The organism is Erythrobacter sp. GH1-10, assembly GCF_045363165.1.
Classification (GTDB): domain Bacteria; phylum Pseudomonadota; class Alphaproteobacteria; order Sphingomonadales; family Sphingomonadaceae; genus Erythrobacter.
In genome coordinates, this window is the sequence record NZ_JBJFLP010000001.1 from 725,019 (window position 1) to 947,968 (window position 222,950).

General features: G+C 62.8%; 215 protein-coding genes, 4 tRNA genes and 2 riboswitches (2 of these 221 cut by a window edge). Of the genes, 95 read left to right on the forward strand and 124 right to left on the reverse strand.

Annotated features, from left to right (window positions below; genetic code table 11):
- Nucleotides 1-97 carry the 5' end (the start) of a cupin domain-containing protein gene (locus tag ACI5KX_RS03605; RefSeq protein ID WP_406809304.1) on the reverse strand. Its footprint begins 356 nt before the window's first position, so the window shows 97 of its 453 coding nt (coding positions 1-97); it begins with the start codon at nt 95-97; the stop codon falls past the left edge of the window.
- A gap of 30 nt (nt 98-127) precedes the next feature.
- Here ACI5KX_RS03605 and dapE point away from each other — a divergent pair, with 30 nt between their 5' ends.
- Genes dapE through ACI5KX_RS03620 form a run of 3 tightly spaced genes read left to right on the forward strand, consistent with a single transcriptional unit; the run spans nt 128 to nt 3,066 of the window.
- A complete protein-coding gene (dapE, locus tag ACI5KX_RS03610; protein ID WP_406809305.1) occupies nt 128-1,264 on the forward strand; it encodes a succinyl-diaminopimelate desuccinylase in 1,137 nt (378 codons plus the stop codon).
- Between the two features lie 23 nt (nt 1,265-1,287).
- Nucleotides 1,288-2,544, forward strand: a complete 1,257-nt coding sequence (locus tag ACI5KX_RS03615) for a dicarboxylate/amino acid:cation symporter (protein ID WP_406809306.1) — start codon at nt 1,288-1,290, stop codon at nt 2,542-2,544.
- Between the two features lie 30 nt (nt 2,545-2,574).
- Nucleotides 2,575-3,066 (forward strand): nuclear transport factor 2 family protein, encoded by a 492-nt coding sequence (locus ACI5KX_RS03620; protein ID WP_406809307.1) that lies wholly within the window; start codon nt 2,575-2,577, stop codon nt 3,064-3,066.
- Between the two features lie 17 nt (nt 3,067-3,083).
- Here ACI5KX_RS03620 and ACI5KX_RS03625 read toward each other — a convergent pair whose 3' ends face one another.
- The 5 genes from ACI5KX_RS03625 to dapB form a co-directional block, all read right to left on the reverse strand.
- Nucleotides 3,084-3,497, reverse strand: coding sequence for a hypothetical protein (locus tag ACI5KX_RS03625; RefSeq protein ID WP_406809308.1), 414 nt, complete (start codon nt 3,495-3,497; stop codon nt 3,084-3,086).
- Between the two features lie 67 nt (nt 3,498-3,564).
- Entirely contained in the window at nt 3,565-4,215 is a 651-nt protein-coding gene (gene nth, locus ACI5KX_RS03630) for an endonuclease III (protein ID WP_406809309.1), read from the reverse strand.
- A 100-nt stretch (nt 4,216-4,315) separates the two neighbouring features.
- On the reverse strand, nt 4,316-5,995 hold the full coding sequence (locus tag ACI5KX_RS03635; RefSeq protein ID WP_406809310.1) for a hypothetical protein: 1,680 nt from the start codon (nt 5,993-5,995) through the stop codon (nt 4,316-4,318).
- Between the two features lie 275 nt (nt 5,996-6,270).
- Complete coding sequence (locus ACI5KX_RS03640; RefSeq protein ID WP_406809311.1) at nt 6,271-6,795, reverse strand: hypothetical protein; 525 nt, start codon at nt 6,793-6,795, stop codon at nt 6,271-6,273.
- A complete protein-coding gene (dapB, locus tag ACI5KX_RS03645) occupies nt 6,792-7,520 on the reverse strand; it encodes a 4-hydroxy-tetrahydrodipicolinate reductase (RefSeq protein ID WP_406809312.1) in 729 nt (242 codons plus the stop codon). Before dapB ends, ACI5KX_RS03640 begins: the two co-directional genes overlap by 4 nt.
- 35 nt (nt 7,521-7,555) lie before the next feature.
- Between dapB and ACI5KX_RS03650 the strand changes: the two genes are divergently transcribed.
- Nucleotides 7,556-8,257, forward strand: a complete 702-nt coding sequence (locus ACI5KX_RS03650; protein WP_406809313.1) for an NAD-dependent deacylase — start codon at nt 7,556-7,558, stop codon at nt 8,255-8,257.
- Between the two features lie 187 nt (nt 8,258-8,444).
- On the opposite strand, the gene ACI5KX_RS03655 is transcribed toward ACI5KX_RS03650, so the two are convergent.
- The 6 genes from ACI5KX_RS03655 to mutM form a co-directional block, all read right to left on the reverse strand.
- Nucleotides 8,445-8,852 carry a YidH family protein gene (locus tag ACI5KX_RS03655; protein WP_406809314.1) on the reverse strand — a complete coding sequence of 136 codons (408 nt, stop codon included), beginning with the start codon at nt 8,850-8,852 and terminating at the stop codon, nt 8,445-8,447.
- A complete protein-coding gene (locus ACI5KX_RS03660) occupies nt 8,849-9,622 on the reverse strand; it encodes a HesA/MoeB/ThiF family protein (RefSeq protein ID WP_406809315.1) in 774 nt (257 codons plus the stop codon). The genes ACI5KX_RS03655 and ACI5KX_RS03660 overlap by 4 nt, the downstream gene beginning before the upstream one ends.
- On the reverse strand, nt 9,619-10,050 hold the full coding sequence (locus tag ACI5KX_RS03665) for a DUF983 domain-containing protein (RefSeq protein WP_406809316.1): 432 nt from the start codon (nt 10,048-10,050) through the stop codon (nt 9,619-9,621). Before ACI5KX_RS03665 ends, ACI5KX_RS03660 begins: the two co-directional genes overlap by 4 nt.
- Before the next feature lie 122 nt (nt 10,051-10,172).
- The gene (gene dnaA, locus ACI5KX_RS03670; protein ID WP_406809317.1) at nt 10,173-11,633 is read right to left on the reverse strand and encodes a chromosomal replication initiator protein DnaA; all 1,461 of its coding nucleotides are present in this window, start codon (nt 11,631-11,633) and stop codon (nt 10,173-10,175) included.
- A gap of 444 nt (nt 11,634-12,077) precedes the next feature.
- On the reverse strand, nt 12,078-12,338 hold the full coding sequence (gene rpsT / locus ACI5KX_RS03675; protein WP_406809318.1) for a 30S ribosomal protein S20: 261 nt from the start codon (nt 12,336-12,338) through the stop codon (nt 12,078-12,080).
- Nucleotides 12,339-12,475: 137 nt separating this feature from the next.
- Nucleotides 12,476-13,291: a bifunctional DNA-formamidopyrimidine glycosylase/DNA-(apurinic or apyrimidinic site) lyase gene (gene mutM, locus ACI5KX_RS03680; protein WP_406809319.1), complete on the reverse strand. Its 816-nt coding sequence runs from the start codon at nt 13,289-13,291 to the stop codon at nt 12,476-12,478.
- Nucleotides 13,292-13,348: 57 nt separating this feature from the next.
- Between mutM and ACI5KX_RS03685 the strand changes: the two genes are divergently transcribed.
- The 4 genes from ACI5KX_RS03685 (at nt 13,349) to dut (ending at nt 18,099) form a co-directional block, all read left to right on the forward strand.
- The gene (locus tag ACI5KX_RS03685; RefSeq protein WP_406809320.1) at nt 13,349-14,095 is read left to right on the forward strand and encodes a class I SAM-dependent methyltransferase; all 747 of its coding nucleotides are present in this window, start codon (nt 13,349-13,351) and stop codon (nt 14,093-14,095) included.
- A 40-nt stretch (nt 14,096-14,135) separates the two neighbouring features.
- Nucleotides 14,136-15,698: a 2-polyprenylphenol 6-hydroxylase gene (ubiB, locus tag ACI5KX_RS03690; RefSeq protein ID WP_406809321.1), complete on the forward strand. Its 1,563-nt coding sequence runs from the start codon at nt 14,136-14,138 to the stop codon at nt 15,696-15,698.
- Between the two features lie 239 nt (nt 15,699-15,937).
- Nucleotides 15,938-17,608 (forward strand): bifunctional phosphopantothenoylcysteine decarboxylase/phosphopantothenate synthase, encoded by a 1,671-nt coding sequence (locus ACI5KX_RS03695; protein WP_406809322.1) that lies wholly within the window; start codon nt 15,938-15,940, stop codon nt 17,606-17,608.
- Entirely contained in the window at nt 17,605-18,099 is a 495-nt protein-coding gene (gene dut / locus ACI5KX_RS03700) for a dUTP diphosphatase (RefSeq protein ID WP_406809323.1), read from the forward strand. Before ACI5KX_RS03695 ends, dut begins: the two co-directional genes overlap by 4 nt.
- A gap of 93 nt (nt 18,100-18,192) precedes the next feature.
- On the opposite strand, the gene ACI5KX_RS03705 is transcribed toward dut, so the two are convergent.
- The 4 genes from ACI5KX_RS03705 to secB all read right to left on the reverse strand — a co-directional run bounded on the left by ACI5KX_RS03705 (nt 18,193) and on the right by secB (nt 22,204).
- Nucleotides 18,193-18,852, reverse strand: coding sequence for a DUF4136 domain-containing protein (locus ACI5KX_RS03705; protein ID WP_406809324.1), 660 nt, complete (start codon nt 18,850-18,852; stop codon nt 18,193-18,195).
- Between the two features lie 168 nt (nt 18,853-19,020).
- A complete protein-coding gene (gene trpS / locus ACI5KX_RS03710) occupies nt 19,021-20,043 on the reverse strand; it encodes a tryptophan--tRNA ligase (protein WP_406809325.1) in 1,023 nt (340 codons plus the stop codon).
- An 18-nt stretch (nt 20,044-20,061) separates the two neighbouring features.
- A complete protein-coding gene (gene murJ / locus ACI5KX_RS03715) occupies nt 20,062-21,633 on the reverse strand; it encodes a murein biosynthesis integral membrane protein MurJ (RefSeq protein ID WP_406809326.1) in 1,572 nt (523 codons plus the stop codon).
- Nucleotides 21,634-21,658: 25 nt separating this feature from the next.
- Complete coding sequence (secB, locus tag ACI5KX_RS03720) at nt 21,659-22,204, reverse strand: protein-export chaperone SecB (RefSeq protein WP_406809327.1); 546 nt, start codon at nt 22,202-22,204, stop codon at nt 21,659-21,661.
- A gap of 324 nt (nt 22,205-22,528) precedes the next feature.
- Here secB and ACI5KX_RS03725 point away from each other — a divergent pair, with 324 nt between their 5' ends.
- The 3 genes from ACI5KX_RS03725 to ACI5KX_RS03735 are packed head-to-tail and all read left to right on the forward strand — an operon-like array spanning nt 22,529 to nt 24,995.
- A complete protein-coding gene (locus ACI5KX_RS03725) occupies nt 22,529-23,188 on the forward strand; it encodes a Tim44/TimA family putative adaptor protein (RefSeq protein WP_406809328.1) in 660 nt (219 codons plus the stop codon).
- Nucleotides 23,189-23,229: 41 nt separating this feature from the next.
- Nucleotides 23,230-24,429, forward strand: a complete 1,200-nt coding sequence (locus tag ACI5KX_RS03730; RefSeq protein WP_406809329.1) for a murein transglycosylase A — start codon at nt 23,230-23,232, stop codon at nt 24,427-24,429.
- Nucleotides 24,426-24,995, forward strand: a complete 570-nt coding sequence (locus tag ACI5KX_RS03735) for a Smr/MutS family protein (RefSeq protein WP_406809330.1) — start codon at nt 24,426-24,428, stop codon at nt 24,993-24,995. Before ACI5KX_RS03730 ends, ACI5KX_RS03735 begins: the two co-directional genes overlap by 4 nt.
- 70 nt (nt 24,996-25,065) lie before the next feature.
- Here the strand turns inward: ACI5KX_RS03735 and ACI5KX_RS03740 are convergent, their stop codons facing one another.
- From ACI5KX_RS03740 to ACI5KX_RS03760, 5 genes are all read right to left on the reverse strand, one after another.
- Nucleotides 25,066-26,595: a serine hydrolase gene (locus tag ACI5KX_RS03740; protein ID WP_406809331.1), complete on the reverse strand. Its 1,530-nt coding sequence runs from the start codon at nt 26,593-26,595 to the stop codon at nt 25,066-25,068.
- A gap of 305 nt (nt 26,596-26,900) precedes the next feature.
- Nucleotides 26,901-29,105: a catalase/peroxidase HPI gene (gene katG / locus ACI5KX_RS03745; RefSeq protein WP_406809332.1), complete on the reverse strand. Its 2,205-nt coding sequence runs from the start codon at nt 29,103-29,105 to the stop codon at nt 26,901-26,903.
- 369 nt (nt 29,106-29,474) lie between these two features.
- Nucleotides 29,475-31,064: an alkyl hydroperoxide reductase subunit F gene (gene ahpF / locus ACI5KX_RS03750; protein ID WP_406809333.1), complete on the reverse strand. Its 1,590-nt coding sequence runs from the start codon at nt 31,062-31,064 to the stop codon at nt 29,475-29,477.
- A gap of 230 nt (nt 31,065-31,294) precedes the next feature.
- Nucleotides 31,295-31,861 (reverse strand): alkyl hydroperoxide reductase subunit C, encoded by a 567-nt coding sequence (gene ahpC / locus ACI5KX_RS03755; protein WP_406809334.1) that lies wholly within the window; start codon nt 31,859-31,861, stop codon nt 31,295-31,297.
- A 50-nt stretch (nt 31,862-31,911) separates the two neighbouring features.
- Entirely contained in the window at nt 31,912-32,073 is a 162-nt protein-coding gene (locus tag ACI5KX_RS03760; RefSeq protein ID WP_406809335.1) for a hypothetical protein, read from the reverse strand.
- Nucleotides 32,074-32,316: 243 nt separating this feature from the next.
- On the opposite strand from ACI5KX_RS03760, the gene ACI5KX_RS03765 reads away from it, so the two are divergent.
- Nucleotides 32,317-33,219 carry an OmpA family protein gene (locus ACI5KX_RS03765; RefSeq protein ID WP_406809336.1) on the forward strand — a complete coding sequence of 301 codons (903 nt, stop codon included), beginning with the start codon at nt 32,317-32,319 and terminating at the stop codon, nt 33,217-33,219.
- Between the two features lie 97 nt (nt 33,220-33,316).
- On the opposite strand, the gene aroC is transcribed toward ACI5KX_RS03765, so the two are convergent.
- Entirely contained in the window at nt 33,317-34,402 is a 1,086-nt protein-coding gene (aroC, locus tag ACI5KX_RS03770; protein ID WP_406809337.1) for a chorismate synthase, read from the reverse strand.
- 78 nt (nt 34,403-34,480) lie between these two features.
- Between aroC and ruvA the strand changes: the two genes are divergently transcribed.
- The 3 genes from ruvA to ruvB are packed head-to-tail and all read left to right on the forward strand — an operon-like array spanning nt 34,481 to nt 36,680.
- On the forward strand, nt 34,481-35,083 hold the full coding sequence (gene ruvA / locus ACI5KX_RS03775; protein WP_406809338.1) for a Holliday junction branch migration protein RuvA: 603 nt from the start codon (nt 34,481-34,483) through the stop codon (nt 35,081-35,083).
- Nucleotides 35,084-35,100: 17 nt separating this feature from the next.
- Entirely contained in the window at nt 35,101-35,643 is a 543-nt protein-coding gene (locus ACI5KX_RS03780) for a DsrE family protein (protein ID WP_406809339.1), read from the forward strand.
- Nucleotides 35,640-36,680, forward strand: a complete 1,041-nt coding sequence (gene ruvB / locus ACI5KX_RS03785) for a Holliday junction branch migration DNA helicase RuvB (RefSeq protein ID WP_406809340.1) — start codon at nt 35,640-35,642, stop codon at nt 36,678-36,680. Before ACI5KX_RS03780 ends, ruvB begins: the two co-directional genes overlap by 4 nt.
- Nucleotides 36,681-37,284: 604 nt before the next feature.
- Here the strand turns inward: ruvB and ACI5KX_RS03790 are convergent.
- Nucleotides 37,285-38,136 (reverse strand): hypothetical protein, encoded by an 852-nt coding sequence (locus tag ACI5KX_RS03790; RefSeq protein ID WP_406809341.1) that lies wholly within the window; start codon nt 38,134-38,136, stop codon nt 37,285-37,287.
- Between the two features lie 130 nt (nt 38,137-38,266).
- Here ACI5KX_RS03790 and ACI5KX_RS03795 point away from each other — a divergent pair, with 130 nt between their 5' ends.
- On the forward strand, nt 38,267-38,341 hold the full coding sequence (locus ACI5KX_RS03795; protein WP_406811315.1) for a hypothetical protein: 75 nt from the start codon (nt 38,267-38,269) through the stop codon (nt 38,339-38,341).
- 84 nt (nt 38,342-38,425) lie between these two features.
- Here ACI5KX_RS03795 and ACI5KX_RS03800 read toward each other — a convergent pair whose 3' ends face one another.
- The 5 genes from ACI5KX_RS03800 to ACI5KX_RS03820 all read right to left on the reverse strand — a co-directional run bounded on the left by ACI5KX_RS03800 (nt 38,426) and on the right by ACI5KX_RS03820 (nt 43,791).
- Nucleotides 38,426-39,136 (reverse strand): prolyl hydroxylase family protein, encoded by a 711-nt coding sequence (locus ACI5KX_RS03800; RefSeq protein ID WP_406809342.1) that lies wholly within the window; start codon nt 39,134-39,136, stop codon nt 38,426-38,428.
- Between the two features lie 56 nt (nt 39,137-39,192).
- The gene (locus tag ACI5KX_RS03805; protein ID WP_406809343.1) at nt 39,193-39,480 is read right to left on the reverse strand and encodes a hypothetical protein; all 288 of its coding nucleotides are present in this window, start codon (nt 39,478-39,480) and stop codon (nt 39,193-39,195) included.
- A 103-nt stretch (nt 39,481-39,583) separates the two neighbouring features.
- Nucleotides 39,584-40,045: a rhodanese-like domain-containing protein gene (locus tag ACI5KX_RS03810; RefSeq protein ID WP_406809344.1), complete on the reverse strand. Its 462-nt coding sequence runs from the start codon at nt 40,043-40,045 to the stop codon at nt 39,584-39,586.
- Between the two features lie 4 nt (nt 40,046-40,049).
- The gene (gene acnA / locus ACI5KX_RS03815) at nt 40,050-42,725 is read right to left on the reverse strand and encodes an aconitate hydratase AcnA (protein WP_406809345.1); all 2,676 of its coding nucleotides are present in this window, start codon (nt 42,723-42,725) and stop codon (nt 40,050-40,052) included.
- Between the two features lie 163 nt (nt 42,726-42,888).
- Complete coding sequence (locus ACI5KX_RS03820; protein ID WP_406809346.1) at nt 42,889-43,791, reverse strand: DMT family transporter; 903 nt, start codon at nt 43,789-43,791, stop codon at nt 42,889-42,891.
- 180 nt (nt 43,792-43,971) lie between these two features.
- Here ACI5KX_RS03820 and ACI5KX_RS03825 point away from each other — a divergent pair, with 180 nt between their 5' ends.
- Nucleotides 43,972-45,351, forward strand: a complete 1,380-nt coding sequence (locus ACI5KX_RS03825; RefSeq protein WP_406809347.1) for a L,D-transpeptidase family protein — start codon at nt 43,972-43,974, stop codon at nt 45,349-45,351.
- 3 nt (nt 45,352-45,354) lie between these two features.
- Here ACI5KX_RS03825 and ACI5KX_RS03830 read toward each other — a convergent pair whose 3' ends face one another.
- From ACI5KX_RS03830 to ispG, 6 genes are read right to left on the reverse strand one after another with little or no spacing between them, the layout of a single operon-like run.
- A complete protein-coding gene (locus ACI5KX_RS03830) occupies nt 45,355-46,035 on the reverse strand; it encodes a murein L,D-transpeptidase catalytic domain-containing protein (RefSeq protein ID WP_406809348.1) in 681 nt (226 codons plus the stop codon).
- Nucleotides 46,036-46,092: 57 nt separating this feature from the next.
- Complete coding sequence (locus ACI5KX_RS03835; RefSeq protein WP_406809349.1) at nt 46,093-47,541, reverse strand: NAD(P)-binding protein; 1,449 nt, start codon at nt 47,539-47,541, stop codon at nt 46,093-46,095.
- Nucleotides 47,542-47,580: 39 nt separating this feature from the next.
- The gene (locus ACI5KX_RS03840; RefSeq protein WP_406809350.1) at nt 47,581-48,498 is read right to left on the reverse strand and encodes a histone deacetylase; all 918 of its coding nucleotides are present in this window, start codon (nt 48,496-48,498) and stop codon (nt 47,581-47,583) included.
- Nucleotides 48,498-49,040, reverse strand: coding sequence for a manganese efflux pump MntP family protein (locus ACI5KX_RS03845; RefSeq protein ID WP_406809351.1), 543 nt, complete (start codon nt 49,038-49,040; stop codon nt 48,498-48,500). The genes ACI5KX_RS03840 and ACI5KX_RS03845 overlap by 1 nt, the downstream gene beginning before the upstream one ends.
- 6 nt (nt 49,041-49,046) lie before the next feature.
- Nucleotides 49,047-49,553, reverse strand: a complete 507-nt coding sequence (locus ACI5KX_RS03850; protein ID WP_406809352.1) for a thioredoxin family protein — start codon at nt 49,551-49,553, stop codon at nt 49,047-49,049.
- The gene (gene ispG, locus ACI5KX_RS03855; RefSeq protein WP_406809353.1) at nt 49,550-50,698 is read right to left on the reverse strand and encodes a flavodoxin-dependent (E)-4-hydroxy-3-methylbut-2-enyl-diphosphate synthase; all 1,149 of its coding nucleotides are present in this window, start codon (nt 50,696-50,698) and stop codon (nt 49,550-49,552) included. Before ispG ends, ACI5KX_RS03850 begins: the two co-directional genes overlap by 4 nt.
- A gap of 69 nt (nt 50,699-50,767) precedes the next feature.
- On the opposite strand from ispG, the gene ACI5KX_RS03860 reads away from it, so the two are divergent.
- Nucleotides 50,768-51,772: a zinc transporter ZntB gene (locus ACI5KX_RS03860; protein WP_406809354.1), complete on the forward strand. Its 1,005-nt coding sequence runs from the start codon at nt 50,768-50,770 to the stop codon at nt 51,770-51,772.
- 12 nt (nt 51,773-51,784) lie between these two features.
- Here the strand turns inward: ACI5KX_RS03860 and ACI5KX_RS03865 are convergent, their stop codons facing one another.
- From ACI5KX_RS03865 to ACI5KX_RS03880, 4 genes are all read right to left on the reverse strand, one after another.
- Nucleotides 51,785-52,432 (reverse strand): DUF1109 domain-containing protein, encoded by a 648-nt coding sequence (locus ACI5KX_RS03865; protein WP_406809355.1) that lies wholly within the window; start codon nt 52,430-52,432, stop codon nt 51,785-51,787.
- Nucleotides 52,433-52,963: a sigma-70 family RNA polymerase sigma factor gene (locus ACI5KX_RS03870; protein ID WP_406809356.1), complete on the reverse strand. Its 531-nt coding sequence runs from the start codon at nt 52,961-52,963 to the stop codon at nt 52,433-52,435. It abuts the gene before it with no gap.
- Between the two features lies 1 nt (nt 52,964).
- Nucleotides 52,965-53,438, reverse strand: coding sequence for a DoxX family protein (locus tag ACI5KX_RS03875; protein ID WP_406809357.1), 474 nt, complete (start codon nt 53,436-53,438; stop codon nt 52,965-52,967).
- A 73-nt stretch (nt 53,439-53,511) separates the two neighbouring features.
- Nucleotides 53,512-53,799 carry a DUF2282 domain-containing protein gene (locus ACI5KX_RS03880; RefSeq protein ID WP_406809358.1) on the reverse strand — a complete coding sequence of 96 codons (288 nt, stop codon included), beginning with the start codon at nt 53,797-53,799 and terminating at the stop codon, nt 53,512-53,514.
- A 189-nt stretch (nt 53,800-53,988) separates the two neighbouring features.
- Here ACI5KX_RS03880 and ACI5KX_RS03885 point away from each other — a divergent pair, with 189 nt between their 5' ends.
- The gene (locus tag ACI5KX_RS03885) at nt 53,989-54,855 is read left to right on the forward strand and encodes a DUF692 domain-containing protein (RefSeq protein ID WP_406809359.1); all 867 of its coding nucleotides are present in this window, start codon (nt 53,989-53,991) and stop codon (nt 54,853-54,855) included.
- Nucleotides 54,852-55,640, forward strand: a complete 789-nt coding sequence (locus tag ACI5KX_RS03890) for a putative DNA-binding domain-containing protein (protein WP_406809360.1) — start codon at nt 54,852-54,854, stop codon at nt 55,638-55,640. Before ACI5KX_RS03885 ends, ACI5KX_RS03890 begins: the two co-directional genes overlap by 4 nt.
- Here ACI5KX_RS03890 and ACI5KX_RS03895 read toward each other — a convergent pair.
- Together ACI5KX_RS03895 and ACI5KX_RS03900 are read right to left on the reverse strand one after the other, a co-directional pair.
- Nucleotides 55,637-56,587, reverse strand: a complete 951-nt coding sequence (locus tag ACI5KX_RS03895; RefSeq protein WP_406809361.1) for an SDR family NAD(P)-dependent oxidoreductase — start codon at nt 56,585-56,587, stop codon at nt 55,637-55,639. The two genes, ACI5KX_RS03890 and ACI5KX_RS03895, sit on opposite strands and share 4 nt — an antisense overlap.
- A gap of 14 nt (nt 56,588-56,601) precedes the next feature.
- Complete coding sequence (locus ACI5KX_RS03900) at nt 56,602-57,114, reverse strand: N-acetyltransferase family protein (RefSeq protein WP_406809362.1); 513 nt, start codon at nt 57,112-57,114, stop codon at nt 56,602-56,604.
- Between the two features lie 115 nt (nt 57,115-57,229).
- On the opposite strand from ACI5KX_RS03900, the gene ACI5KX_RS03905 reads away from it, so the two are divergent.
- Nucleotides 57,230-58,309 (forward strand): isoaspartyl peptidase/L-asparaginase family protein, encoded by a 1,080-nt coding sequence (locus ACI5KX_RS03905; RefSeq protein ID WP_406809363.1) that lies wholly within the window; start codon nt 57,230-57,232, stop codon nt 58,307-58,309.
- Between the two features lie 4 nt (nt 58,310-58,313).
- Here the strand turns inward: ACI5KX_RS03905 and bla are convergent, their stop codons facing one another.
- From bla to ACI5KX_RS03950, 9 genes are all read right to left on the reverse strand, one after another.
- Nucleotides 58,314-59,228 carry a class A beta-lactamase gene (gene bla / locus ACI5KX_RS03910; protein WP_406809364.1) on the reverse strand — a complete coding sequence of 305 codons (915 nt, stop codon included), beginning with the start codon at nt 59,226-59,228 and terminating at the stop codon, nt 58,314-58,316.
- Complete coding sequence (locus ACI5KX_RS03915) at nt 59,225-59,701, reverse strand: GNAT family N-acetyltransferase (protein WP_406809365.1); 477 nt, start codon at nt 59,699-59,701, stop codon at nt 59,225-59,227. Before ACI5KX_RS03915 ends, bla begins: the two co-directional genes overlap by 4 nt.
- Nucleotides 59,698-60,618 (reverse strand): RDD family protein, encoded by a 921-nt coding sequence (locus ACI5KX_RS03920; protein WP_406809366.1) that lies wholly within the window; start codon nt 60,616-60,618, stop codon nt 59,698-59,700. The genes ACI5KX_RS03915 and ACI5KX_RS03920 overlap by 4 nt, the downstream gene beginning before the upstream one ends.
- The gene (locus tag ACI5KX_RS03925; RefSeq protein ID WP_406809367.1) at nt 60,615-61,679 is read right to left on the reverse strand and encodes a stage II sporulation protein M; all 1,065 of its coding nucleotides are present in this window, start codon (nt 61,677-61,679) and stop codon (nt 60,615-60,617) included. The genes ACI5KX_RS03920 and ACI5KX_RS03925 overlap by 4 nt, the downstream gene beginning before the upstream one ends.
- Nucleotides 61,676-63,016, reverse strand: coding sequence for a DUF58 domain-containing protein (locus ACI5KX_RS03930; RefSeq protein ID WP_406809368.1), 1,341 nt, complete (start codon nt 63,014-63,016; stop codon nt 61,676-61,678). Before ACI5KX_RS03930 ends, ACI5KX_RS03925 begins: the two co-directional genes overlap by 4 nt.
- Nucleotides 63,017-63,020: 4 nt before the next feature.
- Nucleotides 63,021-63,977, reverse strand: coding sequence for an AAA family ATPase (locus ACI5KX_RS03935; RefSeq protein ID WP_406811316.1), 957 nt, complete (start codon nt 63,975-63,977; stop codon nt 63,021-63,023).
- A gap of 2 nt (nt 63,978-63,979) precedes the next feature.
- The gene (locus ACI5KX_RS03940; RefSeq protein WP_406809369.1) at nt 63,980-65,257 is read right to left on the reverse strand and encodes a DUF4350 domain-containing protein; all 1,278 of its coding nucleotides are present in this window, start codon (nt 65,255-65,257) and stop codon (nt 63,980-63,982) included.
- Nucleotides 65,254-65,955, reverse strand: a complete 702-nt coding sequence (locus ACI5KX_RS03945) for a hypothetical protein (protein WP_406809370.1) — start codon at nt 65,953-65,955, stop codon at nt 65,254-65,256. The genes ACI5KX_RS03940 and ACI5KX_RS03945 overlap by 4 nt, the downstream gene beginning before the upstream one ends.
- 71 nt (nt 65,956-66,026) lie before the next feature.
- Complete coding sequence (locus tag ACI5KX_RS03950) at nt 66,027-66,920, reverse strand: prephenate dehydratase (protein WP_406809371.1); 894 nt, start codon at nt 66,918-66,920, stop codon at nt 66,027-66,029.
- A gap of 119 nt (nt 66,921-67,039) precedes the next feature.
- Here ACI5KX_RS03950 and ACI5KX_RS03955 point away from each other — a divergent pair, with 119 nt between their 5' ends.
- Nucleotides 67,040-67,705 carry a c-type cytochrome gene (locus tag ACI5KX_RS03955; protein ID WP_406809372.1) on the forward strand — a complete coding sequence of 222 codons (666 nt, stop codon included), beginning with the start codon at nt 67,040-67,042 and terminating at the stop codon, nt 67,703-67,705.
- Between the two features lie 18 nt (nt 67,706-67,723).
- Here the strand turns inward: ACI5KX_RS03955 and ACI5KX_RS03960 are convergent, their stop codons facing one another.
- Together ACI5KX_RS03960 and ACI5KX_RS03965 are read right to left on the reverse strand one after the other, a co-directional pair.
- Complete coding sequence (locus ACI5KX_RS03960) at nt 67,724-68,389, reverse strand: RlmE family RNA methyltransferase (RefSeq protein WP_406809373.1); 666 nt, start codon at nt 68,387-68,389, stop codon at nt 67,724-67,726.
- A complete protein-coding gene (locus tag ACI5KX_RS03965) occupies nt 68,389-69,648 on the reverse strand; it encodes a Ppx/GppA phosphatase family protein (protein ID WP_406809374.1) in 1,260 nt (419 codons plus the stop codon). The genes ACI5KX_RS03960 and ACI5KX_RS03965 overlap by 1 nt, the downstream gene beginning before the upstream one ends.
- Nucleotides 69,649-69,815: 167 nt before the next feature.
- Here ACI5KX_RS03965 and ACI5KX_RS03970 point away from each other — a divergent pair.
- The 3 genes from ACI5KX_RS03970 to ACI5KX_RS03980 all read left to right on the forward strand — a co-directional run bounded on the left by ACI5KX_RS03970 (nt 69,816) and on the right by ACI5KX_RS03980 (nt 72,296).
- A tRNA-Gln gene (locus tag ACI5KX_RS03970) sits at nt 69,816-69,889 on the forward strand.
- 143 nt (nt 69,890-70,032) lie between these two features.
- The gene (gene proS / locus ACI5KX_RS03975; protein ID WP_406809375.1) at nt 70,033-71,349 is read left to right on the forward strand and encodes a proline--tRNA ligase; all 1,317 of its coding nucleotides are present in this window, start codon (nt 70,033-70,035) and stop codon (nt 71,347-71,349) included.
- A 74-nt stretch (nt 71,350-71,423) separates the two neighbouring features.
- The gene (locus tag ACI5KX_RS03980; protein WP_406809376.1) at nt 71,424-72,296 is read left to right on the forward strand and encodes an LOG family protein; all 873 of its coding nucleotides are present in this window, start codon (nt 71,424-71,426) and stop codon (nt 72,294-72,296) included.
- On the opposite strand, the gene thiD is transcribed toward ACI5KX_RS03980, so the two are convergent.
- The 4 genes from thiD to glmM all read right to left on the reverse strand — a co-directional run bounded on the left by thiD (nt 72,297) and on the right by glmM (nt 76,228).
- Complete coding sequence (gene thiD / locus ACI5KX_RS03985; RefSeq protein ID WP_406809377.1) at nt 72,297-73,130, reverse strand: bifunctional hydroxymethylpyrimidine kinase/phosphomethylpyrimidine kinase; 834 nt, start codon at nt 73,128-73,130, stop codon at nt 72,297-72,299.
- 130 nt (nt 73,131-73,260) lie between these two features.
- On the reverse strand, nt 73,261-74,304 hold the full coding sequence (locus ACI5KX_RS03990) for a serine hydrolase domain-containing protein (RefSeq protein WP_406809378.1): 1,044 nt from the start codon (nt 74,302-74,304) through the stop codon (nt 73,261-73,263).
- Nucleotides 74,305-74,642: 338 nt separating this feature from the next.
- Nucleotides 74,643-74,876: a DUF1272 domain-containing protein gene (locus ACI5KX_RS03995; RefSeq protein WP_406809379.1), complete on the reverse strand. Its 234-nt coding sequence runs from the start codon at nt 74,874-74,876 to the stop codon at nt 74,643-74,645.
- Nucleotides 74,877-74,890: 14 nt separating this feature from the next.
- A complete protein-coding gene (gene glmM / locus ACI5KX_RS04000; RefSeq protein WP_406809380.1) occupies nt 74,891-76,228 on the reverse strand; it encodes a phosphoglucosamine mutase in 1,338 nt (445 codons plus the stop codon).
- A 115-nt stretch (nt 76,229-76,343) separates the two neighbouring features.
- Between glmM and ACI5KX_RS04005 the strand changes: the two genes are divergently transcribed.
- On the forward strand, nt 76,344-77,621 hold the full coding sequence (locus tag ACI5KX_RS04005; protein WP_406809381.1) for a dicarboxylate/amino acid:cation symporter: 1,278 nt from the start codon (nt 76,344-76,346) through the stop codon (nt 77,619-77,621).
- Here ACI5KX_RS04005 and ACI5KX_RS04010 read toward each other — a convergent pair.
- Nucleotides 77,618-78,250, reverse strand: coding sequence for a sigma-70 family RNA polymerase sigma factor (locus ACI5KX_RS04010; RefSeq protein ID WP_406809382.1), 633 nt, complete (start codon nt 78,248-78,250; stop codon nt 77,618-77,620). The two genes, ACI5KX_RS04005 and ACI5KX_RS04010, sit on opposite strands and share 4 nt — an antisense overlap.
- Nucleotides 78,250-78,570 (reverse strand): NepR family anti-sigma factor, encoded by a 321-nt coding sequence (locus ACI5KX_RS04015; RefSeq protein ID WP_406809383.1) that lies wholly within the window; start codon nt 78,568-78,570, stop codon nt 78,250-78,252. The genes ACI5KX_RS04010 and ACI5KX_RS04015 overlap by 1 nt, the downstream gene beginning before the upstream one ends.
- A 21-nt stretch (nt 78,571-78,591) precedes the next feature.
- Between ACI5KX_RS04015 and ACI5KX_RS04020 the strand changes: the two genes are divergently transcribed.
- Nucleotides 78,592-80,319 (forward strand): CHASE domain-containing protein, encoded by a 1,728-nt coding sequence (locus tag ACI5KX_RS04020; protein WP_406809384.1) that lies wholly within the window; start codon nt 78,592-78,594, stop codon nt 80,317-80,319.
- An 18-nt stretch (nt 80,320-80,337) separates the two neighbouring features.
- Here the strand turns inward: ACI5KX_RS04020 and ACI5KX_RS04025 are convergent, their stop codons facing one another.
- Both ACI5KX_RS04025 and ACI5KX_RS04030 read right to left on the reverse strand, forming a co-directional pair.
- Nucleotides 80,338-81,132 carry a response regulator gene (locus ACI5KX_RS04025; RefSeq protein WP_406809385.1) on the reverse strand — a complete coding sequence of 265 codons (795 nt, stop codon included), beginning with the start codon at nt 81,130-81,132 and terminating at the stop codon, nt 80,338-80,340.
- A gap of 325 nt (nt 81,133-81,457) precedes the next feature.
- Nucleotides 81,458-82,618, reverse strand: a complete 1,161-nt coding sequence (locus ACI5KX_RS04030) for an N-acetyltransferase (protein ID WP_406809386.1) — start codon at nt 82,616-82,618, stop codon at nt 81,458-81,460.
- Between the two features lie 149 nt (nt 82,619-82,767).
- Here ACI5KX_RS04030 and ACI5KX_RS04035 point away from each other — a divergent pair, with 149 nt between their 5' ends.
- Nucleotides 82,768-83,865, forward strand: coding sequence for a fatty acid desaturase family protein (locus ACI5KX_RS04035; RefSeq protein WP_406809387.1), 1,098 nt, complete (start codon nt 82,768-82,770; stop codon nt 83,863-83,865).
- Nucleotides 83,866-83,878: 13 nt separating this feature from the next.
- Here ACI5KX_RS04035 and ACI5KX_RS04040 read toward each other — a convergent pair whose 3' ends face one another.
- The 8 genes from ACI5KX_RS04040 to ACI5KX_RS04075 all read right to left on the reverse strand — a co-directional run bounded on the left by ACI5KX_RS04040 (nt 83,879) and on the right by ACI5KX_RS04075 (nt 91,340).
- Nucleotides 83,879-84,121 carry a hypothetical protein gene (locus ACI5KX_RS04040; RefSeq protein WP_406809388.1) on the reverse strand — a complete coding sequence of 81 codons (243 nt, stop codon included), beginning with the start codon at nt 84,119-84,121 and terminating at the stop codon, nt 83,879-83,881.
- A 71-nt stretch (nt 84,122-84,192) separates the two neighbouring features.
- A complete protein-coding gene (locus tag ACI5KX_RS04045; protein WP_406809389.1) occupies nt 84,193-84,720 on the reverse strand; it encodes a GNAT family N-acetyltransferase in 528 nt (175 codons plus the stop codon).
- A complete protein-coding gene (lptG, locus tag ACI5KX_RS04050; protein WP_406809390.1) occupies nt 84,717-85,814 on the reverse strand; it encodes an LPS export ABC transporter permease LptG in 1,098 nt (365 codons plus the stop codon). The genes ACI5KX_RS04045 and lptG overlap by 4 nt, the downstream gene beginning before the upstream one ends.
- Before the next feature lie 19 nt (nt 85,815-85,833).
- Nucleotides 85,834-87,078, reverse strand: coding sequence for an LptF/LptG family permease (locus tag ACI5KX_RS04055; RefSeq protein WP_406809391.1), 1,245 nt, complete (start codon nt 87,076-87,078; stop codon nt 85,834-85,836).
- A gap of 98 nt (nt 87,079-87,176) precedes the next feature.
- The gene (locus tag ACI5KX_RS04060; protein ID WP_406809392.1) at nt 87,177-87,686 is read right to left on the reverse strand and encodes a DUF427 domain-containing protein; all 510 of its coding nucleotides are present in this window, start codon (nt 87,684-87,686) and stop codon (nt 87,177-87,179) included.
- Complete coding sequence (gene clpS / locus ACI5KX_RS04065) at nt 87,683-88,084, reverse strand: ATP-dependent Clp protease adapter ClpS (RefSeq protein WP_406809393.1); 402 nt, start codon at nt 88,082-88,084, stop codon at nt 87,683-87,685. The genes ACI5KX_RS04060 and clpS overlap by 4 nt, the downstream gene beginning before the upstream one ends.
- Nucleotides 88,085-88,445: 361 nt before the next feature.
- Nucleotides 88,446-89,246 (reverse strand): phasin family protein, encoded by an 801-nt coding sequence (locus ACI5KX_RS04070; RefSeq protein WP_406809394.1) that lies wholly within the window; start codon nt 89,244-89,246, stop codon nt 88,446-88,448.
- A 150-nt stretch (nt 89,247-89,396) separates the two neighbouring features.
- On the reverse strand, nt 89,397-91,340 hold the full coding sequence (locus ACI5KX_RS04075; RefSeq protein WP_406809395.1) for a PHA/PHB synthase family protein: 1,944 nt from the start codon (nt 91,338-91,340) through the stop codon (nt 89,397-89,399).
- 161 nt (nt 91,341-91,501) lie between these two features.
- Here ACI5KX_RS04075 and ACI5KX_RS04080 point away from each other — a divergent pair, with 161 nt between their 5' ends.
- From ACI5KX_RS04080 to ACI5KX_RS04110, 7 genes are all read left to right on the forward strand, one after another.
- Nucleotides 91,502-92,701, forward strand: a complete 1,200-nt coding sequence (locus ACI5KX_RS04080) for an LL-diaminopimelate aminotransferase (RefSeq protein ID WP_406809396.1) — start codon at nt 91,502-91,504, stop codon at nt 92,699-92,701.
- 92 nt (nt 92,702-92,793) lie between these two features.
- The gene (locus ACI5KX_RS04085; RefSeq protein WP_406809397.1) at nt 92,794-93,396 is read left to right on the forward strand and encodes a LuxR C-terminal-related transcriptional regulator; all 603 of its coding nucleotides are present in this window, start codon (nt 92,794-92,796) and stop codon (nt 93,394-93,396) included.
- A 37-nt stretch (nt 93,397-93,433) separates the two neighbouring features.
- Complete coding sequence (locus ACI5KX_RS04090) at nt 93,434-93,784, forward strand: hypothetical protein (RefSeq protein ID WP_406809398.1); 351 nt, start codon at nt 93,434-93,436, stop codon at nt 93,782-93,784.
- A gap of 13 nt (nt 93,785-93,797) precedes the next feature.
- Nucleotides 93,798-94,322, forward strand: a complete 525-nt coding sequence (locus tag ACI5KX_RS04095; protein WP_406809399.1) for a hypothetical protein — start codon at nt 93,798-93,800, stop codon at nt 94,320-94,322.
- Nucleotides 94,319-94,741: a JAB domain-containing protein gene (locus ACI5KX_RS04100; protein WP_406809400.1), complete on the forward strand. Its 423-nt coding sequence runs from the start codon at nt 94,319-94,321 to the stop codon at nt 94,739-94,741. Before ACI5KX_RS04095 ends, ACI5KX_RS04100 begins: the two co-directional genes overlap by 4 nt.
- The gene (locus ACI5KX_RS04105) at nt 94,738-95,133 is read left to right on the forward strand and encodes a winged helix-turn-helix domain-containing protein (protein ID WP_406809401.1); all 396 of its coding nucleotides are present in this window, start codon (nt 94,738-94,740) and stop codon (nt 95,131-95,133) included. Before ACI5KX_RS04100 ends, ACI5KX_RS04105 begins: the two co-directional genes overlap by 4 nt.
- Nucleotides 95,134-95,222: 89 nt before the next feature.
- Nucleotides 95,223-96,041, forward strand: a complete 819-nt coding sequence (locus ACI5KX_RS04110; RefSeq protein ID WP_406809402.1) for a crotonase/enoyl-CoA hydratase family protein — start codon at nt 95,223-95,225, stop codon at nt 96,039-96,041.
- A 242-nt stretch (nt 96,042-96,283) separates the two neighbouring features.
- Here ACI5KX_RS04110 and ACI5KX_RS04115 read toward each other — a convergent pair whose 3' ends face one another.
- Nucleotides 96,284-97,063 (reverse strand): acyl-CoA thioesterase, encoded by a 780-nt coding sequence (locus ACI5KX_RS04115; protein ID WP_406809403.1) that lies wholly within the window; start codon nt 97,061-97,063, stop codon nt 96,284-96,286.
- A 182-nt stretch (nt 97,064-97,245) separates the two neighbouring features.
- Here ACI5KX_RS04115 and ACI5KX_RS04120 point away from each other — a divergent pair.
- Together ACI5KX_RS04120 and ACI5KX_RS04125 are read left to right on the forward strand one after the other, a co-directional pair.
- Nucleotides 97,246-97,319: transfer RNA gene (locus ACI5KX_RS04120), tRNA-Cys, on the forward strand.
- A 27-nt stretch (nt 97,320-97,346) separates the two neighbouring features.
- Nucleotides 97,347-97,422, forward strand: a tRNA-Thr gene (locus ACI5KX_RS04125).
- A 42-nt stretch (nt 97,423-97,464) separates the two neighbouring features.
- Here ACI5KX_RS04125 and ACI5KX_RS04130 read toward each other — a convergent pair.
- The 3 genes from ACI5KX_RS04130 to ACI5KX_RS04140 form a co-directional block, all read right to left on the reverse strand.
- Entirely contained in the window at nt 97,465-98,862 is a 1,398-nt protein-coding gene (locus tag ACI5KX_RS04130; protein ID WP_406809404.1) for a lyase family protein, read from the reverse strand.
- Between the two features lie 36 nt (nt 98,863-98,898).
- Nucleotides 98,899-100,371, reverse strand: coding sequence for an SLC13 family permease (locus tag ACI5KX_RS04135; protein ID WP_406809405.1), 1,473 nt, complete (start codon nt 100,369-100,371; stop codon nt 98,899-98,901).
- Nucleotides 100,372-100,463: 92 nt separating this feature from the next.
- The gene (locus ACI5KX_RS04140) at nt 100,464-103,544 is read right to left on the reverse strand and encodes a TonB-dependent receptor (protein ID WP_406809406.1); all 3,081 of its coding nucleotides are present in this window, start codon (nt 103,542-103,544) and stop codon (nt 100,464-100,466) included.
- Nucleotides 103,545-103,715: 171 nt separating this feature from the next.
- On the opposite strand from ACI5KX_RS04140, the gene ACI5KX_RS04145 reads away from it, so the two are divergent.
- On the forward strand, nt 103,716-105,014 hold the full coding sequence (locus ACI5KX_RS04145) for a TetR/AcrR family transcriptional regulator (protein ID WP_406809407.1): 1,299 nt from the start codon (nt 103,716-103,718) through the stop codon (nt 105,012-105,014).
- Between the two features lie 122 nt (nt 105,015-105,136).
- On the opposite strand, the gene ACI5KX_RS04150 is transcribed toward ACI5KX_RS04145, so the two are convergent.
- A complete protein-coding gene (locus ACI5KX_RS04150; protein WP_406809408.1) occupies nt 105,137-106,159 on the reverse strand; it encodes an AraC family transcriptional regulator in 1,023 nt (340 codons plus the stop codon).
- Between the two features lie 174 nt (nt 106,160-106,333).
- Here ACI5KX_RS04150 and ACI5KX_RS04155 point away from each other — a divergent pair, with 174 nt between their 5' ends.
- Nucleotides 106,334-106,999, forward strand: a complete 666-nt coding sequence (locus tag ACI5KX_RS04155; RefSeq protein WP_406809409.1) for a hypothetical protein — start codon at nt 106,334-106,336, stop codon at nt 106,997-106,999.
- A gap of 1 nt (nt 107,000) precedes the next feature.
- The gene (locus ACI5KX_RS04160; protein ID WP_406809410.1) at nt 107,001-107,489 is read left to right on the forward strand and encodes a hypothetical protein; all 489 of its coding nucleotides are present in this window, start codon (nt 107,001-107,003) and stop codon (nt 107,487-107,489) included.
- Between the two features lie 50 nt (nt 107,490-107,539).
- Here ACI5KX_RS04160 and ACI5KX_RS04165 read toward each other — a convergent pair whose 3' ends face one another.
- Nucleotides 107,540-109,018 carry an amidohydrolase family protein gene (locus tag ACI5KX_RS04165; protein WP_406809411.1) on the reverse strand — a complete coding sequence of 493 codons (1,479 nt, stop codon included), beginning with the start codon at nt 109,016-109,018 and terminating at the stop codon, nt 107,540-107,542.
- 94 nt (nt 109,019-109,112) lie between these two features.
- Between ACI5KX_RS04165 and ACI5KX_RS04170 the strand changes: the two genes are divergently transcribed.
- From ACI5KX_RS04170 to ACI5KX_RS04185, 4 genes are all read left to right on the forward strand, one after another.
- A complete protein-coding gene (locus ACI5KX_RS04170; RefSeq protein ID WP_406809412.1) occupies nt 109,113-109,382 on the forward strand; it encodes a hypothetical protein in 270 nt (89 codons plus the stop codon).
- Nucleotides 109,372-109,779 (forward strand): hypothetical protein, encoded by a 408-nt coding sequence (locus tag ACI5KX_RS04175; protein ID WP_406809413.1) that lies wholly within the window; start codon nt 109,372-109,374, stop codon nt 109,777-109,779. Before ACI5KX_RS04170 ends, ACI5KX_RS04175 begins: the two co-directional genes overlap by 11 nt.
- 8 nt (nt 109,780-109,787) lie before the next feature.
- Complete coding sequence (locus tag ACI5KX_RS04180; protein ID WP_406811317.1) at nt 109,788-109,976, forward strand: helix-turn-helix transcriptional regulator; 189 nt, start codon at nt 109,788-109,790, stop codon at nt 109,974-109,976.
- Nucleotides 109,977-110,203: 227 nt separating this feature from the next.
- Nucleotides 110,204-111,412: a M14-type cytosolic carboxypeptidase gene (locus ACI5KX_RS04185; protein ID WP_406809414.1), complete on the forward strand. Its 1,209-nt coding sequence runs from the start codon at nt 110,204-110,206 to the stop codon at nt 111,410-111,412.
- Between the two features lie 255 nt (nt 111,413-111,667).
- On the opposite strand, the gene ACI5KX_RS04190 is transcribed toward ACI5KX_RS04185, so the two are convergent.
- The 4 genes from ACI5KX_RS04190 to ACI5KX_RS04205 all read right to left on the reverse strand — a co-directional run bounded on the left by ACI5KX_RS04190 (nt 111,668) and on the right by ACI5KX_RS04205 (nt 119,368).
- Entirely contained in the window at nt 111,668-115,021 is a 3,354-nt protein-coding gene (locus ACI5KX_RS04190) for a TonB-dependent receptor domain-containing protein (protein WP_406809415.1), read from the reverse strand.
- A 211-nt stretch (nt 115,022-115,232) separates the two neighbouring features.
- Nucleotides 115,233-116,504, reverse strand: coding sequence for an amidohydrolase family protein (locus ACI5KX_RS04195; protein WP_406809416.1), 1,272 nt, complete (start codon nt 116,502-116,504; stop codon nt 115,233-115,235).
- Nucleotides 116,505-116,601: 97 nt separating this feature from the next.
- Entirely contained in the window at nt 116,602-117,729 is a 1,128-nt protein-coding gene (locus ACI5KX_RS04200; protein ID WP_406809417.1) for a hypothetical protein, read from the reverse strand.
- Nucleotides 117,730-117,853: 124 nt separating this feature from the next.
- Entirely contained in the window at nt 117,854-119,368 is a 1,515-nt protein-coding gene (locus ACI5KX_RS04205) for a tryptophan halogenase family protein (RefSeq protein ID WP_406809418.1), read from the reverse strand.
- A gap of 272 nt (nt 119,369-119,640) precedes the next feature.
- On the opposite strand from ACI5KX_RS04205, the gene ACI5KX_RS04210 reads away from it, so the two are divergent.
- From ACI5KX_RS04210 to ACI5KX_RS04240, 7 genes are all read left to right on the forward strand, one after another.
- On the forward strand, nt 119,641-123,048 hold the full coding sequence (locus ACI5KX_RS04210; protein ID WP_406809419.1) for a TonB-dependent receptor domain-containing protein: 3,408 nt from the start codon (nt 119,641-119,643) through the stop codon (nt 123,046-123,048).
- 185 nt (nt 123,049-123,233) lie between these two features.
- Nucleotides 123,234-124,289 (forward strand): LacI family DNA-binding transcriptional regulator, encoded by a 1,056-nt coding sequence (locus ACI5KX_RS04215; RefSeq protein WP_406809420.1) that lies wholly within the window; start codon nt 123,234-123,236, stop codon nt 124,287-124,289.
- Nucleotides 124,286-125,488, forward strand: a complete 1,203-nt coding sequence (locus tag ACI5KX_RS04220) for an MFS transporter (RefSeq protein WP_406809421.1) — start codon at nt 124,286-124,288, stop codon at nt 125,486-125,488. Before ACI5KX_RS04215 ends, ACI5KX_RS04220 begins: the two co-directional genes overlap by 4 nt.
- Nucleotides 125,489-125,592: 104 nt before the next feature.
- On the forward strand, nt 125,593-127,992 hold the full coding sequence (locus ACI5KX_RS04225; RefSeq protein ID WP_406809422.1) for a glycoside hydrolase family 3 N-terminal domain-containing protein: 2,400 nt from the start codon (nt 125,593-125,595) through the stop codon (nt 127,990-127,992).
- A 111-nt stretch (nt 127,993-128,103) separates the two neighbouring features.
- Nucleotides 128,104-129,687: a sodium:solute symporter family transporter gene (locus ACI5KX_RS04230; RefSeq protein WP_406809423.1), complete on the forward strand. Its 1,584-nt coding sequence runs from the start codon at nt 128,104-128,106 to the stop codon at nt 129,685-129,687.
- A gap of 18 nt (nt 129,688-129,705) precedes the next feature.
- Nucleotides 129,706-130,644: an NAD(P)H-binding protein gene (locus tag ACI5KX_RS04235; RefSeq protein WP_406809424.1), complete on the forward strand. Its 939-nt coding sequence runs from the start codon at nt 129,706-129,708 to the stop codon at nt 130,642-130,644.
- Nucleotides 130,641-132,341, forward strand: a complete 1,701-nt coding sequence (locus tag ACI5KX_RS04240) for a solute:sodium symporter family transporter (RefSeq protein ID WP_406809425.1) — start codon at nt 130,641-130,643, stop codon at nt 132,339-132,341. The genes ACI5KX_RS04235 and ACI5KX_RS04240 overlap by 4 nt, the downstream gene beginning before the upstream one ends.
- Here the strand turns inward: ACI5KX_RS04240 and ACI5KX_RS04245 are convergent.
- The 4 genes from ACI5KX_RS04245 to ACI5KX_RS04260 are packed head-to-tail and all read right to left on the reverse strand — an operon-like array spanning nt 132,338 to nt 137,219.
- Nucleotides 132,338-133,246, reverse strand: coding sequence for a TauD/TfdA family dioxygenase (locus tag ACI5KX_RS04245; RefSeq protein ID WP_406809426.1), 909 nt, complete (start codon nt 133,244-133,246; stop codon nt 132,338-132,340). The two genes, ACI5KX_RS04240 and ACI5KX_RS04245, sit on opposite strands and share 4 nt — an antisense overlap.
- Complete coding sequence (locus tag ACI5KX_RS04250; RefSeq protein ID WP_406809427.1) at nt 133,239-134,183, reverse strand: aldo/keto reductase; 945 nt, start codon at nt 134,181-134,183, stop codon at nt 133,239-133,241. Before ACI5KX_RS04250 ends, ACI5KX_RS04245 begins: the two co-directional genes overlap by 8 nt.
- A 14-nt stretch (nt 134,184-134,197) precedes the next feature.
- Nucleotides 134,198-135,271 carry a Gfo/Idh/MocA family protein gene (locus ACI5KX_RS04255; protein WP_406809428.1) on the reverse strand — a complete coding sequence of 358 codons (1,074 nt, stop codon included), beginning with the start codon at nt 135,269-135,271 and terminating at the stop codon, nt 134,198-134,200.
- A 40-nt stretch (nt 135,272-135,311) separates the two neighbouring features.
- Nucleotides 135,312-137,219: a beta-galactosidase gene (locus ACI5KX_RS04260; RefSeq protein ID WP_406809429.1), complete on the reverse strand. Its 1,908-nt coding sequence runs from the start codon at nt 137,217-137,219 to the stop codon at nt 135,312-135,314.
- Nucleotides 137,220-137,314: 95 nt separating this feature from the next.
- On the opposite strand from ACI5KX_RS04260, the gene ACI5KX_RS04265 reads away from it, so the two are divergent.
- The 10 genes from ACI5KX_RS04265 to ACI5KX_RS04310 all read left to right on the forward strand — a co-directional run bounded on the left by ACI5KX_RS04265 (nt 137,315) and on the right by ACI5KX_RS04310 (nt 149,837).
- Nucleotides 137,315-138,313 carry an ArsR/SmtB family transcription factor gene (locus ACI5KX_RS04265; RefSeq protein ID WP_406809430.1) on the forward strand — a complete coding sequence of 333 codons (999 nt, stop codon included), beginning with the start codon at nt 137,315-137,317 and terminating at the stop codon, nt 138,311-138,313.
- Nucleotides 138,310-139,239: a methylenetetrahydrofolate reductase [NAD(P)H] gene (gene metF, locus ACI5KX_RS04270; protein ID WP_406809431.1), complete on the forward strand. Its 930-nt coding sequence runs from the start codon at nt 138,310-138,312 to the stop codon at nt 139,237-139,239. The genes ACI5KX_RS04265 and metF overlap by 4 nt, the downstream gene beginning before the upstream one ends.
- A complete protein-coding gene (locus ACI5KX_RS04275) occupies nt 139,236-140,282 on the forward strand; it encodes a homocysteine S-methyltransferase family protein (protein ID WP_406809432.1) in 1,047 nt (348 codons plus the stop codon). Before metF ends, ACI5KX_RS04275 begins: the two co-directional genes overlap by 4 nt.
- A gap of 4 nt (nt 140,283-140,286) precedes the next feature.
- On the forward strand, nt 140,287-142,917 hold the full coding sequence (metH, locus tag ACI5KX_RS04280) for a methionine synthase (RefSeq protein WP_406809433.1): 2,631 nt from the start codon (nt 140,287-140,289) through the stop codon (nt 142,915-142,917).
- 31 nt (nt 142,918-142,948) lie between these two features.
- A complete protein-coding gene (locus tag ACI5KX_RS04285) occupies nt 142,949-144,151 on the forward strand; it encodes a serine hydrolase domain-containing protein (RefSeq protein ID WP_406809434.1) in 1,203 nt (400 codons plus the stop codon).
- A 110-nt stretch (nt 144,152-144,261) separates the two neighbouring features.
- Nucleotides 144,262-144,358: riboswitch (glycine riboswitch) on the forward strand.
- 159 nt (nt 144,359-144,517) lie between these two features.
- Entirely contained in the window at nt 144,518-145,651 is a 1,134-nt protein-coding gene (gene gcvT, locus ACI5KX_RS04290) for a glycine cleavage system aminomethyltransferase GcvT (protein WP_406809435.1), read from the forward strand.
- Nucleotides 145,652-145,654: 3 nt separating this feature from the next.
- A complete protein-coding gene (gene gcvH / locus ACI5KX_RS04295) occupies nt 145,655-146,026 on the forward strand; it encodes a glycine cleavage system protein GcvH (protein WP_406809436.1) in 372 nt (123 codons plus the stop codon).
- 88 nt (nt 146,027-146,114) lie between these two features.
- The gene (gcvPA, locus tag ACI5KX_RS04300) at nt 146,115-147,488 is read left to right on the forward strand and encodes an aminomethyl-transferring glycine dehydrogenase subunit GcvPA (protein ID WP_406809437.1); all 1,374 of its coding nucleotides are present in this window, start codon (nt 146,115-146,117) and stop codon (nt 147,486-147,488) included.
- On the forward strand, nt 147,488-149,095 hold the full coding sequence (gene gcvPB, locus ACI5KX_RS04305; RefSeq protein WP_406809438.1) for an aminomethyl-transferring glycine dehydrogenase subunit GcvPB: 1,608 nt from the start codon (nt 147,488-147,490) through the stop codon (nt 149,093-149,095). The genes gcvPA and gcvPB overlap by 1 nt, the downstream gene beginning before the upstream one ends.
- A 16-nt stretch (nt 149,096-149,111) precedes the next feature.
- Complete coding sequence (locus ACI5KX_RS04310; RefSeq protein ID WP_406809439.1) at nt 149,112-149,837, forward strand: hypothetical protein; 726 nt, start codon at nt 149,112-149,114, stop codon at nt 149,835-149,837.
- Here ACI5KX_RS04310 and mmsB read toward each other — a convergent pair.
- The 10 genes from mmsB to ACI5KX_RS04360 all read right to left on the reverse strand — a co-directional run bounded on the left by mmsB (nt 149,824) and on the right by ACI5KX_RS04360 (nt 157,826).
- Nucleotides 149,824-150,726, reverse strand: a complete 903-nt coding sequence (gene mmsB, locus ACI5KX_RS04315; RefSeq protein ID WP_406809440.1) for a 3-hydroxyisobutyrate dehydrogenase — start codon at nt 150,724-150,726, stop codon at nt 149,824-149,826. The genes ACI5KX_RS04310 and mmsB overlap by 14 nt on opposite strands.
- Before the next feature lie 60 nt (nt 150,727-150,786).
- Nucleotides 150,787-151,581 carry an enoyl-CoA hydratase-related protein gene (locus tag ACI5KX_RS04320; RefSeq protein WP_406809441.1) on the reverse strand — a complete coding sequence of 265 codons (795 nt, stop codon included), beginning with the start codon at nt 151,579-151,581 and terminating at the stop codon, nt 150,787-150,789.
- Complete coding sequence (locus ACI5KX_RS04325; RefSeq protein ID WP_406809442.1) at nt 151,578-152,633, reverse strand: enoyl-CoA hydratase/isomerase family protein; 1,056 nt, start codon at nt 152,631-152,633, stop codon at nt 151,578-151,580. Before ACI5KX_RS04325 ends, ACI5KX_RS04320 begins: the two co-directional genes overlap by 4 nt.
- An 11-nt stretch (nt 152,634-152,644) precedes the next feature.
- Nucleotides 152,645-153,790, reverse strand: coding sequence for an acyl-CoA dehydrogenase family protein (locus ACI5KX_RS04330; protein ID WP_406809443.1), 1,146 nt, complete (start codon nt 153,788-153,790; stop codon nt 152,645-152,647).
- A gap of 48 nt (nt 153,791-153,838) precedes the next feature.
- Complete coding sequence (locus tag ACI5KX_RS04335) at nt 153,839-154,228, reverse strand: RidA family protein (RefSeq protein WP_406809444.1); 390 nt, start codon at nt 154,226-154,228, stop codon at nt 153,839-153,841.
- Complete coding sequence (locus tag ACI5KX_RS04340; RefSeq protein WP_406809445.1) at nt 154,225-154,545, reverse strand: I78 family peptidase inhibitor; 321 nt, start codon at nt 154,543-154,545, stop codon at nt 154,225-154,227. The genes ACI5KX_RS04335 and ACI5KX_RS04340 overlap by 4 nt, the downstream gene beginning before the upstream one ends.
- 17 nt (nt 154,546-154,562) lie before the next feature.
- The gene (locus tag ACI5KX_RS04345) at nt 154,563-155,054 is read right to left on the reverse strand and encodes a hypothetical protein (protein ID WP_406809446.1); all 492 of its coding nucleotides are present in this window, start codon (nt 155,052-155,054) and stop codon (nt 154,563-154,565) included.
- A gap of 5 nt (nt 155,055-155,059) precedes the next feature.
- Entirely contained in the window at nt 155,060-156,553 is a 1,494-nt protein-coding gene (locus tag ACI5KX_RS04350; protein WP_406809447.1) for a CoA-acylating methylmalonate-semialdehyde dehydrogenase, read from the reverse strand.
- A 113-nt stretch (nt 156,554-156,666) separates the two neighbouring features.
- Nucleotides 156,667-157,056, reverse strand: coding sequence for a DUF411 domain-containing protein (locus ACI5KX_RS04355; protein WP_406809448.1), 390 nt, complete (start codon nt 157,054-157,056; stop codon nt 156,667-156,669).
- Nucleotides 157,057-157,256: 200 nt separating this feature from the next.
- Entirely contained in the window at nt 157,257-157,826 is a 570-nt protein-coding gene (locus ACI5KX_RS04360; RefSeq protein WP_406809449.1) for a hypothetical protein, read from the reverse strand.
- A gap of 284 nt (nt 157,827-158,110) precedes the next feature.
- Here ACI5KX_RS04360 and ACI5KX_RS04365 point away from each other — a divergent pair, with 284 nt between their 5' ends.
- Nucleotides 158,111-158,731, forward strand: a complete 621-nt coding sequence (locus tag ACI5KX_RS04365) for a hypothetical protein (protein ID WP_406809450.1) — start codon at nt 158,111-158,113, stop codon at nt 158,729-158,731.
- A gap of 28 nt (nt 158,732-158,759) precedes the next feature.
- Here the strand turns inward: ACI5KX_RS04365 and ACI5KX_RS04370 are convergent, their stop codons facing one another.
- Nucleotides 158,760-159,386: a hypothetical protein gene (locus ACI5KX_RS04370; protein WP_406809451.1), complete on the reverse strand. Its 627-nt coding sequence runs from the start codon at nt 159,384-159,386 to the stop codon at nt 158,760-158,762.
- A gap of 249 nt (nt 159,387-159,635) precedes the next feature.
- Here ACI5KX_RS04370 and ACI5KX_RS04375 point away from each other — a divergent pair.
- Nucleotides 159,636-159,709 (forward strand) — tRNA-Gly (locus ACI5KX_RS04375).
- 49 nt (nt 159,710-159,758) lie between these two features.
- Here the strand turns inward: ACI5KX_RS04375 and ACI5KX_RS04380 are convergent.
- The 3 genes from ACI5KX_RS04380 to ACI5KX_RS04390 are packed head-to-tail and all read right to left on the reverse strand — an operon-like array spanning nt 159,759 to nt 162,654.
- Nucleotides 159,759-160,826, reverse strand: coding sequence for an NAD(P)-dependent alcohol dehydrogenase (locus ACI5KX_RS04380; RefSeq protein WP_406809452.1), 1,068 nt, complete (start codon nt 160,824-160,826; stop codon nt 159,759-159,761).
- The gene (locus tag ACI5KX_RS04385) at nt 160,823-161,863 is read right to left on the reverse strand and encodes a glutathione S-transferase family protein (protein ID WP_406809453.1); all 1,041 of its coding nucleotides are present in this window, start codon (nt 161,861-161,863) and stop codon (nt 160,823-160,825) included. Before ACI5KX_RS04385 ends, ACI5KX_RS04380 begins: the two co-directional genes overlap by 4 nt.
- The gene (locus ACI5KX_RS04390) at nt 161,860-162,654 is read right to left on the reverse strand and encodes an SDR family oxidoreductase (protein ID WP_406809454.1); all 795 of its coding nucleotides are present in this window, start codon (nt 162,652-162,654) and stop codon (nt 161,860-161,862) included. The genes ACI5KX_RS04385 and ACI5KX_RS04390 overlap by 4 nt, the downstream gene beginning before the upstream one ends.
- A 122-nt stretch (nt 162,655-162,776) precedes the next feature.
- Here ACI5KX_RS04390 and ACI5KX_RS04395 point away from each other — a divergent pair, with 122 nt between their 5' ends.
- The 4 genes from ACI5KX_RS04395 to ACI5KX_RS04410 all read left to right on the forward strand — a co-directional run bounded on the left by ACI5KX_RS04395 (nt 162,777) and on the right by ACI5KX_RS04410 (nt 165,188).
- Complete coding sequence (locus tag ACI5KX_RS04395) at nt 162,777-163,334, forward strand: hypothetical protein (RefSeq protein ID WP_406811318.1); 558 nt, start codon at nt 162,777-162,779, stop codon at nt 163,332-163,334.
- A gap of 138 nt (nt 163,335-163,472) precedes the next feature.
- On the forward strand, nt 163,473-163,934 hold the full coding sequence (locus tag ACI5KX_RS04400) for a Dps family protein (RefSeq protein WP_406809455.1): 462 nt from the start codon (nt 163,473-163,475) through the stop codon (nt 163,932-163,934).
- Nucleotides 163,935-164,029: 95 nt separating this feature from the next.
- Entirely contained in the window at nt 164,030-164,701 is a 672-nt protein-coding gene (gene pgl / locus ACI5KX_RS04405; protein WP_406809456.1) for a 6-phosphogluconolactonase, read from the forward strand.
- 10 nt (nt 164,702-164,711) lie between these two features.
- The gene (locus ACI5KX_RS04410) at nt 164,712-165,188 is read left to right on the forward strand and encodes an NUDIX hydrolase (protein WP_406809457.1); all 477 of its coding nucleotides are present in this window, start codon (nt 164,712-164,714) and stop codon (nt 165,186-165,188) included.
- Here ACI5KX_RS04410 and dinB read toward each other — a convergent pair.
- Nucleotides 165,185-166,306: a DNA polymerase IV gene (gene dinB / locus ACI5KX_RS04415; RefSeq protein WP_406809458.1), complete on the reverse strand. Its 1,122-nt coding sequence runs from the start codon at nt 166,304-166,306 to the stop codon at nt 165,185-165,187. The two genes, ACI5KX_RS04410 and dinB, sit on opposite strands and share 4 nt — an antisense overlap.
- Before the next feature lie 77 nt (nt 166,307-166,383).
- On the opposite strand from dinB, the gene ACI5KX_RS04420 reads away from it, so the two are divergent.
- Nucleotides 166,384-167,697, forward strand: coding sequence for a multidrug effflux MFS transporter (locus ACI5KX_RS04420; RefSeq protein WP_406809459.1), 1,314 nt, complete (start codon nt 166,384-166,386; stop codon nt 167,695-167,697).
- 107 nt (nt 167,698-167,804) lie between these two features.
- On the opposite strand, the gene ACI5KX_RS04425 is transcribed toward ACI5KX_RS04420, so the two are convergent.
- The 7 genes from ACI5KX_RS04425 to crtY form a co-directional block, all read right to left on the reverse strand.
- Complete coding sequence (locus tag ACI5KX_RS04425; protein ID WP_406809460.1) at nt 167,805-169,349, reverse strand: acyl-CoA carboxylase subunit beta; 1,545 nt, start codon at nt 169,347-169,349, stop codon at nt 167,805-167,807.
- A gap of 143 nt (nt 169,350-169,492) precedes the next feature.
- A complete protein-coding gene (locus ACI5KX_RS04430) occupies nt 169,493-171,370 on the reverse strand; it encodes an acetyl/propionyl/methylcrotonyl-CoA carboxylase subunit alpha (RefSeq protein WP_406809461.1) in 1,878 nt (625 codons plus the stop codon).
- Entirely contained in the window at nt 171,367-171,861 is a 495-nt protein-coding gene (locus tag ACI5KX_RS04435) for a hypothetical protein (RefSeq protein ID WP_406809462.1), read from the reverse strand. Before ACI5KX_RS04435 ends, ACI5KX_RS04430 begins: the two co-directional genes overlap by 4 nt.
- 118 nt (nt 171,862-171,979) lie before the next feature.
- Nucleotides 171,980-172,945: a phytoene/squalene synthase family protein gene (locus tag ACI5KX_RS04440; RefSeq protein WP_406809463.1), complete on the reverse strand. Its 966-nt coding sequence runs from the start codon at nt 172,943-172,945 to the stop codon at nt 171,980-171,982.
- 11 nt (nt 172,946-172,956) lie between these two features.
- Nucleotides 172,957-173,538: a TIGR00730 family Rossman fold protein gene (locus ACI5KX_RS04445; RefSeq protein WP_406809464.1), complete on the reverse strand. Its 582-nt coding sequence runs from the start codon at nt 173,536-173,538 to the stop codon at nt 172,957-172,959.
- Complete coding sequence (locus tag ACI5KX_RS04450; protein ID WP_406809465.1) at nt 173,535-175,112, reverse strand: phytoene desaturase; 1,578 nt, start codon at nt 175,110-175,112, stop codon at nt 173,535-173,537. Before ACI5KX_RS04450 ends, ACI5KX_RS04445 begins: the two co-directional genes overlap by 4 nt.
- A complete protein-coding gene (crtY, locus tag ACI5KX_RS04455) occupies nt 175,109-176,341 on the reverse strand; it encodes a lycopene beta-cyclase CrtY (protein WP_406809466.1) in 1,233 nt (410 codons plus the stop codon). The genes ACI5KX_RS04450 and crtY overlap by 4 nt, the downstream gene beginning before the upstream one ends.
- 123 nt (nt 176,342-176,464) lie before the next feature.
- Here crtY and ACI5KX_RS04460 point away from each other — a divergent pair, with 123 nt between their 5' ends.
- The 3 genes from ACI5KX_RS04460 (at nt 176,465) to ACI5KX_RS04470 (ending at nt 178,787) form a co-directional block, all read left to right on the forward strand.
- On the forward strand, nt 176,465-177,058 hold the full coding sequence (locus tag ACI5KX_RS04460; protein ID WP_406809467.1) for a DUF2585 family protein: 594 nt from the start codon (nt 176,465-176,467) through the stop codon (nt 177,056-177,058).
- Between the two features lie 90 nt (nt 177,059-177,148).
- Complete coding sequence (locus ACI5KX_RS04465) at nt 177,149-178,030, forward strand: MipA/OmpV family protein (protein WP_406809468.1); 882 nt, start codon at nt 177,149-177,151, stop codon at nt 178,028-178,030.
- A 52-nt stretch (nt 178,031-178,082) separates the two neighbouring features.
- A complete protein-coding gene (locus ACI5KX_RS04470) occupies nt 178,083-178,787 on the forward strand; it encodes a hypothetical protein (RefSeq protein WP_406809469.1) in 705 nt (234 codons plus the stop codon).
- 3 nt (nt 178,788-178,790) lie between these two features.
- On the opposite strand, the gene ACI5KX_RS04475 is transcribed toward ACI5KX_RS04470, so the two are convergent.
- Entirely contained in the window at nt 178,791-180,869 is a 2,079-nt protein-coding gene (locus tag ACI5KX_RS04475) for a S9 family peptidase (RefSeq protein ID WP_406809470.1), read from the reverse strand.
- A 162-nt stretch (nt 180,870-181,031) separates the two neighbouring features.
- Between ACI5KX_RS04475 and ACI5KX_RS04480 the strand changes: the two genes are divergently transcribed.
- Together ACI5KX_RS04480 and ACI5KX_RS04485 are read left to right on the forward strand one after the other, a co-directional pair.
- Nucleotides 181,032-182,315: an amidohydrolase family protein gene (locus ACI5KX_RS04480; protein WP_406809471.1), complete on the forward strand. Its 1,284-nt coding sequence runs from the start codon at nt 181,032-181,034 to the stop codon at nt 182,313-182,315.
- Nucleotides 182,312-183,259: an MBL fold metallo-hydrolase gene (locus ACI5KX_RS04485; protein ID WP_406809472.1), complete on the forward strand. Its 948-nt coding sequence runs from the start codon at nt 182,312-182,314 to the stop codon at nt 183,257-183,259. The genes ACI5KX_RS04480 and ACI5KX_RS04485 overlap by 4 nt, the downstream gene beginning before the upstream one ends.
- Before the next feature lie 3 nt (nt 183,260-183,262).
- Here the strand turns inward: ACI5KX_RS04485 and ACI5KX_RS04490 are convergent, their stop codons facing one another.
- The gene (locus ACI5KX_RS04490; RefSeq protein ID WP_406809473.1) at nt 183,263-183,895 is read right to left on the reverse strand and encodes an SOS response-associated peptidase family protein; all 633 of its coding nucleotides are present in this window, start codon (nt 183,893-183,895) and stop codon (nt 183,263-183,265) included.
- Entirely contained in the window at nt 183,892-185,010 is a 1,119-nt protein-coding gene (locus tag ACI5KX_RS04495) for an NAD(P)H-dependent flavin oxidoreductase (protein WP_406809474.1), read from the reverse strand. The genes ACI5KX_RS04490 and ACI5KX_RS04495 overlap by 4 nt, the downstream gene beginning before the upstream one ends.
- Nucleotides 185,011-185,072: 62 nt before the next feature.
- A riboswitch (TPP riboswitch) is annotated at nt 185,073-185,183 on the forward strand.
- A gap of 32 nt (nt 185,184-185,215) precedes the next feature.
- Here ACI5KX_RS04495 and thiC point away from each other — a divergent pair.
- Entirely contained in the window at nt 185,216-187,111 is a 1,896-nt protein-coding gene (thiC, locus tag ACI5KX_RS04500) for a phosphomethylpyrimidine synthase ThiC (RefSeq protein WP_406809475.1), read from the forward strand.
- On the opposite strand, the gene ACI5KX_RS04505 is transcribed toward thiC, so the two are convergent.
- Nucleotides 187,108-188,730 carry an AIPR family protein gene (locus ACI5KX_RS04505; RefSeq protein WP_406809476.1) on the reverse strand — a complete coding sequence of 541 codons (1,623 nt, stop codon included), beginning with the start codon at nt 188,728-188,730 and terminating at the stop codon, nt 187,108-187,110. The genes thiC and ACI5KX_RS04505 overlap by 4 nt on opposite strands.
- A 242-nt stretch (nt 188,731-188,972) precedes the next feature.
- Complete coding sequence (locus ACI5KX_RS04510; RefSeq protein ID WP_406809477.1) at nt 188,973-189,428, reverse strand: YaiI/YqxD family protein; 456 nt, start codon at nt 189,426-189,428, stop codon at nt 188,973-188,975.
- A gap of 74 nt (nt 189,429-189,502) precedes the next feature.
- Between ACI5KX_RS04510 and ACI5KX_RS04515 the strand changes: the two genes are divergently transcribed.
- Complete coding sequence (locus ACI5KX_RS04515) at nt 189,503-190,102, forward strand: hypothetical protein (protein ID WP_406809478.1); 600 nt, start codon at nt 189,503-189,505, stop codon at nt 190,100-190,102.
- Between the two features lie 379 nt (nt 190,103-190,481).
- Nucleotides 190,482-190,682 carry a hypothetical protein gene (locus ACI5KX_RS04520; RefSeq protein WP_406809479.1) on the forward strand — a complete coding sequence of 67 codons (201 nt, stop codon included), beginning with the start codon at nt 190,482-190,484 and terminating at the stop codon, nt 190,680-190,682.
- Between the two features lie 124 nt (nt 190,683-190,806).
- Here the strand turns inward: ACI5KX_RS04520 and ACI5KX_RS04525 are convergent, their stop codons facing one another.
- Nucleotides 190,807-191,049, reverse strand: coding sequence for a hypothetical protein (locus tag ACI5KX_RS04525; protein WP_406809480.1), 243 nt, complete (start codon nt 191,047-191,049; stop codon nt 190,807-190,809).
- Between the two features lie 412 nt (nt 191,050-191,461).
- Between ACI5KX_RS04525 and ACI5KX_RS04530 the strand changes: the two genes are divergently transcribed.
- The 5 genes from ACI5KX_RS04530 (at nt 191,462) to ACI5KX_RS04550 (ending at nt 194,723) form a co-directional block, all read left to right on the forward strand.
- The gene (locus ACI5KX_RS04530) at nt 191,462-191,674 is read left to right on the forward strand and encodes a cold-shock protein (RefSeq protein ID WP_406809481.1); all 213 of its coding nucleotides are present in this window, start codon (nt 191,462-191,464) and stop codon (nt 191,672-191,674) included.
- A gap of 88 nt (nt 191,675-191,762) precedes the next feature.
- Nucleotides 191,763-191,987 (forward strand): hypothetical protein, encoded by a 225-nt coding sequence (locus tag ACI5KX_RS04535; RefSeq protein ID WP_406809482.1) that lies wholly within the window; start codon nt 191,763-191,765, stop codon nt 191,985-191,987.
- A gap of 91 nt (nt 191,988-192,078) precedes the next feature.
- On the forward strand, nt 192,079-193,641 hold the full coding sequence (locus ACI5KX_RS04540) for a metallophosphoesterase (protein WP_406809483.1): 1,563 nt from the start codon (nt 192,079-192,081) through the stop codon (nt 193,639-193,641).
- Nucleotides 193,642-193,723: 82 nt separating this feature from the next.
- The gene (locus ACI5KX_RS04545; protein ID WP_406809484.1) at nt 193,724-194,086 is read left to right on the forward strand and encodes an HPF/RaiA family ribosome-associated protein; all 363 of its coding nucleotides are present in this window, start codon (nt 193,724-193,726) and stop codon (nt 194,084-194,086) included.
- Nucleotides 194,087-194,123: 37 nt separating this feature from the next.
- A complete protein-coding gene (locus tag ACI5KX_RS04550; protein WP_406809485.1) occupies nt 194,124-194,723 on the forward strand; it encodes a GNAT family N-acetyltransferase in 600 nt (199 codons plus the stop codon).
- 3 nt (nt 194,724-194,726) lie between these two features.
- Here ACI5KX_RS04550 and ACI5KX_RS04555 read toward each other — a convergent pair whose 3' ends face one another.
- Together ACI5KX_RS04555 and ACI5KX_RS04560 are read right to left on the reverse strand one after the other, a co-directional pair.
- A complete protein-coding gene (locus ACI5KX_RS04555; protein WP_406809486.1) occupies nt 194,727-195,695 on the reverse strand; it encodes a patatin-like phospholipase family protein in 969 nt (322 codons plus the stop codon).
- Nucleotides 195,696-195,772: 77 nt separating this feature from the next.
- Complete coding sequence (locus tag ACI5KX_RS04560) at nt 195,773-197,026, reverse strand: FAD-binding domain-containing protein (protein WP_406809487.1); 1,254 nt, start codon at nt 197,024-197,026, stop codon at nt 195,773-195,775.
- A gap of 196 nt (nt 197,027-197,222) precedes the next feature.
- Here ACI5KX_RS04560 and ACI5KX_RS04565 point away from each other — a divergent pair, with 196 nt between their 5' ends.
- From ACI5KX_RS04565 to ACI5KX_RS04590, 6 genes are all read left to right on the forward strand, one after another.
- Nucleotides 197,223-197,795 (forward strand): fasciclin domain-containing protein, encoded by a 573-nt coding sequence (locus tag ACI5KX_RS04565; RefSeq protein WP_406809488.1) that lies wholly within the window; start codon nt 197,223-197,225, stop codon nt 197,793-197,795.
- Nucleotides 197,796-197,882: 87 nt separating this feature from the next.
- Nucleotides 197,883-198,344, forward strand: coding sequence for a COG3650 family protein (locus tag ACI5KX_RS04570; RefSeq protein WP_406809489.1), 462 nt, complete (start codon nt 197,883-197,885; stop codon nt 198,342-198,344).
- Nucleotides 198,341-198,724 (forward strand): hypothetical protein, encoded by a 384-nt coding sequence (locus ACI5KX_RS04575; protein ID WP_406809490.1) that lies wholly within the window; start codon nt 198,341-198,343, stop codon nt 198,722-198,724. The genes ACI5KX_RS04570 and ACI5KX_RS04575 overlap by 4 nt, the downstream gene beginning before the upstream one ends.
- A 26-nt stretch (nt 198,725-198,750) precedes the next feature.
- Nucleotides 198,751-199,170, forward strand: coding sequence for a GFA family protein (locus tag ACI5KX_RS04580; protein ID WP_406809491.1), 420 nt, complete (start codon nt 198,751-198,753; stop codon nt 199,168-199,170).
- A gap of 222 nt (nt 199,171-199,392) precedes the next feature.
- The gene (locus ACI5KX_RS04585) at nt 199,393-200,475 is read left to right on the forward strand and encodes a PAS domain-containing protein (protein WP_406809492.1); all 1,083 of its coding nucleotides are present in this window, start codon (nt 199,393-199,395) and stop codon (nt 200,473-200,475) included.
- Nucleotides 200,475-200,870, forward strand: a complete 396-nt coding sequence (locus ACI5KX_RS04590; protein ID WP_406809493.1) for a response regulator — start codon at nt 200,475-200,477, stop codon at nt 200,868-200,870. The genes ACI5KX_RS04585 and ACI5KX_RS04590 overlap by 1 nt, the downstream gene beginning before the upstream one ends.
- A 3-nt stretch (nt 200,871-200,873) precedes the next feature.
- On the opposite strand, the gene ACI5KX_RS04595 is transcribed toward ACI5KX_RS04590, so the two are convergent.
- The gene (locus tag ACI5KX_RS04595) at nt 200,874-202,301 is read right to left on the reverse strand and encodes a S41 family peptidase (RefSeq protein WP_406809494.1); all 1,428 of its coding nucleotides are present in this window, start codon (nt 202,299-202,301) and stop codon (nt 200,874-200,876) included.
- Between the two features lie 253 nt (nt 202,302-202,554).
- On the opposite strand from ACI5KX_RS04595, the gene ACI5KX_RS04600 reads away from it, so the two are divergent.
- Nucleotides 202,555-203,148 carry a YbhB/YbcL family Raf kinase inhibitor-like protein gene (locus ACI5KX_RS04600; protein ID WP_406809495.1) on the forward strand — a complete coding sequence of 198 codons (594 nt, stop codon included), beginning with the start codon at nt 202,555-202,557 and terminating at the stop codon, nt 203,146-203,148.
- 28 nt (nt 203,149-203,176) lie between these two features.
- A complete protein-coding gene (locus tag ACI5KX_RS04605) occupies nt 203,177-203,428 on the forward strand; it encodes an SWIB/MDM2 domain-containing protein (RefSeq protein WP_406809496.1) in 252 nt (83 codons plus the stop codon).
- Nucleotides 203,429-203,456: 28 nt separating this feature from the next.
- Here the strand turns inward: ACI5KX_RS04605 and ACI5KX_RS04610 are convergent, their stop codons facing one another.
- Genes ACI5KX_RS04610 through ACI5KX_RS04620 form a run of 3 tightly spaced genes read right to left on the reverse strand, consistent with a single transcriptional unit; the run spans nt 203,457 to nt 204,531 of the window.
- Nucleotides 203,457-203,693 (reverse strand): DUF3253 domain-containing protein, encoded by a 237-nt coding sequence (locus ACI5KX_RS04610; RefSeq protein ID WP_406809497.1) that lies wholly within the window; start codon nt 203,691-203,693, stop codon nt 203,457-203,459.
- Nucleotides 203,690-204,088, reverse strand: a complete 399-nt coding sequence (locus tag ACI5KX_RS04615) for a DoxX family protein (protein WP_406809498.1) — start codon at nt 204,086-204,088, stop codon at nt 203,690-203,692. The genes ACI5KX_RS04610 and ACI5KX_RS04615 overlap by 4 nt, the downstream gene beginning before the upstream one ends.
- Nucleotides 204,085-204,531: a cupin domain-containing protein gene (locus ACI5KX_RS04620; protein WP_406809499.1), complete on the reverse strand. Its 447-nt coding sequence runs from the start codon at nt 204,529-204,531 to the stop codon at nt 204,085-204,087. The genes ACI5KX_RS04615 and ACI5KX_RS04620 overlap by 4 nt, the downstream gene beginning before the upstream one ends.
- 48 nt (nt 204,532-204,579) lie before the next feature.
- On the opposite strand from ACI5KX_RS04620, the gene ACI5KX_RS04625 reads away from it, so the two are divergent.
- Nucleotides 204,580-205,881 (forward strand): dipeptidase, encoded by a 1,302-nt coding sequence (locus tag ACI5KX_RS04625; protein ID WP_406811319.1) that lies wholly within the window; start codon nt 204,580-204,582, stop codon nt 205,879-205,881.
- Here ACI5KX_RS04625 and ACI5KX_RS04630 read toward each other — a convergent pair whose 3' ends face one another.
- Entirely contained in the window at nt 205,882-206,037 is a 156-nt protein-coding gene (locus ACI5KX_RS04630) for a hypothetical protein (RefSeq protein ID WP_406809500.1), read from the reverse strand.
- 73 nt (nt 206,038-206,110) lie between these two features.
- Nucleotides 206,111-206,947 carry a 2,3,4,5-tetrahydropyridine-2,6-dicarboxylate N-succinyltransferase gene (gene dapD, locus ACI5KX_RS04635; RefSeq protein WP_406809501.1) on the reverse strand — a complete coding sequence of 279 codons (837 nt, stop codon included), beginning with the start codon at nt 206,945-206,947 and terminating at the stop codon, nt 206,111-206,113.
- A 168-nt stretch (nt 206,948-207,115) separates the two neighbouring features.
- Between dapD and ACI5KX_RS04640 the strand changes: the two genes are divergently transcribed.
- Complete coding sequence (locus ACI5KX_RS04640; RefSeq protein ID WP_406809502.1) at nt 207,116-209,560, forward strand: S8 family peptidase; 2,445 nt, start codon at nt 207,116-207,118, stop codon at nt 209,558-209,560.
- Here the strand turns inward: ACI5KX_RS04640 and ACI5KX_RS04645 are convergent.
- From ACI5KX_RS04645 to ACI5KX_RS04660, 4 genes are all read right to left on the reverse strand, one after another.
- Entirely contained in the window at nt 209,557-210,630 is a 1,074-nt protein-coding gene (locus tag ACI5KX_RS04645; protein WP_406809503.1) for a phosphotransferase family protein, read from the reverse strand. The genes ACI5KX_RS04640 and ACI5KX_RS04645 overlap by 4 nt on opposite strands.
- Before the next feature lie 35 nt (nt 210,631-210,665).
- Entirely contained in the window at nt 210,666-211,751 is a 1,086-nt protein-coding gene (locus ACI5KX_RS04650; RefSeq protein ID WP_406809504.1) for a Zn-dependent alcohol dehydrogenase, read from the reverse strand.
- 31 nt (nt 211,752-211,782) lie between these two features.
- Nucleotides 211,783-213,120, reverse strand: coding sequence for an acyl-CoA dehydrogenase family protein (locus tag ACI5KX_RS04655; protein WP_406809505.1), 1,338 nt, complete (start codon nt 213,118-213,120; stop codon nt 211,783-211,785).
- Between the two features lie 90 nt (nt 213,121-213,210).
- The gene (locus ACI5KX_RS04660; protein ID WP_406809506.1) at nt 213,211-214,737 is read right to left on the reverse strand and encodes an MFS transporter; all 1,527 of its coding nucleotides are present in this window, start codon (nt 214,735-214,737) and stop codon (nt 213,211-213,213) included.
- Between the two features lie 173 nt (nt 214,738-214,910).
- On the opposite strand from ACI5KX_RS04660, the gene ACI5KX_RS04665 reads away from it, so the two are divergent.
- The 4 genes from ACI5KX_RS04665 to ACI5KX_RS04680 all read left to right on the forward strand — a co-directional run bounded on the left by ACI5KX_RS04665 (nt 214,911) and on the right by ACI5KX_RS04680 (nt 218,550).
- On the forward strand, nt 214,911-216,104 hold the full coding sequence (locus ACI5KX_RS04665) for an acyl-CoA dehydrogenase family protein (RefSeq protein ID WP_406809507.1): 1,194 nt from the start codon (nt 214,911-214,913) through the stop codon (nt 216,102-216,104).
- Nucleotides 216,105-216,185: 81 nt separating this feature from the next.
- Nucleotides 216,186-217,325: an acyl-CoA dehydrogenase family protein gene (locus tag ACI5KX_RS04670; protein ID WP_406809508.1), complete on the forward strand. Its 1,140-nt coding sequence runs from the start codon at nt 216,186-216,188 to the stop codon at nt 217,323-217,325.
- A 2-nt stretch (nt 217,326-217,327) separates the two neighbouring features.
- On the forward strand, nt 217,328-218,140 hold the full coding sequence (locus ACI5KX_RS04675; protein ID WP_406809509.1) for an SDR family oxidoreductase: 813 nt from the start codon (nt 217,328-217,330) through the stop codon (nt 218,138-218,140).
- A 140-nt stretch (nt 218,141-218,280) separates the two neighbouring features.
- The gene (locus ACI5KX_RS04680) at nt 218,281-218,550 is read left to right on the forward strand and encodes an usg protein (protein WP_406809510.1); all 270 of its coding nucleotides are present in this window, start codon (nt 218,281-218,283) and stop codon (nt 218,548-218,550) included.
- Between the two features lie 75 nt (nt 218,551-218,625).
- On the opposite strand, the gene ACI5KX_RS04685 is transcribed toward ACI5KX_RS04680, so the two are convergent.
- The 3 genes from ACI5KX_RS04685 to ACI5KX_RS04695 form a co-directional block, all read right to left on the reverse strand.
- Complete coding sequence (locus ACI5KX_RS04685; protein WP_406809511.1) at nt 218,626-221,637, reverse strand: TonB-dependent receptor domain-containing protein; 3,012 nt, start codon at nt 221,635-221,637, stop codon at nt 218,626-218,628.
- 238 nt (nt 221,638-221,875) lie between these two features.
- Nucleotides 221,876-222,523, reverse strand: coding sequence for a guanylate kinase (gmk, locus tag ACI5KX_RS04690; RefSeq protein ID WP_406809512.1), 648 nt, complete (start codon nt 222,521-222,523; stop codon nt 221,876-221,878).
- A 59-nt stretch (nt 222,524-222,582) separates the two neighbouring features.
- On the reverse strand, nt 222,583-222,950 hold the 3' portion of the coding sequence (locus ACI5KX_RS04695) for a hypothetical protein (RefSeq protein ID WP_406809513.1). 19 nt of this gene lie beyond the right edge of the window; the window shows 368 of its 387 coding nt (coding positions 20-387); its start codon lies beyond the right edge, outside the window; its stop codon occupies nt 222,583-222,585.

The window sequence follows — 222,950 nt, forward strand, 5'->3', positions numbered from 1 at the left end:
GGCGGCGATACCAGCGATCCCCGACTTCGCCCGCATATTCGGGGGGATAGCCGGTCGCATTGGATTGCGGGATCGAATCGAGATCGAGCTTGGGCATCGCGCACTTCTCCTGCTAGTCAGCGCGGTAATGTCTCAAAGCCTTGCTTTTGCCAAACGCCTGATTGCCGCTCCCAGCGTCACCCCCGCCACCGGCGCGGTGTTCGACGAGCTGGAGGCGATGCTGATGCCGCTCGGGTTCGCGGTGCACCGCTTCACGCGTGGCGAGGGCGAAGAGGGCAGTGACGAGGCGCCGGTCGAGAACCTTTTCGCTATCCGTCACGGGCCGGAAGGCTCGAAGCACTTCGCCTTCGCGGGTCACCTCGATGTCGTGCCTCCGGGCGATGGCTGGACCAGCGCGCCGTTCGACCCCGAAGAGCGCGGCGAACTGCTCTACGGTCGCGGCGCGGTCGACATGAAAGGCGCGATTGCCTCGATGGTCGCTGCTGTGGCCGAGGTCCCGCAGGCAGCGGGCACGATCAGCTTCATCATCACCGGCGACGAGGAAGGCCCAGCGCTCCACGGCACCCGCGCGCTGATCGATTACATGAATGCAGAGGGCATCAAGCCGGACCTGTGCCTCGTCGGGGAGCCCACCAGCGTCAACCGCTTGGGCGACATGATGAAGATCGGGCGGCGCGGTTCGGTCAACATCTGGCTCGAGGTCGACGGCACGCAGGGCCACGTCGCCTATCCGCATCTTGCGGACAACCCGCTGCCGCGCATGATCGCGATGCTGTCCGAACTCAACAATCTCCATCTCGACGAGGGCACCGACTGGTTCCAGCCCTCCAATCTCGAGATTACCGAGATCGACATTCCCAACCGCGCGCATAACGTGATCCCCGCGAAAGCAAAGGCGCGTATTTCGATCCGCTTCAACGACACCCACAGCGGAGCTTCGCTCGCGCGCACGGTTGTCGCAATCGCCGAGAAACACGGCGGCACCGCGCGGCCCGTGATCAGCGGCGAGCCGTTCCTGACCGAGCCGGGCGCGTTTTCGAACATGCTGGCCGAGGCGATCGAAGCCGAAACCGGGATCACACCCGAACCTTCGACCAGCGGCGGCACCTCGGATGCGCGGTTCCTGCGCGCCGTGTGCCCGGTGATCGAATTCGGCCTGTGCAACGCGACGATGCATAAACGCGACGAGGCGGTGGCCATCCCCGACCTCGATACGCTAGCGAGAATCTACAAGAGGGCCGCGCTGGGGGCGCTGGCTCTTTAGAACAAAGAAGGGGCGCAAAGCCGATGAAAGCCTGGTTTGCAATTCCGCTGTGGCAGCGCGTTATCGCCGCGCTCATCCTCGGCATTATCGTCGGCTATGTCTGGGGGCCGGGAGCGGAGAGCATCAAGATCGTCGGCGACGTGTTCATCGCCTTCATCAAGATGCTGGTCGTACCGCTGATCTTCTTCAGCCTCGTCGCCGGGGTCGCGAGCATCGGCGACCTGAAAAAGCTCGGTAGCGTTGGCTGGCGCGCGCTTTTGCTATTCGTCGTCACCGGCCAGATGGCTGTGTGGCTGGGTCTTGCCATCGGCACGCTCGTGCAGCCGGGTTCAGGCCTCGATGCCAGCGGGATGGATCTCGACGCCGCCGCGCTCGAACGCGCGCAGGAGCGGCAGGAGACCGGCGTCACGATCCAGCAGATGATCCTCGAAATGGTCCCGTCCAGCCCCGTGCAGGTGATGGCCGACGTCAACGTGCTTCCGCTGATCATCTTCTCGCTGCTTATCGGCATCGGCATCCTGATGGCGAAGGAGGACGGCGAGCCGGTCCTCAAGATCTTCGATAGCGGCAGCATCGTCATGCAGAAGGTGACGATGATCGTAATGGAGCTGACCCCGTTCGGCGTGTTCGCGCTGATGGCGTGGGTCGCAGGAACGCTCGGGCTGGAGGCGTTGCAGGCGCTCGGGATCGTCGTGATCCTCAACTATCTTGGCTGCTTCCTGATCATCGGCCTGATCTATGGCGGGATGATCAAGTTCATCGCCAAGCTGCCGGTGATCGATTTCTTCCGCGGCATCGTCGATGCGATTGCGGTGAGCTATTCGACCGCAAGCTCCAACGCGACACTGCCGGTGACCCTGCGCTGCGCCGAGCGCAACCTCGGCATCAGCAACTCGGTCGCGAGTTTCGTCATCAGCCTCGGTGCGACGATCAACATGAACGGCACCGCGATGTATCTCGGTCTGGCGACCCTGTTCGGTGCGCAGGTGTTCGGCGTGGACCTTACATGGGGCGACTATTTCCTCATCTCGATCCTCGGCACGCTCGGTGCGATCGGCGCAGCGGGCATTCCGGGTGCGGGACTGATCATGATGGTGCTGGTGTTCGGCGCGGTCGGCGTTCCGCTTGAGACGATCGCGCTGGTCGCAGGAATCGACCGGATCATGGACATGATGCGCACCACGACGAATGTCAGCGGCGACGCGGCGGTGGCGACCACCGTGGCGGCTCTGACGGGCGAGATCGACCGGGCCGAGATGATCTCGGCGGATGATGTTTGATCGAATTTATTCCAATCGGGGGCAAATGAAATGAAGAAGCTAGTCATGGGTGCCGCTCTCTTGAGCGCAGCGGCGTGTTCTCCGGCGGTTCAGAACGCGGCAGGTTCAGAGGGTGGCAGCGGCTCTCAGGCGGTAGCGGCGAGTCTTTATGATGCCTTTGCAGCAGGCGACATGGATAGGATCGGTGCGCTGCTTGGGGACGATGTTAGTTGGGTCGAAGCAGAAAGCGGTCCCTACACCGATGGCAATCCCTACATTGGGATGGAGGGCGTAGGCAGCGGAGTATTTGGCCCCATCTTGGAGGCTTACGAAGACTTTGCAGCGACTCCCGAGCGGTTCACGACTGAAGGTGACCGTGTGGTTGTGGAGGGGCGCTACAGCGGAACGCACAAGGAGACCGGCGAAGCACTCAATGCGCAATTCGTTCATGTCTACAAGATCGACGGCGAGACGATTGCGGAGTTCCAGCAATACACTGACACCTATCAATGGCGCGCGGTAGAAGGATCGCTAGGAGAATAATCGCCTGCGCGAACCGCTCAGTCCGTTTCACTTTCTTCCACGTACTCCACCGGAACGAACTGGCCCAGGCCGCATCCGGCTCCGCGGCGGGGCGGACCGCCGCCCGTGTTTTCCAGAACGTAGATGATGTCGGTACTGCAAAGCTGGCTGATCGAGGTCTTGTAGGCGAAGGCTTCCTCGAAGCCGAGGCGCGGGCAGTTGTAGGGCAGGGTGTTACGGTAGACCCTGCCGCCGCTCATCTCGAAATCGATCATCTGGTCGCTGCGCACGCGAGTGGTGCGAATCGTGTTGCGGTTGATGCAGTTGCGCGCTTCGCCCAGCACCTTCACCGGTGGACCGGCAAGCGCGGGATCGGCGCGCCCGTCGGCCTCGACCGGGGCGCAGGCGGCGATGGCTAGGACGCCGCAAAGCATGATGGGGGTGCGGATCATCGGATGTCTCCTCTCGCTGCCGCAAATTAGACGCCTCGCAAGCTGAACGGGGCCTTAGTCGCCTGGCTCAGCGACCCTTCGGCTTTTCCAGCACCTTCTTGCGGTAGCTGCACAGGTCGACCAGCTTGCAGCGCCAGCACTCGGGCGTCCGTGCCTTGCAGACATAGCGCCCGTGCAGGATCAGCCAATGATGCGCGTGCAGCCGGAAGGGTTCGGGCACGCGTTTTTCCAGCTTCGCCTCTACCTGCTCGGGGGTCTTGCCTTTGGCGAGGCCCGTCCGGTTGCCGACCCGCAAGATGTGCGTGTCGACCGCGAAGGTCTCCTGCCTGAACCAACAATTGAGCACCACATTCGCGGTCTTGCGGCCCACTCCCGGAAGCCGAACGAGGTCTTCGCGAGTGTCGGGCACCTCGCCGCCGTAATCGTCGATCAGCATCTGCGAGAGCGCGATCACGTTCTTGGCCTTCGAGTTGAACAGGCCGATCGTCTTGATGTGCTCGATCAGCCCGTCGAGGCCGAGGTCGAGCATCTGCTCAGGGGTTTTCACCTTCGCAAACAGCGCGCGCGTCGCCTTGTTCACCCCGACATCGGTCGCCTGCGCCGAAAGCGCCACCGCCACCACCAGCTGATAGGCGTTGCCGTATTCCAGCTCGGTCTCGGGCTCGGGATTGTCCTCGGCGAGGCGGCGGAAGAATTCGAAGATCTGGTCCTTGGTCACGGCCCAACTGGTAGCTGCCGTCGAGCGATGCCGCAAAGGAAATGGGCGACACGCAAAAGTGCCGCCCATATCTGGCCTTGTGGCCGGGATGAGAGCGCGATCAGCCCAGGAAATCCCGGGCCGAGATTTTGGAGTAGGCATCCTTGTCGATGCCGTCCTCGAGCGCGGTCGCCTCCTTGCGCGATTCCTCGAGCAGGCCCTGATACTCCCTGACCCCCTGGGCAAGTCCGTTCGCCATCGCTTCGGCGACGAGTTTTTCGGAGATTTCTCCTTTCTCGTCATCGAACTCGTAGGCGATTTCGAGCATCGACCGGGTTACGCCGCCCAGCACGATCGTTTCGAATGTCTCGTAGTCCGGGGCGGCCAGTCGCGGACCGATCTTTTCCAGCCAGTCGGTCTGGAATTCGAAGCGGTTGACCCATTCGGGCAGCACCGGCTTGATCCACTGGTACATGGTGCATTGCGATGCCCTTCGCCCGATAGCATCCTTGGCAAAGCCGCCCAGAACCCAGATGGGAAGCTTGGGCGAGAGTTGCTCTGCGAGCGGATATCGCACCACGATCCCCCACGTTGCGCGGTTGAACATGCAGCGCTGCTTGGCCGGCGCGCCGAGCCACTGCGCAACATTGAGAAAGTAGTTCTTGATGCGGTTGAGTGCTTGCACCCCTGCCGGTGTCGCTTCGAACCCCTCGGACTTCGGATTCGAAGCCGGAACCCCGGGACGACCAACAAGGTTGACGTCCATCCAGTGGTGCCAGGTCGAATCGACCACCACTCGCCCGACATCGACCGGGTGCCCGTCATAGGCTCCAACAGCTCCGAATTCCTTGCCGTTGGCGGGGCCCTTGTTCGTATCGCTGGTGCTGGTGTGATCCCCTTGCACACGGGCCCAGGCGATGATTTCGGGCTTCGGCTTGTTCGTTCCGCCCGGATATTCGGGGGCGGTATAGCCGTTGAAACTGAAGTCGAGGCTGGTGTCCGTCGGGACGATTACTTCGCCCTCGTGCGGGTGATCGGGAAGTATGTCGATCGGACCGTCTCGACCGCACAGCACCGGATGCGGACGCCAGCGGGCGAGGAAGATCAGATACGACCACAGCGGGTACCGCCGCAGCCGCGTTTTCATCGGGATATCGTCGGACTCGTCGTCGAAAGTGTAGACGTTATTGTGCCCCTTGAGCAGCGTGTCGTGGCGATCGGGTCCGACATTCGATGGTACGCCCTGGCTGTTGGTCCACTTGCGCATGTTGCGCACGCGAGGGATCTCGCTGCACAACGCCGCGCCCAGAGTTGCGTGGTCGCCGGTCGCGAAGACGCCGCCCTTCTTCTCGTCCATCCAGCGCGAGAGAATTTCGAGTTCGTTCTCGTCGAGTGCACCCGGCCCGCTCGTCGAAGTCCCGGTGCTGAAGAACCACACCTGGTCGTATTCATTGATATCGAAAGCGGGATCGTCGAAGCGGAAATTGTCGATGTCGGCTGCGCCCAGGTGGTCGGTCTGGCGGTGAGCCTTGGTCAATTCGTATTCGACCCAGAAATCGGGATCGTTCTCGAGCGTGTCGACCAGTGTCGAAAGGCCGAAATAGGTCAGCCCGTAGCTGATGAGGACCGATCCAAGCCTGTCGCACACCATGAGGATTTTCATCCTGCACGGCCTGAGGAAGATCGGAAGCTTGATCTTGCCGCGGTCGATCAGGTCGGCCTGAAACTTCTGGGTGGTGCGAAGCGCCGTGAGACTTTCGCGGGCTTTGATCAATTCTGCAGTTTTTTCGGACAGAGTCATGGTGTTCTCCCAATTATAGTGTTGGAAGCAACCCGTATTATTCGGCGTGATAGAGAAACCGCACCTTTTATGCCCGGATCATCTAGCGACGATATATTAGACAAAATAGTATAAACGCGCCAAGTTAGAAGGCTATCAAAGTAATGCAGGGTAATATAACGCGTTAAACGGTGTCGGCCTTTTCGCATTATTTCCGCACCGCCAGCGATCACTGAGTCCGCGGTGCAGGCCGGTCCCGATCCCGTCCTTCGGGTTCGAAAAGCGAGTTTGGCTGACTACCTCAACCAGCGGATCATGCCGGGATAGGACGGTACGCCTTGCTCGATGGCTGTCGGCAGGTCGGCGCACATTCCATAGTAGCCGAGCATTGGCGCGCCAATGTGCTGGCCGGTGGCGAAGGCGGTGCGCAAATTGATGGCATCGTCGCGGTAGCCGCCGGTATGGAACAGCTGCTCCAGACCGATGTCGCAGTGTCTCGCTGCGGCATAGGACCACGCGATCGCCATCATCTCGTCGGTCGGATCGGCCTCGATCGGGCCGAGCTTCGGGCGGATCTCGGGGTCGGCAACCGCGATATGCCCGCCTTCGTGCAGCAGGTCGCTCGGCCATACCGGCGTGTCCGGATCGATCAGCAATCGCCCTTCGACAATGGCCAGTCCGTCGAGCAATTGTTGTTCGCGATCGCCCAGCCAGTCGACCTCGATCCCGACGGTTTCGAGGAACGCCAGGCAGCGTCCGGCGGCAGCCTCGCCGCCACCCTCTTCCCGCCATTTGCATTTGTCCGCAGCGACGGTGCTCACAGGCCCAGCACGTCTTTCATAGCGTAGCGGCCCGGCTCCTTGCCGATCAGCCACGCCGCCCCGCGCACCGCCCCGCGAGCGAAGATCATGCGGTTTTCGGCAGAATGCGACAGAGTAATGCGCTCCTCTGCCCCGGCGAAGATCACGCTGTGTTCGCCCGCGACCGTACCGCCGCGCAATGTTGCGAAGCCGATCGCGCCTTCCCGCCGTGCGCCGGTCTGCCCGTGCCGCCCGCTGTCCATCGCATCGGATAGCTTCACCCCGCGCGCTTCCGCGGCCGCTTCGCCCAGCAGCTTGGCGGTGCCCGAAGGCGCATCGACCTTCATCCGGTGGTGCATTTCGAGAATTTCAATGTCCCACTCCGGTCCCAGCTTCGATGCTGTTTCGCGCACGAGGTGTTCGAGCAGGTTGACCCCGAGCGAGGTGTTGCCGGTCTGCAGGACGGGGATCGAATTTGCGGCCTCCGCCAGCGCTACGAAATGATCCTGTTCCAGCCCCGTGGTCCCGACCAGGATCGGAATACCTGCCGAACAGGCCGCCTCGAGATTGCGTGCAAGCGCGTCCGGCGACGAAAAGTCGACCACGACGTCGCATTGGCCGATGATCGGTTTGGGGTCGCCGCCCTGGTCCACGCCCACCTGGAATGTGTGCCCGGCCTCCGCGATCGCCTCGGCGATCGCCTGCCCCATCCGGCCCTTGTGACCGATCACGCCAAACTGTGCCATTGATCCCGAACCCCATGGAGTGTTTGATACGCATCATGGCACAGCTCGAACGGATCGTCATCCTCACAGGCGCGGGGATTTCCGCAGAAAGCGGGATCGATACGTTCCGCAGCGCGGGAGGATTGTGGGAGCAGCACAAGGTTGAAGATGTTGCGACGCCCGAGGGGTTCATGCGCGACCCTGATCTCGTACTCGGCTTTTACGACATGCGGCGCGAGGCGCTGGCCAAGGTCGATCCCAACCCGGCGCATCGCGCGCTGGCACGGCTTGAATCCGAATTCGATGGCGAACTGCTGCTGGTCACGCAGAATGTCGACGATCTGCACGAGCGCGGCGGTGCCAAATCGGTGCTGCACATGCATGGCGAGTTGAAGAGTGCGCTGTGCACCGCCTGCGAGGTGCGCAGTCCTTGGGACGCGCCAATGGGTGATCGTCCACCATGCCCGGTGTGTCAGGCGCCTTCACTACGGCCCGACGTCGTATGGTTCGGAGAGATGCCGTACCAGATGGAGCGGATCTACGCGTCGCTCACCCGCGCAGACCTGTTCGTCAGCATCGGAACCTCGGGCGCCGTCTATCCTGCGGCCGGGTTCGTGCAGGAAGCGCGGATGGCGGGAGCGCGCACGCTCGAACTCAACCTCGAACCGAGCGAGGGCACGCATTTCTTCCACGAAGCGCGCCACGGACCTGCGGGAGAGCTGGTCCCAGCGTGGGTAGAAGAGGTGCTCGGCAGCTAACCGCGCAAAGATGACGAAGTTGACACCGTGTCACCCACCAGAAGTCGGAAAATTCTCAATAGAAACAGATGCCTGGAGCCAAAGTGCGAAATTGACACCTCGCAAGGCGAAAATTCCGACCGAACCGGTTTGCAATGAAAAAGAGCCGTTGGTCCCATATCGCCAAAGCCGCGAGTAGGAAAATCGCTCAGCTGTTCGAAAAATCCATCAGCCAGACACCGATGGCGAGCGCAAAGCTGCCAAATGCCATGAACCCGGCGATTAGGCGCATATTCGTGGGTTTGAGCGGGCTGGCCTTGTGGGCCTGCATTCGCGCGTGAACGTCGCAACCTTTTCGCTGCGCGGCCCAGAAGACAAAGATGCCGATCACGATAAACATCGTCGCGATCAGTTTCGGAAGCCACGCAGGCTCGAGCTTGCCGAACAGCGCGTTGAAACCGAGCCCGATGCCGACCGAGGCAAGGCCGGTGCGCATCCAGCCCGCAAAGGTTCGCTCGTTCGCCATCAGCGTGCGATCCTCGGCCCAGTCGGTCCGGTCCTGCGCGAGTTCGGTGCGATCCTCGGCCAGGTCTGTGGAAGACTTGTCGTCGCTCATCCTGGCACTCCGCATCCCTTGCACGCCGGATCCTTGGCTATGGTGAGCGTGCGCATGCCCGGTTGCAACCCGTCGAGCATGTGCAGCTTGCCCCATTGCGGATCGCCGAAGCGGCTCACGCCGGCAAGCAGGACCCGCACCGCCTGCATCGCGGCAAAGCTGCCTGTCCATCCCGCCATCGCGCCGAGCATCCCGTCTTCGGCACAGGTGTCGCAATCCTCGGCATCGAACGCATCGCCGACGAAGCAGCGGTAACACGGGCTATCGGCGAGGTGCCCGGCGAAGGCTCCCACCTGCCCCTGAAAGCGGCCCACGGCGGCCGAAAGCAGAGGGGTGCGTTCGGCGACGCAGGCGTCGGATACGGCGAGGCGGGTGGCAAAATTATCGGTTCCGTCGAGCACGAGGTCCGCGCCTTCGAGCAACCGCCCGGCATTGTCGGCGTCTATGCGCGAATCGCTGATCTCTACCGTCAGCGCTTCATCGAAATTGGCGAGCCAGCGGCGCGCGCTGGTGGCCTTGCCGTGCCCGACATCGCGCGCGGTGAAGATCGTCTGGCGCTGGAGGTTGGAGGCATCGACCACATCGTCATCGACCAGCGTAAAGCGCCCGACACCCACGCCTGCGAGGTATTGCAGCGCGGGGGATCCGATCCCGCCGAGCCCGATCACAGCGATATGCTTGCCGGCGAGAGCAACCTGCCCCGCGCCTCCGATCTCGGGCAACACGATATGGCGCGCGAAGCGGTCGAGACGGGCGGGAGACAGACTCACGGGGTTTCACCCGGTGCAGGAGGAGCGCGGCGTTCCTGCCGGAACGCGCCGACGCCGCGCCACCACAGGAAAGCGATCACCCCGCCCTTGGTCGGCTGGAGCATCGCAATCAGCATCACGACCGCGACGGGCAGGATGATCGCCAGCGTCAGCCATGCCGACATGCCGAACGTTCCGATCATCGCGATCACCACCGGCGCGAGCAGATGGCCGACCACGAAGATGCCGATATAGGCCGGGAAGTCGTCGGCCTGCTGCACCGACCAGTCCTGCTGGCAGTGCGCGCAGGTTGCGACCGGCTTCAACCACTTGCCGAACAAGGACGCGGAATTGCAGCGCGGGCAGCACCCACGCAGTCCGCGCAGCAAGGCGGAAACCCAGCTTTCGGGCAGGTCGATCTCGCTGGCCGGGAGCGGTGCGGAACTCATGGACAAGCCTGTTGGCAGGCTGTGCACGGCTTGTGAATAGGCTGTGGGCAGGGCTGTCGACAGCCCCGCCCATAAACCTGTGCCCGCATTGTGGAAACTATGTGCGAATTAACTATCCGGTGTCAGCTCTCAAGCTGGCGCAGCAGGCTGCGCACATCGCCGTCCATATCGGCATCGCGCTGACGCAGGTCCTCGATCAGCCGGACGGCGTGGATAACCGTCGAATGGTCGCGGCCCCCGAATTTCCGGCCGATTTCCGGATAACTCCGCGGCGTGAGCACTTTCGACAGATACATCGCCACCTGACGCGGGCGCACGACGGCTCGCGCGCGGCGCTTCGACGACATCTCGCTGCGGTCGATCCGGTAGAACTGGCAGACCGTGCGCTGGATCTCGTCGATCGTGATCCGGCGGCGGTTGGCCGAGAGAATATCGGTCAGCTGTTCTTCGGCGAGGTTGAGCGAGACTTCCTGACCGGTCAGTTGCGCATAGGCGATCAGCTTGTTGAGACCGCCGACCAGCTCGCGGATGTTGCGCGTGATGGTGCGCGCGAGGAAGTCGATCACGTCTTCGGGCACGTTGAGCGGCGCAAAGCGCTGCAGCTTCGATTCGAGGATCTTCTTGCGCAATTCGATATCCGCCGCCTGGATGTCGGCAACGAGGCCCATCGAGAGGCGCGACAGGAGACGCGGTTCGACCCCGTCGAGCGCCTGCGGCGCACGGTCCGCGGCAAATACCAGCCGCTTGCCCTCGGCCAGCAGCGCATCGATCGTGTAGAGCAGCTCTTCCTGGGCGCTCGCCTTGCCGATGATGAACTGGATGTCGTCCACCAGCAGCAGATCGAAACTGCGCAGCCGCGCCTTGAACTCGATCATCTGGTTGGCTTTGAGCGCCTGGACGAATTCGACCATGAAGCGCTCGGCGCTGCAGTAGAAGATGCGGGCGCGCGGATGGGCCTGCAGGAATGCGTGACCGATGGCGTGGAGCAGGTGCGTCTTGCCCTGGCCAGTCGCGGCCTTGAGATAAAGCGGCGAGAACTGCGGCTGTTCGGTCGCGGCCATGCGCTGCGCTGCATTGCAGGCGAGCACGTTGGCCTCGCCGGTAACGAAGGCGGCGAAGGTCAGCGACGGGTCGAGACCGACCGAAGAGGTAAAGCCCGAATCGCCGATCGTACCCGCCGCGACCGCGATCGCACTCGCGCCGTCATTCGCTGCACGGCGACCGTCATCAAGGCGGAGCTCGGGCAGCTGGCGGCGGCCTGGGTGCACCTGGATGTTGACGCGGCGAACTTCGCTGCGCGCGATCTTCCATGCAAGTTGAAGTCGGTCGTGGAAGCGATCCTTGACCCAGTTGGCTGAAAATTCGGTCGGCAAGAACAGGTCGAGCGTTCCGGTGTCCTTGTCTATCGCGCCCACCTGGATCGGCTTGATCCACTGGCTGTGCAGTTGATGTCCCAGATCCTTGCGAAGCCCCTGGCTGATATCGGCCCAGTCTGCGGCGAGATTTACGGCTTCGGCATCTTCCATCAAATCGTCGTCTGCTTTCCGACGCGTGGTCCGCGCCTTATCGATCTTATGTACCATTGTTTCCCCAATACTCTACACACCTCGGAGCCGCATCCGAAGCGCACACTCAACAATGCGATAGGCTCAAAAATCCTCTCCCGCGGAATCGAGATTCGCGGGTGCCCCCCATCGACCAGTTTGTTAGAACCCGGGCTGTCCCGCCCCGGGTAGAACACGAATAAAGAGCGCTTCGGGCCGGAGCGCAAGCACGGAATTTTAAAAAAACTGAAATATTCCGGTTGACTCGGCGCAAGCCCGCAGGCGTGCGTTCAAGTCGTTGTTATTTCGAGAAATCAGGTTTCAAAGGCATGCGAATCGCGAGGAATCCTTGCGTTCTCGCGGACAATTCCGGTTGCGATCGTCGCAAACCAAAAGGGCCGCGCTCATCGAGCACGGCCCCGCGAGATCGGATTGCGTGAAAACGCCTATGGGCTGGGGCGAATCGCCCGGCCCGGAAGCGAATCAGAGCGCGGCGACGCGCTTCGTCAGGCGCGACATTTTGCGCGCCACGGTGTTCTTGTGCATCACGCCGCGAGCCACGCCGCGTGCGAGTTCGGGCTGCGCTTCCTTGAGCGCTTCCTGTGCTGCCTTTTTGTCGCCCGCTTCAACGGCGGTCTCGACCTTTTTCACGTAGGAGCGGATGCGGCTCATCCGGGCGGTGTTGATGTCCGTCCGGCGGGCGTTGCGACGAATGCGCTTACGGGCTTGCGGCGTGTTGGCCATAATGTCTCTGTCTGTCTCGCGTTCTGTGCTGGCCGCAGGTTGCGACCGGAAACTTCTTGGGTTTGTTCGAAAAACGGCGATTTACCGCCGGAAAGGCGCGCACATAGTCGGCAGGGTGCCCGAGGTCAAGGATTCGCTTATCTCTGGCACCGTGCGCAATACCATGTGCTGCGTCCGCCTTGGGCGATGCGGCGGATAAGCCCGCCATCCTCACGGCGGCACGGTTCGCCCGTACGGCCGTAAACATCGAAGCGGGTCGCGAAATAGCCGAGTTCGCCGTCCGGCTGCGCATAATCGCGCAAGGACGAGCCGCCATCGCGGATCGAGCTTTCGAGCACATCCCTGACCGCCGGCACGAGTCGCTCCAGCTGGGGCCTCGTGACCTTGCCCCCGGCCTTCCGCGGATGGACGCGCGCGCGCCACAAGGCCTCGCACACATATATGTTGCCGAGTCCCGCGACGATCCGCTGGTCGAGCAGGCACAGCTTGATCGACTGGCTCTTGCCCTTTAGCGCGGCCTTGAGGTGCTCCGGAGTCAGGCCGGGACCAAGCGGCTCCGGTCCGAGCGCGGCGAATTGCGGCCACAGGTCGAGCGCATTGGTATCCACGAGGTCGACGGACCCGAACCGGCGCGGGTCGCACAGCGCAAACCGGTTGCGGCCGGTCTCGATCAGCAAGTGGTCGTGGGTGTCGGGCTCGTCCGGATCGATCCGCCAGCGTCCGCTCATGCCCAGATGGAAGATCACGGTAGAACCGCGATCGAGATGAATCAGGCCGTACTTGGCCCGGCGCGAGAGGTGAGTGACCGTCGCACCGGTCATGACCTGCACCAGATCGGGCGGGAACGGACGGCGCAAGTCGGGGCGATTGAGTCGGACGCGCGCAATTCGCTCGCCTTCGAGGAATTTCGCGAGTCCGCGAACCGTGGTTTCTACTTCTGGCAGTTCTGGCATTTCGTGGCCGCTCTAACACCCTTTGCGCGCCGCACAATTCCATCTAAGGCCCAGCCCATGACAGAAGAGACAGTATCTTTCGGCTACGAGGATGTGACCCCGCAGGAAAAGACCCGCCGCGTGGGCGAGGTCTTCACCAGCGTCGCGCGCAAATACGACATCATGAACGATGCGATGTCGGCGGGGATGCACCGGCTGTGGAAGGACAAGTTCGTTCGCCGCGTGAAACCGCAGCCGGGAGAGCAGATCCTCGACATGGCCGGCGGCACCGGCGACATCGCCTTCCGCATGGCCGACAAGGGCGCGGACATTACGGTTGCCGACATCAATCAGGAAATGCTCGATGTCGGTGCCGAGCGTGCGATGGAGCGCGAAGAATCCGAACGGGCAGGCAGCCTCGTCTTCACCTGCCAGAACGCCGAGGAGGTGAGCTTCGCATCGAACACTTTCGATGCCTACACGATCGCGTTCGGCATCCGGAACGTGACCTTCAAGGACCGTGCGCTGAAAGAGGCGCTGCGGGTGCTCAAACCCGGCGGCCGCTTTTATTGCCTCGAATTCTCCACGGTCGAGTGGCCGGGCCTGCGCGAAGCGTATGACGTCTATTCGGACAAGGTCCTGCCGCGGATGGGGCAGGCGATCGCCGGCGATGCCGATTCCTACCGCTATCTCGCCGAATCGATCCGCAAGTTCCCGCCGATGCCGGAATTCGAACGCATGATCCGCGACGCCGGCTTTGCCAATACAAAGGTAGAGCCGATCCTGGGCGGGCTGGTTGCGATCCATTCGGGCTGGAAGATTTGACCCGCCGGGAACGGAACAGGCCGCCGCGCGCATTTAGACCATGACCTCTCCCGTCATCCACCTTTCCCGCCTTGCCCGCTGGGGCATCACGCTGGCGCGCCGCCGCGCGCTGGTGGGCGTCGAAAACGATCCGAACGCACCGCCGACAGTGAAGCGCGCGGTCAAGCTCGCGCGTTGGGCGACCTTCACGAGCAAGAAGGGCGAGCCCGATTACGCCGGGGCATTCCGCGCGATCGGACCTGCCGCGATCAAGCTCGGCCAGTCGCTCGCGACGCGGCCCGACCTTGTCGGCGAGGATGCGGCGCGCAATCTCCTCAGCCTGCAGGATGCGCTCCCGCCGGTAAAGTTCGAGGAAATCATCGCCTCGATGGAAGCGGCGTTCGGGCAACCGCTCGACACGCTGTTCACCGAAATCGATCCCGAACCGGTCGGCGCGGCTTCGATCGCGCAGGTCCACCGTGCAATCACCACCGACGGACGCACAGTTGCGGTGAAGGTGCTGCGCCCCGGCATCCGCGAAAAGTTTGCGCGCGATATCCAGACCTATGAATGGGCCGCTGCCCATCTGGAAGCTGTGGGCGGCGAAGCGATGCGGCTTCGCCCGCGGCTCACCATCGCCAATTTCAAACGCTGGACCAATTCCGAACTCGACCTCAGGCGCGAGGCGGCTTCCGCTTCCGAACTTGCGGAGGAGATGAAAGGTATCGGCGGCTATCGCATCCCGGAAATCGACTGGGACCGCACCAATGGCCGGGTGCTCACTGTCGAATGGGTCGACGGGATCAAGATATCCAAGCGCGACGAACTGATCGCCAAGGGGCACGACCTCAACGCCATCGCCGAGCGGCTGGTGATCAGCTTCCTCACGCAGGCGATCAGTGCGGGCTTCTTCCACGCCGACATGCACCAGGGAAACCTGTTCATCGAGGATGACGGCACGATCGTTGCAATCGATTTCGGGATCATGGGCCGGATCGACCGGCGCGCGCGGCAATGGTTGGCGGAAATCCTCTACGGGCTCACCACGGGTAACTACAAACGCGTCGCGGAAATCCATTTCGAAGCGCAATACGTGCCGAGCTATCACTCGGTCGGCGAATTCGCGACCGCCTTGCGCGCCGTTGGCGAGCCCATGCGCGGCAAGCCGGTGAGCGAACTCAGCGTCGGCCAGATGCTCGACGGGCTGTTTGCGATCACCCGCGATTTCGACATGCAGACCCAGCCGCACCTGCTGCTGCTGCAAAAGACCATGGTGATGGTCGAAGGTATCGCGACCCAGCTCAACCCGGCCATCAATATGTGGGACACGGCGGCGCCATATGTGCGCAGCTGGATCCGCGACGAACTGGGACCGGAAGCCGCGCTCGCCGAACGTTTGAAGGAAGACACAGATACCCTGCTGCGCCTGCCCGGCCTGATCCGCCGGATCGAGGAAAAGTTCCCGCCCAAGGGCGGCGCGCCCGAGCCTCCGCCGTTGCCCGAAATCAAGCTCATCACCGAGCGCCGCCAGGGCGGAGCAGGATCGCGATTCGGTTACCTGGTCGCGCTGCTCGCCGGTGCCGGAGCGATGTGGGGTGCGGTCGCGATGGGCTGGATCGGCTGAATCCGTCGCACCTCGCTGTCGTCTTAACTCGTTTTCAACCGCGAATTTAACTCGGCGTTTAACCATGCTGTGCCAAGGAAAGCGCTGGTTTGGCCCGCCTTCGCACTTGGCGGGCGTTCGGCGTGCGTCTAGGCTGCACGCAATTGGTATCAGGTGCCGGAGCGCGATCCGGCAGGGAGATTTCGACGCATGACCGGCTCGTTCGGCACTTGCATCTTCGAACACGCGGAGCGCGGGCTGTGAGCAAGGCCTCCGCTCCGAAAGTGCTGCTGGTCGTCGGTGGCGGCATCGCCGCCTACAAGTCGTGCGAGCTGGTGCGGCTGATCCGCAAGGGCGGGGGCGATGTCACCTGCGTCGTGACGAGGGGCGGCCAGCAATTCGTCACCCCGATGTCGCTCGCCGCGCTGAGCGAGAACCAGGTCTACACCAACCTGTTCGACCTGAAGAACGAAGCCGAGATGGGCCATATCCAGCTGAGCCGCGAGGCAGATCTCGTGGTCGTGTGTCCGGCGACGGCGGACCTGATGGCGAAGATGGCGGCCGGTATCGCAGACGATCTCGCGACCACGCTGATCCTTGCAACCGACAAACCTGTCATGGCAGTGCCAGCGATGAACGTGCGCATGTGGGATCACGAATCGACCCAGCGCAATGTCGAGCTGCTCAAGACCGCAGGCGTGCAGGTGCTGCATCCTGACGAAGGCCCGATGGCTTGCGGCGAGTTCGGCTATGGACGCCTTCCCGAGCCGCATGCGATCTGGAAGGAAATCGCGGCGCACTTCGGTATCGAAGTCGAGGACGAAGCTCCTGCGCCCGCTCCGGCCAACGATCCGGGGACTCCGATCGAGGTCGAAGCGCTCGAACCCGAAGAGGAAGAGGATAGTTCGGGCGGTGGTCTTGGCGGACTGCTCTCGAGGATCATTCCGCGCTCCACGGCGAAGCGCAGTCACGAGGACATCGAAGCCGAATACGCCGAGCTCGAAGAACAACCCGAAGAAGAAGAAGCGCCCGAAGAGGAACTGCCCGAGGAAGAAGAGATCGAGTTCAACCCCGATCTCGGCGGGCCGTTGCTCGCGGCAAAGGGCAAGGCCGGGTCCGCTCCGCCGATCGACCCCGAAGCGATCAACCACGAGCTCGACGATCGCAAGGCTGCGCCGGAAGCAGTCGGAGAGGCCCCGGCGAAGCCTGCCGCGATCGAAAGCGCCGACGAAGATGCGCTCGGCGGCGAGGCTTTCGCGGTCGATGCCGGTTACCGCCCGCTCGAAGGGCGCCACGTGCTGGTCACCGCCGGCCCCACCTGGGAGGCAATCGATCCGGTGCGCTATATCGCCAACCGTTCCAGCGGGAAGCAGGGCTTTGCCATCGCCGCGGCGGCCGCAGCGCTCGGTGCCAAGGTGACTTTGGTCGCCGGGCCGGTCTCCTTGAAGACACCGGCGGGCGTCGATCGGATCGATGTCGAAAGCGCGGAGGACATGAGCAAGGCGGTCAAGCGCTCGCTTCCTGCGGATGCAGCGGTCATGGTCGCCGCGGTCGCGGACTGGCGGCCCAAGGAATTCTTCGCCGAAAAGATCAAGAAGCGCGGCTCCGCGCCGCCAGCACTGATGCTGACCGAGAACCCGGACATCCTCACCAATATCGCCGCCGGATCGAAGCGGCCCGAACTGGTGGTCGGTTTTGCGGCGGAGACCGAAAACGTGATCGACAACGCCAAGAAGAAGCGCAAGCGCAAGGCGTGCGACTGGATCGTTGCCAACGACGTGTCGGGTGACGTGATGGGCGGCGACGACAATCTCGTCCACATCGTCAGCGCGGAAGGCGTCGAAAGCCTCGAGGAAATGCCCAAGAGCGCGGTGGCGATGGCATTGGTCGAACGGATCGCGTCGGCGCTCAAGGCAGAGGCAGCCGAATGAACGACAGGATTGTTGGCGACGAGGGCGCGGCGACCGCAGCAAGCGTCCCGGTCGAAGTGAAACGCCTGCCGCATGGCGAAGGGCTCGAACTCCCGGCCTATGCCACAAGCGGCGCGGCGGGGATGGATGTCGTTTCAGCGGAAGACGTGACCATCGCGCCCGGCGCGCGCCATCCGGTTGCAACCGGTCTCGCACTCGCGATCCCGCACGGGTACGAAATCCAGGTCCGCCCACGCTCGGGCCTTGCCTTCAAGCACGGCATCACCGTGCCCAATACGCCCGGCACGATCGACAGCGACTATCGCGGAGAACTCAAGGTCCTTCTCATCAACCACGGCACCGAAGCGTTCGCGATCAATCGGGGCGACCGCGTGGCGCAGCTGGTGCTCGCCCCGGTGGTGCAGGCCGCATGGCAGGTAGTGGAAGAACTCGACGCGACCGAACGCGGCGCAGGCGGCTTCGGTTCGACCGGCGGGCACGCGAAGCTCTAGGTTTACGATTTCCGGAATCAAAAGGGCGGCGCCGATCCCATGGCGCCGCCCTTCTTCCCGTCCAAGGGTGAGTGCAAAGGCGTCTTTAGCCTATCACTGGACTTCGCGCACGGATTTTCCGTCATCCTTGATCGTAATCCGCAGGGTTTCGCCCGAATTCCCCGGGAAATCGGTGAACATCGCGTCCACGAGGTTCGGGACCAGCATCTGCAAGCGGTTGCTGCGCGAGGCGGCCTGGGCCTTGCCTTCGAACAGCCGCTCTCCGGTGGCGGTCGAATCGATCTTCAGCTCGATATCGCTGACATAGACGGTGTAGCTGCGCACTTCCGGCCCGGCGAGCCACGGGTCGTAGAAGCCGAACGCGTAACCGCGGCGGAACGCGTAACCGCGTCCCCATGGGCCGAAGAACGGATCGTTGAAGGCGCTTCCGGTGGTACGGACACGTTCGCGACCGTTGTCGACGCCGTAATCGAACCGCACCAGCATGGTCGCCTCGGAAGGCGATGCCGCTTCGGTATATCCGAGCTTTTCCATCTCGTCAGCGACGAGATCGGCATACATGCCGAATTCGAGACCGCCCGCGAGGCTGGGATCCTCGGCCACCACGGCGAAGCTCTGGCCCTGCGGCGCCGGGAGGGTTGCGGTGAAGCGCGAAACATCGGCGTTGAAGGACGGCGCGCAGGCTGCGAGCCCAAGCGCGGCGACTAGCGGCAGAGCCAGCCGACCGAATGCGGTTTTGAAAGTCTTGATCATGGTATTTCTTGCCTTGCAGTCACGATTGAGCGTCCACCAGTGAGATCGTGCGTTCCCCTCGCTTCGGCCTGTAAATCAGGCTCATGACCTCGCATTCGCGATCTGCCACTGACCTTCAACAGTGTAAAGCGCGGGTCTTAACCGGGTTTGAATGGCGCCAGGCCGCGCTCAGCGGCCACGCACGAGTCCCAGCGCCTTATACGTCGCATCGAGCGTCGGCACGCCATGCTCGCGTGCCTGCGCAGCGCCCCGCGCCAGGATCGCATCGAGCGATTCCTGGTCGTCCTTGAGCTCCATGAAGCGTGCGTTGATGGGGCTGAGCGTTTCGACCAGCAGCTCGCCGAGCGCGGGCTTGAACGCGCCAAAGCCCTGTCCGCCGAACTCGCCCAGCACCTCGGCCACCGATTTGCCGGTCAACGCGCCGTAAATCCCGACGAGATTGAGCGCTTCCGCACGATCTTCGAGACCCTTTTCCTCACTCGGCAGCGGCTCGGGATCGGTTTTCGCCTTCTTGATCTTCTTCATGATCGTATCGGCATCGTCGGTGAGGCTGATTCGGCTCATATCCGAGGGATCGGACTTGCTCATCTTCGCCGTCCCGTCGCGCAGGCTCATGATCCGGGCGGCAGCGGGCGGGATGTAGGGTTCGGGCAGGGTGAACAGCGGCGCGTCTTCCGGGCAGAAATCGTTGTTGAATTTCTGCGCTATGTCGCGTGCGAGCTCGAGATGCTGCTTCTGGTCTTCGCCCACCGGCACATGGGTCGCCTGATACAGCAGCACGTCGGCGGCCTGCAGAACCGGATACGTGAACAGCGCAACCGACTGGCCTTCGCGGTTCTTGCCGGCCTTGTCCTTCCACTGCGTCATGCGGTTGAGCCAGCCCATCCGCGCGGTGCCGTTGAGCAGCCATTGCAGCTCGGCATGGGCGGGGACCTGCGCCTGGTTGAACAGCACGGTCTTGGACGGATCGACCCCGCAGGCGACCAGCGTCGCGACCATTTCGCGGGTGTTCTGCGTCAGCTCGGCCGGATCGTGCGGCTGCGAGATCGCGTGCAGGTCGGCTAGAAAGATGAAACACTCCCCGCCCGCGGCATGCGCCTCGTCCTGCAACTTCACATAGTTGACGATCGCGCCGAGGTAATTGCCGAGATGCGGCTTGCCGGTGGGCTGGATGCCGGAGACGACTCTCATGTCAGGAACTCTTTCCGATTAGCTTTGACGGCGCATTAGTCGCTGGACCGTGCCCTTGTCGAGCACACCGAGGACGATCGCGCCGAGTCCGTAAGTGACCGCGCTGACCGCGAGAATGGCGGCGATCCCCGCGGCTTTCTCGCCGATAGTGCCGACGAACCACGGGTCGATCTCGCGCATCAGGAACCACAGCGCCGCGCCCATCGCGCCCGCCGCAAGAGCGATGCGAAACACCCTTCCGATCAGGCGCGGGGTCATACGGTAGAACCCCTTGGTGTGCAGGATTCCGCCGAGCAGCGCGATGTTGCACCATGCCCCCACGGCCCCGGCGATCGCGAGGCCGACCACGCCGATGCGCGGCACGAGGACGATGTTGAGGCCCACGGTGGCCACAAGGCTGATCGCCGCGGTGACCACCGGCGTGCGGGTATCCTTGCGCGCGAAGAAGTTCGGGGTAAGCACCTTCACCAGCACATAGGCGGGAAGGCCGAGTACCAACCCCTGCACAACCGTTCCGGTGACGCCGGCGTCTTCCTGCGTGAAGGCCTGCCCGGCCATGAACACACGGACGAATGCTGTGCCGGTGAAGAACAATGCCACCGCGCAAGGGACGGTCAGCAACATCGCAAGCTCGATCGCGTTCGATTGCAACCGGCTCGCCTCGTCGTCCTGCTCGCGGCTGAGATAGCGCGACAATGCGGGCAGGATCGCGGTGCCGAGCGCGATCCCGATGATCCCGAGCGGAAGCTGGTTCCAGCGGTCGGCCATCTGCAGATAGGTGTAGCTCCCGACCGGCAGGGTCGAGAGGAAGAACAGGTCGATGAACCGGCTGATCTGGTAGACCCCGGCGCCGAAAATCGCAGGGACCATCAGCACGCCCAACTCTTTTACCCCGGGGGTGATCGAGGGAAACGCCAGCGACAGGCTGAAACCCGCGCGGCGCATGAAGACACCGAGCCACACGACCTGCAACAGGCCCGATAGCGACAGCGCCCATGCCATCGCCATCGCGGTGGTGCGGCGCGCTTCGAGATCGCCCTCGAGCGTCAGCCCGTATGCGAGCGCAGCGATCAGGCAGATGTTAAGGATCACCGGCGCGGCTGCAGCGGCTGCAAAGCGCGAGAGCGAATTGAGAACGGCTGCGACCAGCGTCGCCAGGCTCATGAACATCAGATAGGGGAACGTCACCCGCGCGAGGAACACCGCGACTTCGAGATTGCCCGGTACATCGCCCAGTCCCTCGGGCGCGAAGAATTCGACCACCCACGGCATCACGAGCATGGCGATCCCGCCGAAGACGATCAGGATAGGCAGCAGGACCGACAGGACATTGGTGGCGAAGCTTTCCGCTTCGCTCATGTCGCCGTCTTCTTTCATGCGCCGGTTGAACAGCGGCACGAAAGCGCTCGCGAAAGCGCCCTCGGCAAACAGGCGGCGGAACAGATTGGGCAGCATGAAGGCGAGTTGCCAGGCATCGCCCATCGCGGTCGCACCGAGGACTCGCGCGATCAATATGTCGCGCACGAAGCCGAAGACGCGGCTGACAGCCGTCAGCCCGCCGATCGTTCCGACATTCTTGAGCAGGCTCATCGCTCAGGCCCGCCGTGGTTCTGGCTTACGCTTCGCCGCCGCCGGGCGCGTCGGCCGGAGGGGTGGCGGCACCGGCGGCTTCCTGCTGGCGGCGCTGCTGCAGCTGCTGGATGTAGAGCCCGTTGAAGTCGATCGGATCGACCAGCAGCGGGGGGAATCCGGCATCGCGAACGGCGTCGGCAACGACGCGGCGCGCGAACGGGAACAGGATGCGCGGAGCCTCGGCAAACAGAAAGGCATGCGCCTGATCGTCGGGGACGTTGCGGATGCCCACCAGCCCGCAATAGGCGAGCTCGACGATGTAATGCGCGCCCTGTTCGCCGGTGGCGGTGATGTTGATCTTGAGCGCGACCTCGTGAACCTCGTTTCCGGCCGGTTCGGTGCCGATGTTGAACTGGACGTCGATCTTTGGCTGTTCCTGCCACTGGAACACGCCCGGCGCATTCGGGTTCTCGACCGAAAGGTCTTTCACATACTGGGTGATGATCGCGGCGGTCGGCTGGTTGTCGGCACCGTTCGGACCGGTATTCGCATTGTCGAGGTTCTGGAGGATATCGCCTTCGTCGGCCATGGTCTGTGATCTTTCGAAAGTGGGTAAGTGGACTTGCAAGCACTGCACCAGACAGGCGCCGGTTGAGGGGCTATGACTGATGTTTGTGTTTCGGCGCGCGCCTAGCACCCGCCGGGCGTGCCCGCAACCGGACGAAATGCGCTGATTCGGCAGCCAGGTGCAACCAAATGGGCGTTGGCGAATTGAAATTGATGCCTATTTAAGGCAGGTATGGGTTCCTTGAGGGAGCCACGGGGCAAACGCACAGGCGAGATTAAGGCTTGGACGTGTATCCCGGGACAAAATGGGCCGGCAGTTTCCGGCCGAAAAGGTAATCGGACCAATATGATTCTGGAAATCATCATCCTCGCAATGATCGCCGCATTCCTCGGCCTGCGGCTCTATTCGGTGCTCGGTCGCCGGGCCGAGCACGAAGAGGAATCGATCCCGCAACGTTTCGATGCGGGTGACGGCCAGGCCCCGAGCCCTGCGCAGCCGCAGGCTGCGGCTGCGGTCGCACCTGCGCGCGTTATCGCGCTCGACGGCATGATGCCGGCAGTGGAGCGCGGAATTCGCGAGATCGCCGATGCCGACCGCACGTTCGACCTGCCGAGCTTCATGGAAGGCGCGAAGGGTGCCTATGAAATGGTGCTCGAAGCCTTCTGGAATGGCGACCGCGACACGCTGCGCGAGCTGTGCGACGACGATGTCTACGAAGGGTTCGCCGCCGCGATCGACGCACGCGAAGCCGAAGGCCACACGCTTGAGAACAAGCTGATCCGGATCGAGGAAACGCGCATCCACTCGGCTTCGCTCGATCACCGGATGGCCCGTATCGCGGTGTTGTTCGTTGCCGATATCGCCGCCGTCACTCGCGACAAGGACGGCAATGTCGTCGCCGGCTCGCTCGACGATGCGATCGAAAGCCGCGACGTCTGGACCTTCTCGCGCAATGTCGCCGCACGCGATCCCAACTGGCTGCTCGACGAAACCGACGAAGGCTAATTCGTACCGGCACATCGGGCCGGTCAAGATAGGGAATAACCATGCGCATCGGGTCGGCACTGGCATTGCTGCTGTTGCTGGCCGGATGCGGACGGATCATTCCCGAAACCTCCCCGCCCGTAACCACGCTGCCTCCGGCGCCAAGCAGCGCGCTGGCAGCGGGCGTTGCGCCGCTCGCCTCGCTGGCATCCGCCACGCAAGGGCGACTGGACCAGTTGCAGGCTGGAGCCGACCTCGACGCCTTCCTGCTGTCCTGCCCCGTCGCGACCATTCGTGAGGACCTCTCGGGGCTGACCCGGCCCGGCGATTGGCGGGCCCCATGCGAAGCCGCTGCAAGCTGGCCGCGCGAGCGCGCCACCGAATTCTTCGCGACGATGTTCGTGCCGGTCCGCGTTGGCGACGGAAGGGCCTTTGCGACCGGGTATTTCGAGCCCGAGATCGCCGGAGGGCGCACAAGACAATCCCCCCGTGACGTGCCGGTCTACGGGGTGCCACGCGACCTTGAGCGCTGCTGGCGCGACGACATTTCCGAAGCCGAGCGGACCGGCCGCGCACCGCTCAGCCGTCGGCTGCCCGACGGTCGCTGCGTGGAGCATTTCACCCGCGCGGAGATCGAACAGGGCGCGCTCGATGGCAGCGCCCCCGTCCTTGGCTATGCGCGCGATCCGATCGAGTTCTTCTTCCTCCAGATCCAGGGTTCCGGTCGCCTCAAAAGCGAGACCGGCGAGGTGATCCGCATCGGCTATGCCGGGCAGAACGGCCACGCCTACACCGGGATCGGCGGCGTGATGCGCGAGCGCGGACTGTTCGGCGATGGGCCGGGCCAGTATTCGGCCTCGATGCAGGGGATCATGCAGTACTTGCGTCAGAACCCTGGCGAGGGCGCGGATCTCATGCGCCTCAATGAAAGCTGGGTGTTTTTCCGCGAGCTCGAGGGTGATGGGCCACTGGGTTCGATCGGGGTTCCGGTGCGGCGCGAGCAATCGGTTGCGGTCGATCCGCGCTTCGTACCCTACGGCGCGCCGGTGTGGCTCGATCTCGACCGCGACGAGGCGGACGGCATCTGGATCGCACAGGACACCGGCGGCGCGATCAAGGGCGCCAACCGCTTCGACACGTTCTGGGGCGCCGGGGCCGACGCGCGCGAGATCGCGGGCGGGATGAGCGGGCGCGGGCAGGCGGTGGTCCTGCTGCCCAAAGAAAGCGTCGAGCGCCTGCGCATCACGACCACCGCACGATGAAACTTCCACGCGGCCTCAGCGCCGAGGAGCAGGCAGCGTGGGCGCGGCTTGCCGAGAGCGTGACCCCGCTATCCGGTCGCACGCGGCCCAAGCCGCCCAGGGACGAAACGCCCTCGCGCCCCGCCACGGTTCAGCCAGTGCCCAAGCCGGTGGCGCCCAAGCAACGCAAGCCTGTACCCGGGTCGGGCCGCCCATCAGCACCGACGCCAAGGCGGCATTTCGCGTCCGAGCTCGATTCGCACTGGAACCGCAGGCTCAAGGCCGGGCGGATCGTGCCCGATTACACGCTCGACCTGCACGGCCATACGCTCGACAGCGCTTATGATCGCATCCTCAGCGGGCTCGACCAGGCGCGGGTGATGGACGCGCGGGTGGTGCTGGTGATCGCAGGGCGCGAGCGTCCGGTCGACCCGGCCGACAGGCAGCACCGGCGCGGGGCGATCCGTGCCAAGCTGCTCGATTGGCTCGCGGCGAGCCGTCATGCCGACAGCATTGCAGCGGTGCGCCGCGCGCACATCCGTCACGGCGGCGAGGGTGCGCTCTACCTGGTGCTGAAGCGCCAGTGATGAATCGGCGATTGGTCCCGATGGAGCTGCGATTTGCGCCGTATCCGATCCTGATCGATTTCGGCACCGATCAGTCGCTCTGGCGATCGAACTCAAGCCCCTGATACTTCAGATTTCGCACTTCTCCGCTCCGGGAAACGCCAAAGCTGATATTCGCTCCTTCGAGCGGAACCAGTTCCACCCTGATACTCTCCGCTTCGTTCCCCGATTGCGCGATCGCGCTCAGTTGACCATTCGTGACACGAAGGCGGCCATCTTCAAGGGTGATATCAACGGTCCCGAATCCCTTGTCGGCATAGGTGCCGACATAGGCAGTTAGCGGCTGGCTCAAGAGTGACGGGCGAGCGGCGATTTCTTCCCTTTGAGCTTGAAGTCGAACCCTTATGTCGGCTGCCCAACTCTTGATTTCAGCAATCTCGTCGAGGTAGCGCGACTTTGCTTCGGCGAGACCAAGAAAGCGGTCGTAGACGTAATTCGCCAGAACATCGGCATACTTAAAACCCACTGCCGAGTCGTTCACAAAGACAGCCACGCCAATTTCTTGATCCGGCATATATGAGACATGAGCTCTGGCTCCGGAGAAGCCTCCGAAATGATGAACCAGTTCGACGTCTGTGTCTCTGTAGGGCCCAATGTACCAACCCAAGCCATAGTGTTCGCGTTCATAGCCATTGAATTCGGTATCAGCCTCGGTCAGCCGTTGGCGCGTTGATTGAACCACACCGGATGGGAAAATCTGCTCGCCGTTCAGGCTGCCTTCCTCGACGAAGACCTCGAGCAATTTCAGGGCGTCATTGCCGCTCATGATCACTCCGCCGGCGGCATGCATGGTCGCATCCGTTTTTTCCAAATATGATCTGACGGTTCCGCCTGGTTCGAGTGTTGCGTGAGGCCGGGCAAGAGGCCAGCCCTCCTCTGCTGCGCGAGAGATATAGGCCGTAGTTCTCGACATCCCCAGTTTGTCGAATATCTCCTTCACGAGCATATCCTGCCAAGGCACGGAGCGCTGTCGCTCCACCAGCTTGGCGGCGAGATTGTAGTTCCAGTTGGTATAGCGAAACTTCCCGAAGCGTATCGAGCGTGACCGATTGCGCTGTGTCGAGCCGATAAGGTCCCAAAGCTGGTCGTCGGTATACTCGCCCGAATAAGCGGTACGGTGGACATAAGCCGGGTTCTTGATCCCCGAGGACATTGCCAGAAGGTGTCGCAACGTGATCCGATCCGTCGGGATCCTTCGCGAAAAGGGTGCGGAAGGCGCGAATTCGGAGATGGGTTGATCAAGGTCGAGTTCGCCGCGGGAGTCCATCGCTGCGAGCGCAAGTGCGAACATGGATTTCGTCGATGACGCGATGTAGAAAGCCGTGTCCGCAGTCACTTCTTCTTGCGTATCGATATCGGTGACACCGAACCCGGCAACACATTGACTTTCCGGGGTGTAAATCGCCAACGAAACGCCTTGAATGCTGGAAAGCTCGTCAAGGCCAGCGACTACTAGGTCTTCCAGTTCCTCGCAGTCGAGAGGCTCTTTGGGATTCTCGGCAGCGGCGGGTATTGCCATTGCCGACCAAATGAAACCGAAGAAAACGCACATAAGATTCATCGACGATTTACGAGTGATATTATCTCTCCCCCTTCTCGAGCCGGACCACCGATTGGCAGAAGGCATTTCTTGAACGACGCTGATGAGAGGCTTTTGATAGCCATTCGAGATTTAGAGGGGCTGAATATCCAATCTTCGAAGAAATCACCAAAGGGACTTAGGCTCGAAGGACAACGATTGCGTGCCTACCACCCGGTAAAGGCGGTCGCTCAGACTTGCACAAGAAAAGACCCCCGGCGTTCTTGCCGGGGGTCCCTTGCGACCCTGATCTGGGGGAGATCAGGGCTCAGGCCTGATCACTTGTCTCAGTGATATTTGGCATAGGTGAGGTCGAAACGGTCGGCGTCCATTACCTTCGTCCAAGCGGCGACGAAGTCCTGCACGAACTTCTCTTCCGCGCCGCTTTCGGCGTAGACTTCCGCCTGCGCCCGCAGCTGCGAGTTGGAGCCGAAGACGAGGTCGGTGCGGGTGGCGCGATAACGCTCCGCTCCGGTCTTGCGATCGGTGCCGACATAGTCCTCGTCGCCCGAGCCATCGACGGCTTCCCACTTCGTGCTCATATCGAGCAGGTTGGTGAAGAAGTCCGGGGTCAGCTGGCCGACACGGTCGGTGAACACGCCGTGCTTGGTGTTTCCGCTGTTCGCGCCGAGTGCACGCATCCCGCCGACCAGAACGGTCAGTTCGGGGATCGAAAGGCCCAGCAGGTGCGCCTTGTCGATCAGCATATCCTCGGTGCGGACGTTCGCCTTGGTCTTGAGGTAGTTGCGGAAACCGTCGGCAAACGGCTCGAGCGGCTCCCAGCTTTCGGCGTCGAACTGCTCTTCGGTGGCATCGCCGCGACCGGTGGTCACATCGACGCTCACGTCGTAACCGGCATCCTTTGCCGCCTTTTCGACCGCAGCCGCGCCGGCGAGCACGATGGCATCGGCCATCGAGATCGAGCCGCGCAGCTCATCCAGCTTGGCGAGAACCTTGCCGAGTTCGTCGCTGTCGTTCACCGCCCAGTTCCTGAGCGCGTCGAAGCGGATATGCGCACCGTTGGCGCCGCCGCGATGATCCGAATTGCGGTAGGTCGAGGCCGAAGCCCAGGCCGACTTGACCAATTGGGAAACGGTCAGTCCGCTGCCGAGCACCGCCGATTTGAACGCCGCGACGTCGGCATCCGAAGGCTCGCTCCCTGCGGGGATCGGATCCTGCCAGATCAGGTCTTCGGCGGGCACTTCCGGGCCGAGGTAACGGATCTTCGGCCCCATGTCGCGGTGACACAGCTTGAACCATGCGCGCGCAAAAGCATCGTCGAGCGCGGCCTGATCGTTGAGGAAGCGTTCGGAAATCTTGCGATATTCCGGATCGCGCTTCAGCGCCATGTCCGCCGTGGTCATCATCGTCGGGACCTTCTTGGACGGATCGCGCGCGTCGGGCGCCATGTCTTCGGGGTCCGGATTGATCGGCTGCCACTGGTTCGCGCCAGCGGGCGACTGGACCAGCTCGTAGTCGTACTTGAACAGCAGGCGGAAATAATCGTTGCCCCACTCGGTGGGGTTCGGAGTCCACGCGCCCTCGATGCCCGAGGTCGTGATGTTGCCCTTGGCAATCTCTTCCTCGTCATTGAGCCAGCCGAAGCCCTGCAGTTCGAGCACTTCGCTTTCCGGAGCGCCGCCGAAGGTCTCGGACGGGGCTGCGCCGTGGGCTTTGCCGAAAGCGTGACCGCCGGCTGTCAGAGCGACGGTTTCCTCGTCGTTCATCGCCATCCGGGCAAAGGTTTCGCGCATGTCGCGCGCCATGCCCTCTGCGTCGTGCGGATCGCCCTGCGGGCCTTCGGGGTTGACGTAAATCAGGCCCATCTGGATCGCGGCAAGCGGATTTTCGAGCGCCCGGCCTTCCTTGGGCTGGATGCGGGTGGCGACGCCTTCGTTCACCCACTGCTCTTCGGTGCCCCAATAGACCGACTCGGGCTCGAACACGTCCTTGCGTCCGCCGCCGAAGCCGAACACCGGGCCGCCCATCGATTCGATCGCGACATTGCCGGTGAGGATGAACAGGTCGGCCCAGCTGATGTTCTTGCCGTATTTCTGCTTGATCGGCCAAAGCAGGCGGCGTGCCTTGTCGAGGTTGCCGTTGTCGGGCCAGCTGTTGAGCGGGGCGAAGCGCTGCTGCCCGCTGCCTGCGCCGCCGCGACCGTCGCCGGTGCGATAGGTGCCGGCCGCGTGCCACGCCATGCGGATGAAGAACGGGCCGTAATGGCCGTAATCCGCGGGCCACCACTCCTGGCTGTCGGTCATCAGCGCAGTGAGATCGGCCTTGAGCGCGTTGTAATCGAGCGCGTTGAAGGCTTCGGCATAATCGAAGTCTTCGCCATAGGGATTGGCGCTCTTGCCCTGTTCGGTCAGGATGTCGAGCTGGGTTGCCTCGGGCCACCAGTCCTTGTTGGTGCGGCCCAACAGCGTGCGCATATCCGCACTGCCGTGAAACGGACAACCACCGCTCATATCGCCTGTCTTAGCGTCCATGGAAACTCTCTCCTCTTGAGTGTGAGACTCGGAACACTCCGAGCGTCATGAAGAGAAGATGGTCCTTTAAGGCTGATCAGTCCAATCGATTAAAATGCGCTGATTGATTGAGGGAATAGATTGAAATTGTTTTCTTTCGCCCTCAAACGCCGGGCGCGGGCCATCCGGCCCGCTTGGCTTCCTCGCATACCCTCGGGCGGCCGGTCGGCCTTGCGACGCCTACGGCGTCGAGACTTTGCCAAGAATCTTCGAGTTGCGGAGGACGGTCGCATTGCGACCGCGAGGGCGACCGCCCGCCCGCAGCGACGCGACCTTTGGGTCGCATGAGCGAGGAGGCAGGGCTGCTGATGCAGCCCTGCGCGCAGAAAACTACGCCGCCTGCGCGATGTCCTCGACCGGCTCGTTGCGGATGAGGTAGTCGAACGCGCCGAGGCCGGCTTTCGCGCCTTCGCCCATCGCCACCACGATCTGCTTGTCAGGCACGGTGCTCGCGTCGCCTGCCGCGAAGATGCCGGGCAGGTTGGTCGCGCCGTGATCGTCGATCACGATCTCGCCGAACTTCGACAGCTCGATGCCGGTATCCTCGAGCCATTCGGTGTTGGGCACGAGGCCGATCTGCACGAACACGCCTTCGAGTTCGATCCGGCGTTCATCGCCGCTCTCGCGATCCTTGAGCACGAGGCCGTTGACCCGCGAGCCGTCGCCGGTGATCTCGGTGGTCTGGCCGCTCACGACGATTTCGACGTTCGGCAGCGATCGCAGCTTGCGCTGGAGCACTTCGTCGGCGCGCAGCTTGCTGTCGAATTCGATCAGCGTCACGTGGCCGACGATCTTGGCAAGGTCGATCGCCGCTTCGACGCCGGAATTGCCGCCGCCGATCACCGCGATCCGCTTGCCCTTGAACAGCGGCCCGTCGCAGTGCGGGCAATAGGCCACGCCCTTGTTGCGGTATTCTGCTTCGCCCGGCACGCCGAGGTTCCGCCAGCGCGCGCCGGTCGCGAGGACCAGCGAGCGAGCCTTGAGCACCGCGCCGTTGGCGAAGGTGACTTCATGCATGCCGCCCGCTTCGCTCGCGGGCTTCAACTGCGTCGCCCGGGCGAGGTCCATCAGGTCGATCTCGTTCTCGCCGACCTGCTTCTTGAGGTCGTCGGCCAGCTTGGGCCCTTCGGTGTAGGAAGTGCCGGGAAGGTTTTCGATCCCGAGCGTGTCCTGCAACTGCCCGCCGAAACGCTCAGCGACGATGCCGGTGCGGAAGCCCTTGCGCGCGGTGTAGACGCCCGACGCCGCGCCAGCAGGTCCGCCGCCGACGATCAGGACCTCGTACGGATCCTTGGCCGACATCTTCTCGGCAGCCTTCTCGTCCGCGCCGCTGTCGAGCTTCGACAGGATCTCGGCGAGCTCCATCTTGCCGTTGTAGAAGCTTTCGCCGTTGAGGAAGGTCGCCGGGACCGCGAGCACGCCGCGTTCCTCGACCTCGTCCTGGAAAGTCCCGCCTTCGATCAGCGTGGCCGTTATGTGGGTGTTCTCAAGCGCCATTAGCGTCAGTGCCTGCACCACGTCGGGGCAGTTGTGGCAGCTGAGCGAGAAATACATTTCGAACTCGTAATCGCCTTCAAGCGCGCGAACCTGCTCGATCAGGTCCGCATCGACTTTCGGCGGGTGGCCGCCTGCCCACAGCAGCGCGAGCACGAGACTGGTAAACTCGTGGCCCATGGGGAGACCGGCAAAGCGAACCCACTTGTCCGCATCGCTCGCGCGGCGGATGATGAAGCTGGGCTTGCGCTCGTGCGTGCCATCGAACCGCGCGGTGACCATGTCGTGCAGCGCGGCGATCTCGGTCAGCAGTTCGTTGGTCTGCTTGGATTTCTCGCTGTCATCCAGCGAGGCGACGAGCTCGATCGGCTCGCGCAGATTGGCGAGGTATTGCTTGAGCTGGTTCTGCATGTTCGCGTCGAGCATGGATGATCCCTTCGAAAGAAATGCGTGAATTCGGTCTCCGCCCGATTGCCTCCGTCAGAGGCATTCGGGTCCGGATCGGGGCCGCCTCCGGGAGGGAGGGGGAGAGGGGGAGGGGCGGCGATCCGGACCCTTTTGCGACCCGAACCCGGATTAGGGGGGAGGGCTCGGGATTTCGGGCAGCGCGGTTTGGGTGGAGGAGAGGCCGCGCTGCCCGGTATTTCGTCAGACCCTTAGATCTTGCCGACGAGGTCGAGCGAAGGAGCCAGCGTGTCGCTGCCTTCTTCCCACGCGGCCGGGCAGACCTGGCCGGGGTTTGCGCGGACATACTGTGCCGCCTTGATCTTGCGGGTCAGTTCGTTGGCGTTGCGGCCGACGCCTTCGCAGGTCACTTCCATGATCTGGATCACGCCATCCGGGTCGACGACGAAGGTCGCGCGGTCGGCGAGGCCCATCTCTTCGCGCAGAACGTTGAAGTTCTTGCTCAACGTGTGCAGCTGGTCGCCGAGGAACGGGAACTTCAGCTTGCCGATGCGCTCGGAAGTGTCGTGCCATGCCTTGTGGCTGAAGTGCGTGTCGGTCGATACGGCGTAGACTTCGACGCCCATTTCCTGGAGCATCTCGTACTTTTCGCCCATGTCCTCAAGCTCGGTCGGGCACACGAAGGTGAAGTCCGCCGGATAGAAGAAGAACACGCTCCACTTGCCCTTGAGGTCTTCGTCGGTGACGTCGAAGAAATCCTTGCCGGCCTGGAATGCGGTTGCCTTGAACGGTTTGATGGTCGAGCCGATGATGCCCATGAGAGAGGTTTCCTTTATTGCTTTGCGTTCGAAAGAGACGACCTTAGCGGTCACGCTGCCCAAATAGGGTGTTGTGCATCGCACAAAAGCGAAATTGTGCGATTGCGAAGATCGGAATTTTCAATCGCTGAAACGGGAACAAAACCGATTGGTTCCAAGCCGGCAAAACGCGCTTCAGGCCAAAAACGGCGGTCTATTGCGGGCTCCAGCATCGGTTCACCCCCTGAAATGCGCCATTTTGCCGCACAGCATCTGGCGCTCGGCGGTTTGTTAAGGTGAAAGCAAGGTCGGTATGAACAATCGGGGAGGCATGATGTTCACACCGGCGGCATTCTGCCGTGCATCACATACAGCTCAATAACAGGGTCCAGGCAGCCGGGCATGCCACCGCGAGGGGCGGACGAATGTGCCGTGACACGCAAGCACCGGTTGTTACAGTTTGAAGGAGTAGCGTAATGAGTATCAATTCCAACAAGGCAGGGGCACTGGCTCTTGCAGCCGCGCTTGCCGTGACTGCACCCACCGCACTTGCCGCACAGGACCAGGGCGACACCGATGACGTCCTGACCACCGTTTACGGCACGGTCCCGACCGAGGGTCCCGAGATCGAAGGCGTCATTTCCGCCCGCAACGGCGACATGATCCAGGTCACCGGCGAAGATGGCCGCGCCCACATGATCACCATTCTCGACGAAACCGAGATCAAGGCCAAGGGCGGCTTCCTCGGCCTCGGCCGGACCAAGCTCGGCACCGAAGCCCTGCTGAACGGCCTGCCCGTGGCGGTCGAGACGCTGCAGGCGGATGGCAAGCTGTTCGCCGACGAGATCCGCTTCAGCAGCAAGGATCTCGAAATGGCAACGATGATCCGCAACGGCACCAACCAGCGCTTCAGCCAGAACGAAGCCGCGATCGAGGAAAACACCGTCGGCGTGGCCGAGAACGCCGCCGCGACCGAGGCCCTGCGTGGCCGGTTCGGCGACATCGACAAGTACAACATCAAGGGCACCACCAACGTCTATTTCGACACCGGCAAATACAACCTTTCGGCATCGGCCCGCGCCGAGCTGTGCGAAGCCGCCGAGCAGGCCGAATCGATGGACAACGCGCTGCTGCTGGTGGTCGGCTACACCGATTCCACGGGTAGCTACGAAGTGAACCAGGCGCTCAGCGAGAAGCGCGCTGGCCGTGTCGTCAACTTCCTCCAGCAGGAATGCGGCTGGAAGCCCTGGCGTATGCTCAGCCCGACCGGCATGGCTGCGGCCGATCCGGCGGCGGACAACAGCACACCCTACGGCAAGGCGCAAAACCGCCGCGTCGCGGTGAACGTGCTCGTCAGCAAGAGCGTCGACGGCATGTAGGCGCACGGCGCATCACGAAATCGAAAGGGGCGGGCAGCGATGTCCGCCCCTTTTTTGTCACGTTGGTTTGGAATTTAATCGGAAGCGGTTGCGAGACTCACCCGCACTGCGCGCGGTGGAGCATTTTGTGATCGGCCAGCACCAGCGCCATCATCGCTTCGACCACCGGCGTGCCGCGGATGCCGACGCAGGGGTCGTGGCGGCCCTTGGTGCGGATTTCGGTCGCCTGGCCGTCGGCTGTGATCGTTTCGACCGGCTTGAGGATCGAACTGGTCGGCTTGAACGCCACCCGGCACACCACCGGTTGCCCGGTCGAGATGCCGCCCGCCGTCCCGCCTGCATGGTTGCTCGCGAAAATCGGCTTTCCATCGTTGCTGGGACGCATCGCATCGGCGTTCTGTTCGCCGGTCAATCGTGCAGCTTCGAACCCGTCGCCGATCTCGACACCCTTGGTCGCGTTGATGCTCATCATCGCAGAGGCCAGATCGGCGTCGAGCTTGCCGTAGACTGGCGCGCCCCATCCGGCGGGAACGCCCTCGGCGACGCATTCGACCACCGCGCCCAGCGATGATCCGTCCTTGCGCGCCTTTTCGACCAGTTCCTCCCAGCGCTTCGCTGCCCAGCTATCGGGGCAGAAGAACGGGTTCTGGCCGATCTGGTCGTAATCGATCGCGTCGTGATCGATCCGGTCGCCGCCGAGTTCGCAGACATAGGCGGTGATCGTGACCTCGGGGATGATCAGCCGCGCGACCGCACCCGCCGCGACCCGCGCCGCAGTCTCGCGCGCCGACGAGCGCCCGCCTCCGCGATAGTCGCGAATGCCGTATTTCGCGTCATAGGTGTAGTCGGCGTGCCCCGGGCGATAGCTTTGCGCGATCTCCGAATAATCCTTCGAGCGCTGGTCGGTGTTCTCGATCATCAGGTGGATCGGCGTTCCGGTGGTTACCTGCTCGCCTTCTGCATTCTCGAACACGCCCGAGAGGATGCGGACCGCATCGGCTTCCTTGCGCTGCGTGGTGTATTTGCTCTGCCCGGGCTTGCGCGCGTCCATGAACGGCTGGATGTCCTTCTCGCGCAGCGGCAGGCCCGGCGGACACCCGTCGACCACAGCGCCAAGGCCCGGCCCGTGGCTTTCCCCCCAGGTTGTGTAGCGCAGCACGCGCCCAAAGGTGTTCACACTCATGCGCGTGTCTTTGTCGCAAGAGTGGGCAAGTGTCCATAATCTCTGGCGCAACGCGGCGGTTTACTCCAAGAACAAACCATGATTGCGAAGCTATCGGGCAGGCTGGACGAGACCGGCGAAGACTGGGCGATCGTCGACGTGCAGGGCGTGGGCTATCTGGTGCACTGTTCGACCAAGACGCTCGCGGCGCTGGGCGAGGTGGGCGAGGCGTGCACCGTCCACACCGATCTGCAGGTTTCCGAAAACGACATGCGGCTGCTGGGCTTTGCCGAAAGCGCCGAGCGCGACTGGTTCCGGATGCTGACGCAGGTGCAGGGCGTGGGAAGCAAGGTCGGCCTTGCGATCCTCTCTGCGCTTTCGACCGGAGAACTGCGCGATGCCTGCGCGGCGGGCGATGCGGCAAGTGTGGCGCGCGCGAACGGCGTGGGGCCCAAGCTCGCGGGGCGGATCGTCAACGAGCTGAAGGACAAGGCCGGCGCGCTGCCCGGTGGCGGTGCGGCTGGCGTCGGTATGGCTGCGCCGGTTGGAGGAGCGAGCACCGACGCGGTGAGCGCGCTGGAGAACCTCGGCTTCAAACCCGCCATCGCCGCGCAGGCCGTGGCGCGCGCGACTGCGGAATTGGGCGAGGGCGCGAGCGAAGGCGAGCTAATCCGCGTGGCGCTCAAGAAGGCGGCGGGGTGAAAGGAATGACGATGCGAATGAAAACGATACTGGCGCTGGCCGCACTCGCGCTGGCCGTCCCCGCCGCCGCGCAGCAGGCGGACATGTCGGCATTCAAGCCCGGTCCGGTGTTCGAGGAATTCGGCCCGCATGCTCCGGTCGAGGGGGTCAAGGAATTCCCTGACGACACCGAATTCGCGATCGCTTTCGACGTCGCGGCGAAGGCCGATGAGGGCGCGCGCAATCGCGGATTCGAAAGCGCGGCGCGGTTCATCAACATGCATGTCGCCGCCGGAGTGCCCGAGAGCAGTATCGACATCGTGGTGGTGGTCCACGGCAAGGCGGTGTTCGACCTCGTCACCGACGAGGCGCGGGCGGCGCGCGAAATGGAGCCGAATGCTTCCGCGGCCATGGTTTCGGCGATGCTCGACAAAGGCGTGCGCTTCGTCGTCTGCGGCCAGAGCGCGGCGGCCTATGGCGTGACCACAGCCGACCTGATCGACGGCGTGCAGATGGAGCTCTCCGCCATGACCGCGCACGCTCTGCTCCAGCAGCAGGGCTACACGGTGAACCCGTTTTGACCGACCCCGTCCCCCTCCACACGCCCGAGCCGCAGCCCGGTGATCCCGATCAGGCGCTTCGGCCCAAGACCCTGCGCGAGTTCATCGGGCAGGAGGGTGCGCGCGACAATTTGCGGGTGTTCATCGACAGCGCCAGGTCGCGCGGCGAGGCGATGGATCACACGCTGTTCTTCGGCCCGCCCGGCCTCGGCAAGACCACGCTCGCGCAGATCGTCGCCAACGAACTCGGTGTCGGCTTCCGCGCCACCTCCGGGCCGGTGATCGCCAAGGCGGGCGACCTTGCCGCGCTGCTCACCAATCTCGAACCGCACGATGTGCTGTTCATCGACGAGATCCACCGCCTCAATCCGGTGGTCGAGGAAGTGCTCTACCCGGCGATGGAGGACCGCGCGCTCGATATCATCATTGGCGAGGGCCCATCGGCGCGCAGCGTGCGGATCGACCTGCCGCCTTTCACCCTGATCGGCGCGACCACGCGGCAGGGGCTGCTGACGACGCCGCTGCGCGACCGCTTCGGCATTCCGGTGCGGCTCAACTTCTACACCCATGAAGAGCTTGAGCTGGTGGTGACGCGCGGGGCGCGACTGCTGGGGCTAGACATCGCCGCCGATGGCGCGCGCGAGATAGCCCGCCGCTCGCGCGGGACGCCACGCGTGGCCGGGCGCCTTCTGCGTCGCGTGCGCGATTTCGCTCATGTTGCAGGGGAGGGCACCGTCACGCGCGCCATGGCCGACGATGCGCTGACCCGGCTCGAGATCGACCGGCTGGGCCTCGATGCGATGGACCGCAAGTACCTCACCATGATCGCGACCACCTATAAAGGCGGACCGGTCGGCGTGGAGACGCTCGCCGCGGGGCTCGCCGAGCCGCGCGACACGGTCGAGGACGTGGTCGAGCCCTACCTCATCCAGCTCGGCCTGCTTGCGCGCACCGCGCGCGGGCGCGTGCTCAACGATGCGGGTTGGGAGCATCTCGAGATGATGCCCACCCGCCCGTCCGGTCCTGCGCAGGAAGGCCTGTTCGGCGACGGGAAGTGATCCGCTGCTCGGCGCGTTAACCTAACTTTCCGGCTAACTTGGCCCCCGGATCGGTTCCAAAACGGGACAGCGCCCCTGAAAAACCGGCCTTTTCGGGCCGTTTGGCGCGTTAGGCGGCGGTCAACATGGTTAACCGCATTGCCCTGCGATCCAAACGATCGGCATGACGCACGTTGAGTTGGTGAAGGTGCGGGTTGTCCGCTCCCAGCCAGCGATGAAACAGAAGGTGCGGTCCTATGTCGCTCAAACTCGCTGCTGCAAAGCTCTCCGCCGCTGTTGCCGGCGTGGCCCTAATTCAGGGCGGCGCGGTGCGCGTGGCCGAGCCGCTCAACACCGAGGATCCGCAATACACCACGAACCTGGATGGCAAGCTGATCAAGGGCGAGCCGCAGGCGATCAAGGGTGAACCGCTTTACATCAAGACGCGGACGCGCGAGCTGCCCAAGCCCGAGCAGCGCCGCCGCCGGATCGTCGAGCGCACGATCGAATGCCAGCCGATCGGATACGGACCGGCCGGCGGGGCCGGACAGACGACCCCGCTGCCAGCCGGGGCGACCGAGGCCTATATCGATCCGGAGCTGTGCCCGCCGATCCAGCAGATCGCCTACGCTGCGGCTCCGCTTCCCCCGCTCCCGCCGATCGCCGGCGGCGGTGGTGGAGGCCCGGTGGTTATCGGCGGAAGCGGTGGTTTCGGCGGTTTCGGTGGAGGATTCTTCGGCGGTTTCTTCGGTGGCGGCGGTTCGTCATCGGGCGATGTCTCGGTGGTGAGCACGACCACAACCGGCAGTTCGACGAGCAGCGGCGGCGAGCCGCCGTCTCCTCCTCCGCCTCCCGGGCCTCCACCGGGCCCTCCTCCGGGCCCTCCTCCGGGTCCGCCTCCTGGACCTCCGCCATCCTCGACGACGGGCGGATCGACGACCACAACCACGACGACCACGACTTCCACCTCGGGGAACGTATCGAGCACATCGTCGACGTCGGGTAATGTCTCCAGCTCGACTTCGGGCAACGTCTCGACATCGACGTCCGGCAATGTTTCGAGCACCACCTCCACTTCGGGGAATGTATCGAGTACGACATCGACCTCTGGCAACGTCTCCAGCACGACGTCCACAACGTCGGGCAATGTGTCGAGTACGACGAGTTCGTCCAGCTCGTCGTCTTCGAGCTCGAGCAGCAGTTCCTCGTCTTCTTCGAGCGGCGGATCGAGCGGCAAGCCGGGCAAGCCGCCCCATGGGGGCAGCAGCGGCGGATCGTCGAGTGGCTCTTCGTCCTCGTCCGGTTCCAGCTCCTCGTCTTCGTCTTCGAGCGGAAGCTCGTCGGGCGGTTCGAGCGGCGGCAGCACCACCGGCGGTTCTTCTTCGAGTTCGTCGAGCAGCTCCAGTTCGTCCTCGTCGAGCAGTTCGTCTTCGGGCGGCGCGACGAGCGGCGGCAGCACTTCGGGCGATATGAGCACCAGCACAAGCTCGTCGTCGTCCGGTTCTTCGTCGTCCAGTTCTTCATCGTCCTCGTCGAGCAGCTCCAGTTCTTCGAGCAGTTCGAGTACGAGCGGCTCTTCGAGCGGGACCGATGTGCCCGCGCCGCCGATGATGGCCCTCTTCGGCCTTGCCGCCGCCGCGATCCTGCGTCGGCGGAAGTCCAAGGAAAAACAGGACGCCTAGTCTTTCCTGTTAGTCTTTCAGTACCCGAAAGCAGAAAGGGCGGCCCCGCAAGGAGCCGCCCTTTCCTTTGGTGCGATGATGCTGTCAGACCGGATTGAGCAGGCGCCACCGCTCCTGCCGGTACCATTTGGTAATGATGTGCTTCGTCCCCCTGATGACCGGCGTTCCGGCATGGAGGGTCTTGGGGTTGGGAAAGCCTTGGGGTGTCATGTTGTTCCACACCAGCAGCGTGCCGACCTTGGGCTGGAACTTCAGTCCGAGCTTGGGAAAATCGGTCTCCCCGCCTTCGCGCGGCGCATGCAGGCAGATCATCGCGGTCCACGTCCGCTGGCCACCACGATGCGCCTCGTCGCGCCAGTATCCGTCGCCGACGTGCAGATAGTCGAAATGGTGCTTGAACTCCTGCCCGGTGCTGTAGCGCTGCCCCTGCATCGTTTCGGAATAGTTGTCATCGATGCCGAGCAGGTCGGAGATGTACAACTCGCAGCTGCGCGTCAGCGGATCGTGCGGTTCGAAATGATGCGTGAAGCTGGTGCGAAACCCCTCGCGCTCGGTCCCGCGATACAGCGTCGAAGGCGTTGCGCGGCGATTGATGACCTTGACGATCTCGTTGCAGTCGCGACGTTTCAGAAAGCCCTCGACTTCGAAGATTTCCGCGTCCGCGGTATCGATCCGCCTGACCGATGGATGGCGCAAGAGCCGGTCACGCACAATCTGGCCGAACCACGCAAGCTTGCGCGGGTCCGCCATCGGGTCGAGCCGGTTCTCGCGGGGTATCGCAGTCTGGTCACCCATGACTGCACGGACTAGCAGGGAAAAGGTTTAGGGCTCGCTAACCAAACGAAATTTGATCAGTTGCCGTTGGGATCGAGGCCTTGTCCGCGCCTCTGCGCGCGCATGGTCGCATCGCGGCTCTGGTTTGCCAAGGTTTCCCATTCCTCCTTCGTCGCGCAAATCCTTTTCTTGAACTTCGATCCGATCACAGCGGTACGGCGACAGATGATCTTGTCATCGTCATCGACTTCTTTTCGAGCCGCTACCTCCGACGTTTGGCTTGTGTCGCGAGCGTCCTCGGCATCATCAGCCTGCGGCTGGGCGGCGAGCAGGAGCGAGACGAGAAGGGTTGATGGGTCGATCATGGGGAATGCCTTTATTCGGTCGCGTAATGGAGAGGATCCAGCGATTCAACGCTGGCTATTGTTGGATAATTCCAGAAATCGCAGCGTTTTTCAATGACACGCTTTAATCGGTTGCTCCGCCCGCAGTTTTCCAAGCGATGAAACCACCCGCCAAATGGACTGCTGGCTCGCCCATGTGCTTGCCGAGACGTTCGGCTGCGATCGCCGAGCGCCGACCCGAGCGGCAATAGAGCACGATTTGCCGCCCGTCGTCATGGTCGAGCTTGGCCGGGTCGAACTCGTCGAGCGGAATATGCTCGGCTCCGGCGATCATGCCCCCGGCGACTTCATCGTCCCGGCGCACATCGATCAGGCGGATGTTGCCGCCTTGCAACATCGCTGAAAGCTCGCCGGGATCGATTTCGACAATGCTCGCCTCCACCGCCATATCGGGTGCATTGTGCGCCATCGCCAGTTCGAAGCCGAGCGGAACGCTGGGCGCGCTCTTGTCCTCGCCATTTTCGGGCGCGCAGGCTGCAAGCGGCAGTGCCGAGAAGCAGGCAAGGATCAGAGGGCGCGACAGCATTGGCTCAGGCCGCCGCGAGCTTGCGCAGTACGTAGTGGAGGATGCCGCCGTTGCGATAATACTCCATCTCGTTTGCGGTATCGATGCGGCAGAGCGCGGTGAAGCTGAAGGTCGATCCGTCGGCGCGGGTGACCTCGATTTCGACATCCTGCGCGGGCGAGAGGTCTGCAAGGCCCTTGATCGAGAAGGTGTCTTCGGCGGTCAGCCCCAGCGTTTCACGCGTGTCGCCTTCCTTGAATTGCAGCGGAAGCACGCCCATGCCGACAAGGTTCGAGCGGTGGATGCGCTCGTAGCTTTCGACGATAACCGCGCGCACGCCGAGCAGGATGGTGCCCTTCGCCGCCCAGTCGCGCGAAGAGCCGGTGCCGTACTCCTTGCCCGCGACGACCACCAGCGGCGTTCCGTCGGCCTTGTGCTTCATCGCCGCGTCGTAGATCGGCATCTGCTCGCCGTTATAGGTAGTGTAGCCGCCCTCGACGCCCGGAACCATTTCGTTCTTGATGCGGATATTGGCGAAGGTGCCGCGCATCATGACTTCGTGGTTGCCGCGGCGCGAGCCGTAGGAGTTGAAATCCTTCTTCGCGACCTGGTTGGACTTGAGGTAGGAGCCGGCGGGGCTGTCTTCCTTGATCGAACCGGCGGGCGAAATGTGATCGGTCGTCACGCTGTCGCCGAGGATCGCGAGCGGTTTTGCATCGACGATGTCGGCGATCGGCGCAGGCTGCATGTCCATGCCTTCGAAATAAGGCGGGTTGGCGACATAGGTGGAGCCTGCGCGCCACTGATAGGTGTCCGACGGCTCGACCGTGATCGCCTGCCAATGTTCGTCGCCGTCATAGACGTTGGCGTAGCGCTTTTCGAACATGGTGCGGTCGATATTGGCCGCACGGTGCTCGGCGATTTCCTTGTTGGTCGGCCATAGGTCGGCGAGCATCACGTCGTTGCCGTCCTGGTCCTGTCCGATCGGAGTGGTCGTGATGTCCTCGGTCACCGTACCCTTGAGCGCATAGGCAACAACGAGCGGCGGCGATGCGAGGAAGTTCGCGCGCACATCCGGCGAGACGCGGCCTTCGAAGTTGCGGTTGCCCGACAGCACCGATGCGGCGACGATATCGTTGTTGTTTATCGCGGCGCTGATCGGCGGAGCCAGCGGCCCCGAGTTGCCGATGCAGGTGGTGCAGCCATAGCCGACGAGATCGAAGCCGATATCGTTGAGGTGCGCCTGGAGGCCCGATTTCACAAGGTAGTCGGTCACCACCTGCGATCCGGGCGCGAGTGAAGTCTTGACCCACGGCTTGGGCTTGAGACCCTTCTCGTTCGCCTTCTTGGCGACGAGACCGGCGGCGATCAGCACGTCGGGGTTCGAGGTGTTGGTGCAGCTGGTGATCGCGGCAATCACCACGTCGCCGTCGCCGATATCGTGTTCCTTGCCCTCGACAGCGGTGCGGTGCGGCGTGTCCTTGCCGTAAACTGTCTTAAGGTCTCCGTTGAACAGCTCGTCGACCTCGGGAAGGATGACCTTGTCCTGCGGGCGCTTGGGTCCGGCGAGGCTGGGGACGACCTGCGCCATGTCGAGCTCGAGCGTCTTGGTGAAGACGGGTTCGTGCGTCGGGTCGAACCACATGCCCTGTTCTTTGGTGTAGGCTTCAACCAGCGCGATATCCTCTTCGCTGCGGCCGGTGAGGCGCATGTATTCGATGGTCTTGTCGTCGATGCCGAAGAAGCCGCAGGTCGCGCCGTATTCGGGCGCCATATTGGCAATCGTCGCGCGGTCGGCGAGCGTAAGGTTGGCAACGCCCGGTCCGTAGAATTCGACGAAGCGCCCGACGACGCCGACTTCGCGCAGCATCTGCACGCAGGTCAGCACCAGGTCGGTTGCGGTCACACCTTCGGCCATCCGGCCTTCGAGCTTGAAGCCGACCACTTCGGGGACCAGCATCGAGATCGGCTGGCCGAGCATCGCAGCTTCGGCTTCGATCCCGCCGACGCCCCAACCGAGCACGCCGAGGCCGTTGATCATCGTGGTGTGGCTGTCGGTTCCGACGCATGTGTCGGGATAGGCGACCATCTGGCCATCGGGGCCTTCGCTCGCCCACACGCCTTTGGCGATGTGCTCAAGGTTGACCTGGTGGCAGATGCCGGTGCCCGGAGGCACGGCGGAGAAGTTCTGGAAGCTCTTGGAACCCCATTTGAGGAAATCGTAACGCTCGGCATTACGCTCGTATTCGAGCGCCATGTTGGCTTCCATCGCTTTCGGATGACCGAATTCGTCGACCATCACCGAGTGGTCGATGACGAGGTTCACGGGCACCTGCGGGTTGATCTTCGCGGTGTCGCCGCCGAGCGCCTTGATCGCATCGCGCATTGCCGCAAGGTCGACCACGCAGGGCACGCCGGTGAAATCCTGCAGCAGCACGCGCGCCGGGCGATACTGGATCTCGCTGCCGGTGACCGGATTCTTCTGCCAGTCGATAATGCCCTGGATATCGTCCTGTCCGACGGTGAAGCCCTCATCCTCGAAACGCAACATGTTTTCGAGCAGGACTTTCATCGAAATCGGAAGCCTGGAGATGTCGCCCAGCTGCTCGGCGGCCTTGGCCAGCGAGTAATAGGCGTAATCGTTTCCGTTCACCGAAAGTGTCGAGCGGGTTGCGAGCGTGTCCTTGCCGATAGCTGTCATCGGGATATCCCATCCTTGTCTGCTGTCCCGTCCCAGTGGAGACTGGTCGGGGAGGGGGTTCCGGGGCGTGCCCGGAGGTCAATTCTTTGTGGAGCACCTGCTAGACTGCGGGTCAGTCGTCAAGGGGCTGCGCGGCTCTTGCGAGTCGGTTGCGATTGCGCGGCTAAGGTGCCGTTACGGCAGCCGGTTTTCGCGCTTTGCGCGTCGCGATCCAGCAGCCTGTTACGATCAGCAGCGTGCCCACGATTGTCGGCAGGGTAACAGGTTCGCGGAAGAACAGCCAACCCAGCAGGCTCGCCCACAGGAAGCCGGTGTATTCGATCGGTACCAGCGCTTGCGCTTCGGCGCGGGCATAGGCCCAGGCTATGGCCATCGCACCGGCGACCGTGAGCGCCCCCGCGCCGACGATCGACCACAACGAATCTGGCTGCGGCACCGTGCCGAGGAACGGGGCGAACAGCAGCAGCACCAGACCCCCGACGCCGCTGTGAAAGGTCGCTATCTCGACGGGTCCCGCAACCTGGCTCTGACGGCGGATCACGACAAAATTGTAGGCGTAGAGCAGCGCCGAAAACATGAGCGAGGCGATCCCGAGCAGGACTTCGGTCGACATGTCGGCACGTCCTAGCCTGCCGCTGACGATGACGATGGTACCGACAAAGCCGAGCAGGCTGGCGAAAATCGCCTTGCGCTGGATATGTTCACCGAGCAGCACCCGCGCAAAATACAGCGCGATCAAGGGCGCGACGAAGCTGATCGCGATCGCCTCGGCCAGCGGCAGCTTGGTCAACGCGTAGAAGAAGCTAAGCGCCATGAAGGCCGAGATGATCCCGCGCTCGATATGGAGCTTCATCACGCTGCGCGTCGGCCACCCTTTGCGCTGCGCCAGCCAGAAAGGGGCGATGATCGCCGCGCCGAACAGCGACCGCAGCACCGTTGCAGTGTAAGTGCCCACCGCCAGCGCCGCGTCTTTCATCAGCGCATCCATCAACGACAGGAAGCCCACGCCCAGCGCGGCGGCAGCGAACGGAAGAAAGCGGCTGGCGGAGGACGGCGGAGAGGACATGGCGGATCACCCTCTAGGCTCAAGCTCGCGCGTCGTCACGCCTGCATTGCCCGCGCGCAGTGAACAATTCATCGCGGGGAAAGCGATGCTGGTTGATAGAGGGTGGACAGCGGGGATATACTACGCGAAATTTAGTCAAGCCCGTGGTTTGCGGGCATTTCGGGGACGGTAGAGGCAGGTATGCGTAAATGGGTCGGCAGTCTGGCGAGCGGGATCGCGGCGGCGGCATTGGTTTCGAGCGGTGCTTTCGCCCAGGATGAGCAGGAGCCGGTCGAGACCGAGGCGGAGGCCCAGACGGTTGAGCCCGACGCGAGCTTCGACGAAGCCTTTCCGCAAATGATCTCCGATCCGATGGTGCAGGGTGATCTCGCGCCTCCGGGGCCGCTGGTGCAGCCGTGGTCGGTATTCGCCGCGCAGGAACTGATCGGTGTCATCGAAGGCATCGGAGCCGAAGGCCTCGACCCGCGCGATTACGATCTTCAGGCGCTCAAGACTGCCGTGGCATCCGGCCCATCCGAGGAACTCGACGAGCTCGCGTCGCGCAATTTCGTCTGGCTGGTCGAGGACCTGCGCGACGGGCGCACGCCCATGGATGCGCGTGAACAGTGGTTCGTGGTCGATCCCGATCGCGACACCTATCGCACCGGCGACCTGCTGGCCAAGGCGCTCGAGACCGGCGATGTCGCCGGCACGCTGATGGAGCTCAACCCGACCCACGCCGACTACGCGCGGCTCAAGGAAGAGCTTGCGCAGACGCCCGAGAGCGAAGTCGAAAAGCGCAAGCTGATCCGCGCCAACATGGATCGCTGGCGCTGGCTCCAGCGCGATCTCGGCAACCTCTACCTGCTTACCAATGTGCCGGAATACCAATTGCGGCTGACCGCTGGCGACCGGATATTCACCTATCGCACCATTGTCGGCAAGCCAGGGCGCACAGCGACGCCGCAGCTTGCGGAAATGGTCGAAGGCGTGGTCTTCAACCCGACCTGGACGGTGCCGCAATCGATCGTCGTCGGCGAAGGGCTCGGCAACAAGGTGCTGAGCAACCCCGCATGGGCCAAGCGCAACGGCTACACCGCTACCAAGGGCGCGAACGGCTGGATCAGCGTGGTGCAGCAGCCAGGGCCGGGCAATTCGCTCGGGCGGATGAAGCTGGAAATGCCCAATCCCCACGCGATTTTCTTCCACGACACGCCTTCGCGCCACCTGTTCGCAAATGACAACCGGGCGCTTTCACATGGCTGCATCCGCACCGAACGTGCGCTTGAGCTTGCGATCACGATGGCGATCCTCGGCAAAGGTGCGACCAAGGAAGAGGCGGTCGAGATTGCGACGTCGGGCGAATACACGAAGGTCCCGATCCAGCGGAAGCTGCCCGCCTACATCACCTATTTCACGATGGCGACCGACATCAATGGCGAGATGCGGACCTTCAAGGACATCTACGGCCGCGACGCCCCGGTCCTCGCGAGCCTCGACAAACCACGCGTCAAGGATCGCAGCAACGTGATCGATGATGAAGTCATCGTAATCGAGAACGACCCGCGCGACGGGGCCTAGGGCCTAGTAAGACCCGGGTGCGTAGCGCTGCAGATTGTTGGGATTTTCCGGCTGCAGCGTTTCGAGCGATCCGTCCGTCCAGCCGAGGCTGTCGGCATAGAGCAGCCGCCCGCCCGACAGGTTGAGCAGCGCGATCCGGAACTGTTCTTCGCCCAGCGCGAAACAGCCGTTCGAGCGGCCGAGCCTGCCCCAGCGATTGATATGCGAGGGCTCGGCGTAGGCCGCGCGGTGCATCACGATATAGCGACGCAGCGCGGCATCGTTGGTCGGGTCGAGCCCGCCGAGCCGCACCGAGGTGCCGTAGCGGCCCTTGTACCATTCCCATGTGACATAGGCGCCCTTGCTCGTCGCGTTGGAGCCTTCGACGTTGGAATAGCGGTTGAGCCAGCCGTCGTGCTCGGGATCCGATCCGGTGCCGTGGCTGACATGGAAGCTCTGCACTTCCTCGCGGTCGAGATTGACGAAGTGAAACCGCTTCTCGGCCGAATGCACCCCGAAATCGGCGATACCGACGATGTCGCGCTTCCAGATGATGTCGCCCGCACGGTCGAGCTCGCGCTTGGCCAGCGCGAACAGCTTCCGGTCGCGCGCGGAGCCTTTCTGCGGGGCAGCGGCAACGGTTGCGGGGAGCGACAATGCTGCGCCCGTCACCAAGCCGGTCTTGATGAGCTCACGCCTGTTCATGACATCTATACCTATAGCGCAATTCTATCGTTCCCGTGAATATCCAATATGGGATCGTTAACCCGCTTCGTGAAGAGCTTTTGCGGCCATTCCTAGCTTGATCACGCCGGGCATATGCGCCTGGATCTTCGGCCCGAGATCGCTCATTTGGGCAAGGCGCGGGTCCTGCTCCTCGATCATTCGTGCAATCGCCGGCCCGGTCGGGTGCAATCGGCTCTTGGCATTGAAAGTATTGGTCTTTTCATTGCTCGAAAGGATCGCCGTGCTCATCAGGTTCGCCATCACCGCATAGGGGTAGGTGTCGGTCGAATCCGTCAGCGGTGCTGGCGGAATAAGATTGTTCTTCTCTTCATCGGTGTCGAAATTGGCTTCAACGAACGCCGCCAGCGCCGCGCTGTAGGGTACGAACGGCGTCTGCGCGAGTTGCAGCGTGATCGTGTCGCCGTCGAAGAACGGGCGCGGATTGGCCCGCGCTTCGAACGGGACGGCGGTGGCGGTGCAATCGATGAAAAGCGTGTTGTCGGGCACCTCGACGCGCTCGTCACCGAAATGCATTGCGCCCCGTTCGATCCGTGAAACCCGACCCTGGCGATAGACCTGCGTGATCTGCCGCAGCATGTCGACTTCGCCCTCCGAGATCACGGCGTAGTGGAACATCTTGGGCGTCACGCTTTCGTCGATCCGCAGCATGGTTCCGCGACGCCCGAGTTCGGCGAACATCTCGTCGCCGCTTTCCGATGCGGTGGCGGCTTCGACGAGATCGAGCTGGAACTTCATCAGCCCGTCGATGCGGTGATAGGCCGGTTGCAGCAGCTTGCGGTTGAACATCCAGCTGTCGCGCGGGCGCACCCAACCGATCTTGTCGGGTGAGACGCCCGCTTCGAGCAACCAGACGGCGGTGTCCATCGCGGTCTTCCCGCCGCCGATCACGACGTAGTGGTCGGGCAAATCGTCCGCTTGCTTCCATAGGCCCGGAAGGTCGCCCGGTATCGCAAAGCGCGTGCCTTCGGCGATTTCGAAGCCGGGCGTGTGGGTCGAAGGCACCGAGGTCTGGAACCATGTCGCGTCGACGATCTTGCGGCGTACGTGGACCGTCTGTTCTTCGCCCGAGAGGATGCCGCGCACATGGTGGTCGCCGCCGTCCTTCGAGCGGTATTCGGTAAGCGGCAGGTAGGTGACGCGTCCGCTCGGCACCAGCCGTTCGCTTACCAGCTTGCTGTAATAGGCGAGGATCTCGGCATGCTTGGCGAGCGGGTACATGCCCGCGTTATGGCCATGCTCGTCGACCCGGTCGGGGCAAAGCTCCATCGAGTTGACGCCGTATGTCGCGCTCGGCTGGTGCAGCGCAACGAAAGGGTAGGCATCGTTCCAGTGACCGCCCGGCCGGGCGTGCTTGTCGACGATCGTCATGTGACAATCGGGGTCTTCGTCGAGCATGGTGTCGGCGAAGGCGAGGCCGACGGCGCCCGCTCCCACGATCAGGTAGTCGGTTTGGAAATCAGCCATCGTTCCTGCTCCGTCCCGCAACCCACGGAAGCGATAGCATCAATCGAAGTCTCGCGACACACGCATATTCTCGTCGGCCATGGCGAGCATCGAGCGGGCGTGGCGTGCGGCGACGGCGCGCTGGTCGTCGCCATATCCGCCCCCGAGTGCAGACGCGACAGGAACACCCCGCTGGCGGGCCTGCCGGACCACGAAGCGGTCGCGGCGCTGGAGCCCTTCGTCAGTCAGGGCGAGCCGCCCGAGCTTGTCTTCGACATGCGGGTCGACGCCTGCCTGGTAAAGCACGAGATCGGGCGCGAACTGGTGCATGATGTCGGGCAGGTGCGTGTCGAGCGCTTCCATATAGCCATCGTCATCGACCCCGTCGGGCAGGCCGACATCGCGGCTCGAGCGGGCCTTGCGGACGGGGAAATTCTTTTCCGCATGGAGCGAGAGCGTGAAGATGTCTTCGCGCCCTGCGGTCAGGCTGGCGGTGCCATCGCCCTGGTGCACGTCGCAATCGACGATCAGGATGCGATGCGCCTGGCCCTCGGCGATCAGCCGGTTGGAGGCGACGGCGAGGTCGTTGAACACGCAATAGCCCGCGCCGGTGTCGGCGAGCGCGTGATGGCTTCCAGCCGCGCTGTTGGCGGCATAGCCATGCTCCATCGCGAGCCGTGCGGCGAGCCATGTCCCGCCATTGGTGTGGCGCACGCGGTCGCGGATGCGCGTCGTCACCGGGAAGCCGATGCGGCGCTCCTTTTCGCGAGGCACCGCCACGCGGAACACTTCGTCGACATAGTCGGGATCGTGCACCGCTTCGAGCCATTCGCGCGGGCAGGGATCGGGGGCGTGCTCGGTGATCGGGGCGCCGCTGGCACGCAGCTCCTCCATCACGAGGTAGTATTTGTCGAACTTGAATGTCCCGCGGGTCGGTTGCGGGGCCATGTAGTCGGCGTGATGGACGACGTGGAGCATCACAACACTCCCGTATGTTCGAGCACGATCTTGCAGCCGAGACCAATGAGGATCACGCCGCCGAGCACTTCGGCAGGCCTGCCGAAACGGTCTCCAGCCGACTTGCCGATCGTCACCCCGACGATCGAAAGAAGTAGCGTCACTCCAGCAATCAGTGCGGCGGCGACCAGCGGGGGATAGTCGAGCGTCGGCAGGGTGATCCCGGCGGCGAGCGCGTCGATACTGGTGGCGATGGCGGCGACCAGCAGCGCCATGCCGGTGAGCGGGCGCAGAGCTTCGTCGTGCTCGCCCTCGCGGATCATCTGCACTCCGATAAAGGCCAGCAATCCAAAGGCGATCCAGTGATCGATGGCGGCGATATAGTGGAATGCCGCTGCGCCCATACCCCAGCCGATCAGCGCCATGATCCCCTGCGCCGCTCCGAATGCCAGAGCGATCGCGAGTATTGGCCCCGGAGCCGGGCGAAAGCGTGCGCCCTGCACCAGCGCCACTGCGAATGCATCCATCGCCAGCGCAAAGGCCAGAAAGAGGGCTTCGATCATGCGGGCCTACCCCGCGAGGCTCGCCAGTTCATCGTAGATCGCGCTCTCGCTGCGGCTGGCTGCGTCGCGCCATGTCGTCGCGGTATCGCCGTTCACCAGTTCGCCATCGGACGTCAGCACCAGCACGTTGGGCGTGCCGGGCAGATCTTTGAGGCCGAAGCGGCGCGCGATTCCGAGATTATGGCCGTCGCCCCGTTGGGGCATGCCGATATTGACGAAGACGAGTTCGTATTTCTCGGAAACCAGTCCGGCGAGGCGCTCGGTTTCCAGCCATCCGGCGAGCGCGCGGCTGTCGTGGCACCAGTTCGCGCCCATCACCAGCAGCACGCGGGTGTCGCGCTCCGCTGCACGGGCGAGCGCGTCATCGACATCGCCCTCGGCATCGTCGGATACGACGTAGGACGCGGCCTCCGGGCCGTCATAATGCGAGCGGTGATTGAACCACCAGTCGCCCGCAAGGATGGCGGCGGACAGCGCAATGCCTGCCCCGAGGGTCAATAGCTGGCGGATCACTCGGCGGCTTCGGCTTCCGCCGCGTGTGGATCGAACGCGGTCGTTTCGCCCGCTTCTATCTTCGCGGCCTTCTCTTCGACCAGCCGCACGATGTGATCGAGCATGTCCTCGTCCTCGATCGTGTGCGCCTTTACGCCCGAAAGGTAGACCATGTGCTTGCCCGAGCCGCCGCCGGTAAGGCCGATATCGGTCTCGCGCGCTTCGCCGGGTCCGTTGACGACGCAGCCGAGCACCGAGAGGCTCATCGGCGTCTTGATGTGTTCGAGCCGTTTCTCGAGCGTTTCGACGGTGCGGATCACGTCGAAGCCCTGCCGCGAACAACTGGGGCAGGAGACCACGCGAACCCCGCGGGTGCGCAGGCCCAATGCCTTGAGCATCTCGTAACCGACCCTCACTTCTTCCTCGGGCTCGGCGGAGAGCGAGACACGGATCGTATCGCCGATCCCTGCCCACAGCAGCGAGCCCATGCCGATCGAGGACTTCACCGTCCCGCCGATCAGCCCGCCGGCCTCGGTGATGCCGAGGTGCAGCGGGCAATCGACCGCTTCGGCAAGCCCGTGATAGGCGGCGACCGCGAGGAACACGTCGCTGGCTTTCACCGCGACCTTGAATTCGTGGAAGTCGTGATCCTGCAGCAGCTTGATGTGGTCGAGCGCGCTTTCGATCAGCGCTTCGGGGCAGGGCTCGCCGTATTTTTCGAGCAGGTCGCGTTCGAGCGAACCGGCGTTGACCCCGATGCGGATCGCGCAGCCATTGGCTTTAGCGGCGCGGACCACTTCGGCCACCCGGTCGGACCCGCCGATATTGCCGGGGTTGATCCTCAGGCAGGCGGCGCCCGCATCGGCGGCTTCGAGCGCGCGTTTGTAATGGAAGTGGATGTCGGCGACGACCGGGATGCTCGCCGCGCGCGTGATCAGCGGCATCGCCGCGGTCGCTTCCTCGGTCGGGCAGGAGACGCGGATGATGTCGCAGCCGACCTCTTCGCAGCGGCGGATCTGGTCGATCGTCGCCGCCGCATCCTCCGTCGGGGTGTTGGTCATGGTCTGCACCGTGATCGGCGCATCGCCGCCCACGGGAACGTCACCCACCATGATCTGGCGGCACTGCCGCCGTTCGATATCGCGCCAAGGCCTCACTGAAGACATGTGCGCCATATAGGCGCCAGCGAATGAAGGGGCAATGACAAGCGCGCCGCGTTGCGGCATGAAGCGCGCATGGATCCGACCGCAACCGATGCCACCGAAGGCAAGGGACCGCTGATTTTCGGGCGCGTGCTCGATGGCAAGGGCGGGGCCCGCCCGATCGGGCGCGAGGAAGTCGACAATTGGGAGCCTTCCGCGCCGGGCGAAGTGTTGTGGCTGCATCTGCGCCGCAACGCGCCCGAAGTGCAGCCGTGGCTGGAAAACGACCTGGGCATCCCCGAGCCGACCGCCGAACTGCTCGTGTCGGATTCGACGCGGCCGCGGGCGCTTCGCGAAGGCGAGGCGCTGGTTGCCACGCTGAGAGGCATCAATTTCAATCCCGGTGCGCACCCCGAGGACATGATATCGCTGCAATTGTGGTCCGACGGCACTCGGCTGATCACCCTGCGCAAGCTGGCTATGCAGACCCCGCGCGATGTCGTCGCCCTGTTCGATTCGGGCAAGGGGCCGACCGATGCGGGCAGCGCGGTGACCGCAATCGTCGAGCAACTTGTGGTCCGGATGAACCAGACCATCGTGGACATGAACGAGCAGATCGACCTGCTCGAGGAGATGGACGTCGAGGAGGAATACGAGGAAATCCTCCCGAAGATCACCGCGATCCGGCGCAATTGCCTCGCGTTGAAACGCCACATGTCGCCGCAACACGAGGCGCTAGACTGGATATCGCGTTTCGCGCCCGCCTGGTTCGAGGATCACGACCGGCGCGAGATCGCCGAATCGATCGACCGGCTGCGGCGCTACCTCGACGATATCGACATCAGCAAGGAAAGCGCGCTGGTGCTGCAGGACGAACTGCGCGCGCGGTCGCTCGCGTCGAACGAACACGCGACCTATATGCTCACCATCGTCGCCGGGATATTCCTGCCGCTGGGCTTCCTTACCGGGCTGATGGGGATCAATGTCGGCGGGATGCCGGGCCTCGACGACGCGCAGGCATTCTGGATCGTCGTCGCGATCTGCCTCGGCATTATGGCGCTGCAGCTCTTCCTGTTCTGGAAGTGGAAGTGGCTCTAGGCCACGCGCCGCTCACCAGCGGATCAATGGCGGAACCGCGAGCCTTCCAAGAACTGCGGCTATCGCGACCGGAGCGATATGGACGATGCCGACATGGGTCACGGTATCGAGCGGGCAGGTGATGCCATAGGCGAGCGAGCCGAGCGAACCGGCAGCGAGCCCCGTCACCCAGCCAGCGCGTTCGAGCGAAACCGGTGCGCCGCGGCGCAGGAACGCGATCGCCGCACCGGCGACAAGCAAACCTGCGATCAAGCCATATGCCGCGCATTCCCATGCCCACATGACACTTTCGGGGCGCTTCGCAATGATGGTGGACAGCAGCGAGAGCAGACCTGCGACGGGTAGCACACCGATCATCGCCGCGCCCCACATCGCCGCGTTGCCGCGCGCGCCCACGCGGGGCAGCGCCGATGCGACCAGCGCAGCCGTGCTGGCCGCGCCGAGCACGGCAAGCAGCCCGTTCGTGATCCAGAAATAGCCCGAAGCCTCGCCCGAGATCATGCCCCTCCAGAAGCCGAAAATGGCGATCGAGGCCATTCCGGCAATGAGGGTCGCAGCGCCGATCAGCGCCACACCATGCCCGGGCTTCACGCGGGCGACCGGCGTAAGATCCTCGGTCAGGGACGCTATCAGGTCGGCACGATTTGAATTGGTGTTCATTTAGTCTGCTTCCTCGACCAGCGTGGCCAGTTTCTTAAGGCCACGATGGATGTTCACTTTGACCAGGCTTTCGCTCTGGCCGGTCTTTTCGGCTGCCTCGCGGATCGACAAGCCGCCGATCTTCACGAGTTCGATAACTTCGGCCTGCTTGTCGGGTATGAGCCCGAACAGGCGATCCAGGCTCACGCGGGCCATCACGACCTCTTCTTCGCTATCCTGCGCCGCATCGTCTTCCATCAACTCCCGGCTCTCGTGCTTGTAGACCTTGCGCAGGTGATCGACCCAGCGATAGCGCGCGATGGCTGCCAGCCACGGCAGGAACGGGCGGTTCGCATCCCACGTTGCCCGCTTGGTGTAGAAGGCGATCAGCACTTCCTGCACGAGATCGTCGATTTGGTGCGGCGGCACGCGGCGACGGAAATACCGTTCGAGCCACACGCCCACCTCGGTCAGCAACACATTGGCGGCGGCTTTATCGCCGTCCTGCGTCGCTGCCATGAGGCGGGCAAAGGTGGGTTCGTCGGCTACCATCTCAGGCTTCTTTCGGGCCTGCGATCCGTGCGAGGAGCGCATCGAGCGAGAAGAGCCCGCCGCCACGGCTAACGAGGAAACCGCCGAGCGCAAGCACGGTGATTGCCCAGCCGAAGAAGTGATCCGATGTCGGGAACACGAAAAGCTGGATCACCAGCGCCATGACCATCAGCGCTGCCGCCGAAAAACGGGTGGCAAGGCCGACGACGAGCAGGATCGGGAACAGGAATTCCGCATAGGTTGTCATCGGTACAGCGAGATCGCTGGGAATGGGAAGCCCGGTGAATTCGTTCTCGAAGATGAAGTACTGGGTTTCGTCGATCTGCAGCCATGTGCCGTCGACGACCTTGGTCTTGTACGACCGCCAGAAAATCCCGGCGAGCGCGACGCGGGTCGCGAGCTGCACGATGCTCTCCGCGATGGTGCCCGACAGGATGCCGGTCAATCGCTGCCAAAGGCTGGTAAGTGCGTTCATTTGTTGTCCTCCCGTCCGGGTGGCCGGCTGACCTGTTTTCGAGTGCCTGACAGGCCGCCGGCCGCCGTGGCGCTTAGCGCTTGATTGGCTTCAGCGAGCCTTTGCCCTTGGGCGTTTCGATATCTTCGCAAGTGCCCTTGGGCACATATTTCCAGGCGTTACCCTGGTAATCCTTGGTCGAAGTTCCCGCGCAGCTGGTGCCGGGGCCTGCGGCGCAATCGTTCTTGCCTGCCTTGGCGACGCCGTAGCACTTTTCCTTGGCTTCGGATTTCTGCGCGGCGACAGGGCTGCTGGCGAGACCGGCGGCGATGCCTGCGGTGAGGGCGAGGCCGGCGATGTTCACAAGGGACTTGGTATTCATCGGGGTGTCTCCAAAACTTTTCGGGGTCGGGCGACCCGGCACTGTGCCGGACCCACCATGCCATTCGCCGCGAGGCGGGAAGCGGTTACAGGGCTGCGAAAAAAGTGGAGCCGCGCCGCCTGTAACGGCGCAGCTCTCGCTCGCGAACCTGTCGGCAAGAGCGATCCTCGACTTCGGAGAATTTCTGCTATGACTGGCGCAATGTCGCACAGCCGCACCATCGATCCGTTCGGAGGCTTCGGTCTCGGCCTCAGGCGCACGCATTACGAGGATTTTCTCGAAAGCGACGTCCCGGTCGATTTCGTCGAGGTCATTTCCGAGAATTACATGATCGAGGGCGGAAGGCAGCTGCGCATTCTCGATCGGGTGCGCGCAAAGCACCCGGTGATCCTCCACGGCGTCTCGATGTCGATCGGGTCGGCGAACGGGCTCGATGCCGAGCATCTCGAGAAACTCAAGCGGCTGGCCGAGCGGGTCGACCCGCTGTGGGTCTCCGATCATCTGTGCTGGACCCGCACCAGCGCGCATAACAGTCACGACCTGCTGCCACTGCCGCTAACCGAAGAGGCGCTTGGGGTGGTTTGCGCCAATATCGACCGTGCACAGGATGCACTGGGCCGTGCGATGCTGTTCGAGAATCCGTCGAGCTATCTCACCTTCCCCGAAGACGAGTTGACCGAGTGGGAATTCCTTTCGGAGATGGCGCGCCGCACCGGCTGCTACCTGCTGCTCGACGTCAACAACATCTATGTGAGCAGCCGCAATCACGGCTTCTCGGCGCACGAATACCTCGCCGGATTGCCGCTCGAACGGGTGCGGCAAATCCACCTTGCGGGCCACGATCCGGCGACACCCGAGCGCGACGTCATCATCGACACGCATGACCGCGAAGTCGCGGACGGTGTGTGGGATCTCTATGCAAAGGCCATCTCCATGCTGCCGCAACCGGTCGCGACCATGATCGAGCGCGACGAGCATATCCCGCCGCTTCCCGACCTGCTGGCCGAACTCGACCGTGCGCGCGGCGTAGCCAGTGATGCGCTGGTCCCGGCATGAGCGATCTGGCGGAGAAACAGGCCGCGTTCATGCGCGCTATCCTCGATGAGGATGCGCCGCTGCCCGAAGGCTGGGGCAATCGCCAGGCGCTCGGCATGTCGGTCTATCGCGGCAATTACCGCTCGGCGCTGGTCGGGGCGCTCGAAAGCACCTTCGAGCGCACGGCGCGCTATGTCGGCGAGGCGACCTTCAAGCGGGTCTGCGCGCACCATGCACTCGCCAATCCTCCGAGCGGCTGGACCATCGACGAAGCGGGCGAGGGCTTCGACGCGACCTGCGCCGAGCTGTTTGCGAACAATCCCGAAGTCGCCGAGCTTGCGTGGCTCGAATGGACCATGCTGCAAGTCGCGAATGCGCCGGATTGCGAACCGATCGACGCCGACGGGTTTGCCGAGGCAACCGCCGCATTCGGCGACGAGGACTGGATGGGACTGCGCGTCCAGTTCCAGCCCCGCGCTGTGGCCCACGTGGTCCGGACCAACCTTTCCGGCCTGTGGAACGCGCTCGAGGACAGCAGCGAGCTGGACCGGCCCGAGCCGCGCCTCGCCGAACCGCGAGGCTGCATCGTTGCGCGCGAGCAGGAGCGGCCCGTGTTCCAGATGGTCGAGCCCGACAGCGCGGAGGCATTCGCCTTGATTCAGGCGGGCGGCACCTATGGCGAATTGATCCTGCATCTCGCGGGTGAAGAGCCCGAACTCAAGCATGTGCAGAAGGCCGCCATGCGTGCGGGTGCGATCCTCGGCGAGTGGGTGAACGAGGGGCTCGTCACCGGCCTCTCGGCCTAACCGGTGAAGGTCTCGCCCACCATTTCCTCGCTGATCGTCCAAAGCCGATCGGCATTGCCCTTGTCGAGCGCGTAGGTTCGCACCCCACCGGTCGTGGACTCATCGTCCACCTCGGCGACATGGCAGTCCTCGCAATAGACCCCGCCGCGGCCTTCCAGCTCATCGGCGGTCGCGGCCCAGACCTGCGTTGCGGCGCCCTGCGGAATTGTCTTCCACGAGAAATCGGGATCGCTCTTGGAAATACGCTCGATCAGCGCTGCCGATTGTTCCTCGGTCATATGCCGGCCGAGATTGGTCTGAATGCCGCCGGGATGCACCGCATAGGCGTGAATGCCCTTGTCGGTGAAGCGGTCTTCAAGTCCCACGGAGAAAAGCACGTTGGCGGTCTTCGACTGCCCGTAGCTTACCCATTCGTTGTATTCGCGGCTGCGGAAGTTGGGATCGTCCAAGTCCACCGGCGCGAAATGGTGCCCACGGCTAGAAAGGTTGACGATCCGCTTGTTCGAGCCCTTTTCAACAAGGGGCATAAGACATTTCGTCAGCAGGAAATGGCCGAGGTGGTTGGTGCCGAACTGCATCTCGAACCCGTCGGAGGTCTTTGCGAAAGGGCAGGCCATCACACCCGCATTGTTGATCAGCAGGTCGATCTTGTCGAAGCGCTCGCCTGCCTCCCTGCCGCAGGCGCGGATGCCGTCGAGCGAGCCGAGATCGCAGATGATGGTTTCGAGTTTGGCGTCTGGGTGATCGCTCTTGATCGCAGCGACAGCTGCGTCGAGCTTGGCCTGATCGCGCCCGGCGAGAACTACATGCGCGCCGTGCGCTGCCACCGCGCGCCCGGTCTCCTGTCCGAGCCCGGAATTGCCGCCGGTGACGAAGACCGTGGTACCCGACAGGTCCTTGCCCGCCAGCACGTCGTCGGTGGTCGTGTTCTTGCCGAAGTCGCTCATCGTGATTCTCTCCCTTAGAGCCGCAATTCATACAGGAATTCCGGATCGATCTGCTCGCCGACCTCGAACGTGATATCTGCGATCTTCCCGAACCCATAGCGCTGGTAGAAGCGCTGCGCTCCGAAATTCTCGGCATAGACCGAAAGCTGGATCGCACCGTGGCGGTTTGTCTTTGCATAGTCGAGCGCCCAATCCATCAGCGCCGCACCGATGCCCTCGCCGGTACGTTCCGGCGCCGTGTAAAGCTGGCCGAGCGCGATCGGGTTTTCGGCACCGGAATATTCGGCATACCAGCTGGGCGCGCGCAGTTTGCAATAGCCGACCAGCGCGCCGTCGTCCTCGGCCAGCCGGTGGATGCACTCGTCTCCTGCGACCTCTTCGGCCACCGAAGGCTCGGAATAGACTTCTTCGAGAAAGTTCGCGAGATCCTCGGACCGGTAAAGATGCTCGAAGGTCGCGCAGAAGCTCTCGCGGCCGAGCCGGGCGAGCGCGGGAACATCGTCGAGCGTGGCGGCGCGAAAGATCATGCAAGCTGCCTAGCGCAGCCGCCCGCCCGCGTTAAGCGGCGGATCGATCAGCGAAGGTGGCGATCCCGCGGCGGTGTGGTAAGGAAGCACAGCCAATCGAGTTTTGGGGGAAGACATGAAGGCACTCAGCACCGCAATCGCAGCCCTTGCTACACTGTTCGTATTCGCGCTTCCGGTTTCCGCGCAGGAGGCGGCGGAACCGCGCTGGTCGATCGCGATCCACGGCGGGGCGGGCACGCTCGATCCCGACGAGATGACGCCCGAGCGCCGCGCTGCCTACGAAGCTGCGCTGCAAAACGCTTTGGACGCTGCCAAAGCGGTACTTGCCAACGGTGGAAGCGCGATGGATGCGGTGAAAGCCGCGATCGTTCCGCTCGAAGATGATCCGCTGTTCAATGCCGGGCGCGGTGCGGTCTTCACCTGGGACGGCAAGAACGAACTCGACGCCTCGATCATGGACGGACGCGATCGCAGCGCGGGTGCAGTCACCGGTGTAACCTCGATCAAGAATCCCATCCTGCTCGCCGATGCGGTCCGCACCGACAGCCCGCATGTGTTCCTGATGGGCACGGGTGCGGAGCAATTTGCCAGCGAGAAGGGCCTCGAAACGGCACCGCCCGAGTGGTTCGCCACCGAGGCGCGCCGCGAAGCGCTCGAGCGGATGAAGGCGCGTGAGCTGTCCGCGCTCGACGTCGACCACAAGTTCGGGACGGTCGGCGCGGTCGCGCTCGACATGGCCGGCAACCTCGCCGCGGGAACCTCGACCGGCGGCATGACCGGCAAGCGGTGGGGCCGGATCGGCGATGCGCCTGTGATCGGGGCGGGAACCTATGCCGACAATCGCTCCTGCGCCGTCTCGGCGACAGGGTGGGGCGAGTATTTCATTCGCGTCGGCGTCGCATCGGAAATCTGTTCGCGTTACCGCTTCCTGCGCATCACCAAGGCCTATGCGCAGAGCAGCGAGCGGCGCGAATGGCTCGAACAGCAGAACTATCCGCAGGGTATCGCCGATGCGGTGATGCAGGAGGTCAAGGAACTCGGCGGTGACGGAGGCGTGATCATCGTCACGCCCGAGGGGCAGGCGCTGTTCAGCTTCAACACGACCGGGATGTATCGCGGTCGTGCGACCAGTGACGGGGTGAACGAAGTGGCGATTTTCGCCGACGTGATCGAGCAGGCCAGCGAAACGCCGTGACGCGTTAGAATGGCAGGACCCGGTCCCGCCTCACGAAATCGGTGATCACCTCTCCGACGCGGGCGAGCGCCTGCTCGGAGGCCGGATCCGTTTCGTCATGCGTGTCACGCGCCCGGAAATAGGCCGCGAAGGTCACCGGCGCGTGGTTTTCGGGCTCGACGAAGCCGATATCGACGTAAAGGCTACCCATGCCGGGCCACAGCGAGGTTCCGGTCTTGTCGCCCGCGCGCCAGTCATTGGGTATGCCTGCGCGCACCCGGCGCGCTCCGGTCGGCGTATCGACCATCCATTGCCTTAGCAGCGTGCGTTCCGCCGTGGGCAAGACATCGCCAAAAGCGAGCTTTGCCATTGTCCGCGCCATGGCGCGCGGCGTCGTGGTGTCGCGGAACTCCGTCTGTGGGACGTTGTTGAGCGCGGGTTCGGTGCGATCGAGGCGGCTAACGCTGTCGCCGATCTCGCGCCAGAAAGCGGTGAGCGCCGCAGGTCCACCCAGTTCGCGCAGCAGCACGTTGGCGGCGGCGTTGTCCGAATATTTCTGCGTCGCCTCGGCCAGTTCGCGCATCGTCGCGCCTTCGGTGAGCCGCCGCGTGGTGAAGGGCGAGACGGCCATCAGGTCGTCTCCGGTCCAGTCTATCCGGCGGTCCGCATCGATGGTGCCCGCCGCATCGCGCGCCAGCACCAGCGCGGCGAGCGAAAGCTTGAACGACGAGCAGTGCCCGAACCGCATGTCGCGGTTGAGGCCGACCGACAGCCCGCTTTGCGTGTCGTAGATCTCGGCGCCGAGCGTTCCGTTCGCGGCTGCCTCGACGATCCGCAGCTTCGCTGTGAGCCGCCCGATCGGGCTCTGGTCGGGCGGGATGCAGGCCGAAGCGCCGAGCGCGAGGCTTCCTGCCAGGAATGCGCGGCGATCGGGCGTCACAAGTGTTTCTCCATGCACAGGCTGAATTCGTCGGAGACATAATCGCCGAAAGCGGGGCATTCGGCAAAGCCGTGTTTTGCATAGAGCCGCTTGGCCGGGGCAAAGGGCTCCGGTCGCCCGGTTTCGAGGCCGAGCCAATTGTAGCCGCGCGCCTTGGCCTCGGCGAGGAGGTGGACAAGCAGAACCTCCCCGGCGCCCTTGCCGCGATAGTCCGGGGCGGCCCGCATGGACTTGAGCTCGCCGCGCGCTTCGCCAAGGTCCTTGAGCGCGCCGACCGCGGCAAGCGTTTTTCCCTCGCGCACCGCAAAGAAGGTGACATCCGGCGCGCGCAGGCGCTCGGGCGGCATTGCGTGGACCTTGCATGCCGGCGACCAGCGATGCATCTCCTCTAGGTGGAGCCGCAGCAGGTCGAGCACGTCATCGCTCGTTAGATCGTCGCGCCCGATAGCGTAGGCGATCGGGTGCCCGCTCACGAGAACTTGTTCGCCTTGCGCTTGCCGAAGCGCATGTCGCCTTCGAGCTTGGCGCGCAGCTGCGCGTAGAACGCTTCGAGGAAGGCGCGCTCGTCGCCGGCGCCCGGGTCCCAGCCGATCTTGCGGCAGATCGTTTCATGGACCGCCGCGAGCGCTTCGGGCTGGGCATCGCGCAGCATCCGTTCGAGCGTCTGCAATTCGTGCTCGCCGTAGATCGATAGCTCGGCCTCGCCGAATTCGTAACGCACGCCGGTGATCTCGCTCGATCCCTTGGCCGCCGCACCCTGCGTCGAGAGCGCATCGGCGAGCTTGGTGCGCGGAGCCTCGAGCACCCACGTTCCCGCGATGATGTCGCCCGCCCGCAGCGCGTCCTTGTTGAAGAACGGGAACAGCATGAAGATCAGGAACCAGATCATCCCCGCAATTCCGAAATTGCCTGCTTCTCCGCTCGGCGCCATCATCAGGAAGACGAGCGGCATGAACAGCTCGATATCGCGCAGCAGGTTACGCGCGATCACCGCCTCGGGCGTAAGGCGGCCGCCATTCCTTGCCGCGACGCGGATGCCGACGATGCGCTTGCCATAGGTCGCCCCGCGCGGGCCGAGTTCCATGCTCAGGAAATAGCCGTAGCGCGCCAGGAACCCGACAAGGATCAGCACGATGAACAGGAATTCGCCTGCACCTGAGATGTTCTCGTTTGCGGTGTTCATCGCTTCCTCGAACAGGCCGCCGAGTACGAACATCAGGACCAGCTGGAAGACGAAGAGCGCGATGAACAGGATCACGAAATCGAGCACCAGCGCGCCCAGCCGCGACCCGCGCGAGGCGATCGTCACCGGCACGGCGAGCCCCTCGGGCGTGATTAGCATGCGCTCCCGCTTGTTGGTGTATTCCATCGTGCCGGTGGCCGCGTTCATGCCTCTTCCTCCAGCCGATGTGGACGATAGAGGAAGAAATAAGCGAGCCAGAATGCCAGGAACGCGCCGCCGATCACGAAGCGGCTTTCCATTCCGCCGACCAGCTGGCGCGGGAAGGCCTCGAGCAGCGCGGCGACCACCATCATCAGCACCACGCCGACCATCACGATCGCGCTGCGGCGGCCGCTTTCCGATGCCGCCTCAAGGATCGTTCGAGTGCCCGGGAACGCCATCGACCGTCCGATATGCAGTCCCGCCGCCCCCGACAGCAGGATACCGAACAGTTCGGTCGTGCCGTGGACGCTGAGCCACGCCGCGAATTCCCAGCCGAGATCGGCGCCGGCGAACAGCCACACCATCGCCCCCAGCATCGCCATGTTGTGGATCAGCAGCATCAGCGAGGGGATGCCGAAGGCGAAGCCCAGCGCGAAGGCGAGGATGCACACCCCGGCATTGTTGCTGAACAGGTAGGCGGCGAAGACCGATAGCCCGCCGGTGCTGTTCTCCTGCTCGATCGTCTCCAGCAGCATCTCGCGGCTGGCTCCGGGCACGCGGCCTCCGGCAAGCCCGCCGGGCACGAGCCGGTAATACCAATCGGTGTTCTGCGCGACGAGCAACCAGCCGACCAGCGCGCCGGCGGTCATCACGAACAGCGCGATGCAGACGTCTAGCCAGATTTCGCGCACTGCCCGGCTCCAGCCGCCGAAGAAGAATTCGCGCAGCCATCCGAACAGCCCCTTGCGCGGGCCGTAGACCTGGAACCACGCGCGCTGGACGAGGCTTTCGAGATAACTCAGCGTCGCCGCGTCGAGCGAGGTCTCGCGCGCGACCGAAAGGCTGGAGGCGGCGGTGCGATAGAGCGTCGGCAGCGCCAGCAATTCCTCGTCGTCGATCTTGCGCACGCCCCCGCGTTCCATCCGCGCGACGATGTCTTCCAGTCGCCGCCAGTCGTATTCGCGCTCGAGGCGGAAGCGGTCGGAACGCAGCGCCGCGCTCTCGATATCGGTCGGCGCGGTGATTTCCCCGCGCCCGAACCACGCCGAGATTGTCGGAGCCTTCATCCGATCGCCTCGCTGTTCTTGATGATGAAATAGCGGTCGATCAGCCTGTAGCCGATCTGGTCCCACGGCGCCTCGACCACGTCCACGCCCATGCGGCGCAGGCGCTGCAGCACGATTTGGCGCTGGTGCAGCAGCGTGTCTGCGGTGACGCTGCGCGCCAGCGTGCCGATGTCGCCCGGCTCCTCGCTGATGAAGGTTTCAAGCTCGCTATCGGCGATGGTGACGAACAGCACGAGGTGCTTTTCGACCAGCCTCCCGATGCTTTCGACCATCAGTTCCGCAGCGGTCGGGTCGGTGAAATCGGAGAACAGGACGATCAGCGAACGCCGCTTGAGCTTGGCGGTGAGGGCTGCCAGCGCGAGCGTGAAATTGGGCTCGGTCGCTTCGTAATCGAGGCCGGCAGCGGCGCTCTGGAGGCGGTGGAAAGCGCGACTGTCGGCGATGAAGGGCGTCATTACCTGCGGTCGCTGGGCGAAACCGAACAGAGCGACCTTGTCGCCGCCCTTAAGCGCAACATAGGCGCAGGTAAGGGCGGCAGAAACGGCACGGTCGATGCGCGGCATGCCGTCGACGGGCTCGCACATGGCTTGCCCGCAATCGAAGGCGAACACGATCTGGTTGTTGCGCTCGCTCTCGTTCTCGCGCGCATACAGGTGATTGTGCCGCGCGCTTGCCTTCCAGTCGATCCGGCGGCGATCCATGCCGGGCTCGTATTCGGACAGCGCCTCGAACTGGGTGCCTTCGCCGCGAATGCGCCGGGCGATAAGGCCGGTCTGCGAATCGCGCAGGAAAGTCTGCAATTGCTGGCTGCGTACCGGCGAGAGGTCGGGCCAGATGCGGATTTCCTCTTCGAGCGGGCGCGATGTCTGTCGCGCGCCGAGGCCGAGCGGACCGTTCCAGCGCAGCCACGCATGAGTGACCGCGGCAGTCCCGCGCCGCTCGGGATGAACGTCGAATGCGCCGCTGCGATTGCCGGTCTCGGGATTGCGTAACAGTTGCACGGTGGCGCGGCCCGACTGGCCTAGCCGCGGATCGAACTCGATCGCTGCTTCGGGACGGCTCGCGAGCATGCGCGAGAAGCGGGCGAAGACCTCGATCGGGGTCGCCTGACCGACTTCGGTATCGGCGGGGACCTGCACAATCCATTCGCGGCACGATCCGGCGAGGATGCCGTCGATCACGATCAGCCCGATCAGCACGATCGCCGCCGCCGGGGCCACCACCCACAATTGCGGTGCGACCGCCGCGATCACCAGTGCCACCGGCGCGAAGATCGCGATCAGCCATGCCGCGCGCTCGGTCGGGACCAGCGGAAGGTTGGGGCGGAAGCGCTTCATGGACCTAGCGCGGCGCCTCGGTGCTTTCGACCAGCTCGGCAACCAATGCCTCGATGTCGCGGCCCTCGATTTCGGCGGCGGGGCTGAGCGTCAGGCGGTGGCGCAGGACCGGCACGGCAAGCGCCTTCACATCGTCCGGGATGATGTAAGCGCGCCCGTGGAGCGCGGCGCGGGCGCGCGAGGCGTTGGCGAGCATGACCGCCGCGCGCGGGGATGCGCCAACCGCGAGATCGGCGTGTTCGCGGGTCGCGCGCACCAGCCGCACGACATAATTCGTAATTTCCTCGGCGACCGTCACATGGTCGAGCGCACCGCTCGCGGCATGCAGCTTTGCCGCGTCGGCGACAGCGGTCACGCCAAGGTCTGCGGGGCGTTGCGGACCCTGCCGCTTGCCGTAATCGGAGACGATCCGCGCCTCTTCGGCCTCGTCGGGATAGGGCACCAGCAGCTTGAACAGGAAACGGTCGAGCTGCGCTTCGGGCAGCGGGTAGACGCCCTGGTTCTCGATCGGGTTCTGGGTCGCGACCACCATGAAGCGCGAAGGCAGCTGGTGGCTCTCGCCATCGAGCGTCACCCGGCGTTCCTGCATCGCTTCGAGCAGCGCGGCCTGCGTCTTGGGCGGGGTGCGGTTGATCTCGTCGGCCAGCAACAGCTCGCAAAAGATCGGCCCGCGCGTCAGCGTGAACTGGCTGGTCTGGAAGTTGAACAGGTTCGATCCAAGGATATCGCCCGGCAGCAGGTCGGGGGTGAACTGGATGCGCCCGAAATCGAGCCCCAACGCGGTCGCAAAGCTGTTTGCAAGGAAGGTCTTGGCGGTCCCCGGCGGCCCTTCGAGCAGCACGTGCCCCTCGCTCACCATGGCGACCAGCAACTGTTCGACCATGTCTTCCTGCCCGACGACCGCTTTCGCCACTTCGGCGCGGATCGCGTCGGCCAGCTCGCTCAGTTCTTCCAGACTCATGCTCATTTCGCGAGTTTCCTTGTCAGTTCGTTGAGCGCCTGTGCGGCGCGCAGGATGTCGTGGGGTGTGTGGGCGTTGCGCAGCCTTTCGGCGCGCGACGAAAACGGTTCTTCTTCCGGCAGGCGCGCGGCCAGCGCCGCGTCGATCGTCTCGGGATCATGCCGCGCGAGGCCGAGCCTTTGCGCCAATCGCCTTTCGGTCAGGGTGGCATAGGGTTCGGCAAGCAGTCGCAGCCGCTTGGCGCGCACGATCAGCCCGGCGCCGTTGCTCACCAGCCGCTTCTTGCCGAACGCGATTTCGGGCCCGCTCGCCGCCGCCGGACCAAAGCGCAGGAAGGCGCGCCAGCCGATGATCAGCATCGCAAGGATCAGGCACAGCGTCGCCGCGAGAAAGGGCGGGCGGAATGCAAGCGTCAGCAGGTTTTCGGCCCCGCCAAAGCCATTCAATGTGAGGTCGAAGGTTATCCCGTACTCGTCCCCGTATCCGGCTTCGCGGACGAGCGCGAGAGCGGCCTTGGCGCGCTCGGGATCGGCGAGCCCGTAATTGTTCACCAGGTCGGGTTCGACGACGAAGATCACCCAGTGCGCGTTTTCGTAGAAGTCGGTGCCTTCTTCGCCGAGCACGTTGATCGCCAGCGCGTGCCCGGCGGCATCGGTGACGAGCGGATCGTGCAGTTCGTCTTCCTCGGCATAGGCGATGGTTGCCGTCGGCAGATCGCCCGACAGCTCGAGGCCCTCCCACGCAAGCGACTTGTCTTCCTCGAGGTTTTCGATCTTGTGTTCGAAGCCGAAGGGGGCGGGCAGTTCGTCGGTCCAGGGCAAGTGTGTCGACCCTGTCAGCTGGACCCAACCCTCCTCGAACTCGCTCGCCGCTTCTGCCGGAAGATCGCGCGGTGGGCGGCTGGCATACCATTTCGGCAGGATCACCAGCGTCGGCCCGAGATATGCCCGGTTCTGCAGGATTTGCCCGAGCTCTTCGGCATCGGCGTAAATACCGGGAGTGAGGATCAGCAGGTCGTTGGTCTCGAGCCCGCCGGGGGTGCGCGAAAGCGTGACATCGAACCCTTGGCTCTCGAGCATACGCGCCAACCCGGCATAGCCGTTGATCCCCGTCGCAGAAGCGTGAGCCGCGCCGTTGCTGCGGCGCTCCCCCGTGTCGCCCGCGGCCAGGAAATACAGCATCGCAATGAAGGCGAGGAAGCCGACGACGACCACGGCGAGCACGGTGAAACGGCTGAAGGGAGAGGCGCTGCGCCCGGTGTTGACTGTGGTATCGCTCATGCTGCGCCCCCGATGCGGACCAGCGCGAACTCCGCGTAGGCTTTTCGTGCGGCTTCCCAGTCGGACTGGTCGAGCGATCGGAGCGCGAACAGGCTGCGCTCGACCCGCTCTGCGATGGTCGCAAACGCGCCGCGCGCGGCTTCCGAAAGCGGTGGCAATGCCGCCAGTTCGCGCGCGGTGCTGGATGGTTCGACCCAATCCGGCCGTGCGGCGGCGATCTGCCCGACACTCCGGCGCAGCAGCAGATGGGTGGCTTCATCGTATCGCCCCTCGGCGGCGAGCCGGTCGGCATCTTCGAGCAGGGCGAGGCTTTCGCTGCGTGTGGGTGCCCACTCGGGCTCTTCTTCGGCTGCGCGGCGCTCGCGATTCCGTCGTGCCAGCGGGCCGATGGTGTTCACCAGCAGGTAGGCGACGAACGCTACGACCAGCGCCAGCAGCACCCATTGCAGGACCGGCCACGCATAGGCGATTGCCGAGCCCACCGGCGCAAGCAGGTCGCCGAGAAAGTCGAAGAAAGCCTCCAGCGCCTTTTCGATTGCGTTGGGTTCGCGCGGCGGCGTGTCGGGGATGACGATCTCCTGGAACTGGATATCGCTGTCGTCGCGGACATCCTCCCAGCTCTCCAGCGGCGCGTCCCGAACGGGGGCGACGGAAGAGGCTTCGGAATCGGCAGGAGAGGACGTCGCCGGATAGGTCATTCAACCGCGGTGGTGGCACGGCCCGCCGCCCGGTGCAACAGCCGAAAACCGCCTATCCGGGCTTCTCGTGGTTAACCGCGCGGGCGGGCTTCTTCATAGGTGCCGAGAATCCGCAATTCCTTGGAATGGAACGCACATTCCTCCAACGCGCGGTCCACCGCGGGATCGCCCGGAGCACCGATGATGTCGGCGTAGAACATGGTCGCCGAAAAGCTCGCGCCTTGCTGGTAGCTCTCGAGCTTGGTCATATTGACCCCGTTGGTCGCGAAACAGCCCAATACCTTGTAGAGCGCGGCAGGAACGTTCTTGACCTCGAAAATGAAGGTGGTGATCGCCTGCTTGCCCGCGAGGGCTTCCGGCGTCTGCGGCTCGCTCGCGAGGATCACGAAGCGCGTCATATTGTCCTCGCTGTCCTCGACATGGGTCTCGACGATATCGAGGCCATAGAGCTCGGCCGAAATCGCAGGGGCGATCGCGGCGAGTTTCGGATCGCCCTTCTCGGCCACGAACGCCGCCGCCCCGGCGGTGTCGGCATAGGCGAGCGGCACGATACCGCGCTCGCGCAGGAACAGGCGCGACTGGCCGAGCGCCTGCGGGTGGCTGTAGGCGGCTTCGAACGGTCCCTTGCCGGGTCCCATTAACGCGTGGTGGATCGGCATGAAATATTCGCCGACGATATAGAGGCCGCTCTCCGGCAGCAGGAAGTGGATGTCGGCGACGCGGCCGTGCTGCGAATTCTCGATCGGGATGATCGCCTGTCCCGCGCGCCCGTCCTTCACCGCTTCGAGCGCATCCTCGAAGCTGAAGCACGGCAGCGGTAGGGCTTCGGGGCGCGCCTCGGTCGCCGCGCGGTGCGAATTCGCTCCGGGGGAACCCTGAAATGCGATGGCGCGCGCGGGGTTGGCTTCGGCTGCGGCGCGAAGCTGATCGACGAGGGCGAGGGCGGGACCGGGAAAACTTCGCATCAGGCCTGCGGCGTTAATGCGCCAGGGCACCGGCGGCAAGTCCGGTTGCGTTCCTTGCACGAATTGATGTTGCGATCACTCTTGCGCGGGCGCGAGGGGCGCTTTATTGGACCGCCGCAATGGCACAGGAAAACAACACTGACACTCCGCCCGCAGCCGAAAACGGCAGCGGCGATCTGTTCAACACCGCTGCAGGCTGGGTCCTGTTCGCGGCCGGTCTCGGCCTCGGTCTCTCGATCCTCGCCGACAAGTACTTCCACGGCTACGATCCGGAAATGCCGGAGCAGCCGGGTTACCTGATCGAGGTTGCCGAGGAAGAATCCTCCGGCCCCGCCGAAATGACCTTTGCCGAGGCCCTGACCACGGTGACCGCCGCCGATGGTGAAAAGCAGTTCGCCAAGTGCCAGGCGTGTCACAATGTCGCGCAGGGCGGCCCGAACGGCGTCGGCCCGAACCTGCATGGCATCATGGGCGCCTCCTTCGCGTCGAAGGGCGGCTTCAATTACTCGTCTGCGCTTTCGGGCATGGAAGGCCAGTGGGGCTGGGAAGAGATGAACCAGTGGCTCAAGAACCCAAAAGGTTACGTGTCGGGTACGTCGATGAGCTTCGCCGGTCTCGGCAAGATCGAGGATCGCGCTGCGATCGCGCTTTACCTCAACGAGCAAGGCTCGGGCCTTCCGGTCCCCGAATTCACTCCGGCGGCCGAGGAGCCTGCCGAAGGCGAGGGTGAAGGCGAAGCAGCCGAGGCGGGCGCCGACACCGAAGAAGCGGCAGCAGCCGAGTAATCCGCCAAGCGGGCGCGCTCAGTCGCGCCCCTTGAATCCCTGAGCAACGACATACCACTCGGACGAGTCCTTGCGGCTCGCCGGCGGCTTGGCGTGCTTGACCGTCTTGAAGTGCTTCTTCAGCAGCGCGAGCAGTTCGGCATCGGTCCCGCCCGCCAGCACCTTGGCGACGAACGCACCGCCTTTTTCCAAAGTCTCGGTCGCAAACCACGCGCCCGCCTCGACCAGACCCATGGTGCGCAGATGGTCGGTCTGCTTGTGGCCGACCGTGTTGGCCGCCATGTCCGACATCACCAGATCCGGCGGGCCATCGAGCGCCTCTTCGAGCGCGGCGGGGGCGCCATCGTCCATGAAGTCCATCTGGAAGATCGTCACGCCCTCGATCGGCTCGGTCGGCAACAGGTCGATGCCGACGACTTTGGCCTTGGGGGCCTTGGCGCGCACGACCTGAGACCATCCCCCCGGCGCGATGCCGAGGTCGACCACGCGCTTCGCGCCGCGGATCAGCCCGAATTTCTCGTCGAGCTCGATCAGCTTGTAGGCCGCGCGGCTGCGATAGCCCTCCGCCTTGGCCTGTTTGACATACGGGTCGTTCAACTGGCGCTGCAGCCAGCGGGTCGAGCTTTCGCTGCGCTTTTTCGCGGTGCGCACGCGCTTGTCTGGATTGCGACCGGAACGCGCCATCAGTCGGGCTTGCCCGCGCGCATCTCGTTGAGCGCCTTGAGCGCCCGCTCGCTCTGACGCTCCGCTGCCATCAGGCTGCGCAGGATGCCTTCGCGGATTCCGCGATCGGCGACGCCAAGCCGCTCGGCGGGCCATAGGTCGAGAATCGATTCGAGGATCGCGCAGCCGGCGACCACGAGGTCGGCGCGGTCGTGGCCGATACACGGCAGCTCGCTGCGTTCGGCGGGCGACATGCCCGAAAGCCTGCCGCTGATATCGCGCATCGAATCCGACGGCACGATCAGCCCGTCTACCGCCTTGCGATCGTAATGCGGCAGCTCGAGATGCAGGCTCGCCAGCGTGGTCACGGTGCCGCTGGTGCCGAGCAGGCGAATGTCCTCGGCGTCAGCCGCGCCGGCAATGCGCTCGGCAAACGGGGCGAAGCTGCCCGAGACGATCTCGCGCATCTTCGCATAGCGCGCGAGCCGGGCCTCGCGGGTGTCCTCGCCGCGTCCGACCGTGTCGGTCAGCGACACCACGCCCCACGGCACGCTCTGCCAGTCGAGGATGCGCGGCACACGCCCGCCCGGCTCGAGCAGGACGAGTTCGGTCGAACCGCCGCCGATGTCGAAGATCACCGCGGAACCTTCGCCCTGTTCGAGCAGGATGTGGCAGCCGAGCACCGCGAGCCGGGCCTCTTCTTCGGCGCTGATGATGTCGAGCACGATACCGGTTTCCTGCCGCACACGCTCGATGAACGCGGGTCCGTTGGCAGCGCGGCGGCACGCCTCGGTCGCGACCGAACGCGCGAGACGGACGTTGCGGCGCTTGAGCTTGTCGGCGCAGATCGACAGCGCACCGAGCGCGCGGTCCATCGCCTCATCCGAAAGCCGTCCGGTCTTCGCGAGATCCTCACCGAGTTTCACCACCCGGCTGAAGGCATCGATCACGGTGAAATCGCGGCCCGAGGGCCGTGCGATCAGCAAACGGCAATTGTTGGTGCCGAGGTCGAGCGCGGCATAGGCCTGGCCCGGGCGTTGGCCGGTCGCAGCGGATTTGCCCCGCGGTGCCGACGCGCCTGCCCCCTGCGACTGCGCGCAGCTGGTTTTGGTCGAATTGGTGTTCGAAGCACGGTGCGAACGGCCGTTCGTCTTGCCGTTACCCTTTGCCTCGTTGCGCTGGAGGGGACGTTTGTAGCGAAAATCGGCTACTTTGCCGGACCTGTTGCCCCTTTTCCTGCCAGCACTCCTGTTCGCGTCCGGCGGAGGCATATCCGCCATAATCCAAATCTTTCATCTCACTCGTGCAAGCCTTGGCACGAGCACCTGAAACAAAAGCTAAACCAAGCGCGGGCGGAGAGCAAGCGCGCGAAGCCTTGACTGCGCTGCGCGGCGAAACTAGGAGGCGCGCTCGCGCAGCGGACGTCGCACGATCGACCCGCGCCGATTGCCCCGTCGTCTAATGGTAAGACTACGGACTCTGACTCCGTCAATTGAGGTTCGAATCCTCACGGGGCATCCATTTCCAGACCGCAGGGCCTTGGCTTCCGCCTGCCGGAAGGCACGACAGGCTGTCGGTCCCCCGCGCGCATCCGACAGTTCTATTGCGAATCCGGGGAAGCTGAAATAGGGACCCGCTACCCGCGAGGGGTTCAGGAGGTTTCCATGCGTTTGTCGAAATATGTGCTTCCTTTGCTGAGGGAAGACTCCAGCGAAGCGCATATCGCAAGCCATCAGTTGATGCTGCGCGCGGGCCTCGTTCGGCAGACCGCATCGGGCATTTACGCCTGGATGCCGCTCGGCCTGAAAGTGCTCGACAGGATCGGCCGGATCGTGCGCGAGGAACAGGATCGCGCCGGTGCGATCGAAATGCTGATGCCGACCATCCAGCCTGCCGACCTGTGGCGGGAATCGGGGCGCTACGATGCCTATGGCCCGGAGATGCTGCGCATCCGCGACCGGCACGACCGCGATCTGCTGTTCGGCCCGACCGCAGAGGAAGTCATCACCTCGTTGATGCGCGGCTCGATCAAGAGCTACCGCGATCTCCCGCGCACTCTCTACAACGTGCAGTGGAAATTCCGCGACGAAATCCGCCCGCGCTTCGGCGTGATGCGGGGGCGCGAATTCCTGATGAAGGATGCCTATTCCTTCGACCTCGATATCGACGGCGCGCGCCACAGCTACAACCGCATGTATGTCGCCTATCTGCGCACCTTTGCACGCATGGGCCTCCACGCGATCCCGACGAAGGCCGACCCCGGGCCCATCGGCGGCGACATGAGCCACGAATTCATCCTGCTTGCCGACAACGGCGAAAGCGATGTGTTCTTCCATGAGGAATGGGCCGCGGAAACCCGGCCGCAAGTCCCCGACTTCTCGGATGGCGATGCGATCGATGCTTTCGTCGCCGATCGCACCCGCTTTTATGCCGCGACCGACGAAATGCGCGATACCGCGGCCGAGGCCGGGCTCGGCGAAAAGCTGCGCACCGCGCGCGGGATCGAGGTCGGCCACATCTTCTATTTCGGGACCAAGTATTCCGAATCCATGGGGATGAAGGTGCAGGGCCCCGACGGCGATCTGGTGGCACCGCAGATGGGCAGTTACGGCATCGGCGTCTCGCGTCTCGTGGGCGCGATTATCGAGGCCAGTCACGACGAAAACGGCATTGTCTGGCCCGAGGCCGTTGCCCCGTTCCGCGTCGGCATCATCAACATCCGCGCGAGCGACGAGGCCACCACGGCGATGGCGGACAAGGTCTATGGCGCATTGACGGGCGCGGGCGTGGATGTGCTCTACGACGACCGCGACGAGCGCGGCGGAGCCAAGTTCGCAGGCATGGACCTGATCGGCTTGCCGTGGCAGGTGATCGTCGGCCCCAAGGGTGTCGAGCGCGGTGTCGTCGAGCTCAAATCGCGCGCCACCGGCGAACGCGAGGAGATCTCGCCCGAGGCGCTGCTGGCGCGGTTCCAGGGGTAAGTGCGGCAGCCGCAGCGACGGATGGGTCACAGACTGTCTTGCCGACGCAAAGCGGCGCGCCTAGGGCAGCGCTCATGACCGAAAAAGACCTGAAAGACCGGCGTTTCTATCACGCCGACGAAGAAACCAAGTTTGCCGAGCGGGCGCCCGATCGCACGCCGCAAACCGAGCATCCGGCATACAAGCTGGCGTTTCGCGACACCGATTTTCTGCTGCGCGAAGAGCTTCGTCCGGTGCGCTTCCAGCTTGAACTGCTCAAGCCCGAAATGCTGCTCGACGAGGCGCGGGTGGGCTCGACCATGGTCATGTACGGTTCCGCGCGCATTCCTTCTCCGGATCAGGCGCAGGCCAAGATCGATGCTGCGAAGGACGGGACCGACTTCGAGAAGAAAGTTGCCGCACGGCTTGCGGAAAAGGCCAGGTATTACGAGGAAGCCTACAAGCTTGCCCGTCTCGTTTCCGAGAAGTCGATCATCGAGGACGGCAAGCGCCAGTTCGTCGTCTGTTCGGGCGGAGGTCCGTCGATCATGGAAGCGGCGAACAAGGGAGCAAGCGACGCGGGAAGCGAGTCGATCGGCCTCAACATCATCCTGCCGCACGAGCAGGCACCCAATTCCTACGTGACGCCCTATCTTTCCTTGAATTTCCACTATTTCGCGCTGCGCAAGATGCATTTCCTGCTCCGTGCACGAGCGGTGGCGATTTTCCCGGGTGGCTTCGGCACCTTCGACGAATTCTTCGAGCTGCTCACCTTGGTGCAGACCGGCAAGATGAAGCCGATTCCGATCCTGCTGTTCGGCAAGGATTTCTGGACCCGTATCATCGATTTCGACGCCTTGGCCGAGGAGGGCACGATTTCCAAATCGGACCTCGAGCTGTTCAATTGGTGCGAGACCGCCGAGGATGCGTGGTCCTGCATCGCCGATTTCTACGAACTCGAAGCCTAATCAGCCGGGCTCGCTCAAACTCCGCACCGCGTGATGGCCCAGCGGGCCGTTGCCTTCTCCGAAACCGGGGGCGTTCTCGATCGCCGCGCGCACGAAGTTGCGGCCAAGCCGCACCGCGTGTTCGAGCGGCTGTCCGTGGCCGAGCAGCGTCGCGATGGCCGATGACAATGTGCAGCCGGTCCCGTGCGTGTGCCTGGTTTCGATCCGTGCATGGTCGAACTGCACCGCCCGCGCGTTCTCGCCGGGTAGATACAGGATATCGATGATCCGCTGGTCCGAGGTGTGGCCACCCTTTGCGAGCACCGCCGCACCGGTCGCATGTGCGAGTTCTTCGGCGGCATCGGCCAATTGCGAACTGTCGGTGAGATTGCGTTCGAGCAGGTGACCGAGCTCGGGCAGGTTGGGGGTGACGAGCGTCGCCATCGGGAACAGCTTTTCGCGCAACACTTCGACGGCTTGCGGATCGATCAGCGCCGCCCCGCTGGTCGCGATCATCACCGGGTCGAGGACGATGGGCGCTTTGACGCCCACCAGTGCCTCGGCAGTCGCCTCGATGATATCGGCATCGTGCAGCATGCCGATCTTGATCGCGTCGACACCGATATCTTCGATGCAGGACGCTATCTGCTGCGCCACGACCGCAGCCGACATCGGCGCGATAGCTTGCACGCCAACGGTGTTCTGGGCGGTCACCGTCGTGATCGCGCTCATGCCGTAGCCGCCGAGCATGGCGATGGTCTTGAGATCGGCCTGGATCCCGGCGCCGCCCGAACTGTCGGAACCGGCGATAGCGAGGATGCGGGGAGGGATGCGCGGCGTAGTGGAATTGCTCATGCAAGGCCCTTAGCAACTCCGCGCTCTCCGCGGGACCGTTTTTGCGCGGGTGCGGCTGTTGGCTAATGGAGGCCCCGGGCACGCTTCGGTCTCGATGACAAAACAAGCGCGTTGTCTTGCTCGGGTTTCGTCACTCGCTCGGCTTTGTCGCCAGTGCAAACTCGCGGAAGATTTCCTCGTAAAACGAGCCGAATTCCTGGAACTCGTCGGTCTTCGAATTGATGTTGAAAGCAACAGCCATATTGTAGTCCGGAAAAACCAGCAGCCAGCTTTGCGCGCCCCGGGATACGCCGCCATGGTTTGCATTTCGGGCAACGCCTACACCCTCGACGTCGTACTCCCGCCATCGCCAGCCGATCGCATAGTCTTGCTCGTTGATTTCCCCCGATGCCAGCGACTGCGGTGTCCAGAACAGCTCCCGCGTTTCCTTGGAAATATAGCTTTCATCCAGCCACTTCGATCCCATGCGAACGAGATCCGTCGATGTCGAGGCCCAGCCGCCTCCCGGCAGTCTGTGGGACAGATCGATCGGACGCCACGAACGGTATCTTGTGCCATCGGTGAAGTAGGGAGTCGCGTGATCTCTTTCCGGATCCGCGTGTTTTGGCGCCACGACGGTCGACGTCATATTGCCCGGCAGAATGACTTCGTCCCTGATGATTTCGCGATAGGGCTTGCCCACGGCGTCGCTCATTGCCGCACCGAGCAGGACAGTCCCGAGCGACGAATATTCGAAGTCGGTTCCGGGTCCGAACAACAAGGGGCTCTCGTCGAAGACGGATAGCGCGCCGCGAACGTCCGGGTAGTGGCGCTGCAACGCCCCGGTCTCGTAGAACCCGAGCACATCCTGATTGTCGCTGTAGTGCGGAACACCCGCCATATGCGAGGCAAGCATGCGCGGCGTGATGGTCGCCCACGCCTCGTACGGGGCTTCTCTCAGGTAGTCCGAAATCGGCGTATCGAGGTCGATCTCGCCCTTGTCGACCAACCGTGCCAAGGCGGTCGACGTGATCGCTTTCGAAGTGCTGCCGATCCGGAAAACGGTCGCCGGTGAGGCTGGACGCCGCGCGTCGATATCGGCCCAGCCGACAGCGCCTTGCCATACAACTTCGCCGTCGACAGCAACCGCAGCCGTTATCGCCGGCGCGCCGATCTTTCCGCGATGCTCTTCCATGGCAGCGAGGACTTTGTCACCCGGTGCAGCCTAGCGATCATCATGGACTACCTGCGTTTGCGGTGTCTCGGCAGGCAAGGAAGTCCAGCCCCAAGGCGGAAAGGGAGCGTCGCCCTGATGAGCGTAGAAGCCGTAGATGGGCCACAGAAACCATGCGAGAGCCGAAAAGAGCGCGATCGCGCCGAAGCCAAGTAGCCTTCCCATCCTCAACCTATCACCTCACCCGGACGCTGCGAACTGTTCCATTGCCGTCACTACGGCAAAGCAAAACCGCTTAGCCACAAACGATGTAGACCAGTGCAAATCCCCCGGTTTCGAAACCCGTCGCCGCTAGGCTGTCATTCCGCCTCGTCCTTGAATTTCCGCGTGGTGCTTGGAGGATACTTCTGATGCAGCGCCCTGGCCCGGGTCGGGCGGTCCATCAGCTCGCCGCCACAATTGGGGCAGCGATCGTCGAGCTCTTCCGCGCACGGCGCGCAGAAGGTGCATTCGAAGCTGCAGATGAAGGCTCCGGGGGCCTCGGCGGGCAGGTCGGTGCCGCACCGTTCGCAATCGGGGCGCATTTCCAGCATGGCGATATCCTTTCCTAGGCTGCCGCGCGCACCGCGTCGCAGATCCGGTCGACCACGGATTCGACCTGGGCCTTGTCGTCGCCTTCGGCCATCACGCGGATCACGGGTTCCGTGCCCGATGCGCGGATCACGAGACGGCCCTTGCCCTCCAGCTCGCCCTCGGCGGCCGCGATCACCGACTTGACGGTCTCGTTCTCGAGCGGCGCGCCGCCATCGTAGCGGACATTCTTGAGCAGTTGGGGGACCGGATCGAACAGGTGCAGGATCTCGCTCGCCGGCTTTTGCGAGCGCACCAGGCTGGTGAGCACGCGCATCGCGGCGATCGTCCCGTCGCCGGTGGTCGAATGGTCGAGCAGGATCATGTGACCCGATTGCTCGCCGCCGACATTGAAGCCACCCTCCTTCATGCGTTCGAGCACATAGCGGTCGCCGACCTTGGTCCGCTCGAGCGTCAGACCCTGCGTTTCGAGATACCGTTCGAGACCGAGATTGCTCATCACGGTCGACACGATCCCGCCACCGCTCAAGGCGCCCTTTTCGTGCATGCGGGTCGCGATCAGCGCCATGATCTGGTCGCCGTCGACCGCGCGGCCCTTTTCGTCGACCACGATCAGCCGGTCGGCATCGCCGTCGAGCGCAATTCCGATGTCGGCCTGCTCGGCGACGACCTTGGCCTGCAGCGCCTCGATCGCGGTGGAGCCGACCCCGTCATTGATATTGATACCGTTGGGCGTCACGCCCAGCGTGATGACATCGGCGCCGAGTTCCCAGATTGCCGACGGGGCGACCTGATAGGCTGCGCCATTGGCGCAATCGACCACCACCTTCAGCCCGTCGAAGCGCACTTCGCTCGATACGGAATTCTTGACCGCGTGGATGTAGCGCCCGCGCGCGTCGTCGATCCGCCGCGCCCTGCCGATATTCTCCGAGGTCGCCAGCTTCGGCTCGGTTTCGAGCAAACGCTCGATCTCGGCTTCGGCTTCGTCCGAGAGCTTGAATCCGTCGGGGCCGAACAGCTTGATGCCGTTATCGGCATAGGGATTGTGGCTGGCCGAGATCATCACGCCGAGGTCGGCGCGCATCTCGCGGGTAAGCAGGGCGATGGCCGGAGTGGGCAGAGGGCCGGTCATGATCACGTCCATGCCCACGCTGGTAAATCCTGCGACCAGCGCGCTTTCCATCATATATCCCGAAAGCCGCGTGTCCTTGCCGATCACGACCCGGTGGCGATGTCCTCCGCGAACGAAATAATTGCCCGCTGCCTGGCCCACGCGCATCGCGGTTTCGGCGGTCATAACCCCGGCATTGGTGCGCCCTCTGATCCCGTCTGTGCCGAAGAACTTGCGTCCCATCCCGTGCGCTGCCTCCTTGTCGCGCCCGCCCGATCTACCGAGCTTGATTGTCAGGCGCTTCTGGCGCGGTTATCGCGCGAAGGGAAGGGCAAGCAGGCAACCGGGGACGCAAATTTTGAGCAATCCAGCAGCGAAAGCGCCCGAACAGGGCTTCGAACTGGTGACGATCCGGCTGCCGGTCGTCGCGACCTTCGTCGCACTGATCCTGGGCCTCGCGCTCGGGGTGGCGTTTGCAGGCGGCGGCATCGCGCAATGGGTGCAGGATGTCGTCGCGCTGATCGGTCGGTTGTGGCTGCGCGCCTTGCAAATGACGATCATCCCGCTGGTCGCCAGCCTGCTGGTGCTCGGGATCGCGCAAATGATCGCCGCGGCGCGCGCCGGGGCGGCCGCGATCAAATTCCTCGCACTGGTGTTCGGGGTTCTGATCGCTGGCGGATTGTTCACCGCACTCGTGATGCCGCTGGTGCTGCAGGCTGTCCCGATACCCGAGGCGGCAAGCGGTTTCCTGAGCGAAGTTCCGGAAGGCGAGCAGCAGGTGCCGGGAATTCTGGATTTCCTCGCCTCGCTGATCGCGCCCAACATGTTCGCTGCGGCGGCGGAAACGGCGATGCTGCCGCTGACGATCTTCTTTGCGCTGTTCGCTGTGGCGATCGCGAAGCTGCCCAAGGCGCAGGCGACGACGCTGCTCGGCTTTTTCCATGCGCTTGCCAATGCGATGCTGATGATCATCGGCTGGGTGCTGTGGGTGGCGCCGGTCGGCGTCTTTGCGCTCGCGTTCGGTGTCGGGCTGCGCAGCGGCGGCGGAGCGTTTGCGGCTCTCGCGCACTACATCCTGATCGTTTCAGCGATGGGCGGGTTCATCCTCGTGCTGGCCTACCTGATTGCCTGGGCGCTAGGCGGCGTGGGGCCCTTGCGGTTTGCCCGCGCCTTGATCCCGGCGCAGGCGGTTGCGATTTCGACCCAGAGCTCGCTCGCCAGCCTGCCCGCCATGCTCGACAGCTCCAACCGGCTGGGATTGAAGCCCGAAACGAGCGAATTCGTGCTGCCGCTGGCGGTGGCGATCTTCCGCGCGACCAGCGTCGCGATGAACCTGGCGGTCGCGCTCTATGTTGCCGCGCTGGCAGGGATCGAGATCCCCGTTGCGCTGGTCGGTATCGGTATCCTGATCGCGGTGATCATCAGCATCGGCTCGGTCAGCCTTCCCGGCTCGATCAGCTTCGTCGTTTCGATCGGCCCGATCGCACTGGCGATGGGCGTGCCGATCGAGCCGCTAGCCCTGCTGGTCGCCGTCGAAATGCTGCCCGACATCATGCGCACGCTCGCCAATGTGACGATGAATGTCGCGGTGACGTCCGTGGTGGATCGCGGAGATGAAGAGGTGGCGGAGGCCTAGCCCTTGGTAGGAGCGGCAAGGCCGCGACCGGCTGCCACTTCGTCGAGCTCTTCGAGGATCGCGCGATGCGCGGTGTCATCGTCGAGCGAACGCTGCGGAATATCGCCGTCTTCGAGCATCGAATTGAGCGTCGCGCGCGCGCGGCCTACCCGGCTCTTGATCGTACCCACTGCGCAGCCGCAGATTTCGGCGGCTTCCTCGTAGGAGAACCCGCCCGCGCCCACGAGCAGCAGCGCCTCGCGCCGTTCGGGCGGGAGTGTGAGCAATGCGCGGTGCATGTCCGAAAGGTGGATCGGTTCTTCCTGCCCAGCAGGTGCGGTCAGGATACGCTCGGCAACGCCTTCGTCGTAGTCGCCGCGAAAGCGGTTGCGGCGCATGTCGGTGAGGTAGGCGTTCCTCAGGATAACGAAGGTCCAGGCGCGCATCGAAGTGCCCGGCTCGAACCGGTCCTGCGCGGCCCAGGCTTTCAGCATGGTTTCCTGCACCAGATCGTCGGCCATGTCGGGACGACCGCAAAGCCCGCGCGCGAAGGCGCGCAGATGCGGCACGACTTCGGTCAGTTCGCGCTTGAACGCGGCCTTTTCAGCGGGCGTCCGCTTCGGATAGCTCTTCTTCTTCTTGCCGGCCATCAGGCGCCGCCTGCTTTCCCGGCTTCATCATCGCTCTCGTCCAATTGGGCGAGAAGGTCCTTGAAGCTGTCGGGAATCGGTTCGTCGACGACGGAATCGTAGAGCTGGCGCAGGCCGTCGGCCCAATCCGGCGATGCTTTCTTGCCGGGCGGATTGCCGCCGTGCTTTTCCGGATCTTTAGTGTCTTTGCCCGATGGCATTGATTTTTGGTCCTGATCCCCGGTGTACCGGGCAAAATTACCCGGCACGGCGTTGCGAAATTGCTCGTCAACGCTAGTCCTGAATTGGGAACGAAGCGAGCCCGGTTTGGTTCCGTCCACACGTAGCACCCGAATGAGAGAATGCCAGGTTACGGTTCAGGAGGCGGAGTGGGAGATCAGGCCAAGGGCTTGCAGCAAGGTGCGGAGCGGCCCGTTTCAGCGGGAACCCGTGCACGAAGGTGGCTGATCGATTACCCGCGCGCCATTCCGCTCGGGATTTTCGCCGCAATTGCCGCGATCACTGTGCTCAGCGTCTATTCCATCGAAAGCAATGTGCGCGCTCGCGAAGACGCACAGATGCGCGAATACGCCCAATCCATCGCTTCTGCGCTGGAGCAGCGCGGCAACAGCTTCTCGTCCTATCTGCGCGCCGGAGCCGCACTGTTCTCCAGCGTCGATGAGGTCAGCCCCGGCCTGTTTCGCCAGTTCGTCAGCGAGTTGCGTCTCGATGTCGAATATCGCGGGGCCGAAGGGATCGGATGGGTAAGCGTCATTTCGCAAGAGGAAGAGGCGGAATTTCTCGCGCGTGCCCGCCGCAACCAGCCCGATTTCCCGGCGGTCCGCCCCGTTCCGGAAAGCTCGGCGGAACGGCTCGCACCTGTCACCTATTTTTCACCCGATACCGCACGCAACCGCCGGGCGCTGGGGTTCAACATGCATTCCGATCCGGTTCGTGCCGCAGCCATGGCCGAAGCCAAGCGGACCGTACGCCCGACCGCATCGGGTCGCATAGTGCTTGCGCAGGAAGGGTCCGGCAACGCGCCGGGATTTGTGATCTTCATGCCGGTCTACAGCGGCGATCCAGCGACGCGCGACTATGAGAACAGTCTGGCAGGCTTCGTCTACAGCCCCTTCAATGCCGGGCGCTTCCTCGACTCCGCGATCGCACTTGCCGCGCCGGCCGACCTCGGCGTGCGCCTGTATGACGGCTCGCTCGATACCGAGCATGTGCTCGCCAACCGCCCGCTTGGTGGGAAGGTCCGTCATCATGTCGAAGAGGAAGTGACGATCGCCAACCGGCAATTGCTGCTGGTGGTGGAATCCGACAATTCGCAGGTTTTGGCATCGCTATCGATGGTGACGCTGCTGTTCGGACTTGCGGTCGCCAGCCTGCTGATGCTGCTGGCGCGGCTCCTCACGCAACAGGCGCAGGAAGACCGGGCGCGGCTGGCGTTCTATGAAGAACAGCATTCGATCCGCAATTCGCTGAGCCGCGAGCTCAACCACAGGGTGAAGAACACGCTCGCCAACGTGCTCTCGATCCTGTCGCTGACCCGGCGGCGGACCACCGATCTCGATGAATTCGCCGACAGTCTCGAAGGGCGGATCCGCTCGCTTTCGGCAACCCACGACCTGCTTACCGGCACCGATTGGGGAACGACGCCGATCCGTTCGGTGATCGAGGCCGAGCTTCAGCATTTCCGCGCCGGGAGCGACAATTCGATTGCGATCGAAGGTCCACCGGTCGAGCTCGCTCCGAACGACGCGCTGTCATTCGGCCTCGCCATTCACGAGCTTGCCACCAATGCAGCCAAATTCGGCGCGTTGAGCGTTCCGGATGGGAGCGTTTCGATCAAGTGGCAGCTGATCGACGAGCAATTGGCGGAAGTCGAATGGCGCGAGGCGGGTGGGCCGCCTGTCGCCCAATCGCGTCATCGCGGATTTGGCACCGAACTCATCGAGAAGATCGTCGCGCACGAGCTCAGGAATCCCGTGCAGCTGGAATTCCCCGATGACGGGGTGCGCTGCGTCATGCGCGTGCCGGTGCGCCAGCGCAGCGAATTCCAGATCCGCGAGCGCGCCGATTGATCCGGACTGTCGTCGGCTTCAGTCGAGCGGCCGACTCGATTTGAAGAACAGCGCCTGGCTGATCGCGGCGCGGACCGATTGCTCCTGGAACGGCTTGGTGACCAGATAGGTCGGCTCGGGCCGGTCGCCGGTCAGCAGACGCTCGGGATAGGCGGTGATGAAAATCACCGGAACTTTCGAAATCGCGAGAATGTCGTCGACGGCATCGAGGCCCGAGGACCCGTCGGCGAGCTGGATATCGGCGAGCACGAGGCCCGGCATCTTCTCCTCCACCGCCTCGCGCGCCTGGGTGCGTGTCGCAGCAGTGCCGCAGACCTCGTGACCGATCGAGTTCACCAGGTCTTCGAGCTGCATCGAGATCAGCGGCTCGTCCTCGATGATGAGGACGCTGGTCGCCTGTTCGCGATCGATCTCGCTGATCGCCTCCGCCACCAGCGCTTCGATTTCGGAGGTCTCGAGATCCATGATCATTCCGGCCTGCGCGGCCGAGAAGTCCTCGAGCGTGGTGAGCAGCAGCGCCTGGCGGTTCAGCGGCGTGATCGCGCCGAGCCGGCTTTGGGCACCGGCTTCGTGCTCGCCGCCGCCGGACTGGGTCGCGTCGGGATCGAGGTAGGCGCTCGACCACACCTTGTTGAACGCCCGATAGAGCGGGATCCGCCCGCCATCGAGCGATGCCCGCAGGTCCTCGTCGGCCAGGGCCGCCTCCAGTGTTGCCCGCACGAACGCATCGCCGGTGCTTTGCGAACCGGTGAGCGCGCGCGCATAGCGCCTGAGAAACGGAAGATTGTTGGCTACTTGCTGACCGAGGGACATTGGCGACTCGCTTTCGAAACGTGTTCGGCTCCTTTCAGGAGCGCATTCGAATCGGGGGCATAGCGACTTGAAACGCGCGCGTCGCCCCCAAGCTCGATAAAGGCGTATCGAACGATATGGAGCGGCGAAAGATTTGTGCAATCCTCGATGATCCGGACCGGATTGGAGAGAGTTCACAAAAAAATTTCGATCGGCGGGAACCGGTTTTCGAGACGCGCATTTCTTTCTTGTCACCGCCGAGACCCCCCTCCCGTCCAAGCGGCTGTGACACGATCCCGAAAGGCCTCCACTCTCCCAAGTGGAGGCCTTTTTTGTCGGGTGTCCATCAGGCCAGTGGCTTCTCGTAGATCGCGTATTCGCGATTGATCGTGCTCTCGATCGTATCGGCAATCGCGACCATTCCCTGGTTGTCCTCGAGGATCCAGCCGATTTCGCCGCGCCTGGATTCGAATTCTCCCGCTGCGTGGCGGCGAATGTAGGAAATCATCATGAAGGCGAGCTGGCTCGCCATGCGCGAGTTCTGGAATTCCTTAAGCACGCCCATCAGCGGAACGCGCATGTCCGAACCGCGCGGCTTCCTGAGCCAGCGCAGGATGTGAAACCAGCCCAGCGGGAACAGCTTGCCGTCGATCCGCGCGAGTACATCGTTGAGATCGGGAAACGTCAGCATGAACGCCACCGGGCGCCCATCGACTTCGGCAATCATGTTGAGCTTTTCGTGGATGATGGGCTTGAGCTTGACCCCGGTGTGCTCGACTTCGGCCTCGGTCAGCGGGACGAAACCCCAATTGTCCGACCAGGCATCGTTGAGAATGCCGAGGATGATCGCTGCCTCGTTGTCCCAGTCCTTCTTGTTGACCGGGCGGACGGTGATCCGCTCGTTGCGTTCGCCGGATTTGACGATCCTTTGCACAAGCGGGGGAAACTCTCCGCTGATGTCGAGATCGTAGGTGTAAAGCGTCTTGGCGCGAGCATAGCCGGCGGCTTCGATCCATCCCGCGTACTCCGCCGGATGATGCCCCATCATGATGACCGGCGCGTGATCCTGCCCGCGCACCAGCAGGCCGGGTTCCTCCCAGATCGATAGCGAAATCGGGCCGACGACGCGGGTCATACCCTGCCCTTGCAGCCACGCCTCGGCGGCTTCGAGCAGCGCCTTTGCCACCGTTTCGTCTTCCGCATCGAAATAGCCGAACATGCCGGTGCCGGGACCGAACCCTTGCTCGGGCGGCATGTCGAGTGCCAGCTCGTCGATATGCGCCGAAATCCGCCCGACAGGTTTGCCGCCGCGCTGCGCGATAAAGAACTGCGCACGGCCATGGCCGAAAAACGGGTTCTTGCCCGGATCGATCAGCTCGAGCTGTTCGCTGCGCAATTGCGGGACCGAATGTTCGAGCCGCGCGGCAAAGGCCCGCCCGACATCGACGAACCGCGCACGTCCGCGCTTGTCGTTGACCGGTTCGATACTTATCTGTGCGTCCGTCACGCAGCGTGTCCCGTATTGTTTCAAATCAATGCGACCCTGCCCCTGAACCTGCATCACAAGCAAGCCAGTCGATCACTCTTGCCAACACATCCTGTTTGGCCATGCCGCCGGTTTTGCGGTAAAGGCCGCCGCGAGACATACGAATGAACATGCAACAGAGCCCTTTACCTGCCGAAGCAGCTGCCTCTTCCGCGACGCGGGAGCGCCGCGCCGTGCGCGCCGATTTCCAGACGCAGGACGACAAGGACATGCTGCGCGCCGCGCGCGATCTCGTGCGCGATCTGGGTGAAGCGAAGCCGGGTATCTACTGGCCGGACATGCTGGTTTCGGCAGCGATCGGCTATGCCGGGATCGCAGCGGCGATCTTCGCAGGAAACGCGTGGACTGCGGTGTTCGCCGGCGTGGTGGCTGCGCTCGCGCTCTACCGCGCACTGATGTTCATCCACGAGCTCACCCATATCAAGAGCGACGCGCTGCCGGGTTTCCGGCTGGCGTGGAACCTCATTATCGGCATCCCGATGCTCACGCCCAGCTTCATGTACGAGGGCGTGCATGTGATCCATCACAAGCGCACGCAATACGGCACTATCGAGGATCCTGAATACCTGCCGCTTGCGCTGATGAAGCCGTGGAGCCTGCCCGCATTCGTGCTGATCGCACTGCTTGCGCCTGCGGCGCTGATTATCCGCGCCGGCATCCTCGTGCCGATTGGCGCGGTCATTCCCCCGGTGCGCAAACTGGTTTGGGAGCGCTTCTCCTCTCTATCGATCAATCCCGAATTCCGGCGCAAGCCGCCGACCGGCGATTTTCGCAAGCGGGTCCTGTGGCAGGAGACCCTCGCGAGCGTCTGGGCGATCGCGGTGCTGCTGAGCCCATTCGCGTTCGGCTGGCGTCCGGTGCTGATAGCGCTCGCGATCTTCTCGGTCACCGCCGTGCTCAACCAGCTGCGCACGCTGGTGGCGCATCTGTGGGAGAACGAGGGCGAGCCGATGACGGTCACCGCGCAGTTCCTCGACAGCGTCAACGTGCCGCCGCCGGGACGGATCGCGGAGATCTGGGCGCCGGTCGGCCTGCGCTATCACGCGCTGCACCACCTGATGCCCTCTATGCCGTATCACGATTTGCCCGAGGCGCACCGTCGCCTCAATCGCGAGCTCGGCACCGGTTCCACCTATGAAGGCGCGAACCATCCGGGCATGTTCCCGCTGGTCGGGCGGATCGCACGCAGCACGATGATCCGTCGCTAAAGCGGTCTGCGGCCTAATCGGCCCGCTGCAATTTCGAGCCCTTCGGCGGAGTGGTTCCTGCAGTATCCGAACCGCCGCGGATCATGGTGCCGGTCGCTTCGTCCTGATCGCCCTCTGCATCCGCCTCAGCCGCCTCCGTTGCCTGCTCCGCCGGTGCGTTCTCGTCGATCCGGGCGGTGACCGCCGGTTCGTCTTCCCTCGTGTTGCAGCCTGCGAGCACAAGCGCGGCGGCTGCGATGGTGAGCGCATGTTTCATGGCTTTCTCCTCGATTGCGAGCCAGCATAGGCGTCGTGCAGCCGGTGACAAAATCCCGAAACGGGTGCGTCTCAATCGAGGAAACAGATCATCGCGCAGCGGCGGTCGCGCGGAAGGCCGAATTCGACCGCTGCGTCCTGTCCAGCGGCCAGTCTCGGATAGGCGTCGAGGTCCTTGATGATCTCGAAGCCGTGCCGGGAATAGAACGGCGCGTTCCAGGGAACATCGCGAAAAGTGTGGAGCGTGATCGCCCGAACTCCGGCATTTCGCCCGTCGATCTTCAGCGCGTTGAGCAGGGTCGCGCCAATCCGCTTGCGCTGAAATGCGGTCGCCACACTGAGTTCGTGGAGATGCAGCTCGCGCCCATGCCTTCGCGTTGCTGCAAAGCCGATCACCTCATCGCCGCTGACTGCGGTCAGGCAGTGCCGCTGGGCGATCATCGCACGATATTCGTCGGCGCTATTGCTCGGCGGTATCGGCAGTCCGGCAAGGCTTGGCTCGTCGGCCAACAAGCGTGCCGCGTCCTCTTCAACGGTATGAAAGGCCTCTGCGTCTTCGGGTCGGGCGAGGCGCAGCGACCAGTCCGGGCCCGAAGTCATTCCTCGGTCCGGATCAGGACCGTTTCGCCCACCAGCAGGAACAGGAAGAACGGCGCCCATGCGGCAAGGAATGGCGGATATCCGCCGAAGCTGCCCATCGCCAGCGCGGCATTGTCGACCACGAAATAGGCAAATCCCAGCGCCATGCCGATGATAGCGCGGACGAACAGCTGGCCAGAGCGCGCGAGGCCGAACGCCGCGACCGAACCGAGCAAGGGCATCAGCAGTGCCGATAACGGCCCCGAAATCCGGTGCCACCAGTTGGCGCGCATTTCCGATGTGCGCATTCCGATCGCCTCGAACGCGTCGATGGTCTCGGACAATTCCCAGAAGCTCTGTCCGTCGGGGTCGATCGATTGCAGGTCGATCTGTTCGGGCGTGAGCGCTTCGCCGACGATCATTTCGCCGAGCTCTTCGGTCTCTGCGCTGCCGACATCGAACCTTTCGGGATCGGCAAGCCTCCAGCCGGGCGCAGCATAGGTCGCGCCGCTGGCCTTGACCTGCTCGATGATGATCCCGCCCGGTCCGCGCTGGTACCAGGTGACGTTGCTGAGCTGGATATTCTCGCCCGAGCCGACAAGCGTTGCCGCGGTGAGCACATTGGTGCCGTCCGACAGGTACACGTTCGAACGCACGCCCGAATCGTCCGGTATCGGCTCGTACTGCACCGCCTCCCAGGCCTTGAGCGTCGTATTGGCGCGGGTCACCACCCGCTCGTTGAACGCAAAGCTCACCACCGCGACCACCGCTGCGGTCAGGAGCAGCGGGGCAAGCACCTGGTGCGCGCTGAGGCCCGCCGCCTTCATCGCTACCACCTCGCTGTTCTGGTTCAGCGTCACCAGCGTGATCAGCGTCGCCAACAGCACCGAATAGGGCAGGAAGCGCGATATCAGCTGCGGTATCCGCAGGCTGGCGTATTTGAGGATTTCCGCCTGTCCGTTGCCTTCGGGCGTGAGGATGCGTCCGGTCGCCGAAAGCAGGTCCAGCGCCATGAGCACCAGCACCAGCATGACGAGCACGGCAAAGATCCGCACCACGAACATCTTCGCGAGGTAAAGCGTGAGTGTGCGCGAGGGGAAGAAGTCGAGCTGCATGGCGTTTCGCTATGGCTGGCTATTCCGCGGGAGACAATTGCGGATCGGAATCCTCGGGCAGCGCGGTGCGCGGGCGGCGCCGCTTGAACAGCTTGCCGATCTTCTTCGCGATCTTGGCAAAGGCGTTCTCGAGCGCGCCGATCGCCTGTCCGCCGGGCACGTAGGCGACCCGGTAATACATCCACAGGATCAGCGCCGCGAAGATAACGAACGGCCCCCACAGCGCCAGGATCGGATCGATACGCCCGAGCGTCGCGACATCCTCTCCGTACTGATTCACCTTGTGATACGCGACTACCATCACGATCGAAACGAACACGCCCAGCGCGCTGGTCGATCGCTTGGGCGGGATCGCGAGGCTGACCGCGAGCAGCGGCATCAGCAGCATCATGACGATTTCGACCAGGCGGAAATTGAAGGTCGCCTGGCTGGCATCGCGCTCGGCCTCGGGCCGGTTTTCGCTCCACCCGATGCTGAGCAGTTCGGGAAGGATGTATTCGCGCGTCGCATCGCCGCGCGCGCGGAATTCGTCGATGGCGGGAAGGTCGATCGGCAAATCGTGACGACTGAAAGACAACACCCGCGGGGTTTCGCTGCCGGTGTCCTGCACGATCGTGCCTTCGGTCAGGCGCAGGATGATCGTGTTGGGATCGTCGGTTGTCGCCATGAACGACCCTTCGCGCGCGCTGATCGAGAGAACCTGGTTCTTCTCGTTCGCAACGCGGGCGAAAATGCCCTTCAGGCGCGTGCCGTTGTCCTCGCTTTCCTCGATCCGCAGCGCCATCCGGTCGGCGAGGGTGGTGAATTCACCGACCTTGATCGATGCCCCGAGCGCGCCCGAACGCAGCTCGTATTCCATCTGCTGGTAATAGTAATTGCTGAGCGGCTGGATGTAGAACACGATCCCGACGTTGATCGCCATCAGCAGCAAGGTAATCGCGTAGGGCACGCGCAGCAGGCGCCAGTACGAAAGCCCCACCGCGCGCATCGTATCGAGTTCGCTCGAAGTTGCGAGTTTGCGGAAGGCGAGCAGCACACCGAGCAGCAGGCCGAGCGGGATCGCAAGGCTGGCGTATTCCGGCAGCAGCGCACCGAGCATCTTGAAGACCACGCCGATCGGCCCGCCTTCGACGGCGACGAAATCGAACAGCCGCAGCATCTTGTCGAGCACCAGCAGCGAGGCGGCGAGCGCGAAAACGCCCATCAGCGGCACGATCGTGAGCCGGAAGATGTACCGGTCGATACTGGGAATGAAGTTCAGCACGGCTTGCTAATGGGCCTTCGGATCGCTCTCAACCAACGGTAGCGCGAGGCATAGCGCGAAATTCGCGTCGGGTCATGTGCCGTTTCGACAGGCGGGTTTCACCAAAACCGGCTGCCGGGGACGCCTTTGAAGGGACCGGCTTCGTACTGGCTGATCCATCCGCCGTAAAAACTGCCGGGTTGCGGCGTGATCTGCTCGCCATCGACAAGGCACCGGTCGAACGGCTCGGGATAGAATGCGATGAAATCGCGGATCGCCGCGAAGGACGGTGTCGGGTCGGAATAGGACCACGCAACCGCTTCCAGCCGTTCGTCGCCGATCACCACGTCCCAATAGCGCGCCTGCCCCTTCCACTCGCACAGCGATCGCCGCGAGTTGGGCTCGAGATGCTCGGTCGCGATGTCGGCAGGCGGGATGTAATAAGTTGGCGGATGGCTGGTTTCGAGCGTACGCCATGCATCGGTGCTGTCGGCGATCGTTACGCCGCGATGGATGATCTGGATGCGGCGCGCGGTCGCCTCGCAGATGGCAGGACGGGGATAGTCCCACACGCTTTCCTGTCCGGGGCCGACCGGATCGGGTTCGGGGTGGTGCGGCTGGCGGCTCACGCCTTTTCAAGCGTGCATTGCAGCGGGTGCTGGTTCTGCCGCGCGAAGTCCATAACCTGGTTCACCTTGGTCTCGGCGACTTCGTAGGGGAAAATACCGCACACGCCGACACCCCTCTGGTGGACATGGAGCATGACCCGGGTCGCCTGTTCGAGATCCATCGAGAAGAAGCGCTTCAGGACCATCACCACAAATTCCATCGGGGTGTAATCGTCGTTGAGCATCAGCACTTTGTACTGGCTCGGCCTCTTCGGCTTGGCGCGGGTCTTGGTCGCGACCCCGACTTCGCCCTCGGTCCCGGCATCGCCATCCTTGCCCGCATCGTCGTCGCCAGCCGCAAGAGGCGCGAAGACGAGCGGCAGCTCGATGGGATCAAGAGTGGGGCGGGGCTTTGCCATGAGGCTCCATTATGGGATTCGTAATCGTGATCGCAAGGATTCGTGGGCGGCCATAGCGCGCGCTCTATTAACGAGACGTCGCCTGCGCGGTTCCGTTTGTATCTGTGACAGATAGCAAAAGGCCGGACAGGCGCTTGGTCGGTCCTGGCCCAGCGATAAAACGAAAAGGCCGGACAGGCGCTTGGTCTCTCCTGGCCCAGCGAGCAAATGAAAAGGCCGGACAGACGCTTGGTCGGTCCTGGCCCAGCGAGCAAATGAAAAGGCCGGACAGACGCATGGTCTGTCCGGCCTGGCGCAATGCGCCCACTTCATGAACCGGGTTTGGGAGAGAGAGGAGAGGCCCGGTTCAGAAATATGTTGCTTAGGCAGCCTTCGAGATCTTCTCGGCGGCCACGCTCACGCGGTTCGAGATCGGAGCGAAAGCGTCGTTGTAGAGCTTCACCCATGCTTCGGTGCGCTTCGAGCCGTAGCCGACGAGCGCGTCGAAGTTGCGACGTGCGAGTTCGCCCTGCAGCTGGAACAGCTCGGTCGGCGACTTCACCGAAGCCATCTTCTTGGCGTCTTCGGTGACGGTTTCGACGACAGTCTTGCCGGTTTCGACGTTATCCTTGGCCAGTTCCTGGGCACCGGTGAAGAAGATCTTGCCGCTCTCGACGACAGCGTCGAGGTTGGCCTTGTTGAACTCACCGAAATCGCCGGCGAATTCGGTAGCCGAGGTGTAGGCACCCTTCACGCGCTCTTGCACGTCGGCAGCCATTTCCTTGGCGGTGGTGGTGAAATCGGTCTTCTTTGCGGTAGCCATGATGGTGTCCTTGAGTTGGGTGACGGGGTTGGTGTTCTTCGGAGCCGCCTTCTTGGCAGGTGCCTTCTTGGCAACCGGCTTCTTGGCGGTCGTTTTCTTCGGTGCGGCCTTCTTTGCAGCCGGTTTCTTGGCCGGTGCCTTTTTCGCAGCCGGTTTCTTGGCGACCGCTTTCTTGGCAGGGGCCTTCTTGGCCGGCGCCTTGACTGCCTTCTTTACAGCAGCGGCCTTCGGCGCGGGTTTCGGAGCGTCGGCTTCAACAGCCTCGGCGACCTTCGCGGCAGTCGTCTTCTTTGCAGCTGCCTCTTCGTAAGCTTTCTCGGCAGCGGCATCGATTTTCGATTGGGTGTTGGCTTCAGCCATAAATTCCTCGCTTCATGTTGCACTGCACAAAATAAGCATTGCAGGTGCGAAGTCAAGGATTTTTTGTGCAGTGCACAAAAAGTGATTTGATCGCTGAATTCAAACAGAAAAGTGGGCACCGGGCGTGCGTCGGTCAACCGAAATCGTGCATTATCTCGTCTTCACATAACGCCCCGGAGCGTCCTCGATCACGGTGTCGCCGCGCCCGCCGGGCTTGCGCTTGCCGGTCGCAGGGACTTTCGTGTCGTCCTGCTTTTCCAGCCATTCGAGCCAGTGCGGCCACCAGCTGCCGGGATGCTCCTCGGCGCTTTCGATATAGGCCTTGAGCGAGGGCGCGTTGCTGTCGCCGACCCAGTACTGGTATTTGTTCGCGGCAGGCGGATTGACCACCCCGGCGATATGGCCCGAGCCTGCCAGCAGGAATTCGAGCGGGCCCGCGAAATGGTCGGTGATCCGCCACACGCTCTCGGCCGGGGCGATATGGTCCTCTCGCCCGGCCTGCACGAAACTGGGCGTTTCGACCTGGGTCAGGTCGATCGGCGTTCCGTCGGCGGAAAGTGCGTCGGGCACCACCAGCTTGTTGTCGCGATAGAGGTCGCGCAGGTAATCGTTGTGCCACTTCGAAGGCAGGTTGGTGACGTCGCCGTTCCAGTGCAGCAAGTCGAAGGCCGGATAGTCCTCGCCCAGCAGGTAGTTGTTGACGACGTAGTTCCAGATCAGGTCCTTGCCGCGCAGCGCGTTGAAGGTCGCGGCGAGATAGCGCCCGTCGAGATAGCCTTGCGGTGATAACTGCCCGATCATCTCGAGCTGCGAATCCTCGATGAAATGCTTGAGGTCGCCCGATTTCTCGAAATCGACCTGCGCGGTAAAGAAGGTCGCGCTCTTGACCTTGTCGGCCTCCTCCCGCCGCGCAAGGATCGCGAGCGTCGCGGCGAGCGTGGTCCCGGCGACGCAATAGCCGATCGTGTGGACATGCGGCACCTTGAGCCGATCGCGCACACGGTCGATCGCGTCGATCTGCGAACGGATGTAATCGTCCCATACGACATCGGCCATGCTCTCGTCGGCCGATTTCCAGCTGACGACGAACACGGTGAGCCCCTGATCGACCGCCCACTTGATGAAGCTCTTCTTGGGGGTGAGGTCGAGGATGTAGAAGCGGTTGATCCACGGCGGGAAGATCACCAGCGGCACTTCGTAAACGTCCTTGGTCGAGGGGCTGTACTGCACCAGCTGGTACATCGGGGTTTCGTGCACCACCTTGCCCGGCGTCGCCGCTAGGTTCTCGCCCAGCGTGAAGGCATCCGGATCGGTGTGGGTCAGCTGCCCGCGCTTCAGGTCGTTGATGAGGTGGCGCATCCCGCGCACCAGGTTTTGCCCCTTGGTCTCGACCGTGCGTTTCATCACCACGGGGTTGGTCAGCAGGAAATTGTCGGGGCTCATCGCTTCGGACAGCGCGTTGACCGCGAATTCGAGCTGCTTGCGTTTTTCCTTGTCGAGCCCGTCCATGCTCTTGACCGCTTGCCGGAAATACTCGGTCAGCATCAGGTAGGTCTGGTGAAGCAGCGCGAAGGCGGGGTGTTCGCGCCATGCGGGATCGGCAAAGCGCCGGTCCTTCATCGGCAGTTCGGAGGCGTCGTCGCTCTCCCCGCCTGCGCCTGCAGAGGTGACGAACCGTTCGAAGACGCCCTTCCACAGCGCCAGCGAATCCTGCGCCAACCGGGCCTGCGCATCGAACGCGCCCTTGGGGAACTGTTCGACCATGCTCTGCGAGATCACCAGCCACTGCGCCGGATCGAGCAGGTTCTTGCCTTCGGTGGACTTCTTCGCCGCTTTCTTCGCCTGATGGCCCATGAATTCGAGCCACATCTGCTGCAATTCCGTGCCTGCCTTGGCCCATTCGCCCAGATCCCCGGCGCTTACGCCTTCGGGCAGCATGCCCTTCAGGCTGGCGCCCAGCGCCTCGCCGGAACCGCTTCCCGATCCCGGCATCGCCTGCGCAAACATTTCGCGCATTGCCTCGCCCTGCATGTCGAAGAAGGCGCGGAAGGGTTCTCCTGCTGCGAAGGGGTTGTTGCCGTCGTTCTGTGCCATGATTCCTCACGCGTTGCCTGATTGCGGTGCTGACCGGTGGTTGGTGACAAGTCTAGCGAATACGCCTTTCCACATCGACCATTAATGGCTTAAACACCGGGCAAAGTCCGCTGTCATTTTGATCGCGCGGGCGATTGGCGCGAAACTGGACAAGAATCGCAATGGATGAACAATTTTACCGCATGAAGCGGCTGCCGCCCTATGTCATCGCCGAAGTCAACGCGATGCGGCACGCAGCCCGGCAGGCCGGTCAGGACATTATCGACCTCGGCATGGGCAATCCCGACCAGCCGCCGCCACAGCACGTGATCGACAAGCTATGCGAGGTCGCCCAGAAACCCGACGCGCACGGCTATTCGCAGTCGAAGGGCATTCCGGGCCTGCGGCGTGCACAGGCGAACTATTACCAGCGCCGGTTCGGGGTCGATCTCGATCCCGAAAACGAGGTCGTGGTGACGATGGGATCGAAGGAGGGGCTCGCGAGCCTCGCCAATGCCATCACCGCGCCCGGCGATGTCGTACTGGCGCCAAACCCTTCCTACCCGATCCACACATTCGGGTTCATCATCGCCGGTGCGACGATCCGTTCGGTCCCGACGACACCCGACGAGGAATATTGGCGTTCGCTCGAAAGTGCGATGAATTTCACCGTGCCCCGCCCGAGCGTGCTGGTCGTGAGCTATCCGTCCAATCCCACGGCCGAAACGGTCGACCTTGCGTTTTACGAGCGGCTGGTGGACTGGGCGCGCGACAACCAGGTCTGGGTGTTATCCGACCTCGCCTATTCCGAACTGTATTACGACGGCAAACCGACGCGTTCGATCATGGAGGTCGAAGGCGCGAAGGATGTGGCGGTCGAATTCACCAGCATGAGCAAGACCTATTCGATGGCGGGCTGGCGGATGGGCTTTGCGGTCGGCAACAAGCAGCTGATCGCGGCGATGACGCGGGTGAAGTCCTATCTCGATTACGGGGCCTTCACGCCGATCCAGGCAGCAGCCTGCGCCGCACTGAACGGTCCGCAGGACATCGTCGAAAAAAACCGCGAGCTCTACCGCAAGCGCCGCGACGTGCTGGTCGAATCTTTCGGCAGGGCAGGGTGGGATATTCCGCCGCCGTCTGCCTCGATGTTCGCCTGGGCCCCGCTCCCGCCGGCGCTGGCCGAGATGGGCAGCCTCGAGTTTTCCAAGCAATTGCTGACCGAGGCGCAGGTCGCTGTGGCTCCGGGTGTGGGCTATGGCGAAAAAGGCGAGGGATTTGTCCGAATCGCCATGGTGGAGAACGAACAGCGCCTGCGGCAGGCTGCGCGCAATATTAAGCGCTATCTGACGTCGCTCGGCGTGAACGGGCCGGGGAGTTAGCGAAAGGATTCAAGTGCTAAGCCCCAAGCCCGAATAATTGGGAGCAATGTCGCCAAATACGCATTAATCATAAAGGCGGGCATAGACTGAAGATGGAGGTTCCAATGCCGCCCCAAGCGGCGCGGCCGCTGACCGAAAGGCAGCAGGCCGTGATGGAAAGAATAGATCGAAGAATGCCGATCAAGGTGATCGCGCAGGAACTCGGCGTATCTGAAACCCGGATCAACCAGCACATCCGGGCCCTTAAGGACATCTTCAAGGCGGAAAGCCTCGGCGAACTCGTGGAAGAGTATCGCGCCACCCTTCCTGAAGAAGGTCAGGGCGAAGCATCTGAAAACACTAAGGGAAATTCCTCTACAGGTTCTTCAGTCAAGGGCTTAACCGAACCTGTATACAGCAAAAATCAGGTCCACGGACACACTCTGGCCGGAATAGATGGCAGCCGGGTCGACCAGGGCGAACTCGTGATGAGCGATGTTCTCCCGCTGATCGAACAGGCGCCCTGGCTGCGTCCTGGCGAACCGAAGGTCGTCCCCGGGGTGCTCGACGGCGAACATGCCGTCCTGTTTCGTCTTGCTGCCATAATCGGGATCGCTTTCGGCATTTTGGCTGCGGTGGTTCTGACGGTTACGGCGGCGGTCGCAATCAGCGAGGCGATGGACGGAAGAGCGCGCGTCCCCGTGGAACAAGTCTAACCCGCCGAGCGAGCGGCGGTGGGTCAGGAGTTATTCAATGACCGACCGTATCACCAACGATGCCTACAACCTCAAGAAACTCATTCGCGAGTCGGAAGCACTCGCCGATGAATCCATGATCGCTTTTGCCCGTCTGAAGCAGGCCATCCTTTCAGCGCGCCAGAACCCGGCAATCGAGGTTCACGCCGGGCAGAAGGCCCTGATGCGCCTGAACCAAGCTGAGGCCGAAGCCATGGCAATGTCCACGAGCCTCCTTCGGGTTCATGAAGAACTGAGCAAGATTGCGCGTGAAAAGATGGGCGGCGATGGAAACGTGCCTACCGAAATCCCTGCCGAAGCAATGGAAAAGGCGGAGATGGGCAAACAGGTCGCGGTGAGGGCGGAGTAACCAAAGACTCTCCATGCTTGAGTTGATTGTAGAGTATCGCGACGACGCGCAGCACATCGCCAGCATCCTTTTGGGGCTGGCGATGTGGCGCTGGGGCGGGGCCCCCGAGAAGATCGTGGCGCTCACTTTCGTGGTGCTCTTCACTCTGCCGAATATGATCACCGGCTTTGTGTCCGGTGGAGCCTTGCTGTTTATCGAAGGTGGGACATTCTACGCGGGCATAGACGTAGTGGCCGCGGTGATCTTCGTCGCGGTCGCGTTGAACGCCAACAGGAATTACACGCTCTGGATTGCCGGGTTTCAACTTGTCGCGACATTCTCCCACGCAGTCAGGTTCATGGTCGACGTGGTTTCTCCGCTGGCTCACGCGATGATGGTGATAGGTCCTTCCTACTTCCAGTTGATCCTGATGACGGCTGGACTCGTGCGTCACATCCGACGTGAAAAACGCCACGGCAGCTACCGCGACTGGCGGATTACCCCAAAGCAACCATGGGATCTTGTTGAGCCCGGCGGTGGCCCGAAAGGAGGTATATGATCCAGTCTCTTGAAAGACGAGTTGCCGTCCACCCGCGTTTCGCGGGACAGCAGGCGGGCGGAATGCTGGCATATCTACGTCGCTCGATGCTGCGCGAAGGCGAAACCTGCGAACGCTTCCACGCCATCTTCCTCAATGCGCGGCAGGCCTACCTGGCCGACACTGCGATGGGGGTGGGTGGCCATGCTGTGCTCTCGCTGCGCATGCGTGACTTGTTCGGCAAGGCGCTTGCCGTCGGTGCCAGCGGGCTGATTGTCGCGCACAATCATCCCTCGGGCGATTGCCGTCCGAGCCGCACCGACATCGACGCGACCCGCCGGCTCAAGGACGTCGCCACCGCGCTCGACATCGAGCTCATCGATCACCTCATTCTCACGGAGAACGCCGCCTATTCGATGCGCGCCGGGGGAGATCTGTGAATTCGAACGCTGTCCGCACGGCGTTTCCGGATGGCGATATTCTGATACCCCGCTTCCGCGACGCTGGCGCGGTTATGCTCGACCTGTTTTACCGCGACGGTCGGGTCGACGATCGCTGGCTTGGTCTTCATCCTCGCGAATTCGAATTGCTGTGGCGGCTGGCCGAAGAACCCGGGCAGCGGATGACCAAGCCGGAGCTTCTGGCCGATGTCTGGCGGATCCATTTCGAACCCGAAACCAACAGCCTCGCGGTCCACGTCGCACGGGTGAGGGCCAAGCTCGAACCCTTCGGCCTTGCCCACCTTCTCGCGACCCATCCCGATGGCGGATACCTGCTCGACGTCCCGCCCGAGCCAAGCGCCTTGATGTTCGCGCAACGGGGCGACGGCTAGTCGTCAAGGCCCCATGCAGGCTGGACTTGCGCGGACGAGTCGGCCATTTCTTCTCGCGACACGGCAACTCACTCAGCAAGGAAAGCCACATGGCCCAACCCGCAACCATGCCCGCCAACGATCGCGTCTCGATCGAGCTCGGGGACGACGGCGTTGCACAGGTTCGCCTGACCCGCAGCGACAAGATGAATGCACTCGATCCGGACATGTTTGCGCGGATTATCGAGGCTGGCAGCGTGCTGCGCCGGATGAAGGGCCTTCGCGCCGTGGTGCTTTCGGGCGAGGGGCGCGCCTTTTGCGCCGGGCTCGATACGTCGAGCTTCGCCCGCCAGCCGAGCCCCGACGAACCCGAGCTGACCGAGCGGACTTACGGCAATTCGAACAAGTTCCAGCAGGTCGCGATGCAGTGGCGCAAGCTGGAAGTGCCGGTGATCGCCGCAGTGCACGGCATCTGCTTCGGCGGCGGGCTCCAGATTGCGAGCGGCGCCGATATCCGCATCGTCCATCCCGAGACCCGGATGTCGATCATGGAGCTCAAATGGGGCCTTGTGCCGGATATGGGCGGTTACGCACTCTGGCGCGGCCTGGTGCGCGACGACGTCCTGCGCGAGCTGGTCTACACCAATCGCGAATTCACCGGCGAGGAGGCGCAGGGCCTCGGCTTTGCAACCCATGTCGACGAGGATCCGCTCGCCCGTGCGACGCTGATCGCGGGCGAGATCGCCAATCGCAACCCGCATGCCATCCGCGCGGCCAAGCGGCTCCAGGCTGGCATGCTCGAACGCGGCACCGACGCGATCCTGCTCGAGGAAAGCATTGAACAGCACGCGATCATGCGGACCCGCAACCAGGTCGAGGCGGTGATGGCAGGAATGGAAAAGCGCAAGCCGACTTTCGAGGACGTTTAGGAGCGGTCCGCTCACGCCGTGGGCCTCGCGCGGGGATGGCGCGCCGCCATTTTCCTACTCGCGGCTGCCACGGTAAGGGGGACGCGGTTCTTTCACATCGTCGAGTCCGTCGCGTAAAAAACCGTTTCGGCAAAGTGTCAACTTCGCCTTTTGCGCATTAATATGATCAAAATTAATGGCTTACGCTTTAAAAGCGTGGCTGACACGGTGTCAACTTCGTCAACCACGCGGCCGCTCGCATGTCAGCCGAAAACGGCGACGCTTTGCAGCCCGTCCAGCACCTGGCGGCCTTCGATGTCCCACATCCGGAGGCGCTCGGAGGAATAACCGGCATCGGCATGCTGGCTGGCGTTTTCGGCAAGGTACCAGCCGCCATCGGATTCGCTGTGCGGGTCGAGCACGTTGAACGACCAGTTGATCGAGCTTATCGGTCCTCTGCGCTGCATGATCCGCATCGCTCCCGGCGGCATGACGTCGCCCATCAGCACCAGCTTGCTGACCGGATCGAGATCGTGCTCTTCGGTCAGCCGCGCCCAGCGGCGCACGGTCGCTCCGCGATCGGCATCCTTCGCCTGCCCGTAGCGCAATTCGAAATTGTTCTGGACGAAGCTCGGACCCTTGCCTTCCATTGCGGTGGCGTTGTCCTGAGGGAGCCCCGGCCACTCGTCGGGGCCCTGCGCGGGATGAACCGCGTTGGGCTCGCGCTCGGCAGCGAACAGCCAGAAGGCGGTCAGCGCCACGCCCTTTTCGTTGCGGATCTCGCTGCGCACTTGCGTGACATTGCGCCCTTGCCGGACGATCTCGGCGGAGAGCTCGATCTCCTCGCCCACCGGCGCCACGAACGCGATTTGCGCAGCGCGCAGTGGCGGCAGGTCGGGAAAAGCGCGCTGCGCCATAGTGAAGGCGACGAGCGCGGATGCGCCGCCATAAAGCGTGCGTCCCTGCATCCACTCCTCTGCGTGGGCGAGACGGGCGGGGCCGGGCTTGCCCGTGACGGGTTCGAGAAGGCTGGCAATAGTCATGACGAAAGGCTCTGCCTCGCGAGCTGCCTCGGGTCCAGACTGACGTTGCGTAAGGTAGCGGATTGGATAGGGCGCGGGCCGGCATTGCTCAGCGATGCGAAAGGCGGATTGCCTTTGTCGCGCCGAATCGCTAGTGCGCGCGCTCCATTTGGTGCAACGCGATCGCACGCACCCGATGGCTCGGCCCGATGGCGGAGTGGTGACGCAGCGGACTGCAAATCCGTATACGCCGGTTCGATTCCGGCTCGGGCCTCCACCTTTGGCGCACATCATGCGCCCGAGTGCCGCTTTAGCTCAGTTGGTAGAGCACATCATTCGTAATGATGGGGTCACGTGTTCGAGTCACGTAAGCGGCACCATTCGCTTATTCCTAACCGATGGCAGCCTCGCCATAATCGCGGTTATCGCGCGCCCGCGCAGGTTGGTCGCTCAGGCGGTGCACCGAGTTCGGCAATCGTGCGGTCCACCTGCCCCGCCGCGTCGCCGAGGTAGCTGCGATAGTCGAGCAAATCGTCGAGGCGCCCTTGCAAGAGAGGATGCAACTCCGGATCAGCGAGCAATTCCTGCCGGAAGGTCGTTCCATCGGCCAGTGATGCTCTGGCCGCCTTTGCTACCAATTCTTCGGCGTGCTCCTTGCCCAGATCGTCCTGCAATTCCAGCACCAGGCGCTGGGCCATGATCATGCCGTCGGTTCGCTCCAGGTTTGCAGCCATGCGCGCTTCATCGACAACCAGCCGAGACAAGAGCGCATTCAGGTCATCGGCGCTATCCATGCTGCGTTTGCTGATTTCTTCGAGAACGCGGTTGGGGCGCGAAGTGTTATCCCGCTCGAACGCGTTGACGATGTCGTCGAGAATAATGGTGGCCTGGGCTGGGACGACACGCCCGAGGTGCATAAGTGCTTCGGATCGGCTCGGATTGCGTTTGTGCGGCATGCTTGAGCTGCTGACCGCGGAGCCCGGACGCTCTTCGTAGACCTCCGCAATATCGGTCATCTGCAGCGTGAAGACCTCCTCTCCGATCCCGGCATTGACCCTTGCGATGATCGCGAGAATTGCCGCGTATTCTCCGAAGACGTCGCGCATTCCGTGCCAGTCGGGTGCAGACACAGGGCCAAGCCCTAGTGCGTCCGCGGTGAGTCGTTCGATCTGTGCCCCCTGGGGACCCAGGCCGAGATGCGTCCCAACCGCACCTCGCATCACGCCCAGAGTTCCAAGGCGACAATAGACGGCATCGAGCCGTTCGATATTGCGCCGGTTGGCCCCGGCCCAGACCGCCACTTTCTTGCCGAAGGTAATGGGGAGCGCATGCTGGCCGAGGGTGCGGCCGATCATCGGGGTATCACGATGTTCGAGCGCCAGCGCGAGCAGCTTCTGTTCGGCTTCGAGCAATTCGGCGCGCTGCAACTCGATCGCGCGGCGGAGCTGCATTATCATCACCGTGTCGTAGATATCGACGGTCGTGGCTCCGAGATGAAGCGCGTCGCTGGCTTCCGGGCTGAGCGACCGCCTCCAGACATTGAGCAGCGCCACCATACGATGGCGCACGCGATCGTATTCGGCCTCCCAATCGTCGATCGGCGCGTATTCGAGTGTCGCGGTTCGGCTGATCTCGTCGGCCGCGTCTTGCGGAATGATACCGAGCTCGGCCTGCGCCTGTGCGAGCGCGGCCTCCACTTTCATAACCAGGCGGTTGGTTTCGGTCTGCGTGAACAGCGCGTCGATGTCGTCGGCTGCATGCGCTTGCGGAGCGACCACAAGCATCAGAACGGCGACGAGGGCAGTCAAGAATCGGATCATCGAAGCTCCTGGGGCCGCGTAAGACGTCCCTTTAAATCAGCCGAAAATAGCGGGGACGAGGTAGATCGAGATTACCGCGAGAACCCCCACGCCGATCAAGTTTAGCACAACGCCAGCGCGCATCATCCGCGGAATCGACACCGCGCCCGAACTGAACACGATGGCGTTGGGCGGCGTGGCGACGGGCAGCATGAAGGCACAACTCGCTGCGAGCGTAACCGGAACCACGAAGATCAACGGGTCCTGCCCAGTCTCTACGGCGACTGCGGCCATAACTGGCAGGAATGTCGCTGTCGTCGCAAGATTGCTGGTCAGTTCGGTGAGGAAAATGACCATCGCAGTGGCTGCGATCACGAGGATCGCGACGTTGATGGCGCCGAGAGGGGCAAGCGACTGGCCGATCCACTCCGTAAGGCCGGAACTCGTCATCGCTCCCGCGAGCGCAAGCCCTCCGCCGAACAGGATCAGGACACCCCAAGGCAGTTTTTTCGTGTCTTCCCAGCCGACCAGCGCTCCCGGCTTGCTGCCCGAAGGGACGAGAAACGCAGCAAGAGCGATGGCCATCGCGACCCCGGAATCGGACAGACCTTGTATTCCGGTGAGATCGGCAATCGGCTCGCGCAGGATCCAGCCCGCCACCAGGATAACGAACAGCAGTCCGACGCGTTTTTCGGCGCTCGTCGCTTTCCCGAGATCGCTGGTAAGATCGCCGAGTTGGCTCCTTGCGTTTTCGTTTGCGCGAAATCTCACCTTGAAGACCAACCGGGTGAGGATCACCCAGGTCAGAGGAAGCATGACGATGGTGACCGGAACACCCACCAGCATCCACCGGCGAAAATCGATTTCGATGCCGTAATTGTCCTGCAAGAAGCCCGACATGAAGGCATTGGGAGGCGTGCCGACCAGCGTTGCAACTCCGCCCAGCGTGGCGCCATAGGCGAGCCCGAGCAAAAGGGCGGTCTCGAAGTCACCGCGCTCCTTTGTCGAAATGTCGGGGATGGTGTCGCGGATGACCACGATTACCGACATCGCGATCGGGAGCAGCATGAGCGCGGTCGAGGTGTTCGAAATCCACATGCTGATCAGGGCACTCGCGAGCATGAAGCCGGCCACGAGCGAGCGTCCGTTCATACCGGCGAAGCGGAAGATCTGGAGCGCCACTCGCCGGTGCAGACCGGATTGTTCGATCGCCAGAGCCATCACGAACCCGCCGAAAAACAGCCATATGATGGGGTGCGCGTAGGACGGAGCGGTCTCGTCGATGGGCATCACGTCCATGAATGGCAGCAGGACCAGAGGCAGGAATGCTGTGACCGCCATCGGCGCGGCCTCGGTCGCCCACCAGATCGCCATCAGGGCGGCCAATGCCGCAGTCCTCGTCCCTTCCGGCGGCAAGCCGGCGGGTTCGAAGAATGCCAGGATGGCGATCGCCACTATCGGCCCGAGCGCCAACCCGATGAGCTGGTGGGTCGCGATTCGAGGCTGTTCGGAAGTCTGGGTGGTGGTCATTCGCCTCGGTCTCGAAAAGAAGCGGGCCCGCCGGAAATGAGTGGCCGGCAGGTCCTCGCGTTCAAGTTGGTTCGCATATTAGCCGCGTCGCGTCAGAATGAAACGCGAACTCCGGCTCTGAATGTCCGCCCGTTGAAGGATGCAAAGTCGGGGAATTGTTCGTCCGGACCTCGCGTTTCATAGGTGGTCGGTCGCCGACCGCCATCGAGCAGGTCGTTGGCCGAGAAGAACATCGTCGCGCGGTTGACACCGGGAATGTCGCGGAACGAGTATTCGATGTCGAGATCGAGGAAGCCGCGCCCCTGCTGGAACTGGCTTAGGCCGAATGTCCCGACCTCTTCCAACTGCCTGCCCTGATAGCGATAGGCCACTGTCGCGTCCCAGTTTCTGTCGCTGTAATTCAGTGCAGCGTTCCCGGTCACCTTGGGCGAGTTGAACAGGTCGAACGTATCGGTGAAGGTATCGCCTGCATTGGCTATGCCCAGCACGACAAGCGCATCGTCCGCCTCGAACACGCCGAGATCGAGATCGATCGAGGTTTCCTGGAGTGTCAGGTTTCCGGAAAAGCTCAGATTGCCGAGCAGACCGGGCAGGTAGGTGAGCGAGTGGAATACACCGATTTCGACACCGTAGACCTCGGCCCGGTTGCCGTTGGATGGCTGGCGAATGTCTACCTGTGCCCCAGGCGTTGACAGGATCGCGTCGATGCCGCCGAGCTGATCGAGCAGTGCGCGGCCGTCATCGCTGAAGGGCGCATTTGCGACTGCGGAGATCGGATCGAACTGCGGCACACCCGAGATTGCGCCTTCGATCGCAAACGAGTTGAAGATGAAATCGTCGATCGTCTTGTAGAACGCCGCGACGGTGAAGGCATTGTCACGGTTGGCATAGAATTCGAAAGACAGGTCGAAATTCTGCGAGAACGCGTTCTTCAGCGCCGGGTTGCCGAGGTCGAAATCGATTTCGACGTTTCGGATGTCTGCCGGGGTCGCGTCCTCGATGGACACGCCATCGGCCAGTTCGATGCTGAAGTTGCCGTCGACTTCGGCGGCCAGAAGGTCGAAAGTCGGGCGTGCGATCGATGTGGTGTAGGACGCACGCAGTTTGATCTCCGGCGTCAGGTCGTAATTGAAAGCGATACGCGGCAGGACCTCGAAGTTGTCGGTCTCCGTAACGTTCTGCACACCGCCCGGCGTTGCCAGTTCGACGACGTCGCCACCGTTCCCGGTATCGAAGAATACGCGCGCATCGAATGTCTGCGGCGCGGAGAAATTCGCCTCGTACTGCTCGATCCGCGCTCCGCCGACAATGCTGAGATCACCGAACCGCAATTTGGCCTGGGCGTAGCCGGTGTAGAAGTCTTCTTCCGCTGTCAGGAGCGTGGTCGAGCGCGGATCGAGACCCGATGCGAAGAAGCCGTCCCGGAACGTCTGGCGAATTTCACGCAGACGGGTCGGGTCGAACAGGACCACACCGTTGAGGCCGATATCGCTGAACGGATTGCCGATGCGGTCGTAGGTCGAGAGAGAGCCGTCGATCAGGCCGAGCTCGCCCATGGCGGTGTTGTTGTCCGGCAGGCTGACTTCGCGATCATCGCCGAGGTACTCGCCATTCGGGCCGAGCTGGTCATCGACATCGGAAATATCGAATTCGAATTGCTCGTATTCCGAGCGCTCGTACTGCACGCCCGCCTTGATGTATTCGATCGCGCTGCCGCCATCGAATTCGTAAGTGGTATCGAACCGAGCGACCCAGCGCTTGTTTTCACGGCTGTCGATGATGCTTTCGTCGAAGTCGTTGATCTCGCCGCACGGATCGCCGTCATCGTCACGGCAGAACGGATCGAGCGCCCGCTGAAACACTCCGAGATCCTTGGGAAGCGGGGCGGCGAACGGCGGGTTCGAGAAGTCCAGCGGGACGAATGTCACCGCGTTGTCGTTCCGGCCACCCGGCACATCGTCGAAATCGTTGGTGAAGTCGATCGACAGGATCGGTTCGTCTTCGAAGGCGCGCGAATACCCGGCGACGTAATCGAATGTCCAGTTTCCGGTCGTCGTCTCACCGCGGAAGAAGTAGCGCTCCTGGATTTCCTTCGAGTCCTCGATCTGGCCTTCGAAGGTGATTTCCGGATCGGGAAACTCGGAGGGGAGGAACCCGCCCATGCCATCCGGTTCGATATCGCCATTGTCCGCATCGAACTCCACATTCGATGTCGTTTGGGTGGTATCGTCACGCGTCCAGCGACCGCCGAGGGTAAAGATCGTCGTATCGGAGGCCTGCCACTGGACCGTTCCCGCAAGACTGTAATTGTCGCGCTCGATCAGATTGTCTTCGAAGTTGATCTGCTCGTTGGTGAAATCGTTCGGGTCGAGAAATCCCTGCGGCACTTTCTCGAGCGGCCCTTCCTCGATGAAGGTGTTGCCGTCGATCGTGATCGCGTTGAGCTGCTCCAGTGTGAAGCTGGCCGGGTTAACGTAGAGGGTATCGAGATAGAGCTTGCGATAGGCGCCGCTGATGTTGAAGGCGAGATTATCGGTAATCTGCTTGGTGAAGCCGCCGGCAAAGCGATAGCCGTAATCATCGACAAATGTGTTGTCGCGAATGTCCGCTTCGAGGAAAGCGCCTTCCCGGCGCTCGAGCGCGCCGCGCGTGCGGATGTTGACGACCCCGCCGATGCCTTCGGTCGCGTGTTCGGGAAGCGGGGCCTTGATCACTTCGATCAGCGAGACGCCGTTAGCGGTTACGATGTCGAGCGCGGTGCGGCGGAATTCGTCGGCGGTGCCGGTGCGGATGCCGTCATAGAGAACCGTGTTGTAGGACGCGTCGAGGCCGCGGATCGAAATGAACTCGCCATCGCCGGTATCGTTTTCGCGCTGGAAGCCAATGCCGGGGATGCGCGCCAAAGCCTCGGCGACGTTCGGATCGGGGAAGCGTCCCGCCTGGTCGGCGGAGAGCACGTCGATTACCGAGTCGGCATTGCGCTTCTCGTCGATCGATTCGATGGCGGAGCCACGCCGACCTTCAACCACGATCTCGCTCTGACCGGTTACGGTCGATGGCGGTTGATTGCCGCTCTCTTGCTCCTGATCCTGCGCCAGCGCCGGAGAGGCGCCGACTGCAGCCATCACAGCAAAAGCTGAGCTGCCGAGCAGCGATTTGCGAATGTTCCTCATGGTACTCTCCCGATCTTGTATTTGGGCCACGAGATAATCGAACCTTGAACACAGTCAACCTTTTTTGTACAGCGTGTTCAAATTTCACGATTGTGAAAGATTCTTGCATTGGTCTTCGGGGCATGCTGATTTGACATTCGCGTAACGGCATGGAGAGCGCATAGAAGTACCATGGCGACATCGAGGCTTCAGACAACGGATCGCGCCGACAAGCGGGAGTTGATTCTGCGAACGGCGGCGCTCCATTTCAACGAGCGAGGCTTTAACGACACGCGCTTGGAAGATGTCGCTGCCGAGTTGGATACAGCGAAAACGAGCATCAGTTATCACTTCAAATCCAAGAAGGCGCTGCTCGAGGCCGCGTATATCGAAACCTGCGATGTCTACACCGGATTGCTCGCCGATGCGTCGCAGGATGCCACTGGTCTGGGGCGGATAATCCGATGGGTCGAACTGCTGGGGGCGACCCACTCGCAGATCCTGGTTGGCAAAGCGGGGCGTATCGCGCTCTTGAACGATATGTTGGCTTTCGAACAGGATGCGGCCGAGGAGATCGCGGCCCGCATCGGAATGCATTTCGCCAAGATCGAAGCCTTCATCAACGAAGGCTGCGCCGATGGATCGATTTCCACACCGGAAGAGCGCGGCAGCGCCTACTTCGTCTGGAACCTAGCGAACTGGATCGAGGGCTGGCTAGCTGCCATGCCGTTTCACCGTCATCAGGCGGCCATATCGGGGCTGGTTCGGCTCGTTTCCCTGGGCCTTGCCACCGACCGGTCGGCAGAACTGGTGACGGGAACCCCGCAATCGGAATCCGACAGCGATACGGCTCTGTTCAATCGCGAAGCCCGTGCAAGACTGAAGCGCGATGCTTTCGAACGCGCAGGAATCCGCAGCTTCAATCGCACGGGCTATTCCAATTTCTCGCTCAACGCGCTGACCTCGGAACTGGGAGCCAGCCGGGGAAGCTTCTATTATTCATTCGAGGACAAGGACGAATTGCTCGAAAAATGTGTCTCGCGTTCGCTCCGGCAGATGTCGCAATCGCTCGATCAGGCCGCCGAAACGCGGCGCAGTGCTATCGAAAAGCTCCAACTGATCTGCACCTCCCTTTACACCGGGCATTTTTCGGATCTCGACCCCTTGCTCAGGCCGTGCCTGTTCGCGTCGCTGTCGCCGGGCAAACAGGCTGTCGCCGAGGCTGAAATGCAGAACATCGCCGCCAAGCTGGCGCGTCTGGTGGCCGAATGTTTCGAGGATGAAAGCGGCTCGTCGCATGGGACGGACAAGCTCGAGCTGGTCTTGCTGGGTAGCCTCCTCAGCATGGCCACATCTCGCCACATTACGCTGCCCGGCGACGGTGGCCGGCTGAAACCTCCCCCGGCAGGCGCATATTTCAGGACGGTGTTCAGGGGGCTTGCTCCGATCGACGAGGAGGATGCGATCACAAGCATTGCAGGGCGCGGATGAAGAGGCAGGGCAACCTCTGAACCTGGTGCTTCCAAGCAGGGATCCTGTCGGTAGACGCTTTGCAGTACGCTTTGCGTTGCCCCACTTGCGTACGGCGCATGGTGATGCCGTCACGCGCAATGCTAGTGGGATGTTTCCGCCTCGCGCATCATCGTCCGCGGGCTCTTGCCCGTCCAACGCCTGAAAGCGCGTGTGAAGGCACTGGGATCGGAAAATCCGGTGAGGTAGGCCGCCTGGTTCACCGAGACCTTGCGTCCCTCGATGTAATCGAGAGCCAGCTTGCAGCGAAGCTCGTCGAGCACCTCTTTGAAAGTCGTGCCTTCCTGTTTCAGCTTGCGGTATAGGGTCTGACGGCTCATCCCCATTTCGGCCGCAATCTTGCCGACCGACGCTTCGCCGCTGTGAAGCTGCGGCATCAGCAGGCTTTGGACCTGTGCCTTGAATGTCGTCTGGGCTTGCAGCGAGGCGAGAAGCCCGTCCGCTTCCCTGGTCAGAATGCCAAACATGTATGAGGGGGTCAGTGCGACCGGATGGGTCAGCCAGCCTTCGTCCAGTTGCATGGCGTTGCGGTAGCTTTCGAACGTGACCGGAGCCTGAAATATCCGATCATACTCGGCGGCGTAGGGAGGCGCGGCGTGGGTGAATTCGATCGAGCGGAGCGCGAGTTCATCCGTGAAGCGCCGCGGCCCGCAAATCAGCCGTGTGAAGGTCACTTCGGTCAATTCCGGGAAGTCGTTCGGGTTGCGGCGATTGTCCACCAGCCAGATCTCGCCATCCTCGCGAACGATTTCGAAGCGTTGCGCGGCGCCCGTATCGATATCCACGACAAGCTGACCGTAGCGATTCAGCTGGATCAAGGCGTCCTGCATGGTCGGAGCAGAACGTGTGATCAATCCCACTAGCGAGAGCTCGGACAGGTCGACTTGCTCGGCATAATGCAATGCGATGGCGGGATTTCCCGACAGTTGCTGCGCCGCCGATACGAGAGCTCGGTAGCGGGCCATTTCGATACGATCGTCATGGTCTGTCAGAGAAGAAGGATGAATCCCCGCTTGCGAGTGGATGCTGTCGCGATCGACGCCTTGCTTGACCGCAAAATCGATCAATCCCTTCGCCACACCGGCTGAAACGGTCGCTTCAGTCACGTGTGCAACCCGGGATCAAGTTTTTGGAACGGACGGTCATGGACGCGAGGTGTATTACCTAGATAGAGCGGTTGGCACAAGTTCTCATCGGTATCTGGAGCGCACGTGGCCATTTCATCCTTCATATTTCTACCCCTGCTGGTTGCTCACATCATCGCCGGAACCGTCGCCATAGTGTCCGGCGCGCTGGCCATGTTCGCACGCAAGGGCAACACCGCCCTGCATACAACCGCAGGCAATTTCTATGTCGTGTCGATGCTGTTCATGGCGGGCTCCGCTTCGGCGCTGACCTGGTGGGAATACGATCCGCTATCCATGCTGAACGGGCTTGTGGTAATGTATCTGGTCGCGACATCGTGGATGGCGGTGCGCCAGCACGGGAAAGGTTGGCGGCGCTATGAATGGGCCATCTTGCCCGTAGGAGCGGCTTGCGTGCTGGCGCTCGGGTATTTTGGTTTCATGGCCACGCAAAGTCCCACTGGCGGGATCGGCGGCTTTTCGCCCGAACCGTACTTTGTTTTCGGGGGGATCGGACTGATGGCGGTCTTGCTCGATCTCAATTATCTGCTGCGCGACAACGTCAATCCGCGCCAGCGCATCGCGCGGCACCTCTGGCGGATGGTCTACGCTTACCTGCTGGCAGCCACCGCACTTTTCCTCGGGCAGCAGGACGACGTGTTCTTCTTCATGGCGGGATCGCAGCTGCTCTTCATACCATCACTGGCGACCCTCGCTTTCCTGGCGTTCTGGATCATCCGGGTGCGCTTCGCGAAGAACTGGCTGCGCCCGATCTGGCCCGTGCGTGCCAAGGCTACCCCCAATACCGAAGTTGGAGCGTGACATGTTAGAAAAGATCTTCCCCAAACAGTTCGACAATCAGTACCGAGGCCATTGGGTGGCATTGGTGCTGCTCTGGATCATCACGGCCTTCAAGACGCTCATGGCGTACAACACAGCGATCAATTCGCGCTATGGCGCGGTCAATGCCGACGGCATTCCGATCGACAGCTATTCTCCGGAAGCAGGCATCATGGTGCTCAATATCTTCGCGAAACTGGGCAACATGCATTTCATCATCGTCGCTCTCAGCCTGTTGGCTCTGATCCGCTATCGTGCGATGGTTCCGCTGATCTACCTGATCCTGGTCTACGAGTATCTTACGCGACGGCTGATCACCATGGTCTGGCTGGATGTGCCCTACATGAGAATAGCGGACGATACGGCAGGTTTGATCGTGCAGTCGCTTTTCCTTGCCATGGTGATCGGGTTCGGCCTTTCGATCTGGTCGCGTGGATCGGACGCCGGTCGGGTCGAGACCGCCGAGGGCTGACGCAGAATCGCGAAGGGGCAATGGCGGAGCGCCTAGCGGACAACAAATCCCTATTCCTCTCCGCTGTCGCCAGTGCTTTCCTGACGCGCCACGGCCAGCAAATCCGACGGTGAGTGGATCGCCCCGTCATTGACGATCAGTAAAGGGGTAAGCAACGGATCGAAGCTTTCCGATGGGTTGCCTTCGAGGATAACGAGATCGGCCTCATAGCCCTCGGCAATCCGCCCCACCCGATCGCCTATCCCGAGGGTGTCGGCAGCCTCGTTTGTGGCCATCTGAAGGATCTCCCATCGTTCGATCCCGGCGTCGGTATGCAACTCCATCTCCTCGATGAGGCTCGCGCCCGGTACGACAAAGGGATTGGCCTGATCCGTCCCGAGCGTGAGCGGGACGCCGGCTTCATGAAGCATTCGCACAAACCGCAGCATCTTGGGCCAAACCGCCCGCGCTCGCTCATAGTCATCCGGTTTCCAGCCGAGATCGAAGCGGAATAGGGTCTGCCAATTCTCGATCGAGCGCGGGTGGCCATATTCGAGATGGCGATCGCGGATTTCGGGGATGTCGCCCCAGAATGCTTTCTTGAATGCGATAAGGGTAGCGTCGACGTGCACCTCGTGCTCCGCGAGTGCGGCGATCATCTCGGTGATGAGCGGAGAATCAAGATCTGCGTGCTCCCACCATTCAAAGAACTCAAATGCCCCCGGGCGTTTCTTGTCCAAATACGGCTCGCGTTCGGCTGGCGGAAGGAGCTCGGGCGAAGTCGGCATTGCATGGACGAGGGCGTCGAGGCCGATCTCGGCGGCTTTGTGCCAGTTTACACCCGTATGTGCGACGGTCGAAACTCCTAGAGCATCTGCGGCAGCCTGACCTTCGCGGAGATCCTGTTCTGTAAGCATGGTGTAGAATTTCACCATGTCGACCCCGGCTTCGGCTTGCTCGCGAACCACCAACTCGATCGGTCGATCCTCGGTAACTGGATCGACGAGGCCCTCGAAGCCCATGATCGGGCGGTCGATAACCTCTCCGGCCACCAGCGCCGAGGGTCCCAGCAAAGCGCCTGTCTCTACGGCTTCGCGATAGGCAACGTTGACTTCGGCTTGGCCGCCGGGATTGCGGATCGTCGTGACCCCGAAGGACAGAAGCGTGGCCGCGTGGAAGCGGGTAATTTCATCGTCGTACACGACACTCAGCGCAACGGAGTCGTCGACGCGCTCGGCAACGACCGGTCCAAGGGTGACATGCGCGTGGGTATCGATAAGTCCTGGCATCACGTACCTGCCCTGGAGATCTTCGCGGCGAGCATAGGGTCTTTCCGGGGGCAGTCCGGTGCCGACCGACTCGATGGTTTCACCCTCGATGACGATAAAGCCGTCCTCGTGAATGGTCCGGGACTCGGGATCGACGATCCTGACATTCTCGATGAGGGTCAACTGGCCGGATCGATCCTCCCCTGCGACAGGGGTCGCGCACCCCGCAGCCGCAGCCGCCATCGCCAACACACTGGTCTTCAACTTGATTGAGTTCTGCATGAATTTCTCCTGATCATTCTTCGGCCGAAACGAGATCCGACCAAAACGTCAAACACCCTTGACATAATCCAGGCACCGCATATGTCAAGGACACTTGATATTTTTGGAGTTTGGCTCAATGAGTAAGAAACGACTGCTGGTGGCCTGTTGGGCAATTGTGGCAATGGTCTGGATCGCGATGGGCGTGGGTCTGGCCCTCGGTATGGATACTGGACTGCGCATCGCGTTGGTGACGGCCGCCGCCATTGCCTTGGAGGCCGGTTTCTGGATCACCGCCGCAATCCTCGGCGTGTCGGTGTTCGAGAGCCGGAAGCGAATCTGGCGATACATCACGGGCAAGAGTGGAGATCAGAGTGGAGAGTGAGCAACTTGACGACGAAAGCCCGGCCACACGTCTTCGGCGGAATCGGGCGATCGCCTTTTACTGGAGTGCCGCCTTCGGCCTCGCTCTACTGTTCGCGTTTTCATACGAGTGGGCCGAGAATTTCGGTGGGGTGGCTGCGGCCCTGGTTCCTGTCGCGATACTGAGCCTGTGGTGGGCGCTTTACGCGCGCATGATCTCCGCCCTTGATGAACGAGACCGGGCGATCGAAACCCGCGCAATTGCGGCTGCCGGTGCAGTGACCTTGTGGCTCCTCATCGCATCTATGGCGCTGCATGAGATCGGCGGCCTCTGGGAGCCGCCCATTGCTCTTATCCTTCCGATTGCCGCGCTTCTCTACGCGGCTTTTCGGTTCATCTGGCAGCGCTTCTTCCTGTGAAAAACCGAGTGCGGCAATTTCGGAAGTCGCGGGGCTGGAGTCAGGCCCGACTCGGCGAATTGCTCGGCGTGTCTCGACAGACGATTAACTCAATCGAGACCGGCAAATACGATCCAAGCTTGCCGCTTGCTCTCAAAATTGCGGATCAACTCGATCGGAAAGTCGAGGAAATTTGGGACGTGTCCGACGTCCCCTGAACAGGATCGCCGGAAACCGCATCGAGCGCATCCTGTCTCAAAGCTGGTTGCAATGCCCATGCTTCTGGGGCGGCGATCCGTTCGGTCGCAGTGATCATCCGTGTTTGGGGCATTGCTTGAACATTGCTTCGCTCTAGACACTTGACGTGCGTTCTGATGAGGATGGCGCACGGGAAAGCCTCGCGATCCGCCGGTATCGCATCCCAAAGGCCAGCGGAGATTGCGCGATGCGAATTGCAACTACGGCTCTTGTCCTTGTCGGCCTGCTGGGCCTTGCGCCCGTTCCCGCTTATGCCGGGCGAGGGCAGGACAATGTTTCCGCGACCGAGTGCTCGACTAAGGCTGCGCGGATCGACAAGGATTTCCCGGCCGGAGGCTTCGCCACCTGCTCGGCGAGCGCTCGCCGGAGCTTCCAACTCACCATCGCTCCCGAGGACGAGGGCGAGATCAATTGCAGCGCATGGTATGCCTTTCGCCTGACGCCTCGACGCAAGGGCGAGGTCACCATCGATCTCGACTACACGCGCTGCGGACACCGCTATTGGCCGAAAACGAGCAGCGACGGGATGAACTGGACCCGACTGCCGGAGGAGGCGGTTCAGGTTGCTGGTGAAGGCGACGATCGGAGCGCGCGTCTGTCGTTCGACCTCGGCAAAAAGCCTGTCTTTGTCGCGGCGCAGGAAATCGTTGCTCCATCGGACTACGACGCGTGGCTCGCCCGGCTAGCGAATGCTTCCTCGGCCACGCGCATCACTCTGGGCCAATCGGCCGAGGGCAGGCCGATCGACATGCTCGAAATCGCCGCGCCGGGCAGACAACCGCGCGAAACCATCGTCTTGGTCGGTCGCCAGCACCCACCCGAGGTTACCGGCGCATTGGCGATGCTTCCTTTCGTCGAAACCCTGCTCGAGGATAGCGATCTGGCGAGAGATTTTCGCGCGCGCTTCCGGACGGTGGTGGTGCCGCTGCTCAATCCCGACGGCGTGGTGCACGGCCACTGGCGACACAACACCGGCGGGGTCGATCTCAATCGCGACTGGGGGCCGTTCACCCAGCCCGAAACGCAGTTGATGAATGGCGTACTCGAAAGTATCGCCGCCGATCCCGAGAACGATCTTCAGGTGCTGATCGACTTTCATTCGACCCAGCGCGATGTGTTCTACACCATCCCCGACGAGCTGCCGACCGATCCCGAACTGTTCACCCGCAAATGGCTAGCGCTCTACCAAGAGCGAATGCCGGGATATCCGGTGAACCGCGACGCACGGCACGCAGAGGGTCGTCCGATATCCAAGGCGCATGTCTATGACACGTACGGGGCGCCGGGGATCACCTTCGAAATCGGTGACGAGACCGATCGCGAGCTCATCCGCCGGATCGGGCGCGAGGCGGCGGTAGCGCTGATGGTGACCATGCTCGAGACGCCGCCGCAATAGCGATCAGTCGAGCAACGCCGCGAGCCGCTCGCCGCGTTAAAGGGCATTTCGCTGCTCGCTCGCACGGGGAGTCTGATCGCGCACCTGCAAGAAGAAAGCGAGCGCCCCATCGGCTTTATCATGAGCGGCGCTGCGGCAGCGCGGATCGACTTCGATCACGGCGAGTAATCGGCCCCACCATCAAGACAACCGCGCAAAGAAAAAGGCGGAGCGACCTGAGTCGCTCCGCCTTTTCATTTCCCGCTGGGCCGCGCGTCACATCGTGGCGCGGACACCGAGGAAGAACAGCGTTCCCACCGGGCTGACCGGATAGGCCTGCTCGGTAACGAACGGCTTCTCGTTGAAGACGTTGTTCACGCCGCCGTAGACGTCGAACATGCTGTTCACGTCATAGCTGAAGCTGATGTCGTGAATGAATGTCTCGTCGGTCAAGCCGTTTTCGGGCGAGAACAGGTCGTTCCCCGTGGTGCCGACGCTTTCGATTTCAACCGATCGCAGACCCATGCTGTCGAGATAGGTCGTGCCCCAGGTCACGCTCAGGCCTTCCCAGTCCCAGGTGAATGACGCGCGGCCTGCCCATTCGGGGCGTTGCAGCTCGCCGAGCTCCGGATCGACCAGCGTGAGATCATTTGGATCGATGAAGTCGTCGAGCTTTTCGACCCACGTACCGCTGCCGTTCAGCGTAAAACTGTGGTCGCCGAGATCGAAGCTGTACTGCGCGGCAAATTCGACACCCGCCGTTTCGCGGCGTGCGAAGTTGAGCGTGAACTGTTCAAGGAATACGAAGCCACCGTTCCCGGAACCGCGCGTGATCAGATTGCAGAACTGGTTATCGATCGACGAGCTGTCGACGCAGTTATCGACGATGTCCTGGGCCGGGAACTGGTCGATCGCATTCTCGATCTCGATGTTATAATAATCGACGCTCACGATCAGGCCGGGCAGGAAGCGCGGAGTGATCTGCGTGCCGACCGTCCAGGTGGTCGCGGTTTCCTCTTCGAGATTGGGGTTGCCGGTTACCAGGCCCGAGAATCGTGCGGTGAGCGGATCGACATAGCTGTAGTTCGCTCGATCCGGCGACGCGCCGAAGAACGGGTCGAACCCGATTTCATCGAAGAAGGCAACGCAGTTGTTGAAACGCAGGTCAGCGTTCGGAGCAGCCTGCAAGTTGCCCTCGTCGCAAGGATCGACCGGCCGGAAGAACGCGCCCTGTCCGGGATTGAACAGTTCGTTGATGTTCGGAGCACGGACGGCCTCAGCATAGGTCGCACGGAACAGGATGTCCTCGGTCGGCGCGTAAAGCCCGTTCACATTCCACGAGAAGGTGTTTCCGACCGTTGAGTAGTTCGCGTAACGCGCCGCTGCAGTGAATTCGAGCCTCTCTGCAAGCGGTGCGCCCGAAAGCAGCGGCAAGTTCACTTCGCCGAACAGCTCGTAGACAGTGAACTCGCCACCATCGTTGTTGATCAGCGATTGCGGGTCGAAGACAAGCGAATTCTGCGGGTTGTCGATGTCGCGGATCAAGTCTCCGGCGTTGGCATCGGGGGTCGTAACGGGGATGACCCCGCGCACGAGCGGATCGAAGGTGGAGACGCTCTGTTCTTCCCTAAGCTCGAAGCCGGCGGCGAAGCCGATCGGACCGCCCGGCAATTCGAAGAATGCTCCGGTATCGCCATTGAAGATCGCGCTCACTACGAACTGCTCGAGCTCGAACTCGTTGATCGTGGTCGCGGTGATGAAGTCGATCGCTTCCTGACTTATCGCGCCCACGCCGCCGAGGATGTTGGCCGGTTTGCACTGGCCATCGCCCGGATTGAAGGTGAAAAAGCCAGGATCGCCGCCCGGAATGCCAAATGGCGTGGTCGCCGACGGGGTCGGGTTGATATCCGAGCGGCAGATCGGATTGCCTGAGCCATCCGTCGTCACATCGATCGCGGCGAAGAAGCGATCGAGGATCACCCGGTTCCTGTCGAAAGATACCTGGTTGAACTTCCCGTAGTTTGCCGAAATCTCGTAAGCGAAGTGGTCCGTGATGTCGCCCTTGAGCCCCGCGACGAAACGCCAGGTCTCGTATTCGTTGCGATTGCGGTTAGGCCCCAGATCGGCAGGGTCGCGGGTGATGTAGAAACCTTCTGTCAGGCCGGTATCGAAAAGCGGATCGAAGCCGGCATTGGTGAACCCGAACTGCGGAAGGCTCAGTTCCTCGACAAACGGCTGCAGGTCTGCCGTAATGAATGGGTTGTCGGACCGGATTGTCAGCAGGTCATAGAAGGTGTTCGGCTGGGCCTGGAATTCGGCCGAGCTGGATACATACTTGCCTTCGAAGAAAAACGTCGCTTCCGGCGAAATCTCGAACGTCAGGTTTGCATTGATCGACCAGCGCTCGGTTTCCGGAATGAGTGAATTGACGTCGAAATTGTTCGGGATGCCATCGCCGCCGAACTGGTTGAACAGCCCGGTAATCAGGCCATCCTGATAGACCGAGACGCTGCCATCGGCGTTGATGTTGGCGCAGCCGCCAGCGACACCAAAGGCGCCGGGGTTGAAGGTGCTGTTGTAGCCGACTGCGGACTCAAGACAGTCGGCAACGCCGTTGCCGTTGATATCCGGGCCATCGCTCAGCCCGAGGAAGCCCGGCCCAACGACACCGCCAGCCGAAGATAGCGAGAATCGGGGATCGCCCGCGATGAAACGACGCGGCGCGTTGAGTGCCCGATCGATCAGGGCCTGCTCGGCTGAGGTTGGCGTGAAACCGAGGTCGTCGGTGGGGATGAGTTCGCCGAGGATCGATCCGTTGGCATTGAAGTTGGGCGTATCTGCGCCAAGTTCGCCGGTCTGGAAGAACAGCGCGGGGTTGGCCTGGTCGTCGAAAATACCGTTGTTGCGCGAGAAATCGCGATCACCGAAGCGAAGCTCGTCGCCTTGAGCGTAGGCACCGGAAACCGTGATGTTGCCGCGACCATCGGCAAAGTTCGCGCCCCAGGTCAGGTCGGCATTAATCCGGAAGGAGTCGCCTTCGGAAGAAATGCCTGACTGGACGTTCGCTTCGATGCCCTCGAAATCGTCGCGAAGCACGAAGTTGACAACCCCGGTGACCGCATCGGCACCGTAGACCGATGACGCGCCCCCGGTGAGCACTTCAACTCGCTCAATCAGGGCGGTAGGAATCGAATTGACGTCGACGGACTGCTCGCCCGCCACACCGGAAACGTGACGGCGACCGTTTACCAGCACGAGCGTGCGTTCACGTCCGAGACCGCGAAGGTTCAGAACCGATTGGCCGACGCCCAGCCCACCTGAAAAGACGCCGTCAATCGAGGCGTCGCTGGAGGTCGAAGTCGAAAGCGCCGGGACGTCGCGCAGGACATCGACGACGTCCGACGTACCAGATTGCGTCAGCTCTTCGGCATCGACCGCAAGCACGGGAGCCGGTGAGCCGATGTTGGGATCGCGCGCAATGCGCGAACCGACCACGACGATGCGATTTTCGTCGGTTGCTGCCTGCTCTTCTTGGTCGGCCACTTCCTGCGCCTGCGCGGTGAACGGCATGGCGCTTGCGGCGGCGAGGAGGAGGGCGGTGCGGGAAAGCTTGAGAGAGAGGGGTGTCATAGTCTGTCTTGGCCTTGTTTTGTTGCGACGCAACATGGAAGCCGTCTGGACGTTGGCGAGTCAAGGCAGTTCGGACATAATGCGGACCTGCTGGGACAGTGGTCCCGCGGATGTTGCAAATTTGCCATGTTTGGCGCGCAGCGAGGCTGATTTCGTTGCATCGCTCGGTAACATTCTTGCGTAGCGCGGTCGGCAAGTCGCCCGGCGCGCGTCACTCGCTCTTGTAGACTTCGCCCTGCTTCATAACGAAGGTCACGTCTTCCATCAGCGCAATATCCGCCAGCGGATTGCCGTCGACAGCGATGATGTCGGCCGATGCCTGCGGCGCAATGACGCCGATCTTGCCCTTTTGCCCCAGTGCATCGGCGGCGTTGGCGGTCGCCGCACGCAGCGCCTCGGCTTCTGTCATCCCGAAGCGCACCATCCGCGAAAGCTGCTTGGCATTGTCGCCGTGCGGATAGACGCCGGCATCGGTGCCGAGCACCATCTTCACACCCGCCCTGTGCGCCTTGCGGAAGTTCTCGCGCTGAGTCTGGCCGGTGATGCGTTCCTTTTCGAGACTTTCGGGAAGGATCCCCATCTCCGCCCCGACCCCGAGAATGAATTCGGTGACGTAGATGTCCATCGACAGGTAGGCGCCCTTCTCCTTCGCGAGCCGGATGCCTTCATCGTCGATGAAGCTAGCGTGTTCGATCGTATCGATTCCGGCCTTGAGCGCGTTGACGATGCCTTCGGCCCCGTGTGCATGGCTCGCGACCTTGAGACCGTGGCTGTGTGCCTCGTCGGCGAGCGCGGTCAGTTCTTCCAGCGTGTATTGCGGCGCGCCGACCTTGGTGCCCTTGGACAGGACGCCGCCGGTCGAGCAGGTCTTGATGAGGTCGACCCCGAACTTGTTGTTCTTGCGAACCGATGCTCGCACCGCCCATGGGCCGTCGGCGACATTCTCGCCGCTCGCTTCGTATTCGGGTGGCAGCAAGTTGTTGTCCGAGCAGTGGCCGCCGGTGATGCCGATCGGCGGGCCGGAAACGAACATGCGCGGACCGGGAATGTCGCCTTCGTTGATCGCATCGCGCAGCGCGACATCGCCGAAACTGCCCGCGCCGACATTTCGTACCGTGGTGAACCCGGCCATCAACGTCGTCTGCGCGTTGACTACGCCGCTGATGACCGCGCGTTCGTCCGAAATAGCCAGTGCGCCATAGCCCTGCACATCGTGATCGCTCGTCAGGTGGACGTGCATATCGATCATTCCTGGCAGGATCGTCTTGCCCGTCAGGTCGATATAGCGGGCGTCCTCGATCCGGGGAGCTTCGCCAGTTGCTACGGCCTCGATCACGCCATCCACGATGGTGATCACCGGGTCGTCGACCAGCGTCCCGCGCTCGACATCGACCATCGCATCGGCGGTCAGCACCACGGTATCGGCGAGCGCTGCCGTACTGCACGTGGCGAGTGCGGTTGCGACGAAGGCGAGGCGGGTCAAGTGCAAGTGACGTCTCCGGTTTGGCTGGAATGGCTAAGCGAAGCGCAGAGGCGTACCAGCTTTGCCGGAAACGGCAATCCCGGGCCCTTGGGCCAGTCTAGTTTGCCTTGAAGATATACACCGGGCCGAGGTCGATCTGCTGCTGCGATCCGCCGAAATACAGCTGCAGCTCGGCGCCGCCGGGCGTGTAGTCGCGCGGGGCCTCGGTCTGGATCTTTATCAGCTGCCAGTTCTCGCCGACCTTGAAACGGTTCGCGGCAAAGCTCTCGAAGGGCGGGGCGGTGCCTTGTATGCGCGAAGCTGCCACGCCCTTGCCATCCGCTGCCGAAGTGCCGATCGTGCGCGCGGCAATCGCGATGGTCAGCTTATCGCCCTTGGCGATCGCCTGTTCGATCGGAACGGTCGCGTAGAGGTCGGTCAACTGCGTGCCCGGCTGCGCCACTTCGAAACGGGTCGCCTTCATCATCCAGATCTCGGGCTCGTCACGGTTGGAATAGGTTCCGGCGGAACCGCCGAACTTCCAGGTGGCTTGGCCGGGATTGTTCAGAAGCGCACCGGTTCCCTCTAGCCCATCAGGCATTTCAAGTTCGGGCACGTCGGCCCGCGCTGCAGCGACAGTGACAGGGCCCTCGCCCGCTATCTGGGTCGCGCCAGAGACGACGATCGCCTGTCCGATATCGATAATCTGCCGAGTGCGGCCAAACTGCAGCGCTACAATGCCGTCGCGGGTGCCAAGCGAAAACTCCGCCTCTGCCGTGACCTCATACCATTGCCAGTCGCTCCCGATCGACAGCGTTTCTTCACCGAAGCCGGGAAATGGCGCAGCGTTCTCCTGGAAGCGCACACGCAGTACCCCGCGGCCATCATCCGTATCGGCCTCGATTGTGCGGGCATAGAAACCGATGGTGATCTCGTCGCCGCGATTTACCTTCTTGGTCAGCGGCACGTTAGTGCCGGAGGTGTAAATGAACTCGTCGGCACGCTTGATCTCGAAACGACGCGCCGCGCCCCCACCGGGAATGGTTTCGTCGACGATGGCGCTCGCCTCAAGATCGGGCCCGTAGCTTTGCCAGTCGATGCGCGACGGATCATTGACCAGCTCGCCGGGCAACTGCGCATCGAGCGCTTTCAAGTCCGCAGTATCCTCAGCGAGGAGCGGTACGGTTGAGATGGTACCGGCTCCGATCAGCGATGCGACAACGATAGCCTTCAGTTGCGACTTCATCATGCTTTCCTCGTACCCAAGCGTCCCCGTCCGGTCCCGAGGACCTCGATCCTGGATGGGTTTATAATCTGTCCTAAGCTCATCAATTCAGCTTGCTAAACCTACGGCTATCCGGACTGACCGATCAGGCCGCTTTGGCCGGACAATACTTAGCCAGATAGTCGCCGTGACCCGGCATGTGCTGGACTAGGAACCGGATCGAGGCCTCCATTTCGTCTAGCTCCTTACGGGTTTGCGCGTCGTCGAGCGCGTCTGCCATCGCGTTGTGCTCGCGCATCTCGATGCCCTGGCCCATCATCACAGCCGCCCAACTCGTTTCGGTAAACAATTCGTCCTCTTCACGGAAGATTTGCCCGTTGGCCTTGAACAGTTCGATCTTTTCGGTGAGCGTATCGGGCACATCCATCGTCCGGACATAATTCCAGAAATCCGAGTCATCGCGCGTCGTGGCATTGTAATGCAGAATGAGGAAATCCCTGATGCGGGCGTATTCGCGTAGCGTCAGCCGATTGAAAGCATCTTCCTGCGCCTGAGTAATCCCGTCGAGCGTCAGCATCGAAAGCAGCTTATTGATACCTGTGTGAACAAGATGGATCGAGGTGGACTCGAGCGGCTCCATGAAACCAGCCGAAAGCCCCAGTGCGATCACATTCTTGTTCCAGAATTTCTTGCGGTGACCAGTGACGAAGCGGAGGAAATTCGGTTCTGCCTGAGGCTTGCCCTTGATGTTTCCGACGAGAATATCGAGCGCTTCCTGATCCTCCATGAAATCGCTGCAGTAAACGTGTCCGTTGCCATTGCGATGCTGCAGCGGAACCTGCCACTGCCATCCGGCCCTGTGCGCGGTTGCGCGCGTGAAGGGCGGAGGAGGGCTGCCGTCTTCGCGTTTGCACGGCAGAGCGACGGCGCGGTTGCATGGAAGCCAATGGGTCCACTCTTCGTATCCGGTCTCAAGCGCCTGTTCGATCAGAAGGCCGCGGAAACCGGAGCAATCGATGAACAGGTCACCCCCAATTTCTTTGCCGCTTTCGAGGCGAACCGACACCACGTGGCCCTTCTCGGGATCGAGTTTCACGTCGTCGATCCTTCCTTCCTGCCGGACGACGCCGCGCGCCTCGGCATATTTGCGTAGGAAGCGCGCATATTGGCCAGCGTCGAGATGGTAGGCGTAATTGAGAGGCGGTAGATCGTCGCGCTGTTTCTGGTAATCCGCCGACCGCATGAACTTGCCGAAATAGGCCGCCATGGTCTCTGCATTGAAGACCTGGATCGGGCGATTGTCTCCCGCAGTGGCCAGTCGGTGCCAGACGTGATGGAACGAGATTCCTCCCATCGCGTATCCGTAGGCACCGAACGGGTGGATGTAGCTGTCGCCGATCTTGCCCCAGTTTTCGAACTGGATCCCGAGTTTGAACGAACCCTGGATTTCCGCGAGCAATTCACGCTCGTCGATTTCGAGCAGTTGGTTGAATTCGACAAAGGGCGGGATGGTCGCTTCGCCGACGCCGACTGTACCGATCGCTTCGGATTCTATGAGGGTGATTTGCAGGTCGCTGTTGCGCTGTAAGCGCGACAAGGCTGCCGCCGCCATCCAGCCCGCGGTCCCCCCGCCGACGATGATAATATTTTTGATCGCCATGTTTTCCTCTGTCGCGACGCTCGCGCCTGTCCAATGAATACGTATGTGCAGGTGTGGGGAAAATCCCACACCCCTCAGTGTGCAATGTGAAGGATATATTGCAAGTCTTGTGAACGCTAACATTTTTCGCTACGCCTTCCAAAGTCCACAAAGGGCACGAACCCGAAAAGGGGTCTTGGGGAGGTTTAAAAATTCATATGAAGACGGCTCGTATTGCGCCTTCGCGGCGCTTCTTCGCGTTAAGCACGGCATCCGGACTTGCGATGTCGGCTATGATCGCGACTCCTGCGATCGCACAGGATATCGATGAGGAGGGCACCGAAGAAGAAGTCGCTATTACCGGTGACGGCAATGTCATCGTTGTTACCGGTTTCAAGGCGGCGCTCGAGAATGCGCAGAATATCAAGCGCGACTCGGATACGTTTGTCGACGCGATTACCGCGGAGGATATCGGGGCGCTGCCCGACCGTTCGGTCGCAGAAGCATTGCAGCGCGTCCCCGGCGTCAACATCGGTCGCTTCGAAAAGCCGACCGATCCCGATCGTTTCTCGGTCGAGGGTACAGGGGTTATCGTGCGCGGTTTGCCGTTCGTGCGTTCGGAACTCAATGGCCGTGATATCTTCTCGGCGACCGGCGGGCGCTCGCTTAGCTTCAATGACGTGTCGCCGGAGCTTCTAGGTCGCGTCGAAGTCTTCAAGAACGTTACGGCGGACATGATCGATGGCGGCATTGCCGGCACCGTGAATCTCGTGACGCGCAAGCCGCTGGACAATCCCGGCACGCGCCTCGCGGGTTCGATCGAAGGTAACTACGGCGATCTGCGCGAAGAATGGTCCCCGGGCTTTTCGGTTCTCGGTTCGACCGTTTACGAAAGTCCCGGCGGTTCGCAAATCGGCTTCCAGCTGGCTTACAGCAAGAACGAGCTGAAGAGCCGCACTGACGCTTCGCAGATTACCGATCCGTGCTACCGCGATCCTGCTCTCAATGCCGGTTGTATCCGCGCGCTGTCCGTAGGTTCGGGCGGCTTTGTAGGCGATCCCAATTTCGAACCTGATAATTTCCCGCCTGCGGGATCACTGCTCACTCCTCAAGCGGCTGGAGTTCGCACGACTGATCTTGATCGCGATCGGGAAGCGTGGTCCGCAGTTCTCCAGTACGAAGACCCGACCGGCGACTTCGTGGCGACGTTCGAGTGGCTGCGTTCCGATACATCGTTCTCGACAGAAGAATTCGCCCTTTTGGGCCGCATCGACAGCGGCGTTGCCTATCCCGTTCAGGCTCCAGGCAGCACATGGCAGTTCGACAGTAATGGCGTTTTCCAGAGCGGCGTGCTGACTCAGCCGATCTTTGGGGGGCCAAACAGTCCTGCCGTCACGCCGCAACCGGTTCAAATTAGCCCGTTCGGTGGCGTTCCGCTCGATTCGCTGCGGTTCCTGCGTGACACGGATTCGCGGACCGAAGATTTTGCCTTTGATATCAAGTGGAACGTGACCGAACGTCTGCGTGTCAATTTCGAAGCGCAATCGATCAGCTCCGATTTGGCACGCGATTCCGTTTTCGGTGCGATGAGTACCTGGGCGGATATCGCAATCGACGCCACCGGCACGGTGCCCCAGATCGAGTTTCTCGCTCCGACCGGTGTCAACCCGACGATCAATCCGTCGACGGCCCCGGCAGACTATTTCTCTAGTGGGTTCTACACCTATTATTGGTTCGGTCTCGACAGCCGCGAGAAGAACGAAGGCGATCTCGAAAGCCTGCGTTTCGATGTCGAGTACGACATCAGCGATACGGGATTCTTCAAGAGCGCGCGCTTCGGTGCACGCTGGGCAGAGCGCGATCGTACCACCCGCAACACCAATTTCAGCACGTGGGGCAACCTGTCCGCTCCGTGGGCGGGCCGCGCGGGCTGCGCTCCGTGGGGTGAAGGGCCGGGCTGTCAGCCGGGTGCTGTCGGTACGACCAATTATGGATGGGGTACGCCCGGCTTCACTCCGGGCCGCTTCTGGAACAACGCTCTTGGTACAGACGCCAATGGCCTGTTCAATGCCGCGATTGGCGTAACCAACGCGTTCGATGGCGCTGCAGGCGGCGCCTACACCGACGAGTTTCCCGAATATTCGCAGATCCGCAATCCGTTCGCGGATGGGTTCCAGCGCGGCAATGCACCAACCCCGATCCCCAACGGAGCTGCCTGGTTCTATGGCGGTGACGATTTCCTCGCCGACTATCTGAATGGTGAAATCGATCCCCAGTGGGATGAAATCACGACCTTTTCGCAAACGCCGGAACGTTTCAATCTCGGCGTGAATGGCCGGTTCTTTACCGATCCTCTCACCGGCGAGGTCATTCCTTGCGACATTGAAGGCGTGTATTGCCCAGGCGAGATTTCGACGGTCACCGAAGTTACCAATGCGGCCTATGCCCGCATCGATTTCGGCCACGATTTTTCCAATGGTTGGAACTTCGAAGGCAACATCGGGCTTCGTTATGTCGAAACAGAGGTCTCGACTGCCGGTCGGATCGGCTTCCCTGACCCTGGCCGTTTCGACGATCCCAGCGTCAGTGCCGTCGCAAATGGTGACGGTGTCGTTCAGGTCGCCGAGATCGAAGCAGTGTGCCAGGTTACTGGTGGGCCACAGCGTGGGTTCTGCGAACCCGAGTTTGCCTCGCGTCTAGGCGAGTTCGCCGCCGTGCATACCGGCGAAGTCCTGATCGACGATCGGGATATCGTTTTCGAACACTGGCTTCCGAGCTTCAACGCAAAGCTGGATGTCGGTGATGGCCTGCTGTTCCGCTTTGCCGTATCGAAGGGCATTTCGCGACCCGATCTCCAGTTGTTCCGGGCCGGGGGCGGAATCTTTGACAATACGGCAGCATTGCTTGCTGCGGATAACCTCGCAGACGGCCCGATGTTCGCCCTAGAGACCGGCAACCGGAACCTGCGTCCGATTGAATCGTGGAACTATGACGTCTCGGCGGAATGGTATTTCAGCGATGTCGGCTCGCTCACGGCGTCCTTCTTCCTTAAGGATATCCAGGGCTTCATCGATACCGGCTTTACGCTGGTCGATTACACCAGCCCGAGCGGTGCGACCGCGGAGGTCAATGTCAAAGGTCCGTCGAATACCCAGGATGGCAATCTTTACGGGTTCGAGGTCACGTACCAGCAGACCTTCGATTTCCTTCCGGGCTTGCTGGACGGTTTCGGTGCGCAGTTCACCTACACGTATGTGAACGGCGACGATTTCTCGAACCCGACGCTTTCGGATGTTGGCCAGTCGTCGATTACGACCGCAACGAATGAGCTCAACTCGGGCGCGTTTGTGGCGCAACAACCGCTTGCCGGGATCTCGGAGCACACGATTAACGCAACCTTGTTCTACGAGAGGGGGCCATTCGCGGCGCGTGCCGCGTACAACTGGCGCTCGGAATATCTTATCACTCCGCGTGACGATATCTTCCCGTTCTCGCCGATCTGGCAGGACGATACCGGTCAACTCGATGCGTCGATCTTCTACTCGGTGACCGACTATCTCAAGCTCGGCGTCCAGGGCGTCAACCTGTTGGATGAGGTCACCACAACCTCGCAGGTCGTCGATTTCGACGGCACGCGTATCACCCGCTCGGCGTTCCGCAACGACCGACGGTTCACGTTCCTCGCTCGGTTCGACTTCTAGGGGTAGGAACTCGAACGAACGAGATGAGGAGGGGGCTTTGCATGGGGGCAGGGTCCCCTCCTTCTCTATCCGGCGCCGACACGGACAGTGTGGGCCCGACATCCGGGCGTGCATCCCGGCGGTGACAACACGATAGAATTCGTATTAAGGGGCCGATCGGGGGATCGGTTGAAGACGGGAATACGATGGCAAGGCGCCGTAATTCAGTAACCATCCGCGATGTTGCGGAAGATGCCGGGGTGTCGCTGCAGACGGTCAGCCGCGTCATCAATGATGAACCGAATGTGCGGCCGCAGATGCGCAATCGGGTGCAATCCTCGATCGACAAGCTGGGCTATGTGCCCTCGATCGCGGCGCAGCGCATGAGCGGTTCGCGCAGCTACCTGATCCTCGCGATCAACGATCGCGAACGCACGCTGGCCGACTGGCGCGAGCGTCAGGGGACGGACTGGGTCGACCAGATGCTGCTCGGCGGTACGCTCACGTGCCAGAAACACGGCTATCGCATGATCGTCGAACTGGTCGACACCCACGCCGACCATGTCGAACGCGAACTCGGCGCGACCGTCGCCGCGCTGCAACCCGATGGAGTGATCCTGACCCCGCCGCACTCGGAAAACCCGCAAATCACGCGGTTGCTGGCCGAGCGTAACATCCCGTTCGCGCGGATCGGTTCGGTCGAGGAAGGCCCGGGAATCCGGCTCACGATGAGCGATGCCGAAGCCGCACACGCGGCGACATCTCGCCTGATCGAGCTTGGACATCGCACCATCGCAATGATTGGCGGGCCCACGAATTATAGCCTGAGCGGCTGGCGTATCGACGGCTGGAAGCAGGCGATGGAGGAGCACGATCTTCCGACCGACGGTCTGTGCGAGCGCGGCGACTTCGGTTTCGCTTCGGGAGCGCAAGCGGCGCGCAAGCTCCTGGATCGCCACCCCGATCTCACCGCGATCATCGGCAGCAGCGACCAGATGACGCTCGCAGCGCTCGAAGTCCTGCGCGATCGCGGTATGGACGTACCAAAGGATATCTCTCTGATTTCCTTTGACAACACACCGATCGTGCGCTTCACGCAGCCGCCATTCACCGCAGTAGATCAGCCGATTGCCGAGACCGTTTCGATTGCGGTCGAGCATCTGATCAATGCCGCGAAGGCACCGCCGGTTCGCAATGTAATCGACGTGCCCGCGCAACTGGTCGAACGCGCCTCGACCGGGCCCGCGCCGCAATCGAGGTGAACGAGGCGGCCCAGCCAGCCACTCGGCAACCCGTGTGGTTCCTCGTCCTGTTCGCGCTGGCGGCGGGCGGAGGAGCCATCGCCTACGTTCCTCTGCTGACAGTGCTGCTGCCACTCAAAGTGACCGCGCTCATGGGTGCCGAGGATGTCCCGTCGCTGGCCAGAACCACCTTCTACGGCGCGATTATCGCGAGCCTAGCGAACATCGCATTCGGCATGGCGAGCGACCGCAGCGGAACCCGCTTGCCGTGGGTGCTGACCGGACTGATCTCGTCGAGCGTGCTGCTGCTGATGATCGGCCGGGCCGGTTCGCTGATCGAACTCATCCTGCTGGTGATGGCGTGGCAGATGTGCCTCAATATGATGCTCGGTCCGCTGCTGGCTTGGGCCGGGGACTGCGTTCCCGACAGCCAGAAGGGTCTGCTCGGCGGCCTTCTCGCGATCGCGCCCGCCATGGGCGCGCTGGCCGGTTCGCTCGTCACTTTCGAAAGCGTGGTGGCCGAAGAGTATCGCATGTTCACCGTTGCATTGCTGGTTATCGTACTCGTGCTCCCGGTCGTGATGTTTGGTCGCGGTCGCGAACTGCCCGAACTCACGCGCCCGGTCTCGAAGATCGAGAAGGCCTCAACCGACCAACTTCGGAAGCGCACCGCTGTAAGCCGGATGTGGCTTGCCCGCTTCCTGGTCCAGATATCCGAAGCCGGCCTGTTCGCTTTCCTGCTCTTTTGGCTGCGCTCGATCACGCAGGATTTTCACGAAAACACCGCGGCCAACATCTTCAGTGCGGTGCTTGTCGTATCGATCCCGCTTTCGCTGCTGATTGGCCGCTGGTCGGATCGCCACGCCAGACCGATCCTGCCGCTTGCCGCTTGCGCTGCCATGGCGGGGATAGGTCTCAGCATCATGGCTATTTCTTTCGAATTGCCGCTCGCGATCACGGGGTACGTCGTGTTCGGGATTGCGGCTTCGATCTTTCTCTCGCTTCATACGGGACAGACTCTGCGCGTCCTGCCGTTACCGCAGCATCGTGGGCGCGATCTCGGACTTTTCAACCTTACTAACACGATCCCTTCGATCGTAATGCCCTGGCTCACGCTGACACTCGTGCCAGGCTTCGGCTTTTCCGCTCTGTTCGTCTTGTTCGCCGGTCTGGCCATCATGGCGGCCGTGCTGTTGGCGACGATTCCGCGCCGCTCATGAAGGCTTGATTTTTGACCGGACGCGTGCAACGACAGGCGATCTTGTGAACGTTCTCAAAGAGGGGGCGTAACAAGCGTTCTGGGTCTTGGGAGGGACTTTCAAAAATGCGTAATCCAGCGCGGTTGATGGCGGCCAGTGCTCTTGCCGGAGTGGTTTCTGCATGCGCCGGGGCTCCGGTCGAGACGGCGGCGAGCGCGCCGCCTCCGGCAATTGAAGCGGTATCGGCAGAGGATGCCGCCGAACAGCAGATCGCCGATCTCATTTCGCGTATGTCGCTTGAACGCAAGGTCGCGCAGCTCATCCAGCCCGATATCTCTGCGATCACCCCCGCCGATGTCGAGAAGTACCGATTCGGCTCGGTGCTCAATGGCGGCAATTCGGGACCCAACGGCAACGACCTTTCGCCTCCGCAGGATTGGCTCAAGCTGGCCGACGCCTTCTGGGAAGCGTCGACCAAGCCGCTACCCAATGGCGAACCTGCGATCCCGACCATCTGGGGTACGGATGCCGTTCACGGACATGCGAATATCCCCGGCGCGACCATCTTTCCGCACAACATCGCTCTCGGCGCGACCGGCGATCCCGACCTGATCCGACTGATCGGTGCCGCGACCGCGACCGAGATCGAAGTCACCGGGATTGACTGGACCTTTGCCCCGACAGTTGCGGTGGCCCGCGACGACCGTTGGGGGCGCACCTATGAAAGCTATTCCGAAGACCCTTCGCTGGTCGCGAAGATGGGTGTTGCGATGGTCGAGGGGCTACAGGGAAAACCCGGCTCCGAGGACTTCCTTGGCAAGGGCCGCGTGATCGCCACCGCCAAGCACTTCTTCGGTGATGGGGGCACCGAGCAGGGCGTCGACCAGGGCGATGTGAACGGCGATATCGAGGACCTGAAGAAAATCCACGTTTCGCCCTATCCGCCAGCGATCCGTGCCGGGCTCGGCTCGGTGATGGCGAGCTTCAATTCGATCAACGGCCAGAAGATGCATGGCAACAAGGCCTTGCTGACAGACTTGCTGCGCGACGAAATGGGCTTTGACGGGCTGGTCGTCGGCGATTGGAACGGCCACGGCCAGATCAAGGGGTGCACCAACACCGATTGCCCGCAGGCGCTGCTTGCGGGGCTCGATGTCTATATGGTGCCCGAGGACTGGAAAGGCCTCTACGAGACGCTGCTCGAACAGGTTCGCGATGGCACGGTGCCCGAAGCCCGCGTCGACGAGGCTGTCGCCCGGGTGCTTCGCATCAAGCAGCGCGCCGGGATCCTCGATAGCGAAGTGAAGCCCTCGCTGCGTGCCAATGCCGGGCGCTGGGACAAGCTCGGCTTCGGGCCGCATCGCGGGGTGGCTCGCGAGGCTGTCGCCAAGTCGATGGTTATCCTCAAGAATAACGGCGTTCTGCCGCTCAAGGAAAACGCGAATATCGTTGTCGCTGGCAGCGCGGCGGACAGCATCGCCCAGCAATCGGGCGGATGGACGCTGACCTGGCAAGGCGGCGGCGAATTGACCAATGCCGATTTTCCGGGCGCGACTTCGATCTTTGCCGGGATCGAGCAAGTCGCTGCAGAGGCCAATGCGGCGGTGACGCTGTCGTCCGACGGCGAAGTGAAAACAGCTGGCGCTCCCGATGTCGCGATCGTCGTGTTCGGCGAAGAGCCCTACGCCGAGTTTGTCGGCGACCGAAAGGACCTCGCCTTCCGCGATGAAGAGGGCCTCAAGCTACTTCGGAGCTTCAAGGACCGGGGAATTCCGACTGTCGCGGTGTTCCTCTCGGGCCGTCCGATGTGGGTCAATCGCGAACTCAATCTTGCCGATGCCTTCGTAGCCGCGTGGCTTCCAGGCAGCGAGGGCGCGGGCGTTGCCGACATCTTGTTTGGCAAGAAGCCCGCGACCGGGCGCCTGTCGTTCACCTGGCCCGCCGACTGCAACGGTGAACCGCTCAACAGCCCCGATGGGGCGCTGTTCCCGTTCGGTTTCGGTCGCTCGCTCGACGACACATCGCCGCTCGGCACGCTTAGCGAGGAGTGCGCCGCGCTAACCGCCGGTGGCGGATCGGACTGGTTTACGGCTGGCCGCCTCGCAGACCGCGTCAAGGCACTGTCGAAGGGCACCGAACTGCCGGATCTACGCGGACAGGCGGGCGGCGTCGTTGCCCGCGGGATCGATCGCAATGCGCAGGAAGACGCGCGCTCGATCACGTTCGGCCCGAATACGGCACTCGAATTCAGCGGACCGCAGGGCGGGACCGCTTATCGTATCGAGTATCTCGTGGCCCAGCGCCCGGCCGGAACCGTGGAACTCGCCAGCAATGGCGCCACGCTCGACATAACGCAGGAGCTTTCGGTCGCCGAGGGCAAGGGCTGGCGTGAAATGGTGTTGACCGAGAAGTGCCTCGCGGGGCTCAGCAACGCGCTCACGATCCGGTCGGAAGCACCGTTCACGATCCAGATCTACGCGATTGCGCGCGAAGATGCGGCCGAAGGGGCGGAGTGCTCCTTCTGATCGCGCAGACGAATGCTTGTGGACGTGGCGACGCTATGCGCTAGTCCTGTTGGAAATGGGATCCGGGCAAGGGCCGAGAAGAGCCGATGCCCCATGGGGGAGTAATCGCAAGTGACGCTCGAGACTATCGATATCATCATCATCGCGGGCTATGCGCTCGCGCTGCTCGGCATTGCGCTGTTCGTCAGCCGCGAGCCCGAGGGCCATGAAAAGAACACCGAGGATTACTTTCTCGCCGGTCGCGCGTTGCCGTGGTGGGCGATCGGTGCCTCGCTGATCGCATCGAACATCTCGGCGGAGCAGATCATCGGTCAGTCGGGGCAGGGCTTCGCTGTCGGCGTCGCCATCGCCGCCTACGAATGGCAGGCGGCGATTGTGTTGCTGATCGTGGCAAAATACTTCCTGCCGATCTTCCTCAAGCGCAAGATCTACACCATGCCGCAATTCCTGAACCAGCGGTATGGCGAGGGCGTCAAGAATCTGATGAGCGTGTTCTGGGTCGCGCTCTACACCGCCGTGAACCTTACCACCGTGCTTTGGCTCGGAGGCCTTGCGGTGGATTCGCTTACCGGCTGGGGTGTGATGGGATCGATGTTGGCGCTCGCCGCCTTCGCTGCGCTCTATTCGCTCTATGGCGGCCTGAAGGCGGTTGCGCTGACCGACATCATCCAGGTCGTGATCCTGATCCTTGGCGGGCTTGCCATCACCTGGTTTGCGCTCGATGCGCTGCCCGCCAATGGGGCGCTTGCAGGGTTCGGATACCTGATGCAGGAAATGCCGGGGCACTTCGAGATGATCCTCGACAGCGATCATCCGGCCTATTCCGACCTGCCGGGCATCTGGACGATTCTCGGCGGGCTGTGGGTGCTGCACTTCAGCTATTGGGGCTTCAACCAGTACATCATCCAGCGTGCGCTCGGTGCCGAGAACCTCGGCGAAGCGCAGAAGGGTCTCGCCTTTGCGGCGCTGCTCAAGCTGCTGGTGCCCTTTATTGTCGTCGTCCCCGGGATCGCTGCTGTGATCCTGGCGCAGCAAGGTGACCTCAATGCCGAAGCGCTGGGCGCAGCCTCGGATCGCACTTACGGCGAATTGATGGGCTTTGCGCCCGCCGGCCTGCGCGGCATCGTGTTCGCGGCGCTGATCGCAGCGGTGGTATCTTCGCTGGCATCGATGATGAACTCGATCTCGACGATCTTCACGATGGACCTCTATCGCAGCGCGCGACCCGACCGGTCGGAGCACCATTACGTGATGGTCGGACGGATCACCGCCTTTACCGCCATGGCGATTGCCCTGGTGCTTGCCCGCCCGTTCATCGGCGGCTTCGAAAGCGGCTTCCAGACGGTGCAGGAATACACCGGCTTTATCGCGCCGGGGATCGTGGTGGTGTTCCTGCTCGGCTTCTTCGACAAGAAGATGAACACCATCGGCGCCTTCACCGCGCTGCTGGGATCGCTGGCGGTCAACATCCTGCTGAAGTTCGGCATGCCGGACGTGCCCTTCATCATCCGCATCTGGGGCGTGTTCGTGCTCTCGATCATCGCCGCTGCGGTGGTCTCGCGGATGACCGGGGCGCCCGATGAGGAACGCACGGTCAAGCTCGGCGATATCGGCTTTGCAACCACCACGCTCTTCAACACGCTTGCGGCGCTGACGGTGGCGATCTTCGTCGGGCTCTATGTCATCCTGTGGTGATGCGCTAAGCCCCGTTCTGTGAAGGACGGGGCGCAGCACAAGCGGATATTGGTCGCGGGGGCAAGCGGCACGATCGGCCATGCGGTCTGCGAAGCCTTGCTTGCCGACGGTCACGAGGTGATCGGCCAAGTCCGGTACCATGCCCCGCTGCCGACCGGGTTTTCCGCGGTCTTCACAATCGGGCTCAACGATCCGGATGAGCTCGCAACCCAGATGAAGTGCGTCCAGCCGGATGTGGTCATCTCATGTATCGCCTCGCGCAGCGGCTCTCCCAAGGATGCGGAAGCGGTCGATTTTCGCGCCAACCTCAACCTCCTCAAGGCGGCTGAGGGCGTCGGGGCAAACCATTTCATTCTCCTGTCTGCGATCTGCGTGCAAAAGCCGCGCCTGGCCTTCCAGCACGCCAAGATCGCGTTCGAGCGCGCGCTGAAAGCGTCCGAGATCGACCACACGATCGTCCGCCCGACGGCTTTCTTCAAAAGCCTCTCGGGTCAGGTCGAGCGCGTCGCGAAGGGCGGCAAGTTCTTCCTCTTCGGCGATGGCGAGCTGACCCGCTGCAAGCCGATCAGCGACCGCGACCTTGCCACGTTCATCGTCGATTGCGTCACCGATCCCGAGCGCCGCAACGCGGTGTTGCCGATTGGTGGGCCCGGTCCGGCGATGTCATTGCGGGAGCAGGGAGAGCTGCTGTTCGAGGTGGCGGGCAAGCAGCCGCGCTTCCATTCCATTTCGCCGCGACTTTTCACCGGCATTGCCAAGGTCCTTTCGCTCGGCGCGCCGTTTTCCGGCTGGTTCGCGGAGAAGGCCGAATACGCCCGGATCGCGCATTACTATGCGACCGAGAGCATGCTGGTGCTCGACGCCGAGACCGGCGAATACAGCGCCGAAAAGACCCCCGAGTTCGGCGAGGACACGCTGCGCGACCATTACCGGGAAATGCTGAAAGCCGCGCGGTGACGGGAGGCGACCTGATCTTCACGCTTGCCAGCTGCGCTTTCTTCATGGCGCTCGTCGGGTGGATCAGCTGGATCAAGACGCGCGGGACAGCCGATACCAGGGAAGGCTACTTCCTCGCCGGACGCGGGCTGGGCGCGACCTTCATCGCCGGGTCGCTGCTGCTCACCAATCTCTCCGCAGAACAGCTGATCGGCCTCAACGGGTCGGCCTATGGCTACAACCTGTCGAGCATGGGGTGGGAAGTGACCGCCGCCGTGGCCACGATCGCGATGGCGCTGGTGTTCCTGCCGAAATACCTCGCGGGCGCCTTCACCACTCTGCCGCAATTCCTGAACGACCGTTTCGACCCGACCGTGCGGCGCATGTCGGTCGTGCTGTTCATGCTCGGATACGGCCTCGTGACGATCCCGAGCGTGCTTTATTCGGGCAGTCTCGCGGTGATCGCGCTGTTCGATGTGCCCGCGCTGACGGGGCTCGGCGATTTCGAGGCGCTGGTCGCGATGGTGATCGTGATCGGCGTGACCGGAGCGATCTACGCGATCTTCGGCGGACTTCGGGCCGTGGCGGTGTCGGACACGCTCAACGGCATCGGCCTACTGATTATCGGCGTGCTGGTTCCGGTGTTGGGGCTGGTCGCATTGGGCGATGGCGATTTCGGCGCGGGCCTCGCGAGGATCACTGCCGAACATCCGGAGAAACTGAACGCTATCGGCAGCGCCACCGACCCGACACCGTTCGGGACGATCTTCACGGGGATGATCTTCGCCAACCTGTTCTACTGGTGCACCAACCAGTACGTGATCCAGCGCACGCTCGGGGCGCAAAGCCTGGCGGAAGGGCAAAAAGGCGTGCTGTTCTCGGGCTTCTTCAAGGTGCTTGTCCCGTTCCTGATGATGATCCCGGGCGTGATCGCGTTCCATCTCTACGGACCGGGGCTGGGGACGATCGATGAAGCCTATCCCCGTCTGATCCGCGACGTCCTGCCCTCCTATCTCTCGGGCTTCTTCCTTGCCGTGCTGCTGGGCGCGGTGTTCAGCTCGTTCAATTCGCTGCTCAACAGCGCGGCCACGCTGTTCAGCCTCGACGTCTATTCACCCGCAAGGGGCGACCGGGCGAGCGATGCGGAACTCGTTCGGGTCGCCAAGATCGCCAGCCTCGTGATCGCGCTGTTCTCCTTCGCGGTCGCGCCGTTGCTCGCTTTCGCGCCAGAGGGGCTGTGGCAGATCATCCGCATCTTCACCGGTTTCTACAACATTCCCACCGTGGTGATCGTGATCGTCGGCCTGTTCACCGCGCGGGTCCCGGCGCTGGGCGCGAAGATCGTGATCGTCTTTCACGTCGCCGCCTATGGCCTGATCCGCTTCGTGTTCGACGATGTGGTGACGCTGCACTTCATCCACCTCTATGCGGTGCTGTTCGTGATCGAAGTCGGCATCATGCTCGCTTGCGGCTGGATAGCTCCGCGCGAGGAGGCGTGGAGCTTCACCCGCGACGAAAAGGTCGACCTCACGCCATGGCGTTTCGCGAAGCCGTTGGCCGTGACACTGTTCAGCTGTGTCGTCGCGACCTACCTGCTGTTTTCGCCGCTCGGCGTTGCCGGTCAGGCGGGGCCGGGGGCATTGTTCGGTACGCTGCTTGGTGCACTGGTGCTGGCGAATACCGTGGTCTGGACCATCGCCGCCCGAAGGCCAGCCTAGGCGACGAGCGAGGCCAAGACCCGCCGTTTGCCCCCGAACGGGCGGCGACCGTGCATCACCAGGAAATTGTCGACCAGCGCAACATCACCCGCCTGCCACGGGATGTCCGCTGTCAGCTCGTCGGCAATCTCGATCGCCGGGGCCATGTCCTCCGCCGTGATCGGCTCGCCGCCGCCAAAGGTGATCGAGCGGTTCGGATCGTTGCGGCGGTCGGCCCAGCCGCGGAAGGCGGCGATCAGCTGGTTGAAGAAGGTCCTGCGACCGTCTGACAGGGTGCGGATCGCGGGCAGGGCGGGGGTGGTCGCGCGCAGCACGTCGCCTTGCAACCATTCCCATGAATAGCCGAGCTCCGCCAGCCGCGCCTCAGCGCCGTCACGATCGTCGACGCTCAGAGTGCTGCGCCATGAACGCCCCTGACCCGATCCGGCATCGTCGCTGCCGGGCATGACATTGGTGTAGCGCACGCCCTCGGCCTCGACCCGCGCGACAAATTCGGGAGCCGCCTGTTCCAGCCGCTCGAGCACCCAGTCCGAACGGCACACCGGCGTCGCCCCACCTTGCTCCGCCGCTATCTCGCAGAAGAAGAACAGCTTGGAGGGGTAGAGCGGGGTCTGTGCCATTTCATGATGCAGGAAGATCTCGGTCGTCGGCGGGGCCTCGTTGGCGGTGAAGACGCGCGGGGTCACGTTGGTGCGCACCGCGTTGGAGAGCGATTCCTCATAGGTGAAGCCCGGTTCCCCGTACCCTTCGACAGCTGCGTCGAACGCCATCGGGTCGGGCACGTCGAATCCGCGGAACAGCAGCGCGCCCGCATCGGCGAGCGCATCGTCGACGGCAGCCTTGTTGCCCTTCAGGAACGCGGCAAGGTTGCCGCCGCCGGGGATGATCGCGGGGAAATCAGTCATAGATCGGATGGAAGGTGTTGAAGGCGGCCTCGGTGAAGACGCCGGGATCGTTGAAGCGCCGGTTCTGGTTGAGCGCGGAAATCGCCGCCATTTCCACCTGCGAGAGCTCGAAATCCTCGATGGCGAGGTTTTCACGCATCCGCTCGGGCTTCGAGGTCTTGGGTATGATCGCGGTCCCGCGCTGTACACCCCATCGCAAGAGCACCTGCGCGGGCGTCTTGCCGTGCGCCTCGGCGGCGACCATCACCGGCGCGGCCTTGAGGAGGCTCTCGCCTTCATCGGCCATACCCAGCTCGAAATAGCTCTGCGCACCGAGCGGGGAGAAGGCGGTTACATCGATCCCGTATCCGCGCGCGCACCGGATCAGCTTGTCCTGCGTGAGATAGGGATGCGCTTCGATCTGCAGCATGGCGGGCCGGATCTTTGCGTAGGTCATGAGGTCATGCAGCAGCGCCGAGTTGTAATTGCACACGCCGATATTCTTCACGAGCCCCTTGTCGACCAGTGCCTCCATCGCCGCCCAGGTTTCGTGCAGCGGGACCTGGGCGGGCTTCATCACCGGGGTCTCGGCGTCGGGATCGTGCAGCCATTCGGGCGGATAGCGCGTCTCGATCGGAACGTATTCGAGCGCGATCGGGAAGTGGATGAGGTAGAGATCGAGGTATTCGAGCTGCAAATCGGCGAGCGACTTGCGGCAGGCTTCCTCGACATGTTCGGGCGCGTGGAAGGTGTTCCACAGCTTCGAGGTCACCCACACATCGTCGCGCGAAACCAGCCCATCGGACATTGCGTGCGTCAGCCCTTCGCCGGTCTGCACTTCGTTGGCGTAATCGGCGGCGCTGTCGAAATGGCGGTATCCTGCCCGGACCGCCTCGACGACCGAAGAAGCGGTTTCCGATTGCGGTATCTTCCAGAGGCCGAAGCCAATGAGGGGCATTCCTTGGAGCACGATCAATCCTCGAATGTGATGTTTACAGGTTGTCCGGTGGCGATGCTTTGCTGGACAGCGGCACCCATCACCACCGAGCGATAGCCGTCGCGCGCCGAGATCAGCGGCGGTGTGCCATGCACCAGCGCGGCATGGAAGTCGCGCAGCTGGTAATAGGTCGCCCCGTGGTGATCGCCGGCGGCGAGCGCATCGGCTGGCGTGTCGACGGTTTCCACGAATGGCCCCGACTTGTCGCGCGGCGACCAGGTGACCTTGCCGCCGGGCAGTTTGACTTCCAGTTTGCCGACCGGCCCGACGGCGGAAATTTCCTCCTGCTCCTCGGACCCTTCGGCGAACATGCACAGATCGAGCATGGCCCGCGCTCCGCCTGCGAAATCGACCAGCACGAAAGCGTTGTCGATGATATCGGGCACTTCCCCATCGTAACGCTCGTCGAGGTGGTTTACGTCCTGCGCACCGCTCGCGAAGACGCGCACGGGTTCGTCGCGCAGGATGTGGCGCATGAGATCGAAGAAGTGGCAGCACTTTTCCACCAGCGTGCCGCCGGTGTTGCGATTGAAGCGGTTCCAGTCGCCGACCTTCACGAGGAAGGGGAAGCGATGCTCGCGGATCGCAAGCATCCTGATGTCGCCCGCCTCGCCTGCATGGACGCGCTCGATGAAACGGGTGACCGGCGGCATGTAGCGGTATTCAAGCCCGACCCAGAACAGGTTGGCATATTCGCGCGCCGCTCTTTCGAGCGCCAGCGCTTCGTCGACTTGCGTGCACATCGGCTTTTCAAGCAGCACCGCTGCGCCTGCTTCCATCACCGGCTTCACCACCTCGAAATGGGTGAAATTCGGCGAGGCGATGATGACCGCATCGGGCTTCACTTCCGTCAACAAGGCCTCGTTGTCGTCGAACAGCGTGACACGCTGGCCGAGGGTCTCCGCGAGCGCACTTGCAGCCTCGCGAGAACCGCTATCGGGATCGGCGATCGCCACCAGTTCGGCCCCGTCTACGAGGGCGAGGTTCTGCATGTGCTCGCGCCCCATCATGCCGCAGCCGATGATCGCGTATTTGCGCGGTTCGCTCATTCTTGCGCCCATGTGCGCGGCGTCCCGGCTTGGCAAGCGGTCATCGCCCGAGCGGGATCGCGTCTGCGGTGATCGGCAACACACGCTCACCCGCCTCGGCAAGCACGCGAGGTTCGGTCGAATAGTTGAAGATGAAGAGATGGCTGGCGGTGCGACGCACCCGCAGGCCTTCCGGCAGGTCGAGCAGGCCGATGTCGCCCTCCTGCGCCATTTTCTCGATGATCCGCCGCATCAAGGCGTGGTCGGGCCAGCCTGCGCAATAGCGGATATTGTCGTCCCGGAAGACAATCCCGCGACCGTCAGCAAGAACGAACTCGGGTTCGAGATCGGTCTGGACATCCTCGCGCCAGCGGGTGATCGACCATCCGTCTCCGGTCTCATGTATCCCGTCGCGCAGGCTTTCGACGCGCGTGATGGTGAGCGGGATCAGGCGTTTCAATTCGCCGGGGGCAAGTCCTTCGGGGATCGAAAAGCTCTCGGTTTTGCTGCCCGAGCGGGGGCCCAGAAGGACCGGGCAACTCAGTGCGGCGAACTTGTCCAAAAACCCTTCCGGCACGATCGGCAGGCTCGGTACCAGCACCATCGAATAGCCCGAGAGATCGGCAGCGGGCGAGACGATATCGATATTGAGCCCGCATTGCCGGAGGGCCGAATACCATTCGAACACGAGCTCGAGATAGCGGAAACTCCGGCCCTGCGGCTGGATTCCGAATATCCATGCGGCTTCGTAAGAGAATACCACCGCGACCTTCGCAGGGTCCGGCGTTTGCGGACCGAGGATCCTGATCGCCCTTGCGGCTGCGCGCACTTCGGCGGCGGCTTCGGCCTCGCTGCTGTCGGGGCGCAGCAGCCCGGCATGCATCTGCTCTTGCGCAAAAGGCGCCTGTCGCCAGCGGAAATAGCTCGTGAGTTCGGCCCCGTGAGCCATCGCTTCGAGTGTCCAGAGCTCGACCATGCCGGGCAGCGGAGCCGGATTGAATCGCGCCCAGTTCACCGGCCCGGGCTGCTGCTCCATTACCCCCCAGCGTCCGTTCGAGCAGCCGCGATAGAGATCGTGGTGGAACGCCGCGATGTCTGGGTGGCCCTGACGCAGGTAGGCGCGCTTCTCCGTGTCGGAAAACCAGAATTGCTCTAGGAAACCGAGCGGGTAGCTGTCCCACGTCGCGACATCGAGATCGCGCCCCACTTCGTGGTGATCGAACTCGCTGAAAAACCCCATGAAGTTGTGCGTGATGTCTCGGTCCGGAGAGTGTTCGCGCAGAATTGCCAGCTGCTCGCGGTTGAAGCTGACGACCTCGTCCGAGGCGAAACGGCGATAGTCGAGCCAATGCGCGGGGTTTGCCTCGGTGACGGTCAGGTTCGGCGGATCGACCTCGTCGAATGAGCCGTATTCCATGCTCCAGAAGACATTGCCCCAGGCCGTATTGAGCGCCTCGACCGTCTCGTAGCGCGCGGCGAGCCATACGCGGAACCGCGCCGCCGCCGCCTTCGAATAGCTCAGCACGGTATCGTGGCAGCCATATTCGTTGTCGGTCTGCCACATGACGATGGCCGGGTGCTCGCCATAGCGCCGTGCCATGGCGGTCACGATCCGGGTGCATTCATCGCGATAGCCTTCGTGACTGAAGCAATAGTGCCGCCGCGATCCGAAACCGCGGCGGCGGCCATTCTCGTCGATCGCCACCATGTCGGGCATTTGGTCGACCAGCCATTTGGGCGGGGTCGCGGTGGGGGTGCCCATGATCACCTTGAGGCCCGCCGCATCGAGTGTGTCGATCGCACGGTCGAGCCAGTCCCACTCGTACCGGCCCGGCTCGGGTTCGATCCGGCTCCATGCGAATTCGCCGATCCGGACGAGCGAAAGACCCATTTCAGCCATACGCCGCGCGTCTTCCGCCCACACATCCTCGGGCCAGTGTTCGGGGTAATAGCAGCAGCCAAGCTTCATGAAGCCGACGTTTCAGCGTGCGCGGTCACTATTGCAAGCGCGATCCTGCTCACAACGCATTTACACATATAAAAATATCTTTATATCCCCCATGCATGGTGATCGAAGGGATCTTCAAGGCACTGGCCGATCCGACCCGGCTCCGCATCGCGCGGTTGCTGGGCACGATGGAGCTTGCCGTTGGCGAACTGGCGCAGGTTCTCGGCCAGAGCCAGCCGCGCGTCTCGCGCCATGTCGGCATATTGTGTGATGCCGGGCTTGCCGAACGGCGGCGCGAAGGCAGTTGGGTTTTCCTGCGCTCTGCCAGCGGCAGCGACGGAGCCGATGCGGTGGTCGCGGCGGTCGAGCGGCTGCTCGCGATTGCCGAGGAAGGGAACGCCGAATTCGGCCAGCTGTGCCAGGCCGACCGTCGCAAGCTCGCCGCGATCCGCGAAGCGCGGGAGGAGGCGGCGGAAAGCTACTTCGCCCGCCACGCCAGCGAATGGGATGAATTGCGGGCGCTTCATAGCCCCGATGCGCAGGTCGAGCAGGCGCTGGTCTCGGCGTTTGCCGATGCTTCGCTCGGCTGCGTGCTGGACATCGGAACCGGGACGGGGCGCATGGCGGAACTGTTCGCGGGCAAAGCCGAACGGATCGTCGCCTTCGACAAGAACCTCGAAATGCTTCGGGTCGCGCGGGCGAAGCTGCAACACCTCCCCGCTTCGCAGATCGAGCTGGTGCAAGGCGATTTCGGCGAGCTGCCCTTTGATGCCGGACAGTTCGATACCATCGTGCTGCACCAGGTGCTCCATTTTGCGCAGGATCCCGCGCTCCCGCTGGCCGAGGCTGCGCGCGTGACCCGTGCCGGTGGACAGATCGCGATCGTCGACTTCGCCAATCACGACCGCGAGGACTTGCGGACCCGCCACCAACACGCCCGCCTGGGCTTTTCCGACCGACAGATGCGCGACCTGCTGCGCGGTGCAGGTTTCACCGCGAAAGAGCCGATCGCGCTCGACGGCGGCGAACTCACGGTAAAAATCTGGATCGGCAAACGCCGTGAAGGTCTCCCGCCCAAATCGATAACCCCCCGTTCCAAAGAGCATGCTGCATGACCCCGACTCTCGACCAGATGCACGAAGCGAAAACGGCGCTCGAAGCGCCGCTGTTCTCGAACCTGCCGGGCGACATCGCCATCAGTTTCGAGTTCTTCCCGCCGAAGAGCGAAAAGATGGCAGAGACCCTGTGGGAAAGCGTGGCAACGCTGGCGCCGCTTGGTCCGCGCTTCGTTTCGGTCACCTATGGTGCGGGAGGTTCTACGCGGGAGCGAACGCATGAGCAGGTCGTGCGTATCCAGAACGAGGCGGGTATACCGGCCGCGGCACACCTCACCTGTGTCAATGCGACACGCGAGGAGGTGGACGAGGTTGCGCGCCATTACTGGGAAGAAGGCATCCGCCACATCGTCGCGCTGCGCGGCGATCCGCCCGACGGCGCGGCCCACTACACGCCCCATCCGGGCGGCTACGAAAACGCTGCCGACCTGATCGCGGGCCTCAAGAAGGTCGGCGATTTCGAGATCTCGGTGGCCGCCTATCCCGAGGTTCACCCGGATTCGCCCGACCGCCAAGCCGATATCGACAACCTCAAGCGCAAGTTCGACGCGGGAGCCGATCGCGCGATCACGCAGTTCTTCTTCGACCCCGAGTGCTTCTTCCGCTTTCGCGACAAGGCCGCTGCCGCCGGAATCGATGCCGAGATCGTGCCCGGCGTGATGCCGGTCATGAGCTTTGCCGCCGTGCAGCGCATGTCGGGCCTGTGCGGCACCGCGATCCCCGGCTGGATGGAGGGCCTGTTCGAGGGCCTCGACGAGCGCCCCGCTGCGCGCCAGCTTGTGTCGGCGACCATCGCTGCCGAACTGTGCCGCAAGCTCTACGCCGGCGGTTCGCGCGAATTCCACTTCTACACGCTCAACCGCGCAGAGCTGAGCTATGCGATCTGCCATATGCTCGGCAAACGCCCGGTCGGAGATACGGTATGACGGCGCGCGAACGACTTCACGCGGTGGCCAGGGAGCGAGTGCTGATCTTCGACGGCGCGTTCGGGACGCAAATCCAGGACCGCAAGCTGTCGGAAGAGGACTATGCCGGCGATCTCGGCCTCGGGGCAGACCAGAAGGGCAACAACGATATCCTTGCGCTGACCCGCCCCGACGTGATCGAGGCCATCACCCGCAGCTATTTCGAAGCGGGATCGGATATCGTGTCCACCAACACCTTCTCTGCCAACCGCATCAGCCAGGCCGATTACGCCGCAGAAGATCAGGTCGCCGCAATCAATATCGCAAGCGGCCAGATCGCACGGACGCTCGCCGACGAATACGAGGGCAAGGACGGCAAGCCGCGCTTCGTCGCAGGCGCTATCGGCCCGACCAACAAGACCCTGTCGCTCAGCCCCGATGTCGAAGACCCCGGCTTCCGCGAGATCGACTTCGACGAGCTGACCGCGGTCTATAAGGAGCAGGCAGCCGCACTGATCGAGGGCGGATGCGACTTCATTCTGATCGAAACCGTCTTCGACACCTTGAACGCCAAGGCCGGTATCATGGCGGTGAAACAGCTCGAAGCCGAACTTGGCCTCGAAGTGCCGGTGATGATTTCGATGACGCTCACCGACCTTTCGGGCCGCAACCTGTCGGGCCACACGGTCGAGGCGTTCTGGTACGCGGTGCGTCATGCAAAGCCGGTCACCATCGGGCTCAATTGCAGTTTCGGCGCGGACCAACTGCGCCCGCATGTTAAGTCGCTCTCGGCCATCGCCGATACGCTGCTTATGGCCTATCCCAACGCCGGCCTGCCCAACGAGCTCGGCGAATATGACGAGATGCCCGAAACCACCGCCGCGCTTGTGCGCCAATGGGCCGAGAACGGTCAGGCCAACATTCTCGGCGGGTGCTGCGGTTCTTCGCCCGAGCACATCGCCGCCATCGCCAAGGCGGTCGAAGGCCTGACGCCGCGCGAAATTCCGACGCCCGATGTGGCGATGCGCCTCTCCGGCCTCGAACCCTTCGTGGTGGCAGCCTGATCCCATGAACACCCAAGCAAGTACCGCACGCTTCATCAATATCGGTGAGCGGACCAACGTCACCGGGTCGGCCCGGTTCAAGAAGCTCATCATGGCGGACGATTACGCCGCTGCGGTCGAGGTCGCACGCCAGCAGGTCGAGAACGGCGCGCAGGTGATCGACGTCAACATGGACGAAGGCCTGCTCGACGCGGAACACGCGATGACGACCTTCCTCAAACTGATCGCCGCCGAACCCGATATCGCCCGGGTGCCGGTGATGATCGACAGTTCCAAATGGGACGTGATCGAGGCGGGGCTCAAATGCGTCTCGGGCAAGCCGATCGTCAATTCGATCAGCATGAAGGAAGGCGAGGACGCCTTCCTCGAACACGCGCGCAAATGCATGGATTATGGTGCGGCGGTGGTCGTCATGGCGTTCGACGAGGTCGGGCAGGCCGACACCAAAGAGCGCAAGGTCGAAATCTGCAAGCGCGCCTACGACCTGCTGACCGGGATCGGTTTTCCGCCCGAAGACATCATCTTCGACCCCAATATCTTCGCGGTTGCGACCGGGATCGAGGAGCACGACCGCTACGGTCTGGACTTCATCGAGGCGGTGCAGGAAATCAAGCGGCAGTGCCCGCATGCCAAGACCTCGGGCGGTCTGTCCAACCTCTCTTTCAGCTTCCGCGGCAATGAGACGGTGCGCCGCGCAATGCACTCGGTGTTCCTCTTCCACGCGATCCCTGCCGGGCTCGATATGGCGATCGTGAACGCCGGGCAACTCGACGTTTACGACCAGATCGACCCGCAACTGCGCGAGGCATGCGAGGATGTGATCCTGTGCCGCCGCGAGGATGCGACCGAGCGGCTGATCGACCTTGCCGAAAGCTACAAGGGCAAGTCGGTCGCCGATGAAAAAGCCGCCGAGGAATGGCGCGGCTGGCCGGTAGAAAAGCGGCTCGAACACGCGCTCGTCAAAGGCATCGACGCGCATATCGTCGATGACACGGAGCAGATGCGGGCCGCGACCGCAGAGTCGGGGGGGCGCCCGATCGAAGTGATCGAAGGTCCGCTGATGGACGGGATGAATGTCGTCGGCGACCTGTTCGGATCGGGCAAGATGTTCCTGCCGCAAGTGGTCAAATCCGCGCGCGTCATGAAAAAGGCCGTCGCGCACCTCATCCCCTACATCGAAGCCGAGAAAGACTTGCTCCCCGAAGCCGAGCGCAAGGCCAAGGGCAAGGTCATCATGGCCACCGTGAAGGGCGACGTGCACGATATCGGCAAGAACATCGTCGGCGTGGTGCTACAGTGCAACGGCTATGACGTGATCGACATGGGCGTGATGGTGCCGTGGCAAGACATCCTCAAATCGGCGAACGACAACAAGGCCGACATGATCGGGCTATCGGGCCTCATCACCCCGTCGCTCGACGAGATGGTCACCGTTGCCGAGGAGATGCAGCGCGCGGGCATGACCATGCCGCTGCTGATCGGCGGAGCGACCACGTCGAAGGTCCACACCGCGCTCAAGATCGACCCGGCTTACGAAGGCCCGGTGATCCACGTGCTCGATGCAAGCCGCGCGGTCGGCGTCGCCTCGAACCTGCTTTCGGACACGCGTCGCGACGATTTCGTGGGCGATACCGCAAGCGAATACGAAAAGGTCCGGCTCGCGCGCGAAGGCAAGACCCCGAGCGTGCTGCTGAGCTTGGAAGATGCGCGGGCGAACTATTACGACGCTTATCTCAGTGATAAACCCGCGCCGCCCGCCCAGCCGGGTCTGCACGTGTTCGACGACTGGGACCTCGCCGACCTGCGCGAGTATATCGACTGGACCCCGTTCTTCCGCGCGTGGGAATTGCACGGCAACTACCCTGCGATCCTGAAGGACGAAGTCGTGGGCGAAACCGCCAGCCAGCTGTTCGACGATGCCAACGCGATGCTCGACAAGATCATCGCGGAAAAATGGCTGACCGCGCGCGGTGTCGCGGGCTTCTGGCCCTGCGCGCGCGACGGCGACGATGTGACGATCCACCGCGTGAACCGCGAGGAGCATATCGTGCTCCCCTTCCTGCGCCAGCAAGTGCGCAAGTCGCGCGACCGCGCCAACATGTGTCTTGCCGATTTCATCGATCCGGCGGGCGACTGGATCGGCGGATTTGCGGTGGGAATCCACGGTATCGAGCCGCATATCGCCCGCTTTCAGGAGGACAAGGACGACTATTCCGACATCCTGCTGAAAGCGCTGGCGGATCGCTTTGCCGAGGCGTTTGCGGAGCGGCTGCACAAGCACACCCGCACCGATCTGTGGGGCTATGCGCCGAACGAACAGCTGACCAACGAGGCGCTGATCAAGGAAGATTACCGCGGCATTCGTCCCGCTCCGGGCTATCCGGCGTGTCCCGACCATTCCTTGAAGCCGATTCTGTTCGAACTGCTCGATGCCGAGACAAACGCCGGGCTTACGCTCACCGAGAGTTTCGCGATGTGGCCCACCGCTGCGGTTTCAGGCTTCTATTTCGGTCATCCGGAAAGCCAGTATTTCGGCGTCGCTCGCATCGGGCGCGACCAGTTGGAGGACTACGCAAAGCGGCGCGGGGTCGACCTCGCCACCGCCGAACGCTGGCTCAGGCCGAATCTGGATTGATTGCAAAGGGCTTAGCGGCGATGGTCGTTTGATGTTGACCCGAACGATCGCCGCCCTGCTATTCCTGTCACCGATGGCCGCGCACGCCGAACAAACCATGCCTGCAACCGTCGTGGTCGCCTTCGATCGTGAGAGCGTCGCGCCGTTGATCGTCGAAGGAGTGGCCGATCGCGAAACGGGACGCCCCGTATTCGCCAACGCCCCGGTGCGGATCGCCAGCATCTCCAAGCTGATCATGGCGCTCGCGACGTTGCGGCTTGTGGACGAAGGCAAAGTCGATCTCGATGCCGACGTGTCGGATTATCTCGGCTGGCACGTCCATTCGCCCGACTATCCCGATGCCAAAGTAACCCTCGCACAATTGCTCTCCCACCGCGCGGGGCTGCGCGACAGGGCCGGATACGTTATCCCGCTGGGCGAGAGCCTCCAAGCGAAACTGGCCGATCCCGAAGCCTGGTATGCCGATGCCCCGCCGGGCGAAGCGCCGTTCGAATACGCCAATCTCGGCTCGCCGGTGGTGGCGACCGTGCTCGAAGCCGCGACCGGCGAGCGCTTCGATGCGATCGTTAAGCGCACCGTCTTCGCACCGCTCGGGATCGAGGCGTGCCTCAACTGGATCGGGTGCAGCGAGGAGCAGGTGGCGCGCGCCGTGGTGCTGTACCGCGATACCGGGGAGATCGCGCGCGACGACCCGAGCGACTTACCGCCCAACTGCACTATTCCGGTGGCGGAAGGATTCGAATGCAGCCTCGACGACTACGTGCCCGGCACCAACGCCTCGATCTTCAGCCCACAGGGAGGCGTTCGGATCGGGATGATGGATTTGGCGAAGATCGGGCAGGCAATCATGAATGAGGACGACCGGCTACTTTCCCGAAAGGCCCTGCGCCCTGCCGTCTTGGCGCTTTTTTCGGGACCCGTGGCCGGCCAGGAATTCTTTTGTTTCTACGGCCTCCACATGCAGGCAATCGATGTGCCTGACAGTGGATGTCAGGATACCTTGTTCAACGATGGCAACCCGCGCTTCGGGCACGCAGGTGAAGCCTATGGCCTACGTTCGGGCCTCTGGTTCAATGCCGACGAACCAACCGGCATCGCCTATTTCACCAGCGCCGTCCCGCCGCGCCAGTCTGCCGAGGACGAGGGCGGCTTCGATCCGCGCGAAATCGCGCTGATGAAGCGCGCGCAGGAACTTCTCGCCCAAGACCGCTCTGCGCAGCAATCTGGCGACTGATCGCACGATTGTTTCGCGCTTTCCCCGATCTTTTGCGCGTGGCGAAAAGAGGCGATTGACGCCGCCTTTCGCATCCGCAACATGGGTCGTGCCCGCCGGGAGTGATTCCGGCGTCTTTCGCGGGAGAGACTGGCCCTTTCAGGAGGGTCTGGCGCCGAAGGAGCAACCGCCCCGGAAACTCTCAGGCAAATGGACCGCGGCAAGAATGGGTACTCTGGAAAGCGCCCCGGACCTGATCCGGGGCCACCGAAGGGGAAGGTCGCGGATCGCCTTGGTTCGCGGCTGAAGCTCTCAGGTCACCCGACAGAGGGGGCAGGAACGACGCACCGTCAGGGGCGTTCAATTGCCTGTTCGGGGACCGAGATTTTGAGCGACGATACACCAGAAGACGAAATGCCGCTGGCGAATCTGCCGCTCGATGCGTGGCATCGCGAGCACGGCGCACGCATGGTCCCGTTTGCGGGCTACGAAATGCCGATCCAGTATGAGGGTATCGTCGCCGAGCACACCTGGACCCGCGAGAGTGCGAGCCTGTTCGACGTTTCGCACATGGGCCAGCTGGCGCTGAAAGGCGACAATGCCGCGCACGAGCTCGAAAAGCTGCTCCCCGGCGCGATCTCGAACCTCAAGCCGGGCAAGATGCGCTATTCGCTGCTGTTGACCGAAGCGGGCGGGATCCTCGACGACCTGATGGTGACCAACACCGGCCCGCACCTCGCGCTGGTGGTCAACGGCGCGTGCAAGTGGGACGACATCGCGCATCTGCGCGAGCACCTGCCCGACGATATCACGCTCACCCATTTCGACGATTTCGCGTTGCTGGCCTTGCAAGGGCCGAAGGCAGGCGCGGTGTTGGAAGACCTCATACCCGGCACCGCGGAGCTCACCTTCATGACTGCGGGCCTGTTCGAGTGGGACGGCACCCATGTCTGGGTCAGCCGCGCGGGCTACACCGGCGAAGACGGGTTCGAGATATCGATCCATGAAAAGCGCGCCGCCGATCTTGCCGATGCGCTGGTCGCCGACGATCGGGTAAAGCCCGCCGGGCTCGGCGCGCGCGACAGCCTGCGGCTCGAAGCGGGCCTGCCGCTGTACGGCCACGACCTGACGATCAAGACCGATCCGGTGAGCGCCGACCTGAGCTTCGCGCTGTCGAAGAAACGCCGCACCGAAGGCGGCTATCACGGTCATAAGGCTATCACGGCGCGGCTCGCCGAAGTCGAGGACGGAACGCTGGCGCAAAAGCGCGTCGGCCTGGTGCTCGAAGGCCGGATGCCCGCACGCGAAGGCGCCGAGGTTTTCGCGAGCGACCAGAAGGTCGGCACCGTCACCAGCGGCGGGTTCTCGCCGACGCTCGGCGTGCCGATCGCGATGGCCTATGTCGATGCCGCGCACGCCGCCGAGGGCACCGAGCTCGAATGCGAAGTGCGTGGGCGTCGACTGCCCGCGAAAGTTTCACCCATGCCGTTTGTCCCCCACCGCTATTACCGAGGGAGCTGATTGATGCCGCGTTATTTCACCGATGAACACGAATGGATCGACGTCGAAGGCGAAAGTGCCACCGTCGGGATCACCGATTACGCGCAGGAACAGCTGGGCGACATCGTCTTCGTCGAACTGCCGAGCGTCGGCACGATGCTCGACAAGGGCGGCGATGCGGCGGTTGTCGAAAGCGTGAAGGCGGCGAGCGACGTCTATGCGCCGATCACCGGCGAAGTGACCGAAGGAAACGCCGCGCTCGAAGACGATCCGGCACTGGTCAATTCCTCGCCCGAGGAAGAGGGCTGGTTCTTCCGCATGACCATCAGCGACACAGACGAGCTCGAAGGGCTGATGGACGAGAAGGGCTACAAGACCTTCGTGGACAGCCTTTGATTTTCTCATCCCGGCGCACGTGCCGGACGTAGCTGCCGCAGCTGCAAACCGCCCGTTAGTCGAAAAAGCGGGCTCAGGAGTAGAATTGATGCGTTACTTGCCCTTAACCGACACCGACCGCAGCGATATGCTGGCGACAATCGGCGCGGCTTCGATCGACGACCTGTTCGTCGATGTGCCCGCCGTTGCTCAGCTCGATGGGCCGATCCGCGACTTGCCGATGCATGCGAGCGAGATGGCTGTCGAGCGGCACATGAAGGCGCTCGCGAGCAAGAACCTCGCCGCAGGCGATGCGCCGTTCTTCCTCGGCGCGGGGGCATACCGCCATCACGTTCCAGCAACGGTAGACACCGTGATCCAGCGCGGCGAATTCCTCACCGCCTACACCCCCTACCAGCCCGAGATCGCGCAAGGCACGTTGCAGATGCTGTTCGAATTTCAGACACAGGTCGCGCGGCTCTACGGCTGCGCGGTGGCCAATGCCTCGCTCTACGACGGTTCGACCGCGTGCTGGGAGGCGGTGGCGATGGCGAACCGCGTCACCAAGCGCAAACGCGCGGTGCTCTCGGGCGCGCTCCACCCGCATTACGCGCAGGTTGTCAGGACCATGGCGCACTTTACCGGCGACACTATTGCCGACGCGCAGCCCGCAATCCAGACCGAGCCCGATCTCGACGGCCTGGTCAGCCGGATCGATGATGAGACCGCCTGCGTTGTGGTGCAGTATCCCGACATCCTCGGGCGGGTCAGCGACCTTTCGGTGGTGGCCGAGGCCGCGCATGCCAAGGGCGCGCTGCTGATCGTGGTCAACACCGAGCCGGTGGCTCTCGGCGCGATCACCTCGCCCGGCGAGATGGGCGCGGATATCGTGGTGGGAGAGGGCCAGTCGATCGGGGTCGGCCTGCAATTCGGCGGACCGTATCTCGGCCTGTTCGCGGTTCGCGATCCCAAGCATGTCCGTCAGATGCCGGGACGGTTGTGCGGCGAGACCGTGGATGCCGAGGGCAAGCGCGGCTTCGTGCTGACGCTCTCGACCCGCGAGCAGCACATCCGCCGCGAGAAGGCGACTTCGAACATCTGCACCAATAGCGGACTGTGCGCGCTCGCCTTCAGCGTGCACATGACGCTGCTCGGCGAAAAGGGCCTGCGCGAACTCGCTGCGGAGAACCACCGTCTCGCCTGCCTTGCCGCCGACCGGCTCGTGAAAGTGCCGGGGGTGAAGCTGCTCAACAACGCTTTCTTCAACGAGTTCACCCTGATGCTCGAAGGCAAGCCGGCGCGCGAAATCGTCCGCGACCTTGCCGATCGCGGCGTGCTCGGCGGCGTGTCGCTCGGGCGGCTCTACCCCGGCGTAGAGGCACTCGAACACGCATTGCTGGTCGCGGTGACCGAGACCACCACCGAAGATGATATCGAGACGCTCGCGACAGAGCTGGAACGCAGCGTGAAGGAGGCCGTATAATGAACGCCCCCAACAAGAGCGGTTGGAAGCCGCAGATGGAAGTGGCCGAGGACGGTCTCCACAACGGCCCGCAGACCGTTACCGGCAACCGCGCACTGATGCTCGAGGAGCCGCTGCTGTTCGAGATCGGTCATGCCGAGGTGACCGGTGTCGACCTGCCCGAGATCGATCCCGCGGCGCCGACGCGGCTCGGCGGTCTTGAGCGCTCGGAACCCATCGGTCTCGTCGGCCTGACCGAGCCTGAGACTGTCCGCCACTACACCCGCCTCAGCCGCCAGAACTATGCCATCGACCTCGGCCTGTTCCCGCTCGGCAGTTGCACGATGAAGCACAATCCGCGCCTCAACGAAAAAATGGCGCGACTGCCCGGCTTCGCCGATATCCACCCGCTTGCGCCGCAGAACAGCGTGCAGGGCGCGCTCGAAGTGATCCATCAGCTCGGCCACTGGCTGTGCACCCTCACCGGCATGCCTTCAGTCGCGATGAGCCCCAAGGCGGGCGCGCATGGCGAATTGTGCGGGATCCTCGCGATCCGCGCGGCGCACGAGGCGCGCGGCGATGCCCGCGAAGTCGTGCTCGTGCCTGAAAGCGCGCACGGCACCAATCCCGCCACCGCCGCTTTCGCCAATTACCGCGTCGAAGACATCCCCGCGACGCCCGAAGGCCGCGTCGATGTCGCGAAGCTGAAGGAACGCCTAGGACCGGATGTGGCGGCGGTGATGATCACCAACCCCAACACTTGCGGGCTGTTCGAAAAGGATTTCCGCGAGATTGCGGACGCCGTCCACGAAGCGGGCGGCTATGTCTATTGCGACGGTGCAAACTTCAACGCCATCGTCGGCCGGGTGCGCCCCGGCGATCTCGGCGTCGATGCAATGCACATCAACCTGCACAAGACCTTCTCCACCCCGCACGGCGGCGGTGGGCCGGGCTCGGGGCCGGTGGTGTTTTCCGAAGCGCTCGCGCCGTTCGCGCCGCTGCCTTTCGTGCGGAAGAATGAAGACGGGGTGTTCGAACTGGTCGAAGAGGAAGCGCGCGAGGAAACGCGCGGCCAGACCTTTGGCCGGATGACCGCTTTCCATGGTCAGATGGGGATGTTCACCCGCGCGCTGACCTATATGCTCAGCCACGGCGCGGACGGATTGAAGCAGGTGGCAGAGGACGCGGTCCTCAACGCCAATTACGTGCTGCGCAGTCTCGAAGACCTGCTCCACGCGCCCTTTGCCGGGAGCGGGCCGTGCATGCACGAGGCGCTGTTCGGCGATAAGGGCTTCGGCGGCGACCTGTCGACGCTCGACCTCGCCAAGGCGCTGATCGACGAGGGGTACCACCCGATGACGGTGTATTTCCCGCTTGTGGTCCACGGCGCGATGCTGGTCGAGCCGACCGAGACCGAGAGCAAGGCCTCGCTCGACGAGTTCATCGCAGCCTTCCGCAACGTTGCCGAGCGCGCGCTGGCGGGAGACGAGACGATGAAGCAGGCGCCCTATTACGCGCCACGACGGAGGCTCGACGAGACCCAGGCGGCACGCAAGCCGAAGCTGGCGTGGGAGGAGGATGCTGCACCGGGAGGCGAGCCGACCCGCCACGAAAAGGGTGACCGCTAGGAGGCGCAGACCTCCGATGAAAATCGTCTTCAGCCGCAAGGGGTTCGACAGCAGCGCGGGCGGCGGACCGTCGCCGATTGTCGGCGGCCGCCCGCTGAGCCTGCCTATTCCGGCCGGGACCGCAAGCGCAACGACCTATGCCGAGCTCGGGCTGGGCGAGCATGCGGCGAAAGCGAGCCGGGGCAAGCTGGGGCCGAACGACCTGTGTCATCACGATCCGATGTTCTGCGATGATGGCACGTGCGTATTCGGCCAGCACAGCGCCGCGCAGACCCATCTCGAAGGGCAGGGCGTCGGTGTCGGCGATGTCTTCGTGTTCTTCGGACTTTTCGCCGAAGAAGTAACGCGCGAGCCGCATCACCGCATCTTCGGCTATCTGCGCGTAGAAGAAGTGATCCGGCTTGCCGATGAGGTGCCGACAGAACTGATCGACCTGAAGCACCCGCATGCGCTCGCGATGCACAGCGCCAACGACGTGATCTGGCGCGGCGAGGGGCGCGCCGCCAACCGCGCAAGCGACGCGTTGCGGCTGACGGTTCCGGGTGGTCCGCCGAGCTTGTGGCAGCGGCCGCACTGGCTGAAGCGCGGCGGTCTCTCCTATCACGACCGCGAGGATCGGTGGCTACGCGGAGGCAAGCTCCGCAGCGTCGCGCGCGGTCAGGAATTCGTCGCCGATATCGGGCGACGGCAGGCCCCGCGCGAATGGCTTGATGCGATGATAGCGCAGATCAATAGGTCTTGATCAGCGCCGAGAAATCGAGCCCGCCATTGCCCGCGCCCGTGAAATCCTCATAGAGCGCGGCTGCGCGCGACCCCATCGGCACCGCGGCGTCGGCGTTCTCGGCAGCTTCCATCGCAAGCCGCAGATCCTTGAGCATCAGCGCGGTCGCAAATCCGCCTTGGTAATCATTGTCGGATGGCGCTTGTGGGCCGACTCCTGGGACCGGGCAATAGCTCGTCATCGACCAGTTCTGGCCCGACGAGACGCTCGAGATGTCGTAGAAGGTCTGCGGGTCGAGCCCGAGTTTTTCCGCCATCTTGAAGGCTTCGCAGGTCCCGGCCATGTGGATCGCGAGCAGCATGTTGTTGCAGATCTTGGCCGCTTGCCCGTTGCCGACGGCACCGGCGTGGATCACCGCCTTGCCCATCGCTTCGAGCACGGGCTTAGCGGCATCGAAGGCGTGAATTTCGCCGCCGACCATGAAGGTCAGCGTGCCCGCATTGGCCGCCGCGATCCCGCCCGAAACCGGCGCGTCGACCATCTTGTAGCCTTCCGCATGCGCCGCATCGGCGACTTCGCGTGCGGTGGCGACATCGATGGTCGAGCAATCGATCAGCGTGGCTGCGTGCGGCGTGTGGCCGATCACGTCCTTGGTGTAGACATCCTTCACGATCGCGCCGTTGGGCAGCATGGAGACCACCGCTTCGGCGCCCTCGACCGCTTCGCGCACGCTGGAGAAGGTTTCGCACCCGGCCTCCTTCGCGCGCGCCAGCGCTTCCTCGGACAGATCGAAGGCGCGCACCTTGTGCCCCGCCTTCACAAGGTTCGCGGCCATTCCGCCGCCCATGTTTCCGAGGCCGATGAATGCGATTTTCATGTCACTCTCCCAAGTTCCGTTCGTGTCGAGCAAAGTCGAGGCACAGTTGCGCGGACGCCTCTCGATTGCGCTCGAGGCGAACGGCTGCGGTAGCTACCGCCCCTTCCACTGGCCTTCGCGCTTCTCGATAAACGCCGCCATGCCTTCCTTCTTGTCCTCGCTCGCAGTGAGGATCTGGAAGATGCGGCGTTCGACGATCAGGCCCTGATCGAGCGTCATTTCGAACGCGCTGTTGACCATTTCCTTGTTCGCGATGGTTGCCATCGGCGGCATCGAAGCGATGGTCGCAGCGGTCTTGAGCACTTCGGCGAGCAGCTCCGCTTGCGGCACCACGCGAACGATCAGGTTCGCGCGTTCGGCTTCCTCGGCGCCCATCATCCGGCCCGTGAGGCACATTTCCATCGATTTCGACTTGCCGATCGCGCGGGTCAGGCGCTGCGAACCGCCCATGCCGGGGGCGACGCCGAGCTTGATTTCGGGCTGGCCGAATTTTGCGTTGTCCGAAGCGATGATGAAGTCCGCCATCATGGCGAGTTCGCACCCACCGCCCAGCGCGAAGCCGTTCACCGCCGCGATCCACGGCTTGCGGGTCTTCTTCACGATCTCGCTGGTCCACGGCGCAAAGAAATCGTCGAGATAGAAATCCGCCGCAGCCTTTTCGCTCATCTCCTTGATGTCCGCGCCGGCGGCGAAGGCTTTCTCGCCCGACCCGGTCAGCACCGCACACAGCTGGCTGGCGTCGGCCTGGTAGTCGGCGAAGGCTTCGATCAGTTCATCGAGAACCTTGGAATTGAGCGCATTCAGCGCTTGCGGGCGGTTGAGCGTCATCAACGTGACGCCCTTCGTGCCCTGCGCGTTCTTTTCGACCAGGATGGTTTCGTAGCTCATAGGGGTTTCCATTCTTCATCGGCAGGCAGCGGCGCAAAGATGCTGTCGAGCAGCTCTTCGGTCACGCCTTCGGGGGTGGGAGGATCCCACTTCGGATCGAATGTCTTGTCGACGATCACCGCGCGGACGCCCTCGGCGAAATCGGGGCGGGTGAGCACGCGCGAGGCAATGCGGTATTCCATCCGCATATTGTCGGCGAAATCGGTGAGCTCCTTGCTTTCCGCCAGCTGGCGCAGCGCGACCTTGCAGGTCTGCGGGCTCTTTGTGCCCAGCGTGTCGCGTTCCTTCTGTGCCCAGTCGTCGCCATCCTCGATCGCGGCTTCGAGACTCGCGAGGATGTCTTCGTAGCTGTCGGAGGCGAAGTGTTTTGCGATCTTGAGGGCGTTTTCCTCGATCCGCGCCTTGGGCGGCGTGCCGACCGGTTCGGACAGTATGCCTGCGATCCGGCCCGGTCGTTCGACGATCCGCGCCTTGATGTCTTCGAGCATTTCGCTCGGCACATAATGCGTCGCGAGCCCTGTCCACAGCGTCTCCGCGCCGTCGAGCCGCGCGCCGGTCAGCGCGAGGAACTGGCCCAGCCTCCCGCCGATTCGCGAGAGATACCAGCCGCCGCCGACATCGGGGAAAAGCCCGATACCCGTCTCCGGCATGGCGAAACGTGTGTTCTCGGTCGCAACGCGGAACTTGCACGGCTGCGAGATGCCCACGCCGCCGCCCATCGTGATGCCATCCATGAAAGCCACGATCGACTTGGGATAGGTGAACATCTGGTGGTTCAATTGGTATTCGTCGTGGAAGAACTTGCGGCCGGACACGCCGCCATCGTTGAGGGCGGATTCGCGCAGCAGGTTGATGTCGCCGCCCGCGCAAAAGCCGCGTCCCTCGTCATGATCGAGGATCACCGCCTCGATCGCGTCGTCGTTCTCCCACTCGGACAGCGCCGCGCTCATCGCGTGACACATATCGAGCGTGAGCGCGTGCAGCGCCTTGGGGCGGTTGAGCGAGATATGGCCGATAGAGCCGTTCGCGCGGATAACTACGTCGTCTGTCATCGATGGCGTCCTCACTGGCGCAGGAGATCGCGACCAACGATCATGCGCATCACCTGATTGGTGCCTTCGAGGATCGAATGCACCCTGAGGTCACGCCAGAAGCGTTCGATCGGGTAATCCTTGAGATAACCGTAGCCGCCGAACAGCTGCAGCGCATCGTTGACGACCTTCGAGCCGTTGTCGGTCGCGAGCCGTTTGGCCATCGCGGAGAAGCGCGACTTGTCGGGCGCATTGTCGGTGACCTTGGCTGCCGCGAGATAGAGTAGCGCGCGCGCGGCTTCGAGATCGGTCGCCATGTCGGCGAGCATGAACTGGGTGTTCTGGAAGTCCGCCACCGGTTGATCGAACTGCTTGCGATCCTTGGTGTAGGCGACCGCCTCGTCGAGGCAGCGCTGAGCCCCGCCGAGCGAACATGCGCCAATATTGAGCCGCCCGCCATCGAGCCCCATCATCGCGAAACGAAATCCTTCGCCTTCGTCGCCAACGCGGTTCTCGACCGGCACGCGGGCATCCTCGAAGATCACCTGCGCGGTCGGGGAAGCGTTCCAGCCCAGCTTCTTTTCCGGCGCGCCGAAGCTGACGCCCGGCGTGTCCTTGTCGACCACAAGGCAGGTGATGCCCTTGGTCTTGTGATCATCGGTGCGCACCATCGTCACGTAGACATCGTTGACGCCGCCGCCCGAGATGAACTGTTTGGTGCCGTTGACGACGTAGTGATCGCCGTCCAACCGCGCGCTGGTCTTGAGCCCCGCTGCGTCCGATCCGCTGCCCGGTTCGGTCAGGCAGTAGCTCGCGATCTTGTCCATCGTGACGAGATCGGGAAGATACTTCGCCTTCACACCCTCGCCGCCGAACTGGTCGATCATCCAGGCGGCCATGTTGTGGATCGAGATGAAGGCGCTGGTGGTCGGGCAGCCATAGGCCATCGCCTCCATGATCAGCGCGGCTTCGAGCCGGCCCAGGCCGATGCCGCCCGATTCCTCGGACACATAGATCGCGCCGAAACCGAGTTCGGCGGTCTGCTTGATCACGTCCTTGGGGAAGTGGTGCCTTTCATCCCATTCCCCGGCATGCGGGGTGACGTTGTCGGCGGTGAAGCGCTGCGCCATTTCCTGGATCGCAAGCTGATCGTCGGTGAGTTGAAATTGTCCTGTCATGGCGCGCTAACTAGCCCCTCGAATGCGTATAGTGAAGGCTCTGAAACGTTAGTCTTCGACTATTGCCTCGGCCTCGATTTCGACTTTCCATTCCTTGCGGCAAAGCCATGCGACGCCGGCCATTGTTGCGGCAGGCGGGGAAGCGCCGAAGAATCGCGCATGGACTGCGCCGACGGCTTCCTGATCGTCGAAGTCGGTGAGCAGCATGCGGGTGCGCACGACGTCGGATGCCAAACCGCCGAGTTGCTCGATCGCGCGGACGATCAGGGCAAGGCAGCGCTCGGCCTGCTCGGCTGCCCCGCCGGGGGTGGTTTTGCCGTCGTCTTCGATCGGTCCGGTTCCGGCAACGACGATCCGGTTGCCGGTTCGCACCGCGCGGCAGAATCCGAACTGCGCTTCGAAGGGAGAGCCGGAAGAGGCGCGCTGCCGGGCGCTCATCCGCAAGTCACAGCGGTGATGACCATGTCGCGGTCGTAGCGCACGTTCACGCGGTCATCGCGATAGTCCATCGTCCAGGCGCTGTCGGGCGGGCCCCAGCGCAGCGTCTTCGCGCCGCTTTCCTTTAGGATCGCCGCGCCCATTGCCTGCGTCGCCTTATGGCCGACATGGTACTGCACAGGTGCTGCATCGCAGCGGAAGGTAGCGGGCTTTTCGGCCGGCTCGGGTGTCGAGGAGACCGGCTCGCTGGCGCCGTAACCGGTGCTGCAAGCGGTGAGGCACGCGGCCACAATTGCAAGGACGGTCGGGGTGCGCATGGGTCTTCTCCTGCGTGTCATACCGGACAGCGTTTGCTTGGATATTCGTCTTCCTTTTTCGGAAGCTCTCCGTCGGAAGAGTGCAATCGCTCCCCGTCTCCGGAGCCCCTCAGCGAGAGCCGCGTTGACTGCTTCCACGTCTCGCCTTCGCCCTCCATGTCGAGCGTCGCGACGATGTCGTCACCTTCGGCTTTCACAGCGGTGACCTGGCCGATTGATTCGTAGAACAGGATCTCGCTGCCGGAGATTTCCATCCGCATATCGGAGGCATCGTCGCAGGTTCCGCCTTCATAATCCCACGCGCCATGAAAGCGCACCGGGATCGTGTTTGAGGCGATCGCTTCTGCGTCCCCGGGCGGACCCGCTCCGTCACCGATGCCGCCATCGGGTTCGACCGGCATCGGCGTGTCGGTCGGCGCGGGCTCTGGAATGGGATCGTCCGACTTCGCCGTGGGATTGCCGCATGCGGACAGGGTAAGGAGCGCAGCCGCAACGAGACATTGCTTCATCGCGGTCACCCCATCGTCGGAATGACGAAGGCGTTCGACCCGTCGCCGCCGCCATCGGGCCAGCGCTGGGTGATCTTCTTCGCCTTGGTCCAGAACCGCATGCCTTCCATGCCGTACTGGTCGATGTCGCCGAAGCCCGAACGCTTCCAGCCGCCGAACGAGTGGTAGCTGACCGGAACCGGGATCGGAACGTTGATCCCGACCATGCCGACATTGACGCGAGCGGCAAATTCGCGCGCGGCATGGCCGTTGCGGGTGAAGATCGCGACACCGTTGCCGTACTGGTGCTCGCTCGGCAGGCGCAGCGCGTCCTCGAAGTCTTTGGCACGCACGATCTGCAGCACCGGGCCGAAAATCTCTTCCTGGTAGCTCTTCATCTGCGGGGTCACGCGGTCGATCAGGGTCGGGCCGACGAAGAAACCGTCCTCATGCCCTTGCAGGCTGAAACCGCGCCCGTCGATCACGATCTCGCCGCCTTCTTCCTCGGCGGTCGTGATCCACTGTTCGACCCGCGCCTTGTGTTCGGGCGTTACTACGGGGCCGTAATGCGCATCGGGATCGGTCGAGACGCCAACCCGAAGGCCATTGATTGCGGGGATCAGCTTTTCCCTGAGCCGGTCGGCGGTGTCTTCGCCCACCGGGACGACGACCGGCAGCGCCATGCAGCGTTCGCCCGCCGAGCCGAAAGCCGCACCTGCGAGATCGTTCACCACCTGGTCGAGATCGGCGTCGGGCATGACGATGCCGTGGTTCTTCGCGCCGCCGAAAGCCTGCACGCGCTTCGCGTTCGCAGTGCCGCGCGAGTAGATATACTGCGCGATGTCCGACGACCCGACGAAGCTGATTGCCGGGATGTCGGGATGATCGAGGATCGCATCGACCATTTCCTTGTCGCCGTGGACGACCTGCAACAGCCCTTCGGGCGCGCCCGCTTCGACGAACAGCTCGGCGAGGCGCACCGGCACGCTGGGATCGCGTTCGGAGGGCTTGAGGATAAAGGCATTGCCCGCCGCGATCGCCATGCCGAACATCCACATCGGGATCATCGCCGGGAAGTTGAACGGCGTGATGCCTGCACCGATCCCGAGCGGTTGGCGCATCGAATAAACGTCGATGCCGGGCCCGGCTCCTTGCGTGTATTCGCCCTTCAGCACGTGCGGGATCCCGCAGGCGAATTCGATCACTTCGAGCCCGCGCTGCACGTCGCCGTGGGCGTCGTCGACGACCTTGCCGTGCTCGCTCGACAGAAGCTCGGCGAGTTCCTGCTTGTTCGCCTCGACCAGTTCCTTGAACTTGAACATCACGCGGGCGCGTTTCTGCGGGTTGGTCGCGGCCCATTCGGGCTGCACCTTCCTGGCGGTCGCCACCGCTGTGTCGAGCAGCGCCGCATCGCCGAGAGCGACTTCGGCCTGGACTTCTCCCGTCGACGGGTTCCAGACTTGGTGTTTGCGGTTGGCGGCGGGGGTGTCGCCGACGATGAAATGGTCGATCTGGCGCATGGGGGTGAATCTCCTCTTCCTTGCCGCAGCCAATGCATCAGCAGCGGCGCAGCGGCAAGGGCCCAGACCCTAGGAAAAGTGCTGAACGGGCCGGATTATCGGCCCGCTCGGGATCAGGAACCGCTCGCCGGATAGCTCGCCCAGACGCTGGTCCCGTCGGGGCCGAACGCGATCACCTGAAAAGCCTGCCGGTGATCGCCGTGCTCCATGCCGGGTGAACCGACCGGCATCCCAGCGACCGCGAGGCCCCGGACGCCTTCGGGCCGTTCCTTGAGCAGTCGCCGGATATCGGCGGCGGGCACGTGCCCTTCGATGACGTAGCGATCGACCAGCGTGGTGTGGCACGACGAAAGCTGCGGCGGCACGCCGAGCCTGACCTTGAGCGCCTGCATCGAAGTCGAATCGACCGAACGGATTTCGCCGGCGTCGCCATTGGCCGCCCATTGCTCGCGCAGGTGCTTGAGCCATTCCGTGCAGCACCCGCAGGTGGGGCTGCGGAACATGGTGGCGTCGGCGGCGTAAGCGGCGCTGCTTCCAAGGATGGCAAGGAAGGCAAGTCCCGCCGGCAAGGATTTTCGATAGAAGGATGCGAAACGTGCAAACATGATGGCTTTCTCAGAACGCAATGGCGATTGGCTGACGTGGGGATTTCCTAAGGACTATCACGCTCAAGCGGAAGTGCGATTGATCGGAGCTGAACTGGTCAGGGCCCTAGCGGGCGCAGTTCCTGGACTTCCGGATCTGTCCTGCCCTCGACAATCGAGGTGGCCAGAACCCGGGCGGCTGCCCGCAGGCTTGCCAGATCTTCGATCACGCACGCGTTTCGGTCTTTTTCAACGCCTGAAAGGGCGGCGACGTCTTCGGTGCATTCGGTCTTGAATATCCGGATCACATCGCCCGACAGCCCCAGCAGCTGATAATTGGCAAGACCTGTCGGCACGCGTTTGCCCGTAAGGTCGGGGCCCAGATCGATATCCTGTGGCTCCTTCACCGGATCGATCATCTGCAAAACGTACCATCCGTTGCCGATCGCGATGAAATGCACCTCGACACTCTCGTCGCCTTGGTTGAAATTGTATCCCTTTCCGCTTGGCGCGGCCAGGATCGAGACAGTTTCGTCGTCTCCATCGGAGGAGGCATAGGTGCCTTCGAACGGAACTGTCGCTGCATTCCGGTCGGTCACGAGCGGTTCGGCGGATATCCAGCATCCGCCCAGTATGGCTGCAAACGCAAGCGGGACGAGGCGCGCCAGCGGCTTTGGAACTGCAAACATGGAAAGTCCCCCCAATCGGACAGATCGGGATGGTACCGCACACGCCGGAGGTGTGCAAAGTCGGGCCCTCGCCAAGGCCGGTCGATCTATGGTAACCCTCCAGTCCCTGACGAAAACAAGAACAAACCGGGCGCCGGGTGATCGATATTCGATTCCGTGAGGCGGCTTACAGGGAATGCGCAAAATCCATCTAGGGGGATGGGAACCGCGCGCCTCCGTTTCGAACGATCTGGACGAAACCGACCGCAACAGGCGGTCCTGAAGATCTACATCTAGGGGGAACCATGGTCATATTCATTCGCAACGCCGCACTTGTTTCCGGGATGATTGCCTTGGCCGCATGCGGCGGATCAGACGTCGAGAGCGAGGGGGCGATTCCCGGAGGTTCTTCGGAGGAAGAAGTCGGCGCGCAGGCCGATCAAGCATCCGAGCGCCCCAACAACATGATCGCCAAATTGGACTTCTCACAAACCGGGGCTGCCGAAGTCAGGCACGAATACGAGGTCGAAGATCTTTCACTCACAGGCGGATGCGCGCAGGGCGAGGGCGTATCGTTCGGCTTCATGGACAATGCGAATGCGCGATCGCCGAGCGGGTTCTACGTCGCCTTTGACGGGAGATTTCCCATCGAAGCGGGGCAAACGGGCACCTTCCCGGTGGAAGAGATCAGATGGATGAACGGCAATGTGCCGCATCCTGAATTGGAGGGTATCAATGTCCCGCTCCAATACGAAGGGCCCGGGGAACTCACCATCACCGAGCACAAGGGCGGCGGCATGAACGGGAGGATGAAGGGCACCTTCTCCGGCGATCTGGTAGAGCGCCAGAGCGGAGACGAAGCATCGGTCACGGTCGATTTCGACGTCTTCCTGGGGTGCACCAACCTCAATATGATGGATATGTAGGCAGGATTACCGGTTCAGTCAGAAAGATCTATTTGTCGAACGATGCGAAGAACGCGCCGTCATTGATGCTGATCTGATCGGGATAGCCCTCAAGCGGGATATCCTTGAACGACTGATAGGTCAGCGTGCCGGAAAAGCTTCCGGAGACTGTCAGCGTATCGCCATCTGTCCGGATATCACCGACGACGATGTCGCCGCTTGTCGTGCGGTGAAAGTCGGTCGAGCCCATCGAGCGGAAGATGATCTGCGGATCGGACACCGTTGAACCGGAGACGTTGAAAGTGAGCTCCATCGAGCCCTTCCACTCCCAATCGTCCGCGACCGGCGAGCCGATGATCTCGACGCGGGTGGAACCGTCTTCGGCCACTTTCCAGTCGATCAGGTTGCTGTCACCCTCGATGTAGAAGGTCTTGGGTTCGCCGTTCACGGTCGCGGTCATTGCGCCGGCGACACCGCTGGAAACGGCTGCCTCCCTCGCCGTGTTTCCGGCAGCGGATGCCGCCTGGAGCGCCTCGTCGCCTGGCCCGGCGCTGGCGGTAGCATCCTCTCCTGCGGTTTCTCCGGCTCCTGATGTGGCCTCGCTCGCTTCGCCGCCGCAACCCGCAACCGCCGCACTGAAGAAAGCGATGGCCGATACCGTTATAAACCCGCGCATAATGTGCCCCCATGTCCTCGTCTGATGTCTGCCCCGGCGCCCGCTCCGTGACGCGCGCGGCTCCGAGGCTATGGCATGCCCGCTTGCGACGCAAATCGAGCCGCAACGGCAGGACGAGGCCGCCAGTCCGCATCGGAATTCTCGGCGAGTCGAAAACGCATTGACCCGCCGGCTGCAAGGACTAGAGAGCCGCGGAGCCGCAAGTCGACAGTCCCAGGCCGAAGCGCTATTCGACCGACTGCGAAGCGGGCGGGTGTAGCTCAATGGTAGAGCAGGAGCTTCCCAAGCTTAAGACGAGGGTTCGATTCCCTTCACCCGCTCCAACTTTAGCGGAAAACTAGTTGGTGTGATTGCGAACCGGAAACCGCCGGTTCACCCCTCGCGCAAGCTCTCCATGTCGATCACGAAGCGGTACTTGATGTCGCTCGCTTCCATCCGGTCGTAGGCGGTCTGGATATCCTGCATGGCGATCGTCTCGATCTCGGGCAGGATCCCCTTCTCGGCGCAGAAATCGAGCATTTCCTGCGTTTCGGCGAGCCCGCCGATTCCGCTGCCCGTGAGCACCTTGCGCCCCAGCAGAACGCCGGTGTGCAATTCCGGCATCATGTCGATCATGCCGACCAGCACCTGAACACCGTCGATCTTGAGCAGGTGGAGATAGGGGGTGACGTCATGCCGCACGGGGATCGTGTTGAGCACCATGTCGAAGGTGCCGCGGGCGGCCTTCACCGCTTCCTTGTCGGTGGTGTTGAGGAAGGCGTGCGCGCCGAGCTTTTCGGCGTCTTCGCGCTTGCTTTCGCTGCGGCTGAGGACGGTTACCTCCGCCCCCATCGCGGCAGCGAGTTTCACGCCCATATGGCCGAGCCCGCCAAGCCCCGCGACCGCGACCTTGCTGCCCGGGCCGACGTTCCAGGTGCGCAGCGGGGAATAGCTGGTGATGCCCGCGCACAGCAGCGGGGCGGCTTCGGCCATCGGCATGCCCTCGGGCACCTTGAGGACGAACTCCTCGCGGCACACGATGCGCTCGGAATAGCCGCCAAAGGTGGGCGTGCCGTCGCGCCTGTCGGTGCCGTTATAGGTGCCGACCATGCCTTCCTTGCAATACTGCTCAAGATCCTGCTCGCAGTGCGAGCATTCGAGGCAGCTGTCGACCATGCAGCCGATCGCGACCCGGTCGCCGACATTGTGACGGGTGACGCCGTCGCCGACCGCGCTCACCGTACCGACGATCTCGTGCCCGGGCACGATCGGATAGGTCGTGCGACCCCAGTCGTTGCGCGCGGAATGCAGGTCCGAATGGCAGATGCCGCAATGGCTGATCTCGATCAGGACATCGTCGTCGCGCAGGCCGCGGCGGGTGATCTCCATCGGACCGACTCCGCTGTCGGGCGCAGTCGCGCCATAGGCCTTGGTCGGGTATTCATTTGTTGCTGTGGTCATACTTGCTCCTCAATCAATGCGGCGCAGCCATTAGCTCGCAGCGTGTCCGATGCAGCCGATTTCGCGTTGGCGGGCAGCGCGGCAAAGCCGGCACGCAACTCCGAGAGGCATTTTGCGTGATAGGAAAATGTCGGCTGGGTCCATTCGCTGCCGCAAACTTCGGTTGTGAAGACCTGCTCCTGATTGGTCACTGCGCGAGCATTTGCGATGAGCACGGGGAGATAGGTCCTCGCGATCTCGCCGATAAGCGGGGCAAGCTCCTCTCGCGCTGCACTCGCGCTCATCCAGTCTCCCGGCTCCGGCTTGAGCCCGGCAAGATCGTCTGTCATCCAGATCCACGCCTCGAGGCGCGGCGCGTGCTCCAGCAGTGTTGCGCGCGGGGTTGGGTCGACCAGCCCCAGCTGGGTCAACTGCCCATAGATCGCGAAATCCGCGATGCTTGGCCGGTCGCCCAGCATGAAGTGGCGCTTGGCCAGCAAGCCGTCGAGCAGTGTAACGAACCGCCGATAGCTCGCCTCGATCGCGTTCGCTGTCCGCACGTTCGATCCCACGACATAAAGCCGTTCGAACTGCCGCTTGGTGAATGCCCCGGCCGCTGCATCGGCGGTTTCCCCTTCGAGGGTCGTGTCGGATGTGAAAGCGAGGAAGCGCCCGGCGTGTTCACGATCAGCGCTGTGATGCCAGCGGTAATGGAACATCGGCTTTGTCAGCCATTCGTCGGCATAGTCCTCCAAGAGCGCAGCATAGAACGCGAGCTCGGGGTCTGCGGGCATCGCGCTGCGACCGGGATATTCGCGCTCGAGGCGTTGCGCGATCGGAGTGGAATCGACCATCGCTTCAAGCCCATTGTCTTCCGTTGGGAAATAGAAGGTCGGGAGCAGGCCCACCTTGGGGCGAGGGTAGCCTTCGGGCGCCGAAGCAGGCGATCCCCACATCACCGAATGCGGGATATGCCGGTAACGCAACAGCGCAAGCATCTTGCGCGAGTAGGGGGAGGAGGGGTTGCCGAAGAATTCGAGCCGCTTTTTCCCGGTCATTTCGGCGGCATCCGGATCGCGCCATCGAGCCGGAACTGGTGACCGTTGATGTAGGAATTGCGCGCGATCTCCATGATCAGCGATGCGAATTCCTCGGGATGCCCGAGCCGTTTGGGGAAGGGGACGCTGGCGTTGAGCTGGTCCCACATCTGCGGATTGCGGTCCTTCATCCCGAGCATCAGCGGCGTCGCGAAGATGCCGGGCATCACCGAGTTCACACGAATGCCGATATCCATCAGGTCGCGCGCCATCGGCAGCACAAGCCCGTTCACGCCCGACTTGTACGATCCGTAAATCACCTGCCCGATCTGCCCGTCTTGCGCGGCGACGCTGGCGGTGAGCGTGATCGCGCCGCGCTCGCCATCCTCGTTGAGCGGCTCACTGTTGGCCATGCCCAGCGCCGAGATGCTGGCGACGCGGTAGCTGGCGACGAGAATGCCCTCGGCACCGAAGGCGTAGTCTTCGGTCGGCAGGCGCTTGTAGCCGCCGCTTTCCTTGTCCCAGCCCAGCGTCTTGCCGCGCTTCGACGCCATCGCGCAGTGGACGGTGTAGCGTTCCTGCCCGTTGGCGGCACGCGCTGCGGCGAAGCCCGCTTCGACGCTGTCTTCGTCCATGATGTTCACATGGTGGAAGGTCCCGCCGATCGCGGCGGCATGTTCCTCGCCCGCCTCGTCGTTGATGTCGAAGATCGCGACCTTGAGCCCCGCGTCGGCCAGCGCCTTTGCGCTCGCCCGGCCGAGGCCCGATGCGCCGCCGGTGACGACCGCGGCCATGCCTGCTTCCAGTTTCATGCTCTCTCCCCTGAAGCCGTTGCGCCTTGCCTACGCCCAATGACGGAGCGCGGCTACCCGCCAAAATGGTGCAGAAGGAACGGCTGGCACGCCGGAGAAGTGCGGGCTAGAGCCGGTCCGTGATGGACAGTTTCCTGCTCACCTTGCTGCTGACATTCACCATCGCGCTCGGCGGGCGCGACCAGCTGATCGTCGGGCAATTCTCCGACGCTGTCGGGCGTTCGGTGCCGCTCCTGCTGGTCGGCATGGCGTGTGCAATGGCGAGCGCAGCAGTGATGGCGTGGGCAGGGTGGAGCATCGCTGCACTGCTGCCATCGCGCGCTGCCGACATGCTGGTTGCCATCGCGCTCGCGATCGCCGCTTTCGAACTGGGGTGGGAAGTGCGCCTGAAGCCGATGAAAGAGCCGACGCGCAGCTACGTCGCGATTGCGGTCGTGCTGCTTGCCCGGCAGATTTCGGACGCCGCCCGCTTCGTGATCTTCGCCTTCGCCGCGCAGGCGGTCTACCCGGTGACGACGATCATCGGAGGGGCGCTCGGAGGAGCGGCGGCGATTGCGCTCGGCTGGTTCGCCGGGCAGGCCGCGCTCGAGACATTTCCGCTGCGATATCTGAGATTTGCACTCGCGCTGTGTTCGATTGTTGCGGCGCTATTTATCGGATTGAACGCTCGTTACGCGTGATATTGATCGATAAGTCCGATTAATGCGAACTGGAATTTCTCGAAACCTTACGCCTTCCGACCCGTTGATAGAGTGAACAGACAAATAGCGCCCGATCTCTTGTCGGGTATCGCAAACAGGTAAGAAGGAGGACAACATATGCTTGACCCCAACAACAATTCGAAAACCGCACTCGTCGCCGAAATCAATGGCCTGCTGGCCGATCATTTCGCGCTCTATGTGAAGACCAAGAATTTTCACTGGCACGTGAAGGGCCCGCGATTTCGCGACCTGCACCTGCTGTTCGACGAACAGGCGATTGAAATTCGCGACCAGATCGATGCGATCGGTGAACGCGCCCGGAAACTGGGCGGCGACACGATCACCTCGATGGGCATGATTGCGCAGCACACCCAGGTGAAGGATCAGGACAAGGCCGACCTTTCCGCCGAAGACATGATCGCGGAACTGCGCGACGATAACAGCCGCATGGTCGAACGCTTGAAGTCGATGAAGGATCTTGCCGATCAGGCAGGCGACAACGCGACCGATGGACTGATCGACGACTGGACCGACATGGCCGAAGAGCGCGTGTGGTTCCTCAAGTCGCTGCTCGCCTAACACGGGAAACTACAACAGAAGGCGCCTAAGAGGCGTCCACATCAAAGGGCCGTTTCCGCCTAGCCGGAAGCGGCTCTTTTGCTATTGGAGACACCATGACTTTTCCGATCACCGACGTGAACATCCTTGAAAACGCGACCGACACCCAGATCGCCGACTGGCTTGAAGGGCGGCTTGCCCGCGCGCTCGAAAGTACAGATGGCCCGGTCGCGATTGCGCTTCCGGGCGGCTCGACTCCGTTCCCGATTCTCGAGCAGCTGGTCCGCCGCAATCTCGATTGGTCGCGGGTCAAGGCCTATCCCACCGACGACCGGATCGTTCCCGAGGACCATGCCGCGAGCAACACCGGCAAGCTGCGCGCGCTGCTCGAACCGGTCGGCGTCGAGGTCAAGGCGCTGGCGGTTCCCGATAGCGGGACCATGAGCTTCGAAAGCGCGCATATTCCCGAATTCGGGCTGGTCTGGCTCGGCATGGGCGCGGACGGGCACATCGCCTCGCTGTTCCCCAACACCGATCCGCAGATCGAAGAGGGTATCGCCCTGCGCCGCCTGACCCCCGATCCGCTTCCGCCCGAAGCGCCGTTCGACCGGGTAACGCTGACGATGCGCGCGCTGCTCAACAGCGATGAATTCGTTTTCGTCGCGCGTGGCGAGGATAAACGCGCGGTGCTGGATGGCGCACTCAAGGGCGAACACGACCTGCCGATCACCCGGCTGCTCGCGGCCCGCAACGAAGATCATCTGCGCCCGGTCACATTCTTCGTTTAGTCGTCTGCCCATGCCCCATGTCCTTCCCGCGCCGATCCATCGCGCGCTCATGCCGATCGCGCACAGGCTTCGCCATCGCTGGCGCAAATGGCGTGGCTCCCCGATCGCCGGGGTGAGCGTTGTCATCAGCAATTTCAACGGCGATGTTCTGCTTCTGCGCCACTCCTACGGTCCCGAGGTCTGGGCGCTGCCCGGTGGTGGGCTGAAGCGCGGCGAGGATCCCGCGGAATGCGCCAAGCGTGAAGTCCGCGAGGAGCTGGGAATAACAATCAGCGCGATCGAGGCGATCGGCACGATCGAGGAAGAATTGTCGGGCTCGCAGCACACCGCATACCTGTTTGCCGCTACCTGCGATGCGCGGCCAAAGCCCGACCGGCGCGAAGTCGATATCGCGCGGTTCTTTCCGTCGCACTCACTCCCGGAGCCGCTCGGCGAGGTTACGCGCAAGCGGCTCGAGTTCTGGAAGGCGCGCGGGACCAAAGTCTAAAGCAGCGAAAGCTGCGCGTCGTCGGCGCGCGGGGCTTCCTTGTCCTCGCCGCGGTCGAGGTTCGACAGCGTCAATCCCATCAGCCGGATCGGCATCGGGAGCGGCAGCGCTTCTTCGAGCAGTTCGCGGCTCAGTCTCGCAAATTCCGCCTTGTCCTCGACCCAGTGCGGCACGGACTTGGCGCGCGTCATGTTCTGGAAATCGGTGAACTTGACCTTGAGCGTCACTGTCCGCCCGCGAGCCTTCGCGCTCTCGATCCGGTCCCACACGATGTCGATAATGTTTTCGAGCGTGTCGCGCAGCGCCGCGCCGCTGGAGATATCCTCGCTGAAGGTGCGTTCCCCGCCAACCGACTTGCGCACGCGGTGCGCGCGCACGGGCCGCAGGTCGATTCCTCGCGCCGCGCGGTAGAGGTAATCGGCGAAAGAGCCGAAATTGGCGCGCAGGAAATCGATGTCCTTCGCCGCGAGGTCCGCACCGGTCGCGATCCCGAGCCGTTTCATCTTCTCTTCCGCCTTGGGTCCGACCCCGTGGAAACGCCGGATAGGCAGCCCGGCGACGAAATCCGCGCCTTGCCCCGGGCGGATCACGCACAACCCATCGGGCTTGTTCTGGTCGCTGGCGAGCTTGGCGAGGAACTTGTTGTAGCTCACGCCGGCGCTCGCGGTCAGCTTTGTCTTCGCCTTGATCTCCTGCCGGATCAGCTCGGCAATGCGGGTCGCGGTGCCGATGCCGAGCCGGTCCTCGGTCACGTCGAGATAGGCCTCGTCGAGGCTTAGCGGTTCGACATGCGGGGTGTGATGCTCGAAGATCGACCGGATCTGGCGGCTCGCCTCCTTGTAGGCATCGAAGCGGTGGCGCACGAAGATAAGGTCGGGGCACAGCCGCTTGGCCGTGACCGAGGGCATGGCCGAGCGGACCCCGAACTTGCGCGCCTCGTAGCTCGCCGCCGCGACCACGCCGCGTCCGCCCGAACCGCCAACCGCGACCGGCTTGCCGCGCAGCTCGGGATTGTCGCGCTGTTCGACGCTGGCGAAGAAGGCATCCATGTCGACATGGATGATCTTGCGCAGGCCCGCGGCCTCTTCGCTGTCATCGATGTCGCCCGTATCCGCCATGCAGCGCAGAATAGGAGCTTGCCGCTCCTGAAGAAACTGTTGCCGGAACTTTCCACCCGTTGAGCGATTTTGTGCACATGCGAAAAGAACAGTGGTCTTCCGGCGAGCCTCAGGGCAAAGGGCCGCCGATGGCGACCACCGCTGCCCCTGCGCGGACGCCCCGGAAGACCCTGGGCGAGACCGAGCTCATCTGGATGATGGCGATGCTGATGGCCCTGCAGGCTTTCGGTATCGATGCGATATTGCCCGCGCTCGACGAGCTTTCGCTGGCGCTGAACGTGCCCGGCAACGAGCGGCAATTCGTGGTCGGGGTCTACCTCCTCACCGCCGGGATCGGGGCGCTTGTTCCCGGAGCGCTTGCCGACCGGTTCGGGCGACGCCCGGTGCTGTTCGCATCGATCGGGGTCTATATCGTGCTGTCGATCGCGAGCGCGCTCGCAACCTCGTTCGAGGCGCTGATCGCGATCCGCGCGGCGCAGGGTTTTTTCGGTGCAGGCATCGTCGCGCTGCCGCCGGCGATCATCCGCGATCGTGTGGGCGGCGACAAGATGGCGCGCATGATGAGCCTCATCTTCGTGATCTTCCTGATGGTCCCCGCGCTCGCACCGAGCGTGGGCGAATTGATCCTGCTGGTGGCCGATTGGCGCGCGATCTTCCTCGCCATGGCGCTGCAGGGCGTGCTCATCGGCACCTGGGCCTATTTCCGCCTGCCGGAAACGCTGACCGAGGAAAACCGCCAGGAAATCCGCCCGGCAATCATCGGCCGCAACATGCTCCATGCGATGAGCCTGTCGAGCGTTGTCGGATACGTCTTCGGCGGGGCGCTGGTGTTCGGCGCGCTGTTCGGCTTCATCAATTCCTCGCAGCAGCTCATCACCGAAACTTTCGGCGCGGGCGATATCTTCCCGATCGTGTTCGGCATCTGCGCCGGATCGATGGCTATTGCGAGCTGGTCCAATTCCCGCATCGTCGAGCGTTTCGGTGCGCGGCGGGTGAGCCACACCGCGCTGATCGCGTTCATATGCGTCGCCAGCGCGCAGGTCTATTTCGCGTTCCAGCCCGACGAGAGCCTTTGGCAGTTCGTTCCGCTGATGGCGGTGAACATGATGCTGCTCGGCTTTATCGGCAGTAATTTCGGCTCGATCGCGATGAACCCGTTCTATGCGATTGCAGGGGCGGCGAGCTCGATGCACGGCTTTATCCGGCTGACGCTGGCCGCGCTGATCGGGGCCGGGATCGGCTATGCGTTCGACGGGACCGCGCAGCCGCTTGCGCTGGCTTTGCTGGCGAGCGGCCTTATCTGCCTCGCGCTGGTGCTCTACAGCGAAAAGGGCAAGCTGTTCGGCCCGCCCGAAGCCGAAATGGGTCCGGGCGCTACTCCTGCGGAGTAAGGGAAGGGCCGGTCGCGCAGCGACCGCAAGCGCGACCGCGCGCCCGCAGCGATGCGACCTTCAGGTCGCGTGAGCGAGGAAATCGCGCGCCGTATGGCGTGCGTAAATCAAGACTCCAGCTTTCTCCAAGCCAGTTCGGCGAATTCGCATAGCAGCGGGCGCGTGTCGCGCGGGTCGATGATGTCTTCGACATTGAAGCGTTCCGCGCTGCGGAAGGGCGAGGTGACCTTCGCCAGCCGCTCCCTGATCGCTTCGAGTTCGGCCTCGGGATCGTCGCTCGCTTCCAGTTCGGACTTGTACGCGACCTCGAGCCCGCCCGCGATCGGCAGGCTGCCCCAGTCGCCCGAAGGCCAGCAAAACCGGTATTGATAGCGCTCGGCATTGCTCATCGCGCTTCCCGCAATGCCATAGGCGCGGCGCAGAACGATGCTCGCGAGTGGAACACTCGCCTTGTAGATCGCGTTCATGGCCTGCACGCCATAGCGGATCGTGCCCGCCATCTCCGCCTCGCGGCCGATCATAAAGCCGGGATTGTCGACGAGGTGGACGATCGGCAGCCGGAACTGGTCGGCGAGCTTGACGAAGCGTTCGACCTTCTCGCTCGTCTTCGCCTCCCACGACCCGCCGAGATACGAAGGATCGCTCGCCACCACCGCGACCGGCCAGCCGTCGAGCCGGGCGAGCGCGGTGATCGCCGCGCGGCCCCACATCTTGCCGATCTCGAACACCGTGCCCTGGTCGAAGACGAGTCCCATGCAGCGGCGCATCGAATAGACCGCCTTGGGATCGTGCGGGACGAGGCTCAGCAGCGCCTCTTCCTTGCGGTGGACCGGATCGGTGCAGTTCGAACGGCGTGCCAGCTGGCCGACATGTTCGGGCATGAACGAAAGGAAGTGCCGCGCGCGGGCGAAGGCCTCGGCCTCGGAGCCGACCTCGTCGTCGACCACGCCGTTGCGGGTGTGGATGTCCGCGCCGCCGAGTTCCTCCTTGGCCCGTGCGTGATCTGCGTTCTGCTCGTAGCTCGCACCCATGGCCCCGACCACGGCGGGACCGGCGGCGAAGATCTGGCTGAGCCCGCGCACCATGATCGAGTAATGGCTGGCGACGGTGCGCGCCGCGCCGAGGCCTGCGGTCGGGCCGAGCGCCAGCGCGACCACCGGCACGGTGTCGAGGTTCTCGACCACGTCGCCCCAGCCGGGCACAGCGGGGATATAGGTCGCGCCGATCTGTTCGAGCGTCTTGACCGAGCCGCCGCCGCCGGTGCCGTCGATCATGCGGACGATCGGCAGCTTGAGTTCATGCGCCATCTTTTCGGCCTGCACCATCTTGCGGCTGATCCCCGCATCCGCCGCGCCGCCGCGAATGGTGAAATCGTCGGCGGTCGCGACCACCGGGCGGCCATTGATCAGCGCCTTGCCGAACAGGAACGGGGCGGGGGTGACGCCTTGAAGGTCGCCGTTCTCATCGTAATGCCCCTTGCCCGCGATTTTGCCGATCTCGCGGAACGAGCCGTCGTCGCACAAAGCCGCAAGCCGCGCGCGGGCATCCATCTTGCCCCGGCCATGCTGGCGCGCGACTTTCTCCTCGCCGCCCATCTGTTCGGCGAGCGCTTCGCGTTTTCTAAGCTCTTCAAGTTCCGCTTGCCACGACATTCAGAAACCTCCGCTCACCCTGAGCCTGTTCGCAAGAAAACCGCTCATCCTGAGCTTGTCGAAGGATTGTCCTTCTTTTGGTGCAGCAGAGCAAAAGAAAGTACAGCCCTTCGACAAGCTCAGGGCGAGCGGAGTAGGTGAGATTAGCCCTCAGACTGTGGCTCCACCACGCCCGGTTCGACAATACAAAGCACCGCCTCGACCTGCACCTGCCCGCCTTCGCTGGCGGAAAGCTCGGTGACGGTCCCATCAAACGGAGCGGTGAGCGCGTGTTCCATCTTCATCGCCTCGAGCACCATCAGCCGCTGGCCTGCCGTGACCGCATCGCCCTCCGCGACATCAACCGCGATGACCTTGCCCGGCATCGGCGCAAGGATCGCGCCATCGGCGGCGGAGGCGTGGCCTGAGCCGCGTGGCCTGTCCAATGTGAACTGGCGCGGAAATGCATCGACAAAGACATTTGCATAATCGCCCGGCTCCGCATCTGCGGGCTCATCGATAGCGACATCGTAGAGCTCTCCATCGCTGTCTCTCAGTCGAACGACAGTCTCGTTCGATGCGTTCAATCGGAATCCGGCGGCGCGAGACCATGGCCCTGATCCCGGAGACGCTGAGAGTAACTCCGCGATCTGGGTTAGATGTTCGGATCTTGGAGGAAGCGGCTTTGACAGCCGTTCGACGTGTTCTCCAATAAAGCTGGTATCGAACTCACCCTCGCGAACTGCTCGCTCGTCCAGTAATTGCCATAAGAACCCGGCGTTCGTTTTGACCGGCCAGACTGCGACTTTCCGAATTAGAGAAGACAAACCTGCAACCGCCTTGTTGCGGTCTTCAGCATGCAGGATGAGCTTGGCAATCATAGGGTCATAGAATGGGGAAACGTCGCCGCCTTCAGTCACTCCGCTTTCAACACGTAGGTCTTCTGGAAGGAAAAGTTCTTCCAACCGCCCCGTACTGGGCAGAAAGCCCTTCGCCGGGTCCTCGGCATAGAGCCGCGCCTCTATCGCCCACCCATCGATGCTCAACTCCTCTTGCTTCAGCGGAATCGGCTCACCTGACGCCACCCGTAGCTGCCACTCGACCAGATCGACCCCGGTGATTTCCTCGGTCACGGGGTGTTCGACCTGCAGACGCGTGTTCATCTCCATGAAGAAGATGCGGTCGGCGCGTAGGCCTTCGCTGGCGTCGGCGATGAATTCGATCGTGCCTGCGCCCTCATAATCGACCGCCTTCGCAGCGCGCACGGCGGCGGCGCAGATTTCTTCGCGGGTTGCCTCGTCCATGCCGGGGGCGGGGGCTTCCTCGATCACCTTCTGGTGGCGGCGCTGGAGCGAGCAGTCGCGCTCGAACAGGTGGACGACATTGCCGTGGCTGTCGCCGAAGACCTGCACCTCGATATGGCGCGGCGACGTGATCCACTTTTCCAGCAGCACCTCGTCATTGGAGAAGCTGGCCTTGGCCTCGCGCCGACAGCTTTCGAGCGCGGCTTCGAAGTCTGCCGCCGCATCGACCTTGCGCATCCCCTTGCCGCCGCCGCCCGCGACCGCCTTGATCAGCACGGGATAGCCGATGGCGTCGGCCTCCTGCTTCAGGCGCTCGACCGACTGGTCCTCGCCCTCATAGCCCGGCGTAACCGGCACGCCCGCCTCGCGCATCAGCTTTTTCGCGGCGTCTTTCAGACCCATCGCCTCGATGCTCGAAGGCTTCGGCCCGACCCAGATCAGCCCCGCATCGATCACGGCCTGCGCGAAACCCGCATTCTCGGAAAGGAATCCGTAGCCCGGATGGATCGCCTCCGCGCCCGTCTCCTTCGCCGCCGCGATGATCTTCTCGCCCACGAGATAGCTTTCGGCAGCAGGCGAGGGGCCGATATGCACCGCCTCGTCGGCCTGGCGCACATGCAGCGCCTTGGCATCGGCATCCGAATAGACCGCGACCGTCGCGATCCCCATGCTGCGCGCGGTGCGGATGATGCGGCAGGCGATCTCGCCGCGATTGGCGATGAGAAGTTTCGAGATCATTCCGAGCTCTCCCACTCGGTTGCGAGCCGTGCGGCTATATCACCACACGTTTCTGGCGGTTCCATGGTGAAGCTCGTGTTGGCGACCTTCCAACCGCGTTCGCCCTTGGCAAGGCTTAGCGAGTTGACGCCGCAATGGCTGAGCTCGCCTTCGGCCCAGAACGCGTATGGCCCCCAAACCTGCGCCATGTCGCCATCGACCAGAATCGTGTCGTAGCTCATCAATTCGTTCACTTCGGCGCTCGACTTTGCCCAGCGCGCAAGGTGATCGGCTACGGGAACGACATCGATGCGAGGTTTGCTTGGGTCGAGACGGTTGTGAATGAAGATCGTCGCCTCGGGCATCATTTCAGTCGCGAGCGCGGCCTTGTCGTCGGATCGGAGCGCATTGAAGAAATCATCAACCGCGTTGATGACGTCGATTTGCTCATCTGTGGGCGAGCGAGCCGCCAGCGGGGCAGACAGCATCACGGAAGCTGCTGCTAAGGTCATTATTCCTCTCATGCGGGCTGGATTAGGGCCACGGGAGACAAAAGAAAACCGTCATCCCGGACTTGATCCGGGATCCCGCTTCGTTGGTGTGAGAGTAAGAAGTAAGCTGGACCCCGGATCAAGTCCGGGGTGACGTTAAGGGCTTGAAGTCCGCAATGCCCCACGTGATCGGGCCGTCAGGGTGCTTTTCGCGGTTGATGATCGCGGAGAGGAAGGCGCGCGCGCCATACAGCGCCTTTTCCCAGCGCGGGACGTAGACGCGGTGGTTCCACGCCTCGGTCCCGCGCTTGCGGACCTTGCGCCCGATCGCGCCATATATGCGCGCCGCCGACAGCACCGCCCAGCGGCTGCGGAACGGCAGGCGGGCCGCGCCGACGCGCGCGGCGGCTTCGTGCTTTTCGACCAGAGCAACCAGACGCGCGGCCATTTCGGCGAGTTCCTCGCGGTGGTGCGGCTTGGTGTGCTGGCCCGGTTCGATGTCTTCCTCGACCAGCCATTCGGCGGGAAGGTAACAGCGCCCGGCGGCGTCATCCTCGACGATATCGCGCGCGATGTTGGAAAGCTGGAAGGCTAGCCCGAGGTCGTTGGCGCGGTCGAGCGTGTCGCGGTCGTCGGGAGCGACGCCCATCACCACAGCCATCATCACGCCGACCGCTCCTGCGACATGGAAGCAGTATCGCATCATGTCGGCCTCGGTGCGCGGGCGCCAGTCCTCGGCATCGAGCGCGAAGCCCGCGATCACGTCCTCGGCCATGGCAGGTGTGAGGCCGCATTCGGAAGCGACCACGCCGAGCGCGTCGAAAGCCGGATCGCCGGTCGGTTCGCCCGCGAAGGCCTTGGCAGTCAGCTTGCGGATATGGTCGAGGCGGCTGTCGAGGTCCGACTGGTCGCCCAGTTCGCCGCCCATCACCTGGTTGTCGGCGATATCGTCGCAGCGGCGGCACCAGGCGTAGAGCAGCCACGCGCGCTCACGGGTCTGGGGATCGAACAGGCGCGAGGCAGCGGAAAAGCTGTGCGAGCCGACCTTGATCGCCTGATGCGCGTGTTCGACCAGTGCGGCTCTGCGGGCTGCGTCCATCCCCATCGTGCCGGTTCCTACAGATCCTCGGCCTTCATCTTGAAGATCGGCGTGTGCGGTGTGTAGCTTTCCATCTTGGCGAGCAGTTCGGGCAGGTCGGTCGCGCTGATCAGGATGTTCTGGTGCGCGGGGCGGACAAAGCCGACCGCGGCCATCTTCGCGTTGAAGCTGATAAGATCGTCGAAGAAGCCGAATGCGTTGAGCAGGCCGACCGGGTCCGAGTGATAGCCGAGCTGCGCCCAGCTCATCGCTTCCCATAGCTCATCCATCGTGCCGACCCCGCCGGGCAGGGTGACGAAGCCGTCGGACAGATCGGTGAATCTCTGCTTGCGCTCGTGCATGCCCGAAACCGCGATCAGTTCGTCGCAGTCGTGATTGGCGACTTCGGACTTGATCAGCGCGTCCGGAATAACGCCGATCACTTCGCCGCCCGCATCCTTTGCGCCCTTCGCGACCGCGCCCATGAGCCCGAGCCTGCCGCCGCCATAGACGACGCCGATACCGCGCTCGGCAAGGCCTTGGCCGATTTCGGTGGCAAGCTCAAGATAACGCGGGTCCTCCGGCGAAGCCGACCCGCAATACACGGCCAATCTCTTCATGCGCTAGCCTTAGCCGCAAGATCCTCCAGCACAATACCCGCCGTTGCCTTCGCGCTGCCGACCACGCCGGGGATGCCTGCGCCCGGATGCGTGCCCGCGCCGACGAGGTAGAAATTCTCGATCACGTCGTCGCGGTTATGGCCGCGCAGGTAGGCGCTCTGCCACAGCACCGGTTCGAGGCTGAAGGCGCTGCCCATATGCGCGGAAAGGTCGTGCTGGAAATCCTTGGGCGCATAGTGGAACTTGGTCACGATCCGGTCGTGGATGTCGGGGATCAGCCGCCGCCCGATCTCGTCGAGGATCGCGGTTTCGAGCTTCGGCCCCTCGACATCCCAGTCGATCGGCATCTTGCCCATGTGCGCGACAGGCACCAGCGCATAGAAGGTGCTCTTGCCCGCCGGAGCCATGCTCGGATCGGTCACGGTCGGGTGGTGCAGGTAGATCGAGAAGTCCTGCGGCAGCACGCCGTTCTTGTAGATATCCTCGACCAGCCCGTGATAGCGCGGGCCGAACAGGATCATGTGGTGCGGGATGCCCGGCCAGGTGCCTTCGAGCCCGAAATGCACCACGAACAGCGAGGGCGAGTAGCTCTTGCGGGCGAGCGATTTCGCATATTTCTTCCCGCGCTCGGACTGGCCCAGAAGATCCTTATAGGAATGCATGATGTCGGCATTGGAAGCGACCGCATCGAAGCGTTCCTTCCAGCCCGATTTCGTCTCGACCTCGGTCGCACGGGTGCCCATCGTGTGGACTTGTTTCACCGGATCGCCGACGCGCATCGTGCCGCCCAAACGCTCGAAATGGCGCACCATCCCGGCGATCAGCCGGTTGGTCCCGCCGCGCGCCCACCACACGCCGCCGTCCTTTTCGAGCTTGTGGATCAACGCGTAGATCGAAGAGGTCTTCATCGGGCTGCCGCCGACCAGCAGCGTGTGGAAGCTGAACGCCTCGCGCAGCTTCTCGCTCTCGATGTATTTCGACACCATGTCGTAGACGCTGCGCCACGCCTGCTTCTTGATCAGCGCGGGCGCGGCCTTGAGCATGCTCTTGAAATCGAGGAACGGCTTGTGGCCGAGCTTGAGATAGCCTTCTTCGTAGACGCCTTCGGAATATTCGAGGAAGCGCTGGTAGCCGATCACGTCATCGGGGTTGAGCTTGGCAATCTCGGCGTTGAGCTCGTCCTCGACATTCGAATAATCGAAATTGGTGCCGTCGGGCCAGTTGAGCCGGTAGAACGGGTGGACCGGCATCAATTCGACATCCTCGGCGATGTCGTGGCCGGTCAGTTCCCACAATTCCTTGAGGCACGGCGGATCGGTGATGACGGTCGGGCCGGCGTCGAAGGTGAAGCCGTCCTTTTCCCAGAAATAGGCGCGCCCGCCCGGCTTGTCGCGCGCCTCGACCACGGTAGTCCTGATGCCCGCCGATTGCAGCCGGATCGCGAGCGCCATCCCCCCGAAGCCCGCCCCGATCACGCAGGCGCTCTTGCCTTCGTATTTCTCCGCGATGGCCGGATTGATGCCTTTCCCGCCGCTCGCGGGCGGGTTGAAATCGAGCGTTGCGTCGGCGTTCATGCCGTTTTCTCCGGTTGACTTGAAGTCTTGAGGGGTTTGCCCCGTTTGAACATCGCGGCCATTGCGCGCGGGATAGATACGGGCGGATCGCCCCAGAGGACGCGAGCCCGTTCAAGCCACGTCGAACGGCCTTGGTAGAAGCGCTCGATCAGCCTTTCGCGCAATCCATAGAACCTCTCCAGAACCTTCGCGCGCTTGTGCGGTTCCGCCGCAAAGAACAGAAAGCGGTTGAGGAGGCGATAAAAACCGGTCCTGCGCCAATGCTGGCGCGCGCGGCTTTCCATCATCGCGGCGAGCTGCGGACCGGGCAGGTCAGCGTCGGCGGCAATCGCAAGCGCATTTTCCACCGCCAGGCACATGGTGTAGCTGGTGAGCGGGTGCGTGAAGCCGCCCCGTGTGCCCGCGATAGCGACGCCGGGAATGCGGACCTCATCCTGATATGCCTTGAAGTTTCCGCCTGTCAGCACTGGCAAGACGCCGCTTTCGTGACCGACAGGCGTGCCATCGCCCCAACCCTGATCGCGGGCATACTGATCGATCCGGCCCGACAACGCATTGCGGTCCAGCAGCGGATCGTCGGCGTAATATGTATCTTCGATAAAGACGTCATGCGAGCCGAGCGGGAGAACGTAGACGAAACGGAAGGCCCCGCCATTGCCGTGCGGTGCAACCTGCTCGACATTGCCGTCCATGATCATCGGGTGTTCAAGCCCGTGAGCTTCTGGCAAGCGCATCTGCCGCCCGAGGAACACCTGCCACCCCCCGCACAGATGCTCGCTCGGCTGGAAAGTGCGGCAATCGATCACGGTGCGCGCATTGATGCGATTGCCGTCCTGCAGATCCACCCCGCGCGCATCGATCGCGGTCGCCCTGCGCCCGAGCATCAGCATGTCTTTGGGGAGCATGCGGACCAGCGCTTCGTGGAAATCATGGCTCGACATCGACCGGTATCCGGTGCCGAGCTTGCGCCGGTACTTGGGGAATTCGACCTCGTAGCCCTTGTTCCACTCGGTCTGGCGGATTGGTTCGAGCAGAGCCTTGCCTTCGTCCGACAAATCGCTGTCGAACCAGCTCCAGCGGTGGTTCCCGCCAAGCGTTGTGCCGCCTTCGATGAGAACCATGCGGAATTCGGGGCGAGCGCGGTGGAGCGCGAGCGCGATTAACCCGCCGGCAAGTCCGCCTCCGACGATCGCGACGTCGTGCACCGTTTCTTGTTGTGAATCGCTCATTCGCCAACGGCACTAGGGCAGGGCGTGCGCGCCCGCAATGGCGCACGGCTGCAGTACGCTATCCCCAGACCCGTGCTTTGCCCTCCTTGCGCGGCGAACCGGGCTGATTCATCACCTAAGTCCATGGGAATCCTCGTTCCGGACCGCCGCGCGATCATCACTTCCATCGTCATCGCGCTGGCGACTGTCGCGATCCTGCTCGCGATGGACCGCCCGCCGATCTGCGAGTGCGGCTATGTGAAGTTCTGGCACGGCGACATCAATTCCTCGGGCAACAGCCAGCATATCGCGGACTGGTATACGCCGAGCCACGTCATCCACGGGATGATCTTTTATTGGTTCGGCTGGCTGCTGTTCGCGAAGTGGAAGCTGGGCGGAGAGGGCACGGTCAAATGGGGCATTGCGCTGGCGGTGTTCATCGAAGCGGCATGGGAAATCGCCGAGAACACGCCTTTCGTGATCGACCGCTATCGCTCGGTCACGGTCAACTGGGGTTATTCGGGCGACAGCGTGCTCAATTCCTTCGCCGATCTCGGCTGGATGAGCCTCGGCTTCTATCTCGCGCTGCGCCTGCCGGTGAAAGCGACCATCGTACTCGCCATCATTGCCGAGATCGTCACCGCGATCGTGGTGCGCGATAACCTGACGCTCAATGTGGTCATGCTATTGTATCCGCTCGACAGTATCGCCGAGTGGCAGGCGGCAGGGCACTCCTGACGGGGAACCGCCGCTCTGCCCATGGGTTGAAAGGGTGGAGCTAGGACGGACATGACCCCAATAAAATCAATACCCTTTGCACTTGCTGCCGTGGCGGCAACGTGCGGTTCACAGGCGGCCGCACAGGAAACCGACAGCGACGAAGCCGAAGTTGCCGCGCAAAGGCCCGAGGGCGGCCCGCCGGCCGGCTTCGATATGTCGGATTCGGTGTTCGACGAGACGTGGCTCACCTTCGGTGTCGGCATCGGCCTTACCCCGAGCTATTCGGGCTCGGACGATTACCGCGCCTTTCCGCTGCCGCTGATCGTCGGCCGCATCGGCGGTGTCGGCATTACGCCCAACGGTCCCGGCCTCAATTTCGATGTCCTGTCGAACCCGCCGGGCCAGGACCAGGGCAAGACGAGCTTATCGTTCGGCCCCACGGTCCGGTTCCGGGGCAGCCGCGACGATGCGGTAAACGACGATGTCGTCGAGCTTGCAGGAGAGCTCGACAGCGCGCTTGAGGTCGGGGTGCAGGGCGGGGTGCGGATCCCCGGTGTGCTCCACCGCTTCGACGCGGTGACATTGGGCACTGCGGTGCGCTGGGACGTTCTCGGCGCGCATGAGGGCATGCTGGTCGAGCCAAGCGTTGGCTATTTCAGCCCGCTCTCGCGCGGCGCTGCGGTGCAGTTGATCGCCACTGCCAGCTTCGTCGACGACAAGTTTGCCGACTATTATTACACCGTCGATCCGCAGCAGAGTGCCGACACGGGCCTCGCCGAATTCACCGCAGAGGGTGGGTTGAACAGTATCGGTGTCACCGCGATCGGGACAGTCGACCTCGACGGCGACGTGCTCAATGGCGGGTTGAACGTCTTCTTCGTCGGCGGCTATTCAAGGCTGGTTGGCGACGCGGCCGACACGCCCTACACCTCGGTCAGGGGCAGCGCCGACCAGTTCATTGGCGGCTTGGGCATCGGCTACACATTCTGATCAGGGGAAAGGTCTAGTCTTGGTCAACGGGTTGCGTTCGATTGGGCCTTTCATGGCTTTCCTGTCGCTGGCGGCATGCGGCAGCGACGGCACTTCGCCACCGATCGGGCAGCCTACGCCAAGTCCCGCTCCCCCTGCGATCGTTACGCTCGAATTCGACTTTGCGGCGGTGGGTTCGGAGTGGACCAGCGGCATCGCGGAATTCGGCGATCGCGCTCGGGTGAATTTCGAGACGGGCGTCGAAACCGTGCCACCGGATCTGTCCACACGGACAGGCCTTAAACTTGCCGGCACAAACGTCACGGACGATCTTGCCATGTTCACTTGGCGGCGGATCATAAATCTCGAAGCAAACCGCCTTTATCGTATCGAGACTAGGCTTGAGCTTGCATCGAACGTCCCGCCCGGTTGCATCGGAGCGGGCGGTGCACCGGGCGAAAGTGTTTTTGTAAAGGCCGGTGCAAGCGCGAGCCAGCCCGGCGTTGATGCTCAGCAGCAGCTTAGCGTCGACAAGGCCAACCAGTCCCAGAGCGGAAGCGAGGCGGTCGTGATCGGCGATCTGGCCGTACCGGGAGCAGGCACGTGCAGCTCGGGCGTATTCGCTGCCAAGACGATCGAGGGCGCCGCAAGCGACGCCCCCATCGTATCGAGTAATGCCAATGGCGAGCTCTGGTTGATCGTGCTTTCGGACTCGGGGTTCGAAGCACGGAGCGAATGGTATCTTTTGAACGCTCGCTTCACCCTAACGCCCCAATAGGCATCAATCCTCGCCGTCATCCTCGTCCATCGTGGCACCCTTGGCGCCTTCGGCGAGCTGCGGGCGCGGCGCCGGCATCGGCGCGGCGCGATCACCGGTCATCAGATAGGTGTCGAACCACTCCATCATGCGCAGGTTGTAGTCATAGCGGCTCGCCGCGAGGCGGTTGCCGTGGCCTTCGCCGGGATAGAACACGAGCCGCACCGGCAGGTCCGGCTTGCGCACCTTGAGGAAGCGGTACAGCTCCATCGACTGGCTCGGATCGACGCGGGTGTCGTCCTCGCCGTGCATGATCAGGATCGGCGTGTTCGCCTTGTCGGTGTGATAGATCGGCGAGACCTCGAGCATCTTCTGCCAGTTGTCCCACGGCCATGCGCGGCTGTGGACGTTGTACATCTCGTATGGAATGTCGGTCGTGCCGAACTTGCTGGTCTGGTCCGAAATTCCGACGAACATCACCGAAGCGGCGTATTCTTCCGAATGGTAGGTCGCGCCCCATGCCGAGGCATAGCCACCATACGAACCGCCGGTGATGCCGGTGCGGTCGGGATCGGTGATGCCATCGGCGACGAGCGCCCGCTTGGCATCGACGATATCGGTGAATTCGGGGTCGGTGTAGTTGCCCTGGTGCTGCTTCGCAAAGGCGACGCCGTAGCCGGTGGAGCCGCGATAGTTGGGCAGGAACACCGCATAGCCCTTTGCCGCGGCGACCTGGCCCGGCTTCGAATAGGCGGTCTGCCAGCCATTGCTTTCATGCGCTTCCGGGCCGCCGTGAACGTTCATGATGGTCGGCGCGCCATTGCGCTTTTTCTCGCCCATCGGCTCGATCAGAACGCCTTCGATCTTTTGCCCGTCGCGCGCGGTGTAGGTGTAGGCGCGCTGCGGTGCGAAGGTGATCTCGCTGAGCCACGGGTTGTGAGTGGTCCAGCGCTCGAACGTGGTGCCGTTGAGGACGAACAGCTCGCTCGGGTGGGTCGGGCTGTCCGCGCGAACCACCAGCTTGCCGCCATCGGCTTCGAGACCGGTCAGGATCAGCCCGTTCGGATCGATCTCTTCGAGCTGGTTTCCACCGGCGTCGTAGATGCGCAGGACGCTTTGCACGCCGAAGTCCTCGATCACCGCAAGCCGCCCGTCATCGAGCCATTCGGTATCGACGACCGCCTTTTCGGCAGCCGGATTGAGCGTGTTGATCTTGCCGTTCGAGGTTTCGACCATGTGCAGCGTCGTCGCCGCCGGATCGTTCTTGTCGATGCCCGCGATCAGCGACAGCAATGTGCCATCCGGAGAAATCTCGACATCGCCGATCTTGCCCGGGGTTTCGACCACGGCGCGGACATTGCCGGTCGCAAGGTCGATGATGTTGACCCGCTTGCTGGTGTAGCTGTCGTCCACCAGCGGGGTGGGAGCGGTCTCGACAATCCCGAACGATCCGTCGGGCGCGATATCGAAGGCGCTGACGAAGCCCGGCAGCGGAATTTCGCGCGGGCTTTCGTCCACTTCCGCACCGACGGTCGCGGCGAACATGCGCGCCGGGCGGAATTCCTCTTCATAGACCTTCGCGTTGAAGCCGGCCTTGGCCTGTTTGGTGCGCTGCTTGTCTTCGGCCGCGCCGACCAGCATGTAGATCGTGCCGCCATCGGGGCTGAAGCGGTAATCGCGCACGCCCGCATCCTCGACCGCAGCAAGCTTGGTATAGGTGCCGCCGTCGACCGGAACGCCCCAGACCGCGGCGTCCTCGTCATCCTTGCTCCAGGTGAAGGTAACCATCGTGCCATCGGGCGAAAAGGCGATGTCGCCGGGGCTGATGTCTGCAGGCAGGAACGCGCGCGCCGCATCCGGAGCGGTGGCGATCTTCAGTTGCGACTTGAAGCCGCCATTATCCTCGCCTTCGGTCACGTCGGGCAGGCTCGCGGTGGTGAACGCGATGCGGGTGCCGTCGGGCGAGACCGCCATCGCGCCTACGCTTTCGAGTTTGGCGACGTCTTCGGGCGTCATCGGGCGCGCCTGCGCCGTCGCGGCGAGCGAGGCTCCGGCGAGCAGTGTTGCAGTGAAGATGGCGGATTTTGCGACCGTGCGGTTCATTGGGTTTGTTGTCCCTGCTTGGTTGAAAGTTGCGGCACTGCATAACAACCGCAGTCTGAATCGCAACTGCATGAAAAATGAAGGTCCGCTCTCGGACAGGTGCACCGCGCTTGCCAAGCCGGTTCGCGAGCGGCATCAAGCGCGGCGAAGGAGAGTGCCACGATGAAATTGCTGAAACGAATGAGTGCGCCCGTCGCGGCCGCGCTCGCGCTGTTCGCCGCTCCCGCGGCAGCCGATACGGTCATTATCCACGCCGACAGCGTGATTACCGATGCCGACGCGGAACCTACGGGCCGCGCGACCGTGACCGTCACGGACGGAAGGATCGTCAGCATCGAGGAAGGCTGGAGCGCGACCCCCGAAGGGGCGACCATGATCCACCTCGAAGGCAAGACGCTGGTCCCCGGCCTGGTCGACCTCCACACCCACATTTCCGGCGATCCCGGCGGCGAGTTCTGGCGTGCTGCGGTCAACCCGCCCGAATGGTATACGCTGGTCGCGGCCAAGAACGCGCGGGTCACCGCGTTGGCCGGGTTTACCACGATCCGCGATCTCGGGTCGCGCAGCGATCAGGTCACGCAAAGCCTGCGCCGGGCGACGGCCACCGGCGTGGTTCCCGGTCCGCGTATCGTCACCAGCGGGCGCACGATTGCGATCGTCGGCGGCCACGGCGACGTCAACGGCTTTCGCCGCGAGGTCAACGACGCGTTGGCGACAAGCTTCGCCTGTACCGGCGCGGTCGAATGCGCCGAAATGGTCCGCACCGCGTCGAAATACGGCGCGGACCTGATCAAGATCACCGCGACCGGCGGCGTGCTGTCGCAGCAAGGGCGCGGGCTCGAAGCGCATTTCACGCCCGAGGAGATGAAGGCGATCGTCGACACCGCGCGCATTCTCGGCCTCAAGGTCGCGGCCCACGCCCATGGCGCGCGCGGGATCGAGGCCGCCGCGCGGGCGGGCGTCCAGACGATCGAACACGGCACCTATCTCGACGAGCAGGCCGCCAGGGTCATGCGCGAGAAGGGCACGGTGCTCGTCCCCACGCTCATGGCGCTCAAGGGCGTTTCGGAAAACATCGGCACCGGCACCTACACGCCCGTGGTCGAAGCCAAGATCCGCGAAGTGTCGCCCTACATGGCCTCGCTGGTGGAGCGCGGGCGCGAATACGGCGTCAAGATCGCGTTCGGCACCGATGCCGGCGTGTTCCCGCACGGGCGCAACGCCGAGGAATTCGCGCTGATGGTCGAGCAGGGGTTCACCAATCGCGAGGCGCTCGCCAGCGCCACGACCATTGCCGCCGAAGTGCTCGGCATGCAAAACGAGATCGGCCGGATCGCGCCGGGATACTCGGCCGACATCATCGCGGTCGATGGCAATCCGCTCGACGACGTGACGGTGCTCGAAGACGTCGACTTCGTGATGGTGCGCGGCCGGGTGATCGAGTGAGGCCTTCTCTTGTGCTCGGGGCGGCGCTGCTTGGCCTTGCCGCCCCGCTATCGGCGACCGAAACCTGCCCGCGCGAGCTTGTCGTGCTCGGCGCGGGGCAGGACGCAGGCGCACCGCAGATCGGGCGCGCCGGCGACGAGGGGCCTTACCTCCTCCCGTCTTCGCTCGGCGTGATCGACCGGGCCAATGGCCAGCGCTTCCTGTTCGATGCCAGCCCGGCGATCACCGAGCAGCTCACCGCGCTCGATAGTATCGAACCGCCCAAGCAAGGAAGCGAGGAGCGGCTCGGTCTGGACGGCGTGTTCCTCACTCACGCGCATATCGGGCATTACATGGGCCTCGCATGGTTCGGGCGCGAGGCGGCGGGTGCGAACGAAGTGCCGGTCTTCGCGATGTCGCGCATGGCCGAATTCCTGCGCGGCAACGGCCCGTGGGAGCAGCTGGTCACCCTCGGGAACATCGCCTTAACCGAAATGGCGGATGGCGAATTCACCGTCGTCAACGACGATTTCGGCGTGCTCCCGATCATCGTCCCGCACCGCGACGAATACTCCGAAACGGTCGGCTTCCTCATCATGACGCCCGACCGGCGCGCGCTTTACATCCCCGATCTCGACAGCTGGGACGCATTCGAAGCGGCGAGCGGAAGCACGCTCGAGGAACTGGTCGGCGGGGTCGATTACGCCTTCCTCGACGCGACCTTCTGGGACGGTAACGAGCTGCCGGGCCGCGACATGAGCGAAGTCCCGCACCCGCGCGTCAAGGCGACGATGGACCGCTTGCAAGACTTGCCTGCCGGGGAGCGCGGCAAGGTTCACTTCATGCACTACAACCACACCAATCCGATCCGGGACCCCGACAGCCTTGAGAGCCACGAGGTCGGAATGCGAGGGTTCGGGATTGCGCGGCGTGGAATGCGGTTCTGCCTCGCCGAGAGCGACTAGACTTCAGCCCGGAGATGGCAGCGGATCGAGGTCGAACGCGGCCCTGCCGATCACATCGCGCGCCTTGTCCCATCCGCCGTGGAGCCACGCCTGCCGCGTGTCTTCGCTGTCGGGGAGGATCAGCGGCATCGATTTGCACCCGGCCTCTTTGGCTGCGCCCCTCGCGTCGAGGGCAAGCACCGCGAATGCGGGGACATCCTCGTCCTTCCACACGCCCGCCATTGCGAAGATGCGCTGGCCGGGAGCGGCGAACCAGTGCTTCAACCGGCGTCCTTCGTAGTCGGTGCCGCTGCCCCACAGCATGACCGCAGTCGCGGGGACGAGGCAGCGGAATTCGCTGTTGCGCAAGTTTCCGATCCAGAACGGGCTATCGGTGTTGCGCACCGAGGTGATCCGGCGGGTCGGATCGTGCGCGGAGGGCGGAGGCAGCACACCCCACAGGCGCGGGGTGATGCGCGGTTCGAGCCGTCCACCGGCAGGTCGAGGGCCCGCGATAAACTCGCGCCCCGCCGTCACCACCGGCGCGAAGCCGAGCGGCGCAACATAGCCGCCCGTCCACGGATCGTCTCCCACCCGTGCCCCAAACCGTTGCGCGATCTCGGCGGCAGTGCAGTCGAGGCGATAGAGAGTGGTCAATCCAGATTGGCGGCGAGCGTCTCGAAGCCTTTGGCGAAGTCCGTCTTGAAGTCCTGCACGATAGTGCCGACCCCGCGCGAGTCCTTCACCAATCCGAGACCCTGCCCGACCCAGTAGCTCGACAGCGCCTGCGCTCTGGTATTTCCCGCCACCGCTGCCTGGTCGAGCGCGCGCAGCACCGGCTCGGCGAGCAGGCTCATCAACGGCATGGGCAGGGCCGGTAGGCCCGCCGCTTCCCAGCGCTCGTGCCATTCGCTCTTCAACTGGCGCGAATATTTGCCGGTGCGGTATTTGGACCGGACGGTGTCGCGCGATCCGGCTGCGATCATCTTGTCGCGGAAAACCTCGGTGGTTTCGGCCTCGGGCGAAGCGAGCCAGACGCTGCCGCACCATGCACCCGCTGCGCCCATCGCCATCATGCCTGCCATCTGCATGCCGGTCATGATGCCGCCTGCCGCGAGCACGGGAATATCCGCGCCCGCTTCTTCGATCGCGCGGATCACTTCGGGCACCAGCACGATCGTCGCGACGTCGCCGCAATGCCCGCCGCCTTCGCCGCCCTGCGCGACGATGATGTCGACCCCGGCCTCGACCTGCTTCATCGCGTGTTCCTTTGCGCCGACCAGCGCCGCAACCGGTATCCCGTGTTTCTTGCCCGCTTCGATCATCGCGGGCGGCGCCGTGCCGAGCGCGTTGGCGATCAGGCGCACCGGGTGATTGAAACTGACTTCAAGCAGTTCCTGCCCGAGCGAAGTGTTGGGCGCCTGCGAGCCGCCGCGCGGGGCGCCCGCTTCTTCGGCGATCCCGCATTCGCGCAGCAGCGCCATGGTGAATTCGCGATACTCGCTCGGGATTTGCGCAACGATGGCGTCGGCGCTGACCGAATGATCGACCGCCTGCACCTCCGGGATGAGCACGTCGACGCCATAGGGCTTGCCCTCGACATGGTCGTCGATCCACGCCAGTTCATGCTCAAGCTGCTCGGGCGTGTAGCTCACTGCGCCCAGCACGCCGAACCCGCCCGCGCGGCTCGCGGCGGCGACAACGTCGCGGCAGTGCGAGAAAGCAAACAGCGGGAACTCGCATCCCACCATCTCGGTCATGCGGAACGGCATAGATTCTCTCCCTTGGGCCAACGCCAATGGCTTTACGGACGCGTGCCACAGTTCTACACCCCATTCCATCCCCGGGGAGCCAGCAGCTGGCTGAGAGGTGTGGGTATGCTCCACACGACCCGTCGAACCTGAACCGATTAGCATCGGCGGAGGGAGTGGGCGGTTTTCACGGATCGGCCCGCACTCCGCTTTGAGGAGAGAGCACATGGCCGACATCAATTCACCCGTCGAAATAGGCGTCACCACCGGCCCCATTCGCGGCAGCCGCAAGGTCTATGTCGGCGCGCGCACCGGCAGCGGCGTGCGCGTCGCGATGCGCGAGATCGACCTCGAAGGCGGCGAACCGAGCGTGCGGGTCTACGACACCTCCGGCCCCTATACCGATCCCGAAGCGAATATCGACATCAACGCCGGGCTTCCGGGCCTGCGAAGCGACTGGATCCGGTCGCGCGGCGATGTCGAGGAATATGATGGCCGCGAGGTCAAGCCCGAGGACAATGGCCAGCTCGGCCCGGACCGCAGCGGCGGGGTCCCGCAGTTTCCCAACGTGGTGAAGCGCCCGCTGCGTGCCAAGGCAGGCGCCAATGTCAGCCAGATGCACTATGCGCGGCAGGGCATCATCACGCCCGAGATGGAATATGTCGCCGAGCGCGAGAACCTCGGGCGCGAGATCGCCAAGGATTTCGTGCGCGACGGGCAGGACTGGGGCGCGGAAATCCCCGATGTCATCACGCCGGAATTCGTCCGCTCTGAGGTTGCGCGGGGGCGGGCGATCATCCCGTCCAACATCAACCACCCCGAAAGCGAACCGATGGCGATCGGACGCAATTTCCTCGTCAAGATCAACGCCAATATCGGCAATAGCGCTGTCGCATCGGACGTCGCGCAGGAAGTCGACAAGATGGTCTGGGCGACCCGCTGGGGTGCGGACACGATCATGGACCTCTCAACGGGGCGCAACATCCACGACACCCGCGAATGGATCATCCGCAACTCCGCCGTGCCGGTCGGCACCGTGCCGATCTACCAGGCGCTCGAGAAGGTCGGCGGGATTGCCGAGGAACTGACGTGGGAAATCTTCCGCGACACGCTGATCGAACAGGCCGAACAGGGCGTCGACTATTTCACCATCCACGCAGGCGTGCGCCTGCCCTATGTCCCGCTTGCCGCCAAGCGCGTCACCGGGATCGTCAGCCGCGGTGGATCGATCATGGCGAAATGGTGCCTCGCGCATCACAAGGAGAGCTTCCTCTACGAGAAGTTCGACGAGATCACCGAGATCATGAAGGCCTATGACATCGCCTATTCGCTCGGCGATGGCCTGCGCCCCGGCTCCATCGCGGACGCGAACGACGAGGCGCAGTTCGCCGAACTCTACACCTTGGGCGAGCTCACCAAGAAGGCATGGGAGCACGACGTGCAGGTGATGATCGAAGGGCCGGGCCACGTGCCCATGCACAAGATCAAGGAGAATATGGAAAAGCAGCTCGAAGCGTGCGGCGAGGCGCCGTTCTACACATTGGGACCGCTCGTCACCGACATCGCGCCGGGATACGACCATATCACGTCCGGCATTGGTGCTGCACAGATCGGCTGGTACGGCACCGCGATGCTGTGTTACGTCACGCCCAAGGAACACCTTGGCCTGCCCGACCGCGACGACGTGAAGGTGGGAGTGGTGACCTACAAGCTCGCCGCCCACGCCGCTGACCTCGCCAAGGGTCACCCGGCGGCCAAGGTCCGCGACGACGCGCTGTCAAAAGCCCGCTTCGAATTCCGCTGGCGGGACCAGTTCAACCTCTCACTCGACCCCGACACCGCCGAGCAATATCACGACCAGACCCTGCCGGCGGAAGGCGCAAAGACGGCGCATTTCTGCTCGATGTGCGGGCCGAAATTCTGCTCGATGAAGATCAGCCAGGAGGTGCGCGAGTTTGCGGCGAAGCAGAACAACGATCCCGACAGCTTCCTCGCCAGCGAACAGCTGAAAGGCGAAAACACGCCCGAAGAGCGCGCCGAGAACGAGGCCGGAATGGAAGAGATGAGCCGGGTCTACAAAGAGAAAGGCGAGCGGTTGTATTTGCCGGAAAGTGAGGACTAATCGTCGCTAGCCTTTGCGCTTGCGGTCATCATTGCAATGAGATCGGCCGCTGGAGCCTCGCTTGGCGCTGATTCAGCATTTGCTTGGTTGAAGAGTGCTTCAATTTCGCTTTGGCGCTCAGTATTCTTGAATACGTTTCCGGGATATGCATCCGGGTATCCATCAGCGACAATCTTCGTAACTGCTCCGAGAATACTCTGAGCCAATGCTACTGCCTTTGCGATGTCCTCGTTTGGCTGCGCCGCGTCAGTTTTCAACTGGAAATCGATGTTCTTAAAGGTGAGGTAAAGAACGAACCTGTTTGAATGGACGGCAACCAAGTGCTCTCGCCCATCCGAAATCTCTGCCAATTCGGTCAATGCACCATCTACGGCTCGAGACACTCTCACAGCATTCCACAGCCACCATGCTGAGGTGTGGTTGTTGAAAAGACGAGTGTATGGTTCTTTAGCGGTGTTCTCCCATAGGCCCGAAATATAGCGTTTCGCGCTCACCGCTAGCTTGAGATCGCCAGACGCGCACGCAGCAGCCACCGTAGCATCTCTAATGCCGAATCCATCGGCGTCTATCGGTTCATCATCGCCACGTCGGAATGTGTAAACCACGCCAAAGCTTGCCGCCTCCCGCCGAATACGATCCTGGTTGTCATCTGCGGCCACAAAATCGACCGGATTTAGATCGTTTTGAGTGTTGTTGGCGGTCGTGACATCGATGGAGAATCCCTCAGGAGTGCCAGCCAGCGAGATCACGCGCATTTGGATAGTGATTTGCGACAGGTCTGCCCCTGCCGCTTTCGCTTTGAACAGAGAACTGACGGTTTGCGCGCCATTGATAATGCTAATCTTTTTGATCGTGAACAATCCGCTATCGGTGTCGTTTCCGCCAATCCGGTTTTTTTCGAAATCGTCACAAATTGCGGTGATGCCGTTGTTATAATACCAGAAGTTCTCTGGTGTGAATTTAGCCGTACGCGAGATACCTTCATTCACGTCCGAACGCTCGATTGCATAACGAAGATTTTCCGCGAACAGCCGCTTGCCATTTTCTTCATACCAATCGACGACGTCCGCCGCAGACATTGAACCATAAACTGCCTTGAAAGGATTTTTCCGGCGCCCCCAATTGCGAAGCAACGCTTCTACGTCGATGTTTTCTGGGCGAACCTGAGATCTCGCAGTTTCGCCCGCCTGCGCAAGGTTGACTTCATTGAAGTGCATTATCGATTCAAATTTGTTGCATTCTGCAAGAAATTCATCTCGGTATGTACAGATCTCGTCAGAGAGAGGTTGCTCGCTATTGTGCGCGAACACCAAGTGAATTTCACAATTAATGTCGTCCAACGCATCTTTGACTGCCTCCCGATGGCCGTGCAAATCAGCGTTCTGATCATCAAATTTCAGGTCGATCAGTCGAGCGACGCCGTCTCGAAAGCGCGTAAAGTCTCCTAGCTGAACACCCTTCTTCGTATTCGAGAACCATTTGCTCTGACCGAGGTAGAGTCTGCGCATCTGTTTATCGGCGTAGATGCAATCGATACCATCGTCGTCGAACCCGTCAGTGATCGAAGCAGCAGCCCCTTCCTTGGTTGTCGTCGCGAGCCCTAAGACTGCGAGAGCCATGTAGGATTGAGTGAGAAACCGACGCTCTTGCTCGGCATCATCTTTGCAAATTGATTCATCTACACTGAGGACTCCGTCAAAGATCTGATGCAGACGTTGGCCAACTCGGCGCGCTGTCAAAGTTTGGGAATTAGTGTCCAACGTCACAAATAAATGCCTCGCCAAGTGCGGATTTTCTGTTCGGATCGTCCTTAGATCTCATCTATCTTCATGCAATTAATATCGAAATCGAATTGAATTGGCTAGCGCCTCATCCCCACCATCACCCGGTCCAGCGCCTGCAGGAAGTTCGACCGGTCCGTCTTGCTGAACGGCGGCGGACCTCCGCCCGCGCCGTCCATCCCGGCGCGCAAGTCTTCCATGATTGCGCGGGTGGCGATGGCGCTGCCGATGCTGGCGGCGTCGAACTCGCGTCCGTCGTGTTTCAGCACGCGCGCGCCTGCCTTCAGGCAGCGTTCGGCCAGCAGGATGTCGGCGGTGATCACTACGCTGCTTGCGTCCGCATTCTCCGCAATCCAGTCGTCCGCCGCGTCGAAGCCGTCATCCACCACCACGCGTTTCACCCGTTCGCTCACCGGCACGCGGAAGGGGCTGTTGCTGACCACGCGGACGTGCGCCTTGTACCGATCGGCCACGCGATAGATTTCTTCTTTGACCGGGCAGGCATCGGCGTCGATGAGGATCATGGGTGCGGTCATGCCCCTCTCGCTAGCGCAATCGGCGGGAGCGCAAAACCTTTCCTACTCCGCCAAAATCTGCCTTATCCTGTCGGATGACCCACAGCCCCTCCGACATCGCCCCCGCGACCCCCACCGCCCTCACCACGACCCAGCGCCATGACGGCTGGACTCCCGCGCGGCAGACCGCGTTTCTCCGCGCGCTCGCTTCCTCCCATTCCGTCGCCGCCGCCGCGCGGCAGGCGGGGATGTCACGGCAATCCGCCTATGCGCTGCGCGCCCGGCTCAAGGGCGAGCCGTTCGATCTTGCCTGGACCGCCGCCTTGCGCTGCCGCTTCGATGCGCTCGCCGAGGCGGCGATGGAGCGCGCGCTCCACGGGGTCGAGGTCCCGCACTTCCACAAGGGCGAGCTGGTCCACACCTCGCGCCGCTTCGACGAGCGGCTCACCGTCGCGCTGCTCGCCATGCGCGACAGTTTTCGCGGACCCCGCGTGCCGCCCAGCCACCGCGCCTCGGCCTATGATCCCGACGATTTTCGCGGCCTCCTCGCGCGGATCGAAGAGGGGCCGGAGACGTGGGACGAACAGGTGCGGCTCGAATACGAGGCGCTCTATGCCGGGGAGGAGATGGAGGATCGCTGTCCCGAATGCGGATCGGACGAGGCGTGCGATTGCGCGCCCGGAGAGGGCGTTTGAAGGGGGCAGCGGAAAAAACGGTTTTGCAAAGTGTCAACTTCGCTTTTGGCGCTGGAAACCGCAGGATTGTGCGGGTTTCAGGCCGGAAATGCCGGGTGACACGGTGTCAACTTCGTCAGCTTTGCGATGCCGCGACAGCGACCGGGATCGTCCCGGATGCCCGGAGCCTGCGGGGAGGCGCGCTCTTGGGCGGGCGCGGCCTTGCCGATTCAGCGTTAGGCGATCCCTCGCATCGGTGGTACACTGCGGCCAGCTACCAGTCGCGATCGACGGTCTGCCGCGCTCCCAACCGCGCGCCACCTCCTTCCATTACGCCTCTTAGCCTTCGCGTATCCGCGCCGTATCCCGGCGTGCGAACGCGCACCGGAAGGACGCCGTCATGGATCTCAACCAGCTGCTCTACAATCACCAGGTCGCGAAGATGAACGCGAACCATTCGGCCTCGAACGACGACCGGAAGACCTATTTCGACCTCGTCGGCTATTATGAAAAGCGGATCGCGGCGTTCCGGAAGGACTCCGGCCTGTCCTCGAACGCGTGGCTCCATCGCGAGCGGCTCGGCGATTTCCTGAGCGGATAGCGCGGCCGCCCGCCGCGGCGGCACCACGACATTCTTCCATGAATTGCAGGCACGATCTGCACACCAGGCGACCCGAGGCGCTCGAGCGAATCCACTCGATCGCGTCCGCCTTTTGCCCCTGCAGCTAGTCTGCGGGGGCTTTTTTTGCGGCACCCGGGCGGTGCGAGCGCGCCTGCGCCAGCGCATCGCCGAGATTGGTGTAGCGATAGGCTCCGACGGTGTAGTTCCCGACGAGGGTCAGGACGATGCCGAGTTCGCGCAGCTCCTTCATGTCCGCAGCCAGCGCTTCGCACCGGGCGAGATCGATCTGCCCCTCCTCGCCAAGCATGTGCGGATGGCAGCGGGGGAGAAAAGTGTCGTTGGCCATAAGACCTCCTTGCGGCGTAAGCGGAAGCACGGTGTCTCCCAGCCGCAAGAGCTTACTTTTCGGTGCTTACGATGGAGCGGATATGGGGCGGGGCAGCAGCGATTGCCAGTGCGGTGCGATTGCAGGCGCTCGCGTCGCCCGAATCCCGCGTCCGTTTGCGCGCCGAATTCGTCCGCTCGGCGAATTGTCTCGTTATTCGCAAACTTCTGTGTTACTGCGCTCTGGCTGACGTCGGAATTTGCGACGGACTTCGAAATTTGACGACCGCCGTCTGCCCGTTTCCAGTCAATTATTGGAAAGCCATCGGGCCCCGGCGTAAACCGGACGACGACTTCCTTTCCCTGAACGATTTGACGCACGACCGCACGGCATGCTGCCGCGCGGCAATACACGTTCTTGAAAGGAACACTCCATGTCCAAGACTGGCACCGTAAAATTCTTCAACATCGACAAGGGCTATGGCTTCATCCAGCCCGACGACGGCTCGGCCGACAGCTTCGTCCACATCAGCGCCGTGCAGGCCGCCGGCATGCACTCGCTCGATAAGGAGCAGCGCCTCAACTACGAAGTCGAAACCGGACGCAACGGCAAGGAAAGCGCCGTCAACCTTTCGGCTGCGGACTGATCCTGCGGATAGAGGGGGGGCGGCGCTTCGGTGCGGCTCCCCCTCACACCCGATCCTCCCTTCCCGCCGATCCGAGGAAACGCATCCGATGTCCCAATCCTACGAATTCTACACCGAACGCGCCGAAGCCGCCGCCGCTGCCGCCGAAAAGGCCGAGCTCGAAAATGTGCGCGAACGCGAATTGCGGGCGGAAAAGACCTGGCGCGGCCTCGCCCAGCAGGCGCGCAGGACCGTGATCCAGCGCGAAAAGGCCGAAGCCGAACGCGCCGCCCGGCGCGAAGCCGAGGCGCAGGCCCAGGCCGCCGACCAATAAAACATCAGACAATGCGAAGCGGACCAAAAGTCGCGCGCATTGACAATTAAATCGTGCTATCCACTCCGCTTCAATTGGGGGGAGAGTGGTAATGGCTGATCAAACGCAAAAAGAGCTGCACGACAATACTCGGGCGTTTCGCGACAATTACATAACCGGAAACCTGACGAACGAGGTCCACCTCGGAGCGGCAAAAGGTCTTGCCGCATTGGCCGCCTTTATCGGCGACCATCACTCCAAACTGGTGCAGGAAATCACGCGCTGCATGGCGCTCCCGCCGCAAACCACGCCCTACCAACTCGATGTGGGCGAGGAGACCGGGCTCGAGCTGTATTGGGCGTCCGAATGGATCGCCTCGCCGCCGCCGTGGTTCGATCAGTGGAAGAAGGAGCATCCGGTCTATCTGATCGCGCTCGACATCCTCGCCGAGGCGCTCAAGCTGGTCGAGCACCTCAAGATGTCGAAGGCGCAATACGACTGGCTGATGTCGATGGCCGACACGCCCGGCCTGGTCGGCAATGACGGGACGATATTCGGGTTCGCGAAGTATGAGCAGCTCGATCGCAAGTGGATGATCGCCGCGCTCAACTACGTGCTCAACGTGGTGCATAACGATATCCACCCGTTCGTCGGTGCCAACCTCACCGCCGAACCGATGAGCTCGCAGCAGGGCAAAGTCGAGGTGGTGCTTGGGATCGTCGGCGACTGGGGCGGGGGCGCGTACAAGGAAGGCCCGAACAAGGATATTCCGAGCCCGGCCGAAAGGGTGAAATCGGACCTCGAGCGGCATTCGCTCGATTACCTCGTCCACCTCGGCGATACGTACTACGCCGGAACCGACGGGCACTCGCGGCTCGGCCCGGATAGTGCGAACGAGGAGCAGGACAACCTCGTCGACATGTGGCCGAAGGGGTGCGCGGATCGCAGTTTCACGCTCAACTCCAACCACGAAATGTACGGCGCGGCGGATGGTTATTTCAAGGTTGCGCTCGAAAAGCCGGGCCTGTTTCCCAAACAGCACGGCGCAAGCTACTTCGCTCTCGAATACAAGTTCGGCAAAGACAAAGACCAGTCTTGGCTCGTGCTGGGCCTGGATTCGGCCTATTTCTCCGACCAGCAGAACGGCCACAAGATGTACATGGACGGCGCGATCGGGGTCGACCGCGGGAGCGCCAAGCAGACGGAGCAGATGACGCAGATCAGGGCGCTGGCCGAACAGCACCCCGGACCGATCATGGTGATGACCCATCACAATCCGTGGGACACGATTACGAGAAAGGTCAACCGGCTGTTCCTGCAGGTCGAGACGGCGCTGAAGCGGCAACCGACGCTGTGGTATTGGGGGCACGTCCACAACGGCATCGTCTATCCCGATGTCGTCGACGGGCCAGAGACACTGGGGCGCTGCTGCGGCCACGGCGCGGTGCCATTCGGCAATGCCTGGGGGATCGCGGAGCAGACCAAGACGCTTTACTACTCGCACACCCATGACGATGCTTTCGATGCGGGTAATCCGCGAGTTTACAACGGGTACGCCCTGGTGGCCTTCCAAGGTGACGGTAGCGTGATCGAAACCTTTTACGAGATCCGCAAGCCCGGCGAGGACGGAGTTCGGGTGTGGTCGGCGCAGTGGAAGCCGCCCGGGGCCGGCTGACGGTTTTGCCCGTTCATCCCCTCCAAACGTTAAGCAGCGTTCCCTATCTTGGGTTAGGGCGATACACTTGCCCGAGAGAAGAATGAGAGGAGGACCCCCAATGCAGTTCCAGTTCAACTCCGACAGTTCGGTGATGGGCACTGAAAATGTGGCCGAGCGGATCGAGGGCATGGTGCGCGAAAAGCTCGAACGCTTCGAGGAGCGTCTCACCCGGGTCGAAGTCCATGTCTCGGACGTCAACGGCTCGAAGCACGGGGCGGACGACAAGCATTGCAAGATCGAGGCGCGACCGCGCGGAGGCAAGCCGATCGGAGTTACCGGCAAGGCCGACAAGGTCGACGATGCTGCGCGCAAGGCGGCGAACACGCTGGTCCAGCGGCTGGATCGACTGTTCGGCAAGGAGTCGAAGCACAAGCACGATGCGCGTCCCGACAAAGTGATGTAGGCTGGTTGGCGGTCGCGCGACTCCTCGGGAGAGAGATATGCATAGCAGCGACCAGCCATCCGCCATCACCACTGCCGGCCCTGAGGATCGCGAGCGGATCATGGCGACCATCGTGCTCGCTTTCGCAACCGATCCGATCACCCGCTTCGCCGCGCCAACTGCGACCCGATTTCTCGAGGTGATCGGTGATTTCATGACCGCCTTCGGGGGCCGGGCCTTTGATCACGGGACCGCCTGGCTCGCGAACGATGGCGAGGCCGCGGCGCTTTGGCTTCCCCCCGGTGTCGAGCCCGACGGAGAGACGATGATGGGTCTTCTGTCGGAGGGTGTATCTAATGATCGACTAGAAGACATGGCAGGCATATTCGGGCAGATGGAGCATTATCATCCGAAGGAAGAGCATTGGTACCTGCCGATCATCGGTGCCGATCCGCAATATCTCGGACAAGGATTGGGTGGCGCGCTGATGAAGCATGGCTGCGCGCGGATCGATGAGGACGGGCTGCCCGCCTATCTCGAAAGCTCGAACCCGCGCAACATCTCGCTCTACGAGCGGCACGGTTTTGAAGTTATGGGCGAAATCCGCAGCGGCAACGCGCCCGTGATGACGCCGATGTACCGCCCCGCGCGGCGATAGAGACTACTCGGCCACTCCCAGAAAGCTTGCGATCTCGCTCCAGCGGTCGCGCACCATCCGCCGCCCGCGCTTGATGTTTTCGGCGATCAGCTCGGGCACGAATTCGAGCGTTTCGTAGAGATCGGTCGGCGGTTGCAGCACCATTGTCGGCACGAATTTGTAGCGCTTGATCTCGTCATGGAGCGGCTGCATTACGCGGTCGATATCGGCCTGCGAAAGGCCGAGCGCGGAGAGTTCGGCACGCTGCTTTTCCTCGGCGAGCAGCAAGTGGTTGATGAAGTCGACATTGGCGAGGTCGTTGTCGGCGACCTCGGCGGTGAGGATGTCGACCGACTGGAAGCCGATATCGACGAGGCTCTTGTACTCTTTAGGGCGCCAGCTCGGAGGTGCCTCTGCGCGCACGACCAGCACCGCGCGGGGGCGCTCATGCAGCGCGGCTGCGAAAGGCGTCACGTCGCGCAGTCCCCCGTCCACCCATTGCTCGAGACGGCCCTGCGAATCGAAAGTGCGAAGCGGGGGAAAGGCCGGCGGCTGCGCCGAGCTGGCATAGACCCATTCGGCGATGTTGTCGGCGTTCTCGGCGACGATCCGCAGCTCGCCATTGGTGATGTTGACCACTGCCAGACGGAGATTTTTGCCCGTCGCGCGGATCTTCGCATCGTCGAACATGTCGGTCAGCAGCTTGCGGAGCGGATCCGGATTATAGAGCGAATTCTTGCCGGTGAGGATCGCCCAGATCATCCCGCCGCGCCCGCGATAGATATCGTCATTGCCCTTGAGTCCGGTCCAGAACTCGAGGAGCCTCTCGACATCGTCCTGCGCGACCGCTGCGGCCTGGATCGCACCGGTCGAAGTGCCGGTCACCGTTTCGAAATCGATCCCGCGCCGCTCGATCAGCTCATCGAGAACGCCGACCTGGAAAGCGCCCTTGGCGCCTCCGCCGCTCAATGCAAGTGCCAGTCCGCCTGCCATGGTCGCGCTTCTCCCCTTTTCAAACAGGGCAAAGTGGAAGCGAAAACCGTTGGTTAGTCAATCGATTTGAAGCGACCTTACCCGGCACCATCGAGGCCGGAGCCGACGATACCGACTTCGCCGAGCAGGCTCTCGATCTTCTTCTTGACCCCGAAGAACCCGGCCTTGGCGAATGGCCACGTTGCGCGGTTCAGATCGTCCAGCAGGACGACGGTATCGCCCTGTTCGAGCAGCGGCGAGAGCTCGGGTATCAAGGCATCGCGCGTCCATCCGGTGGGAATGTAAGGCATGACGACCCGGCCAAGGCCCGCTTCCGCGAGAATATCCGAAAGGCTGTGCCCGGCGTCCCACAGGCGCATGTCGCATTCGAACGCCTTCGCCGCTTCGGCAGCGCCATTTTCAACCGCTGCTCGAGCGAAATCCCTCGCGCGCTCGCCGGTGGCACCGGGCGAGCGTGCCTCGGGGCGCGCGGCTCCGATCACGAGTGCTGGAGGCTCGGGCAGGTCGAGCGGGACATGGCTCGCCGCCTCGTCATGCAGCAACAAGGCATAAGGTTCCTCGAAGACCGCCGCCCGCGGTTCCGGTGGAAGATCGAGCGGCTGGCGGCCATGCTCCTCGTCCTCGGAAAGGGCCGGGGCCTCGTCGGCAAGGCCATCGGCTGTCAAGGAGCCACCCGGCATATTCGCGGTATAGCGAGCGATGTTACCGGGCGTCGCGAGATAGGTCTTGCCCTTGGTGTGGAGCCCGCCCATCCAGCGCCAGCTGAGCGTGTTCGAGGCTGCGTCGCCATCCATCAGCTGTCGCAGGAAGAAATCCGCGCCGAGCGTCCAGTCGAGCTTCAGCGTGAAGATCCAGATGCTCGCGAACCACATCCGGGCGTGGTTGTGGAGATAGCCCGTTTCGACCAGTTCACGCGCCCAGTGGTCGAACGCTTCGATCCCCGTCCGGCCTTCGACGGCTTGCGAGTAGGCTGTGCGCAGGCCTGCATTGGAGTCGAGTTCGCCGAGGGCGGCATCGCGCTGCTCACAATAGGCGCGCCAGATCGACGGGCGCTGTTCCAGATAGCCTTTGAAATAGACCCGCCAGAAGACCTCGGCGATAAACTTGTCGGCTGCCTGCGGGCTGTGCCGGCCGAGCACCGCATCGATGACCTCGGCTTCGCTCAGGATACCGGCATGGAGCCATGGGGAAAGCTGCGACACGTTTTTGCGTGCGCCGCTTTCGGGGCTTCCATCGTCGAAATTGCGGCTGTCGGCATAGGCGCGTCCGGCGCGTGGAAGGAAATCGGCGAGGCGTGCGAGCGCTGCCGCGCGGTCAGGAATGAATTGCATGACATGGCAACCTCGAAGAAAGGCGGGAGTTCCGCGGTCGCACTCTCACGATTGCTTCATCGAGACATATCGTTGCGTGACCGGGACATGTATTTCGGAACATCCATGGGGCCGAGCCGTTCGTATCTGTGACGGGGCAGGCAAATGCCTGAATCCCCGAGACATGAAACTGACAAGCAAATTCAAGGATTTCCCAATGAAGACGCTCAAGATTACGCTCGCCTCCACCGTCGCACTGGCAGTCGCCGCCTGCGCCCCCGAAGCAGACAGCGGCGACGCGATGACTGCAGACGAAACCGCGATGACCGATGAAGCCACTGCGCCCGGCACCGTGGTTGAAGTGGCACAAGGCGACGAAACTTTCTCGACGCTAGTGACTGCGGTGACCGCAGCCGAGCTGGGTGAAACCCTGTCGGGTGAAGGTCCGTTCACGGTATTCGCGCCGACGAACGATGCGTTTGCGAAGATCCCTGAAGAAACGCTGACCGAACTCACCACCAACGACACCGAAACGCTCGGCAGCATCCTGACGTATCACGTTGTCGAGGGTAGCATCGATGCCGCGACGCTGACCGCCGCAATCGAAAGCGCGGGTGAGGAAGGCTACACCATCACGACGGTCAACGGTGGCACACTCACCGCAAATGTCGTCGACGGTGCGGTGGTGCTGACCGACGCAGCTGGGGGCACCTCGACCGTCACTGCGACCGATGTCGAAGCATCGAACGGTCTGATCCACGTGATCGATACCGTGCTCATGCCGGCATAATCGCCTAAAGCGATCCGAATTTGCGAAGGCGGGCCCCAAGCGGGTCCGCCTTTTGCGTTTGCGGGCGGTGCGTCCTAGAAGACGCGTATGGGATTCACCTTGAGAGACACGCGGAAACTCCGCGCAGTGTTGGCCTTCGGCGCATTGCTGCCGCTGGCGGCCTGCGAGACCGGCAACGCCATCGACGAGGGCGGGCAGACGTTCGAAGGCATTGCCCCTGATGCGACCCTCAACCTGCTTGGCAACGAGCCCTTCTGGGGGATCGAAATCGTCCCGGATGGCAGCGCATACACCGCGACCTATTCCACACCGGACGATATCGACGGCAGCGCATTCACGGTGTCGCGCTTTGCCGGAAACAATGGCCTGGGGTTTTCCGGTGAACTCGGTGGAGCTGCGGTCCAGATCGCTCTGACGCCCGGCGAATGCAGCGATACGATGAGCGATAGGATCTATCCGTATACAGCGACTGTCGCCTTGGGAGAGACAACGCTGTTCGGCTGCGGGTATACCAGCGACGAACCTTACGAAGGGGGGGAAGCATCGTGAACGACGGGATAGTGGGCGCGCCTCTCGGGGAGCCGGTGATACGGCCGATCTGGCGCGGTTTCTTCTGGGCGGCAGCCACCTTCAACTTCGTGGTCGGGCTTCTGGGAATGGTCGGACCGTCGCCGAGCGTCGATGGCCGCATCATCGGACTGCTCGTATTCTGTTTTGGCATTATCTACGCTCTGGTCGCCCGCGATCCCTTGCGATTTGCCCCGGCGCTGTGGGCAGGCATCATCGGAAAAGCCGGGGTCGTCGGCTTGCTGGGGCCGGCTGCTCTGGGACCGAACGGAAACCCGCTCGTAACCGGCATTCTCGCAATCGATGCGATCTTCGCGATCGGCTTTCTTGCATTTCTCTTTTCGAGGGGTGAAGGAAGCTGAGGAGACGCTGAGCGGGGAGAGATCGCATGTCGAAAGCAGATCAGATGACGGGCGGGTGCCTGTGCGGAAAGGTGCGCTACACGCTCAACGCAAAGCCGATGATCTGCGTCGCCTGTCATTGCAAGAATTGCCAGAAGCAGGCGGGCTCGGTGCTTTCGATCATTATCGGCGTGCCCGAGGCAGCGCTCGAGATCGAAGGGGAAGTCAAGACCTACGACGATACCGGCGATAGCGGTGCAACAGTGCACCGGCAGTTCTGCGACACGTGCGGGTCGCCCGTGTTTACCCGGCTCGATAACGCCAATGGAATGATGTTCATAAAGGCCGGTACGTTGGACGATACGTCGAGCCTGAAGCCACAGTTTCACTGCTATACGAAAAGCAAGCAGGATTGGTACGATCTCGGCGATATTCCGGGTTTTGAAACCGTTCCGGAGGGCGTGTAGGCACACCTTGGTGCGATAGGCGCGACTGATCGGGCCGCTCGCTCGAGTGTGGTCGAAGCCGCGGAGCGTGGGCGCCGCCGAGCGTGGGCCCCTGCAATCATTCGAAGAAACCTCCGGAACTCACGACCCGAATCCTCGTTAATTGCATGAAGAAACATCGTCCGTTCCAGCTCTGCGAACCCGCATTATCCTGCGGAGCGGAGAACGGGAAAGCAGGTAGTTGTGAGCACCGACGACGAACGTGAACCCCAGCGTTCCGACCAGGCCGCGATGCGGTTTGACGACGCACCGGACCGGTTCAAGGCCGGCCATTCGGCAGACCGGTTTTCCGGCGCATCGGGCGTGCTGTTCGAACAGGCGATGGCGCAAACGCGCATGGCAATCTGCCTGTGCGATCCGCACAAGCCGGACCTTCCGATCGTGTTCGCCAACCGCGCGTTCCGCCGTCTGACCGGCTATTCGGAAGCCGACGTGATCGGCCGCAATTGCCGTTTGCTGCAGGGGCCGAAAACGGATCCCGAGCCGGTCGCCCGCATCCGCGAGGCGCTGGCCAACGAGGATGTGGTCGTCGTCGAACTGCTCAATTATCGCAAGAACGGCACCACCTTCTGGAATGCCCTGCATCTGGGTCCGATCTACAACGACAAGGGCGAGCTGGTGTATTTCTTCGGCAGCCAGTGGGACGTTTCCGATGTCCGCGCGGCGCGGGCCGAGGAACAGCATGCCAAGGACATGGCGCGCGAGCTTTCGCACCGCATGAAGAACATGTTCGCGGTCATTTCGGGGATCGTGAACGTGACCGGCCGGGTTCGCGGGATCCGTAGCGAAGCGGCGGAGATCAATTCGCGCATCCAGGCATTGGGGCGCGCCTACGAAACAACGCTGGACGATGCGTTGAGCGGGAGCATCCAGATCGGCGAAGCGATCCGCGCGGTGCTCTCTCCCTACGACCGCGACGAGGAGCGCCTGAAGCTGGCAGGCAACGGTGTACGCATGCCGTTCACGACCATTTCGATCGTCAGCCTTATCCTTCACGAGCTGGCAGCCAATGCGACAAAGCACGGCGCCTGGGCGGCCGAAGGCGGTACGGTCATAGTCGACTGGCAGCAATCGGACGGCGGAGATTCACTTGAGATCATCTGGGAAGAGCAGGGCGGTCCTGCTATCGACCCGGGGGCGATCGAAGACGGGACGGGTTCGGCAATCGTCGATCGCCTGTTATCGAGCGGTCGCGGTTCGATCACCCGTGACTGGCGCGAGACCGGTCTGAAAGTCACGATAAAGCTACCGACGCAGAGGGGCTGATGGCGCAAACCTATCGCATCCTTATTCTCGAAGACGAACCGCTGATCCTGATGGATCTCGAATATGCCGCGCTCGATCGCGACTGCACGGTCCATTGCGCGTCCTCGTGCAGCGAGGCGCTCGACCTGCTGGCAGCGGACGCTGCGATCGATATCGCGGTGCTCGACGTATCTCTCGGGAAGAACTCCACCTGCTTGCCCGTCGCACAGGCATTGACCGAGTTTGGCATTCCCTACCTGCTTCATTCGGGCGATCTCGATCGCCACGACGAAACGATCCGGACGCTGGAAGCACAGTTGATCGCCAAGCCGGCTCCGGCCGAGAAGGTGATCGCGGCAGCTATCGTTTGTGCCGAGGGCCAGGACCCCACGGCGATCCGGATCGCGGCCGAATAGCCGTTAGAACAGTCCCGGTATCTCGAATTGTGCGGCTGTCGGGCGCGCCGGGCGCATCAACTCGCGGCCCCCCACGCTTTGTGCAGTCTGGCCCGCTCCGCCGCTGATCGCCGTACAGGATTGCCCGCGCAGGAAGTCGAGCGCGGTTGCGATCGAGGCTTCGCCCGGATCGCCGAAGGGCGTGAAGATATCGTCCGCCGCGCTGCAGGTGTTGGGCATCACGCTCGCGAGACCCGAATAATACTCGCCCTGCCCATCGGCATTGTTGGTCTGGAAAGTCACGGCGCGCAGACGCAGGTCGCAGGCGTCGAGGTCGAAGCCGAACTGTCCCACGGGTTTTCCGAAGGTGTCCTCCCCGATCAGCGCGATATTGGCCGGCGCGACGTAGGGGATCATCGAATTGATCACCAGCTCGCTCGCCGAGGCGGTGCCGCGGCGCCCGATAAAGGCAATCTTGGTCGGCTGGAGGGCGTTGGCCTCGTTCTGGAACAGCTCTGTCGAGTTCTCCGAAGCCTTGGAAGCTCGCAGCACGGTCTCGCTCCACACCTGGCCGACGCGATTGCGGCCCATCAGGTCCCCGAAAGTATCGGCAACGCTGACGAGGCCGCCGCCATTGTAGCGGAAATCGATGATCAGTTCGGTCACACCCTCGGCGCGGAACTGTCCGAAGGCATCGCGCAACTGATTTGACGCATCGGAAACGATGAAGGTGCGAAGATTGATGTAACCGACCTTCTTGCCCCCGTCGTCTAGCACCAGCGCACCGTAGCGGTCCGAAATCGGATCGAGCGAGAAATCCGTCTTTGAAATCGACTGCTCGATCACCGCACCACCCGCCTGTGCAAAGCGGATCACCCGGGTGACACCTGCGTCGGACGGTCCCAGCGCATTGATCACCGCCTGCGGACCGCCGGAAGCCATCAGTGAGGATATGGTCGTTAGGTTCGAGCTCGTGGTCCCGATTGCAAGCAGCTCTGTCCCGCGGTCCATACCGGCGGCAAATCCGGGCGCGTTTTCGAACGCTTCGAGCAGAAATACCCGGTCGTTATTGATATCGTAGGCAAGGCGGATACCGAAACCCGCGCTCGAGCCGGAATTGATCAGCGCGTTCTCTTCGGCGATCGAGGTTGCGTAGGTGAATCCGCGGTCGCGATCCTGCGCTCGCGCGGGTGCGACGCGCGCGTCAAGATAGTCCTGCAGATTGTTGAACGCGGCGCGATTGACCGAATTGTCGAGCAGGCTGGGGAACAGGTACCATTCGTCGAGTACCGCATCGGCAAAGTCCTGCTGTTCCGATAGCGAGCAGGAGGCGGTTGGCGGTGTCGGCGTAGGTGTCGGGCCACCCGAAGTAGGCGGCGGCGATCCGCCTCCTCCGCATGCCGCGAGAGCAAAGGCAAGGGTTGCGGAAAGGGCGGAACGGCCAATATGCATGGGGGTGCGACTCCAGGTGGAAAACAGCATTCGTTTGAGGCGACATCTCAAGGGATTGAGAGGCTTCGAGAATGCAACGCAGGATGAAGCTCGGCAAGAGTTTCCAGCCCTTTCTCCCTCCGTCAACCGCGAAACATGCCGATTTTCGGCCAGTTTCGGGGTGTTTTCCTCAGAAAGCGGGGCAAATCGAGCGTCCGCGCCTCGTTTCCTGCCCCCGATAAGACTAGCAAATGACACATGGAAAGACAGAATCATGACTGACCTTCCCGACTGGCTCGGCTCCAAGCTGCCTGAAGCGGCACGTCATCGCGGCCTCGCGATCGCGACGCTGGGCGATGCGCGCAGTTTCGAGCGCGGCGGCTTTGCGCTGACCAGTCCCGCTTTTCGCCCGGGCGAACAGCTCGATCCGTGCTTCACCGCCAAGGAAGAAGACGCGGTGGCACCGCCGCTCGAATGGACCGCGCCGCCGCCGGGGGCGCAGGAACTTGTGATCATTGTCGAGGACGCGACGACTGCCGGTGACGAACCCCAATGCCATTGGCTTGTATGGGGGCTTGCCGGCCAGCGCGGCGCGCTGTTCGAAGGTGAAGTGCCGCCCCGGACCGGGAAGAACCACCTCGGCAATTCGGAATGGCTTCTACCCGATCCTCCGATCGGCGAGACGCGCCAATACGTGTTCCAGATCTTCGCGACCGAGCTTCCGCTTACGCTCATGCCCGGGGCGAGCCGCGAGGACCTGATCGCCTCGCTCAAGGGAACGATAACCGCTTGCGCAGTCCTCACTGCGCCTTTCACCGGCGTCGAAGCCGCCGATGAACTGGCCTGGGACGAAGAAGAATTCGACTAACCCGCCATCTTAAAAGGGAGAAAATACCATGGCTGGCAAGACCAACGCACTGCAGAAACCGGTGCAGCTTTCAAGCGAACTCGAGAACGTGATCGGCAAAGGCCCGATGACGCGCGCTCAGGTAACCTCGAAGGTGTGGGAATACATCAAGGCAAACGGCCTTCAGGATTCGACTGACAAGCGTCAGATCAATCCGGATGCCAAGCTTGGCGCAGTGATCGGCAATTCGCAGATCTCGATGTTCAAGATGACCGCTGCGGTGTCGAAGCACCTCAGCTAAGGCCTGCGTCCTGAAAATGACGAAGGGATCAGCGGCGCGCGATGCGATATGCACAGCGCCGCTGGTCTTTCCTTTGCCCCTTCCATGTTAGCGTGATCGTCCCGGCGGCGAGCATTGCATCGACCGCATCGTGGACCATTTCCATAGTCTCGCGCCAATCGCCGCCGGGTCCGGCGAGCCGCTTTGCAGCCTCGCTCGGACAGATCGTTTTTCCCGGCCCGCGTTCGTCAAGCAGCGCCCTGATAGCTTGCTCGACCGCACTCATGCCGGTTTCGGCTTCCCGCCGACAATTTCACCCACCCACAAGGCCAGCCAGATCAGCACCGGCTGCGCGATCATGCGCGGGATATGATAGGCGAGGCCGAGCCCGCCATCGGGGCTCGCGAAGTCCAGCATCATGTGATTGATGTTCGCCGGCCAGACGCACAGCGCATAGAGTGCAAGACCGATGCCCGCCGCTTGCCTGAGCCGTCTCGAGAATGGCTGGATCAGACCGACTGCGCCGAGGATTTCGGCGATCCCGGTCCACCAGATCACCGCTTCGGGGGCGGGAACCCAGCCAGGAGTAATCGTCAGGAACGGCTCGGGCCGCACAAGGTGCGCGTATCCGGCATAGGCATAGAACAGCGCGAGGAGTATGCGGAGCGCGGCCTTGATCATCGGCCCGGCTCCCAACCTTCGGCAGCAAGCTCGAAGCCGGCAAAATCGAACCCAGGCACGACGACGCACGACACGAGAGAGTAACCGGCCGAGTCGTCCGCAGGTCTTGCGGCCTGCCACGCGTTCTTGGGTACATGCCCCTGCAAGGCGTGGCCGGACGACAGGCTGTTGCCGAGCACAGTGCTTTCGGCCGGCCCCGCATCGCTCGTTGCAATCCGCAGCTCGAGCGGATCGCCTGCCTGCCAGAACCACATCTCGTGCGCATCGACGCGGTGCCAGTGCGAGCTTTCTCCCGACTTGAGCAGGAACAGGATCGCGGTGCCGCGTGCGCGGCCCGACGCATCGGCCTCGCCGCGCCAGGTCTCGCGATACCATCCACCTTCCGGATGCGCTTGAAGCTGCAATTGTTCGATCAACGCGTCCGCGCTATTACCCGCCGCCATGTCGTGTCCTTTCGTTCGAAGGGCCAGTTACCGGGAGTTTCCATGACCATGCAATATCGCGCCATTTCGTTTGCCGCCCTTGCCGCCTGTCTCGTGACGCCCGCGTCCGCGCAAAGCGTCGCCGAGGACATCGCTCCCGCGATCGAGACGGACCAGGCGGTGATCACGGCGGAAGCCGCGCTGGAGGCTGCACCGGTGTTCGACGGCCACAACGATGTTCCGATCCAGCTGCGTAGCCGGTTCGACAACCAGATCGCCGATTTCCGTTTCGAGGACACGCTCTACACTGCGGACGACCATCCTCAGGGCCGTGCGATGCACACCGATCTTCGCCGGCTCGCCGAGGGCAAAGTCGGCGCGCAATACTGGTCGGTTTACGTCCCGGCGAGCCTGTCCGAGCCCGAAGCGGTGCAGATGACGATCGAACAGATCGATGTGATGAAGCGCCTGATTGCGCGCTACCCTGGAAGCCTCGCTTATGCCGAAACCGCCGACCAGGTCGAAAGCGCCATGGCTGACGGCCGGATCGCCTCGCTGCTCGGCATGGAAGGCGGTCACTCGATCGGTTCGAGCCTTGGCGTTTTGCGGCAGATGTATGCGCTGGGCGCGCGCTACATGACGATCACCCACTCGCGCAACACGCCGTGGGCGGACGCCTCGACGGATGATCCCGAACATGGTGGCTTAACCGATTTCGGACGCGACGTGATCCGCGAGATGAACCGGATCGGCATGCTCGTAGACCTCAGCCATGTCAGCGAAGAGACGATGCACGATGCGCTGGAAGTGGCGCGAGCGCCCGTGATCTTCAGCCACTCGGGCGCGCGCGCGATCAACGGCCATGCGCGGAACGTTCCGGATAGCGTGCTCGAACGGTTGCCTCAGAATGGTGGCATCGTGATGGTGGTGGGGCTGCCGGGCTTTCTCAATGACGAGCGGCGGCAGTGGTATGCGGAACGCGAGGCCGAGGAGGCACGGCAGAAGTCGCTCTATCTCGGCCAGCCCGATGTCGTTGCCGCCGCGATGGGGGAATGGGACCGAGCCAACCCCGAACCGCAAACGATGATCGGCCACATGGCCGACCACATCGATCACATCAGGGAAGTGGCCGGGGTCGAATATATCGGCATCGGCGCCGACTACGACGGGATGCCGACCGGGCCGGTTGGCATGGAAGACGTAGCCGGATACCCGGCCCTGTTCGAGGAGCTCGCCCGCCGCGGCTATTCGCAGGTCGAACTGGAAATGATCGCCAGTCGCAACGCCATCCGGGTCTTGCGCGAGGCCGAGCAATACGCCGCGCGCATTGCCGATCAACCGCCGATCGAAACAGTCATCGAGAAGGAATGATCAACCCCAGAGGGCGGGCACGATCCAGACGGCGCTCATCACGATGATCGCGAGAAGCAGGCTGATCCCGAGGATATAGCGAAGGATGCCGGGCGTGCTCGCTGCGCGCGCATCATCGTCTTCGATGTGGATTTCGTCGTTTTCTTCGTGTGCCATGTGAACTCCGTTCGATCCCGTATAGCGGGAGCGCGCGGGCCGAGAAAGCCCCTGCATCCCGTTGAGCAACAATTCAGTCCCGCAGCAATTCGTTGATGCCGGTCTTCGAACGCGTCTGCGCATCGACCGTCTTTACGATTACGGCGCAATACAGCGAGGGGCCCGGCGAACCGTCAGGCAGGGGCTTGCCGGGCAGCGAACCGGGCACGACGACCGCGTAGGGCGGGACTTTGCCGCGGTGCACCTCGCCGGTCGCGCGGTCGACGATCTTCGTCGATGCGCCGAGATAGACGCCCATCGAAAGCACCGCGCCTTCGCCGACGCGGACCCCTTCCGCGACCTCTGCGCGCGCGCCGATGAAGGCACCGTCGCCAATGATCACCGGTTCCGCCTGCAGCGGCTCCAGAACGCCGCCAATCCCCGCGCCGCCGGAAATGTGGACGTTCTTGCCGATCTGTGCGCAGGAGCCGACCGTCGCCCAGGTATCGACCATCGTGCCTTCATCGACATAGGCGCCGATGTTCACGAAACTTGGCATCAGCACGACCCCCTTGCCAATGAAGCTGCCGCGCCGGGCCACGGCACCAGGGACTACGCGGAAGCCGGCTTCGCGGAAGCGGTTTTCGCCCCATCCGGCGAATTTCGTGGGAACCTTGTCATAGGCCGGATCGCCCGCAGAACCGCCTTCCATCACGCGGTTGTCCTTGAGCCGAAACGAGAGAAGGACCGCCTTCTTAAGCCATTGGTTGACTGTCCAACCACCACTGCCGTCCGGCTCGGCGACGCGGGCTTCGCCGCTATCGAGCATACCGAGCGCTTCATTCACCGCGTGGCGGATGTCGCTTCCCGGCGTGATTTCGGCGCGATTTTCCCAAGCTGCCTCGATATCGGCGATCAGTGTGTCGGTCATGCGTTTCCTGCGGATTGGAGGTGTCTGTGTATGCGTTGCTGCTAGCGGCGCAGGGCCATTGTCACAAGCGGCAAGGGGCGCGAAGGTTCCTGATCGGCGCTACTGGCATTGTTAAGGAATTGGCCTTAGACCTTGCCTACCAGGGGGTTGATGCAAGAGGTCGCAGCTATGTTCAGGTCCTCGGGAGTTTTCTCTCCTCCCGATCCCGATGCCCGCTCTCCGATTGGCTGGAAGGTCGTCGGCAAGGCCGCCATTGCCGCGACGATCTGCGTCGCGTTGGGAGCATGCAGCGGTGGAGGACCGAGCTCGAACACTCCGATCTCGAACCTGCCGCCTCCTCCTCCTCCGCCGCCTCCTCCGCCGCCGCCACCCCCACCACCACCACCTCCGCCGCCGCCGGCACCGACCAATTTCGATACGGCCGAGTTTCGGCGCTCCGACGGTCCCGCATTTCACGGGGCTGACAATGCGTGGCGCGAAAACTTCACCGGTGCGGGCGAGGTCATTGCGGTCGTCGACACCGGGATCGATAGCGACAGCCCCGAATTCGCCGGACGAATTCATCCACAATCGGTCGATATCGCCGGCAATCGCGGGATCGATCCCGAGGACGACCACGGCACCAATGTCGCCCTCGTCGCGGGCGCAGCGCGCAACGACCAAGGCGTGCTCGGGATCGCCTTCGATGCCCAAATCCTCGCCATCCGAACTGACGATCCCGGGTCTTGCGGCACCGATACGCCGGACGATCCGACGCTCGGGTGCCTGTTCAACGATAGCGACATCGCCAACGCGATCACTTATGCGGTCGATAACGGCGCAACCGTGATCAATCTCAGTCTGGGTGGCGGCGGCGGTGCGTCGGTGAGAGTCCGCAACGCGGTGGCCGATGCCGCCAACCGCGGCGTGGTGGTCGTAGTCTCGGCCGGCAACGGTGGCGAAGGATCGGACCCGGACATCGATCCCGACCAGCCCGATCCCTTTGCGCGGGATATCCTGAATTCGGGAAACGGCAATGTGATCATAGTCGGCTCGGTCGACGATCGGGGCGAGTTTTCAGCCTTCAGCAACCGCGCGGGCAATGGGGCAGCTGCGTTCCTGTCGGCGCGAGGCGAGCGGATTTGCTGCGTCTACGACAACGGCGAAATCTTTGTGGAAACGATCGACGGGCAGCGGTTCGTGACGGTGTTTTCGGGGACCAGCTTCGCCGCGCCGCAGGTAGCCGGCGCCGTCGCGTTGCTCGCGCAAGCCTTTCCCAACCTGACGGCTAGCGAGATCGTCGAGATACTCCTCGACACCGCGCGCGATGCGGGAGCCAGCGGGATCGACCCGGTGTTCGGGGCCGGAATTCTCGATATCGCTGCGGCGATCGCGCCCTCCGGCACAACCACGCTCGCCGGAACCGGTCGAAGGCTCGCGCTGGCGGACAATTTCGCGATCGCATCGGCTGCGATGGGCGATGCGCTGTCGGGAGCTTCGCTCAAAACGGTGGTCCTCGATCGGTACGACCGTGCCTACACGGTGGCGCTGGCCAACCAGGCGCAGGCGGCCGCGCCGGTCCAAAGGTTGCGCGGTGCGGTCGAACGCGGCGGGATCACCCGTGCTGCCGGAAGCGAGACGCTGTCGCTGGCTGTGACCATCGGCGAAGGGAGCCGCGCTGCCGGACTCGGCTGGTCGAGCGAACTGCAGCTCTCGCCCGAAGAGTCGCTGGGTGCGCGGGTCCTCGCCGCTCGCGTCGCAGCCAGGATTGCGCCGGACCTCCAGCTCGGATTCGCAATTTCGCAGAGCGCAAAGGGGCTGGTCGGCCGACTGCAAGGGGCTGATCGTCCTTCATTCGCAATCGCACCGAGCGCTGGCGGGGATTCCGGCTTCCTCGCGAGCAGCGATATTGCGGTCGCATTCCGGCGTGAGATCGGACCGTGGGGCCTGACGCTATCGGCGGAATCCGGACGGGCCTGGCTGGGTGACAATCGGCGCGCGGGCGATGTCGTTTTCGGCGTGCGTGAACGGCGCCCGACAAAGAGCGTCGGCATCGCGGTGGATCGTAGTTTCGACGATCTTGATACCGCCTTCACGCTCTCTCGGCTTTCGGAAGACGGCACGCTTCTGGGTGGGCATTTCAATCCGGCGCTGGGACTGCAAGGCGCCGACACGCTCTTCATGGACGGCGAGGCCGCGTGGCGGTTCGCTCCCGGCTGGCGGCTTGGCGCAGCCTATCGGGCGGGCGTGACCCGGCCACGCGGAGGCGAGCTGGTGGGCAGGGGCTCGCGCCTCTCGAGCGAGGCATGGTCTTTCGATGTCACGAAACGCGGCGCAGTGCACGATACGGACAGCGTCGGGCTGCGGGTGAGCCAGCCCCTGCGCGTGACCGGCGGCGGGATCGATTTCGACCTGCCGGTTGCCTATGACTACGCTACCGAGGCGCCGATCATTGGTCGCCAGAGGCTTTCGCTCTCGCCGCGAGGGCGCGAAGTGATGGGAGAGCTGACCTATGGCTCGCCACTGCTGTTCGGCTATGGCCGCGCGAGCGTGTTCTATCGCAGCGAGCCCGGACACTTGGAACGGACGCCAGCAGACGTTGGCGCGCTCGTCAGCTTCTCGGCGTCGTTTTAGGCAGGCATTCCGGCAGCGACCGCGAACTGGTACGCGCGCTCCGCGAGCGGCTTTACGCGGTCGCTCATCGCCTTGGCATGGGCCGACGACGCGGTGCCGTCGATCACGCGCTTTTTGATGCCCTGCATGATCCCCGCAAGCCGGAACAAGTTGTAGGCGAAGTACCAGTCCATGGGCGGGACGGGGTAGCCGGTCTTCGCGACATAGCGATCGACCGCTTCCTGCTGCGAGGGGATGCCGAGCGCTTCGAGATCGAGCCCGAGCAGCCCTGCGCGTCCATCGGCGGGGTTGTGCCAGTTGAGCATCAGGTAGCTGAAGTCCGCGATCGGATCGCCCAGCGTCGAAAGCTCCCAATCGAGCACCGCGATGATGCGGTTCTCGGTCTTGTGGAAGATCACATTGTCGAGCCGGTAGTCGCCATGCACGACGCTGCTTTCGTGCTGTGGCGGAATGGTCTGCGGCAGCCACTCGATCAGCTTCTCCATCTCGGGCATATGCTCGGTTTCGGAGAGCTTGTATTGCTTCGACCAGCGGCTGATCTGGCGCGCGCAATAGTCGGTGGGTTTGCCGTAATCGCCGAGGCCGATCTCTTCGGGCTTGTTGAGATGCAGTTCCGCCATCGTGTCGATCAGCGAATGGTAGATTTCCCGGCGCTGTTCCGGCGTGCTGTCGGGCAGAGCGCCGTTCCAAAGGCTTCGGCCATCGGCCATGCTCATCACGAAAAACTTGGAACCGATGACGTCCGGGTCTTCGCACAGCCCATAGGTGCGCGGGACCGGGAAGCCGGTAGGGTAGAGCCCGGTCATGGCCTTGTATTCGCGGTCCACCGCGTGCGCGCTCGGCAGCAGCTTGCCGAACGGCTGTCGGCGCAGCACGTAATTGGTCGACGGTGTTTCGATTCTATAGGTCGGGTTCGACTGCCCGCCTTTGAACTTGGTGTAGCTGATCGGCCCTGCGAAACCCTCGACATTGTCCTCGAACCACCTTGTCAGGCTTTCGAGGTCGAGCTTGTCTTTCTCGGTCACCTCGACCGTGCCGACCATTTCCTTGTCGAAATCGATTTCCGGCATGCCTGTCTCGGGATTCGTTGTCTGATCCTTTGGCATCAGTCGAACACCACGACGCTGCGTGCCGAATGCCCCTCGCGCATCTTGTCGAACCCGGCGTTGACCTCTTCGAGCGGGATGCGTTCAGCGATGATCGTGTCGAGATCGAGCAGCCCGCGCATGTAGAAATCCACCAGGCGCGGCAGGTCGACCGGGAAATGGTTCATCCCCATGATCGCGCCCATCAGCTTCTTGCCGCCGAGCAAGTCCATCGCGCCGAGCCCGACCTTGCAGTCGAGCGGCATCATGCCGAGAATCACCGCCGTGCCGCCGCGCTTGAGCGAAGCGACGGCGAGGTCTGCGGACGCCTGACGACCGACCGCTTCGATACCCCAATCGACGCCGCCGCCGGAGATTTCGTGGATCTGCTTGACCACATCGTCGGCGAGAGCGTCGACAGTGTGCGAAGCACCGAGCACCTTGGCCAGCTCGCGCTTCTCGGGCAGCGGATCGGCGGCAATCACCTTGCCGGCGCCGGCGATCCTGGCCGCATTGATCGTCGCAAGGCCAACGCCGCCACAACCGACGACGAGCACAGTCTCGCCCGGTGTGACCTTGCAGGCGTTGAAGATCGTCCCCGCTCCCGTCGTCACCGCGCAACCGATCACTGCGGCGCGGTCCAGGGGCATGTCCTTGTCGATCGCGACGCAGGCATTCTCGTGGATCAGCATCTGTTCGCTAAGCGCGGAGAGGTTGAGCATCTGGTTGACCGTGTCGCCCCCACGCGAGAGGCGCGGAGCATCACCCTTGCCGCGGCGCGTATCGGCACCGAGGCACAGCGCCATCCGTCCGGTCACGCAGAATTCGCAATGCCCGCAGAATGCGCTGAGGCACGAGACGACGTGATCGCCGGGCTTGACCGTCTTCACTTCGCTGCCGACTGCGCGGACCACGCCAGCCGCCTCGTGCCCCGGCACGCAGGGAAGCGGGTGGGGATACGCGCCGTCGATGAAGTGCAGGTCCGAATGGCACAGACCGCATGCCTTGGTGTCGATCAGGACCTCGTGCGGCGCGGGATCGGCGAGCTCGATATCGCCGATCACAAGGCCTTCGCCCGGGGTTTCCAGGATTGCTGCTTTCGCCATGTTTGGCTTTCTCCCTTTTGCCGCGCGTGCCTTAGCGGGTCGCGCCCATGTCGCCCGAACTCATCGAGCCGGTGTCGTTGGCGGCGCGGCCGCCTCCGTCGCGCAGTGCATTCGCGGTTGGCCCTTCGTTCGGCACATGCTTGCCAAACTCCATGCGCGCGATCGAGCGGGCGTGAACCTCGTCGGGACCGTCGGCGAGACGCAGCGTACGCTGGTGCGCATAGGCGCTGGCGAGACCGTAGTCTTCGGACACGCCGCCGCCGCCATGCGCCTGGATCGCGTCGTCGATGATCTTGAGTGCCATATTCGGCGCCTGCACCTTGATCATGGCGATTTCCTGCTTCGCCGACTTGTTGCCGACCTTGTCCATCATGTCGGCAGCCTTGAGGCACAGCAGGCGGGTCATCTCGATGTCGATACGGGCGCGGGCGACGCGCTCTTCCCAGACCGAGTGCTTGTAGATCGGCTTGCCGAACGCCTCGCGCTCCTGCAGCCGGCGGCACATCTTGGCGAGCGCTTCCTCGGCGACGCCGATCGTACGCATGCAGTGGTGGATACGGCCCGGGCCAAGGCGGCCCTGCGCGATCTCGAACCCGCGCCCTTCGCCGAGCAGCATGTTCGTGACCGGCACGCGCACGTCCTTCATCTCTACTTCCATGTGGCCGTGCGGCGCATCGTCATAACCGAACACCGGCAAGTGGCGGATGATATTCACGCCGGGGGTGTCGATCGGCATCAGGATCATCGATTGCTGGGCGTGACGCTTGGCCTCGAAGTCGGTCTTGCCCATCACGATCGCGACCTTGCAGCGCGGATCGCCGAGGCCCGAAGACCACCACTTGCGACCGTTGATGACATATTCGTCGCCATCGCGCTCGATCCGGGTCTCGATGTTCGTCGCATCCGACGAAGCGGTGTAGGGTTCGGTCATAAGGAAGGCCGAACGGATCTCGCCGTTCATCAGCGGCTGAAGCCATTCTTCCTTCTGCTCGCGCGTGCCGTAGCGGTGGAACACTTCCATGTTGCCGGTGTCGGGAGCAGAACAGTTGAAGACCTCGCTGGCCCAGCCGATGCGCCCCATTTCCTCGGCGCAGAGCGCATATTCGAGGTTGGTGAGGCCGGGGCCGTCGAACTCGAACGTGTCGTCGACGTGATGATGGCTCTCGTTGCGCGGCGGCATGAAGAGGTTCCAGATCCCCGCTTCCTTGGCGAGCTTCTTCTTGTCCTCGATGATCTGGATCACTTTCCAGCGATCGCCCTCGGCGTCCTGCTCCTTGTAAGTGTCCATGTTGGGGCGGATATGCGTTTCGATGAAGTCGCGCACGCGGTCGCGCCAATAGGTCTGGCGTTCTGTCGGTTCGAAATCCATGGGGGTTCCCTCTCTCAAGTCCTGATTTGCAATCGAATCTGTCGAGCGCGACCGTGGCAGAGCGTTGCAGCCGCGCCAAGCTCTCATTTGTTATGGCGTGATCGTATGGCCGTCCGGTTCGGTTCGCGCTGCAGCATCGATCGGATCGTCCGGGATCGCGGCAGACCGGGCCTTGTCGTGCTTGGCCGCGACGCGGGCTTCGTGCTGTTCGCGCGTGATCGGAAAGCGCCCCAGCCAATAGGCTGCGATGATCGCCAGCACCGACCCAGCAATCAGATAAATCAGCGCCAGCTGGATCACGGCTGTCTCGGCCACCTCGTCCTGCGGGGTCCCTTGTTCGATACCGAGCGATTGCACGATCAGGCTCGTTGCGAGGATGCCCCCTGCGGTCGCGCACTTCTGCACAAGCCAGTTGCCGGAATAGAAAGTTCCTTCGGCGCGCTTGCCTGTCCGTTCCTCGAACGCTTCCACGATTTCGGCAACCATGGAGGTGGCCGAGATGATGGCAACCACTGAGGCAGTGTTGGCAATGACCAGCAATGCCAGCATCGAATAGGTTGAAACGGCAGTCCCGGTTTCGGGCCAGATTCCCAGCAGAAAGAGGACATAGGGCAGGAAATAAAAGATCATCGCCACGATCGCTCCGCCCGCCGACGAGTGGGGTTTGCCGAACCGTTTATGGAGCGGCCCGACAATGGCGAACATGAACAGCACCGACAGTGCGAGTACTCCGGGGTATAGTTGGAAAGCCAATTCGTCGAACTTCCAGACGTAATTGTTGACGTATTGCGTGATCGAGAAATTCATTCCCTGACCGACATAGGCCGCGAGACCGCCCGCGGCGAAAACGAGAAACGCCTTTTCCCGGAACGCGTCGAAAATCTCGGAGAAAGCACCGTTCAGGGAGAATGGCGGCGGACGATGCGACGGGCGCTGCGCCACGATCCGATGTTGTCCGGCTGCCGAACCGACGACAGCGACCACCATAAGAAACGCGCCGAACATGCCGAACTGCGCATAGCCTTCGGGCTGAAGCTGTGCCTCGGGAGTGGGAAGGAAGACCGTGAAGGCCAGCACCATCATCAGCATGCCGCCGAGCCAGCCCGAAAGGAAACGATAGCGAAACAGTGTCGTGCGCTCGACGTAATCGTCGGTGAGTTCGGGGACCAGGCTGATCGAGGGCACTTCGCAAGCCGACAAAAGCAGCCTGACGCCGACAGCCAGCGCGACGATTTCCCAGAAGCCCGGCGTGCCGGTAAAAGGCGGCGACCACAGCAGCGACCACATAAAGGCCAGCGGAATGGGCGCCACATACAGCCACGGTAGGCGCCGCCCCCAACGCGTATAAGTTCTGTCCGACAGATGTCCGATCAGCGGATCGATCAGTGCATCGACGACAAGGGCAGTGGCCAAGGCCGCGCCGACCAGCCAGGCTTCGACGCCGAGAACGAGATTATAGTAGGGCAGCAGGAAGAAGCTGAAGCCGAGATCCTTGATCCCGAACGCGACCGCGCCCGAGCCGTTCACGAATTTGAGCCACTGCGGCAACTTGCCGTTTATGTAGCCCATCGCTGCCGCCCCGAATTCACGGCGATTACGGCGAATCTGTCCACGCATGCTCTCCCAAACATCGCCGCGCAGCCTAGGCGCCAAGCGCCTCCCGTCAACGTAAACCCGTTGACGTTACGGCATGGGGTATGCTCGGACCTCACCCAAATCGGTCCTTGCTTGCAACCCACCAATGCCCATAACGTAAGCGTAAAGCGAGAGCATTTAGAGGAGAGTCGGATATGTCCGATCTGGAAGCCTTCCGCAAAGAAACCCGTGCCTGGCTTGAAGCCAATTGCCCGCCCGAAATGCGTGAGCCTGTTCGCGACGACGAAGACATCTATTGGGGCGGTCGCAACGCCACCTTCAAGAACGACGCCCAAAAGCAGTGGTTCGAAACCTGCGTCGCCAAGGGCTACACCGTACCGGCCTGGCCCAAGGAGTATGGCGGTGCCGGCCTTTCCGCACCCGAAGCCAAGGTTCTGCGTGAGGAAATGGGCCGAATGGGCGCCCGCCCGCCGCTCAGTTCTTTCGGCATCTGGATGCTCGGCCCGGCGCTGCTGCATTTCGGCACCGAGGGCCAGAAGCAGCGCTTCCTCAACGAAATCGCACGTGGAGAAATCCGCTGGTGCCAGGGATATTCGGAGCCGGGTAGCGGCTCGGACCTCGTCTCGCTCCAGACTTATGGCGAGGACAAGGGCGATTACTGGATCGTCAACGGCCAGAAGGTCTGGACCTCCTACGCAGATCAGGCCGACTGGATCTTCTGCCTTGTCCGCACCGACAAGACCAACAAATACCAGGGCATCACCTTCATGCTGTTCGATATGGCCAGCGAAGGCGTGTCGACCAAGCCGATCAAGCTAATCAGCGGCAATTCGCCTTTCTGCGAAACCTTCATGGAAGATGTGAAGGTGCCGAAGAGCTATGGCGAGGACATCCCGGCCTATGTCGGTCAGGTCAATCGCGGGTGGGATGTGGCCAAGTATCTGCTCGGCCACGAGCGCGAGATGATCTCCGGCGCTGGCGGGGGCGACCGCACTGCGGCGATCGGCGCGGCAATGAAGCGCCACGCTGCGAAGACCGGCGACGAGATCGATCCGGTGCTGCGCGCCGAACTGGCGATGTTCGATGTCGACGCTTTGGCATACTCATGCATGGGCGAGAAATTCCTCGACGAGATCAAGGTCGGCAAGGCGCATCCGGCGCAGCCCAACATGATGAAGTATGTCGGGACCGAACTGAACAAGCGCCGCCACGAGCTGATGATGTCAGCCGGCGGCTCGCGTTCGCTCGAATGGGAGAGCGAAGACACTGGCGGAGGCAAGCCCTCGCGCAACTGGCTGCGGACCAAGGCCAACTCGATCGAGGGCGGCACTTCGGAAGTCATGCTGAACGTGATTTCCAAGCGCATTCTCGAACTGCCAGGTTCCTGATCCGACAATGATATTCGGGCCGCTTTTGCCTGCGCGGTGAGCGGCCCAGACAAAGACAATCCAGAGAGGAACGAGGCAAAAATGCCCCTTTATCATGACGAAGATCAGGCGATGCTGGCCGATACCGCGACCAGCTTCATGGCCGAAGAAGGCAATATCCAGAAACAGCTGCGCCACTGGCGCGACCGCGACTGCAAGGACGGGTTCGGCCACGGTCTGTGGAAGCAGATGGCGGAAATGGGCTTCACCGGCATGCTCGTTGGCGAAGACGATGGCGGGCTCGGGATGGGCCATGTCGAAGCGGGAATCGTGCTCGAGGAAATCGGGCGCAACCTCACGCCGTCGCCCTTCCTGACATCTTCGGTGCTCGCAGCGACCGCGCTGAAGCATGGCAGCAACGACCTCAAGGGCCGCTACCTGCCGGGTCTGATCGAAGGCGAGAGCGTGTTCGCCGTCGCCATCGATGAGACGGCAAAGCACCGCCCGAGCCGCATCACCACCAAGGCCGAGAAATCGGGCAACGGTTTCAAGCTCAGCGGCTCGAAAAGCTTCGTGATCCACGGCGCGAGCGCGGACATGCTGGTTGTTGCCGCGCGCACCAGCGGATCCGACGAGGACGATGACGGCATCACGCTGTTCGCGGTGCCCAAGGATGCAGCAAACATGAGTCATGACGCGGTTCGCCTTGTCGACAGCTCGATGGCCACGCACACAAAGTTCGACGGGGTCGAGCTCGATGGCGATGCAGTGATCGGCGAAGTCGATGGCGGTCGCGAGATCCTCAACGCCATGCTTACTGCCGGTCGGGTCGGCTCGGCGGCAGAAGGCGTGGGCGTCGCGCGCGGCGCGATGGACATGACCGTCGATTACCTCAAGCAGCGCAAGCAGTTCGGCCAGCTTATCGGCGAATTCCAGGCGTTGCAGCACCGTGCGGCGCATCTTTATTCCGAGGTGGAAATCGCGCGTGCGGTCGTGATCAAAACGCAGCAGTTGCTCGATGCGGGCTCCGAGCGTGCCGAGCTGATGAGCTCGGTCGCGAAGGCCAAGGTCGCCAAGGCGGCAGGCCTCGCGGTGAAGGAAGGCGTGCAGATGCACGGCGGTATCGGTATGACCGACGAATACGACATCGGCCTCTACATGAAACGCGATCGTGCGCTGCAGGAATTCCTCGGCGACCAGTATTTCCACGCCAATCGCGTCGCAGAAATGAGTGGGTATTGATTATGGACCTTCAGTCTCTCTTTAGCCTCGATGGCCGTATCGCCCTCGTCACCGGCGGTAGCCGCGGGATCGGCAAGATGTTCGTCGAAGGCTTGCTCGCAGCGGGTTGCGCGAAGGTCTACATCTCGGCCCGCAAAGTCGAGCAGATGGAAGAGACCATCAAGGAATTCGGTGAGGACAAGGTCATCGGCATACCCGCCGACCTGAGCCAGATGGACGGGATCCAGCACCTCGCCGACGAGATGGCGAAGCGCGAGGATCGTCTCGATATCCTCATCAACAATGCCGGTGCCGCCTGGGGCCAACCATATCTCGAGTTCAGCGAGGCGGGCTGGCACCGCACGATGGACCTCAACGTCAAGACGCCGTTCTTCCTGACACAAAAGCTGCACGACCTGCTGGTCGCAGGCGGGAAAGGCGATCATCCGGCAAAGGTGATCCATGTTTCCTCAATTGACGGGCAGCGGATCAACCCCTGGGAAACCTATGCCTACCAGGCCTCGAAGGCGGGCGTGATACAGCTGACCCGCCGTATGGCCGCGCGCCTTATCCAGGACAACATCGTCGTCTCCTCAATCGCGCCGGGCGCTTTCGCCAGCGAGATGAACAAAGCTGCCAAGAACGCGCCGGATGCCTCTGCCTCGATAATCCCGGCCAAGCGCATCGGATCGCCCGAAGACATGGCTGCAGCAGCGATATACCTTTGCAGCCGCGCGGGTGATTACGTCGTGGGCGAAACGCTGACCGTCGATGGCGGAGTGGTGAATGCTTCGCTGCCCAGTGTCTTCAACGACCCGGCGGGTGATGGCCACTGATAGCGGCGCCTGATTGGCACTCTCAGTTCAAGAGTGCCAAATTTTTCTCGGTGAATCAGGGGCTTGCCAATCTTGACCATGATTTGACGTTTTGAGAGCTTCCACATGTCGCAAACCGGCATGGAGGGCTCGAATCGTATATGGCGGACCGGGATTTCAAATTGCAGCTCAAGGGCTACGGGCTGCTGACCGCAGAGATTTTCTACTTCCTGCCGGACTACCCATCGCTCCTGCAGCAGTTCGTATGGCAGGATTACGACGAAGCGCCGGACTATCCGATCCTGTTCAAGTTTCTAGATCACTGGCGATGCGAGATCGAAGCAGCGATCCACTCGGTGCGCATCGCGCATGACCGGATGATCGGAGCGCGCGAATTCCATCACGTAGACGGCGAATTCACCCTGCAATAGGAAAGCAAGCCCCGGTGATCACCTCATGGGACCTCCGGGGCACGCCAAAGCGTTGCGACGAATTCCCGCCTGTTCCTAGAAATTCTTTCTAAGCTCGACGTGGAATTGGCGCCCGCGAGGGGAATGCAGTTCGCTGAAATAACCGAAGTTCTCGTCGGCCAGCGGCGGGTCTTCGTTGGTCAGATTGTTGATCGCGAAGCGCAGCCGGGTCCCGTCGAGCGCGGTGTCGTTCTCGATCGTGTAGGAAATCGAGAAGTTCATCGTGAACCAGTCATCCACCCGGTAGAAGTTCCCGTTCGGATCGTCGGTCTCAATCAGATCGTCACGCGTGACGCTGGTATCCCAGACCTCGCCGACATAGCTGCCGAACAGGCCGATATCGACCGGGCCGCTTTCCCAGTTGACTGAGGTGCTGAAGCGCCATTTGGGTCGGCCCTCGATCTCGAGGAGTTCGCCTAGCCCACCGACCGTCACATCGGTCGGCAGGACGCCTGCCGCTATCGCATTCACCAGTTCCTGGCCATCTGGCCCTGCGGACTGGACGAAGCTTTCAAGCCGCGCCGCGTTGAATCTCAGGCGGAAATCGCCAAGGCCGAAATCGGGCAGGTTGTAGAACAGACCGAAATCCCAACCCTTCGACTCGCGACTGTCGAGGTTGAGGTAGGGATCGAGCACCTGGATGATGGAGCCTGCCGGAGCGAGACTCGTCCCTGTAAACAGGTCGATTTCCTCCTGTGTCGGATTGTCGCGGATTACGTTCGGGTTGGTGCTGCCGTTGAGACGGCGAAGCAGGTCCAGCGCGATCGCGTTGTCATCACCGAAGGTACCGACGAGCCCTGTCTGTTTGACCCGCCAGTAGTCGGCGGTGAACGTGAGTCCGGGAATGAAGTCCGGCTCAAGCACGATGCCAAGATTGATGCTTTCGCTGTCCTCGGGATCGAGATCGCGCGCGCCGGATCGGAAGCTGATGGTGCCCGCACCGGCACATGCCCCAAGGTTCTCGATGATGTTCTTCTCGACCTGTGCCTGGCAGCGGACGAAATCGTCGCGCGTATTGGAACGGGTCGTGCCTTCGTCGTTCACCTGCACGAGGTTAGGCGCGCGGAACCCTTCGGACCACGCGCCACGGAATGTAATTCCGCCGACCGGGGTCCATGACGCGGCAACGCGGGGAACAATCGCGGTGGCATCGATATCGGTAAAGTGTTCGATGCGTCCTGCGAGCTGGAGATTGAGTTCCTCGACCAGCGGGATGTCCATCTCGGGTCCGACCAGCGGGACGAACAATTCGGCAAAGGCCGAGTAGACTTCGCGCGAGCCGCTGGTGTCGGGCGATGGGCTGGTCCCGGCGACATCGCTACCGTTGAACTCGCCCGTCACGCTGTCGGTGAAGGTGATGGTGCCATCGAGGCGCGGGTCGCGATCGTCGAAGAAGGTCTCGCGCCGCCATTCGACGCCGCCAGCGACACCCAGATCGCCACCCGGAAGCGAGAACAGGTCGTCGCGGCTGATCTTGAAGTCGGCCAGCGCCAGGCTGGTCCCTCCTCGCCGGAAGACGTCGATCCGGAACGGATCGATCGAGGAAAGCGGGTTGGGCGTGCAGTCGCCCTGACCGGGGTCGCCTGTTACACAGCCGCCGTTGAACGGGTTGTAGGCATCCGGGGTCGTCAGGTTGATCTGGTTTTGCATCAGCGTGAGCGAGACGCGATTGCGCGTAAGGTCGAGCAATTCTGCTTCGGAATAGACGAAGCCGCTATCGAAATCCCATGACCCGAGTTCGCCTTTGAGGCCGGCGACCAGGCGATAGGTATCCTTGTCGACGGTGATGTCACGGTTGCCGACGTCGACGAACCGATATCGCTCCATGATGACATCAGCACCGCCCGCAGCGATTGTAGTGCCGGGAAGGCGGTTGGGGCTGCCGACCGGACCGAACGGGTTCCAGTAGGCATCGCGTGCGATCCCGACCGGTACCGCGCTAAGGATCGCCGAGGCATCGTTGTTGCGACGGCTCTGCGAGCGATAGTAGCTGCCTTCGAAATAGGCTTCGAGGCTTTCGGTCAGGTCATAGGAGAGCAGCGCCATCGCATTGTAGCGCTTTTTCCGGCTGATCAGCGTGTTGCCGAAGAGGGTATTGTACCTCACGTCTCTGGTCGGCGTGGTGCCGGCGCGAGCGCAGAGGCCATTGCCGAAATCGAGCGGCGCGCAGCTGGGGAAGGAATCCGGCTGGAGGTAGAAATCGTCATCGCCGATCGGCGTCGCATTGCGCGATGCCTGGATGTCGAATTGACCGAACGGTCCGAAAGTGTTGCGGTTGTTGAAGGAAACGTCGCCTTCGAAGTCCGTCCCTTCTACCAGGGGCAGCCGGTTGTCGTCGGCTGCATAATCGCGCTCGCTGACCGGCAAGCCATTCTCGAAGAAATAGCCGCCATAGACGGTGAGATTGCCCCGGCCGCCGCCGAAGTCGAAGCCGAAGCCACCGGTGAGGTTGTAGCTGAACAGGCTGGTGCCGTCCGAGGCGCGCCAGTCGCCCTCGAGGAAGCCACCGGTCCGTCCGCCGCGAAGGATGGTGTTGACCACGCCAGCGACCGCGTCGGCCCCGTAGATTGCCGATGCACCGTCGCGCAGGATTTCCAATCGGCGGATACTGCCCGGTGTGATTTCATTGGTGTCGGAGCTCACGACGGGGACCAGCAATTCGGTCTGGAAGCCGGGATGCAGCGTCATGCGTCTGCCATTGATCAGCAGCAGCGTGTTGCCGGTGCCAAGGTCGCGCAGGTTGATCGAGCCAACGTCGCCGCGGGCATTGTTCACCGTCGTCGCGTTCTGTTCGTTGAATGCGACCGTACCCGCTTGCGGGATGGCGCGGAACAGTTCGTCACCCGACGCGGCTCCGGTGTTTTCGATCGCCTTTTCGTCGAGAACAGTGACGGGCAGCACATCATTGATCTTTGCGCCCTGAATCTGTGTCCCGATTACCACAATCTCGCTGCTTGATTGCTCGGATTCGGTGCCTGTCTGCGGCGAATCGCTCTGTGCGTGCGCCGCTCCGTGGCTCAGCGCGAGCATGGCAGTCGAAGTAAACAACACTTGGAATTTCAAGTCAAATCGGGGCATCACATCCCTCCTGAAGAGCAACCCTGATTTATGCTTGTCCTGAAATTCCGGGCCAACAAGCAAATTCAGCGATGGCTCCTACCGATTTCTCGGCACTTGCTTTTCGACTTGACAATTTCTTGGAGTCGGCAGTGAACGCCGCTCGCTCCAAGTAGTGGGCGGGTTTTTTCTTTGGGTCGAGAGCCTGGTCGGTTCCGTCGCGAGCTTGCTAGCTGCCCATCAATTCGCGGACGAAGGGGATCAGTCCGGTCTGGCGCGTGCGGCGCATGCGTTCGGCATCGAGCACCTCTCGGACCCGGGCAAAACACTCGTCGACATCATCGTTGATCACGACATAATCGTATTCGGCCCAGTGGCTGATTTCCGCCCGGGCGCGTTCCATGCGGCTGTCGATCACTTCTTCGCTGTCCTGCGCTCGGGCCTCGAGCCGTCTGCGCAGTTCGGGGAGGCTCGGCGGGAGGATGAATACACTCACCACGTCCTGCTGGTCCTTCTGGTAGAGTTGCTGCGTGCCCTGCCAGTCGATGTCGAACAGGTAATCCTGCCCCTCTTTGAGCCCGGCGCGAATATGCCCTTTCGGAGTGCCGTAGCGATGCCCGAAGACATGGGCCCATTCATAGAAATCGTCTTCCTCCACCATCCGGTCGAACTCCTCGCCGGAAACGAAATGGTAGTGAACGCCGTCTTCCTCGCCGGGACGCGGTGGGCGGGTGGTAGCCGAAACCGACAGCTTGATCTCGGGGTCTGCCGCGAGCAGCATCCGCGAGAGGGTCGTCTTGCCCGCCCCCGACGGCGAGGAAAGGATGAACAGCAGCCCGCGCCGCGCTAGTTTGTCGGTGGATTTGTATTCGCCCATAGGCCCCGATGCCGCAAAGCACGGCCCGAAATCAAGAGGGACGGCGTGACGCCTGCTGGTTATTCGGATTTACTGCGGCGCCGTCTTTGACGCTGCCTGCCGCGATCATACAGGGTCTTGAGCACGAGGCCGCCCGCAACAACGCCAAGGCCGAGCGGTGATCTGGTCGCAAGTTTGCTGGCTCCGTATAGCCCGAGCGTCGTCAGGACCGTGCGACCGTCGAGAGCCTTAATGGCCTTCTCGTCGTCCTCGTAGCTCGCTTTCGCAATCCGCTTTTCGACATTCTTGCGAAACAGGTTCGAAGCCCCGCGCACGACGATATCGGCGATAAGGAGGTTGGTCGCGGGGTTGGGGCTGGGCCTGAACAGTCCCGTGCGGTCGTTATCTCCCGTTTCGGAAGCTTCCGTTTCCGAAAGGGCAGCGTCGC

Bases quoted from the DNA above. Each gene is read 5' to 3' on its own strand.
- dapE (WP_406809305.1), top strand. From the start codon at position 128: ATGTCTCAAAGCCTTGCTTTTGCCAAACGCCTGATTGCCGCTCCCAGC.
- ACI5KX_RS03615 (WP_406809306.1), top strand. From the start codon at position 1,288: ATGAAAGCCTGGTTTGCAATTCCGCTGTGGCAGCGCGTTATCGCCGCG.
- ACI5KX_RS03620 (WP_406809307.1), top strand. From the start codon at position 2,575: ATGAAGAAGCTAGTCATGGGTGCCGCTCTCTTGAGCGCAGCGGCGTGT.
- ACI5KX_RS03625 (WP_406809308.1), bottom strand. From the start codon at position 3,497: ATGATCCGCACCCCCATCATGCTTTGCGGCGTCCTAGCCATCGCCGCC.
- ACI5KX_RS03635 (WP_406809310.1), bottom strand. From the start codon at position 5,995: ATGACTCTGTCCGAAAAAACTGCAGAATTGATCAAAGCCCGCGAAAGT.
- dapB (WP_406809312.1), bottom strand. From the start codon at position 7,520: ATGGCACAGTTTGGCGTGATCGGTCACAAGGGCCGGATGGGGCAGGCG.
- ACI5KX_RS03650 (WP_406809313.1), top strand. From the start codon at position 7,556: ATGGCACAGCTCGAACGGATCGTCATCCTCACAGGCGCGGGGATTTCC.
- ACI5KX_RS03655 (WP_406809314.1), bottom strand. From the start codon at position 8,852: ATGAGCGACGACAAGTCTTCCACAGACCTGGCCGAGGATCGCACCGAA.
- ACI5KX_RS03665 (WP_406809316.1), bottom strand. From the start codon at position 10,050: ATGAGTTCCGCACCGCTCCCGGCCAGCGAGATCGACCTGCCCGAAAGC.
- dnaA (WP_406809317.1), bottom strand. From the start codon at position 11,633: ATGGTACATAAGATCGATAAGGCGCGGACCACGCGTCGGAAAGCAGAC.
- rpsT (WP_406809318.1), bottom strand. From the start codon at position 12,338: ATGGCCAACACGCCGCAAGCCCGTAAGCGCATTCGTCGCAACGCCCGC.
- mutM (WP_406809319.1), bottom strand. From the start codon at position 13,291: ATGCCAGAACTGCCAGAAGTAGAAACCACGGTTCGCGGACTCGCGAAA.
- ACI5KX_RS03685 (WP_406809320.1), top strand. From the start codon at position 13,349: ATGACAGAAGAGACAGTATCTTTCGGCTACGAGGATGTGACCCCGCAG.
- ubiB (WP_406809321.1), top strand. From the start codon at position 14,136: ATGACCTCTCCCGTCATCCACCTTTCCCGCCTTGCCCGCTGGGGCATC.
- dut (WP_406809323.1), top strand. From the start codon at position 17,605: ATGAACGACAGGATTGTTGGCGACGAGGGCGCGGCGACCGCAGCAAGC.
- ACI5KX_RS03705 (WP_406809324.1), bottom strand. From the start codon at position 18,852: ATGATCAAGACTTTCAAAACCGCATTCGGTCGGCTGGCTCTGCCGCTA.
- trpS (WP_406809325.1), bottom strand. From the start codon at position 20,043: ATGAGAGTCGTCTCCGGCATCCAGCCCACCGGCAAGCCGCATCTCGGC.
- murJ (WP_406809326.1), bottom strand. From the start codon at position 21,633: ATGAGCCTGCTCAAGAATGTCGGAACGATCGGCGGGCTGACGGCTGTC.
- secB (WP_406809327.1), bottom strand. From the start codon at position 22,204: ATGGCCGACGAAGGCGATATCCTCCAGAACCTCGACAATGCGAATACC.
- ACI5KX_RS03725 (WP_406809328.1), top strand. From the start codon at position 22,529: ATGATTCTGGAAATCATCATCCTCGCAATGATCGCCGCATTCCTCGGC.
- ACI5KX_RS03730 (WP_406809329.1), top strand. From the start codon at position 23,230: ATGCGCATCGGGTCGGCACTGGCATTGCTGCTGTTGCTGGCCGGATGC.
- ACI5KX_RS03735 (WP_406809330.1), top strand. From the start codon at position 24,426: ATGAAACTTCCACGCGGCCTCAGCGCCGAGGAGCAGGCAGCGTGGGCG.
- ACI5KX_RS03740 (WP_406809331.1), bottom strand. From the start codon at position 26,595: ATGAATCTTATGTGCGTTTTCTTCGGTTTCATTTGGTCGGCAATGGCA.
- katG (WP_406809332.1), bottom strand. From the start codon at position 29,105: ATGGACGCTAAGACAGGCGATATGAGCGGTGGTTGTCCGTTTCACGGC.
- ahpF (WP_406809333.1), bottom strand. From the start codon at position 31,064: ATGCTCGACGCGAACATGCAGAACCAGCTCAAGCAATACCTCGCCAAT.
- ahpC (WP_406809334.1), bottom strand. From the start codon at position 31,861: ATGGGCATCATCGGCTCGACCATCAAACCGTTCAAGGCAACCGCATTC.
- ACI5KX_RS03760 (WP_406809335.1), bottom strand. From the start codon at position 32,073: ATGCTGGAGCCCGCAATAGACCGCCGTTTTTGGCCTGAAGCGCGTTTT.
- ACI5KX_RS03765 (WP_406809336.1), top strand. From the start codon at position 32,317: ATGAGTATCAATTCCAACAAGGCAGGGGCACTGGCTCTTGCAGCCGCG.
- aroC (WP_406809337.1), bottom strand. From the start codon at position 34,402: ATGAGTGTGAACACCTTTGGGCGCGTGCTGCGCTACACAACCTGGGGG.
- ruvA (WP_406809338.1), top strand. From the start codon at position 34,481: ATGATTGCGAAGCTATCGGGCAGGCTGGACGAGACCGGCGAAGACTGG.
- ACI5KX_RS03780 (WP_406809339.1), top strand. From the start codon at position 35,101: ATGAAAACGATACTGGCGCTGGCCGCACTCGCGCTGGCCGTCCCCGCC.
- ACI5KX_RS03800 (WP_406809342.1), bottom strand. From the start codon at position 39,136: ATGGGTGACCAGACTGCGATACCCCGCGAGAACCGGCTCGACCCGATG.
- ACI5KX_RS03805 (WP_406809343.1), bottom strand. From the start codon at position 39,480: ATGATCGACCCATCAACCCTTCTCGTCTCGCTCCTGCTCGCCGCCCAG.
- ACI5KX_RS03810 (WP_406809344.1), bottom strand. From the start codon at position 40,045: ATGCTGTCGCGCCCTCTGATCCTTGCCTGCTTCTCGGCACTGCCGCTT.
- acnA (WP_406809345.1), bottom strand. From the start codon at position 42,725: ATGACAGCTATCGGCAAGGACACGCTCGCAACCCGCTCGACACTTTCG.
- ACI5KX_RS03820 (WP_406809346.1), bottom strand. From the start codon at position 43,791: ATGTCCTCTCCGCCGTCCTCCGCCAGCCGCTTTCTTCCGTTCGCTGCC.
- ACI5KX_RS03825 (WP_406809347.1), top strand. From the start codon at position 43,972: ATGCGTAAATGGGTCGGCAGTCTGGCGAGCGGGATCGCGGCGGCGGCA.
- ACI5KX_RS03830 (WP_406809348.1), bottom strand. From the start codon at position 46,035: ATGAACAGGCGTGAGCTCATCAAGACCGGCTTGGTGACGGGCGCAGCA.
- ACI5KX_RS03835 (WP_406809349.1), bottom strand. From the start codon at position 47,541: ATGGCTGATTTCCAAACCGACTACCTGATCGTGGGAGCGGGCGCCGTC.
- ACI5KX_RS03840 (WP_406809350.1), bottom strand. From the start codon at position 48,498: ATGCTCCACGTCGTCCATCACGCCGACTACATGGCCCCGCAACCGACC.
- ACI5KX_RS03845 (WP_406809351.1), bottom strand. From the start codon at position 49,040: ATGATCGAAGCCCTCTTTCTGGCCTTTGCGCTGGCGATGGATGCATTC.
- ispG (WP_406809353.1), bottom strand. From the start codon at position 50,698: ATGTCTTCAGTGAGGCCTTGGCGCGATATCGAACGGCGGCAGTGCCGC.
- ACI5KX_RS03860 (WP_406809354.1), top strand. From the start codon at position 50,768: ATGGATCCGACCGCAACCGATGCCACCGAAGGCAAGGGACCGCTGATT.
- ACI5KX_RS03865 (WP_406809355.1), bottom strand. From the start codon at position 52,432: ATGAACACCAATTCAAATCGTGCCGACCTGATAGCGTCCCTGACCGAG.
- ACI5KX_RS03870 (WP_406809356.1), bottom strand. From the start codon at position 52,963: ATGGTAGCCGACGAACCCACCTTTGCCCGCCTCATGGCAGCGACGCAG.
- ACI5KX_RS03875 (WP_406809357.1), bottom strand. From the start codon at position 53,438: ATGAACGCACTTACCAGCCTTTGGCAGCGATTGACCGGCATCCTGTCG.
- ACI5KX_RS03880 (WP_406809358.1), bottom strand. From the start codon at position 53,799: ATGAATACCAAGTCCCTTGTGAACATCGCCGGCCTCGCCCTCACCGCA.
- ACI5KX_RS03885 (WP_406809359.1), top strand. From the start codon at position 53,989: ATGACTGGCGCAATGTCGCACAGCCGCACCATCGATCCGTTCGGAGGC.
- ACI5KX_RS03890 (WP_406809360.1), top strand. From the start codon at position 54,852: ATGAGCGATCTGGCGGAGAAACAGGCCGCGTTCATGCGCGCTATCCTC.
- ACI5KX_RS03895 (WP_406809361.1), bottom strand. From the start codon at position 56,587: ATGAGCGACTTCGGCAAGAACACGACCACCGACGACGTGCTGGCGGGC.
- ACI5KX_RS03900 (WP_406809362.1), bottom strand. From the start codon at position 57,114: ATGATCTTTCGCGCCGCCACGCTCGACGATGTTCCCGCGCTCGCCCGG.
- ACI5KX_RS03905 (WP_406809363.1), top strand. From the start codon at position 57,230: ATGAAGGCACTCAGCACCGCAATCGCAGCCCTTGCTACACTGTTCGTA.
- ACI5KX_RS03920 (WP_406809366.1), bottom strand. From the start codon at position 60,618: ATGAACGCGGCCACCGGCACGATGGAATACACCAACAAGCGGGAGCGC.
- ACI5KX_RS03925 (WP_406809367.1), bottom strand. From the start codon at position 61,679: ATGAAGGCTCCGACAATCTCGGCGTGGTTCGGGCGCGGGGAAATCACC.
- ACI5KX_RS03930 (WP_406809368.1), bottom strand. From the start codon at position 63,016: ATGAAGCGCTTCCGCCCCAACCTTCCGCTGGTCCCGACCGAGCGCGCG.
- ACI5KX_RS03935 (WP_406811316.1), bottom strand. From the start codon at position 63,977: ATGAGTCTGGAAGAACTGAGCGAGCTGGCCGACGCGATCCGCGCCGAA.
- ACI5KX_RS03940 (WP_406809369.1), bottom strand. From the start codon at position 65,257: ATGAGCGATACCACAGTCAACACCGGGCGCAGCGCCTCTCCCTTCAGC.
- ACI5KX_RS03945 (WP_406809370.1), bottom strand. From the start codon at position 65,955: ATGACCTATCCGGCGACGTCCTCTCCTGCCGATTCCGAAGCCTCTTCC.
- ACI5KX_RS03950 (WP_406809371.1), bottom strand. From the start codon at position 66,920: ATGCGAAGTTTTCCCGGTCCCGCCCTCGCCCTCGTCGATCAGCTTCGC.
- ACI5KX_RS03955 (WP_406809372.1), top strand. From the start codon at position 67,040: ATGGCACAGGAAAACAACACTGACACTCCGCCCGCAGCCGAAAACGGC.
- ACI5KX_RS03960 (WP_406809373.1), bottom strand. From the start codon at position 68,389: ATGGCGCGTTCCGGTCGCAATCCAGACAAGCGCGTGCGCACCGCGAAA.
- ACI5KX_RS03965 (WP_406809374.1), bottom strand. From the start codon at position 69,648: ATGGCGGATATGCCTCCGCCGGACGCGAACAGGAGTGCTGGCAGGAAA.
- proS (WP_406809375.1), top strand. From the start codon at position 70,033: ATGCGTTTGTCGAAATATGTGCTTCCTTTGCTGAGGGAAGACTCCAGC.
- ACI5KX_RS03980 (WP_406809376.1), top strand. From the start codon at position 71,424: ATGACCGAAAAAGACCTGAAAGACCGGCGTTTCTATCACGCCGACGAA.
- thiD (WP_406809377.1), bottom strand. From the start codon at position 73,130: ATGAGCAATTCCACTACGCCGCGCATCCCTCCCCGCATCCTCGCTATC.
- ACI5KX_RS03990 (WP_406809378.1), bottom strand. From the start codon at position 74,304: ATGGAAGAGCATCGCGGAAAGATCGGCGCGCCGGCGATAACGGCTGCG.
- ACI5KX_RS03995 (WP_406809379.1), bottom strand. From the start codon at position 74,876: ATGCTGGAAATGCGCCCCGATTGCGAACGGTGCGGCACCGACCTGCCC.
- glmM (WP_406809380.1), bottom strand. From the start codon at position 76,228: ATGGGACGCAAGTTCTTCGGCACAGACGGGATCAGAGGGCGCACCAAT.
- ACI5KX_RS04010 (WP_406809382.1), bottom strand. From the start codon at position 78,250: ATGGCCGGCAAGAAGAAGAAGAGCTATCCGAAGCGGACGCCCGCTGAA.
- ACI5KX_RS04020 (WP_406809384.1), top strand. From the start codon at position 78,592: ATGCCAGGTTACGGTTCAGGAGGCGGAGTGGGAGATCAGGCCAAGGGC.
- ACI5KX_RS04025 (WP_406809385.1), bottom strand. From the start codon at position 81,132: ATGTCCCTCGGTCAGCAAGTAGCCAACAATCTTCCGTTTCTCAGGCGC.
- ACI5KX_RS04035 (WP_406809387.1), top strand. From the start codon at position 82,768: ATGCAACAGAGCCCTTTACCTGCCGAAGCAGCTGCCTCTTCCGCGACG.
- ACI5KX_RS04040 (WP_406809388.1), bottom strand. From the start codon at position 84,121: ATGAAACATGCGCTCACCATCGCAGCCGCCGCGCTTGTGCTCGCAGGC.
- ACI5KX_RS04045 (WP_406809389.1), bottom strand. From the start codon at position 84,720: ATGACTTCGGGCCCGGACTGGTCGCTGCGCCTCGCCCGACCCGAAGAC.
- lptG (WP_406809390.1), bottom strand. From the start codon at position 85,814: ATGCAGCTCGACTTCTTCCCCTCGCGCACACTCACGCTTTACCTCGCG.
- clpS (WP_406809393.1), bottom strand. From the start codon at position 88,084: ATGGCAAAGCCCCGCCCCACTCTTGATCCCATCGAGCTGCCGCTCGTC.
- ACI5KX_RS04070 (WP_406809394.1), bottom strand. From the start codon at position 89,246: ATGGCTGAAGCCAACACCCAATCGAAAATCGATGCCGCTGCCGAGAAA.
- ACI5KX_RS04075 (WP_406809395.1), bottom strand. From the start codon at position 91,340: ATGGCACAGAACGACGGCAACAACCCCTTCGCAGCAGGAGAACCCTTC.
- ACI5KX_RS04080 (WP_406809396.1), top strand. From the start codon at position 91,502: ATGGATGAACAATTTTACCGCATGAAGCGGCTGCCGCCCTATGTCATC.
- ACI5KX_RS04085 (WP_406809397.1), top strand. From the start codon at position 92,794: ATGGAGGTTCCAATGCCGCCCCAAGCGGCGCGGCCGCTGACCGAAAGG.
- ACI5KX_RS04090 (WP_406809398.1), top strand. From the start codon at position 93,434: ATGACCGACCGTATCACCAACGATGCCTACAACCTCAAGAAACTCATT.
- ACI5KX_RS04095 (WP_406809399.1), top strand. From the start codon at position 93,798: ATGCTTGAGTTGATTGTAGAGTATCGCGACGACGCGCAGCACATCGCC.
- ACI5KX_RS04100 (WP_406809400.1), top strand. From the start codon at position 94,319: ATGATCCAGTCTCTTGAAAGACGAGTTGCCGTCCACCCGCGTTTCGCG.
- ACI5KX_RS04110 (WP_406809402.1), top strand. From the start codon at position 95,223: ATGGCCCAACCCGCAACCATGCCCGCCAACGATCGCGTCTCGATCGAG.
- ACI5KX_RS04115 (WP_406809403.1), bottom strand. From the start codon at position 97,063: ATGACTATTGCCAGCCTTCTCGAACCCGTCACGGGCAAGCCCGGCCCC.
- ACI5KX_RS04130 (WP_406809404.1), bottom strand. From the start codon at position 98,862: ATGATCCGATTCTTGACTGCCCTCGTCGCCGTTCTGATGCTTGTGGTC.
- ACI5KX_RS04135 (WP_406809405.1), bottom strand. From the start codon at position 100,371: ATGACCACCACCCAGACTTCCGAACAGCCTCGAATCGCGACCCACCAG.
- ACI5KX_RS04140 (WP_406809406.1), bottom strand. From the start codon at position 103,544: ATGAGGAACATTCGCAAATCGCTGCTCGGCAGCTCAGCTTTTGCTGTG.
- ACI5KX_RS04145 (WP_406809407.1), top strand. From the start codon at position 103,716: ATGGCGACATCGAGGCTTCAGACAACGGATCGCGCCGACAAGCGGGAG.
- ACI5KX_RS04160 (WP_406809410.1), top strand. From the start codon at position 107,001: ATGTTAGAAAAGATCTTCCCCAAACAGTTCGACAATCAGTACCGAGGC.
- ACI5KX_RS04165 (WP_406809411.1), bottom strand. From the start codon at position 109,018: ATGCAGAACTCAATCAAGTTGAAGACCAGTGTGTTGGCGATGGCGGCT.
- ACI5KX_RS04185 (WP_406809414.1), top strand. From the start codon at position 110,204: ATGCGAATTGCAACTACGGCTCTTGTCCTTGTCGGCCTGCTGGGCCTT.
- ACI5KX_RS04190 (WP_406809415.1), bottom strand. From the start codon at position 115,021: ATGACACCCCTCTCTCTCAAGCTTTCCCGCACCGCCCTCCTCCTCGCC.
- ACI5KX_RS04200 (WP_406809417.1), bottom strand. From the start codon at position 117,729: ATGAAGTCGCAACTGAAGGCTATCGTTGTCGCATCGCTGATCGGAGCC.
- ACI5KX_RS04205 (WP_406809418.1), bottom strand. From the start codon at position 119,368: ATGGCGATCAAAAATATTATCATCGTCGGCGGGGGGACCGCGGGCTGG.
- ACI5KX_RS04210 (WP_406809419.1), top strand. From the start codon at position 119,641: ATGATCGCGACTCCTGCGATCGCACAGGATATCGATGAGGAGGGCACC.
- ACI5KX_RS04215 (WP_406809420.1), top strand. From the start codon at position 123,234: ATGGCAAGGCGCCGTAATTCAGTAACCATCCGCGATGTTGCGGAAGAT.
- ACI5KX_RS04225 (WP_406809422.1), top strand. From the start codon at position 125,593: ATGCGTAATCCAGCGCGGTTGATGGCGGCCAGTGCTCTTGCCGGAGTG.
- ACI5KX_RS04245 (WP_406809426.1), bottom strand. From the start codon at position 133,246: ATGACTGATTTCCCCGCGATCATCCCCGGCGGCGGCAACCTTGCCGCG.
- ACI5KX_RS04250 (WP_406809427.1), bottom strand. From the start codon at position 134,183: ATGCCCCTCATTGGCTTCGGCCTCTGGAAGATACCGCAATCGGAAACC.
- ACI5KX_RS04255 (WP_406809428.1), bottom strand. From the start codon at position 135,271: ATGAGCGAACCGCGCAAATACGCGATCATCGGCTGCGGCATGATGGGG.
- ACI5KX_RS04260 (WP_406809429.1), bottom strand. From the start codon at position 137,219: ATGAAGCTTGGCTGCTGCTATTACCCCGAACACTGGCCCGAGGATGTG.
- ACI5KX_RS04265 (WP_406809430.1), top strand. From the start codon at position 137,315: ATGGTGATCGAAGGGATCTTCAAGGCACTGGCCGATCCGACCCGGCTC.
- metF (WP_406809431.1), top strand. From the start codon at position 138,310: ATGACCCCGACTCTCGACCAGATGCACGAAGCGAAAACGGCGCTCGAA.
- ACI5KX_RS04275 (WP_406809432.1), top strand. From the start codon at position 139,236: ATGACGGCGCGCGAACGACTTCACGCGGTGGCCAGGGAGCGAGTGCTG.
- metH (WP_406809433.1), top strand. From the start codon at position 140,287: ATGAACACCCAAGCAAGTACCGCACGCTTCATCAATATCGGTGAGCGG.
- ACI5KX_RS04285 (WP_406809434.1), top strand. From the start codon at position 142,949: ATGTTGACCCGAACGATCGCCGCCCTGCTATTCCTGTCACCGATGGCC.
- gcvH (WP_406809436.1), top strand. From the start codon at position 145,655: ATGCCGCGTTATTTCACCGATGAACACGAATGGATCGACGTCGAAGGC.
- gcvPA (WP_406809437.1), top strand. From the start codon at position 146,115: ATGCGTTACTTGCCCTTAACCGACACCGACCGCAGCGATATGCTGGCG.
- gcvPB (WP_406809438.1), top strand. From the start codon at position 147,488: ATGAACGCCCCCAACAAGAGCGGTTGGAAGCCGCAGATGGAAGTGGCC.
- ACI5KX_RS04310 (WP_406809439.1), top strand. From the start codon at position 149,112: ATGAAAATCGTCTTCAGCCGCAAGGGGTTCGACAGCAGCGCGGGCGGC.
- ACI5KX_RS04320 (WP_406809441.1), bottom strand. From the start codon at position 151,581: ATGAGCTACGAAACCATCCTGGTCGAAAAGAACGCGCAGGGCACGAAG.
- ACI5KX_RS04325 (WP_406809442.1), bottom strand. From the start codon at position 152,633: ATGACAGACGACGTAGTTATCCGCGCGAACGGCTCTATCGGCCATATC.
- ACI5KX_RS04330 (WP_406809443.1), bottom strand. From the start codon at position 153,790: ATGACAGGACAATTTCAACTCACCGACGATCAGCTTGCGATCCAGGAA.
- ACI5KX_RS04335 (WP_406809444.1), bottom strand. From the start codon at position 154,228: ATGAGCGCCCGGCAGCGCGCCTCTTCCGGCTCTCCCTTCGAAGCGCAG.
- ACI5KX_RS04340 (WP_406809445.1), bottom strand. From the start codon at position 154,545: ATGCGCACCCCGACCGTCCTTGCAATTGTGGCCGCGTGCCTCACCGCT.
- ACI5KX_RS04345 (WP_406809446.1), bottom strand. From the start codon at position 155,054: ATGAAGCAATGTCTCGTTGCGGCTGCGCTCCTTACCCTGTCCGCATGC.
- ACI5KX_RS04350 (WP_406809447.1), bottom strand. From the start codon at position 156,553: ATGCGCCAGATCGACCATTTCATCGTCGGCGACACCCCCGCCGCCAAC.
- ACI5KX_RS04355 (WP_406809448.1), bottom strand. From the start codon at position 157,056: ATGTTCCGCAGCCCCACCTGCGGGTGCTGCACGGAATGGCTCAAGCAC.
- ACI5KX_RS04360 (WP_406809449.1), bottom strand. From the start codon at position 157,826: ATGTTTGCAGTTCCAAAGCCGCTGGCGCGCCTCGTCCCGCTTGCGTTT.
- ACI5KX_RS04365 (WP_406809450.1), top strand. From the start codon at position 158,111: ATGGTCATATTCATTCGCAACGCCGCACTTGTTTCCGGGATGATTGCC.
- ACI5KX_RS04370 (WP_406809451.1), bottom strand. From the start codon at position 159,386: ATGCGCGGGTTTATAACGGTATCGGCCATCGCTTTCTTCAGTGCGGCG.
- ACI5KX_RS04380 (WP_406809452.1), bottom strand. From the start codon at position 160,826: ATGACCACAGCAACAAATGAATACCCGACCAAGGCCTATGGCGCGACT.
- ACI5KX_RS04385 (WP_406809453.1), bottom strand. From the start codon at position 161,863: ATGACCGGGAAAAAGCGGCTCGAATTCTTCGGCAACCCCTCCTCCCCC.
- ACI5KX_RS04390 (WP_406809454.1), bottom strand. From the start codon at position 162,654: ATGAAACTGGAAGCAGGCATGGCCGCGGTCGTCACCGGCGGCGCATCG.
- ACI5KX_RS04395 (WP_406811318.1), top strand. From the start codon at position 162,777: ATGGACAGTTTCCTGCTCACCTTGCTGCTGACATTCACCATCGCGCTC.
- ACI5KX_RS04400 (WP_406809455.1), top strand. From the start codon at position 163,473: ATGCTTGACCCCAACAACAATTCGAAAACCGCACTCGTCGCCGAAATC.
- pgl (WP_406809456.1), top strand. From the start codon at position 164,030: ATGACTTTTCCGATCACCGACGTGAACATCCTTGAAAACGCGACCGAC.
- ACI5KX_RS04410 (WP_406809457.1), top strand. From the start codon at position 164,712: ATGCCCCATGTCCTTCCCGCGCCGATCCATCGCGCGCTCATGCCGATC.
- dinB (WP_406809458.1), bottom strand. From the start codon at position 166,306: ATGGCGGATACGGGCGACATCGATGACAGCGAAGAGGCCGCGGGCCTG.
- ACI5KX_RS04420 (WP_406809459.1), top strand. From the start codon at position 166,384: ATGCGAAAAGAACAGTGGTCTTCCGGCGAGCCTCAGGGCAAAGGGCCG.
- ACI5KX_RS04425 (WP_406809460.1), bottom strand. From the start codon at position 169,349: ATGTCGTGGCAAGCGGAACTTGAAGAGCTTAGAAAACGCGAAGCGCTC.
- ACI5KX_RS04430 (WP_406809461.1), bottom strand. From the start codon at position 171,370: ATGATCTCGAAACTTCTCATCGCCAATCGCGGCGAGATCGCCTGCCGC.
- ACI5KX_RS04435 (WP_406809462.1), bottom strand. From the start codon at position 171,861: ATGACCTTAGCAGCAGCTTCCGTGATGCTGTCTGCCCCGCTGGCGGCT.
- ACI5KX_RS04440 (WP_406809463.1), bottom strand. From the start codon at position 172,945: ATGGGGATGGACGCAGCCCGCAGAGCCGCACTGGTCGAACACGCGCAT.
- ACI5KX_RS04445 (WP_406809464.1), bottom strand. From the start codon at position 173,538: ATGAAGAGATTGGCCGTGTATTGCGGGTCGGCTTCGCCGGAGGACCCG.
- ACI5KX_RS04450 (WP_406809465.1), bottom strand. From the start codon at position 175,112: ATGAACGCCGACGCAACGCTCGATTTCAACCCGCCCGCGAGCGGCGGG.
- crtY (WP_406809466.1), bottom strand. From the start codon at position 176,341: ATGAGCGATTCACAACAAGAAACGGTGCACGACGTCGCGATCGTCGGA.
- ACI5KX_RS04460 (WP_406809467.1), top strand. From the start codon at position 176,465: ATGGGAATCCTCGTTCCGGACCGCCGCGCGATCATCACTTCCATCGTC.
- ACI5KX_RS04470 (WP_406809469.1), top strand. From the start codon at position 178,083: ATGGCTTTCCTGTCGCTGGCGGCATGCGGCAGCGACGGCACTTCGCCA.
- ACI5KX_RS04475 (WP_406809470.1), bottom strand. From the start codon at position 180,869: ATGAACCGCACGGTCGCAAAATCCGCCATCTTCACTGCAACACTGCTC.
- ACI5KX_RS04480 (WP_406809471.1), top strand. From the start codon at position 181,032: ATGAAATTGCTGAAACGAATGAGTGCGCCCGTCGCGGCCGCGCTCGCG.
- ACI5KX_RS04495 (WP_406809474.1), bottom strand. From the start codon at position 185,010: ATGCCGTTCCGCATGACCGAGATGGTGGGATGCGAGTTCCCGCTGTTT.
- thiC (WP_406809475.1), top strand. From the start codon at position 185,216: ATGGCCGACATCAATTCACCCGTCGAAATAGGCGTCACCACCGGCCCC.
- ACI5KX_RS04505 (WP_406809476.1), bottom strand. From the start codon at position 188,730: ATGGCTCTCGCAGTCTTAGGGCTCGCGACGACAACCAAGGAAGGGGCT.
- ACI5KX_RS04510 (WP_406809477.1), bottom strand. From the start codon at position 189,428: ATGACCGCACCCATGATCCTCATCGACGCCGATGCCTGCCCGGTCAAA.
- ACI5KX_RS04515 (WP_406809478.1), top strand. From the start codon at position 189,503: ATGACCCACAGCCCCTCCGACATCGCCCCCGCGACCCCCACCGCCCTC.
- ACI5KX_RS04520 (WP_406809479.1), top strand. From the start codon at position 190,482: ATGGATCTCAACCAGCTGCTCTACAATCACCAGGTCGCGAAGATGAAC.
- ACI5KX_RS04525 (WP_406809480.1), bottom strand. From the start codon at position 191,049: ATGGCCAACGACACTTTTCTCCCCCGCTGCCATCCGCACATGCTTGGC.
- ACI5KX_RS04530 (WP_406809481.1), top strand. From the start codon at position 191,462: ATGTCCAAGACTGGCACCGTAAAATTCTTCAACATCGACAAGGGCTAT.
- ACI5KX_RS04535 (WP_406809482.1), top strand. From the start codon at position 191,763: ATGTCCCAATCCTACGAATTCTACACCGAACGCGCCGAAGCCGCCGCC.
- ACI5KX_RS04540 (WP_406809483.1), top strand. From the start codon at position 192,079: ATGGCTGATCAAACGCAAAAAGAGCTGCACGACAATACTCGGGCGTTT.
- ACI5KX_RS04545 (WP_406809484.1), top strand. From the start codon at position 193,724: ATGAGAGGAGGACCCCCAATGCAGTTCCAGTTCAACTCCGACAGTTCG.
- ACI5KX_RS04550 (WP_406809485.1), top strand. From the start codon at position 194,124: ATGCATAGCAGCGACCAGCCATCCGCCATCACCACTGCCGGCCCTGAG.
- ACI5KX_RS04555 (WP_406809486.1), bottom strand. From the start codon at position 195,695: ATGGCAGGCGGACTGGCACTTGCATTGAGCGGCGGAGGCGCCAAGGGC.
- ACI5KX_RS04560 (WP_406809487.1), bottom strand. From the start codon at position 197,026: ATGCAATTCATTCCTGACCGCGCGGCAGCGCTCGCACGCCTCGCCGAT.
- ACI5KX_RS04565 (WP_406809488.1), top strand. From the start codon at position 197,223: ATGAAGACGCTCAAGATTACGCTCGCCTCCACCGTCGCACTGGCAGTC.
- ACI5KX_RS04570 (WP_406809489.1), top strand. From the start codon at position 197,883: ATGGGATTCACCTTGAGAGACACGCGGAAACTCCGCGCAGTGTTGGCC.
- ACI5KX_RS04580 (WP_406809491.1), top strand. From the start codon at position 198,751: ATGTCGAAAGCAGATCAGATGACGGGCGGGTGCCTGTGCGGAAAGGTG.
- ACI5KX_RS04590 (WP_406809493.1), top strand. From the start codon at position 200,475: ATGGCGCAAACCTATCGCATCCTTATTCTCGAAGACGAACCGCTGATC.
- ACI5KX_RS04595 (WP_406809494.1), bottom strand. From the start codon at position 202,301: ATGCATATTGGCCGTTCCGCCCTTTCCGCAACCCTTGCCTTTGCTCTC.
- ACI5KX_RS04600 (WP_406809495.1), top strand. From the start codon at position 202,555: ATGACTGACCTTCCCGACTGGCTCGGCTCCAAGCTGCCTGAAGCGGCA.
- ACI5KX_RS04605 (WP_406809496.1), top strand. From the start codon at position 203,177: ATGGCTGGCAAGACCAACGCACTGCAGAAACCGGTGCAGCTTTCAAGC.
- ACI5KX_RS04610 (WP_406809497.1), bottom strand. From the start codon at position 203,693: ATGAGTGCGGTCGAGCAAGCTATCAGGGCGCTGCTTGACGAACGCGGG.
- ACI5KX_RS04615 (WP_406809498.1), bottom strand. From the start codon at position 204,088: ATGATCAAGGCCGCGCTCCGCATACTCCTCGCGCTGTTCTATGCCTAT.
- ACI5KX_RS04620 (WP_406809499.1), bottom strand. From the start codon at position 204,531: ATGGCGGCGGGTAATAGCGCGGACGCGTTGATCGAACAATTGCAGCTT.
- ACI5KX_RS04625 (WP_406811319.1), top strand. From the start codon at position 204,580: ATGCAATATCGCGCCATTTCGTTTGCCGCCCTTGCCGCCTGTCTCGTG.
- ACI5KX_RS04630 (WP_406809500.1), bottom strand. From the start codon at position 206,037: ATGGCACACGAAGAAAACGACGAAATCCACATCGAAGACGATGATGCG.
- dapD (WP_406809501.1), bottom strand. From the start codon at position 206,947: ATGACCGACACACTGATCGCCGATATCGAGGCAGCTTGGGAAAATCGC.
- ACI5KX_RS04640 (WP_406809502.1), top strand. From the start codon at position 207,116: ATGTTCAGGTCCTCGGGAGTTTTCTCTCCTCCCGATCCCGATGCCCGC.
- ACI5KX_RS04645 (WP_406809503.1), bottom strand. From the start codon at position 210,630: ATGCCGGAAATCGATTTCGACAAGGAAATGGTCGGCACGGTCGAGGTG.
- ACI5KX_RS04650 (WP_406809504.1), bottom strand. From the start codon at position 211,751: ATGGCGAAAGCAGCAATCCTGGAAACCCCGGGCGAAGGCCTTGTGATC.
- ACI5KX_RS04655 (WP_406809505.1), bottom strand. From the start codon at position 213,120: ATGGATTTCGAACCGACAGAACGCCAGACCTATTGGCGCGACCGCGTG.
- ACI5KX_RS04660 (WP_406809506.1), bottom strand. From the start codon at position 214,737: ATGCGTGGACAGATTCGCCGTAATCGCCGTGAATTCGGGGCGGCAGCG.
- ACI5KX_RS04665 (WP_406809507.1), top strand. From the start codon at position 214,911: ATGTCCGATCTGGAAGCCTTCCGCAAAGAAACCCGTGCCTGGCTTGAA.
- ACI5KX_RS04670 (WP_406809508.1), top strand. From the start codon at position 216,186: ATGCCCCTTTATCATGACGAAGATCAGGCGATGCTGGCCGATACCGCG.
- ACI5KX_RS04675 (WP_406809509.1), top strand. From the start codon at position 217,328: ATGGACCTTCAGTCTCTCTTTAGCCTCGATGGCCGTATCGCCCTCGTC.
- ACI5KX_RS04680 (WP_406809510.1), top strand. From the start codon at position 218,281: ATGGCGGACCGGGATTTCAAATTGCAGCTCAAGGGCTACGGGCTGCTG.
- gmk (WP_406809512.1), bottom strand. From the start codon at position 222,523: ATGGGCGAATACAAATCCACCGACAAACTAGCGCGGCGCGGGCTGCTG.